Origin of the sequence: Methylotuvimicrobium sp. KM1, from assembly GCF_044788715.1 — a bacterium.
Taxonomy (GTDB): domain Bacteria; phylum Pseudomonadota; class Gammaproteobacteria; order Methylococcales; family Methylomonadaceae; genus Methylotuvimicrobium.
Window position 1 is genome coordinate 3,228,879 of sequence record NZ_CP173170.1, and the last position, 230,686, is coordinate 3,459,564.

At 48.6% G+C, this 230,686-nt stretch carries 211 protein-coding genes and 3 tRNA genes (1 of these 214 running past the window's edge); 77 read left to right on the forward strand and 137 right to left on the reverse strand.

The window, feature by feature from the left end; genetic code table 11:
- From cmk to gyrA, 7 genes are all read right to left on the reverse strand, one after another.
- Positions 1-642 carry the 5' portion of a (d)CMP kinase gene (cmk, locus tag ACINK7_RS13870; protein WP_404356020.1) on the reverse strand. The gene continues 15 nt to the left of window position 1, outside the view, so only the first 642 of its 657 coding nucleotides appear in the window; the start codon lies at positions 640-642; the stop codon falls past the left edge of the window.
- On the reverse strand, positions 642-1,961 hold the full coding sequence (aroA, locus tag ACINK7_RS13875) for a 3-phosphoshikimate 1-carboxyvinyltransferase (RefSeq protein ID WP_404356022.1): 1,320 nt from the start codon (positions 1,959-1,961) through the stop codon (positions 642-644). The genes cmk and aroA overlap by 1 nt, the downstream gene beginning before the upstream one ends.
- A gap of 1 nt (position 1,962) precedes the next feature.
- Positions 1,963-2,838 carry a prephenate dehydrogenase gene (locus tag ACINK7_RS13880; protein WP_404356023.1) on the reverse strand — a complete coding sequence of 292 codons (876 nt, stop codon included), beginning with the start codon at positions 2,836-2,838 and terminating at the stop codon, positions 1,963-1,965.
- Entirely contained in the window at positions 2,831-3,943 is a 1,113-nt protein-coding gene (gene hisC, locus ACINK7_RS13885) for a histidinol-phosphate transaminase (protein ID WP_404356025.1), read from the reverse strand. Before hisC ends, ACINK7_RS13880 begins: the two co-directional genes overlap by 8 nt.
- A 366-nt stretch (positions 3,944-4,309) precedes the next feature.
- Positions 4,310-5,395: a prephenate dehydratase gene (gene pheA, locus ACINK7_RS13890; protein WP_404356026.1), complete on the reverse strand. Its 1,086-nt coding sequence runs from the start codon at positions 5,393-5,395 to the stop codon at positions 4,310-4,312.
- Between the two features lie 10 nt (positions 5,396-5,405).
- Positions 5,406-6,488, reverse strand: a complete 1,083-nt coding sequence (gene serC, locus ACINK7_RS13895) for a 3-phosphoserine/phosphohydroxythreonine transaminase (protein WP_404356028.1) — start codon at positions 6,486-6,488, stop codon at positions 5,406-5,408.
- Positions 6,488-9,109, reverse strand: a complete 2,622-nt coding sequence (gene gyrA / locus ACINK7_RS13900) for a DNA gyrase subunit A (protein ID WP_404356030.1) — start codon at positions 9,107-9,109, stop codon at positions 6,488-6,490. The genes serC and gyrA overlap by 1 nt, the downstream gene beginning before the upstream one ends.
- A 416-nt stretch (positions 9,110-9,525) precedes the next feature.
- Between gyrA and ACINK7_RS13905 the strand changes: the two genes are divergently transcribed.
- On the forward strand, positions 9,526-9,732 hold the full coding sequence (locus ACINK7_RS13905; protein WP_341325566.1) for a hypothetical protein: 207 nt from the start codon (positions 9,526-9,528) through the stop codon (positions 9,730-9,732).
- 99 nt (positions 9,733-9,831) lie between these two features.
- On the opposite strand, the gene hemN is transcribed toward ACINK7_RS13905, so the two are convergent.
- The 11 genes from hemN to ccmA form a co-directional block, all read right to left on the reverse strand.
- On the reverse strand, positions 9,832-11,208 hold the full coding sequence (hemN, locus tag ACINK7_RS13910; protein WP_404356033.1) for an oxygen-independent coproporphyrinogen III oxidase: 1,377 nt from the start codon (positions 11,206-11,208) through the stop codon (positions 9,832-9,834).
- Positions 11,208-12,413, reverse strand: coding sequence for a c-type cytochrome biogenesis protein CcmI (ccmI, locus tag ACINK7_RS13915; protein ID WP_404356035.1), 1,206 nt, complete (start codon positions 12,411-12,413; stop codon positions 11,208-11,210). The genes hemN and ccmI overlap by 1 nt, the downstream gene beginning before the upstream one ends.
- Positions 12,410-12,877, reverse strand: a complete 468-nt coding sequence (locus ACINK7_RS13920; protein ID WP_404356037.1) for a cytochrome c-type biogenesis protein — start codon at positions 12,875-12,877, stop codon at positions 12,410-12,412. The genes ccmI and ACINK7_RS13920 overlap by 4 nt, the downstream gene beginning before the upstream one ends.
- A gap of 97 nt (positions 12,878-12,974) precedes the next feature.
- Entirely contained in the window at positions 12,975-13,814 is an 840-nt protein-coding gene (locus ACINK7_RS13925; RefSeq protein ID WP_404356039.1) for a hypothetical protein, read from the reverse strand.
- A gap of 23 nt (positions 13,815-13,837) precedes the next feature.
- The gene (locus ACINK7_RS13930; protein ID WP_404356041.1) at positions 13,838-14,365 is read right to left on the reverse strand and encodes a DsbE family thiol:disulfide interchange protein; all 528 of its coding nucleotides are present in this window, start codon (positions 14,363-14,365) and stop codon (positions 13,838-13,840) included.
- A complete protein-coding gene (locus ACINK7_RS13935; RefSeq protein WP_404356043.1) occupies positions 14,358-16,316 on the reverse strand; it encodes a heme lyase CcmF/NrfE family subunit in 1,959 nt (652 codons plus the stop codon). Before ACINK7_RS13935 ends, ACINK7_RS13930 begins: the two co-directional genes overlap by 8 nt.
- Entirely contained in the window at positions 16,313-16,762 is a 450-nt protein-coding gene (ccmE, locus tag ACINK7_RS13940; RefSeq protein ID WP_404356044.1) for a cytochrome c maturation protein CcmE, read from the reverse strand. Before ccmE ends, ACINK7_RS13935 begins: the two co-directional genes overlap by 4 nt.
- The gene (gene ccmD / locus ACINK7_RS13945; RefSeq protein WP_014148963.1) at positions 16,759-16,926 is read right to left on the reverse strand and encodes a heme exporter protein CcmD; all 168 of its coding nucleotides are present in this window, start codon (positions 16,924-16,926) and stop codon (positions 16,759-16,761) included. The genes ccmE and ccmD overlap by 4 nt, the downstream gene beginning before the upstream one ends.
- A complete protein-coding gene (locus ACINK7_RS13950; protein ID WP_404356046.1) occupies positions 16,923-17,675 on the reverse strand; it encodes a heme ABC transporter permease in 753 nt (250 codons plus the stop codon). Before ACINK7_RS13950 ends, ccmD begins: the two co-directional genes overlap by 4 nt.
- Before the next feature lie 123 nt (positions 17,676-17,798).
- Positions 17,799-18,476: a heme exporter protein CcmB gene (gene ccmB / locus ACINK7_RS13955; protein WP_341325573.1), complete on the reverse strand. Its 678-nt coding sequence runs from the start codon at positions 18,474-18,476 to the stop codon at positions 17,799-17,801.
- On the reverse strand, positions 18,476-19,084 hold the full coding sequence (gene ccmA, locus ACINK7_RS13960) for a cytochrome c biogenesis heme-transporting ATPase CcmA (RefSeq protein WP_404356048.1): 609 nt from the start codon (positions 19,082-19,084) through the stop codon (positions 18,476-18,478). The genes ccmB and ccmA overlap by 1 nt, the downstream gene beginning before the upstream one ends.
- A gap of 1,199 nt (positions 19,085-20,283) precedes the next feature.
- On the opposite strand from ccmA, the gene infA reads away from it, so the two are divergent.
- On the forward strand, positions 20,284-20,502 hold the full coding sequence (gene infA / locus ACINK7_RS13965) for a translation initiation factor IF-1 (protein WP_014149038.1): 219 nt from the start codon (positions 20,284-20,286) through the stop codon (positions 20,500-20,502).
- Positions 20,503-20,537: 35 nt separating this feature from the next.
- Here the strand turns inward: infA and clpA are convergent, their stop codons facing one another.
- On the reverse strand, positions 20,538-22,808 hold the full coding sequence (gene clpA / locus ACINK7_RS13970) for an ATP-dependent Clp protease ATP-binding subunit ClpA (RefSeq protein WP_404356051.1): 2,271 nt from the start codon (positions 22,806-22,808) through the stop codon (positions 20,538-20,540).
- 12 nt (positions 22,809-22,820) lie between these two features.
- Positions 22,821-23,144, reverse strand: a complete 324-nt coding sequence (gene clpS, locus ACINK7_RS13975) for an ATP-dependent Clp protease adapter ClpS (protein WP_014149040.1) — start codon at positions 23,142-23,144, stop codon at positions 22,821-22,823.
- A 134-nt stretch (positions 23,145-23,278) separates the two neighbouring features.
- On the opposite strand from clpS, the gene ACINK7_RS13980 reads away from it, so the two are divergent.
- The 3 genes from ACINK7_RS13980 (at position 23,279) to purB (ending at position 27,037) form a co-directional block, all read left to right on the forward strand.
- A complete protein-coding gene (locus tag ACINK7_RS13980) occupies positions 23,279-23,737 on the forward strand; it encodes an NUDIX hydrolase (RefSeq protein ID WP_404356053.1) in 459 nt (152 codons plus the stop codon).
- On the forward strand, positions 23,734-24,831 hold the full coding sequence (gene mnmA, locus ACINK7_RS13985) for a tRNA 2-thiouridine(34) synthase MnmA (RefSeq protein WP_404356055.1): 1,098 nt from the start codon (positions 23,734-23,736) through the stop codon (positions 24,829-24,831). Before ACINK7_RS13980 ends, mnmA begins: the two co-directional genes overlap by 4 nt.
- 841 nt (positions 24,832-25,672) lie before the next feature.
- Positions 25,673-27,037 (forward strand): adenylosuccinate lyase, encoded by a 1,365-nt coding sequence (gene purB / locus ACINK7_RS13990; protein ID WP_404356057.1) that lies wholly within the window; start codon positions 25,673-25,675, stop codon positions 27,035-27,037.
- Positions 27,038-27,536: 499 nt separating this feature from the next.
- Here purB and ureG read toward each other — a convergent pair whose 3' ends face one another.
- The 6 genes from ureG to ureA form a co-directional block, all read right to left on the reverse strand.
- Positions 27,537-28,157 (reverse strand): urease accessory protein UreG, encoded by a 621-nt coding sequence (gene ureG, locus ACINK7_RS13995; protein WP_404356059.1) that lies wholly within the window; start codon positions 28,155-28,157, stop codon positions 27,537-27,539.
- Between the two features lie 386 nt (positions 28,158-28,543).
- A complete protein-coding gene (locus ACINK7_RS14000; protein ID WP_404356061.1) occupies positions 28,544-29,218 on the reverse strand; it encodes an urease accessory protein UreF in 675 nt (224 codons plus the stop codon).
- Positions 29,208-29,639 (reverse strand): urease accessory protein UreE, encoded by a 432-nt coding sequence (ureE, locus tag ACINK7_RS14005; RefSeq protein WP_404356063.1) that lies wholly within the window; start codon positions 29,637-29,639, stop codon positions 29,208-29,210. Before ureE ends, ACINK7_RS14000 begins: the two co-directional genes overlap by 11 nt.
- Positions 29,640-29,643: 4 nt before the next feature.
- Positions 29,644-31,347, reverse strand: a complete 1,704-nt coding sequence (ureC, locus tag ACINK7_RS14010; RefSeq protein WP_404356065.1) for an urease subunit alpha — start codon at positions 31,345-31,347, stop codon at positions 29,644-29,646.
- Positions 31,340-31,660 carry an urease subunit beta gene (locus ACINK7_RS14015; RefSeq protein ID WP_404356067.1) on the reverse strand — a complete coding sequence of 107 codons (321 nt, stop codon included), beginning with the start codon at positions 31,658-31,660 and terminating at the stop codon, positions 31,340-31,342. The genes ureC and ACINK7_RS14015 overlap by 8 nt, the downstream gene beginning before the upstream one ends.
- Before the next feature lie 8 nt (positions 31,661-31,668).
- Positions 31,669-31,971 (reverse strand): urease subunit gamma, encoded by a 303-nt coding sequence (ureA, locus tag ACINK7_RS14020; protein ID WP_404356069.1) that lies wholly within the window; start codon positions 31,969-31,971, stop codon positions 31,669-31,671.
- A 52-nt stretch (positions 31,972-32,023) separates the two neighbouring features.
- Between ureA and ACINK7_RS14025 the strand changes: the two genes are divergently transcribed.
- A complete protein-coding gene (locus ACINK7_RS14025; protein WP_404356071.1) occupies positions 32,024-32,191 on the forward strand; it encodes a hypothetical protein in 168 nt (55 codons plus the stop codon).
- A gap of 83 nt (positions 32,192-32,274) precedes the next feature.
- Here ACINK7_RS14025 and ACINK7_RS14030 read toward each other — a convergent pair whose 3' ends face one another.
- The 8 genes from ACINK7_RS14030 to ACINK7_RS14065 form a co-directional block, all read right to left on the reverse strand.
- Complete coding sequence (locus ACINK7_RS14030) at positions 32,275-33,123, reverse strand: urease accessory protein UreD (RefSeq protein WP_404356073.1); 849 nt, start codon at positions 33,121-33,123, stop codon at positions 32,275-32,277.
- A gap of 4 nt (positions 33,124-33,127) precedes the next feature.
- Positions 33,128-33,715 (reverse strand): HupE/UreJ family protein, encoded by a 588-nt coding sequence (locus tag ACINK7_RS14035; RefSeq protein WP_404356075.1) that lies wholly within the window; start codon positions 33,713-33,715, stop codon positions 33,128-33,130.
- 598 nt (positions 33,716-34,313) lie between these two features.
- Positions 34,314-35,096: an ABC transporter ATP-binding protein gene (locus ACINK7_RS14040; protein ID WP_404356077.1), complete on the reverse strand. Its 783-nt coding sequence runs from the start codon at positions 35,094-35,096 to the stop codon at positions 34,314-34,316.
- Entirely contained in the window at positions 35,096-35,914 is an 819-nt protein-coding gene (urtD, locus tag ACINK7_RS14045; RefSeq protein ID WP_404356079.1) for an urea ABC transporter ATP-binding protein UrtD, read from the reverse strand. Before urtD ends, ACINK7_RS14040 begins: the two co-directional genes overlap by 1 nt.
- Positions 35,911-37,002, reverse strand: coding sequence for an urea ABC transporter permease subunit UrtC (urtC, locus tag ACINK7_RS14050; RefSeq protein WP_404356081.1), 1,092 nt, complete (start codon positions 37,000-37,002; stop codon positions 35,911-35,913). Before urtC ends, urtD begins: the two co-directional genes overlap by 4 nt.
- 2 nt (positions 37,003-37,004) lie before the next feature.
- Positions 37,005-38,711 (reverse strand): urea ABC transporter permease subunit UrtB, encoded by a 1,707-nt coding sequence (gene urtB / locus ACINK7_RS14055; RefSeq protein ID WP_404356082.1) that lies wholly within the window; start codon positions 38,709-38,711, stop codon positions 37,005-37,007.
- Between the two features lie 410 nt (positions 38,712-39,121).
- Positions 39,122-40,420: an urea ABC transporter substrate-binding protein gene (urtA, locus tag ACINK7_RS14060; protein ID WP_404356084.1), complete on the reverse strand. Its 1,299-nt coding sequence runs from the start codon at positions 40,418-40,420 to the stop codon at positions 39,122-39,124.
- 21 nt (positions 40,421-40,441) lie between these two features.
- Positions 40,442-41,677 carry a hypothetical protein gene (locus tag ACINK7_RS14065; RefSeq protein WP_404356085.1) on the reverse strand — a complete coding sequence of 412 codons (1,236 nt, stop codon included), beginning with the start codon at positions 41,675-41,677 and terminating at the stop codon, positions 40,442-40,444.
- 444 nt (positions 41,678-42,121) lie between these two features.
- Between ACINK7_RS14065 and ACINK7_RS14070 the strand changes: the two genes are divergently transcribed.
- Together ACINK7_RS14070 and ACINK7_RS14075 are read left to right on the forward strand one after the other, a co-directional pair.
- Complete coding sequence (locus tag ACINK7_RS14070) at positions 42,122-43,063, forward strand: NAD-dependent epimerase/dehydratase family protein (protein ID WP_404356087.1); 942 nt, start codon at positions 42,122-42,124, stop codon at positions 43,061-43,063.
- Positions 43,064-43,200: 137 nt separating this feature from the next.
- Positions 43,201-44,424: an aminotransferase class I/II-fold pyridoxal phosphate-dependent enzyme gene (locus tag ACINK7_RS14075; RefSeq protein WP_404356088.1), complete on the forward strand. Its 1,224-nt coding sequence runs from the start codon at positions 43,201-43,203 to the stop codon at positions 44,422-44,424.
- Between the two features lie 327 nt (positions 44,425-44,751).
- Here ACINK7_RS14075 and ACINK7_RS14080 read toward each other — a convergent pair whose 3' ends face one another.
- Positions 44,752-45,117, reverse strand: coding sequence for a hypothetical protein (locus ACINK7_RS14080; RefSeq protein WP_404356089.1), 366 nt, complete (start codon positions 45,115-45,117; stop codon positions 44,752-44,754).
- 116 nt (positions 45,118-45,233) lie between these two features.
- A complete protein-coding gene (gene cobO, locus ACINK7_RS14085) occupies positions 45,234-45,770 on the reverse strand; it encodes a cob(I)yrinic acid a,c-diamide adenosyltransferase (RefSeq protein ID WP_404356090.1) in 537 nt (178 codons plus the stop codon).
- A 481-nt stretch (positions 45,771-46,251) separates the two neighbouring features.
- Between cobO and ACINK7_RS14090 the strand changes: the two genes are divergently transcribed.
- Positions 46,252-46,755: a hydrogenase maturation protease gene (locus ACINK7_RS14090; protein WP_404361455.1), complete on the forward strand. Its 504-nt coding sequence runs from the start codon at positions 46,252-46,254 to the stop codon at positions 46,753-46,755.
- Between the two features lie 57 nt (positions 46,756-46,812).
- On the opposite strand, the gene ACINK7_RS14095 is transcribed toward ACINK7_RS14090, so the two are convergent.
- Positions 46,813-49,875, reverse strand: coding sequence for an AAA family ATPase (locus tag ACINK7_RS14095; RefSeq protein WP_404356092.1), 3,063 nt, complete (start codon positions 49,873-49,875; stop codon positions 46,813-46,815).
- A complete protein-coding gene (locus tag ACINK7_RS14100) occupies positions 49,872-51,017 on the reverse strand; it encodes an exonuclease SbcCD subunit D (protein WP_404356093.1) in 1,146 nt (381 codons plus the stop codon). The genes ACINK7_RS14095 and ACINK7_RS14100 overlap by 4 nt, the downstream gene beginning before the upstream one ends.
- Positions 51,018-51,698: 681 nt before the next feature.
- Here ACINK7_RS14100 and ACINK7_RS14105 point away from each other — a divergent pair.
- Positions 51,699-53,003, forward strand: a complete 1,305-nt coding sequence (locus ACINK7_RS14105; protein WP_404356095.1) for an HD domain-containing phosphohydrolase — start codon at positions 51,699-51,701, stop codon at positions 53,001-53,003.
- A gap of 656 nt (positions 53,004-53,659) precedes the next feature.
- Here ACINK7_RS14105 and ACINK7_RS14110 read toward each other — a convergent pair.
- On the reverse strand, positions 53,660-54,199 hold the full coding sequence (locus ACINK7_RS14110; protein ID WP_404356097.1) for a response regulator: 540 nt from the start codon (positions 54,197-54,199) through the stop codon (positions 53,660-53,662).
- Between the two features lie 196 nt (positions 54,200-54,395).
- On the opposite strand from ACINK7_RS14110, the gene ACINK7_RS14115 reads away from it, so the two are divergent.
- Positions 54,396-55,112, forward strand: a complete 717-nt coding sequence (locus tag ACINK7_RS14115) for a DUF6901 family protein (RefSeq protein ID WP_404356098.1) — start codon at positions 54,396-54,398, stop codon at positions 55,110-55,112.
- Positions 55,113-55,760: 648 nt separating this feature from the next.
- Here ACINK7_RS14115 and galU read toward each other — a convergent pair.
- Positions 55,761-56,642 carry a UTP--glucose-1-phosphate uridylyltransferase GalU gene (gene galU, locus ACINK7_RS14120; protein WP_404356099.1) on the reverse strand — a complete coding sequence of 294 codons (882 nt, stop codon included), beginning with the start codon at positions 56,640-56,642 and terminating at the stop codon, positions 55,761-55,763.
- A 410-nt stretch (positions 56,643-57,052) separates the two neighbouring features.
- Positions 57,053-58,450 (reverse strand): mannose-1-phosphate guanylyltransferase/mannose-6-phosphate isomerase, encoded by a 1,398-nt coding sequence (locus ACINK7_RS14125; protein WP_404356101.1) that lies wholly within the window; start codon positions 58,448-58,450, stop codon positions 57,053-57,055.
- Positions 58,451-58,596: 146 nt separating this feature from the next.
- Here ACINK7_RS14125 and ACINK7_RS14130 point away from each other — a divergent pair, with 146 nt between their 5' ends.
- Together ACINK7_RS14130 and cysC are read left to right on the forward strand one after the other, a co-directional pair.
- A complete protein-coding gene (locus ACINK7_RS14130; protein ID WP_404356103.1) occupies positions 58,597-59,562 on the forward strand; it encodes a DHH family phosphoesterase in 966 nt (321 codons plus the stop codon).
- Positions 59,563-59,583: 21 nt separating this feature from the next.
- A complete protein-coding gene (cysC, locus tag ACINK7_RS14135) occupies positions 59,584-60,195 on the forward strand; it encodes an adenylyl-sulfate kinase (RefSeq protein WP_404356105.1) in 612 nt (203 codons plus the stop codon).
- A 146-nt stretch (positions 60,196-60,341) separates the two neighbouring features.
- Here cysC and galE read toward each other — a convergent pair whose 3' ends face one another.
- From galE to ACINK7_RS14150, 3 genes are all read right to left on the reverse strand, one after another.
- Positions 60,342-61,421, reverse strand: a complete 1,080-nt coding sequence (gene galE / locus ACINK7_RS14140) for a UDP-glucose 4-epimerase GalE (protein ID WP_404356106.1) — start codon at positions 61,419-61,421, stop codon at positions 60,342-60,344.
- Positions 61,422-61,459: 38 nt separating this feature from the next.
- Positions 61,460-62,848, reverse strand: coding sequence for a TIGR03013 family XrtA/PEP-CTERM system glycosyltransferase (locus ACINK7_RS14145; protein ID WP_404356108.1), 1,389 nt, complete (start codon positions 62,846-62,848; stop codon positions 61,460-61,462).
- A gap of 690 nt (positions 62,849-63,538) precedes the next feature.
- Positions 63,539-64,336 (reverse strand): serine protease, encoded by a 798-nt coding sequence (locus ACINK7_RS14150; protein ID WP_404356110.1) that lies wholly within the window; start codon positions 64,334-64,336, stop codon positions 63,539-63,541.
- Positions 64,337-64,847: 511 nt separating this feature from the next.
- Between ACINK7_RS14150 and ACINK7_RS14155 the strand changes: the two genes are divergently transcribed.
- Together ACINK7_RS14155 and ACINK7_RS14160 are read left to right on the forward strand one after the other, a co-directional pair.
- Entirely contained in the window at positions 64,848-65,657 is an 810-nt protein-coding gene (locus ACINK7_RS14155) for an exosortase/archaeosortase family protein (protein WP_404356112.1), read from the forward strand.
- Position 65,658: 1 nt separating this feature from the next.
- Complete coding sequence (locus ACINK7_RS14160; RefSeq protein WP_404356114.1) at positions 65,659-66,279, forward strand: hypothetical protein; 621 nt, start codon at positions 65,659-65,661, stop codon at positions 66,277-66,279.
- A gap of 681 nt (positions 66,280-66,960) precedes the next feature.
- On the opposite strand, the gene ACINK7_RS14165 is transcribed toward ACINK7_RS14160, so the two are convergent.
- Positions 66,961-67,155: a PA3496 family putative envelope integrity protein gene (locus ACINK7_RS14165; RefSeq protein ID WP_404356116.1), complete on the reverse strand. Its 195-nt coding sequence runs from the start codon at positions 67,153-67,155 to the stop codon at positions 66,961-66,963.
- A gap of 283 nt (positions 67,156-67,438) precedes the next feature.
- Positions 67,439-68,827: an OprO/OprP family phosphate-selective porin gene (locus tag ACINK7_RS14170; RefSeq protein ID WP_404356117.1), complete on the reverse strand. Its 1,389-nt coding sequence runs from the start codon at positions 68,825-68,827 to the stop codon at positions 67,439-67,441.
- A gap of 751 nt (positions 68,828-69,578) precedes the next feature.
- On the opposite strand from ACINK7_RS14170, the gene mgtE reads away from it, so the two are divergent.
- Entirely contained in the window at positions 69,579-70,928 is a 1,350-nt protein-coding gene (gene mgtE / locus ACINK7_RS14175; RefSeq protein ID WP_404356119.1) for a magnesium transporter, read from the forward strand.
- A 428-nt stretch (positions 70,929-71,356) separates the two neighbouring features.
- Here the strand turns inward: mgtE and ACINK7_RS14180 are convergent, their stop codons facing one another.
- From ACINK7_RS14180 to ACINK7_RS14205, 6 genes are all read right to left on the reverse strand, one after another.
- Positions 71,357-72,643: a TIGR03862 family flavoprotein gene (locus tag ACINK7_RS14180; protein WP_404356121.1), complete on the reverse strand. Its 1,287-nt coding sequence runs from the start codon at positions 72,641-72,643 to the stop codon at positions 71,357-71,359.
- Between the two features lie 282 nt (positions 72,644-72,925).
- Positions 72,926-73,249, reverse strand: coding sequence for an iron-sulfur cluster assembly accessory protein (locus ACINK7_RS14185; protein WP_014149206.1), 324 nt, complete (start codon positions 73,247-73,249; stop codon positions 72,926-72,928).
- Positions 73,250-73,780: 531 nt separating this feature from the next.
- The gene (locus ACINK7_RS14190) at positions 73,781-74,887 is read right to left on the reverse strand and encodes a cysteine desulfurase family protein (RefSeq protein WP_404356122.1); all 1,107 of its coding nucleotides are present in this window, start codon (positions 74,885-74,887) and stop codon (positions 73,781-73,783) included.
- Between the two features lie 12 nt (positions 74,888-74,899).
- Positions 74,900-75,379 carry a Fe-S cluster assembly transcriptional regulator IscR gene (iscR, locus tag ACINK7_RS14195; protein WP_404356124.1) on the reverse strand — a complete coding sequence of 160 codons (480 nt, stop codon included), beginning with the start codon at positions 75,377-75,379 and terminating at the stop codon, positions 74,900-74,902.
- Between the two features lie 337 nt (positions 75,380-75,716).
- On the reverse strand, positions 75,717-76,472 hold the full coding sequence (gene cysE / locus ACINK7_RS14200; protein ID WP_404356126.1) for a serine O-acetyltransferase: 756 nt from the start codon (positions 76,470-76,472) through the stop codon (positions 75,717-75,719).
- Positions 76,473-76,474: 2 nt separating this feature from the next.
- A complete protein-coding gene (locus ACINK7_RS14205) occupies positions 76,475-77,203 on the reverse strand; it encodes an RNA methyltransferase (protein ID WP_404356128.1) in 729 nt (242 codons plus the stop codon).
- Between the two features lie 92 nt (positions 77,204-77,295).
- Between ACINK7_RS14205 and suhB the strand changes: the two genes are divergently transcribed.
- The 4 genes from suhB (at position 77,296) to ACINK7_RS14225 (ending at position 82,218) form a co-directional block, all read left to right on the forward strand.
- Positions 77,296-78,105: an inositol-1-monophosphatase gene (gene suhB / locus ACINK7_RS14210; RefSeq protein ID WP_404356130.1), complete on the forward strand. Its 810-nt coding sequence runs from the start codon at positions 77,296-77,298 to the stop codon at positions 78,103-78,105.
- Positions 78,106-78,780: 675 nt separating this feature from the next.
- A complete protein-coding gene (locus ACINK7_RS14215) occupies positions 78,781-80,181 on the forward strand; it encodes a nodulation protein NfeD (protein ID WP_404356132.1) in 1,401 nt (466 codons plus the stop codon).
- Positions 80,174-80,938, forward strand: a complete 765-nt coding sequence (locus tag ACINK7_RS14220; protein ID WP_404356134.1) for a slipin family protein — start codon at positions 80,174-80,176, stop codon at positions 80,936-80,938. Before ACINK7_RS14215 ends, ACINK7_RS14220 begins: the two co-directional genes overlap by 8 nt.
- 500 nt (positions 80,939-81,438) lie before the next feature.
- Positions 81,439-82,218: a motility protein A gene (locus ACINK7_RS14225; RefSeq protein ID WP_404356136.1), complete on the forward strand. Its 780-nt coding sequence runs from the start codon at positions 81,439-81,441 to the stop codon at positions 82,216-82,218.
- A gap of 251 nt (positions 82,219-82,469) precedes the next feature.
- Here the strand turns inward: ACINK7_RS14225 and ACINK7_RS14230 are convergent, their stop codons facing one another.
- The 3 genes from ACINK7_RS14230 to ACINK7_RS14240 are packed head-to-tail and all read right to left on the reverse strand — an operon-like array spanning position 82,470 to position 84,331.
- Entirely contained in the window at positions 82,470-83,066 is a 597-nt protein-coding gene (locus ACINK7_RS14230; RefSeq protein WP_404356138.1) for a CDP-alcohol phosphatidyltransferase family protein, read from the reverse strand.
- Positions 83,063-83,821: an endonuclease/exonuclease/phosphatase family protein gene (locus ACINK7_RS14235; protein WP_404356140.1), complete on the reverse strand. Its 759-nt coding sequence runs from the start codon at positions 83,819-83,821 to the stop codon at positions 83,063-83,065. Before ACINK7_RS14235 ends, ACINK7_RS14230 begins: the two co-directional genes overlap by 4 nt.
- 6 nt (positions 83,822-83,827) lie before the next feature.
- Complete coding sequence (locus ACINK7_RS14240; protein ID WP_404356141.1) at positions 83,828-84,331, reverse strand: CDP-archaeol synthase; 504 nt, start codon at positions 84,329-84,331, stop codon at positions 83,828-83,830.
- 516 nt (positions 84,332-84,847) lie between these two features.
- Between ACINK7_RS14240 and ACINK7_RS14245 the strand changes: the two genes are divergently transcribed.
- The gene (locus ACINK7_RS14245; protein ID WP_404356143.1) at positions 84,848-85,285 is read left to right on the forward strand and encodes an NUDIX domain-containing protein; all 438 of its coding nucleotides are present in this window, start codon (positions 84,848-84,850) and stop codon (positions 85,283-85,285) included.
- Positions 85,286-85,334: 49 nt separating this feature from the next.
- On the opposite strand, the gene yeiP is transcribed toward ACINK7_RS14245, so the two are convergent.
- The 3 genes from yeiP to ACINK7_RS14260 all read right to left on the reverse strand — a co-directional run bounded on the left by yeiP (position 85,335) and on the right by ACINK7_RS14260 (position 88,732).
- Positions 85,335-85,901, reverse strand: coding sequence for an elongation factor P-like protein YeiP (gene yeiP, locus ACINK7_RS14250; protein ID WP_404356145.1), 567 nt, complete (start codon positions 85,899-85,901; stop codon positions 85,335-85,337).
- Positions 85,902-85,995: 94 nt separating this feature from the next.
- Positions 85,996-88,131, reverse strand: a complete 2,136-nt coding sequence (recQ, locus tag ACINK7_RS14255) for a DNA helicase RecQ (protein ID WP_404356146.1) — start codon at positions 88,129-88,131, stop codon at positions 85,996-85,998.
- A complete protein-coding gene (locus ACINK7_RS14260; protein WP_404356148.1) occupies positions 88,121-88,732 on the reverse strand; it encodes a hypothetical protein in 612 nt (203 codons plus the stop codon). The genes recQ and ACINK7_RS14260 overlap by 11 nt, the downstream gene beginning before the upstream one ends.
- 126 nt (positions 88,733-88,858) lie before the next feature.
- Here ACINK7_RS14260 and gshA point away from each other — a divergent pair, with 126 nt between their 5' ends.
- The 3 genes from gshA (at position 88,859) to ACINK7_RS14275 (ending at position 91,678) form a co-directional block, all read left to right on the forward strand.
- The gene (gene gshA, locus ACINK7_RS14265; protein ID WP_404356150.1) at positions 88,859-90,445 is read left to right on the forward strand and encodes a glutamate--cysteine ligase; all 1,587 of its coding nucleotides are present in this window, start codon (positions 88,859-88,861) and stop codon (positions 90,443-90,445) included.
- A gap of 25 nt (positions 90,446-90,470) precedes the next feature.
- Positions 90,471-91,202 carry a phosphoadenylyl-sulfate reductase gene (locus ACINK7_RS14270; protein ID WP_404356152.1) on the forward strand — a complete coding sequence of 244 codons (732 nt, stop codon included), beginning with the start codon at positions 90,471-90,473 and terminating at the stop codon, positions 91,200-91,202.
- Between the two features lie 185 nt (positions 91,203-91,387).
- The gene (locus ACINK7_RS14275) at positions 91,388-91,678 is read left to right on the forward strand and encodes a hypothetical protein (RefSeq protein WP_404356154.1); all 291 of its coding nucleotides are present in this window, start codon (positions 91,388-91,390) and stop codon (positions 91,676-91,678) included.
- Between the two features lie 306 nt (positions 91,679-91,984).
- On the opposite strand, the gene ACINK7_RS14280 is transcribed toward ACINK7_RS14275, so the two are convergent.
- The 5 genes from ACINK7_RS14280 to hslO all read right to left on the reverse strand — a co-directional run bounded on the left by ACINK7_RS14280 (position 91,985) and on the right by hslO (position 96,982).
- Positions 91,985-93,034, reverse strand: a complete 1,050-nt coding sequence (locus tag ACINK7_RS14280) for an acyltransferase (RefSeq protein ID WP_404356156.1) — start codon at positions 93,032-93,034, stop codon at positions 91,985-91,987.
- A 301-nt stretch (positions 93,035-93,335) separates the two neighbouring features.
- The gene (locus ACINK7_RS14285; protein ID WP_404356158.1) at positions 93,336-93,986 is read right to left on the reverse strand and encodes a glutathione S-transferase family protein; all 651 of its coding nucleotides are present in this window, start codon (positions 93,984-93,986) and stop codon (positions 93,336-93,338) included.
- Between the two features lie 131 nt (positions 93,987-94,117).
- Entirely contained in the window at positions 94,118-95,320 is a 1,203-nt protein-coding gene (locus ACINK7_RS14290) for an HD-GYP domain-containing protein (protein ID WP_404356160.1), read from the reverse strand.
- 16 nt (positions 95,321-95,336) lie between these two features.
- Positions 95,337-96,113, reverse strand: coding sequence for a hypothetical protein (locus tag ACINK7_RS14295; RefSeq protein ID WP_404356162.1), 777 nt, complete (start codon positions 96,111-96,113; stop codon positions 95,337-95,339).
- Positions 96,113-96,982: an Hsp33 family molecular chaperone HslO gene (hslO, locus tag ACINK7_RS14300; RefSeq protein WP_404356163.1), complete on the reverse strand. Its 870-nt coding sequence runs from the start codon at positions 96,980-96,982 to the stop codon at positions 96,113-96,115. The genes ACINK7_RS14295 and hslO overlap by 1 nt, the downstream gene beginning before the upstream one ends.
- Before the next feature lie 470 nt (positions 96,983-97,452).
- Here hslO and msrA point away from each other — a divergent pair, with 470 nt between their 5' ends.
- The 5 genes from msrA (at position 97,453) to ACINK7_RS14325 (ending at position 103,017) form a co-directional block, all read left to right on the forward strand.
- Complete coding sequence (gene msrA, locus ACINK7_RS14305; protein ID WP_404356165.1) at positions 97,453-98,085, forward strand: peptide-methionine (S)-S-oxide reductase MsrA; 633 nt, start codon at positions 97,453-97,455, stop codon at positions 98,083-98,085.
- Positions 98,086-98,444: 359 nt separating this feature from the next.
- Positions 98,445-99,863, forward strand: a complete 1,419-nt coding sequence (locus ACINK7_RS14310; protein ID WP_404356167.1) for an ATP-binding protein — start codon at positions 98,445-98,447, stop codon at positions 99,861-99,863.
- The gene (locus ACINK7_RS14315; RefSeq protein WP_404356169.1) at positions 99,841-100,389 is read left to right on the forward strand and encodes a response regulator transcription factor; all 549 of its coding nucleotides are present in this window, start codon (positions 99,841-99,843) and stop codon (positions 100,387-100,389) included. The genes ACINK7_RS14310 and ACINK7_RS14315 overlap by 23 nt, the downstream gene beginning before the upstream one ends.
- Positions 100,390-100,819: 430 nt before the next feature.
- Positions 100,820-102,247 (forward strand): OFA family MFS transporter, encoded by a 1,428-nt coding sequence (locus ACINK7_RS14320; RefSeq protein ID WP_404356171.1) that lies wholly within the window; start codon positions 100,820-100,822, stop codon positions 102,245-102,247.
- A gap of 188 nt (positions 102,248-102,435) precedes the next feature.
- Entirely contained in the window at positions 102,436-103,017 is a 582-nt protein-coding gene (locus tag ACINK7_RS14325) for a TIGR00730 family Rossman fold protein (RefSeq protein WP_404356173.1), read from the forward strand.
- 99 nt (positions 103,018-103,116) lie between these two features.
- On the opposite strand, the gene ACINK7_RS14330 is transcribed toward ACINK7_RS14325, so the two are convergent.
- From ACINK7_RS14330 to ACINK7_RS14360, 7 genes are all read right to left on the reverse strand, one after another.
- Positions 103,117-103,449 (reverse strand): exosortase system-associated protein, TIGR04073 family, encoded by a 333-nt coding sequence (locus ACINK7_RS14330; protein ID WP_404356175.1) that lies wholly within the window; start codon positions 103,447-103,449, stop codon positions 103,117-103,119.
- A gap of 99 nt (positions 103,450-103,548) precedes the next feature.
- Complete coding sequence (bfr, locus tag ACINK7_RS14335) at positions 103,549-104,016, reverse strand: bacterioferritin (RefSeq protein WP_404356177.1); 468 nt, start codon at positions 104,014-104,016, stop codon at positions 103,549-103,551.
- A 587-nt stretch (positions 104,017-104,603) separates the two neighbouring features.
- A tRNA-Glu gene (locus ACINK7_RS14340) sits at positions 104,604-104,679 on the reverse strand.
- Between the two features lie 54 nt (positions 104,680-104,733).
- A tRNA-Glu gene (locus ACINK7_RS14345) sits at positions 104,734-104,809 on the reverse strand.
- A gap of 18 nt (positions 104,810-104,827) precedes the next feature.
- Positions 104,828-104,903, reverse strand: a tRNA-Ala gene (locus tag ACINK7_RS14350).
- 47 nt (positions 104,904-104,950) lie between these two features.
- Complete coding sequence (gene gltX, locus ACINK7_RS14355; protein WP_404356179.1) at positions 104,951-106,354, reverse strand: glutamate--tRNA ligase; 1,404 nt, start codon at positions 106,352-106,354, stop codon at positions 104,951-104,953.
- A gap of 3 nt (positions 106,355-106,357) precedes the next feature.
- Positions 106,358-106,780, reverse strand: coding sequence for a tetratricopeptide repeat protein (locus ACINK7_RS14360; RefSeq protein ID WP_404356181.1), 423 nt, complete (start codon positions 106,778-106,780; stop codon positions 106,358-106,360).
- Positions 106,781-107,140: 360 nt separating this feature from the next.
- On the opposite strand from ACINK7_RS14360, the gene ACINK7_RS14365 reads away from it, so the two are divergent.
- On the forward strand, positions 107,141-108,130 hold the full coding sequence (locus ACINK7_RS14365; RefSeq protein ID WP_404356183.1) for an ATP-binding cassette domain-containing protein: 990 nt from the start codon (positions 107,141-107,143) through the stop codon (positions 108,128-108,130).
- A gap of 308 nt (positions 108,131-108,438) precedes the next feature.
- Here ACINK7_RS14365 and ACINK7_RS14370 read toward each other — a convergent pair whose 3' ends face one another.
- On the reverse strand, positions 108,439-108,645 hold the full coding sequence (locus ACINK7_RS14370; RefSeq protein ID WP_404356185.1) for a hypothetical protein: 207 nt from the start codon (positions 108,643-108,645) through the stop codon (positions 108,439-108,441).
- A 68-nt stretch (positions 108,646-108,713) separates the two neighbouring features.
- Here ACINK7_RS14370 and ACINK7_RS14375 point away from each other — a divergent pair, with 68 nt between their 5' ends.
- Positions 108,714-109,598, forward strand: coding sequence for an ABC transporter substrate-binding protein (locus ACINK7_RS14375; protein ID WP_404356187.1), 885 nt, complete (start codon positions 108,714-108,716; stop codon positions 109,596-109,598).
- Here the strand turns inward: ACINK7_RS14375 and ACINK7_RS14380 are convergent, their stop codons facing one another.
- Positions 109,599-110,609, reverse strand: a complete 1,011-nt coding sequence (locus tag ACINK7_RS14380; protein ID WP_404356189.1) for a Gfo/Idh/MocA family protein — start codon at positions 110,607-110,609, stop codon at positions 109,599-109,601.
- 15 nt (positions 110,610-110,624) lie between these two features.
- The gene (locus ACINK7_RS14385) at positions 110,625-111,125 is read right to left on the reverse strand and encodes a CinA family protein (protein ID WP_404356191.1); all 501 of its coding nucleotides are present in this window, start codon (positions 111,123-111,125) and stop codon (positions 110,625-110,627) included.
- Between the two features lie 379 nt (positions 111,126-111,504).
- Between ACINK7_RS14385 and mutS the strand changes: the two genes are divergently transcribed.
- Positions 111,505-114,072, forward strand: a complete 2,568-nt coding sequence (gene mutS, locus ACINK7_RS14390) for a DNA mismatch repair protein MutS (RefSeq protein WP_404356193.1) — start codon at positions 111,505-111,507, stop codon at positions 114,070-114,072.
- A gap of 203 nt (positions 114,073-114,275) precedes the next feature.
- Here the strand turns inward: mutS and ACINK7_RS14395 are convergent, their stop codons facing one another.
- Positions 114,276-115,115: an SHOCT domain-containing protein gene (locus ACINK7_RS14395; RefSeq protein WP_404356195.1), complete on the reverse strand. Its 840-nt coding sequence runs from the start codon at positions 115,113-115,115 to the stop codon at positions 114,276-114,278.
- Positions 115,116-116,104: 989 nt separating this feature from the next.
- Between ACINK7_RS14395 and ACINK7_RS14400 the strand changes: the two genes are divergently transcribed.
- The 4 genes from ACINK7_RS14400 to ACINK7_RS14415 all read left to right on the forward strand — a co-directional run bounded on the left by ACINK7_RS14400 (position 116,105) and on the right by ACINK7_RS14415 (position 121,048).
- Positions 116,105-117,268, forward strand: a complete 1,164-nt coding sequence (locus ACINK7_RS14400; protein ID WP_404356197.1) for a cysteine desulfurase family protein — start codon at positions 116,105-116,107, stop codon at positions 117,266-117,268.
- Positions 117,269-117,283: 15 nt separating this feature from the next.
- Complete coding sequence (locus tag ACINK7_RS14405; RefSeq protein WP_404356199.1) at positions 117,284-119,812, forward strand: DNA phosphorothioation-associated putative methyltransferase; 2,529 nt, start codon at positions 117,284-117,286, stop codon at positions 119,810-119,812.
- 469 nt (positions 119,813-120,281) lie between these two features.
- A complete protein-coding gene (locus tag ACINK7_RS14410) occupies positions 120,282-120,554 on the forward strand; it encodes a DUF1778 domain-containing protein (protein ID WP_341325802.1) in 273 nt (90 codons plus the stop codon).
- Positions 120,551-121,048, forward strand: coding sequence for a GNAT family N-acetyltransferase (locus tag ACINK7_RS14415; protein ID WP_404356201.1), 498 nt, complete (start codon positions 120,551-120,553; stop codon positions 121,046-121,048). Before ACINK7_RS14410 ends, ACINK7_RS14415 begins: the two co-directional genes overlap by 4 nt.
- 193 nt (positions 121,049-121,241) lie before the next feature.
- On the opposite strand, the gene ACINK7_RS14420 is transcribed toward ACINK7_RS14415, so the two are convergent.
- The 8 genes from ACINK7_RS14420 to ACINK7_RS14455 all read right to left on the reverse strand — a co-directional run bounded on the left by ACINK7_RS14420 (position 121,242) and on the right by ACINK7_RS14455 (position 125,902).
- Entirely contained in the window at positions 121,242-121,559 is a 318-nt protein-coding gene (locus tag ACINK7_RS14420) for a type II toxin-antitoxin system RelE/ParE family toxin (protein ID WP_404356203.1), read from the reverse strand.
- A complete protein-coding gene (locus tag ACINK7_RS14425; RefSeq protein WP_341325805.1) occupies positions 121,547-121,804 on the reverse strand; it encodes a type II toxin-antitoxin system Phd/YefM family antitoxin in 258 nt (85 codons plus the stop codon). The genes ACINK7_RS14420 and ACINK7_RS14425 overlap by 13 nt, the downstream gene beginning before the upstream one ends.
- 398 nt (positions 121,805-122,202) lie before the next feature.
- Positions 122,203-122,832 carry a DUF799 domain-containing protein gene (locus ACINK7_RS14430; RefSeq protein WP_404356205.1) on the reverse strand — a complete coding sequence of 210 codons (630 nt, stop codon included), beginning with the start codon at positions 122,830-122,832 and terminating at the stop codon, positions 122,203-122,205.
- The gene (locus ACINK7_RS14435) at positions 122,829-123,227 is read right to left on the reverse strand and encodes a DUF4810 domain-containing protein (RefSeq protein ID WP_404356207.1); all 399 of its coding nucleotides are present in this window, start codon (positions 123,225-123,227) and stop codon (positions 122,829-122,831) included. Before ACINK7_RS14435 ends, ACINK7_RS14430 begins: the two co-directional genes overlap by 4 nt.
- Before the next feature lie 2 nt (positions 123,228-123,229).
- Positions 123,230-123,913, reverse strand: a complete 684-nt coding sequence (locus ACINK7_RS14440) for a CsgG/HfaB family protein (RefSeq protein ID WP_404356209.1) — start codon at positions 123,911-123,913, stop codon at positions 123,230-123,232.
- A 156-nt stretch (positions 123,914-124,069) separates the two neighbouring features.
- Positions 124,070-124,420: a type II toxin-antitoxin system VapC family toxin gene (locus ACINK7_RS14445; RefSeq protein WP_404356211.1), complete on the reverse strand. Its 351-nt coding sequence runs from the start codon at positions 124,418-124,420 to the stop codon at positions 124,070-124,072.
- A 28-nt stretch (positions 124,421-124,448) separates the two neighbouring features.
- Positions 124,449-124,679: a hypothetical protein gene (locus ACINK7_RS14450; protein ID WP_404356213.1), complete on the reverse strand. Its 231-nt coding sequence runs from the start codon at positions 124,677-124,679 to the stop codon at positions 124,449-124,451.
- A 668-nt stretch (positions 124,680-125,347) separates the two neighbouring features.
- Positions 125,348-125,902: a PD-(D/E)XK nuclease domain-containing protein gene (locus ACINK7_RS14455; protein WP_404356215.1), complete on the reverse strand. Its 555-nt coding sequence runs from the start codon at positions 125,900-125,902 to the stop codon at positions 125,348-125,350.
- A 318-nt stretch (positions 125,903-126,220) separates the two neighbouring features.
- On the opposite strand from ACINK7_RS14455, the gene ACINK7_RS14460 reads away from it, so the two are divergent.
- Positions 126,221-127,719 (forward strand): IS3 family transposase gene (locus tag ACINK7_RS14460; RefSeq protein WP_404361448.1). Its coding sequence is split into 2 segments (ribosomal slippage): positions 126,221-126,665 and positions 126,665-127,719, totalling 1,500 coding nucleotides; the frame shifts between segments, so codons are not numbered across the junction.
- A 219-nt stretch (positions 127,720-127,938) separates the two neighbouring features.
- On the opposite strand, the gene ACINK7_RS14465 is transcribed toward ACINK7_RS14460, so the two are convergent.
- The 8 genes from ACINK7_RS14465 to ACINK7_RS14500 form a co-directional block, all read right to left on the reverse strand.
- Positions 127,939-128,952 (reverse strand): AAA family ATPase, encoded by a 1,014-nt coding sequence (locus ACINK7_RS14465; RefSeq protein ID WP_404356217.1) that lies wholly within the window; start codon positions 128,950-128,952, stop codon positions 127,939-127,941.
- Between the two features lie 267 nt (positions 128,953-129,219).
- Positions 129,220-129,567, reverse strand: coding sequence for a hypothetical protein (locus ACINK7_RS14470; protein WP_404356219.1), 348 nt, complete (start codon positions 129,565-129,567; stop codon positions 129,220-129,222).
- A 267-nt stretch (positions 129,568-129,834) separates the two neighbouring features.
- The gene (locus ACINK7_RS14475) at positions 129,835-130,005 is read right to left on the reverse strand and encodes a DUF86 domain-containing protein (protein ID WP_404356221.1); all 171 of its coding nucleotides are present in this window, start codon (positions 130,003-130,005) and stop codon (positions 129,835-129,837) included.
- Positions 129,945-130,178 carry a hypothetical protein gene (locus tag ACINK7_RS14480; protein WP_404361502.1) on the reverse strand — a complete coding sequence of 78 codons (234 nt, stop codon included), beginning with the start codon at positions 130,176-130,178 and terminating at the stop codon, positions 129,945-129,947. The genes ACINK7_RS14475 and ACINK7_RS14480 overlap by 61 nt, the downstream gene beginning before the upstream one ends.
- Positions 130,175-130,468, reverse strand: a complete 294-nt coding sequence (locus ACINK7_RS14485; RefSeq protein WP_404356223.1) for a nucleotidyltransferase family protein — start codon at positions 130,466-130,468, stop codon at positions 130,175-130,177. The genes ACINK7_RS14480 and ACINK7_RS14485 overlap by 4 nt, the downstream gene beginning before the upstream one ends.
- Before the next feature lie 697 nt (positions 130,469-131,165).
- Positions 131,166-133,346 (reverse strand): hypothetical protein, encoded by a 2,181-nt coding sequence (locus tag ACINK7_RS14490; protein ID WP_404356225.1) that lies wholly within the window; start codon positions 133,344-133,346, stop codon positions 131,166-131,168.
- Between the two features lie 4 nt (positions 133,347-133,350).
- Entirely contained in the window at positions 133,351-135,591 is a 2,241-nt protein-coding gene (locus ACINK7_RS14495; protein WP_404356227.1) for a DEAD/DEAH box helicase family protein, read from the reverse strand.
- Between the two features lie 156 nt (positions 135,592-135,747).
- Positions 135,748-138,219, reverse strand: coding sequence for a type I restriction endonuclease (locus ACINK7_RS14500; RefSeq protein ID WP_404356229.1), 2,472 nt, complete (start codon positions 138,217-138,219; stop codon positions 135,748-135,750).
- 119 nt (positions 138,220-138,338) lie between these two features.
- On the opposite strand from ACINK7_RS14500, the gene ACINK7_RS14505 reads away from it, so the two are divergent.
- Positions 138,339-138,479 carry a hypothetical protein gene (locus tag ACINK7_RS14505; protein WP_404356231.1) on the forward strand — a complete coding sequence of 47 codons (141 nt, stop codon included), beginning with the start codon at positions 138,339-138,341 and terminating at the stop codon, positions 138,477-138,479.
- Positions 138,480-138,553: 74 nt separating this feature from the next.
- Here the strand turns inward: ACINK7_RS14505 and ACINK7_RS14510 are convergent, their stop codons facing one another.
- The 19 genes from ACINK7_RS14510 to coxB all read right to left on the reverse strand — a co-directional run bounded on the left by ACINK7_RS14510 (position 138,554) and on the right by coxB (position 157,907).
- Positions 138,554-141,457: a DEAD/DEAH box helicase family protein gene (locus ACINK7_RS14510; protein WP_404356232.1), complete on the reverse strand. Its 2,904-nt coding sequence runs from the start codon at positions 141,455-141,457 to the stop codon at positions 138,554-138,556.
- Positions 141,447-142,067 (reverse strand): class I SAM-dependent methyltransferase, encoded by a 621-nt coding sequence (locus tag ACINK7_RS14515; RefSeq protein ID WP_404356234.1) that lies wholly within the window; start codon positions 142,065-142,067, stop codon positions 141,447-141,449. Before ACINK7_RS14515 ends, ACINK7_RS14510 begins: the two co-directional genes overlap by 11 nt.
- Positions 142,068-142,119: 52 nt before the next feature.
- A complete protein-coding gene (locus tag ACINK7_RS14520) occupies positions 142,120-142,320 on the reverse strand; it encodes a hypothetical protein (RefSeq protein WP_404356236.1) in 201 nt (66 codons plus the stop codon).
- Positions 142,317-142,580, reverse strand: coding sequence for a hypothetical protein (locus ACINK7_RS14525; RefSeq protein ID WP_404356238.1), 264 nt, complete (start codon positions 142,578-142,580; stop codon positions 142,317-142,319). The genes ACINK7_RS14520 and ACINK7_RS14525 overlap by 4 nt, the downstream gene beginning before the upstream one ends.
- Positions 142,581-142,703: 123 nt before the next feature.
- Positions 142,704-142,997 (reverse strand): hypothetical protein, encoded by a 294-nt coding sequence (locus ACINK7_RS14530; RefSeq protein WP_404356240.1) that lies wholly within the window; start codon positions 142,995-142,997, stop codon positions 142,704-142,706.
- A gap of 543 nt (positions 142,998-143,540) precedes the next feature.
- Positions 143,541-143,849 carry a nucleotidyltransferase domain-containing protein gene (locus ACINK7_RS14535; RefSeq protein WP_404356242.1) on the reverse strand — a complete coding sequence of 103 codons (309 nt, stop codon included), beginning with the start codon at positions 143,847-143,849 and terminating at the stop codon, positions 143,541-143,543.
- Between the two features lie 73 nt (positions 143,850-143,922).
- A complete protein-coding gene (locus ACINK7_RS14540; RefSeq protein WP_404356244.1) occupies positions 143,923-144,147 on the reverse strand; it encodes a DUF4351 domain-containing protein in 225 nt (74 codons plus the stop codon).
- A gap of 673 nt (positions 144,148-144,820) precedes the next feature.
- Positions 144,821-146,050, reverse strand: coding sequence for an NADH:ubiquinone reductase (Na(+)-transporting) subunit F (nqrF, locus tag ACINK7_RS14545; RefSeq protein ID WP_404356246.1), 1,230 nt, complete (start codon positions 146,048-146,050; stop codon positions 144,821-144,823).
- 43 nt (positions 146,051-146,093) lie between these two features.
- Complete coding sequence (nqrE, locus tag ACINK7_RS14550) at positions 146,094-146,702, reverse strand: NADH:ubiquinone reductase (Na(+)-transporting) subunit E (protein ID WP_404361456.1); 609 nt, start codon at positions 146,700-146,702, stop codon at positions 146,094-146,096.
- A gap of 7 nt (positions 146,703-146,709) precedes the next feature.
- Positions 146,710-147,534, reverse strand: coding sequence for a Na(+)-translocating NADH-quinone reductase subunit C (locus ACINK7_RS14555; protein WP_404356248.1), 825 nt, complete (start codon positions 147,532-147,534; stop codon positions 146,710-146,712).
- Positions 147,521-148,726: an NADH:ubiquinone reductase (Na(+)-transporting) subunit B gene (locus ACINK7_RS14560; protein WP_404356250.1), complete on the reverse strand. Its 1,206-nt coding sequence runs from the start codon at positions 148,724-148,726 to the stop codon at positions 147,521-147,523. The genes ACINK7_RS14555 and ACINK7_RS14560 overlap by 14 nt, the downstream gene beginning before the upstream one ends.
- A complete protein-coding gene (locus tag ACINK7_RS14565; RefSeq protein WP_404356252.1) occupies positions 148,723-150,090 on the reverse strand; it encodes a Na(+)-translocating NADH-quinone reductase subunit A in 1,368 nt (455 codons plus the stop codon). The genes ACINK7_RS14560 and ACINK7_RS14565 overlap by 4 nt, the downstream gene beginning before the upstream one ends.
- Before the next feature lie 547 nt (positions 150,091-150,637).
- Entirely contained in the window at positions 150,638-151,150 is a 513-nt protein-coding gene (fae, locus tag ACINK7_RS14570; RefSeq protein ID WP_404361457.1) for a formaldehyde-activating enzyme, read from the reverse strand.
- A 371-nt stretch (positions 151,151-151,521) separates the two neighbouring features.
- On the reverse strand, positions 151,522-152,013 hold the full coding sequence (locus tag ACINK7_RS14575) for a macro domain-containing protein (protein ID WP_404356254.1): 492 nt from the start codon (positions 152,011-152,013) through the stop codon (positions 151,522-151,524).
- A 64-nt stretch (positions 152,014-152,077) separates the two neighbouring features.
- Positions 152,078-153,271 carry an NAD(P)/FAD-dependent oxidoreductase gene (locus ACINK7_RS14580; protein WP_404356256.1) on the reverse strand — a complete coding sequence of 398 codons (1,194 nt, stop codon included), beginning with the start codon at positions 153,269-153,271 and terminating at the stop codon, positions 152,078-152,080.
- Positions 153,272-153,355: 84 nt separating this feature from the next.
- Positions 153,356-154,147, reverse strand: coding sequence for a cytochrome c oxidase assembly protein (locus tag ACINK7_RS14585; protein WP_404356258.1), 792 nt, complete (start codon positions 154,145-154,147; stop codon positions 153,356-153,358).
- A gap of 35 nt (positions 154,148-154,182) precedes the next feature.
- Positions 154,183-154,599, reverse strand: coding sequence for a hypothetical protein (locus ACINK7_RS14590; RefSeq protein WP_404356260.1), 417 nt, complete (start codon positions 154,597-154,599; stop codon positions 154,183-154,185).
- Between the two features lie 97 nt (positions 154,600-154,696).
- Positions 154,697-157,219 (reverse strand): cytochrome c oxidase subunit I, encoded by a 2,523-nt coding sequence (gene ctaD, locus ACINK7_RS14595; protein WP_404356262.1) that lies wholly within the window; start codon positions 157,217-157,219, stop codon positions 154,697-154,699.
- Complete coding sequence (gene coxB, locus ACINK7_RS14600; protein ID WP_404356264.1) at positions 157,206-157,907, reverse strand: cytochrome c oxidase subunit II; 702 nt, start codon at positions 157,905-157,907, stop codon at positions 157,206-157,208. Before coxB ends, ctaD begins: the two co-directional genes overlap by 14 nt.
- Positions 157,908-157,946: 39 nt before the next feature.
- On the opposite strand from coxB, the gene ACINK7_RS14605 reads away from it, so the two are divergent.
- The gene (locus tag ACINK7_RS14605) at positions 157,947-158,399 is read left to right on the forward strand and encodes a DUF2231 domain-containing protein (RefSeq protein ID WP_404356266.1); all 453 of its coding nucleotides are present in this window, start codon (positions 157,947-157,949) and stop codon (positions 158,397-158,399) included.
- A gap of 33 nt (positions 158,400-158,432) precedes the next feature.
- Here ACINK7_RS14605 and ACINK7_RS14610 read toward each other — a convergent pair whose 3' ends face one another.
- Together ACINK7_RS14610 and ACINK7_RS14615 are read right to left on the reverse strand one after the other, a co-directional pair.
- Positions 158,433-158,837, reverse strand: coding sequence for a CopD family protein (locus tag ACINK7_RS14610; RefSeq protein WP_404356268.1), 405 nt, complete (start codon positions 158,835-158,837; stop codon positions 158,433-158,435).
- A gap of 798 nt (positions 158,838-159,635) precedes the next feature.
- Positions 159,636-161,141: a phenylacetate--CoA ligase family protein gene (locus ACINK7_RS14615; protein WP_404356270.1), complete on the reverse strand. Its 1,506-nt coding sequence runs from the start codon at positions 161,139-161,141 to the stop codon at positions 159,636-159,638.
- A gap of 1,004 nt (positions 161,142-162,145) precedes the next feature.
- On the opposite strand from ACINK7_RS14615, the gene ACINK7_RS14620 reads away from it, so the two are divergent.
- Positions 162,146-163,792, forward strand: coding sequence for a patatin-like phospholipase family protein (locus ACINK7_RS14620; RefSeq protein WP_404356272.1), 1,647 nt, complete (start codon positions 162,146-162,148; stop codon positions 163,790-163,792).
- 302 nt (positions 163,793-164,094) lie between these two features.
- On the opposite strand, the gene ACINK7_RS14625 is transcribed toward ACINK7_RS14620, so the two are convergent.
- Together ACINK7_RS14625 and ACINK7_RS14630 are read right to left on the reverse strand one after the other, a co-directional pair.
- On the reverse strand, positions 164,095-165,105 hold the full coding sequence (locus tag ACINK7_RS14625) for a hypothetical protein (protein ID WP_404356273.1): 1,011 nt from the start codon (positions 165,103-165,105) through the stop codon (positions 164,095-164,097).
- Between the two features lie 241 nt (positions 165,106-165,346).
- Entirely contained in the window at positions 165,347-165,637 is a 291-nt protein-coding gene (locus ACINK7_RS14630; protein WP_404356275.1) for a hypothetical protein, read from the reverse strand.
- Between the two features lie 134 nt (positions 165,638-165,771).
- Between ACINK7_RS14630 and ACINK7_RS14635 the strand changes: the two genes are divergently transcribed.
- Positions 165,772-165,966, forward strand: a complete 195-nt coding sequence (locus ACINK7_RS14635; protein WP_404356277.1) for a hypothetical protein — start codon at positions 165,772-165,774, stop codon at positions 165,964-165,966.
- A 58-nt stretch (positions 165,967-166,024) separates the two neighbouring features.
- On the opposite strand, the gene ACINK7_RS14640 is transcribed toward ACINK7_RS14635, so the two are convergent.
- Complete coding sequence (locus ACINK7_RS14640; RefSeq protein WP_404356279.1) at positions 166,025-166,147, reverse strand: hypothetical protein; 123 nt, start codon at positions 166,145-166,147, stop codon at positions 166,025-166,027.
- Between the two features lie 141 nt (positions 166,148-166,288).
- Positions 166,289-166,651 (reverse strand): TraU family protein, encoded by a 363-nt coding sequence (locus tag ACINK7_RS14645; protein WP_404356281.1) that lies wholly within the window; start codon positions 166,649-166,651, stop codon positions 166,289-166,291.
- A 642-nt stretch (positions 166,652-167,293) separates the two neighbouring features.
- Here ACINK7_RS14645 and ACINK7_RS14650 point away from each other — a divergent pair.
- The 11 genes from ACINK7_RS14650 to ACINK7_RS14700 all read left to right on the forward strand — a co-directional run bounded on the left by ACINK7_RS14650 (position 167,294) and on the right by ACINK7_RS14700 (position 183,208).
- On the forward strand, positions 167,294-167,944 hold the full coding sequence (locus ACINK7_RS14650) for a carbonic anhydrase (RefSeq protein WP_404356283.1): 651 nt from the start codon (positions 167,294-167,296) through the stop codon (positions 167,942-167,944).
- A gap of 223 nt (positions 167,945-168,167) precedes the next feature.
- Entirely contained in the window at positions 168,168-169,061 is an 894-nt protein-coding gene (locus ACINK7_RS14655) for a universal stress protein (RefSeq protein WP_404356285.1), read from the forward strand.
- Between the two features lie 72 nt (positions 169,062-169,133).
- A complete protein-coding gene (locus ACINK7_RS14660) occupies positions 169,134-170,711 on the forward strand; it encodes a SulP family inorganic anion transporter (protein WP_404356287.1) in 1,578 nt (525 codons plus the stop codon).
- Between the two features lie 860 nt (positions 170,712-171,571).
- Positions 171,572-174,313: a cation-transporting P-type ATPase gene (locus ACINK7_RS14665; RefSeq protein ID WP_404356289.1), complete on the forward strand. Its 2,742-nt coding sequence runs from the start codon at positions 171,572-171,574 to the stop codon at positions 174,311-174,313.
- A gap of 644 nt (positions 174,314-174,957) precedes the next feature.
- Complete coding sequence (locus tag ACINK7_RS14670) at positions 174,958-175,914, forward strand: beta-ribofuranosylaminobenzene 5'-phosphate synthase family protein (RefSeq protein ID WP_404356291.1); 957 nt, start codon at positions 174,958-174,960, stop codon at positions 175,912-175,914.
- A 100-nt stretch (positions 175,915-176,014) separates the two neighbouring features.
- Entirely contained in the window at positions 176,015-177,082 is a 1,068-nt protein-coding gene (locus ACINK7_RS14675; protein WP_404356293.1) for an ATP-grasp domain-containing protein, read from the forward strand.
- A 14-nt stretch (positions 177,083-177,096) separates the two neighbouring features.
- Positions 177,097-178,080 (forward strand): methenyltetrahydromethanopterin cyclohydrolase, encoded by a 984-nt coding sequence (gene mch, locus ACINK7_RS14680; RefSeq protein WP_404356295.1) that lies wholly within the window; start codon positions 177,097-177,099, stop codon positions 178,078-178,080.
- Positions 178,081-178,092: 12 nt separating this feature from the next.
- Entirely contained in the window at positions 178,093-179,013 is a 921-nt protein-coding gene (locus ACINK7_RS14685) for a RimK family alpha-L-glutamate ligase (protein ID WP_404356297.1), read from the forward strand.
- Positions 179,010-179,870 carry a triphosphoribosyl-dephospho-CoA synthase gene (locus ACINK7_RS14690; protein WP_404356298.1) on the forward strand — a complete coding sequence of 287 codons (861 nt, stop codon included), beginning with the start codon at positions 179,010-179,012 and terminating at the stop codon, positions 179,868-179,870. Before ACINK7_RS14685 ends, ACINK7_RS14690 begins: the two co-directional genes overlap by 4 nt.
- Before the next feature lie 80 nt (positions 179,871-179,950).
- On the forward strand, positions 179,951-180,460 hold the full coding sequence (gene fae / locus ACINK7_RS14695; RefSeq protein ID WP_014148886.1) for a formaldehyde-activating enzyme: 510 nt from the start codon (positions 179,951-179,953) through the stop codon (positions 180,458-180,460).
- A gap of 327 nt (positions 180,461-180,787) precedes the next feature.
- Positions 180,788-183,208, forward strand: a complete 2,421-nt coding sequence (locus tag ACINK7_RS14700; protein ID WP_404356300.1) for a penicillin acylase family protein — start codon at positions 180,788-180,790, stop codon at positions 183,206-183,208.
- A 54-nt stretch (positions 183,209-183,262) separates the two neighbouring features.
- On the opposite strand, the gene ACINK7_RS14705 is transcribed toward ACINK7_RS14700, so the two are convergent.
- Positions 183,263-183,961 carry a HisA/HisF-related TIM barrel protein gene (locus ACINK7_RS14705; protein WP_404356302.1) on the reverse strand — a complete coding sequence of 233 codons (699 nt, stop codon included), beginning with the start codon at positions 183,959-183,961 and terminating at the stop codon, positions 183,263-183,265.
- 56 nt (positions 183,962-184,017) lie between these two features.
- On the opposite strand from ACINK7_RS14705, the gene ACINK7_RS14710 reads away from it, so the two are divergent.
- Positions 184,018-185,028, forward strand: coding sequence for an ATP-grasp domain-containing protein (locus ACINK7_RS14710; RefSeq protein WP_404356304.1), 1,011 nt, complete (start codon positions 184,018-184,020; stop codon positions 185,026-185,028).
- Entirely contained in the window at positions 185,018-186,067 is a 1,050-nt protein-coding gene (locus ACINK7_RS14715; protein WP_404356306.1) for a hydantoinase/oxoprolinase family protein, read from the forward strand. The genes ACINK7_RS14710 and ACINK7_RS14715 overlap by 11 nt, the downstream gene beginning before the upstream one ends.
- A gap of 172 nt (positions 186,068-186,239) precedes the next feature.
- Here ACINK7_RS14715 and ACINK7_RS14720 read toward each other — a convergent pair whose 3' ends face one another.
- The 7 genes from ACINK7_RS14720 to ACINK7_RS14750 all read right to left on the reverse strand — a co-directional run bounded on the left by ACINK7_RS14720 (position 186,240) and on the right by ACINK7_RS14750 (position 192,599).
- Positions 186,240-186,887, reverse strand: a complete 648-nt coding sequence (locus ACINK7_RS14720; protein ID WP_404356308.1) for a c-type cytochrome — start codon at positions 186,885-186,887, stop codon at positions 186,240-186,242.
- Between the two features lie 2 nt (positions 186,888-186,889).
- On the reverse strand, positions 186,890-188,509 hold the full coding sequence (locus ACINK7_RS14725) for a b(o/a)3-type cytochrome-c oxidase subunit 1 (protein WP_404356310.1): 1,620 nt from the start codon (positions 188,507-188,509) through the stop codon (positions 186,890-186,892).
- On the reverse strand, positions 188,502-189,035 hold the full coding sequence (locus ACINK7_RS14730) for a cytochrome C oxidase subunit II (RefSeq protein WP_404356312.1): 534 nt from the start codon (positions 189,033-189,035) through the stop codon (positions 188,502-188,504). Before ACINK7_RS14730 ends, ACINK7_RS14725 begins: the two co-directional genes overlap by 8 nt.
- A 10-nt stretch (positions 189,036-189,045) precedes the next feature.
- A complete protein-coding gene (locus ACINK7_RS14735; RefSeq protein ID WP_404356314.1) occupies positions 189,046-189,198 on the reverse strand; it encodes a hypothetical protein in 153 nt (50 codons plus the stop codon).
- Between the two features lie 92 nt (positions 189,199-189,290).
- Positions 189,291-189,989: an HAD family hydrolase gene (locus tag ACINK7_RS14740; RefSeq protein ID WP_404356316.1), complete on the reverse strand. Its 699-nt coding sequence runs from the start codon at positions 189,987-189,989 to the stop codon at positions 189,291-189,293.
- 334 nt (positions 189,990-190,323) lie between these two features.
- On the reverse strand, positions 190,324-191,274 hold the full coding sequence (locus ACINK7_RS14745; RefSeq protein WP_404356318.1) for a hypothetical protein: 951 nt from the start codon (positions 191,272-191,274) through the stop codon (positions 190,324-190,326).
- A gap of 395 nt (positions 191,275-191,669) precedes the next feature.
- Positions 191,670-192,599, reverse strand: coding sequence for a diguanylate cyclase (locus ACINK7_RS14750; protein WP_404356320.1), 930 nt, complete (start codon positions 192,597-192,599; stop codon positions 191,670-191,672).
- A 778-nt stretch (positions 192,600-193,377) separates the two neighbouring features.
- On the opposite strand from ACINK7_RS14750, the gene ACINK7_RS14755 reads away from it, so the two are divergent.
- From ACINK7_RS14755 to cynS, 10 genes are all read left to right on the forward strand, one after another.
- Positions 193,378-194,685, forward strand: a complete 1,308-nt coding sequence (locus ACINK7_RS14755) for an NAD(P)/FAD-dependent oxidoreductase (protein WP_404356321.1) — start codon at positions 193,378-193,380, stop codon at positions 194,683-194,685.
- Between the two features lie 54 nt (positions 194,686-194,739).
- A complete protein-coding gene (locus ACINK7_RS14760) occupies positions 194,740-195,264 on the forward strand; it encodes a YcxB family protein (RefSeq protein WP_404356322.1) in 525 nt (174 codons plus the stop codon).
- Positions 195,265-195,273: 9 nt separating this feature from the next.
- Entirely contained in the window at positions 195,274-197,157 is a 1,884-nt protein-coding gene (locus ACINK7_RS14765) for an ATP-binding cassette domain-containing protein (protein ID WP_404356324.1), read from the forward strand.
- A gap of 3 nt (positions 197,158-197,160) precedes the next feature.
- Positions 197,161-197,655, forward strand: coding sequence for a hypothetical protein (locus ACINK7_RS14770; RefSeq protein WP_404356326.1), 495 nt, complete (start codon positions 197,161-197,163; stop codon positions 197,653-197,655).
- 24 nt (positions 197,656-197,679) lie between these two features.
- Positions 197,680-198,123: a universal stress protein gene (locus tag ACINK7_RS14775; RefSeq protein WP_404356328.1), complete on the forward strand. Its 444-nt coding sequence runs from the start codon at positions 197,680-197,682 to the stop codon at positions 198,121-198,123.
- Positions 198,124-198,184: 61 nt separating this feature from the next.
- Complete coding sequence (locus ACINK7_RS14780) at positions 198,185-198,598, forward strand: TM2 domain-containing protein (RefSeq protein ID WP_014147769.1); 414 nt, start codon at positions 198,185-198,187, stop codon at positions 198,596-198,598.
- 52 nt (positions 198,599-198,650) lie between these two features.
- Positions 198,651-200,594, forward strand: a complete 1,944-nt coding sequence (locus tag ACINK7_RS14785) for a DUF389 domain-containing protein (protein WP_404356330.1) — start codon at positions 198,651-198,653, stop codon at positions 200,592-200,594.
- Positions 200,595-200,862: 268 nt separating this feature from the next.
- Positions 200,863-201,672, forward strand: a complete 810-nt coding sequence (locus ACINK7_RS14790; RefSeq protein ID WP_404356332.1) for a formate/nitrite transporter family protein — start codon at positions 200,863-200,865, stop codon at positions 201,670-201,672.
- Between the two features lie 65 nt (positions 201,673-201,737).
- The gene (locus tag ACINK7_RS14795) at positions 201,738-203,477 is read left to right on the forward strand and encodes a protein kinase (protein WP_404361458.1); all 1,740 of its coding nucleotides are present in this window, start codon (positions 201,738-201,740) and stop codon (positions 203,475-203,477) included.
- A 1-nt stretch (position 203,478) separates the two neighbouring features.
- Positions 203,479-203,958, forward strand: coding sequence for a cyanase (cynS, locus tag ACINK7_RS14800; protein WP_404356334.1), 480 nt, complete (start codon positions 203,479-203,481; stop codon positions 203,956-203,958).
- A 156-nt stretch (positions 203,959-204,114) separates the two neighbouring features.
- On the opposite strand, the gene ACINK7_RS14805 is transcribed toward cynS, so the two are convergent.
- The 3 genes from ACINK7_RS14805 to nirB are packed head-to-tail and all read right to left on the reverse strand — an operon-like array spanning position 204,115 to position 207,925.
- A complete protein-coding gene (locus tag ACINK7_RS14805; protein ID WP_404356336.1) occupies positions 204,115-205,032 on the reverse strand; it encodes a PhzF family phenazine biosynthesis protein in 918 nt (305 codons plus the stop codon).
- Between the two features lie 8 nt (positions 205,033-205,040).
- Positions 205,041-205,367, reverse strand: coding sequence for a nitrite reductase small subunit NirD (gene nirD / locus ACINK7_RS14810; RefSeq protein ID WP_026130071.1), 327 nt, complete (start codon positions 205,365-205,367; stop codon positions 205,041-205,043).
- A gap of 2 nt (positions 205,368-205,369) precedes the next feature.
- Complete coding sequence (nirB, locus tag ACINK7_RS14815) at positions 205,370-207,925, reverse strand: nitrite reductase large subunit NirB (RefSeq protein WP_404356338.1); 2,556 nt, start codon at positions 207,923-207,925, stop codon at positions 205,370-205,372.
- A gap of 1,119 nt (positions 207,926-209,044) precedes the next feature.
- Here nirB and ACINK7_RS14820 point away from each other — a divergent pair.
- The 3 genes from ACINK7_RS14820 (at position 209,045) to ACINK7_RS14830 (ending at position 211,694) form a co-directional block, all read left to right on the forward strand.
- Positions 209,045-210,523: an MFS transporter gene (locus ACINK7_RS14820; protein ID WP_404356340.1), complete on the forward strand. Its 1,479-nt coding sequence runs from the start codon at positions 209,045-209,047 to the stop codon at positions 210,521-210,523.
- Between the two features lies 1 nt (position 210,524).
- The gene (locus ACINK7_RS14825) at positions 210,525-211,103 is read left to right on the forward strand and encodes an ANTAR domain-containing response regulator (RefSeq protein WP_404356342.1); all 579 of its coding nucleotides are present in this window, start codon (positions 210,525-210,527) and stop codon (positions 211,101-211,103) included.
- Between the two features lie 72 nt (positions 211,104-211,175).
- The gene (locus ACINK7_RS14830) at positions 211,176-211,694 is read left to right on the forward strand and encodes a DUF2380 domain-containing protein (protein ID WP_404356344.1); all 519 of its coding nucleotides are present in this window, start codon (positions 211,176-211,178) and stop codon (positions 211,692-211,694) included.
- 154 nt (positions 211,695-211,848) lie between these two features.
- Here the strand turns inward: ACINK7_RS14830 and ACINK7_RS14835 are convergent, their stop codons facing one another.
- The 7 genes from ACINK7_RS14835 to ACINK7_RS14865 form a co-directional block, all read right to left on the reverse strand.
- A complete protein-coding gene (locus ACINK7_RS14835; RefSeq protein ID WP_404356346.1) occupies positions 211,849-212,523 on the reverse strand; it encodes a PIN domain-containing protein in 675 nt (224 codons plus the stop codon).
- 24 nt (positions 212,524-212,547) lie between these two features.
- Positions 212,548-213,360, reverse strand: coding sequence for a formylmethanofuran dehydrogenase subunit C (locus ACINK7_RS14840; protein ID WP_404356348.1), 813 nt, complete (start codon positions 213,358-213,360; stop codon positions 212,548-212,550).
- Complete coding sequence (fhcD, locus tag ACINK7_RS14845; RefSeq protein WP_404356350.1) at positions 213,357-214,253, reverse strand: formylmethanofuran--tetrahydromethanopterin N-formyltransferase; 897 nt, start codon at positions 214,251-214,253, stop codon at positions 213,357-213,359. Before fhcD ends, ACINK7_RS14840 begins: the two co-directional genes overlap by 4 nt.
- A gap of 362 nt (positions 214,254-214,615) precedes the next feature.
- The gene (locus ACINK7_RS14850; RefSeq protein ID WP_404356352.1) at positions 214,616-214,885 is read right to left on the reverse strand and encodes a hypothetical protein; all 270 of its coding nucleotides are present in this window, start codon (positions 214,883-214,885) and stop codon (positions 214,616-214,618) included.
- Positions 214,878-215,141: a DUF4160 domain-containing protein gene (locus ACINK7_RS14855; RefSeq protein WP_404356354.1), complete on the reverse strand. Its 264-nt coding sequence runs from the start codon at positions 215,139-215,141 to the stop codon at positions 214,878-214,880. The genes ACINK7_RS14850 and ACINK7_RS14855 overlap by 8 nt, the downstream gene beginning before the upstream one ends.
- Positions 215,142-215,182: 41 nt before the next feature.
- Positions 215,183-216,844, reverse strand: a complete 1,662-nt coding sequence (locus tag ACINK7_RS14860; RefSeq protein WP_404356356.1) for a formylmethanofuran dehydrogenase subunit A — start codon at positions 216,842-216,844, stop codon at positions 215,183-215,185.
- Between the two features lie 452 nt (positions 216,845-217,296).
- On the reverse strand, positions 217,297-218,562 hold the full coding sequence (locus ACINK7_RS14865) for a formylmethanofuran dehydrogenase subunit B (protein ID WP_404356358.1): 1,266 nt from the start codon (positions 218,560-218,562) through the stop codon (positions 217,297-217,299).
- Between the two features lie 631 nt (positions 218,563-219,193).
- Between ACINK7_RS14865 and ACINK7_RS14870 the strand changes: the two genes are divergently transcribed.
- From ACINK7_RS14870 to dapE, 7 genes are all read left to right on the forward strand, one after another.
- Positions 219,194-219,979: a M48 family metallopeptidase gene (locus tag ACINK7_RS14870; protein WP_404356360.1), complete on the forward strand. Its 786-nt coding sequence runs from the start codon at positions 219,194-219,196 to the stop codon at positions 219,977-219,979.
- Positions 219,979-221,175, forward strand: a complete 1,197-nt coding sequence (gene dapC, locus ACINK7_RS14875) for a succinyldiaminopimelate transaminase (protein WP_404356362.1) — start codon at positions 219,979-219,981, stop codon at positions 221,173-221,175. The genes ACINK7_RS14870 and dapC overlap by 1 nt, the downstream gene beginning before the upstream one ends.
- Positions 221,176-221,188: 13 nt before the next feature.
- A complete protein-coding gene (dapD, locus tag ACINK7_RS14880) occupies positions 221,189-222,007 on the forward strand; it encodes a 2,3,4,5-tetrahydropyridine-2,6-dicarboxylate N-succinyltransferase (RefSeq protein WP_404356364.1) in 819 nt (272 codons plus the stop codon).
- A 471-nt stretch (positions 222,008-222,478) separates the two neighbouring features.
- On the forward strand, positions 222,479-223,051 hold the full coding sequence (locus ACINK7_RS14885) for a Uma2 family endonuclease (protein ID WP_404356366.1): 573 nt from the start codon (positions 222,479-222,481) through the stop codon (positions 223,049-223,051).
- Positions 223,052-223,133: 82 nt separating this feature from the next.
- Positions 223,134-223,376, forward strand: a complete 243-nt coding sequence (locus tag ACINK7_RS14890; RefSeq protein ID WP_014147745.1) for a hypothetical protein — start codon at positions 223,134-223,136, stop codon at positions 223,374-223,376.
- Positions 223,377-223,385: 9 nt separating this feature from the next.
- Positions 223,386-223,733: an ArsC family reductase gene (locus ACINK7_RS14895; protein ID WP_404356368.1), complete on the forward strand. Its 348-nt coding sequence runs from the start codon at positions 223,386-223,388 to the stop codon at positions 223,731-223,733.
- 793 nt (positions 223,734-224,526) lie between these two features.
- The gene (dapE, locus tag ACINK7_RS14900; RefSeq protein ID WP_404356370.1) at positions 224,527-225,654 is read left to right on the forward strand and encodes a succinyl-diaminopimelate desuccinylase; all 1,128 of its coding nucleotides are present in this window, start codon (positions 224,527-224,529) and stop codon (positions 225,652-225,654) included.
- Positions 225,655-225,940: 286 nt separating this feature from the next.
- On the opposite strand, the gene ACINK7_RS14905 is transcribed toward dapE, so the two are convergent.
- Together ACINK7_RS14905 and ACINK7_RS14910 are read right to left on the reverse strand one after the other, a co-directional pair.
- On the reverse strand, positions 225,941-226,147 hold the full coding sequence (locus ACINK7_RS14905; RefSeq protein WP_404356372.1) for a hypothetical protein: 207 nt from the start codon (positions 226,145-226,147) through the stop codon (positions 225,941-225,943).
- 192 nt (positions 226,148-226,339) lie between these two features.
- Positions 226,340-226,783, reverse strand: coding sequence for a hypothetical protein (locus ACINK7_RS14910; RefSeq protein WP_014147741.1), 444 nt, complete (start codon positions 226,781-226,783; stop codon positions 226,340-226,342).
- A gap of 79 nt (positions 226,784-226,862) precedes the next feature.
- Between ACINK7_RS14910 and ACINK7_RS14915 the strand changes: the two genes are divergently transcribed.
- From ACINK7_RS14915 to ACINK7_RS14925, 3 genes are all read left to right on the forward strand, one after another.
- Positions 226,863-227,138: an ATP-binding protein gene (locus ACINK7_RS14915; RefSeq protein WP_404356374.1), complete on the forward strand. Its 276-nt coding sequence runs from the start codon at positions 226,863-226,865 to the stop codon at positions 227,136-227,138.
- Positions 227,139-227,148: 10 nt separating this feature from the next.
- Positions 227,149-227,244, forward strand: coding sequence for an ATP-binding protein (locus ACINK7_RS14920; RefSeq protein ID WP_404356376.1), 96 nt, complete (start codon positions 227,149-227,151; stop codon positions 227,242-227,244).
- Positions 227,245-227,586: 342 nt separating this feature from the next.
- Positions 227,587-227,760, forward strand: coding sequence for a hypothetical protein (locus ACINK7_RS14925; protein WP_404356378.1), 174 nt, complete (start codon positions 227,587-227,589; stop codon positions 227,758-227,760).
- Between the two features lie 143 nt (positions 227,761-227,903).
- Here the strand turns inward: ACINK7_RS14925 and ACINK7_RS14930 are convergent, their stop codons facing one another.
- Together ACINK7_RS14930 and ACINK7_RS14935 are read right to left on the reverse strand one after the other, a co-directional pair.
- Positions 227,904-228,617, reverse strand: coding sequence for a DUF5765 domain-containing protein (locus ACINK7_RS14930; protein ID WP_404356380.1), 714 nt, complete (start codon positions 228,615-228,617; stop codon positions 227,904-227,906).
- An 813-nt stretch (positions 228,618-229,430) separates the two neighbouring features.
- Positions 229,431-230,510 carry a lytic transglycosylase domain-containing protein gene (locus ACINK7_RS14935; protein WP_404356382.1) on the reverse strand — a complete coding sequence of 360 codons (1,080 nt, stop codon included), beginning with the start codon at positions 230,508-230,510 and terminating at the stop codon, positions 229,431-229,433.
- Positions 230,511-230,686 lie beyond the last annotated feature (176 nt).

The following is a 230,686-nucleotide window of genomic DNA, read 5'->3' on the forward strand; positions in this document are numbered from 1 at the left end:
TACTATCTGCTCAATGACTGCCTCGATGGACATATCGGAAGAATCGATAAAAACAGCATCATCAGCCTGCATCAACGGCGCGGCTTTGCGTTGTTGATCGCGGAGATCACGCTCTTCAATCTCTTGAGTAATAGACGAAAGATTAGCATCAATTCCTTTTTCTTTCAACTGTTTATATCGGCGCATTGCTCTTTCTCCAGCACTAGCCGTTAAAAACACCTTATTTTGAGCATCAGGAAATACGACGGTCCCCATATCCCGACCGTCTGCAACTAAGCCGGGCGGCTTTCTAAAATCCTTTTGTTTTTGCAGCAGAACCTTTCTGACTTCAGGCAAAGCAGCAACCACCGAAGCTGCATTGCCTGTACTTTCAAGACCCAATTGACCGGTGATATCCTTACCATCAAGCTTAACGGTTAATTCGTCGGCACATTCGAATTCCAATACCATCGCTTTGGCAACTTCCGCAACGACCGCCTCGTCGCTCAAGTCAGCTCCTGCCGCAATGGCAGCAATAGCCAATGATCGATAGATCGAACCGCTGTCTAAATAGTGCCAGCCCAGTTTTGTCGCAATTGCTCGACTGACCGTGCCTTTACCGGCGCCGGACGGACCGTCGATTGTCAATACCGGAACCGACATCAGCCTTGCTCGGACTGCAATTTTAACCCCAGAGACGGAGCGATTTTTATGAACTCCGGAAAGGATGTATTGACGTTTTCGCAATCGTTGATGACGATTTTTCCGTCGGCTCTAAGCCCGGCAATCGAAAAAGCCATCGCGATACGATGGTCGCCATGCGACTCGACCGAACCCGAACCGATTTTTCCGGCTTGAATGATCATTCCGTCCGGCGTCGGCTGCGCATCGATGCCGAGAATTTGCAAACCGTCGGCCATGACTTGAATTCGGTCGGATTCTTTGACTCTGAGCTCTTCGGCGCCTGTCAAGCGGGTTTGTCCTTCGGCGCAAGCCGCAGCGACAAACAACACCGGAAATTCATCGATCGCCAGCGGAACCAATTCCTCAGGAATATCGATGCCTTTCAATGGCGCCGATTTAACATGCAGATCGGCTACCGGCTCTCCACCGACGATACGCTCGTTCAATATTTCGATATTCGCACCCATCAATCGCAGAATATCAATCACACCGGTACGAGTAGGATTGATACCCACATGATTCAGCACGATATCAGAGCCTGGCGCAATGGATGCTCCGACCAAAAAAAACGCCGCTGAAGAAATATCGCTGGGCACATCGATATCGGCCGCCGTAAGTCTGCCTTCGGCAGTAATCGTCACCTTGGCCCCTTCTTTTTCGACCGGATAGGAAAAGCCGCTCAGCATGCGCTCGGTATGATCGCGTGTCGGCGCCGGCTCGGTAACGCGGGTCGCCCCTTCTGCATACATTCCTGCCAATAACAAACATGACTTGACTTGAGCACTGGCCATTGGCATTTGATAATCAATGCCTTTAAGTTTGCCGTCTTGCCCTTTAATATGCAGCGGCGCCGTGCCCTTTTCCGTCGTTTCAATTACAGCACCCATTTGCGCCAACGGATCGGTAACCCGTTTCATTGGCCTCCCGGACAAGGATTTGTCGCCGGTCAATACCGAGTCGAAAGCCTGCCCCGCCAACAACCCGGATAGTAAGCGCATCGATGTACCCGAGTTACCTAGATACAAGGGTTTTTGCGGCGCCTTCAAACCGTGTTTGCCGACCCCATGAATCGTTAATTCGCCATTTTTCGGGCCTTCGATAACGACACCCATGTCTTTAAATGCCTGCAACGTCGCCAATGCGTCTTCGGCTTCGAGAAAGCCTTTGACATGCGTGACGCCATCGGCCAGGGAACCGAGCATGATAGAACGGTGAGAAATCGACTTGTCGCCAGGGACCCTTGCCTGCCCATTTAATGAACCGCCGGGCTGTACAGTAAAAGTTATCGTTTTAGCCATTTTAATTTGTCAATTGATCGAGAAAACGCTGCCGGGCTTGACCCGCGTATGTGAAGGTTTGAAAAATCTTCTGGCTATCGTCATTTTCGAGAGCCAGCTCCATCTTATCCAGTTCTTGCTTTAGCTGTTGAATCAGCGGTATTAATTTTTGCTTATTGGCCAAACAAATATCCAACCACATGGTCGGATCGCTTGAAGCGATGCGCGTAAAATCCTTAAAACCACCGGCTGCGTATTTAAATATTTCGACTTGCTCGTCCTTACGCCCGAGTAGATCGACCAGCACAAAAGCCAGTAAATGCGGCAAATGACTAGTCGCGGCTAGCACCGCATCATGATGATCGACTTCCATGATCGACACGATCGCGCCCAAGCGATGCCAAAACTGCTGCATTGTTGCAGTCGCCTTGGGATCGGTTTGCTCAACCGGCGTGATAATCAGTCGTTTATCGTCGAATAAACCGTTCACCGAAGCCGTTACACCGCTTTGTTCGGCTCCGGCAATCGGATGGGCCGGAACAAAATTACACGGCAGGTAACCGAATACTCGCCTAGCGGCATCGACGACATTGCCCTTGGTACTGCCGACATCGGAATAAACGGCTTGTTCGGACCAATAAGGCTGCAACTCGCAAAGCACCTTTTCGATCGCGCCAACCGGCGTCGCAATGATGACGCAATCGGCATCCTTCACGGCTGCTTCAAGGTTTATAAAATACTCATCGATGACACCCAGTCGTCGAGCTTCTTTCAGATTATCGATATCTATTTCACGACCGTACGCGACGATGGCCTTACATAAGTCGCGATCGCGTGCGGCGCGAGCTATCGAGCCGCCGATCAGCCCGACGCCAATTAGACACAGCTTTTTAAACATCGGCAAGCACAGCCTGTAACGCCTCGAGACAACGGCTATTTTCGGCGGGCGTACCGATACTAATGCGCAAATGGTCGGGCATTTCATAATTCGTGACAGGTCTTACAATGACGCCTTTTTGCAACAAAGCCTGGTAAACCCCCACTCCCGAGCGTTTGACATCGACCGATACAAAATTGCCGGCCGACGGAATCCACTCCAGCCCGAGTTGACGGAATCCATCGATCAACTGCTGCATGCCATCGTTGTTGGTCGCTATCGTACTTTGCAAATGTTCATGATCTGCAAGCGCCGCTTCAGCCGCCGCCAATGCGAGCATATTATTATTGAAGGGCTGGCGTACTCGATTCAGAAAATCGGCAATCCCCGGATTGGAAAAACTGTAACCGACACGCAGGCCCGCCAATCCGTAGGCTTTGGAAAAAGTCCGGGTCACGATCAAATTGGGATGGTCAACCAACCAGGCGATTGAATCGGCACGACTTTTCGGGTCGATAAATTCGTAATAAGCTTCGTCCAAGACGCAAAGCACATGACTCGGCAATGCCGCAATAAATTGGCGCAGCTCATCGGACGCCAATAGGGTGCCGGTCGGATTATTCGGATTTGCAATAAAAACAAGCCGGGTTTTATCATTGACAGCCGCCAACATCGCATCGAGATTATGCCCGTATGCGCGCGCCGGAATAACAATGCCGGTCGCACCGACGGCCTGCGTCACAATCGGATAAACCGCGAATGCGTGCTGCGAAAAAATCACCTCATGAGCCGGCGTTAAAAAAGCTCTGGCCAGCAACTCCAGAATTTCATTTGAACCGTTACCCAATGTAATTTGCGACATTTCGACGCTAAATTTTTCGGCCAACGCGCGTTTCAACTTGAAACCGTTACCATCGGGGTAACGCGCCAAATCCGGCAAGCTCGCATTAATCGCCGCCAAAGCCATTGGACTCGGCCCTAGCGGGTTTTCATTCGATGCCAATTTAACGATATCGCTCAGACCTAATTCGCGTTCGAGCTCTTCGATCGGTTTACCGGGCGTATAAGGTACAAGTCGCTGCACGCCAGGCGTGGCCAAGGAATAAAAATTATCTGTGATGTTCATTAATAAATATGATTTTAACGTTATCGGCACACGGATGACGCTGATTATCAAGAAGCCTCGACGTTCCGGCGTTTACGCAATTTAGGATTTGGCCGTAAATAACAGCAATTCCCAGTTTGAGCATTCTCACTGGATTAGGGTGCGGGGTATCCCTGTCGAGGAACGCCATGAACCCATCCATGGGGGCTTGACGGCAGCTCCCTGCTGCCGACATCCTCGCCAAGCATACCCCACACCCTGTTTGATCCCCAAATTGGGAATTGCTGCGCAAATAACTTCCCTATTTTAAAGCGAGTTACCGAACCCTCAACAAGGCCCATAGTTCCAGGACGTTATTTATCACGAAATCCTTACATGTTTCATTTTTTATAGAACCGCCTTCGGGTACGATCCTAATATATTCAACATACTGACTCGGGCGCCCAGCATTTTTAACGCCGCCGCGACATTTTCGTCCTCGGCATGACCTTCGATGTCAATAAAGAACACATAATCCCACAGACCTTGACGCGACGGCCTCGACTCAATGTGCATCATCCCGATACCGTGATGCGCGAACGGCTCCAAGACTCGATAAAGCGCGCCCGGCTGATTGCCGGTCGACACCAACAGCGAGGTTTTATCCTTACCGGTCGGCCCTGAAATCTGGCGACCGATAATGATGAATCGGGTGGTATTATTCGACTCGTCCTCGATGTTGCGTTCGATGATCGAAAGCCCGTAAAGTTCGGCAGCAAATTTTCCGGCTATCGCCGCCTTATCTTTGGAACCGGCAGCCAAGCGAGCCGCTTCGCCGTTACTGTTGACAGCGGTGCGTTTCGCATCGGGCAAGTGCAAATCCAACCATTGACGGCACTGCGCCAAGGATTGCTGGTGCGAAAAAACTTCCGCGATATCCGCAAGACTTCCGGCATTGCCTATGAGATTATGATGAACCCGTAATTCAACCTCACCGCAGATCTTCAGCGGCGAACTCACGAATCGATCCAGGGTATGATTGACCACCCCTTCTGTCGAATTTTCGACCGGTACGACGCCAAACTGACAATGCTCATTTTCGACCGCATTGAATATTTCCGCGATCGTCATAGCGGGCACCGCATTGACCGCATGCCCGAAATGCTTGATCGCTGCCTGTTGAGTAAACGTTCCTTCCGGTCCCAAAAACGCGACATCCAATGGCTTTTCAAGCGCCAAACAGGCCGACATCAGCTCTCTAAAAAAACGCATCGCGGTTTCATCGGCAAGCGGACCTTGATTGATTGCCTTAACCCGTCTTAATACCAAGGACTCCCTATCCGGCCGGTAAAAACATCCCGACTCGCCTTCCGCCATCTTGGTTTTAGCCACTTCAATGGCACAAGACGCGCGTTGATTGATCAACTGCAGAATCTGTTCGTCGATCGCATCGATTCGCGCCCTTAAATCGGCAAGAGGAGTAATTGAAGTCATGTTGCGATACTCAGGCTCGGGTTCTTTCGAATTCGGCCATGAATTCAATTAACGCTTTAACGCCTTCCTCAGGCATTGCATTATAAATGCTCGCACGCATACCGCCTACGGAACGATGCCCTTTTAATTCGGCGAACCCATTAGCTTCGGCTTGGGTTAAAAACTCTTTATCGAGCGATGCATCGGATAAGATGAAAGGCACGTTCATTCGCGAACGAAATTCGGTTTGCACCGGATTGCTATATAAAGAAGAACGATCGATTGCGTCATACAAACTCGCCGCTTTTCTGATATTGACGGCTTCTATCGCCTCGACGCCACCAGCCAATTTGAGCCATTTCAACACCAAACCAACTAAATACCAATTGTAAGTCGCCGGCGTATTCAGCATCGATTGATTCTTGGCCTGTACCGCGTAATTGAATACATCGGGTAATCGATCATCAGTCTTACCGATCAAATCATCGCGTACAATTACGACGGTAACTCCGGCAGGTCCCATATTTTTCTGGGTTCCGGCATAGATCAAGCCGAATTGGCTTACATCGACTTTGCGCGACAAAATATTCGACGACATATCGGCCACCAACGGCAATCCCTGCGCATTCGGGATAAACGGAAATTCAACGCCGTGTATCGTTTCGTTCGAGGTGTAGTGCAAATACGCCGCATCAGGTTCGATTTGCCACTCGGCAACAGCAGGAATCGTCGTAAATTTTTCCGACTCCGAACTAGCCGAGACGACAACCTCGCAGAACCGTCCGCCATCCTTAATCGCTTTCTCGGACCAAGCGCCGGTATTGATGTAGCAAGCTTTGGTCTTGCCTCGCAATAGATTCAAAGGTATGAACGAAAACTGCCCGGTCGCTCCGCCCTGTAAAAACAATACCTTATAATTATCGGGAATCGCCATCAATTCGCGCAAATCGACTTCCAATTGTTCGGCAATATTCGAAAAATGCTTGCCTCGATGACTCATTTCCATCACCGACATGCCGCTAGACTGCCATTCGAGCATTTCATCGCGCGCCTGCCGAAGCACCGCCTCGGGTAATGTCGATGGTCCCGCGCTGAAGTTATAAATTCTAGCCATTATTCTTGTTCTCCCGAGTCCTGCTCTATCTCTGTTTCATTATCGACTTCCCCGCCTAAATCAGACTCCGCTTCCATTCCGGCATCCTCATCTTCGGCTAGACCTTCTATTCGATCGACTCCAACCACTTTTTCGTTTTTGTCGAGGCGAATAACTGTAACGCCTTGCGTATTCCGGCCGACGATCGATATTTCATCGACGCGGGTTCTGACCAAGGTGCCGCCGTTCGTAATCAGCATGATCTCATCGCGCTCGGACACCAATACCGCCCCGACGACATTTCCGTTACGCTCGGAGGTTTGTATCGAAATCACGCCCTGCCCGCCTCGGCCTTTGCGCACAAATTCTTTCAAATGCGTCCGTTTACCGTAGCCGTTTTCGGTGATTGTCAATACAGTGCCTTCGGCCGATACGATCAGCGAAATAACTTTTTGCCCCGGCTGCAGTCTAATGCCGCGCACACCCGCCGCGGTCCGTCCCATTGAGCGAACGTCATCTTCATTGAAACAAACCGCCTTGCCGTCGGTCGAAAACAGTAAAATATTTTGCTGCCCGTCGGTCACGGCTACACCGACCAAAGCATCTTCTTCGCGCAAGTCGATCGCAATTTTACCGTTGGTGCGCTGACGTTCGAACTCTGGGAGCGGCGTTTTTTTAACGGTGCCGTTCGCGGTTGCCATAAAGATGAACTTATCGGCACTAAACTCTCTAACCGGCAGCAAGGCGTTAATATTTTCCCCGGATTCCAGCGGCAGCAAATTGACAAAAGGCTTGCCTCGCGAGGCGCGGCTCGCAACCGGCAATTGATAAACCTTGAGCCAATAGACTTTACCAAGCGACGAGAAACAGAGAATCGTATCGTGCGTATTCGCAACGATCAATTTGTCGATAAAGTCGGTTTCCTTCGTTGCCGTTGCCGATTTGCCACGACCGCCTCGCCGTTGCGCCTTATAGTCGTCGAGCGGCTGTGCTTTGACATAACCTTCGTGCGATACGGTCACTACCATATCTTCTTCGGTAATCAAATCCTCGTCGGTCAGATCGAGATGATCCTGCAAAATCTCGGTGCGCCGCTCGTCGCCGTATTCCGCTTTAATCGCTTCGAGCTCTTCCTTGATAACCTCCATCAACCGGACATCGCTACCAAGAATTTCCAAATATTCGTCAATCAGTTTAAGCAAGTCTCTATATTCATTGACGATTTTTTCCTGTTCGAGACCGGTCAGACGGTGCAGCCGCAAGTCTAAAATCGCACTTGCTTGCGTTTCGGATAATCGGTAGTAACCATCGACCAAGCCGAATTCGGGCGTTAAATCTTCGGGCCTAGACCGGTCGGCATCGGCACGATCGAGCAAGGCATTGACCAAGCCGGCTTCCCAAGTCCTGGACAAGAGTCCGGCTTTCGCTTCCGCCGAATCTTTAGCCGATTTAATCAATACGATCATTTCGTCAATATTGGCTAAAGCGATCGCCAAGCCTTCTAATATATGAGCCCTATCCCGCGCCTTGCGTAAATTATAAACCGTTCTGCGCGTAACGATTTCCCGGCGGTGATCGATAAAAGCCGTGAGAATCTCTTTTAGATTCATGCAATGCGGACGGCCGCCTAAAAGCGCAACCATATTAATACCGAATACCGTCTGCATTTGCGTTTGCTTGTACAGATTATTCAGTATCACTTCGGGAACTTCGCCGCGCCGAAGTTCGATAACCATACGCATACCATCCTTATCGGATTCGTCGCGCAGACCTGAGATTCCCTCCAATTTGGCTTCCTTGACCATTTCGGCAATTTTTTCCAACAGCCTGGCCTTATTGACCTGATACGGTAACTCAGTCGTAATGATCGCATAACGGCCGCTCTCGCCGATTTCCTCGAAATGACAGCGAGCGCGTAAGTAGACCTTGCCTCGACCCGTCGCATAGGCGCTACGAATCCCGGCAGCTCCGTTGATCGTTGCCGCCGTCGGAAAATCGGGCCCAGGAATAAATTGCATCAATTCGCTAATCGTAATTTCAGGATTTTCAATTTGTGCAAGACAGGCACTGACGACTTCGGTTAGGTTATGCGGCGGGATATTGGTTGCCATGCCGACCGCGATACCGGACGACCCGTTGATTAGAAGCGTCGGTACCCGAGTCGGCAAGACTTTGGGTTCGGATTCGGATTCGTCGTAATTCGCTATGAAATCGACGGTTTCTTTATCGATATCGGCCAATAATTCATGCGCAATCTTGGCCATGCGAACTTCGGTGTACCTCATCGCCGCCGGAGAATCACCATCGACCGACCCGAAATTGCCTTGCCCGTCAATCAGCATGTAACGCAGTGAAAAAGGCTGCGCCATCCTAACGATCGTGTCGTAAACCGCGGTATCGCCATGAGGGTGATATTTACCGATAACGTCACCGACTACACGCGCTGATTTTTTATAAGCTTTGTTCCAATCATTGCCAAGTTCGCTCATTGCATAGAGAACGCGGCGATGTACCGGCTTCAGGCCATCCCGAACATCGGGTAGTGCTCGACCGACTATCACGCTCATTGCATAGTCGAGATAGGACTGTCTCATCTCGTCTTCGAGATTGACAGGAATAATTTCTTTAGCGAAGTCCGACATTGATCCGTTTTTTACAAAATTAAAGCCCGTTACCTAAATCGGCAAGCGGTTTCCTTCAATGAGATAATTCCGAAAAGACTTATAAAAATCCTTACATCCAATGGAATTACGCGAGATACCAAAACCGGGTGATTATAACAAAATGTCGAACGAGAGTCGAAGAGCTTACGACTTTATCAAAGCTTCTCAAATGGGACTAGCGCAAGAGCAGCAAAATGCAGCCTCGACCAACAACACAAACGCCATTTTTGACACAAAAGCATCATAGACCTGCCATCCCTGTCACTTTTTTTTACAAAAGTTTAATATGCTCTTTAATAACATATGACTAAATCATTGAAAATACTTATTTTGATTAGATAGGCCTTGATATTGCTTCATTTATTATGAAACAACATTGATCAGAGGTGAAGACAATGGAAAATCAAACTATAGAAATCACAAGCCAAGCACAGTCCGCATTCATCGAAATGCTAAGCGCTGAATTTATTGCGCAAACCGGCGTTGGCGTTTATGCCTATCTGACACCGCTTGCGATCAACAGCTTATTCAGACAATATTTACAACACAGAGAGCCGCTAAGGACATTCACGAAGCAATATGTGAAAACCGTTTTGGTTTAATTGCAACCAAAAACAGGAAACGAAGAACGCTATAATCGGTTTTTCTGGATTTCTTAGACATGGATTTGCAAATAACGCAAATCCCATGTCTAACGGATTTTAAATAACTTTAGAAAACTGTTGCTTTTCAGTAATATAGCGATCAAATACCATACAGATATTGCGAATAAGCAAACGCCCGGCAGGTCGCACGAAAATTTGGCCGGCATCGATCGTCAAAAGTCCATCTTCAACCATTTTCTGCAACTTAATCAATTCCTGCTCGAAGTATGCCTTGAAATCGATGGAGAACACGTGTTCCAACTCTCTGAATTCAAGCTCGAAATGACAGATTAACCCGCTAATGACCGCTCGCCTTAGCTTATCGTCGCGGCTCAATTCAAACCCTTTAAAAACCGGCAAACGTCCCTGCTCTATCGTTCGGCGATAAGTGTCAAGATCTTTTACATTTTGAATGTAAGCATCGCCTACCCGACCGATTGAAGTAACCCCCAAACCAATCAAATCGCATTCGGAATGCGTAGAATAACCCTGAAAATTTCGGTACAGCTTTCCTTCACGCTGAGCAACCGCTAATTCATCATTCGGTTTCGCGAAATGATCCATGCCGATATAAACATAACCGGCTTCGGTCAAACGCTGAATCACCATTTGCAAAATCGCCAACTTGACCTCCGGATTCGGCATGTCGGCATCATTGATCTGGCGCTGAGTTTTGAAACGTTGCGGCAAATGCGCGTAATTAAAGACCGAAAACCGCTCGGGCGAGACTTCAAGAATCTTTTCCAATGTTCGCGAAAACGACTCGACGGTTTGTAGCGGCAGCCCGTAAATCAAATCGATACTAGTCGAACGAAAACCTTCGTTGCGCGCCGCCTCCAATACCGCAAAAGTTTCCTGTTCGGCTTGAATGCGATTGACCGCTTTTTGCACATCGGGTTCGAAATCCTGCAAACCCAAGCTAATCCGGTTAAAACCCAATTCCCGTAATACGGCAATCGTCCGATCGTCGGTTTCTCTCGGATCGACTTCGATAGAGTACTGTCCTTCGTCATCCTCGCGCAGATTGAAATGCTGGCGAGTCACCGCCATCAACCGCCGCATTTGACTCTCACTTAGGAAAGTCGGAGTTCCGCCGCCCCAATGCAATTGATCGACGATACGGTGTCGATCGAACAAAGCGCCCTGCATTTCGATTTCGCGGCAAAGATCGTTCAAATACGGCTCGGCATGCGCGCGATTTTTGGTAACGATTTTATTGCATGCACAGTAGTAGCAGACCGTATCGCAAAACGGAATATGAAAGTAAAGCGATAACGGGCCTCCACGCCTATTCGATTGCTCGATATGACGTAAATAATCCGCTTCTCCGAAATTCTCGTGTAATTCCAAAGCGGTCGGATATGACGTATATCGAGGCCCGGCCTGATCGTAACGATGAATGAGATCGAGATCGAATGTTAAGGACTGGTCCATTATTGGACCTTTTGATCGATCGCTATAGTAACGCCTTCAGTTTCAGCCGGTGCAACGCTTTCCACGATCCCGATCCAATCGCCTGGACGAGATTCTGCCTGGCCCGATATCGAAATCCGGGCACTAATTTTAACGCGATCGAAGTTAGATAACTTCATCGCCGGCATCATCGCCTGCTCGTCGCTCAACAAAACTGTTACTGGTAAATCAGCCACTTGTTTCTTAACGATCGCCAACGGCATCGGGGGGCCCTGTAATGCTTGAGCATAAATAAATACGGTATCGGTGGCGGAGACAACGCCTTGCAATTCGTCGGAAATAGCAACATTGACTTTCAGACCTTTAGCGATAGCTGCCGGCTGCTGCTCTGGGGGCGCCGTACCTAGCCTCTCCATGACTTGTGCAATCAAACCCTGCACTTCTCGGTGTGGTTCGGAACCCTTCGGTAATTGCGCAGCTAATTTTTGCCAATGCCGCAGGGCTTCGTCATATTTACCCGCTTCGGCCTTAGCCATTCCCGACAACCACAATGCCGTCGAGTCATCCGGCGCCAATTCAAGCGCCTTCGCAAGCAATTCCGTCGGTTTCCCGGATAATCGACCGTCATTGGCCATCGCCAACGCATCGGCGTACTGAAGCAGCACATCAGCCTTGTCGCCCAATAGACGATAAGCCTCCGAAAAGGCTTGCGCCGATTCGGCATAACGGTTCATGTATTTGTAAGAACGCCCAAGCATCAACCAGCCTTCCGCATCATCCGGTTGGCTTTGCAAACGCTGAGCCAATCCAGAAACCATCGCATTGATTTCATCCATCTGCTGCGCGGTTCTGTCAGCTTCCGGCAACAACGAATCAGCGTTACCTAAAGCGCGGTACAAAGTCACCGAAACCAACGGAATAACGATCAATGCCAAAACGATCAACCACCGACCGGAAGATTCCGATTGCCGCGAAGCCGACTCTGTTTGCAAATCATCGACCAGCACCGATTGTAATTCTTGATATAAGTCTTCGTATTCATCCGCCGTAATCGTTCCGGACGAGCGCTGTTCTTTTAAATCCAGCAGACGCTGCTTAGCGATATCGACATTGAATCGCTCAGTTTCGATGTCTATTGAGCCCGGTCGACGCCATAGCGGCGGCAATACAAACGCAAACGCTATCGCGATCAAAACGCTTGCGGTCAGCCAAAATTCTGTTGTCACCGGTCATCTCCTTGTTCCAATAAGCGGCGAATTTCTTCCGATTGTGCGGAATCATGCGCAGAATCCGAATGAGTCGCCAAACGTTTTTTACGCACGACAGTCCAAGCAACCAATAAACCGATCACTAAGAACAATAACGGTGCCAACCATAATAAACTGGTCTTAGCCTTCATCGGAGGATTGTACAATACGAAATCGCCATAACGCTGAGTCATAAAATCGACAATCTCCTGCCTTGACTTGCCTTGTTGCAGCATTTTGTAGACTTGGGCACGCAAATCCTTCGCCAAATCGGCGTTCGAATCGGCAATAGTCTGGTTTTGACAAACTAGACAACGTAACTCGGAAATCAGCGAGTTGTAAACGCGCTCCTGCTCAGGAGTATCGAAATTCTTGACCTCGACGGCCGCAGCAATGGCCTCAACGCCCCACAATAAAAAGAAGGCTAAAAATATAATACGCATAATGGCAATGAATAATTAGTAATATGCATGAATAAGCTGACGCCTCCCCCTTCGAGAGAGGTTTCGATCAAAGAAATACAATTCATTGAAACTTAGGCTATATCCGCAATAGAAAAAAACGCATGACTCGATAAATTCCGTTCATGACGAATAGAAAACCCAGCATGAATAGTAAATTGGAAACGGTCAATAATCTGGGCAAATTGATCAAATAAGCAAAAAGGCCTTCCGGCTCGTTGTCATAGCGGCGATTATTGATCTCGGAGTCGGCATATTGCGCGGCCAGTTTTTTGAATTCGACAGCCTGGTTATTGGCTTGATAATTATCCTCGGAAAACTGATTATCGAATCCAAGATAGCTAACCCCTTGGTAAACTTTATGCGTGATCTTTTCATCCAAAGTATTCCATGCCTCGTTAACATGAAGCGCCATAGCGACCGTATCGTCGACCATTTCTCTTAAGGCTTCATCAATAACAAGCTCATCATCGATGATTTCCAAACTGATAATAAACTCTTTCGATACAAGCAAAGGATTAAACCCGGTCTGGTGATCGGACGAGGCTTGTTTAAAAATATACGGCGAAGTTTCAGTCTCGGCAAACGGATCGGAATACAGAAGATTTTCAGTTTCGGCAGCTTTACCATTAAAGGCGTTAGCGCCAAAATCACCTTGTTTTTTTGGGGTCGCCAATTGCTGCCCAGCACCCAGTTCACTCGAAGAGGAGGCGTCAGATTTTTTTTGTATCTGCCTTAAAGCACCGGCTACCAGAGACCTTTCTTTAAGTTCTGCACCATCATCAAGCCGACTTTCGGATTCGATTGTATCGATATTGTCCGCGCCACCCTGAACTTTGAGCGTAATGCTCGCCGCCGTCGCGTAGATACTAAAAGTGCTATAAGCGCTCAACAAAAAAAGTAGAAATAACTTTGTCACATAGCCGTACCATTTCTAAAAATTTATTCAGCCTGCAAAGTATTCAACAAAGGTAAGAATGTCGTTTCAATATCTTTATCAGTCACAGACCCTGTATGTTTGTAACGAACTACGCCCTGCTTATCGATTACAAACGTTTCGGGAACGCCATAGACTCCCCAATCGATTCCGGTCAATCCTTCCATGTCCAAGACACTGACATCATAGGGATTACCCAATCTGGCCAGCCAGTTTTTCGCATCTTCCGGTTCATCCTTATAGTTGAGGCCAATAATAACAGCCAATTTTTGCTCCGCCAACCGATTAAGCACCGGATGTTCTGCACGGCAAGATACACACCAGGAAGCCCAAACATTCAGTAACCAAACTTGCCCCTTCAAATCCGCCGTACTCAAGGTACGAGTCGGATCATCCAAAGTTTGCAGCGTAAAAGGAGGGGCCGGCTTGTCGATGAAGGGCGACGGAATTTCACGCGGATTGAGATTCAAACCGATCGCCAAAAAAACCGCCAGTACTGCAAAAATTAAAAGTGGCGTCAAAAATTTAAGCATTTTTGCTTACTCGCTGTTTTTTATTGCCCATTCGATAACGTCTATCGCAGACAGCCCAGAGACCACCCAATGCCATGAAAACACCGCCGATCCATATCCACCGGATAAAGGCTTTATAATAAACGCGCATGCTCCATGCGCCCGAATCGCCCAACGGTTCACCGATCGCAACGAAAAGATCGCGAAATAGACCGGCATCGATCGCGGCTTCGGTCATCGGCATTTGTTGCACTCGATAAATTCTTTTTTGCGGTTCGAGTTTAGCCACCGTCTTATCATCGTAACTGACCGTCAAATGACCTTGTTGCGCTCGATAATTCGCCCCTTCAACCACATCGATACCATGAAATTCGAACACATAGCCGGACATTTCCAGCTTGTCGCCGGGCGCCATTCTAACGTCTTTTTCAATACTATAAACCGAAGTCAAGGTAATGCCGACGATGAAGACCGCGATACCCAAATGCGCCAAGGTCATGCCGTAAAAGGCTCTCGGCACTTTCAGCAAGGCTGTAAAATCAGGCATTTTATGCCCTAGACGCTCCGAAAAGGCCAGTCCGGTCAGCGCCGTCGTCCACAGCGCCAACGTCAAACCGATCGCGGCAGCCCAGGAATAAAAGGGCATCAACAACGGCAATGCGGCGCCGAGCAACAGGCAGCCCAGCATCAGCCAACGGATTCGTAGCGCGAGCGCGTTGAACTGGTCTTTTTTCCAACGTAGCAAAACGCCGATACCCGAGACCACGGCAAGCGGCGCCATCAAAGGAACAAAAATCGCATTGAAATAAGGCGGCCCGACCGAAATCTTGCCCATGCCCAAGGCATCGATAAACAAAGGATACAAGGTGCCGACCAAAATGCTGGCCGCCGTCACAACCAACAGCACGTTATTCAACAGTAATGCGGATTCTTTCGAAATCATTTCGAAACTGGCGCTGCTTTTAACCGCCGGCGCTCTAATCGCATAAAGCAATAAAGACCCGCCGACGACAATAGCCAGAAAAATCAGAATGAACAAGCCGCGGGCCGGATCGCTGGCAAAGGCATGCACCGAGGTCAATACGCCGGAACGGACCAAAAAAGTCCCCAATAGGCTCAACGAAAACGCGAAAATCGCCAACAGCACGGTCCAAGTCTTGAACACACCGCGTTTTTCACTGGCCGCCAATGAATGAATCAATGCCGTGCCGACTAACCAAGGCATAAACGAGGCATTCTCGACCGGATCCCAAAACCACCAACCGCCCCAGCCCAATTCGTAATAAGCCCACCAACTGCCCAGCGTGATACCCAAGGTCAGAAACATCCAGGCGATATTGGTCCAAGGCCTGGACCAACGCGCCCAGGCGCTGTCCAATCGGCCTTCGAGCAAGGCCGCGATCGAAAATGCAAACGCCACCGAAAAACCGACATAGCCCATGTACAGCATCGGCGGATGGATCGCGAGCCCCGGGTCTTGCAACAGAGGATTCAAATCGCGGCCTTCAGGCGGCGCAGGAATCATGCGCTCAAACGGATTCGAGGTCAGCAACAAAAACAGTAAAAAACCGATGCTGACCAAGCCCATCACACCGAGAACTCGAGCAATCGTCGCGTCCGGAATACTCCGGCTAAACTGAGCAACCAAACCGGTCCAGATCGTCAAACTCAAGGCCCAAAGCAATAACGAGCCTTCATGCGCGCCCCATACGCCGGAGACTAAATACAGTATCGGCAAATGGGTATTCGAATTGTTCGCGACATAGGCGACCGAAAAATCATGCGTCAAAAACGCATACGTCAGACACAAATAAGACAAGCCGACAAAGAATAATTGCCCGAAAGCGGCAGGACGCGCCACGGCAATCCATCCAGGAATCGCGCGAAAACTACCGACGATCGGGACAATACCCAACATCACGGCCATGCACAAAGCCAATATTAAGGAAAAATGCCCCAGCTCAGGAATCATATACCACCCTCTGCCGAAGGCTCCGGTTGTTTCTTCAGGCTACCTGCGACTTCGGGCGGCATATAATTTTCGTCATGTTTGGCCAAGACTTCCTCGGCAACGAACACACCGTTTTTGGATAAACGGCCTTTTGCGACGATGCCTTGCCCTTCCCTGAACAAATCCGGCAAAATACCGGTATATTCCACGGTCACTTCTTTATTGAAATCGGTCAGCTTAAAGCGCACAAGCAAACTCTCCGCTGGTCGATCGACACTGCCGTCGACAACCATACCGCCAATTCGAAACAAAGCACTTTCCGGCGCCTTGCCTTCAACGACTTCGGTCGTCGAGAAAAAATACATCAAATTTTCATTAAACGATTTCAGCGCAAAGGCGACGGCAAGCCCCATACCGGCCAGCATCAATCCAATTAAAATAAGTCGTTGTCTACGAATCGGTTTCATGATTTTTTCATCCGTTTCATTTTATGGGCCAACTCTTTTAAAAAAAGCTTTCGTTGAATAACGGGCAAAACCGCAATCGCAAGCAACACGAGTAAAGTGACCCCATAAGAAGTCCAAACATAAAAGGCGTAACCGCCCATTGCAAAAAATTCCTGCCAATTCATTCTAGTAAGCCTTTAACCCATTGACTGTTTCGTTCGCGCTGAATCAATTCGGTACGCGCGCGCTGTAACATCGCAACTAAATAATAAAATTTGAAGGCGACCGCCATCGTCAACAAGGGAATCAACATGCTGACATGGATCGACGGTTTATCGATCTTCGACACGGTCGGTCCTTGATGCAAGGTATTCCACCATTCGACCGAATAATGAATGATCGGAATATTGACCACACCGACTATCGCCAAAATCGCCACCGCTCTCGAAGCTGTGCGTTTGTCGTCGATCGCTCCGTACAATGCGATGACGCCCAAATACAGAAACAGCAGAATCAATTCCGAAGTCAAACGTGCGTCCCAAACCCACCAGGTTCCCCACATCGGCTTACCCCATAGAGAGCCCGTTAATAGAGCGATAAAGGTAAAACCGGCACCGACCGAGGCACTGCTGATCATAACGATTTCGGCCAACTTGATACGCCAAACCAGTCCGATGGCGCCGGCAACCGCCATCACGACATAGATGAACAATGACATCCAGGCGCTCGGCACATGAATATAAATAATTCGGTAACTGTCGCCTTGCTGATAATCGGCGGGCGCCAAAAACAATCCACCATATAGACCTACGGCAGTCAAAATAATAAAAATCGCCGTCAACCAAGGCAATAATCGGCCGGTAAACGCGTAAAAATGCGGTGGTGAGGCCATGCGATGGAAAAAACGGCCTACAGAATCAGGAATCAAAAACATGCGATAAGCTTATGTGTGATTTACGATAATGAGCGAAATTAATTCAATATCGAATAGTAAATTAAGAAGACCGAGCATTCGAATATGCCCGCATGGATGAATAGGACGCTATTTTACGAAAAATTATCCATTCATACTCATTTTTAATGCCGCGGCGGCCGGCAATGGCGCCAGCACCAAGGCCGCAAATAAAATCGCCGCCAGAATGTTGAGCTGCGCGCCGACCGGCAAACCGCTACCCGCCATTTCGACGGCATTGCCGGCAAAGATCAACACCGGAATGTACAACGGCAAGACCAACAACGCCAATATCATCCCGCCTCGGCGTAAACCCACCGTCAATGCGACACCGATCGAACCGATTAAACTCAATACCGGCGTACCGAGCAATAAGGTCCACAACAGTACAGGCACGGACTGTTCAGGCATGCCCAAAAATATTGCCAATAAAGGTGAGATCAACAATAAAGGCAAGCCCGTTACCAACCAATGCGCGACGATTTTCGCCAAAATCAGCACCGAAAGCGGATGCGGACTCAAGATAAACTGTTCCAGCGAGCCGTCGTCGAAATCCGATCGAAACAATGAATCCAGCGATAGCATCGCGGCCAATAGCGCGGCAATCCAAATAATTCCCGGGGCCATCGCTTGCAATAACTTGGTTTGAGCGCCTAATCCTAACGGAAACAAAGTAATGACCAAGACAAAAAACAACAGCGGATTGGCGACTTCGGCACGCCGCCGGTAAGCCAGAACTAAGTCGCGTCGGATAATGGCGATAAATGCGTTAGACAGTGTCATTAAGCTAACCTGATAGTTTGCACGTCGATGCCGTGCAGCGTGATATCGTGATGCGAGGTCAAAACGACCATGCCTTCTCTGGCAATATGGTCGACCATCAGCGCCTCGAAAATGGCTATACCCTCTTTATCCAAAGAGGTGAAAGGCTCGTCGAGAATCCATAATTTATTATCGGTAATCAATAAACGAGCCAGAGACAAACGGCGTTTTTGTCCGGCCGACAAGGACTGCACCAGCACATCGTCGTAACCTGACAGATGAACTTGCTCCAGGGTTTCCCCGATCGAATAATGGCCTGGCTTACCCAGAGCCCCGGCGATTTTAAGATTTTCCAGCACGGTCAATTCTTTTTTGACACCGTCCAGATGGCCGACATAGGCCATCTGCTCAAAAAAAGTACCGTTATTAATTTCAACGCCGCACCACAAAACCTCGCCTGCGTCGGGCTCCCGAAAACCGCATAAAATTTTTAATAAAGAACTTTTACCCGAACCGTTTTGCCCTTCCAACAACAACGCTTGTCCTGAATAAACACTAAACGATAGATCTTCGAATAAAACTCTATCGTCGCGTATGCAGCATAAGTTTCTAACTTCCAGAGATAACAATCAATCCACCTAGATCCGATCGAAAAAAATATTCAGTGCATAATCCCATCCGCACCCAAACAAGTTCATTAAAATTACACCTTTCGCACTTCAAATTTGGGCGAAGCTTAATCTTACCTGATTACTTAGAACCTTCAGTCAATTTGCTTTGGCTTAGAGCTCCCGCCCGGGCCCCGTTAGGCCGCGCCGAGCACTTCGTGCGCCTTTGGCGTCCCAATCCGCTCCCGGCGGATTGGTCTTTTGGATACTTTTCTTTGGACAAGCAAAGACAAAATCGCCTGGAGCAATTTTGAACAGCTTTAGCTGGCCCGCAGGGCGAAACCCATGGATGGGTTTCGTAGCCGTATCGCGGCTGTCGGTCCGCGAACCGACTCCACATAAACGTCGCGATAGCGACACAAAACCTTGTCTGGACTTCAAATAGGCTGAAGCTTATACGTAATTAGGTAATCTTAAAGAATTTAATCGCAAATAACTTCCCTATTTTATGGAGGTTCGGTTGCTCGATTGACAAGCGTCGGCGGCAAGGCGGGTTTTGCTCCTCGGCAACTGCTGAGTTACAAGGATGTAACGAATGCAGAAAATGCAGGAGCATTTTTCTGCCCTGCATCACCTAAGGCGCCTACTGTTGGCGCCCTAATACACGCCATCCATGGCGTAATGCAAAATCTGCATTCACCCAGTACCTATAGCTATAGGCCTGTCAAGCGAGTTACCGAACCCGCTACAAAACTCATAACTCCAGGAAGTTATTTTTCACGAAATCCTTAGAACAAACGGACTAGAGTAGGGAAAACTCGAGAACAAATCAAGTATTGAATCGATATGAATTTGTTTGCAACAATACACATAAAACAATCATATCGTAAATACTTATACTCATCGTAGATCAAAATTCGGCACCGGGATGACCGTCAAAGGACGCCGTGAATACGTCCATGTAGGCTCTATGCCAGCTCCATGCTGGCAAAGCCTTTGTCGGACACCCCGGCGGCGCCTCGGGCACTGCCGAAATTTGAAGTGCGAAAGGTATAGAAACCCTTTTGATAAAATCAGACCATTTCGAGCCTCGCCCAATCAAAAATCGAGCACGCAAAAGACAGCTTTATCCCAAGAGCGGCCCGTCCGACTACAGAATCCTGTTCTAAAAAGACCGACTATGCTATTATTCGCGTTTTTTAAACGTTAGGACTAAGTACATGGCAAAAGAAGATCAAATCGAAATGGAAGGCAAGGTTGTCGAAACCCTACCGAATACGATGTTCAGGGTTGAACTCGAGAATGGGCATATCGTCACCGCACACATTTCCGGAAAAATGCGTAAACATTACATCCGTATTTTAACTGGAGATAAAGTTAAGGTAGAAATGACACCTTACGATTTAAGCAAAGGAAGAATTACCTTCCGTATGCGCTAATCCCGCGCAAATGCGGGATTAGCGAACGATAACCGCTAACTTTTTTCAGAAACAGTCAATTCCTTACTTTCTATTGCAAAAGCCAGCTCATTGTTTTCGACATAGATTCGGACATTCCCGCCCCGCACCAATTTACCAAACAATAAATCATTAGCCAGCGGTTTTTTGATTTTCTCCTGAATCAGACGCGCCATCGGCCTTGCGCCCATTTTCGGATCGCAACCGTTTTCGGCAAGCCATAATCTCGCTTCAGACTCCAACATCAGAGTGACATGCTTCTCGGCCAACAAAGCCTCCAGTTCGAAGATAAATTTATCGACGACATGGCCGACAATCGAAATGTCCAGCGGCTTGAACTGAATTACCGCATCCAAGCGATTACGGAATTCCGGAGAAAAACTTTTTTCGATCACCTTCATGCTATCCGAAGCATGATCTTGCGAAGTAAATCCGATTGATGCACGACTCCCCTCTTCAGCGCCGGCGTTTGTGGTCATAACCAATATTATGTTACGAAAATCGGCTTTGCGGCCGTTATTGTCGGTTAGCGTACCGTGATCCATCACTTGCAATAGCAGATTGAAAACATCAGGATGCGCTTTCTCTAACTCGTCCAATAAAAGCACGGCATGAGGATGCTTGGTCACTTGCTCGGTTAATAATCCGCCTTGATCGAAACCGACATAACCCGGGGGCGCACCGATCAGCCTCGATACGGTATGGCGCTCCATATATTCGGACATATCGAAGCGAATCAACTCGACGCCCAGCACTTTGGCTAATTGACGAGTGACTTCGGTTTTACCGACGCCGGTCGGTCCCGCGAACAGAAACGAACCGATCGTTTTTTGCGCATCCCTCAGCCCGGCACGCGACAGTTTGATGGCTGAAGCGAGTGCCGAAATTGCCTCGTCTTGACCGAAAACCAGCATTTTGAGATTCTTTTCCAGCGCTTCAAGCTTCTCTACGTCATTGGATGAAACCGATTTAGCCGGTACTCGGGCCATTTTCGAAACGATTTCCTCTATTTCCAGCGAATCGATAATCGGTTTACGCTGGTCGGTTGAAAGCAAACGTTGACGCGCTCCTGCCTCATCGATGACATCGATGGCTTTGTCCGGCAGGTGCCGGTCGGTAATATAGCGGTCCGATAATTCGGCGGCCAAACGTAAAGCGTCCGCCGTATATTTAATATCGTGATGTTCCTCGAAACGCGATTTCAAACCTTTCAGAATCAGGATGGTATCTTCGACCGAAGACTCGACAATATCGATTTTCTGGAAACGGCGCGCTAATGCATGATCTTTTTCGAAAATTCCGCGGTATTCCTGATAGGTTGTCGAGCCGATACAACGCAACTGACCGGATGCTAATACCGGCTTAATCAGATTGGACGCATCCATAACACCGCCGGAAGCGGAACCCGCACCGATGATCGTGTGGATTTCGTCGATAAATAATATCGCTTCCGGCTGCCTTTTTAACTGGCTAACCAATGCTTTCAAACGTTTTTCGAAGTCGCCACGATATTTGGTACCGGCCACCAATGCGCCTAAGTCCAGCGAATAAATCACATTGCCCATAAGCACATCAGGCACCTCTTCCTCGACGATTCGTTTTGCCAAACCTTCGGCGATCGCTGTTTTTCCGACGCCGGCCTCACCGACCAGCAGTGGATTGTTTTTACGCCGGCGGCATAGTACCTGTATGGTTCTTTCAACCTCGAGTTCGCGCCCAATCAGCGGATCGATCTTACCGAGTCTCGCCTCCTCATTCAGGTTGGTCGCATATTTTTCCAACGGACTTTCGGATGTATCGCCGGCCGCACCGCTCGTTTCCGGATCTCTTTCCATATCGCGCTCTCGCTCCGTCTCTATTTTCGAAACACCATGGGCCAGATAATTGACGACATCGAGACGGGTTATATTCTGTTTATTCAACAAATAAACCGCTTGCGAGTCCTGTTCGCTAAATAATGCAACAAATAGATTGGCACCGGAAACTTCTTTCTTATCGGTCGCCTGGACATGGAATACCGCCCTCTGCAAGACCCTCTGAAAACCGAGTGTCGGTTGCGTCTCGCGTTGCACGCCTTCGGGAATCAGCGAAATCGTATCATCAATAAACTGCGTCAGTTCATCCTGCAGCTTTTTGAAATCGCACCCACAGGCCCGTAGCACCGCGACGGCACTGGCATTATCCAACAAGGCCAACAGTAAATGCTCGACAGTAATAAATTCATGCCGCTTTTCGTGAGCATTCTTAAAGGCGAGATTTAAAGTAATCTCCAACTCTTTGCTTAACATATTTCCTCCGACCTACGCGATTTCCATCGAACACATTAAGGGATGGTGATGTTCCCGAGAATATTCGTTGACCATGCATACTTTTGTTTCCGCGACATCCTTAGAATAGGTTCCACACACACCGACTCCCTGAGTATGCACCTGTAACATAACTTGTGTCGCTTTCTCCTCGGACATATTAAAAAACTCCATTAACACTTCAACGACAAAGTCCATCGGCGTGAAGTCGTCATTCAATAAAATAACCTTATAAAGAGGCGGCTTTTGCAATTGAGGCTTAGTCTCTTGAAGAGCCAGTTCGCCATCATTGTCTTTTAACGGGTCAAAATCAGACATACTTTTAACAATTCTAAAAGAATCAAAACGACTTAGAGTTTACCATAGTGAGCGAGCCTGTAAATTTCAATCTTTCACAACATGAATTCACCAAATAAAGTAAAATGTAGCGCTTTTTATAAACGAGTTTGCCGATGGTCTGGAAACCCCATGTCACCGTTGCAGCGATTATTGAAAACGACCGGCGTTTTCTGCTAGTCGAAGAAGAAACATCCAACGGACTCGCATTCAACCAACCCGCAGGGCATTTGGAAAAAGGCGAGGACTTAATTAACGCGGTTAAACGTGAGGTTACCGAAGAAACCGCCTGGCAGTTTGAACCTGAATACATCGTTTCAGTTCAATTATGGCGAAGAAACCCGGCTAGCCCCAGTTTTCTGCGGATTTGTTTTGCCGGCAATTCACACTCTTTCGACCCCAATCAACCATTGGATGAAGGTATCGTCGCGACACACTGGCTATCCCGTGCTGAAATCGCCGCTAAACAGGATCGCTTACGCAGCCCGCTGGTCATGATCGGCATTGATGAATTCCTCTCGGGGAAGCGCCATCCATTAACTTTATTAGAATCCTTTCTCGATCTGGATGCATGAGTAAACACATTATCGTAGGCATGTCAGGCGGTGTCGACTCTTCCGTCACCGCTTTGAAACTGCTTGAAGAAGGCCATCGAGTCACCGGCCTGTTCATGAAAAACTGGGAAGAAGACGACGGCACCGAATATTGCACCGCAATGGCTGATTTGGCCGATGCGCAACAAGTCTGCGATAAACTCGGCATCGAATTGAAAACCGTCAATTTCGCGGCCGAATACTGGGACGAAGTGTTCGAAGTCTTTTTGTCCGAATTCAAAGCCGGGCGCACGCCGAATCCTGACATCCTGTGCAACAAGCATGTCAAATTCAAGGCCTTTTTGGATTATGCACTCGAAGACCTCGGCGCCGAATACATCGCGACCGGCCACTATGCTCGCGTCCGTGAACAGGCTGGCGAGTTCCAGTTATTGAAAGGCTTGGACCCTAACAAGGAACAAAGTTACTTCCTATACGCCATGGGCCAGAAAGCCTTGTCGAAAACGCTGTTTCCAATCGGCCATCTGCACAAACCGGAAATCCGCGCCATCGCCGAAAAGGCTGGATTCGCGAACAGCCGCAAGAAAGACAGCACCGGCATTTGTTTCATCGGCGAACGTAAATTCAAGGACTTCCTGCAGCGCTATCTGCCGGCCCAACCTGGCGAAATGCGCACGCCGGAAGGCAAATACATCGGGCGGCACCATGGTCTGATGTATTACACGATGGGCCAACGTCAGGGACTCGGCATCGGCGGCGTCAAAGATGCGCCGGACGAACCCTGGTTCGTACTGGACAAAGATCTCGACAACAACGTGCTGATCGTCGGCCAAGGCCACGAACACCCGTTGATGATGCACAATACGCTCGAAGCCGGACAACTCGACTGGTGCGGCAACACGGGGCTGAGCGAGACGCTACGCTGCGCCGCGAAGACTCGATATCGACAACCCGACCAAGACTGCGTCGCAGAACCGCTGGATGACGGAAACCGCGTCAGAGTCCGTTTCGATCAGCCGCAACGTGCGATTACGCCGGGCCAGTCGGTCGTGTTTTACGACGGTGAAGTCTGTCTAGGGGGCGGCATCATCGAGTCCAGAAAGATGGAACATTAATTTTGCTTTCGTTCCCACGCTCTGCGCTCGCCGTTATACACAAGTATCGGTAAACTTGCTAAACAGAGTTCGTCGTATACCTGGAAACGGTGTTGTTTGATAAATCTGCGGATATTGAACATCAGTGGCTTCGAAATCGCGACGAAGGCCTCGCTCCCACAAGGGGGCGGGTGCTCTGTGGGAGCGATCCCCTGATCGCGATTTCGAAGTCGGGAACCTTGGGCGACAAAAAATGGTATCGAAGCCTCATTAGCTAAGATTGCAAAACAGTAATTTTTGACTTATGTATAACGATGAGCGCTCTGCGTGAGAATGCAAACCTGAGGCAAGCAAATATGCCTCGATATAGATTCCCACGGAGGACCGTGGTAACCAGTAAAAGCCGTCTTAGAAACAAGCATCCTGAGTTCTGAATAAAAGATTATATACTCCATAAAGTTAAGACAGTATCAGGCATCGCTGGAAGAAGTGTGCGCAGCATGGATGCTGCGCTCAAGCCTACACGGACGTATTCACGGCGCCTTCTGGAAGCGATGCCTGATACTGACTGGATTGCTTAACCCGAACCCAAGTTAAGTCATGCTGACTTTAGGCATTAATGTGCGCCTCAAAAGCCTGCCATCCATGGCGTACGGGTTCCGGCAATCCATGACGGACAAAGGTTTTCCGTTAACTTAATGGCAGTGACGCTCTGCGTAGGAATGCAGACCTAGAGCGAGCAAATATGCCCCGATATGGGTCCGCACTAGGACCGTGGGAACCAGTAAAAACCCGCGCCCCTGATCAACAATCTGCGCGTGGTTTAAACTACCGTACATTTTTTACAACTTGGTTGACTGACATGACAAATTCCGCCCTTACCGCCATTTCCCCGATCGACGGCCGTTATGCCGGCAAAGTCGAAGCCTTGCGCCCCATCTTCAGTGAATACGGCCTGATCCGTTTTCGCGTACAAGTCGAAGTTCGCTGGCTGCAAGCCATGGCCAAGCACCCTCAAATTTCGGAAGTTCCCGCTTTTAGCGAGAACGCCAACAGATTACTGAACGACTTAGTCGAACACTTTTCCGAAGCGGATGCTCAGCGCGTCAAAGACATCGAAAAAACGACCAACCACGACGTCAAGGCGATCGAGTACTTGCTCAAAGAAAAGATCTCCGGCAACGCCGAGCTTGAAAAAGTCAGTGAATTCATTCATTTCGCATGCACATCGGAAGATATCAACAACCTATCCTACGCCTTGATGCTTAGCGAAGGGCGTCAATTGATCATCGACCAAATCGACCAATGCATCGAGGCGATCCGCAAGGTTGCACATGACACTGCCGCACAACCGATGCTATCGCGGACGCACGGACAATCCGCCACTCCAACCACAGTCGGCAAGGAATTCGCGAATGTCGTTGCGAGAATGCTGCGCCAGAAAAAACAACTGGAAGCGGTCGAACTGCTCGGCAAGATCAACGGCGCGGTCGGCAATTACAATGCGCACTCGGTCGCCTACCCCGACGTCGATTGGAACGAATTTTCGAAAAACTTCGTCGAATCACTGGGGCTAAACTTCAATCCGTACACGATACAAATCGAGCCGCACGACTACATCGCCGAATTCTTCCATGCGCTGTCGCGTTTCAACACGATCTTACTCGACTTCGACCGGGACGTCTGGGGTTATATCTCGCTGGGCTACTTCAAGCAAAAAACCATTGCAGGCGAAGTCGGCTCGTCGACGATGCCGCATAAAGTTAATCCGATCGATTTCGAAAACTCCGAAGGCAATCTCGGCATCGCGAACGCTGTATTTAGCTTTCTTGCCGAAAAACTCCCTATTTCCCGCTGGCAACGCGACCTAACCGACTCGACAGTACTACGCAACATCGGCGTCGGCATCGCACATACCAGCATCGCGATTCAATCGACGCTGAAAGGTATTTCGAAGCTAGAACTCAATAGCGATGCGCTCGAAACCGATCTGAACGCAAATTGGGAAGTGTTAGCCGAACCGATTCAAACCGTGATGCGCCGTTACGGCATCGAAAAACCCTACGAAAAACTGAAGGAATTGACGCGCGGTCAACGCATCACGCCGGAACAAATGCGCACGTTCGTCGAAGGACTAAATATACCGCAGGACGCAAAAAACACACTGCTTGATTTGACGCCGCGAACTTATACCGGTTACGCCGAACGATTGGCTCGAAAAATTTGAAATTTCGACCCCAAGCCGAACAAACGGTAACCCAAGAAGCTAAGGAACGAGCATTTTATTACCCCAGCCTTAACAATCGCAGCACCTATGGACTAAGGTATTATGCGTTCCCACGCAGGGAGTGGGGGGAACGCGGAAATGAGTAATCAATTGCAAGGTAGGGATGAAAATTCGTTTATGCGAACCTGTCCATAAAAAAATGTTATTTTATGTGGACAAACGCACAGTTAAAAATCACATCTTTTGAGAGAATTTACCCGAAGTTAGAAGACATACTTGTTTTGTTTTTTAACTTCAGAAAACTCCTTTATTTTAAAAGTGATTTTCACTTGAGGGCTGATGAAAATCAGCCCTTTTTTTTAATTCGATTTCATAGCAAGTCAATGCACATGCTCCATCTGAGTGAAAAACCTCTATACCTTTCACATCGAATTTAGGTATTGTTTCTGTAGACGTTGCCAAAATTTAAAGCGTAATCGACATCAGCAATCCAAATTCTTCAGTGACTGGAATAAAGCATTCCAGCTCGAATAATAAACGCATCAATTAAATCCAATCCTTCACCGGTTTTCAAATTGGTAAACACGAAAGGCCGATCGCCACGCATTTTTTTCGCATCGCGATCCATCACTTCCAACGACGCTCCGACATAGGGCGCCAAATCGATTTTGTTAATCACGAGTAGATCCGAACGAGTGATGCCAGGCCCCCCCTTGCGCGGAATTTTGTCGCCCGCCGACACGTCGATGACATAAATAGTCAAATCGGCCAGTTCCGGGCTGAACGTCGCGCTCAGATTATCGCCTCCGCTTTCGACCAGCACGAAATCAAGGTTGCCCCAGCGCTCGCATAATTCCTCGACCGCGGCCAGATTCATCGACGCGTCCTCGCGAATCGCGGTGTGCGGGCAGCCGCCGGTCTCGACTCCAAGAATTCGCTCTTCCGGTAATGCCTGACTACGAATCAAAAACTGCTGATCCTCACGGGTATAAATGTCGTTCGTGACGACGCCGATTTCGAAATCGTCGCGCATGCGTTTGCACAGCGCATCGACCAATGCGGTTTTTCCGGAGCCGACCGGACCGCCGATACCGACTCTTAAAACATGTCTATCGCTCATTGTTATTTACCACTCTAAAAAGTTAACTGGATTATTAAGGCTATGTTCGAGTTTAGTTGAAGTGAATACTACACCAATCACGAAACTTGAAGATTTTAGGGTACGCAGCACTTACCACAGCAGTACCATCCGTAGTTTAACGCGCCCTCATGTGTTGCCTTGTGCCGACATTAGGTACGCGCAGCGTACCCTACAACTCACTTTAGATTTAGAAGTGCTTCCGATAGTAGCGGGTGTTTTCAACTATTAGCGCATACATAGCCATTATTGATGGAACACGGATGACTCCGATCAATCGGATTTATAAATTTTTCAAATTTCTATGCTGAGACTCTTCCCGAAAATTCATTCGTAAATGCCTTTCCGAACAGAACACCATTACCGGCTCAAGAACGAAACAAGCGTGAATACTGCATCTCATGACGACTGCTGGCCAGCGCGAGACCGAACGCACTACCGCCGATATCGTCATCGGCAATCAATAACGCTCGATCGACTAAATCAGGGAGCATTCGAGCCAGGCCACCCAACAAGCGCTGGCCAGCCACTTGACCCAACGGCACCAATTTAACTGCACATAAAACCTGGTTTTCTAGCCAACTCCAAACATAACCTAATAACGTATCACGCATTGGTATTTGCCACTGCACTGCTGTCAATGCGAACAGCGCCGCGAGCGTGGCGTCGGGTCGACGTCGCCAATCTCGAGCTTCGTCGATATTCAAGTCGGTCAGCAATCGCGCAAGCGCTTGCCCGGTTTGTCTATCCTCGGATCGAAGTTCGGCGGTCTCGCGATAAGCCGTCAAAGTCCGGCTCCAGCGATGAACATCGTCGATATCTTGGCTCTGCCAAGCAGCATGCAATCGCACCAAAATAGGCAAATCGATACGCGCCAAACCGTTTTCCAACACACCTGAAAGCCATTCCTCGGCGTCTGCGTCGTTTTTGATCAAACCGTCCTCGACCGCGCCTTCGAAACCCTGAGAATAACTGTACATGCCGATCGGCAAGCCCGGACTCACTAATTGCAAAAGGCGCAGCAAGGCCAGATCAGTGATCATGGCCGTGATAAGCACCGGCTTCAGGCTCGAACGGCAATTCTGCGTGGGCAACGGTCAAACCCAAACCTTCGATCATGTGATCGAGTACATGATCGCTCAAATAACGCAATTCGCCCGGCAAAATTTGCAGCGAGACATGGCGGTTGCCTAAGTGATAACAGGCGCGCGCAAACTGCAATGGTTCGTTGCTGCGCACGACCGACAAAGGTTCGGGCGCGGCGTCGACCAAGACATTAAATCGGTCGGGGCCGGTCAGCACCAACCCCGATCGCAGCAAATGGCCGCGTGGCAAGAACAAGCCGACTTCGACGCCGCCTTCGGTCACGGCATGGAAACGGCATTTTTGCCTCGTTTCGAAAGGCAGTGTTAGGACATCGACGAAAGTCATATCGGAACTAGCAAGTTCGGTAAGTTTCAGCATAATCTTAAAATAGAAAATAACGTTGGGCGAAAGGCAACACGTCCGCAGGCTCGCAGGTGAGTAACATCCCGTCGGCGCGAACTACGTAGGTTTGCGGGTCGACGTCGATGACCGGTTGATAATGATTATGTATCATCGAATGCTTGCCGATCGAACGAGTCCCTCGAGTAACGCCGATGCGCTTACCGAGCCGCAATGTTTCGGCCAGCCCAGCGTCGACAGACGCTTGCGACAAAAACATCATCGAGGTCGACGCGGCGGCCATGCCGAACGAACCGAACATCGGCCGGTAATGCACCGGTTGCGGCGTCGGAATCGACGCATTCGGATCGCCCATCGGCGCGGCGGCGATGAATCCGCCTTTCACTATCAAACTGGGTTTGACTCCGAAAAAAGCCGGCTGCCAGAGCACCAGATCGGCTAATTTACCGACTTCGACCGAACCGACCTCGTGCGAGATACCATGGCTGATCGCCGGATTGATCGTGTATTTGGCGATATAGCGCTTGATGCGAAAATTGTCGTGGCGCGCATTGTCTCCCGGAAGACTGCCGCGCTGCACCTTCATTTTGTGCGCGGTCTGCCAGGTCCGCGTGATCACTTCACCGACGCGGCCCATCGCCTGCGAATCGGACGAAATCATCGAAAACGCGCCGAGATCGTGCAGAATGTCCTCGGCCGCGATCGTTTCGCGGCGGATGCGCGATTCGGCGAACGCGACATCCTCGGGTATGCCCGGATCGAGATGATGGCAAACCATCAGCATGTCCAGATGCTCGTCGACGGTATTGATCGTATAGGGACGGGTCGGATTGGTCGACGACGGCAGGACATTGGCCTGACCGCAGGCCTTGATGATATCCGGCGCGTGGCCGCCGCCGGCGCCTTCGGTATGGTAGGTATGAATCGTCCGGCCCTTGAATGCGGCGATCGTATCCTCGACGAAGCCCGACTCGTTCAGCGTGTCGGTATGGATCGCGACCTGCACGTCGAAACGCTCGGCCACCGACAAACAACAATCGATCGCGGCCGGTGTCGTTCCCCAGTCCTCATGCAGTTTCAAACCCATCGCGCCGGCGCGGATTTGTTCTTCGAGCGCTTCGGGAAGACTCGCATTGCCCTTGCCGAGCAGGCCGAAATTCATCGGCAATCCGTCCAATGCCTGCAGCATGCGGTGAATATTCCACGGCCCCGGCGTGCAGGTCGTCGCGTTCGTGCCGGTCGCGGGCCCCGTGCCGCCGCCGAGCATCGTCGTGATGCCGGACATCAGCGCTTCGTCGACCTGCTGCGGACAAATGAAATGAATGTGCGCGTCGATGCCGCCGGCGGTCAGTATCTGCCCTTCCCCGGCGATGATCTCGGTGCCGGGGCCGATAACGATATCGACGCCATCCTGCACGTCGGGATTGCCGGCCTTACCGATTGCGGCGATACGGCCATTTTTGATGCCGACGTCGGCCTTGACGATGCCCCAATGATCGACGATCAAAGCATTCGTAATCACCAGATCCATCGCGGTTTGCGAGCCGGCCTGACTCTGTCCCATGCCGTCGCGAATCACCTTGCCGCCGCCGAATTTGACCTCGTCGCCGTAGATCGTGCGGTCCTCCTCGACTTCGAGAAACAATTCGCTATCGGCTAAACGCACGCGGTCTCCGGTGGTCGGACCGAACATATCGGCATAAGCCCGACGGCTTAATTTACTCATGACTGTCCTCCAACGTGCCCATGATTTGCTGGCGAAATCCGTAAATTCTCCGCATGCCTGCAAAAGGCACCAATTGCACTTCGCGTTGCTGACCGGGTTCGAAGCGTACCGCTGTACCGGCCGGAATATCGAGCCGGTAGCCGCGAGCCTTGTCGCGGTCGAATTTCAAGGCCGGATTGGTTTCGTAAAAATGATAATGCGAGCCGACCTGAATCGGACGGTCGCCGCTGTTCGCGATCAGAAGCCGGATCGCCTCGCGTCCGGCATTTATTTCAAGATCGCCGTCGGCCGTAATGATTTCACCGGGAATCATGCTATCTCCTATTCGATCGGATTATGGACCGTGACCAGTTTGGTCCCATCCGGAAAAGTCGCTTCGACCTGCACTTCGGGCAGCATTTCGCAAACGCCGTCCATTACGTCGTCTTTGTTCAACAGCGTTCTGCCGTATTCCATCAATTCGGCGACGGTGCGCCCGTCCCTAGCGCCTTCCATGATCGCGGCCGAAATATAGGCGACCGCTTCCGGATAATTGAGCTTTAGGCCTCTATTCCTGCGGCGCTCGGCCAACAATGCGGCCGTAAAAAGCAGTAATTTGTCTTTTTCGCGTGGTGTCAATTGCATAATTTATACTGTGAAAGTTCGTAGATTAGGATTCTTTATCTAATTTTTCGATATGAAAAACAATGTTGGCTCCGAAGAGGGTGCGGTTGCTCGACCGGCAGGCGTCGGCGGCAGGGCAGATTTTTGCTCCTGCAAAATCTGCATTCATGCCATCCATGGCAATCAGATTCCGCCGTCGAGCTTACATGGACGTATTTACGGCGCCCTGTCGGGCGAGTGACCGCACCACCCCACCCCTCTCGCACATGCATTTAGCGGGAGGATTGCCAGTTCTTCATGAATGTTAGGTTTCGGATTTTGTATTCACGTCGCCCAGATACGCGGCATACAAGCTTTGCGGCCTACCGTCGCCTCGCGAATAGCCGCCCAAACTTGGTTGAAAAAGTCGCGCAGTTTATCGGCTCTGTGATCCAATGCGCGACAAATCAACAAATCATCTATACATGTGACGCCGCGCCCTGGTGCGTCGCCGATCATGTTTCGCACAATCTCTAAAACTTCTGTCGAAGCAGGATAAGCAAACAAAGTTCCGCAAGCCGAATGCCGATTCATACCCCAACGTGCGGCAAAGGCTTGCGCGTCGAGGCGCAGTCGCTCCAAATAGACCGGTTCGTCATCCAGCACTATGCGCCAATTCAATAAGACTTCACCCAGCTCAAAACCTTCGCCGGATGCGGGACGACCCAATACGATGATTTCCCATGTGATAAATCGCGCGCCGGCATCGATATTGATCGTCGTGGCAGACGTCAGGCGCGCGCCTTCATAGACAATCGTTTCTTGCGGCAGCCATTCCAAGACCGCATTTTCTTCGATCGTCATCGCGACCGACTGAGCTGCGCTGCCGCCTTCACTGCGGTAAAACTTGCCGGCGGCAGGCGTCGTGATCAAGGCGTGACTGCCGCGTTCGGCCTTGGCTTCGATCGTCAATCGGTCTCCGGCAACGACACCGCCCGGCGGATGCAGCAAATACAGATGACACACATCGCCTTCGGGATAAAACGGCCGCTGCACGGTCAACGGGCCGCGATGAGCCCTGCGCCGCAACACCGTTCTGCTTTCGGTCTTCGCAAAACCAAGCCTCAATTCGGCTTGCCAACCCTGCAGCGAATCGATCCCGGATTCGGTTGCCGCGCACCCGTCGCTGTACACCGGATCAAGCACCGAGCAACAGAGTCAAACCTACAGCTGCGCACGAGATGGCGACAGCGGTTCGAGTCCATTTCAAAATCACGGGACTCAGTAAACCTGCCGCCAAGCCGATTCCGTGCAACGAGGCGGTTGAAAGCAAAAAGCCCAAGGCATAATGAGTCCGGTCCGCATCGAGACCGATTTCCAATGCATGCACAAAGCCGTGGCTCAATGCGAACAAGGTCGCCACGAAGCAAGCCTGCGTCAACGAAAGGCGCCAGTCGCGCAGCACGATAATTCCCGAGACCAGTACCGACAACGCCACCCAAAATTCCGGATAAGCCACCGTAATACCGGCGAATGCCAAACCCGCACCGATAGCCATGGCCGACAAGAAACTCAAGGGCAACAACCAACGCGCCCGCCCTCCCAGCCCGAAAGCCCAGAGACCGACCGCAATCATCACTAACAAGTGATCCGGGCCGAGCAACGGATGAATAAATCCTTCGCCGAACCCATGATCCGCACCGATGCCGAGATGCGCGAAGGCCGGTATCGGCAACAGAAGTATCGAAGCGACTAGCGCGGCAGTGTATTTGTTGTTGATCATCATTTTCACCTTCACATAGTTGTTTTATCTCGCGCGGAGGAGCTGGGGCGCGAAGTTATTTTTCTGGTTCCCACGGCCCTCCGCTCATCGTTATATACCTTTCGCACTTCAAATTTCGGCACTGCCTTAGGAGGCACCGGGGTGTTCGGCAAAGGCTTTGCCAGCATGGAGCTGGCATAGAGCCTACATGGATGTATTCACGGCGTCCTTTGACGGGCACCCCGGTGCCGAATTTTGATCTCCGATGGGTATACATAAGTCTTGAATTACCCATTTATAATCTTAACCAATGCGGCCTCGATACCATTGATTGTCGCTTAACACACTAGGCTTCGAAATCGCGATCTGGGGATCGCTCCCACAGAGCATCCGACCCTTTGTGGGAACGACGCCTTCGTCGCGACTATCGAAGGCACTGACGTTCAATAATTCACAGTTTTATCAAACATCTAGTTAGTCGATAAATTCTGTCAATCAAGTTTGGGGGGGTTCTCTATAACGGCAAACGCCGGAGCGTGCGAACGAGAGCAACCTTCCCGGCTTCGATATCGCGATCTAGGACTTCGCTCCCAAAATGCTTGCCGACGCGCTTTTACCATCGTCACACCGTCAAATAACGCTTGACCTTCGTTTCGTTCAACTCGTCCATCGCGCCCGACGCGACGCTTCTCCCGCGTTCCAGGATGCAGAAACGATCAGCGACCTTGCGCGCGAACGGCAGTTTTTGTTCGACAAGCAGCACCGTGACGCCCATTTCGCGGTTAATTATTTTGATCGCTTCACGCACCTCATTTTTAACCTCGGCAGTCTCCTTGACTAACGGCGTTTTAATACCTTTTGCCTTATTAAGCCGAATGATCACGTCGCCGATTTCGCTGACAATGTTCGGCTGTATACCTTCGGTCGGCTCGTCCAGAATCAGCAATCTCGGATTCAGCACCAAGGCTCGCCCGATCGCCAATTGCTGCTGTTGGCCGCCGGACAGATCGCCGCCGCGCCGCCCGAGCATCTGTTTCAGCACCGGAAATATTTCGAAAATGTGCTCCGGCACTTTTTTGATACCGTGTCTACGCGCCGCGCGCAAACCGATTTTTAGATTCTCCTCGACCGTCAGCAGCGGAAAAATCTCGCGGCCCTGCGGCACAAAGCCGATTCCAAGTTCGGCGCGTTGCTCGGGCTTCAATGGTGCGAGATCGACGCCGTCGAACAGCATTTCGCCGCTGCGCACCGGAATCAGACCCATGATACATTTCAGCAAGGTCGTTTTACCGACGCCGTTACGTCCCATAAGGCAGACGCAGCCACCTTCCGGTACCGACAGCTGCAAGTCCCACAACGTGTGGCTTTCGCGGTAATATTGATTCAATGAATTGATGTTCAGCATTAGTCCCCCAGATATACTTGAATCACGCGAGGGTCGTTTTGTACTTCGTCCATCGTGCCCTCGGTCAATACCGAACCTTCATGCAATACTGTGACCTTGCGTGCGATCGAGCGCACGAACTCCATGTCGTGTTCGACCACGACGATCGAATGCTTGCCTTGCAACGACAGCAGCAATTCAGCGGTCCTATCGATTTCCTGGTGCGTCATGCCGGCGACCGGCTCGTCGACCAGCATCACTTTCGGCTCCTGCATCAGCAACATGCCGATCTCGAGCCATTGCTTTTGTCCATGCGACAAGATCCCGGCTTGTTGTTTGCGATGCTCGATCAGTCCGATCGTCGTCAACACCTCTTCGATACGGTCGCTCTGCTCGCCGTTCAGCCTTGCGAAAAGCGCGGGCCAGGCGCCCTTGTCCGCCTTCATCGCCAATTCCAGATTTTCGAATACGCTCAAATTTTCGAATACGCTCGGCTTTTGAAACTTTCGGCAGATGCCGGCTTGAGCGATCGCCGGCTCGTCCATTTCGAGCAAATCGATGGTTTGACCGAAAAATACCGAACCGCTATCGGGTTTCGTCTTGCCGGTAATCACATCCATCAGCGTCGTCTTGCCGGCCCCGTTCGGTCCGATCAGGCAACGCAATTCGCCGTTGTCTATGTATAAGGACAGATTGTTCAAGGCTTTGAAGCCATCGAAACTAACGCTGACATCCTCAAGATAGAGTATCGTTTTGTGCGACACGTCGAGTTCACCGGGCTTAACCGGCCTTCTGACAAAATCGAAGGTTTTATAGCGATCGATCAAAGGCTTGGTCATGTCTGCGTCTCCCGACCTTTCTTAAGCAACAAACCTGCCAAGCCATTTGGCATGAATACCGTAACGAGAACGAAAGTCGCGCCCAATGTGAATAACCAAATTTCCGGAAGCAAGCCGGTCAACACCGTTTTACCGTAATTGACCAGCATCGCGCCGATGATCGCGCCGTACAGCGTCCCCCGTCCGCCGATCGCGACCCAAACGACGATCTCCAACGAGTTCAACGGCGAAAATTCACTCGGATTGATGATGCCGACTTGCGGCACGTACAATGCACCGGCAATTCCGGCCAGCATCGCCGCGAACACGAATATCCAAAGCTTGAACATTTCGACCCGGTAGCCCAAAAAACGCACGCGCGCCTCGTGATCGCGCACCGCAGTCACGACACGACCCAGTTTGGTGCAAGAGATCCATCTTGACAGCAAAAATGCAACAATTAAGGCAAGTCCGGAAATCATGAATAGTGCGACCCTGACAGCTTCGGATTGTATGTTGAAACCCAGGATGTCCTTGAAGTCGGTCAAGCCGTTGTTGCCGCCGAAGCCCATTTCATTGCGAAAAAACGCCAACATCAATGCATAAGTCAAAGCCTGCGTAATAATCGACAAATAAACGCCGGTCACTCTCGAACGGAATGCGAGCCAGCCGAACACGAACGCCAAGGCACCCGGCGCCAGCAGCACCATCGGCAGCGCGAACCAGAATTGATCGAAACCGTACCAGTACCACGGCAGTTCTTTCCAATCCAAAAAAACCATAAAATCGGGCAAAACCGCATCACCGTAGACGCCGCGCTCACCAATTTGGCGCATCAAATACATGCCCATCGCGTAGCCGCCCAATGCGAAAAAGGCGCCATGACCGAGCGCGAGAATGCCGCAATACCCCCAAACCAAGTCGAGCGACAAGCCCAGTAACGCAAAAGTCAGATACTTGCCGAGCAAAGAGACGGTATAGGCGGAAAAATGCAGCGCCGAAGCATTTGGAAAAATCATATTGCAAAGCGGAACCAACACGATCAGGGCGATCAGGGAAAACAGCACGGCATTCGCCGTCTTATCGTTACTGAAAAACAGACTCTTCATGCTCACGCCTCCGCCGCTCGGCCCTTTTGCGGAAACAGTCCGCGCGGGCGTTTTTGAATAAACAGAATGATGAACACCAATACCAAAATCTTCGCGAGCACCGCGCCGGCATGCGGCTCGAGCAGCTTGTTGGCGATACCGAGCGAGAACCCGGCAACCAAGGTGCCCCAAAGGTTTCCGACACCGCCGAAGACGACGACCATGAACGAATCGACGATATAGCTCTGACCCAGATTCGGCCCGACATTAGTAATCTGACTCAACGCGACACCGGCGACGCCGGCGATTCCCGAGCCCAGCCCGAAGGTCATCGCATCGACCCGCGCGGTCGGTATGCCCATCGCCTTCGCCATGTTGCGGTTTTGCGCGACTGCCCTGACTTCGAGACCCAGCCGTGTCCGCCTCAAAATTTGCAATAGCGCCGCGAATACCAGCAAGCAAAACAGCACGATGTAAAAACGATTCCAAGTCAGGGACAGAAAATCGTTGATCTGCCACGAACCGCTCATCCATTCCGGCGTCGTGACACTGCGGTTCAGCGGCGAAAAAATCGAACGCACCGTTTGCTGCAAAAATAGGCTTATGCCGAAAGTCGCCAGCAAAGTTTCGAGCGGCCGCCCATATAAAAAACGGATGATCCCCCGTTCGATCGCAACGCCGACCAAAGCCGAAATCATGAACGCCGAGGGAATCGCTAGAATTACCGACAGACCGATATGATTTGGCATGATCTGTTGCATCACATAGGTCGTATAAGCGCCGAGCATCATCAATTCGCCGTGCGCCATGTTGATCACGCCCATCACGCCGAAGGTAATTGCCAAGCCGATCGCGGCCAGCACCAGCACAGCGCCGAGACTCAATCCGAAGAATACTGTTTCGACGCTGTTGTAAAACTGCAGCCGGGCGTCGATTTTTTTCAGAGCAGCCTGGGCTTTTTTCCTAACTTCGTTATCCGCTTCGATGAAATTGCCGGCGCTATCCTTTTCGATTAGCACACTCAGCCGGTTATAGGCCTCGAGGCTGTTGTATTCCTTCAAAGTGTCCATCGCGTTCAGACGAACCGATTTGTCGCTATTTTGTAGATCGTTTAGTGCAAAAATCAGGCGCATCGACGAGAGCACGTCTTCGTCTGTTTCGGTCGACTCGTACTCCTTCAACAATTCCAGCGTTTTTGCATCGGCAGTCTTGACCATCGCATTGACCGCAGAGAGCCTCACCGAAGCATCATCCGATTGCAACTGCAAAAGAGCTATTTTCTTGCGCAACTTGGTGCGCAAGCTGTTGGTGATGTTGACTTTCGACAACTCCGAGCGCTCGACAAGACCTAAATCGGCTCCTGTCGATGCATCAGCGATCCGGTAGCCTTGGCCACTTTCGGTGGCGATCACCGCCGTTTGCTTATCGCGTAACGCATATAAGCGGCCATCCAATAAGGCTTCCAAAATCGGCAAAGCCGCAGGATGACCGGTCACGCTCAGATTTTCAATCGCCTGCTCGCGATCTTTCATGCTGCCGATAAGCAAGCGCGATAGCGCATCGACAAATGGATCGAGAACGGTTTCGGCTTGTTGTTCCGAGACTTCCTGGTTCTCGCTGTTAAATTGCGCAGATTCATCGGCCGGCTCATCCAAAGCAATACTAGGCCGGATGCAAAGCATTATTAAAGCCAACAACGACATCCGCCATTTGAACGAATTCGCTTTCATAAGAGTTCCTAAAATGAATGATCAATCGTAGGGTACTTATTCAGTTCCCAGGCAATTCTCGTTCCCACGCTCTGCGCTCGTCGTAATGCTTAAATTGTAGGGTACGCTGCGCGTACCTTCATGCAACCCAGATCAAACCATAAAGTTTGGTGGGGTTCCCATGGTACGCACAGCGTACCCTACGGCACTAGAGCGTCCCCGTCCGGTTCCCACGCCCTGCGTCACAGCCATTAAGTATTGAGGGGATTTATTAGAAAAATCTCCCCCAGCACCTCTTTTTCAAAGAGGGGAGTAAAGCTCCAGGATCTTAACTTAATGGCAGTGACGCCCTGCGTGGAAACCATTTCGGGAAATTATTTTTTGCTAAATCCTTAAATACGTACCCTACTCTCCACTTCAATACAGTCCGTTCAATAATTTTGCCCGGAACACTTTTTGGTTTCGGTATTGAAGTTGCCGCATAGGATAGGCGGAGTCCAATCGGCGATGATCGGCTTGCTCTCCGGCAAAAAATCCGACCAGGCATCGCCCGGAACCAATTTATTGGTTTGCCAAACGGTCAAAAACTGGCCGTTGTCTTGTATCTCCCCGATCAATACCGGCTTGGTGATGTGATGGTTCGGTAGCATTTTTGAAATACCGCCGGTCAAGTTCGGAGCCTCGACGCCGATGATCGCCTTTTGCACGGCATCCGGGTCGATCGTTCCGGCCTTTTCGACCGCTTTGACCCACATATTGAAACCGATATAGTGCGCTTCCATCGGATCGTTGGTCACGCGTTTCGGGTTCTTGATAAACTCGTGCCATTGCTTGATAAAGGCAGCGTTCTTGGTTGTATCGACACTCATGAAATAATTCCAGGCCGCCAGGTGGCCGACCAACGGTTTGGTATCGATGCCGGACAACTCCTCTTCGCCGACCGAGAACGCCACGACAGGAATGTCCTCAGATGAAATACCCTGATTGCCCAATTCTTTATAGAAAGGAATGTTAGCATCGCCGTTGATCGTCGACACGACCGCGGTCTTCTTGCCGGCCGAACCGAATTTCTTGATATCCGACACGATGCTTTGCCAATCGGAATGACCGAACGGCGTGTAGTTGATCATGATGTCCTTTTCGTCGACGCCCTTGGCTTTCAGATAGGCTTCGAGAATCTTGTTGGTCGTACGCGGATAGACATAATCGGTGCCGGCCAAGACCCAGCGTTCGGCGCCGAAGTCGTCCATCAGATAATCGACCGCCGGAATCGCCTGTTGATTCGGCGCGGCGCCGGTGTAGAACACGTTTTTCGATGATTCCTCGCCTTCGTACTGCACCGGATAGAACAACAGGCCATTCAATTCCTCGACGACCGGCAGCACAGATTTGCGCGACACCGACGTCCAGCAACCGAAGATCGCCGCGACCTTGTCCTTGGTCAAGAGTTCACGTGCTTTTTCGGCGAACAGCGGCCAGTTCGAGGCCGGGTCGACGACGACCGGTTCGAGTTTCTTGCCGAGCAAGCCGCCTTTTTTGTTCTGTTCCTCGATCAACATCAGCATCGTATCCTTGAGGGTCGTTTCGCTAATCGCCATCGTGCCCGACAATGAATGCAAGACGCCGACTTTGATCGTTTCTTCGGCGGAAGCGGTCGGAGCCGTAACCGAAAAAAACGATGCGACGGCCGCAATGCTCAATAATTTAAGATTTTTCGATAGTTTCTTCATAGTCTGTTCCCGAGGTTGAAATTAGATTTGGTATTGGAAACCAAGAAGGAAGGCATTGGTTTGGTCGCCTGTCGCATCGTCCCTATAATTGAGCCCCTTAGTCATCAAATCGCCGTATTGCCAACTTAAACCGATCCGTGCGTTATGCCCGTCAATGACATAATTCACACCGGCCTCGAACATATTCCGGTCCGGGCTACTTTTCGGCATGACGTTGACATAACGAACGAAGGGTTGAAATTGGCCGATACCGATTGTTTGCGGAAATAAATACATGCCGCTCACGTCGTAAGCATTGCCTTCGAACATTGCAAACCCGCCCCCTGCTTTTCGGCTGGCCATGCTGTAACCATTGATTCCGTAGTTCTTGTATTCGCCGTTCAGAGTAACGACACCGCCGTTCCCCAATACTTTTTCGAGCAATAAATCGATTGCCGTGCCCCTGAAATTACCGGCATCACCAACAACACCGACACCATCTTCCTGATATTGATTGGAAACCGCCAAGGTCAGAATATCGCCGCCTTTACCGTAATAGGTACCCGATGTGTAGTAACCGGGATTTTTCTCGACTTCCCAGAAATTAAAAGCCAATCGTTGCGCATAGAGCAGATTGTCATCCTTGTTCGCGCCGCCTCTTAGCCCTTGAAAAATACCTAACGCGTATTGAATGCGGCCATCCCAAACCGAACCCCAAAAAGTCACACCGTCGTCACGGCCGAAGGAACCCGCTGAGGTTCCGTCGTTACGTATCGTCGTGTTGAAATCGGCCGGCTCGAACGGCGTACCGCTAATCCGGTCGCCGGTGACATAAATGCTATGCACGGCACTATAAAACGGTCCATTCATTTCGCGGCGTTCGGCCGGTACGAGCATGCGCCCGACCCACAAATTGGCCATCGGATGAAATTCGAATTTACCGATGGCATCTAACAATCGAAGTTCACCGCCATTGTTACAGGTTTGACATTCCGAGTTGATTTCCAGCTTGATATACTCGTGAATCTGAGCATTCAGATACAGTCGCATGTTGTCGACGAAAAAATCGTTTGACCAATTGCCGTCCGCAACCGACTCGACCGAGGTAAAGCTTGTCCTTAAACCGGCGCCGAGACTCAACCATTTGGTTTCGTCGATTTTAAAAGTCGCTCCTGCTTGCGATTCCTGCACATGACTTAACGATAACGCCGCAAATAGCAGATACGTCAAAAAACCGTGTTTTCGCTTGTGACTGGCTAGCTTGTAAACAGTCTTCATGATCATTCCCCCAAAGAGTCAAAAAATGCACCGGTTTATACCGGCGCAGCCGAATATGGCTGTAATCGATTATTCTTTGGCGGAAACATTTGAACAATCAGTCAAATGACTCATTAGTTAAATGACGTATAGGGGTGAAAACCAAATTATTCCTTGTCGCTTTAGGAATATAATCCATTGATAAAATTTATTATTTTTATAGAAATCATTAATCTAGAAAAGCTACATGACTACTATAACTTTCGCACTTCAAATTTCGGCAGTGCCTCCGAGTTTTCATCTACGATGAGTATACAATTGCAGTTATGACTTGAATCCAAGAAGTGATTTTAATGCGTATGTCCTGTACAAACTTTGGCTGAACGAGACAATTCCAACCGATGCCGTTTATAATCCATTCGACTTCTCGAGTTTATCGCCAATAACAACCAGGTTTAATAACCGATGAAAACCATCCTCGTGACCGGCGCCACCGGACAAATCGGGTCGGAATTGACGCCAGCTCTCAGACAGCGATACGGCAATGATTCCATCATTGCCGTCGGTCACCGTAAGCAACCCGATGCCGATTTAACAAACGCAGGCCCCTATTGCCGGTTGGACATTGAAGACGTCGCGGCGTTAGCTCGAATTGTCGAGGACTATCGCATCGATACGATTATTCACCTCGCTTCGTTATTGTCCGCAGTTGCCGAAACGGACCCGCAAAGAGCATGGTCGGTCAATATCGATGGCTTGTTCAATGTTTTGGAAATCGCCCGTCAAAACGCTTGCTCGGTATTTTTTCCCAGCTCGATAGGCGCCTTCGGCCCTAACACGCCGACTTTCGATACGCCTCAGGATACGATACAACGACCAAATACGTTGTACGGTATTGGCAAGGTAACCGGCGAGTTACTGTGCGATTATTATCACAAGCGCTATAACCTTGACACTCGGGGACTTAGATTTCCGGGATTGATTTCCTATAAAACGCCGCCCGGCGGCGGCACAACCGATTACGCAGTCGAAATATTCAACGCTGCCGTTCGATGGCAACACTACACATGCTATCTAAAACCCGATACGCAATTGGATATGATGTACATGCCGGATGCGATAGATGCGATTTGGCAGTTAATGACAGCCGAGCCCAAACGCTTAATCCACCGCAATGCCTACAATGTGACCGCGATGAGTTTCACGCCTGAGCAACTGGCAGCAGAAATTCGCCGGCATATTCCCGATTTCAAAATGAGCTATAAAATCGACCCGCTTAGACAAGTCATAGCGGACTCTTGGCCACGCCACATGGATGATAGCGCCGCCCGGCAAGAATGGGGTTGGCAAGCGCGATTCGACCTAGCAACGATGGTCGAAGACATGCTAGAGCACATAGCCGAATAAACCGATGATGCCCTTTCAATAAACCAAACCCCTATTCACTATTCACTATTCACTATTCACTATTCACTACTTACTGCTTACTGCTTACCGCTAACCGCTCACTGTTTCCCAATCGCTACCCGCTAAAAGAGGTCATCATGACACTTGCCAAACTCGACACACAGTTAAGGGACCGACTCTCCGCGATGCAAGCCAAAGGTATCTCAAAAGGCAAGGAAAAAATCATCACCGGCTTCAAACCTGCCGAAAACGGCCTCGGCCCTAGGATATTGCTTCAGAATTACCCGAATCGGATATTTTTGAGAATGAATGCCAATGCCTACCTGGGTCTATCGAGCCATCCTGCAGTCATTGCCGCCGAATCGAAAGCCGCCGAAACCTTCGGAGCGGGTCCCGGCGCGGTGAGGTTTATCAGCGGCACCTATCAGCCTCATATCGACTTAGAAAATCGCCTGGCCGAATTTCACGATCGTAACTCGGCCATGCTATTCAGCGCGGCCTATGCAGCTATGATCGGCATCTTACCGGCGCTGATCGATGAAGACACGCTAGTTGTCAGCGATGCACTCAATCATAACTGCATCATCAATGCGATTCGTTTGGCAAAAACGGCGCGAAAAGCGGTTTATCCGCATTTAGACTTAGCCGAGCTTGAACGCATACTGATCGATAACAAAGACCAAGCGGAACGAGTAATCATTGTTACCGACGGCGTCTTCAGCATGCGCGGCGATCATGCGCCGCTGGATAAAATCGACGCGATACGCCGAAAACACGAAACCGATTACAAACAAGGGATTTTGACGGTAGTCGACGATTCGCACGGCATCGGCGCGCTCGGACCGTCCGGGCGCGGCACCGAGGAAATCACTGCAAGCAAAGCGGACATCTTGATCGCAACACTGGGCAAAGCGCTTGGCGTCAACGGCGGCTATGCGGTGTCTAGCCGGACCGTAATAGACTATTTAAGGGAAACATCGGCGAGCTATATTTATTCCAATCCGATTACTCCTCCAGAAGCGGCGGCAGCTTTAGCCGCATTGAATATACTGGACAGCACCGAAGGCAAGGACTTGCTTAACCATATAAAAACGCTAGCTTTAAGGCTCAGGAACGGATTGACCGATTTGGGATTCGAAACCTTACCCGGAGCACACCCGATAGTACCGATCCTAGTTAGAAATACCGACAAAACCACGGCCTTGGTAGAACATTGCTTCGAGCACGACATTTTGGTTACCGGCTTGAATTACCCAGTTGTCGCAAAAGGGGAACAAGAAATCCGGCTACAGATTTCCGCGACCCACACAGAAAAAGACATCTATTATTTTTTGGATGTTCTAAGCCAATTTAAGCATTAACCTAGAAAAAGCATTTCAGAATGAAGTTCATGACGAATAAGAAGTTAATTCAATGACTTATTATTTCTATGTAAATCATTTTTGCTCTCCCACTCCTTTTTGATTGAAAAACCGTCTAAGAAAAAAGGGATGGGGTGTGTCTATCGAGAACAGCCGTGAACCCAGCACCTAAATTCCATAGGTTATTGGCAATGATTCAAAATCATGGCTTATTTAGGTGCTGGGACTTTCAATCGAGCAATCAGGCCCTTCCAAAATAGGGAAGTTATTTTTGAAATAATCCTAAGTAGGTACTTCCATGTACCTGATCTTGACTTTTACGAGGTTCTAATTTTTTTTCTGTTTTTTGATGATGACTTTATCGTCGATGATCAAATCAGAAATACCGCCGATCTCGATCCGCAACGTGCAAGAAGCGTTTTTGAATGCATCGGTTTCACCTTGATAGTTATAAGTTACGTAAGACTCCTTGTCGCTTTTCGTCTCGGATGGAAAAAATACTTGCTCGCCGGTTTCCTTCAAGATCGCCGCCGGGCATTTTTTAGATGCCATTTCCTGCATCGCGACATAAGACCTAATCATCGCTGCCGACTCTTTGTCCTCGACGGATTCTTGTTTGCTGACTCCCACGACAATAAATCCGGCGACAAAAACACCGATAACCGCAAATACAATTTTAGTTGTTTCAGACATAGCGCCCTCTAGGTTGTTTATTTTTATAAGTATGATACCGAAAACATTTCAAAACATTCGGTAATACCCTGTGAATTCTATGCTAATACGCTGATCTCGGCAACGCTTAGAGTCGTTTAAAACTCAACTCCCTGCTCTGCCTTGATACCCTGGGTATACGCATGTTTAACCAGCGTCATATGGGTCACAGTATCGGCAACTTCAATGACCTCCGGCGCGGCATTGCGCCCAGTCAGCACTAAATGCATCCAGGACGGCTTCTCATTTTTAATGAACTCGGCAATTTCTTGTCCGGTGATCCATTGATAACCGCAGCAATAATTAATTTCATCGAGCAATACGAAATCATAGGCTTCAGACTTAATTTTTTCCTTGCTGAACTCCCAAATCGAGCGGCTGGTTTTAATATCCTGCTCAGGATTTTTCGTATCCCAAGTAAAGCCGTCGCCCAAAGCATGCCATTCGATATTGTCGAAACGCTCCGCGGCTTTGTGTTCGCCCGTTTGCCATTGTCCTTTAATATATTGAATCACGCAGACCTTCATGCCCCAGCCGGCTGCGCGAAACACCATGCCCAACGCGCTCGAAGACTTACCCTTCCCTTCGCCGGTATTGACCAACACCAAACCACGGCGCTTATCTCTCGCTTTCATCCAATCTCCTTAACAAGTTATCAAATGTCGGGCAGATTAGCACCTTCATTCGTGAACGCAAGTATAATTGGTCCTTCCACATCAAAACTATTATCTCGATTCATAAAGGGCTTTAACTGTCTTGAATTACTCCCTTTATACTCAAAAAATGGCTAACTTCATGAAGGTATGGGGTGTGGCTAGCGAGGATGTCGGCAGCAGGGCAGATTTTTGCTCCTGCAAAATCTGCATTCACGCCATCTTTGGCGATCGAGCGCTGCCGTCAAACCCCCATGGATGGGTTTACCCAGCACCTAAATTCCATAGTCCATTGGCTATGGTTAACTATCTGAGATAATTTAGGTGCTGGGTGAACGGCGGTCCTCGATAGACACATCTCTTACCTGTTATTCTTAGACGGTTTTTCAATCAAAAGGGAGTAATATAATAAATGCAATACCACGCGGGTCGAGATAAATTTTTTTATCGATAGGATTACATGATGAACAAAACCATACCCATTCTGATTTTCGGCTACGGCAACCTCAGCCGGGGCGACGATGCACTCGGCCCATTACTGCTGGAGATGATTCAGGACCGAATGACATCGGGTTCCGTCGAAATTCTGAACGACTTTCAATTACAGGTCGAACATGCTCTTGATCTTGAAGACCGAAATCTAGTGTTGTTTATCGATGCCTCGGTCGCTTGCGCCGACGCGTTCGATTTCAGAGAACTCGAGCCCGCCCACGACAAGAGCTACACCACGCATGCGATGAGCCCGGCCGCCGTGCTGCAAGTTTATCAAACCATCAAACACCAAAACCCTCCGCCGTGCTTCTTGTTGAGCATTCAAGGCGAACAATTCGAATTAGGTAGCGATTTAAGTCCGAAAGCGCGGGAAAATTTACAACGGGCCGGGCATTATGCCGAACAATTATTAAAACAGCCGGATGTCGAAATTTGGCGCGAGTTAGCCGAAAAAGCGTTTCACCATGAAACATAAGCGATAGGTACGCATCCAGCATCTAAATTTCGGAGCTTCTTGACGATGATTCCCGTATTAAGCCCCAATCGTGCGCACGCTGCTGCCGGTTCTGGAGCCGATGACATCGAGCCTTAGCGCCATTTGCTCCTTCAATTCGGTCACATGCGAGATGATACCAATCATTCTGCCTGAGGCCTGCAAATCGATCAGCGTTCTAATCGCCAAATCCAGCGACTCGGGATCGAGACTGCCGAAACCCTCGTCGATAAATAAGGTATCGAGCTTGATGCCGCCGGCATAGGACTGCACGACATCCGACAAGCCCAGCGCCAACGCGAGGGCCGCCATGAACGATTCGCCGCCCGACAAGGTCGCGACCGGACGGTTTTTGCCGGTATAGGCATCTTCGACTTCCATCTCCAAGCCTGACGCTTTGTTGCCTTTGGCTCGGTCTTCCTTACGCACCAGTCGGTAACGGCCTTTGCTCATCAGAGTCAAGCGCTCGGACGCCTGAATCAGCACATCGTCGAGCAACACGCTCAACACGAAACGCTGTAGGCTGATCTTATCGCCGGTCTGGCCATTGGCGACATCGCTAAGCGTGCCGAACACTTCGTAACGCGCCTCGAGCTCGGCTTGCGTGGCGCGGGCCTGGGTTAATTTGCGTTTAACGCCGGTCAACTGATTAACGCGTTCTTCGAGTTTACGCCAGCTTTCATCGACTTTTCGATACCCTGCGGTTAGTTCGGTCAGTTGCCGTTCGATCGCTTTCATATCGGGCGGGACCAGCCCCGCCAAATCGGCTTGGAGTTGCTTGACAACTTCTTGCAAACCGACTAGTTCGTCTCGATAGGCTTCAATTTCGGCTTTGAGGCTGTGCTGTTCGGGGTCGGGCATCAATGCCAAATGAAACGTGTCGGCACCGGCAAAGTCACTGCGCGCAAGTGCTTCATGCCAGTGCGCCTCAGCCTCATTGTATTGATATTCCAGTGTTTCGTACTGCTGTTGCAAGGCTTCCAGTTTGCTGCCGGCCTTGTCCAGTTCCGAATGCTTCGCGGCATACTCTGCTTCCGCTTGAGTCAACGCATCGCTCAATGCCATGATACGCCGATTCAACTGAGACAAAGCTTGTTCAAGCGCTTTCGGCTCCCGATAGTCTTCGGGTATTAATTTTTCCAACTGTTCCGAGTTAGATCGGGCTTGTATGAACTGTTCGTTGACGCTAGCGGCCTTAGTTTCCAGTTCGGCAAGCGTTTCGGTCATGCTTGAGAGCAATCCTTTGATCGTATCGATTCGCGCGCCTAAGGTCTTTTGTTGCGCTTGCCGCTCAATGAGCCGGTCCACCGTCTCACTTAAGTTAGCGAACGTATCGACAAGCGCTTGCAAAGGTTGCTCGGCCAGTTGTTCTAATTGCCGCTCCAATTGTTCGATATCTTTTCGATTGACGGCCAACTCGTTCAACGCGGCATCCCATTTTTCCTTGGCGTTATGCATGAGGTTACGCCCTTGATTTTCATCGGCGCGCGCCTGATCGACTTGCAGCTTGGTCACGAGCGCCTCATGATTTGCCGCTACCGCCGGCTCCGGATGTTCCTTACTGCCGCAAACCGGACAAGGCTGTCCGGTTTGTAATGCTTCGGCCAACAACGCGGCCTGTCCAAGATGCCAATGCAACTCGATTTGACGCGCTTCTTTTTCAAACGCCTCGTAGGCGGCTTTTTGCGTTTCGAACGCCGCGGCAAGCCGGCTCTCGTTGTGCTTTAGGCGCGCTCGCGCATTGCGCAGATCCTCCAATTGTTTGCGCTGCTCAAGATTGCGGCGCTGCGCTTCCCATTCGATCCGCATCGTCGCGAGCGATTCCAATTCGCGGCTGATTTCGGCAAAAACTTTGTCTTTGTCCGCCAATTCGTTAATCAGCGCTTGTTGTTCGAGTTTTCGAGCATCGAATGCTTTTCTCGCGGCGGTTAACTCTTTTTGGCGATTTTGAAGCGTCACCCTGGCCTCGGCCAGCTCCGCAATCCGGTCTCGATAGTGCTGAAGTTCAATGCGCTTATGCTTCAACGCCTCGACCTCGGCGTAAGCCTGTTTAGCGGCATCGACGTTTTGTTTGGCTTCTAGTTCGTTTGCAGCGGCAAATTGAAGCGCTGTTTGGCTAGCTTGAATCTGCTCGAGCAATTTCGCCTTCTCTTTCGCCTTGGCCCGATGATTATCGTAGAGATGCCGAATTTTTTCGGCTTGCAACGCGCTATCGAGCCGGTGTTGTTTCTTGTCGATCTCCGGCTTTTGCGCGGCTTTGTCGGACAGCGTTTTTTGCTTGGTGTCGAGATTGTCGAAACGTTGTCTCAATGCTTGCGCCTGTTCTCTGGCGCGCGCGGCCTGCAGCATTTTCTGATTGGCTTGTTCCTTATCTGCCGAAGCTACAGCAAGTTCGGGTTGCAGAGCCTCGAGCGCTTCATCGACTTCTGCTTCGGATGCCATTTCGGCGCTGTGCAAAATCCCTTTGATCTGGTTTCGATGCCGTTCGACTTCTTGGCGAATACCGGCCGCTTGATTTTTTAACGCTTCTTCGATGCGTTTGTAGATTCCGGTTCGAAATAGCTGTCCGAAAATTTGTTCCCGCTCTTTCGAATCGGCCATTAGCAATTCGCGGAATTTTCCTTGCGGCAATACCATGACTTGACGAAATTGTTCGACATCCAAACCGATCAATCGTTTGACTTCGTTCGTCGCATCGGTCACGCTTTTGGCAACGATGAGCTTGCCTTCGTCGGTGTCGTCGAGTTGCCAAAGTTGGACTTCGGCCTGTTGCGTCGTGGTACCTTCGCCCTTGCTCTTAGGCCGCTCTTGAACGGGAAGTCGACGAATACGGTAGTTTTTAGTCCCCAGATTGAAATCCAAGATCGCCTCGGTCAGCATGCTAATATCGGCATGATCGCAACGCATCTGCGACGGTTCTCGCTCCGCGCCGGTAGTTTGACCGTACAACGCAAAACAAATCGCATCCAAAATCGAGCTTTTACCGGAGCCGGTCGGACCGTTGATCAAAAACAAGGGGCTGGGCCCAAGCGAACGAAAGTCGATGCTTTCGTTACCGGCAAACGGTCCGAATGCCTGAATCGTTAGCTTTATTGGCTTCATGCGCGATCACCGTCTTGTTTATGAATAAGCGAAATCGTAAGACGGATCGCCTCATCTTGTTCCGGCTTTAATGTGCTACCGAAGACTTGCTCGAAGAAGTCCCGAAACATCTCCAACTCGCCCCGTTTGAGTTTATCGCGATTGACTTGTCGCTCGCCGGTTTCCAGCATGCCCGGCTTTTCCAAATGTAAGACATTGGGGTAGACTTCTCGCAATTTCCCGATCGGATCGAGAATCGCATGCCGGTCTGTCAATCTAATCAGTAAATAGTCATCATTGTTCGGGTCGGTCTTGCCTTGATCCAAAATCGTTTTCAATTCGCCTTCAATCGTCCGCATATCGCGTTGCGGCTGTAAGCATAGATGCGTGGTCGATTTCAGACCGTTAGCATCCAATTCGATCAAGGTCACGCCTTTCTGTTGCCTTTGCTCTGAAAAGCTATACTTAAGAATCGATCCGGAATAACGAATATGCTGCTTCCCTTTGTACTGCGGGCTATGAAGGTGTCCAAGCGCGACATAATCGAAATCGGCAAACGGCTCGTAATTGACGCGGTCCGCACCACCGATCGACAAAGGCCTTTCGGATTCGGACGCTTCGGCGCCGTCGATGAAGCAATGGCTTATTAATACATTTAGAGCTTGATCCGATGTAGCTGCCTTGATTTGTTCGACCAGATAAGCATGCGCTTGGTCATGCGTGGATACGTCGACGCCGAAGTGATTGCGTACTGTCTCGGGATCGTTATAAGGGATGCCGAAGAAACAAACATCGCCAACCTTGCCTTGCAAGACCACTGGCTCGGTGATTTGCGTCAGTTCGCCGATGATATGAAGACCTGCTCGGCTGAGTTGCCTGGCACCGAATCGCAGTCGTTCGGCTCCGTCATGATTACCCGGAATCAAGATGACCGGAACACCCAGGTCGTTACAGATGGTATTGAGCACGTCGTCGAGCAATTGCACCGCCGATGCCGGTGGAACCGAGCGGTCATAAATATCACCGGCAATGATTAGCGCATCGACCGACTCGCGTCTAATGTGTTCGATCAGTTGTTCGAGCACATAACGTTGATCATCGAGTAACGAAACATTGTGAAACTGCCGGCCGATATGCCAATCCGATGTGTGTATGAATTTCAAAAAAACTCCTGAGTTATTTCTCTCGGGCTAAGATTAGTTAGCAGTTAGCAGTTAGCAGTTAGCAGTTAGCAGTGAAATGATAAACCGTACTTTTTGGGCTATTCTACACTTAGGATTCGGTCATAAATAACTTCCCTCTTTTTAATGTACGGTAAGCAGGTTCGGTAACTCGATTGACAGGTGTCGGCGGCAGGGAAAGCCGCCGTCAAGCCTACAAGGACGTATTCACGGCACTCTGACAAGCGAGTTACCGAACCCGCTACAGAACTCATAGCTCCAGGAAGTTATTTTTCACGAAATCCTTAGAGGCTCACGACTTACCCTTAACGCTATCGTCAATGCTAAGCTATATTAACTTACTCCCTTTTGATCGAAAAACTGTCTAAGAATAAAAGGTATGGGATGTGTCTATCGAGGACCGCCGTAAACCCATCCATGGGGGCTTGACGGCAGCGCTCGAACGCCAAGGATGGCGTGAATGCAGATTTTGCATTACGCCAGGGATGGCGTGTATTAGGGCAATGCAGGAGCAATTGCCGAGGAGCAAAAATCTGTCCTGCTGCCGACATCTTCGCTAGCCACATCCCATACCTTCACAAAGTTAGCTATTTTTTGAGTATATAAAGGGAGTAACAAAAAATGTCTTAACTAACGACAGTCAACTTGCCCAGGATTCACCCTATGAACGCCCCATCAACGGACGCAAAAATTCAGCCCGCGTTACTACTCGTCGACGATGAGCAGAATATACTCAAGGCGTTAAAGCGCTTGTTCCGGTCATGCGGCTATACGATTCATACCGCTGAAAACGGTTCGGAAGGCTTGGCGCTATTAATGCAAGAACCCGTCGACTTGATCCTGTCCGATATGCGCATGCCGAAAATGGACGGCGCGGAATTTCTAGCCAAGGCGGCCGAGCAATGGCCTGAGACGGTGCGTATTTTGTTGACCGGATACGCGGACATCGAATCGACGATCGCGGCTGTCAATAAAGGCAAAATCTATAGTTATTGCAGCAAACCCTGGGACGATAACGAGCTCAAGATACTGGTGCATAATGCGTTGGAGCAAAAATTCATTCGCGATGAGCGTAACCGCTTATTCGCCATCGTTCAAGATCAAAACGAACAACTCAAGGAACTCAATGCTCACCTCGAAGACAAGGTCGAACAAAGAACCGGACAATTGAAAAAATCCCTGGAACAAATCGACAAAGCCAACAAAGCCTTAAAAAAACAATATGCCGACTCGATTAAAACCTTCGCCCGAATTATCGAAATGCGGCCCGGCATCAAAAGCGGTCATGCCAAATTTTTTGCTGAAAATGGCCGAAGCATAGCGCGGCTCATGCAATTGAACGATGAAGACATCAACAACGTGATGTATGCGGGACTGCTCTTGCAAATCGGCAAAATGAGCTTACCCGACGAGCTATTGAAACAGCCGCTGTTTTCACTATCTTGGCACGATAAAAAGCGCTATTACAAACATGCAGAGGAAGGGCAAATGATGCTAAAAGACATCCGGCAACTCCAAGAAGCCGCTTCGATCATTTATCACCAATATGAACATTACGACGGTTCAGGCATGCCGAAAGGCTTGATCGGCACGGAAATACCGATCGGCTCGCGTATCCTCGCGGTAATCCGGGACTACATTTCCTATCTCGATGGAACGCTAACCGGCGAATCCTTACCGATCGATCAAGTCAAAAAGCATATTGAACTGAAAAAAGGGAGTCTCTATGACCCCGATGTAAGCGATATTTTTCTGCAATACTTACCGGAATCGGAACAGGACGATAGGCCGGTAATCGAAATCTCCTGGACTCAATTATGCGCGGGAATGGAAGTCGAAAAAGTATTGTGCAACGATATTTTATATTTAAAAGATAAGACTCTTACCGAAAAAAACGTAAACGATATTTTCAATTTACGAGAAAATGGGGGGCAGCTGTCAATAAAAGTCCGCTTGGGTAACAAATAGCTCGGTTACTGTGAAGGTTCGTAGATTGGGACTCTTTATCTAATTTTTCAATATGCAAAACTCCGTTCTGGCAATGTCGGTTCCGAAGAGGGTGCGATTGCTCGACCGACAGGCGTCGGCGGCAGGGCAGATTTTTGCTCCATGCAAAATCTGCATTCACGCCATCCTTGGTGTTCGACCCGCCGTCGAGCCAGCCTACAGGGACGTATTCACCCAGCACCTAAATCCAGCACCTAAATTCCATAGCCCATTGGCTATTATGTTTAATATTATGGCTAATTTAGGTGCTGGATGAATTCCATAGCTCATTGGCTATGGTTAAGGATTCGGTTATAAATAACTTCCCTATTTTTAATATAGGGTAGGCGGGTTCGGTAGCTCGATTGACAGGTGTCGGCGGCAGGGAAAGCCGCCGTCAAGCCTACACGGATGTATTCACCCAGCACCTAAATTCCATAGTCCATTAGCTATGTTTAATATTATGGCTAATTTAGGTGCTGGATGAATTCCATAGCTCATTGGCTATGGTTAACTATCTTGGATAATTTAGGTGCTGGGTTCACGGCGTCCTGTCGGGCGAGTGACCGCACCCTCCACCACCCGAGAACTTTCATTTGCCGGGGCGATGGCCAGGCCTTCATGAACGTTAGGATAAATTATTCATATTCATCTGCATCGATGATAATCGAACCGTCCGCGGCCCAATTGACCTTCGTAATACCGGGCTCTTCGGCTTCCAATGCTCTGAGAATAGTATCTTGGTCTTTCAAAAGCGCTTGCTGCCTTCGGACCTGATCGGCTAAGTCCTTATTTTCTTGCAATATTCGTTTATGCTCTAGCGCAACTGTAACCGCATTGCTTATTTCAAGATTGTTCCAAGGTTTATTCAGAAACCGGAATACGCCTGCTTCATTGATCGCATGCTGAGCGCTTTCAAGGTCTGCGAAACCGGTCAAAATCATTCGCATGGCATTCGGTTGCAACTTAATGAACTTCTTTAGAAACTCAACACCGTCCATGCCCGGCATTCGATAATCCGAAATCACTAAATCGAATTCGATTTCTTTGGCTAGTATTAATGATTCTTCACCACTCTGCGCAGTCACTAAATAATAGTCTCGCAAAATCCTGGACAAAGCCTTGAGAACATTTTGTTCGTCATCCACCAATAAAATTTTTGCCGCATCCTCGTTCATAATCCACCCGCTTAAATCATCCTTTGCCAAAAAATTTAGCAAAACTTATATAAAGTCTAATCGATAAAGTAAACTTATACCTTTCGTACTTCAAAATTCGGCAGTACCCCAGTGCCGAATTTTGATCTGCGATGGGTATAGAAACCGAAGACCGACTGAATATCAACGACAAGACGGCTTCATATTGGAAAATCGCATGACCGATCAAAACTTACATTTTCTCTATCGTTTTTCGTTCGCCGACAATAAAGTTATCGAATTCGCAATTGAAATCGATCAAACAACGATGACCTTCACCCGCCCCCGGCTCACGGAACCACCATTCTGGACCGAACTCGAATACCACCAATGCAGTAATTGCACTTTGGCAAAGGAGCATTCACCGCAATGTCCCGTCGCAGTCAATTTGCAGCCGCTTATGGAGTTATGCAGCATGCTGGTTTCTTATGAGTCGGTGGCACTAGAAGTTATCACACCGGAACGAACGATCAGCGGAAAAACCACGATGCAGCGAGCATTAAGCTCGTTGCTGGGTTTAATTATGGCTACAAGCCCCTGCCCTCATACCGAACATTTAAAACCGATGGCACGCTTTCATCTACCCTTGGCTAGCGACGACGAAACGATTTACCGCAGTACATCAATGTATTTGCTGGGTCAATATTTCAAGTATAAGCAAGGTCTTGAACATACCTTCGAATTGGATGAGCTGATGCAGCGTTACCAAAACCTGCAAATCATCAACAAAGCCCTTGCCAATCGTTTTAGAGCCGCAAGCACCGAGGATGCCACCGTTAATGCCATCATCCTGCTCGACTTGCTGTCGCGTTCGGTTAGCTGGTCTATCGAAGATGGACTCGAAGAAATTCGCTCTTTGTTTCAAGGCTACGGGATCAACGCCGAAACGGATTAAATCAAAGCTTTTTCCGGTTTCCCCGGTCATCCGATCATCGTTATACATAAGGATTCGGTTATAAATAACTTCCCTATTTTTAATATAGGGTAGGCGGGTTCGGTAGCTCGATTGACAGGTGTCGGCGGCAGGGAAAGCCGCCGTCAAGCCTACACGGATGTATTCACCCAGCACCTAAATTCCATAGCTCATTGGCTATGGTTAACTATCTTGGATAATTTAGGTGCTGGGTTCACGGCGTCCTGTCAAGCGAGTTGCCGAACCCGCTACAAAGCTTATAGCTACAGGAAGTTATTTGTCACGAAATCCTAAGTCAAAAATTACCCTTTTGCAATCACAGCCAATGAGACCTCGATACACTTTATTGTCACTTGGCGCTCTCGGCTATCCCTCACCTAGCCTAGGCAATCCGCGTTGGGTACGATGTGCGTACCCTGGTAACCCCGCAATGTTGATGTGCCAACCGAGCCGCCAGGGTACCGCTTTGGTACGCGCAGCGTACCCTACATATTTTGCATAACGATGAGCGGTCCTCCTTGGGAACTCATAACTTGGCTGCCGAAAACAAAATGGCATGCGTTCCCACGCTGGAGCGGTGGGAACGAGGAAAATCCCGCGTCAGTTGCCTAACTTACTTCATGCCCAGTCCTAAATCCGGGCTGCAAGATTTTTCAAATAATCGGCAAAATCGCCTTTCAACTCTTCATGCAATAAACCGTGCTCGACCGTCGCGATTAAAAAGCCGAGCTTGGAACCACAATCGTAGCGCTGCCCTTCAAACTCATATGCCAAGACCTGCTCATCGGCCATCAATGCAGCGATTGCATCGGTAAGTTGAATTTCACCGCCCGCGCCTTTTTTGGTCCGTTTGATTTTATCGAAAATAGCCGGCGTCAAAATATAGCGACCAACCACCGCCAAATTCGACGGCGCTTGCTCCGGCTTTGGTTTTTCGACAATCAATTTCACATCGCTTAGTTTCTCCGATACAGGTTCAGTCTTAACGATGCCGTAACTACCGGTTTCCGACGGATCGACTCGCTCGACTCCCAAAACGCTACTGCGTTCCTGATTGAATACGCTAACCATTTGCCGCATACATCCACGGTCTTTGTCTTCGATCAAATCGTCGGCCAAAATAACCGCAAACGGTTCATCGCCAACGATAGGCCTTGCGCAATATACAGCATGCCCCAAGCCTAACGCTTCTGACTGCCTAATATAAACGCATGATACATGCGGCGGTACGATATTTTGTATCATCCGTAAAGTCTGAATCTTTCCTTTCGCTTCCAGTTCGGTTTCAAGCTCATAGGCTTTGTCGAAATGATCGACAATCGATGTTTTATTGCGGCCAATCACAAAAATCATCGTATCGATACCTGCGGCAACCGCTTCATCGACCGCATATTGAATCAACGGTTTATCGACGACCGGCAACATTTCTTTCGGACTGGCCTTGGTGGCCGGCAAAAACCGGGTGCCTAAACCCGCAACCGGAAACACGGCTTTCGTGATAATTTGTTTCATCGATATCTCCTGTTAATGAAATTACAATCTGAAATTTTGAATGGCTGGCTTTAGTCTATAACATCCACAACCGGCAAGCCGCTAGGCTGTCGAAAAAAAGCCATTTTAGCTAATTTCTGTGTTCCCGCTTTTTTAATCCAAAAATATTTTGGAAATTGTTTGTGATCATAGCTATAAAGCGCTAGGGGTAGGGTGCGCATCGCGCACCTGGGTCGGGAACTAATGGGTTCGGCGCCGTGAAAAGGTGCGCGATGCGCACCCTACGGCGATCAAAATATCTTGGAAATTGTTAATGATTACTATGTTATTTATAAAGCGCCTATTTATTTTCTCAAAATCCATAAACCAGTTATTTTTCTAACCTGAAAATCGGTAAATTTCGACAGCCTAACAAGTTGGTCGCCCTTTAATCAAACCCTACCATATTGATCTTGAAAACGCACAATATCGTCCTCGCCTAGATAGCTGCCCGATTGTACCTCGACCATTTCCAGCGGAATTACGCCGGGATTTTCCAAACAATGAACGGTCCCTAGCGGGATATAAATCGACTCGTTTTCGGCCAATAGAATCTGTTGATCGCCCTTGGTAACCAAAGCGGTGCCTTTGACAATGATCCAATGTTCGGCCCGGTGATGATGTTTTTGTAAAGATAATTTAGCGCCGGGTTTAACCAAAATCCGTTTGGTTTGATGGCGCTCCCCATTATCGACCGAATCGTAATGCCCCCACGGACGATAAACCTTGCGATGTAAATCAGCTTCACTGCGTTTTTGGCTTTTCAAAAAATCAACGATCGCTTTGACTTCTTGCACTTTGTCCTTGGACGCGACCAATAAGGCGTCATCGGTTTCGACAATGACCAGATCCTGAACACCGATGGCGGCAACCAATTTATCTTTGGAATACAAATAAGAATTTTCGGTATCGACCGCCAAAACATCGCCGAACACTGCATTACCCGCGTCATCTTTCGGCGTCACCTCCCAAAGCGCGGTCCATGAACCGACATCGTTCCACCCGGCATCAAGCGGAATAACGACGGCATTGGCGGTTTTTTCCATCACGGCATAGTCGATCGAATCGGCCGGACAGGTCGAAAAAATATCCTTGCCGATACGGGTAAAGTCCAAATCCTGTTGCGCCGATTGCAGTGCTTCTCGACAGACCTTCAACATCTCGGGATTGAATTTCGCCAATTCGTCGAGATAAACGCCGGCTTTGAAAGCGAACATGCCGCTGTTCCAATAAAAATCGCCGCTATCGATATATCGCTGCGCGGTTTCCGCATCCGGTTTCTCGACGAATGCCGCGACCTTGAATGCTTCGCCCTGTTGCGACTGCGAACGTTGTATGTAGCCATAACCGATTTCAGGCTGTGTCGGCACAATACCGAAAGTCACCAATTGCCCTTGCCGGGCCAACGTATCGGCGGCAATGACGGCTTGATGAAACGCGGCGCAATCGGCAATGACGTGATCGGCCGGCAAGATCAAAAGCACGTCGTCGGAAGCAACAGACAAAGCCGCCATCGCGACAGCAGGCGCGGTGTTCTTGCCGACCGGTTCCAAAATGATGGAGGCCGGTTTGACGCCGATTTCCCACATTTGCTCGGCCAGCATGAATCGATGATCTTCATTACAAACGGCGATTGGAGGTTTGATATGTTTGAGTCCATTGAGCCTCAGCACGGTTTCCTGAATCATCGTTCGCTCGGAAACCAGCGGCAGAAATTGCTTAGGATATTGTCCGCGAGACAACGGCCACAGCCGGGTGCCCGAACCGCCGGATAAAATAACAGGTATCATAGGAAAATCCTTGGTAATGATAAATTTTTACAGACAACGATAAAGATTATAGCGGGTTTATCTAACCTTTTCTTTTAGGCAGTTGGTATCGCGCCGGCTTTTGCCTATACTTTGCCTTCCATTGTTTATTATTTAAGGAAAAACGCATGCGCTTCGATGTTTTCAATGGCGATGCCGACGGCATTTGCGCCTTAATTCAGCTTCGGCTTGCAGAGCCTGCAGACGCGCTACTGGTGACTGGAATTAAGCGCGACATCAATTTGCTTGAGCGCGTCGACGCTCGAAACGGCGACAAAGTCGTGGTACTGGACATTTCACTGGAAAAGAACCTGCCTTCGCTCCAGCGTATTCTGGATCAAGGCGCCGAGGTATTCTATGTCGATCATCACCGACCCGGCGATATACCCGATCATACCGCATTAACCGCTCTGATCGATACCGATGCCAATGTCTGCACCAGTTTACTCATCGACCGTTATTTACAAGGGCGCTACCGGGAATGGGCCATCACAGCCGCCTTCGGGGATAATCTGGATCAACCGGCCATGCAACTGGCCAACGAGCTATCATTGTCCGAAGCCCAAACCGAGCAAATTAAACAACTTGGCGTCTGTATCAATTACAACGGTTACGGTAGTTGCATCGAGGATCTACATTTTCCGCCCGCCGAACTGTATTTAGAAATGGCCGGTTACTCGTCTCCATTCGATTTTATCAATGACAAAGCCGTGATTTACAATCGTCTTTTAGACGGTTATAACAGTGATCTGGCACACGCCAAAAGCATTGCGTCGGAATATAGCACGGCCTCAGTGGCGGTTTATATCCTGCCGGACGAAGCTTGGGCCAGACGCATCAGCGGCGTATTCGCCAACGAGCTAGCCAATACTCATCCTAACCGGGCTCATGCGATACTGAGCCATAACCGCTCGGGCGGCTATTTGGTCAGCGTTAGGGCGCCGCTTACCAATAAAACCGGCGCAGACGAACTTTGCGCAATGTTTCCTAGCGGAGGCGGACGCAAAGCCGCAGCCGGCATCAATCATCTGCCGATAGAAACTCTCCCACAATTTATCGAGCGCTTCGAAACACACTATTCATCCTTTCGTTAACTCATTCCCATCTAAATCAATATGACTCAAAAAAGCACCGATACCGTTTGGCATAACGCCACCATCACCCGTAGCGACAGAGAAAAACTACATAAGCATAAAAGCGTGATACTGTGGTTTACCGGCTTGTCCGGTTCGGGAAAATCGACATTGGCCCATGCCGTCGAAGACTATTTGCACCGTTATGGTTGTTCGACCTTCGTTTTGGACGGCGATAATGTGAGACACGGCCTTTGCAGCGACTTGGGCTTCAGCGATGAGGATAGAGTAGAAAACATCAGAAGAATCGGTGAAATGGCCAAATTAATGATTGAAGCCGGTGTGATTACATTGACGGCTTTTATTTCGCCATTCCGCGCAGATCGAAGTTCAGCGCGAAAATTGGTCCCTCACGGCGATTTTATCGAAATCTATTGTCAATGTCCCTTGGAAACCTGCGAACAAAGAGACGTGAAAGGTTTGTATAAAAAAGCCCGTGCCGGCAAGATTCCTTTTTTTACCGGTATCGACTCGCCTTACGAAGAACCCGAAAAACCCGAGCTGATAGTCAACACCCACGCTCTTTCCCTGGACGAAAGCGTTCAAGCCGTCATGAAACTGTTGTTGCAACGCAGCATAGTAAGGCCCGGCTAACGCTTAGGATTTCATGATAAATAACATCCTGGATCTATGAGCTTTGTTGAAGGTTTGGCAACTCTCCGGCAGGACGGGGTTTACAACCCCGTCCTGCCGGAGAGTATATTGAAAGGAAATTCAAAAGGCCTTACAAAACGAATTGATTAGGCATACCCTTGCGGATTTCGGCTTTGCCAGCGCCAAGTATCTGTAACCATGTCTTGCAAATTTTTTTCGCTATACCATCCGAGTTGCTGTTGCGCAAAAGCCGGATCGGCATAGCATTCGGCGATATCGCCGGCACGTCTTGGAACGATTTTATAAGGTACCTTTTGACCGGTAACCCGCTCAAATGCTTGGACCATATCGAGCACGCTGTAACCTTTCCCGGTACCCAAGTTGAAAGCCGTGCAAGCGGCTTGATCGGCCGGGTAGGCAAACAAGGCTTCAAGCGCTTTCAAGTGACCTTTCGCCAAATCTACAACATGGATATAGTCCCTAACGCCGGTACCATCATGCGTTGGGTAATCGTTACCGAATACCGACAACTCCGTCAATTTACCGATCGCCACTTGCGCAATATAGGGCATGAGATTATTCGGTATGCCATTAGGATCCTCACCTATCAGGCCGCTTTCATGCGCGCCTATAGGATTAAAATACCGCAATAAAGCAATTTTCCAAGGTGCTTTCCCGGAATCCTGCAACCGATCCGCAGCCGATAAATCCCTCAAAATATCCTCGATAAACAATTTAGTTCTTCCGTAAGGATTAGTCGCCGACAACGGGAAGCTTTCTTCGATAGGCACTTTATGCGGATCGCCGTAGACCGTCGCTGAAGAACTGAATACGAGATTCTTGACTCCGGCCTCCGCCATCGCTTCGGTCAATACCAAAGTACCGTAAATATTATTGTGGTAATACTCCAGAGGTTTACTGCACGATTCCCCAACCGCCTTGAGTCCGGCAAAATGAATCACCGCATCGATGTTGTACTCATTGAAAACCCGGTCCATTCCGCTTCGATCTCTAATATCGACTTGATAAAACGCAAGGGGTTTACCGGTAATTGATTCGACTCGGTGCAACGCTTCCAATTTACTGTTCGATAAATTATCGACTACAACGACTTCAAAACCGGCCAGATGCAACTCCACACAAGTATGACTACCGATATAACCTGCGCCGCCAGTCACTAAAATACATTTTTTAGTCAAAACAACCTTCTCCAAATCCCTCACCATTCACCATTCTCCATTCTCTATTCACTGCTCACCGTTTATCACCTAGCCCCCTTCCCCCAAACGACAATTTCAATCGTATGTAGAATGATGCTGATATCTAAAAATAAACTGTAATTTTTGACGTAATAAAGATCGTATTCAAGTTTCCTGATCGTATCGCCTTCGCTAGCTCCGTATTGATAAGATATCTGCGCCCAACCGGTAATGCCCGGCTTAACACGATGCCGTTCGGCATAATAATCGATCCGTTCGACAAACCCTTCGACGAATTCGGGCCGCTCGGGCCTTGGGCCGACGAAACTCATATTGCCTGTTAAAACATTAAATATTTGCGGCAATTCGTCAATACGGCACTTTCTAATAAATGCGCCGACTTTAGTAATCCTATTATCCTTTTCTTGAGCGAATTGCGCGCCGTTCTTTTCGGCATCGACGACCATACTGCGGAATTTAATGACTTCGAAATTGCGATTATTTTCGCCGACTCGGACTTGCCGATAAAAAATCGGCGCCTTGATTCCGCTTTCGATCAAAATCGCGATCGAAGTTATCAGCATAATGGGCCAGGCCACCGCCAATAAAATCAAACTGACCACAATATCGAAGAATCTTTTGCCTATTGACCTTAACCCGCTGACCGCAAAACCATCCGAAAATAGAAACCAACTCGGATAAACATTAGTAAGGGAGATAAGTCCTTGCTCACGTTCGTAAAAAGTCACTAAGTCGATCACATCGAAACCCGACATTTTACAATCGAGCAAAGTGGTCAACGGCATACCGCGACGTCTATCATCGATCGCTAAAACGATCTCATCGATATTCAAATCTTGAGCAACCTCGTTAAGCGACTTATCTTGCTTGATCAACAGCGCTTCATCGATGCAACACAATTCACCGGGCAAAGCCGCGAAACCGGCAATATTGAAAGACTTATGTAGATATCCGGAGTTCAATTCGACCAATTCTTTTGCCTTATTGCCGCTACCGACGACCAACACTTGTTTTTTTATCCTATCGATTTTTGCATAGCGATAAAAAAAATACCGAATCAGCATCATGCCTAAAAAGGCAAACACGATAGAAACGCTCAATACGCTCCGCGCGATTAAAAAATTGGGAAAAAGGTAATAAATCGAAACCACGACAAAGATGCCGACGCCGAAACTAAAGCTGACGCGCGCCAATAAATCGTATTCGTGGATGCCCAAATTTCGCCGATACAATCCCAGCGAGATATTGCATAACGTAAAAATAGCCGCGAAAATCAGACTAGCATTAACAATATCGGATTCCGAATACCAAGAAGGCTGATAAAGAAAACGTACCTGACTGCCCAGGTACATCGCGAAATAAAACATGACTGCTTCAAAAACGAGCAACCATAAAAACGCGCTAGAAATATAATGACGGAAAATCCTGATCATATCGATTGCCGATAGCCGGTTTCAAAACAAAGAATTATAGTGAATTTATTCACAAGCGTGAAAAGTTGAGCACCCAGTTTGCCAAGCTATTGATTTAGTGGGCACATATTAAGGTCATAAGCGTCAAATTAATGCTTACTCTATGGTGTATTAGCGGCTTTGCTCGTTATATCAGCATAGATTTTTAATATCCAGCATACCCATCATAGATCAAAATTCGTTCCAACAATTGTAGCCCCATAAGCCGGCAACGGCAAAATATCTTCCCTATCTTTACCGAGATAATGAGCGGTGAGCGGTGAGCGGTGAATAGTGAATAGTGAATAGTGAATAGTGAATAGTGAATAGTGAATAGTGAATAGTGAATAGTGAATAGTGAAATGATTCAGTATTTTGAGCACTTGTCAAGCGCCGATTTCACCTTTCACCTTTCACCTTTCACCTTTCACCTTTCACCTTTCACCTTTCACCTTTCACCTTTCACCTTTCACCTTTCACCTTTCACCTTTCACCTTTCACCTTTCACCTTTCACCTTTCACCTTTCACCTTTCACCTTTCACCTTTCACCTTTCACCTTTCACCTTTCACCTTTCACCTTTCACCTTTCACCTTTCACCTTTCACCTTTCACCTTTCACCTTTCACCTTTCACCTTTCACCTTTCACCTTTCACCTTTCACCTTTCACCTTTCACCTTTCACCTTTCACCTTTGCCAACAACTGCCTCAAATAGACCACAGGTATCGCATAGGTAATACCGCTAGGCTGGGACAGCACCTGTTCCTTGCTTTCCTTGACGAAAACCTTGTTAATAATACCGACTACCTCGCCGGAATCGGGATCATACAATGGACTGCCGCTATTTCCCGGATAAGCCGTTGCATCGAGTTGAAACACATCATAGGGGTTACGTAAGCGCTTAAGCATTTTTGTGTTCAATTGCCTGGACCGGATAACCGGAATCGCCATCGGCGTAATAGCCGACACGATACCTCGATGCGTCACCGGAAAAAGCCCCAGTACCATTCCAATCGGATAACCGGTAAATGCGTACAACTCTCCTTCTTTTACTTTACTGGAATCTCCAAGCCTCATCGGCAGCAACCGGGCATTACCGAACAGCTTGAGAATGGCCAAGTCATGTTCGGGATCGGTCGCAATCTGTCTTGCCTGAACCATTTGATCCTTACCGTCGCGACGAATAAAAACCGCTAAAGACTCCAAATGCCCTTCATCCAATTCTTTTGCTACCACATGTGCGTTGGTAATAACCAAACTTCCATCGCCAACGGCAAAACCGGTTCCTAAAAACAACCCTCTGGGGCTGCGCGTTCGCTGAAAAGTACCGACAACGACTATGCCGGGCTTAATTTTTTCAATCGTAGCAGGTAATGAATCGGATGCTAAACTTAAAGCCGACCACATCACACCGAAAAAAACCGCTAAAACAACCCCAAAAAAACCATAACTTCGACGCCGACTATTCAAATCAATTCTCCAATTCAACTCAATGCCCACTCTATCATTGTCGCCCAAATCCAAAAGCAGCCCAATTCACTATTCTCGGCTATACATTTAAGCCGGGACGGTTTAAACATTGTTCGCTGAGCGGAGTCGAAGCGAACAAGGCGATTGGCTTCGACTCCGCTCAGCCAGCAGCTCGATTTATCCGCTTTACGAAAAGTCAATCTGTCCCATTTAAAATTGGGAGACTCTGCTAACTGCTAACTGCTAACTGCTAACTGCTAACTGCTAACTGCTAACTGCTAACTGCCAAAATACTAACAGCCCTATTGCAAACGTTCACCAAAAAGAATTATCGAACTAAAACTTATCCGATGCTTGGTGGCGCTTCGATTATTCTGCTAGCATGTGCAACGCTTGGAACATCATGATCGGAAACCATCCAACAACCCGGTTACAAAATATGATCAGTTATCCTCCTCATTTATCTAAATCGACTCATGCAACAGACGCCCTCGAATTGAGAGGAACATCAATGCTTTGGCTATGCGCCGGCTTGTTGATTTTGGTTTTTACTCCGACAATCTTCTGGCTTATCGAACGCTGGACGATGAGCGTATGGCATAACGGGCACGGCATTCTGGTCGCCTTACTGGTTATTTATCTAGTCTGGGGAGAATTAAAAAAACGCAAGAACTTGCCGAGAAGCGCCAATCCTTGGGGGTTTGCGATACTACTTCCGGCGCTAGCGGCGCATATGCTGGATACCGGCATGCATACCCAACTATTATCAGCCGCAGCACTTTTTTTGGCGCTACCGGGACTCGCGCTGCTGTTTCTGGGCACCGAACGCAGCAAAGCCATTATTTTTCCGTTGGCGACACTCTTCCTCACTCTGCCGATCCCATTGGTATTCACCGAATCGATACACATGACATTGAGAATCATCGCCACGAAAAGTGTGGCGTGGTTACTCAAATTATTCGGAATTCCGGTTTATTCGCACGGAACGGTTCTGCAAGTCGAAAACGGCGTATTGCAAGTCGCCGACGCCTGTAGCGGCTTTTCTACGCTTTACGCGGCAATCACGATCGCGGTTTTAACAGCGTATTTCTGCAACAGCACTCGCCGACGAATCGCATTGCTACTCATTGCCGCGCCTCTGGCCGTTGGTGTTAATATCGTCAGAGTGCTGGTATTGACACTGCTTGTCAACTGGTTCGGCTTAGATGTATTAAAAACCTCGGCGCATGAAGTTTCGGGCTTAATGACCTTTATGATTGCACTACCGATTATTTTCATGATCGGCCAGAACCCTCCTGAAACGCTACAAACCGAGAATTGACATGCTATCCGCCCGTTATGCATTGCCTGTCTCATTGATCCTTTCGGTCGCCTTAATACCGACTGTCATCCACAACTATTTCGGCTTAACGAATTTAGACAGCCGCTCGGTACAAGCAATAGAACCGGATCTGGGCCGGTTCAGTTCGCATCCGACCAAAAGAAATCAGAATTGGGGGGAACTGACCTTCGGTGCTAGCGAGTGGATTGAACGCAGTTACCAAGACGGCATAAGCCGACCGGTACGCCTATTTGCCGCACGGGCCTTCGATCATAAACGCCTCTATCATCATCCTGAACTGGCGCTGTCCTATGGCGGCGACTTCGAGAACCAAGGGCTAATCATTCTTCCTGGAGAACCGAGCATTCCGGTTAGGATTCTTCGAAGCAGAAGCGGAAAAGGTCTGGTCGCTTATGCATTACATTATCAAGACCGCTTTATCGACAACCCGATTCTGCATCAGATTCAAGAATCGTTGAAACTACTGATAAGCCCGAGAAAGCCGATCACATTATTTTACGTTTCCGATGTCCATACGCCTGTTGATCAGGATTTTCAAGACACATCGGCAGCCATGTTGTTGCAAAAAACTATCGACGATTTTCTTGCTCAGCCTGAATAAATTGGGCTTTGAAAAAGGCGGTTGGCCTAGGCTGTCGAAATTTACCGATTTTCAGGTTAGAAAAAATAACTGTTTTATGGATTTTGAGATAATAATTGCCAAGATATTTTGATCGCCGTAGGGTGCGCATCGCGCACCTTCCCAGGGCGCCGAAACCATCAGTTCCCGCCCCAGGTGCGCGATGCGCACCCTACGCCTGGCGCTTTATAGCAATGATCACAAACAATTTCCAAAATATTTTTGGAATTAAAAAGCGGGAACACAGAAATTAGCTAAAATGGCTTTTTTTCGACAGCCTCCGGTTAGCGCTTAAGGATATAGTCAAAAATAACTTTCCTATTGTAAACCCCTCTCCCTGAGGGAGAGGGCGTAAAATGCAGAAGTTACTTTTAACGGAATCCTAAACACACTCTTTCTATTCATTTAGCCCGGTTAATCAATTAGCGTAGCCCGTATGTAGTAAAACGGAATACGGGCTTCAGACTGAATAGAATTGAGCTTTAAAACCTTTTGAAACCGGTTGTTTTGAATTATTGAATTAAGATCGTGCCGTTCTTGCTAGGGTGAGGTGAGGCTGAGCCGGCATTCACGTTACGCCGGCCCAAAAAGAAGAGCTTTACCGGTAAACCAGCTTTGATTGTTACACGCAAGTCTTCTAGGCCTACTTTGATTACTTAAAGGTTAAAAATCCAAATCAAAGTCATCGATATCGCCGAATTCCTCTTTCAACTTGCGTTTTTCCCAATAAAGCTCAATTTTTCTGCGCGCATCTACTTTGTCATAGGCCGATTTAGCTTTTTTACCGGCTATCAGTTCATCTGAATCATCAATGCTACCAACCTCATCCTCATCCTCATCCCCATCTTCAAAATCCATATCATCCGACAAAACGTCCGACGTAGATCCAGCCATAAATAAATACCCTCAAGAAAAAAAATGCTTTTTATCGCGATAATTTTCAAATGTAAAGTATTTTTTAAAGTTCAAACCCAACAATTTTTCAGCATCGAAAACTTACGACCGACATCCTGTTGAAAAATGTCGCTACGGGATATCCGGTTTGCTCGGACTGGCAGTCTCCGACGAAAATTCTCGATGCGGATTCATCAACGGATCGGAGCGTTATTTTTCAGACCTTCCGACAAATTTCAGAACAGGGTTAGAAATATAATTGTCCGCGCATCATGAAGGTATCCAGATTGTTCGGTTCGCTGCCGTCAGCTTTTGTCACCGGCGAGTCGCTGATATCTAACACCCTGTCATAGTTAGCCATGAAACGGATGTTCTTGTTGACATACCAGTTCAGAGCGATCGTCAAATTACTCATTTGTCCGCCCACGATATCGGCATCGTTCAGATCGGCCTCGGCATAACGTGCCGCAAGCTCCCAAGCACCGATTCCGCCGTTTTTGAAATTGAAGTTTTGATTGGGCTCGACATGATAGAACTTGCCTTTTTTATACATGCGCGATTCTCCGGTCAGCGTCCAAGACGCCTCGGTATACCAGCCGTCGAAATCCAGATTGCCTTTACCCCCTTCTCTGTCCAACCACATGTGCGTGTATTCGCCGCCGACAGTGAACGGACCATATAAAGCATTGGCCTCCAAGCCGACCATCTTGATGTTGTTGATATCTTCAATATTGCCCGTGTCGAGTAATTTTAGATTGGACATATGACTGGTTTCATACGAAAACTTGAGGGGGTCGTCGTTGACCTGGCCCTTGGCATCCGGCACGCGATAGTTGCCGGCGACGCCTAAATGGATCAATTTATCCTTTTCTTGGATAGGTGCGTAAGTCAGGCGCGAGTTGATCGCCCAGCCTTCGTCTGCTCGATTGTTTTCCTTGTTCGCGTCGACCGTTTCCCCGTAAATACCGACTTGCGTAGTATAATTGTCGCCGAAACGCGATAGATTAAGACCGATAGCCCGGTCGACCGTGGGTCCGTTGAGCGAATTCATCAACGAGCGCTCCATGAACATCATGTCGTTCGAACTTTCCTGCAATTCGCGGCTGAATGCTTGTTTTTGCGCACCCAGCGTCACTTCCATGAAGCCAAGCCCTTTGTAATTGACGAACAAGTCCTTAATCGCAATATCATTGTCGGCAAAATCGACCTGCGTCTTGAAATTCCAATCCCTGAAAAATGTTCCTAAAAACTCCATACGCGCGCGGCGAATCTCGGTTCCGTCGTTGGCTTCGACATGGTCAACGGTCCCTCGTTTAACATAGCCGTCGCCGCTGCTGTAAGAAGCATCGGCATGAATACGACCGGCCAGATTGAATTTGAAATCGCCGTCGGCGGTTTCGAATTGAACGCCTTTGTGATCCAGCTTGACTTTGACATCGTTTGAAGCCAATTCTTGCTTGTCGGCTTCCGACATTTTTTCTTTTCCCAGGAGATAATCGTATTGTTCTTGGGTAATTTTTTCATTGGCCAATAGTATGTCAAGCAAGTCCTTGTCGGTGGCATTGGCCGAATGGCCGCCTAAAACCGTGAAAAGCAAAGCGCAGATTGACGCTACGCCCTTTAAATTGTTTGCCATGAGTTTCTCTTCAATTCTTAAAATTAATATCGATCGAGGTTCGGTTCGTTCTACATATTCCCCGTAGACAAGAAAATCCTTGCCTCCTGTATGTAACGGTTACACGCTTGGGGATGCATGTCGGTTATTAAATGACATTTTTGTGACATTTTTATGACAAGTACCGATTATTAATTCACTCAGCTCTCCAACACCCCAAATAAGTGCTGCGCGATTTAAAGGAATTGCCGCCGAATTTTAGGCTCTCCAGGATTTCCCGTGGCAATGTATATTGATAACTATTCACAAAATTAGAATACTTTTAAGTTGCTGATAAAAAGTTAATTTTCATTGTCCTTGTCCTTGCCATGTCAAAACGCTGGTATTGCTTCTACTACGAGAAATCCTGAAGAGCCTATTTTTATTGAACGAGAAAAGATAGATAAATGCGGACGGGGCCTGATTTCTTAAAACTTTACGCAGTCTGGACAACTATATCTGTAAGAACCGCGTTGATAGGGACCCAAGCATCCTAACAACCGACATCCGCAGTGACCGAACGGTATTCCTGGACGTCTAATTGACAAGCCTACGAGGCATTCAGTAAACTGCTCAAACATGCTATTTTCAAAGCGTGTCGCAAGAAGGTCCTACCCGTGACACGAGACCGTCGATCCGATTATTTTTCCGAATCATTCGTTCAGCGAAATTCACGAAAATCGATTACATCGACGCCGATTCGAGAATCTTGCCGTAAAAGGAACTACCCGTCATGACTCATCCAATCATCGAATCATTTCTACGTCACTCGATCGAACGTAAGGATTACCAAGTTGTTCGGCAATTTTTAGAGGAATTTCAACCGGCCGATCTATGCGATCTGATTCAGCAAGAATCCTTGCCGACCGCGCTGGATATTCTGAAATTTTTATCTTACGAACGACGAGCCAGGGTGTTCGGTTATCTACCCAATACGCTGCAGGAACAACTCGCCGCGGAAATGAGCGACGACGACGTATCGTTGCTGTTGAAACACATGGACGCCGACGAAGGTGCGGATTTATTAAATCTATTGCCTGAAGAACGCCATGACGGCGTGTTACGTTCGATCGCCAGAAAAGAACGCGAAGACTTGCGCCGTTTGGCCAGCCATTCCGAAGGCACCGCCGGCGCAATCATGACCAGCGACTATGCGGCGATCCCCGCCCATGTCAAAGTTAGCGAAGCATTAAATATCGTCCGCACGACCGCTCCGGGCGCCGAAACGATTTATCAAGTATTCGTTACCGACGGCCAGCACCAGCTTTTAGGCACGGTATCGCTACGCGAACTAATTTTGGCCCCACAAACGGCCAAAATCCAAGACATCATGACGACCGATATCGTCACGGTTTCAGTCGATGCCGCGCAAGAAGACGCGGCAAAAATCATCAGCCGCTACGATTTACTGGCCTTGCCGGTCATCGATAGCGAAAGCCGTTTGGTCGGCATTATTACTTATGACGACGCGATGGATGTCGCCGAAGCCGAAGCCACCGAAGACATGCACAAAAGCGCGACAATCGGTAATCTAGATGGAAATTTTCGCGATGCTCGACTGCTCACGCTATATCGCAAACGCATCGTTTGGCTCATTTTGCTGGTATTCGGCAATCTATTTTCAGGCGCGGGAATCGCTTTTTTCGAAGACATGATCGCAGCTTACGTCGTTCTTGTGTTTTTCCTGCCGGTTCTGGTAGGTAGCGGGGGTAATGCAGGATCCCAAGCGGCGACCTTAGTTATTCGCGGCTTGGCGACCGGTGACGTCGACCTTAAAGATTGGGGCCGCTTACTGGGAAGGGAGTTGGTTATCGCGTCCGGCTTGGGCTTAACCATGGCAATGGCTATTTCTATGGTCGGTCATTTCCGCGGGGGCGATGAAATTGCGCTGGTCGTCGGATTAAGCATGGTGTCAATTGTAATCGTAGGCAGTCTAGTCGGCATGTGTCTACCGTTTATACTGAATCGCTTAGGCTGGGACCCTGCCACAGCCAGCGCCCCCCTAGTCACAACGATTGCCGATTCGGCCGGCGTATTGATTTATTTCTCGATCGCAACGGCGATACTGGGGTTGCCGGTTTAGGGTGAATGGTGAATAGAGAATAGAGAATAGAGAATAGAGAATAGAGAATAGAGAATAGAGAATAGAGAATAGAGAAATGATTCAGGGTTTTGACCGCTTGTCAAGCGCCGATTTCACCTTTCACCTTTCACCTTTCACCTTTCACCTTTCACCTTTCACCTTTCACCTTTCACCTTTCACCTTTCACCTTTCACCTTTCACCTTTCACCTTTCACCTTTCACCTTTCACCTTTCACCTTTCACCTTTCACCTTTCACCTTTCACCTTTCACCTTTCACCTTTCACCTTTCACCTTTCACCTTTCACCTTTCACCTTTCACCTTTCACCTTTCACCTTTCACCTTTCACCTTTCACCTTTCACCTTTCACCTTTCACCTTTCACCTTTCACCTTTCACCTTTCACCTTTCACCTTTCCCTGCTCACCGCTTACCGCTCACCGCTATCTAAATCACCCAACCACTCCAAAACACCGAGCCCTGCCGCAAATCCGCTCGCAAAACAAGCCGTCAATAAATAACCGCCGGTCGGCGCTTCCCAATCGAGCATTTCACCGGCGCAAAATACGCCTGGCATGTCTTTCAGCATCAAACAGTCGTCGAGCGCTTCGAACATCACGCCGCCTGCGCTACTGATCGCTTCATCGAGCGGCCGGGTTGCCGTTAATCGAATCGGTAAAGCTTTGATTTTTGAAGCCAATCGATTCATATCGCGATAATCGTCCGAATCGGCTAATTCGCGCAGCAATGCGGCTTTAACACCTTTTATGCCGACGGATTTTCTTAAGAAATTGGCCAGCGAATTTTTGCCTCGCGGCCGGGATAATTTATTTATCAGTGCCTGTAGCTCGGTTTCGGGCAGCAAATCCAATAACATCACCGCCACACCGGTTGCATCGATTTGCTCGCGCAATTGCGCCGACCATGCATAAATCAAACTGCCTTCGACGCCATATTGCGTAATAGTAAACTCTCCACTTGAAGGATTCGAGATACCGCCTGCAGTAACGTTTACCGCCACAGATTTGACCGCTTGCCCGGCAAAAGCCTCGCGAAATCGATCGCTCCAGGCCGTTTCAAAGCCGCAATTCGACGGTCTAAGAGGTGCTACGGGAATATTACGATTAACCAGACAATCAACCCAAGCACCATCCGAACCCAGTTTCGACCAACTTCCACCGCCCAATGCCAAAACCATGGCATCGGCACGAATCGATTGTTTGCCTTGAGGCGTTAGAAATATCAACTCGCCGGTTTCGGACCAACCTTGCCAACGGTGACGCATGTGAAAATTAACACCCGTTGCGCGCAAACGATGCAACCAGGCACGCAGCAAGGGCGCTGCTTTCATGTCGGTTGGAAACACGCGCCCGGAGCTGCCGATAAAAGTATCGACACCGAGATCGAGCAACCATTTTCTAAGTTGATCGGGACCGAACGCATCGAGCATCGGTTTGATGACGCCGCTACGCTTACCGTAGCGCGATAAAAAAATATCGTAGGCTTCGGAATGCGTAATATTCATGCCTCCCTTGCCTGCCATCAAAAATTTACGACCGACCGACGGCATCGCATCGTAAACATCGACCCGAATGCCGCTTTGACACAACACTTCAGCAGCCATAAGTCCGGCGGGACCGCCGCCTATGATTGCAACGAATGGCTGTATCAGTCGACGGGAATTATGTCGAGTATACAGATGAGAATGATTGAGCACGAAAGGTTCCGAATGAAGACTTTTGCTGCAAATGAGTTGAAGCAAAATGAGGAGATTAGCCAAGGCTGCCAAAAAAAAGCGATTTTAGCTAAATTTCTATGTTCCCGCTTTTTAATCGCAAAATATCGTGGAAATTGTTAGTGATTATGGATTATAAAGCACTAGGTGTAGGGTGCGCATCGCGCACCTAGATCGGGATCTGTGTCGGGTTCGATCTCGTGGAAAGGTGCGCGAAGCGCACCCTACGGTATTAACTTTGAATTTTCTATTTCTGGACAGGGATCACACTGAAAAACTCTCGCCGCAGCCGCACATGCCGGTGACATTCGGATTATTAAATTTGAATGCTTCGTTGATGCCTTCGCGGCGATAATCCAACTCGATTCCATCAATCACAGCGAGATCGTCTTGCGTCGTAATGACCTTGACCCCATATTGTTCGAACACCCGATCGCCTTCATGAACTTCATCGGCATAATCGATCGTATAAGCGAAACCGGAACAACCGGATTTTTTGACGCCTAATTTCAAACCCACGCCGCTGCCGCGTTTGTCCAATTGTTTTTTAATTTGTTTTGCCGCGCTCTCGGTTAAAGAAATCGCCATTCAACACCTCTTAATGTTACTGTGAAAGTTCGTAGATTTAGACCCATTATCTAATTTTTCGATATACAAAACTCAGTTCTGGCAATGCCGGTTCCAGAGAGGGTGCGGTTGCTCGATCGACAGGCGTCGGCGGCAGGGAGCCGCCGTCGAGCCTACATGGAAGTATTCACCCAGCACCTAAATTCCATAGCTCGTTAGCTATGGTTAATTATCTTGGATAATTCATCCAGCACCTAAAAAGCCATGATTTTGAATCATTGCCAAAAACCTATGGAATTGTAACTATTCAGTCCCCCGGAAATTATCGTTCCCACGCTCTGCGTGGGAACGCCTGAGTACCACTCCAGCGGTACGAGACGCTAGAGCGTCTCGGCCTTCATTCCCACGCCGGAGCGTGGGAACGATAGGGGGTGTGAATAATTACATGGAATTTAGGTGCTGGGTTCACGGCGTCCTGTCGGACGAGTGACCGCACCCTCCGCCACCAGAGATCTTTCATTTGCCGCGGCGATGGCCGAGCCTTCATGAACATTAGGTTCGATTCAAAATAGTTTTTAAACATTTCACAAAGTCGGCAATATCCGCTTCGGTATTGGCTTTACCCAAACTGACGCGCAAAGCGCTTTTGGCTAAATCCCGGGCAACACCCATCGCCGTCAACACCGGACTCGGCATGCCGCCGCCACTAGCGCAAGCCGAACCGCTCGATACCGCAAAGCCTTTTTTATCGAGTTGCATCAATAACATCTCACCATCGACGCCGTCAATTCCAAATTGCACGGTATTGGGTAATCGCTCTACCGCTTGACTAAAAATAGTGGCGTTCAACTCCGCTAATCCCTGCTCCAACAATTCCCTTAAATCAAGCATTTGATTTCGCCATTGCGTCATTTCAGATAGGACCAATTCTGCCGCCTTACCGAAGCCCACGATTGCCGCGACATTTTCGGTACCCGCCCGATAACCTTGCTCCTGACCACCGCCGAGTTGCAAAGGTTCCAGCTCTATGCCTTTTTCGACGATTAACGCACCACTACCTTTGGGGCCGTAAATTTTATGGCCGGATATCGACATCAAATGAACATTGAGCGAATCGAACGCCAACGGAATTTTACCCGCCGCCTGCACCGCATCGGTATGCACTACCGCTCCCTGTTCGCGCAAAAAACCCGCCCATTCAGCGATTGACTGTATCACGCCGGTTTCATTATTCGCCAATATCAAAGAGGCAAAATTAGGCTTATTTGCACAGCATCGCTCGAAAGATTCGCGTTCGAAGATACCGTTTTTATCCACTGCCAGAATATCAACCGAGCAACTTCGATTTCGCAAGCGTTCGACTGGCTCCGTAATGGATGGATGTTCAATACTGGAAATCAATAATCCCGAATGACTTTCGATCGAGTTTAATGCCAAATTATTCGATTCGGTGCCTCCGCTGGTAAAAAGCACTTGACTGGGGGAGACACCGACGAGCGCGGCCACTTGCTCCCTAGCCGTTTCAATCGCACTACGCGATAATCGACCGATCCGATACAGCGCCGACGGATTACCGTAAAAGGATTTCAAAAACGGCAGCATCGCCTCTAAAACGCGCTCATCGAGCGGCGTCGTCGCATTATGATCGAGATAGACCATGCGTTCGAAAACTTAGGCGCCGACTCTTTGTTGCCGAAGAATTTCGACCACTTTTGTGTCTTGTTCTTGCCGCTTGGCAACTTCCTGAACATGATGTCTCGTCAATAAATCGCCGAGGCTGATACCTTTTAAGTATCCCCGAATCTGATCGCTAAGCCCCATCCATAAATCATGAGTTAAACACGCTTTGTTGTTTTGGCAATTGCCTTCGCCGGCACATTTAGTGGTATCCAGCGGTTCATCGACGGCCTCGATGATTTCGGCAATATTGATCTCGTTCGCCGCACGGCTCAAACGATATCCCCCGCCGGGTCCGCGCACACCGGTAACCATGCCGGCTCTTCGTAAACGAGCGAACAACTGTTCCAAATAAGACAAAGAAATAGTCTGACGAGTCGCAATATCGGTTAAAGTGACCGGATCTTGCTGACTGTGATAAGCCAGATCAAGCATGGCTGTTACTGCATAGCGGCCTTTTGTGGTTAATCGCACAACCTAATCCTCAAATAGCAAATCAATGCGCATTACTATACTTAACCAAGCAAATTAGTCAACTTTGAAAGAAGCTCATTTGGATTAAACCGATCGTAAATCAAAATTCGGCACCGAGGTGCCCGTCATATGGCAGGTACTGGCAAAGCATTTGTCGGACACTCACCCCCTACGCCTCCTTGGGCACTACTGAAATTTCAAGTACCAAAGGTATGACTGAAACTCATTTGCTCCAGTCATATTTATCGCACGTCAATTAACAGCATTAACGCCCTCAAGAGCGAGAAAAACAGCAGATTTTCCTCTTTACTCTTTCACCTTTCACCTTGCCCACCTTTCAAATCTCATCCAACTTATCGCCCTTATAATCTTCTTCCAGCATCGACTGATCAGGACAGGCGATACCGGCATCTTTTAACGCTTTTTTCATTATTTCAAGCCGCCCGTCCACGGCTTGCATATGATCCAACATATGGTTAATCGCCTTGGCGACAGGATCTGTCATGTCGTCACTGGTACCGTAAGCATCGAAACCCATTTTTGCGGCGATTTTTTTTCGCTCGGAATCCGACTTTTTGGTCTTAGGATCGATCACATGCCCCGGTATCCCAACCACAGTCGCCCCCGCCGGAACCGATTTCAACACGACTGAATTCGAACCGATACGCGCACCTTCGCCGATTTCAATCGGCCCTAGTACTTTGGCACCGGCCCCCACAACAACGCCGTCGTGTAAGGTCGGATGACGCTTACCTTTGTTCCATGAGGTCCCGCCTAGCGTAACGCCATGGTAAAGCGTACAGTCGTCGCCGATCACTGCAGTTTCGCCGATTACGACCCCCATGCCGTGATCGATAAAAAAACGTCTGCCGATCGTCGCCCCCGGATGAATTTCGATCCCAGTCAACCAACGGCCGATATGCGATATAAAGCGTCCAAACCATCGAAAACCGGCTTGCCAGCATAAATGCGCGACTCTATGAATCAACAATGCATGAAAACCGGGATAAGCAGTAATCACTTCAAACACCGTTTGTGCTGCCGGATCCCGTTCGAACACGCAATCGATATTCTCTTTGATTTCTCGCCACATAATTAGCCCTTCTTTTTATTGCCTTGCGACATTCGCAAAATTCCGCGTAATAGGTCCACCTCTTTACTCTCTAGACGAGCCCGGTTATAGATTCTACGCAAACGTCGCATCACAGACTTCGATTTATCGGGATGCATGAAGCCGATATCGGATAGCGCTTCGATCATGTGCTCGTAAAACGCTTCCATCTGAGCGGCTGTCGCCAACAAGCCTTTGCCTTTATCACCGGCAGTGACTTCATAGTCCTGACCTGAAGCTACGAATAATTCATAACTAACCACCTGTACGGCGGCGGCAAGATTTAATGAACTGAAGTCTTTGTTGCACGGGATTCGCAATAAATAACGACACAGGTCCAATTCATGATTTTTCAACCCGGAGTGTTCTCTACCGAATACGATTGCAGCCTTATGGTCGAGCGCTTCGGTTTTTAAGAGATCCGCACATTCTCTAGGCGTCAACTCCGGCCAACTAATCGTTCGGCAACGAGCACTGGTTCCTACCACAATGGAACAATCGGCGACAGCCTCTTGCAAGCTGTCGCAAACTAAAGCGGAACTCAAAATATCATCCGCCCCGGAAGCTCTGGCAGTGGCATCCGCGCAGGGAAATTGCTTCGGAGCAACCAAAACCAAATCTTTAAGGTTCATGTTCTTCATGGCCCGGGCAACCGCTCCAATATTTCCGGGATGAGAGGTTTCGACCAATACGATTTTAATATTCGACAACAATGCGTAGCCCCGCCATTTGAAAAAACGGAAAATTTTAACAAAAGATTTGATATGCTATTGATATTTTCTAATTTAGCTTCGTATCTAATATCATGCATCCCATGCTCAATATTGCCGTGCGCGCCGCCAGAAACGCCGGCGAGATTATTTCACGCTCGGCCGACAATGTCGGAAAACTTCAAATCAACCGGAAAGGCATCAACGATTTCGCGACCGAGGTCGACCGAATGGCCGAACAGGAAATCATCAAAATCATTAAAACCGCCTTTCCCGATCATGCGATTTTGGCTGAAGAAAGCGGCGAACACAAAGGCAACGATTTCGTTTGGATTATCGACCCGCTGGACGGTACAACCAATTTCTTACACGGCTTTCCCGTCTATGCCGTATCGATAGCTCTGCAAGTCAAAGGCAAATTGGAACTCGGCGTGGTTTACGATCCGTTACGCGATGAATTGTTTACCGCCGAACGCGGCGGCGGCGCGATGATGAATAACCGGCGCATCCGCGTGACCAATCAAGCCGGACTCAAAGGCGCACTCATCGGAACCGGTTTTCCGTTCAAAAGTCAGCAACATCTAGATGCCTATCTTGGCATGTTCCGCACCATACATGCCGATTCCGCAGGTATACGCCGGGCCGGAGCGGCAGCACTCGATCTAGCCTATGTCGCAATCGGCCGACTCGACGGTTTTTGGGAAATCGGATTACATCCTTGGGATATGGCTGCCGGCATCCTGCTGATTAAGGAAGCCGGCGGCGTCGCCACCGATTTTGCCTTTCAAGATAATTACATGGAAACCGGCAACGTCATTGCCGGCAACCCCAAAATGCACCAGGTCATGTATAAAGCCATCGAACCTCATGTCACCGAAGCATTGACCCGGTTAAAAGCGAAATAAAATCCGCCTTCGGTGGAGCGAGTACTTACTTCTCCTACTCCCTTTATACTCAAAAAAATGGTTAACTTTATGAAGGTATGGGGTGTGCCTAGCGAGGATGTCGGCAGCAAGGAGCTGCCGTCAAGCCCCCATGGATGGGTTTACCCAGCACCTAAATTCCATAGTCCATTGGCTATGGTTAACTATCTGAGATAATTTAGGTGCTGGGTGAACGGTGGTCCTCGATAGACACATCCCATACCTTTTATTCTTAGACGGTTTTTCAATCAAAAGGGGAGTAATTTAGAAATAAAGAGAGGAGCTAGCTGAAAACCAACTTGGCTTTGATTAATGGAAGGCCTTGTCTCGTTCCCACGGCCCTCCATAAAGGATGGATGCCGATCTTGCCTCGGCAGCCAACGTATAGGTTCCCACGGAGGACCGTGGGAACCAGAAAAAACCCGCCTCGGCAGAGTGGGTACTTACGGTCCCATAAGCGCTAAATTAAGAAAAAAACGCGTCATGAATGGCAATGCCTAGAGCCTCACCCCAACATCCGCCATTTCTAAGAGCGACAAACTCGACACCCTTCCTAGCAAGCACCGATCGAACAAATAACAACTATTGCCGATAAGCCATTCATGGCGTAGACTCGAGATAGCCGCATCTGCTTGGAATATAATCAGGTAGCCATTCATGAAAAGACACATCGAACGCCGCACAGTCCTGCCGCTACTTTTTGTCATGGCTTTGTTTATCAATTCCGTCTCGGCTGAAAATAATCAAGCTGCTATTCCCGCAACAACGATTGTTCAATTGACCATTCAAGATGCTATTGGTCCTGCGACTTCGGACTATATCGAGCGCAGCATGGACAAGGCTTCCGAATCCGGAGCTAAAGCGATATTGATCACGCTCGACACGCCGGGCGGCCTCGATACGTCGATGCGACAAATCATTAAAAAAATCATCGCCTCGCCGATCCCGGTGATCACTTATGTCACACCGGGCGGGGCACGAGCCGCCAGCGCCGGAACTTATATCCTTTACGCAAGCCATATCGCCGCAATGACGCCGGGAACCAATCTAGGCGCCGCTACACCGGTACAATTAATCGGCCCAACCGAGACGCCCGGTGAACATCCCGGCCAAGATCAATCCGCCGACCAGACTTCTTCAAACAAATCGCCTAAAAACGCAATGGCCCAAAAAGCCATTAACGATGCAGTTGCATATATCAGAAGCCTGGCCGAAATGCGCGGCAGAAACGCCGATTGGGGAGAACAAGCCGTTCGTGAAGCGGCAAGTCTTTCGGCCGAAAAGGCCCTAAAACACAATGTTGTCGATATCCTGGCTACCGATAGATACGAATTGTTAAAACAACTCGATCAACGAAAAATTAACGTACTCGGGCGCGATATCGTTTTATCGACAGACAATGCAGCGTTTCAAGCATTAGAGCCTGACTGGCGAAGCGAATTATTGGCAGTAATTACTAATCCGAATATCGCTTATATCTTACTTATTGCCGGAATTTACGGCCTGATATTCGAATTTTCCAATCCCGGAGCCATCGTCCCGGGCACCATCGGCGGCATTTGCTTATTGTTGGCCCTTTTTGCGTTTCAAGTCTTACCGATTAACTATGCCGGATTCGCATTGATTCTTTTAGGCATTTCACTCATGATCGCCGAAGCCTTCGTACCTAGTATCGGCATACTCGGTTTCGGCGGCTTGACCGCGTTCGTGATCGGCTCCGTCATTCTAATGGATACCGATGCCCCCGGATTCGGCATCGACATTGCCTTAGTCGGCGCTTTCGCGCTTACCAGCGCAGCATTCTTGATTTTCGCCTTAGGCATGTTGTTAAAATCCAGGCAAAAGCCCATCGTAAGCGGCCGGGAAGAATTGCTTGGCGAAACCGGTATTGCACTTGCGGATTTTACCGACCTAGGCCCCGTCCGTATCCACAGCGAAATTTGGCAAGCCCGCACCCGCGAAACACTCAAAAAAAACCAGCGGGTTCGCGTAACCGGCCGGAACGGCCTTATCCTTGAGGTTAATTCCACGCCCAACCAGGAGCACAAAGATGTTTGAATATTTCGGTTTAATTTTCGGCAGTTTCGCGTTGCTGTTATTGATCAGCGCATTTAGAATTTTACGTGAATACGAACGCGGCGTGATTTTCACGCTTGGCCGCTTTTACAAAGTCAAAGGCCCCGGCTTCATAATCGTGATCCCGATCATTCAACAAATGGTCAGGGTCGACCTACGTACCATCGTCATGGACGTACCGTCGCAAGATGTCATCTCGCGCGACAATGTCTCGGTCAAGGTCAATGCCGTGGTTTATTTCCGAGTCATCGACCCTGACAAGGCGATTATTCAAGTCGAAAACTTTTACGAAGCCACCAGCCAATTGGCTCAAACGACGCTTCGCTCAGTGCTGGGCCAACATGAGCTGGACGAAATGCTGGCCGAGCGCGACAAATTGAATATCGACATCCAAACCATTCTCGACCAGCAAACCGATGCCTGGGGCATCAAGGTCGCGAATGTCGAAATCAAGCATGTTGATCTCGACGAAAGCATGATAAGGGCTATCGCCAAGCAAGCCGAAGCGGAACGCACCCGCCGAGCGAAAATCATTCATGCAGAAGGCGAAATGCAAGCCTCGGAAAAATTATTGCAAGCCGCGACGATACTCGCGCAACAGCCACAAGCCATACAACTTCGCTATCTGCAGACGTTGACCGAGATCGCCGGAGAAAAATCGTCAACGATCGTATTTCCGCTACCGATCGACATCGTCAGTAACATAATTAAAGGCCAAGCCACCGATGCGAGTTCGTAAACCGATGCGAAGGATGCTGAAGCGAATCAATCGACGACAGCGAGCACTTCCAATCATCGTAAAATATGTTGAGCATTCTAAATCCCGTTCGCCCTGAGCCTTGTCGAAGGGTGGGCGGGATCGGTAAATGCCAACTGCTCTTTTTAGGTTTATAGTTTATAAAGTAACGTTTTACTATGTTACGTAAGCGATTTACTCTTTGATCCCGTCTTTTCCGGGTTAAGCATTTTCAATCTTTATCCGAAATCCATTTAACAAGACGAACTCTGTGCTATTTTTACAGCTATCGAATGTCCAACATTCAGAATTTCATCATTTCCTCGAAACGTACAAAATCATGAAGACCATCCTGTATAAGAGTGCATTTGGCCTCTGACCAAGATCATCTGCTTTTTTACGAAGGATTTCGTGAATAATAATTTTCTGGAACCATGAGGTTTGCAGATATTTGCATCATGCCATGCAATCTTAGCCATACAACTAAATAGAATAGAAACCCTGTGAAACAACCTGTCTACATGGATTTTGCTACCATCTTCGGCCCATTTGTCGCCTTATGCGCGATTGCCGTCGCTGTATTACTGGACCACGGAAACCCTTTTTCCTTAATCAACGGACCTTCGATCATTTTAGTCGCCGGCGGTACGCTGGGTGCGACAATGATGGCTTACCCGCTAAAAACCTTCGCCATGTTGCCCAAATATATTTGGCAAAGCTTCAGAATGGAAAAGCCGAATCCGCATGCGCAAATTAATTTATTCGTTAAATTAGCCGACCGAGCTCGCCGAGGGGGCTTGCTGGCATTGGAAGAGGATATGCTTAAGATCAAGGATCCTTTCATTCGCAATGCGTTGATGTTGGTCGTCGACGGCATCGCGCCGGATGAAGTGCGGCGCGTCATGGAAAACGATAATGAAATGACTTCGCAGCGCCATCAAACAGGTATTGCAATGATGTCGACAATGGCCGGCGTGGCTCCGGCCATGGGCATGATAGGAACCGTCGTCGGTCTAATCGGCGTTATGGGCAATTTGTCCGATCCTTCGCAATTGGGCCCTTCGATCGCGGTAGCGTTTTTAACGACGCTCTACGGTTCTTTATTAGGCAACTTGGTATTCAGTCCGATGGGCAATAAACTCAAACAAAAAGATAAAGAAGAAATGTTTATCCGAGAAATGATTATTGAAGGAATCTTAGCGGTGCAGGAAAGCGAGAATCCCCGCATCGTCCGGCAAAAACTCGAGTCTTTCCTCCACCCGGCTCTCAGAACCAATCGATAAAGCCAAGGATAGCGTCGAAAATAATTTCCTCTTTTAAAGATCAAGTGCTTAGAAAGCCTCAGGCGTCAAAATAGGCGTCGCCCGCTAAATTTAACAGTGTGAACCGCGATTATCTATCCGACCCGCAATGAAGCTTGCACCGCGAAGCTAGAGCTTCGCGTTAGTATTTCCCAAGCTTGGAGCTTAGGAAACAGCGGAACTTTCCCCTTTCCCCTTTCCCCTTTCCCCTTTCCCCTTTCACCTTTCACCTTTCACCTTTCACCTTTCACATTCCGAACCACATGCCAAAGCGAACGAACGTCGGAGCGCGGATTTTTCAATAACAAGGTAATAACGATCTCTTCGAAAGCCGCTAAAATACAAATAACCGCCGCGACGCGAAACGGCCAAATAGGCCCGCCCAAAAACATCAGATATAGACACCCCCCCATCGAAGCGGCGGCTAATTTAACGCTCCAGGTGTGATAACTGGTAAACCGGCCGAATTTCAAGAGCCCTGCCGCCGATGGCAGCAAGCAACTGGCGACAATCAAGACGACATAAAACCATTCGCGCGCCACGATCACAGGCCACAACCACCAACAACTCAACGCAATCGTCAAATAGGTAATCACATCGGCCCAACTGTCGAGTACCGCGCCGAATTCTGAAACCTGTCCGGTTAAACGAGCCGCCCAACCATCCAACAAATCGGTCAAGAAAGCGAAAGCCAATAAAATCATGAAGGCCACTGCATATCCGTTCCAGGCCAGCCACAATAAAACAGGCGCGGCAACAAAACGAAAGCCGGTCAAAAGATTCGGTAAATTCCATTTAGAAGTCTCATTAGGGTCGAGCATTTTCATCATATTTCGAATGTGGCTGCCAACGGCGAATGATCGGATAATACATGCCAAGGCGCATGAGCCAAACGCTCGCATGATACCGGTACTAAACCTCGAAAATAAATTCTATCCATCGGCAAGATAGGCAACCAAGCCGGAAAAGTTCGGGCATAGCGGCCATGCGTGGTTCTGAATACCTCTTTGAGATCCAAGTGTTCGTAAAAATAGCGTTCGGCCTGTCCCAACCAATCGTTAAAATCTCCGGCCACGATCAACGGCGCATCGTGCGGAACATGCTCATCGATCCTTTCGCAAAGCTTAGCGACTTGCAGGCGACGCTCCTTGCCGGTCAACCCGAAATGGATACAAACGATGTGCAATGGTTGAATATCCGCTTTCAAGCGAACTACGCCATGCAGCAAACTTCGGCTAGCCCACGGAAACGGCGACACATTGATATTTTCGTAGCTCTCGAAAGGATATTTGCTCAAAATGGCATTGCCATGATGACCGGCACTGTAGATCGCATTTTTTCCGTAAGCGTAATAAGGCCAAACACCTTCTGCGATGAACTCGAACTGCGAACGTTCGGGCCAATCAGGAATGCTCTTTTCGCGGTGCACATGCTCGCCTTGCATTTCTTGCAAAAACAATAAATCGGCATCCGCGGCAATCAAAGCCTCTCGGATTTGGTGCAGAACGAAACGCCGATTGCCGACATTGAAGCCCTTGTGAATGTTATAGGTCAAAACCCGCAAGTGATTGTCTTTCAAGCTCATAAGGAATTAGTATGGACGTTTACGGATATGCAGGCGATATAAAATCGGCGAGACGAACTCTTCAAGCATAAAAAACAATAAGACAACCGCGGCGATATCAAGCCCGTTCAATGCCAACTGCGACTTCAACAAAACCACCGGCAACAGCGATTCCGGAATCGTATCAAGTCCCCGTGCCTGGCTACTTTCGAGCATTCCTTGTCGTCGCTTGACATAACTAGCCGACAAATCGCCAATCATTGCCAAACCGCCAAACGCGGCGCCGACCGCCAACCCGTAACCCATCGACCAAGATACGGCGGAGACTAAGCCAATCGAGCTCAAAATGCCGCGCCAAGTCTTCGAACTTCCGAACAACGGTCGACCGTCGGATAATATAACACCTGCATCTACGGGCCATGCAAAACGCCTTCTGAACAATTTCCAGGCAATGACCGGCGCACCGTTGGCAACGAGCAATAATAGTAAAGCATGAATTACGCCTTGCCAGTAAAACACAATTTCAGTCATGAAAAGTCCGTTTTTAGAATTTCATACCTATCGCACTTCAAATTTCGGTTTTTAAAACCCTCACCCCAGCCCTCTCCTAATGTGGGCGAGGGAGTATAATGCCGAAATTTGATTGGCAAAAAGTATAGCAATACCAGCAATTCCCAATTTGGGGATCAAACAGGGTGTGGGGTATGCTTGGCGAGGATGTCGGCAACAGGGCAGATTTTTGCTCCTCGGCAATTGCTGAGTTACAGGGATGTAATGAATGCAGAAAATGCAGGAGCATTTTTCTGCCCTGCATCGCCTAAAGCGCCTACTGTTGGTGCCCTAATACACGCCATACTTGGCGTTTGATTGCTGCCGTCAAGCCCCCATGGATGGGTTCACGGCGTTCCTCGACAGGGATACCCCACACCCTAAATCCAGCGAGAACGCTCAAACTGGGAATTGCTGATAGCAATACCCTTAGACTCGATTATTGAAAGAAATTCAGGTAACGTAGACCGAAAGCTTCAGACTTTTGCGAGAATATCTATGCCGAAACCGATCACGCCGCTATTGGCCGCCGATGCCTTAATCCAATTAATCGACCGTCCGGGGCGCCCTTTCGTTCTGATCGAACGCGCCAATCCGCCGTTCGGCTGGGCCATTCCCGGTGGCTTTGTCGATATCGGCGAAACAGTTGAACATGCCGCCATCCGTGAAGCCCGAGAGGAAACCGGTCTCGATGTTTCCTTGACCGCTCTGCTAGGCATTTATTCGAACCCGCAACGCGACCCTCGCAATCATACCGTCACTGCGGTCTATATCGCCGAAGCAACAGGTACGCCGAAAGCCGATGACGACGCGAAAAACCTCGATACCTTCACCTTCGAAACGCTACCGTCAGAATTGGCTTTCGATCATGCACAAGTGTTGGCCGACTATAAGCGCTATCTCGAAACCGGCAACCCTACCCCACTTCGCATCTGACTCCGCCTCGCTTGCCCATGCACGCAAAAACGCCCACCTAGCGGACCCATCAAGCCCTGGACATAAATTTTCCGGTAACGGTATTGATCTTGATTATTTCGCCGCTCTTTAGATATTCCGGAACCTGTACTTCCAAACCGGTCGTCAATCGCGCCGGCTTGGTTCTGCCGGTTGCCGTGGCGCCTTTGATTTCCGGTGCGGTCTCGACGATTTCCAACGCCACAGAGCTCGGTAGTTCGATACCCAGCACGGTATCGTCAAACAACAACGCAACGATATCCTCGAGCCCTTCGGTCAAATAACCTTTCTGTTCTTCCAAATCATCCGCGCCGACTATGTATTGACTGTAGTCCTCCATGTTCATGAAGACGTAATTTTCGCCATCCATATAAGAAAACTGAACTTTAACGCGCACACAATCCGCATCCTTGAAAAAATCGTCTCCTTTCAGGGTTTCATCGAGTTTTTGCCCGGTCTTGAGATTATTGAACCGGACTTTATACAAGGTAGTCGCGCCACGCGAGGACGGACTTCTGACCTCGATTTGCTTAATCACATGCGGTACACCGTTAATCTCGACAACCATTCCACGCTTAAAATCACTGGCCTTTGCCACGCATTGCTCCTAACAATTATTAATAATAAGAAGGCATATTAAACTGGCAATCGATCGATTTGACAATCTTCCGAAGCTCACGATTCGCCACAAATCACTCATCGTCCAATTGCATTGCCGCACGAACGCAACGCAACACGCCATAACTATATTGCCCATTAAATGCTTCGAAAATCGGTTTCAAAGCATTTCTTTGCGCATCCGGCATGCCCAATATGGCATCCTGAATCGCATGGATTTCAGCTTCGGGCAAAGCGACCACCTCGGCCAATTCGACTATGCCTTGCTCCAGGGCCTGAGCCAAATGATTATAAATCGTATCCATGGTAAAGCCGCGTTGCTTAGCAATTTTTTCGGCGTCATAGCCCAGTCGAAACAGGTCAACGGTCTCCGATACCGAATCCGACAAAGAAACCAAGGCTTCCGAAACGGTTCCGAACTCTTGAATCACGGCTAGAAAATCGTCACCGTACAGCTCCAATTTACGTTCGCCAACCCCCGAAATTGAACGAAATTGCTGATGATTCATCGGCCTGCTTTCAACCATCTCCATTAAAGTGGCATCATGAAAAATCTGATACGGAGGAATGTCCTGCTCATCGGCAAGCTCGCGGCGTTTGGTACGTAGCGCGTTCCACAGCAAGGTATCCTGCTCTTTTTGAAATTGCCGAACCGCGCTTTTCGAGCGTTTGCCGGATTCGGTTGACAGATCTCGGCGTAGCATCAATTGCTGCTCGCCGCGCAGTACCGTGCGGCAAGATTCGTCTAGGCGCAACGATCCGTGACCTTCGATATCGACCGTTACCAAACCTTTGGCGACCAATTGCCGAAACACCGAACGCCATTGTTTTTCGTCGATGTCCTTACCGATGCCGAAGGTCGACTGCCGGTCGTGGCCGAAATGCTTGAGCCGCTCGGTCTCCTTGCCGAGCAATACATCGATCAAATAATTGACACCGAAGCGTTGTCCGGTCCGATAAATACAGGATAAGGCTTGCTGAGCGGCTACTGTGCCGTCCCAAGTCTTGACCGGTTCCAAACAGGTATCGCAATTACCGCAATCGTCAACCAATCGGTCGCCGAAATAGCTCAATAAAGCTCTACGGCGGCAGCCGACTTCCTCGCAAAGCGCCAACATAGCATCGAGTTTATGATATTCGAGGCGTTTATGGCTTTCGTCGGCATTGGAATTGGCCAACATTTGCTGCAGCGTGATCACATCTTGCAGACCGTATGCCATCCAGGCATCGGCGGGCAAACCGTCGCGCCCGGCGCGTCCGGTTTCCTGATAATAAGCTTCGATACTTTTCGGTAAATCGAGATGCGCGACAAAACGCACATTGGGTTTGTCAATACCCATACCGAATGCGATCGTCGCCACGATAACCAATCCTTCTTCCATCAAGAACCGGTGTTGATGCTGCTGTCTCGCCGCGTTATCCATCCCGGCATGATAAGGCAACGCTCGGATGCCTTTACTTTGCAGCCATTCGGCAGTCGACTCGACTTTCTTGCGCGACAAGCAATAGACAATGCCGGCTTCTCCGGCATGTTCGCGTTGAATGAATTGCAACAATTGCTGCCGGGCATTTTGTTTTTGCACGATACGGTAACGAATATTCGGTCGATCGAAACTGCTGACAAACAATCTCGCTTGGTCGAGTGCAAGCCGGCTGATAATTTCCTGACGAGTTCGTTCATCGGCGGTCGCGGTCAACGCAATACGCGGAATACTCGAATATCGCTCATGCAACATCGACAACTGCAGATAATCGGCGCGGAAATCGTGCCCCCATTGCGACACACAATGCGCCTCATCGATCGCAAACAGCGCAATATTCAGATTATCCAGTAACGACAGCGTACGCGCCGAATTCAGTCGCTCCGGCGCAATATAAAGCAAGTCCAATTGATCGTCGCGTAGCCTGCTTTCGATAGATCGCGCTTCCTCGGCGGTCAAGGTCGAGTTTAAAAAAGCCGCATTGACCCCCAATTGATGCAATGCGCTAACCTGATCTTGCATCAACGCGATCAACGGCGAAATCACAATACCGACGCCCGGCCGCATCAATGATGGAATCTGATAGCACAACGACTTACCGCCGCCGGTCGGCATCAATACCAAGGCATCGCGTCCGGCCAACAACTCATCGATCACGGCCTGTTGTTGCCCCCTGAAACGATCGTACCCGAACACCGTATTCAGCACATCGAGCGGCTTAGTCGACATGTAATACCCCCTGTCCACAGCAATTCCCAGTTTGCGCAGTTTCGCCAATCTTACTGTGAAAGTTCGTAGATTTGCATTCCTTATCTAATTCTTCGATAGATAACACAATGCCGGTTCCGGAGAGGGTGCGGTTACTCGACCGACAGGCGTCGGCGGCAAGGACAGCCGCCGTCGAGCCTACATGGACGTATTCACGGCGTCCTGTCGGGCGAGTGACCGCACCCTCCGCCACCCGAGAACTCTCATTTGCCGGAGCGATGGCTAAACCTTCATGAACGTTACTGTAATAGTTCGGAGATTTGGACTCGTTATCTAATTTTTCGATATAAAAACCAATGTCGGTTCCGAAGAGGGGGCGGTTGCTCGACTGACAGGCGTCGGCGGCAGGGAAAGCCGCCGTCGAGCCTACATGGACGTATTCACGGCGTCCTGTCGGGCGAGTGACCGCCCCCTCCCCACGCCTCGAACGTTCATTTGCCGGGACAATGGCGAGGTCTTCATGATCGTTAGGGTGTGGGGTATGCCTGTCGAGGAACGCCGTAATCCCATCCTTGGAGGCTTGACGGCAGATCCCTGCTGCCGACATCCTCGCCAAGCACACCCCACACCCTTTTTGGTCCACAAATTGGGAGTAACTACCTTGTCCACGATAATATTTATTCAATTCTGTTAAACCTTTATAATGGTCCGATTTTCTTCAGACTCACGGGCGATAAACGCCCCTACTATGACTCAATTGCACCATCATTTACCGGCGCGTTTTAATTTATTAGTCGACAACGGCTTTGAAAATTTATTAAAAAACGGCCTCAAAGGCATTGAAAAAGAAAGCCTCAGAATCGGCAAGAACGGCGTCATCGCGCACACGCCTCATCCGTCATTTTTAGGATCGGCCCTAACGCATCCGTATATTACGACGGACTATTCCGAAGCTTTGCTCGAGTTCATCACGCCGCCGTTTAAGGATATCAAAGAAACGCTGAATTATTTAAACACGATTCATCAATTCGTTTACGATCATCTCGACGGCGAAATCCTGTTGGCCGCTAGCATGCCGTGCGGCATCGACGGCGACGAAAGCGTACCGATCGCCGAATACGGCAGCTCCAATATCGGCCGCATGAAACACATTTACCGCCGTGGACTTTGGTACCGCTACGGCCGAACTATGCAGGCAATTGCCGGCATCCATTTTAACTATTCGGTACCGGAAGCGCTGTGGAGCAGACTACACGACTTGGAAAACTCATCGTCGAGCCTCGATCAATTCATCGCGGACGGCTATTTCGGCATGATCAGAAACCTGCACCGCCAAGGCTGGTTGATCCTCTATTTATTCGGCGCGTCGCCTGCGATATGCAAAAAGTTTTTTAAAAGCCGTCCGCAAATGATGGCCCAGTTCAACGAATTCGACCGCCATACTTTATACCACCCTTACGCTACTTCGCTCAGAATGAGCGACATCGGCTATAAGAGTAAAAATCAGGCTTCGCTGCAAATCGACTACAACTCGCTAACCGGTTATGTCGACAGCCTAAGCCAAGCCATTAACACGCCCTACCCGGACTATGAAAAAATAGGCGTCAAGGTCGACGGCGAATACCGACAGTTAAACAGCAACATTTTACAAATCGAAAACGAATTTTACAGCACCGTCAGACCCAAGCAAATCGCTAACTCCTGCGAAAAGCCGACTCTAGCGCTCAAACGGCGAGGAGTTCGTTATATCGAGTTACGGTCGCTGGATCTGGACTTGTTTAGCCCCCTTGGCATACAAGATGAAACCGCACATTTCATCGAGGCCTTCATGCTGACTTGCCTACTGCAAGACAGCCCGCCCAACGATTCGCGGCAGTTCATTCTCAATAACGCCAATCAACTTGCGGTTGCCCATCTCGGCCGTCAACCCGGCCTTGTACTCGATAAAATCGACCGGAAAATACCTCTCAAAGACTGGGCCGAAGAAATCCTGGCCGACATGGAACCGGTTTGCGCGCTTTTGGACGATGACAATTCCGAAAAACCTTATAGCGCTGCCTTATCAGCCCAAAGAAAAGCCATAGAAAATCCGGACTTGACTCCGTCCGCAAGAATTTTACGCGGCATGAGCGAAACACAAATGCCGTTTGCAACCTACGCACTTAAAACCTCGGTCAAACATGCCAAAAACTTTCGCAGCCAAAAGCTGGATGAGCAAAATACCCGTGCCTTCCAAGAAATGGCAAAAGAGTCTATCGCCAAACAGCTCGAAAAGGAGCAAAGCGACAACTTATCTTTCGATGAGTTTTTAGCGCATTATTTTTCACAACAATAACCGGAATTTAACCCAAAAATCTATCATGACCTCATTCGATATTGCCGCCCTGCAGGCCGAACTGCAGGGACAAAAACCCCGAAAAATTCTTAAGGCCGCGATGGAACAATTCGATAATATCGCGATTTCGTTCAGCGGCGCCGAAGATGTGGTTCTGATCGACATGGCCGTCAAAATACGCCCCGATATTCAAGTCTTCAGCTTGGATACCGGACGCCTGCATCCGGAAACCTACCAATTTATTGAAAAAGTGCGCGAACATTACGACATTCAAATCGAATTGTTGACGCCGGATCATGCCATCTTGGACGAGATGGTCAAGGCCAAGGGCTTATTCAGCTTTTATCGCGACGGTCATCAAGAATGCTGCGGCATCCGCAAAGTAGACTCATTGAGACGCAAACTCGCGGGTCTCGATGCCTGGATCACCGGCCAGCGCAAGGATCAAAGCGTAGGTACGCGCCAAGACCTGCCCGAAATACAAATCGACACGGCTTTTTCAACCCCCGAACATCAATTAATCAAATTCAATCCGCTGGCCAACTGGAGCTCTGCGCAGGTTTGGGATCATATCGAAGCCTATCAAGTCCCCTACAACGAACTGCACGAAAAAGGCTTCATCAGCATCGGCTGCGAACCCTGCACAAGACCGGTACTGCCGAATCAACACGAACGCGCCGGACGCTGGTGGTGGGAAGACGCCACAAAGAAAGAATGCGGCTTGCACGCCGGAAACTTGACACATAGAAAAAACTAAGCAATCCGAGGCGGACGAGTTGCGCATTCAACGAACGTTACTCGTTCACTTCGCCGGGCAGTGAATAAATCACACAATTGGCGTGACTCGGTCACCGCCTTTTTCTCCGAAAATCGGGATACTGTACCCAAGTTCAACGAAACGCTTAAACGAACCACACCAACAATAATCAAGGGGAAACCATCATGAAAACAGTATCTTTTGCAGCAGTCGTTTTAATGTCAATCGTCGCCGGCACAGCCATGGCCGAAGGCTCGAAAATCGAAAAATCAACATTAATCAATGCTTCTAAAAACACGTTGACAAACACGCAAGCGATAGGCCGCAACAGCGCCGCCAGCACTGGATCGATCAACGTAGTCGGTTCTAAAATCCAAAAGTCCACAGTCATCAACGCTTCGAAAAACACGCTGACTAACACGCAAGCGATAGGCCGTAATTCTGTCGCGAACACCGGTTCGATCGACATCCGCTAAACAACGCATGAAAGCACAAGGATGTGCGCTATCGGGACAGTGGAACGCGCAGGAAAAGCAACGTTAGGTAACGGCGACCAAATACAAGAGAGTGAAAAATTCGGAACGGCGATGACAAGGACGAATTGCGCTTAGCCAAACGATTGGCGGGTTCTTGGGCTTGAAAGTATCAGCTTTCGGCCAATACCCGCCAGTCAAGATGTTTTGCCGAACGACTGGTTAAGATCAATGATGACTCATTATAAATAACAATCAGACTCACCCAACGAAAATTACAATGTGGTTTTGATCGGGTAAATTCTCCGATTATACGACCAGCCTCTTCGTAAAACGAAATTGTGACAACATTGACGCGAATACGTACGAAAGAAAAAAAACTGAAATTGGGTACAGTATCTCCGATGTAACGGTGCCCGAAAACGGATGGTAAATATGCTTTAATAGGTCGATTATTAGCATGTGTGAAGCATAAATTCCTAATACAAAAGAGCCAATAGGCGCCATACGAGAAAAAGTAACATATCGGCTATTTGAAAGAGCTATTATTGCTACCCCAACTCCATAAAAATAGGTTCCTATAACATAGTCTTGATTAAGTGCTGTACCCCAATTGCTTTTTAACACTACAAGTTCAATAAAATGCAGAGCTAATCCACTGGCCGAAATCATTAAGCCAACTGGAAGCCAGGATTCAGCAGGTTGTTTTTGATTAAGTAGATAACCAGTTACAAAGAAAATGAGCGAGAAAAATGGGCCTTCGCGAAAATTAAAACCGATATGAAATCCTAGCGGGGTATCGCTGTACGCTTTTCCAGCAAGTCCAATTAAGTAAAGGATTATTGAGCTAATAATTAGAATACGTTTAAGTCTTAGCTGGATTAGGAATGCAGAAATACACAAACTCCAAAGTAACGCAACCAAAAACCATAGGTGCGTTCTGGTTCCCTCCATAGCAAGTTTTAAGGGATTATGGAGCAAATGCTTAAAGTGGGAATACGTGTTCCAATATACTTCCTTTAATACCTCAATGGGTTCTTGTCTAATGGATAAATTGAGATCGCCAAATGGGAGTAGGTATATAACAGACCAGCTTAAAAATATAAATGAAATTCGCCTTACTATTGGCAATGTAGGAGTTAAGACATCTCCCGCATCTCTTAATTTCTTAGCCCAAAAGTATCCTGATATTACAAAGTAGAAAGGTACTGAAAATCGCGCTAATTGGTTAATGAATGTGGCAAAGTCTAGACTAGCGCCAATTGGTATCGTTTGTGTTTCAAACGGATGGGTATGAATTACAATGACTCCAAAAATTGCAATTACACGAAAAGCATCAATACTTTGTATTCTGTTCACGAGTTTTATCTGTTGCATAAAGGGTAAATGGTTTATGGATATCATCCCTGTTAGACCCATTTTAGGCAATAGTTATAGCGACCTCTGATTTCTCTATCCCTGTATGGTGTTTACAACGATTCATGTTAATTTATTAACGAGCATCTCATACTTGATACTCACTGGCTATTCAAACAACTGCTGGCAATGGCTGCTTGTGGGTCGAAAATGGACCAGCAAAATATTTCTTGCTTTATCCCAACTTAATCATCGGCGGACGACGGCAAGCCGGATGCTCGTTATGCAACCCGGCCTTATCTAATCAACGACCTTGAAAAAACGCATCCAAAGCCGACGTCCTTTCCTGATTAACGCGTTGTGCATGCGGTCGGCTTTCAACCGACTGGATATAGGCTTCAAAATTTGGGATTTGCTCTGCGACTAAATCCTGTCCGTAAATTTGTTGCGTAACGAATGACACTAATTGTAGATGGGGCCAAGCAACCACATCGGCGGCACTGAAACAGTTGCCTAAAGCATAGCTCGAAAAGTCCGTTAAACGGGCCAATCCGGTCAAACCGGATTCGACTTTGATCAATACCTCATCCTTAGTTTCTTGCGATGCCTTACCGCCAAACAATGCTTCACCATATAGCCGACGCGTAATCAGCTCCACATTCAGCTCGATATGCTGAATAAATTCCCGGCATTTCGCGCGCTCGAATGGCTTGACCGGATATAGCGGTTTTTCCGGGTAAGCTTCTTCCAAATATTCCAAAATTGCTTGAGATTCCGATAAATACCCGTCCGGTGTTTTGATAAATGGAATTTTCCCTAATGGCGAACGCTTCAAAACCGCATCGCTTTGTCCAGGCGGCAGCGCTTCTTCAACGAAAGCAATCTCTTTTTCCAATAGCGCAAGTTTGATCTTGTTGTAGTAATTGCTGATAGCAATCCCATATAGCGTAATCATGGTGAGCCTCCAATGATGAACAAAATAATGACAATACAGATCGGCCTTTATAAATATTAAAGATAGGTTAAGTTTAGCGATTAAAATTTAGCGCCCGGAGACTCCTATAAAAAAGCGTGTTGCCTGCATGCCTAACTCACAAGCCAAGCCTTATCGAAACTGCCGCGTTCATATATTTCGTTAAGACTCAATCCAAAATCACCTGCACGCAAAACCCTTGAAATACGATAAGGCTCTTGGTTGCTATTCTGTATCGAATCGTCCTCCAGGTCGATTACGGTTTCCTCGCAAGCCTGCTTATCGGCATTGAGCAACATCAACACCTTGGGCTTGGTTTTATTAGCGGCATTGCTTTTAATGATCACGCCGACTTCGCCTGACTTCATCTCGACTAGGTTACCGACTGGATAAATCCCGATACAGTCTATAAATTTCAGAATCAGGCCGGCGTCGAAATGACTGTCCCGACATTTCATCAAAATATTGATGGCTTCCAAATGAAGGCGCCCTTTACTGTAAACTCGATCGCTAGTGATCGCATCGTAAGTATCGACAATCGCGACTATACAAACGAATGGGGAGAGCACGGCTTCCGTAACGCCCCTCGGATAACCCTGGCCATCCAACCTCTCATGATGCGCATAGGCGGCATCGACGGCTCCGGGATAAATACCGCGAGCCGACATCAGAATATTGCGGCCATGCGTAGTATGAGACCTCATGGTTTCGAGTTCTTCGGGCGATAGCTTTCCCTCTTTATTCAAAATATCCAAGGGCACTTTCATTTTGCCCATATCATGCATCAAGCCGCAGACTCCGAGTTTATTCAGGTCGTCGATCGAATAATTCAAATGCCGGCCCAGCATGATCGACATTAAACAGACATTTAAAGAATGCTGCGAAGTATACTCATCCTTGTTCTTCAACTGCGTCAGTAACATCATTGCGTCCGAGTTTTTCAAAACCCTATCCACGCAAGCTTCAACAGATTTCTTAACGGCTTCAACATTCAACTGATTTCCGAATCGAATATCGTCCATGACCGTTTTCACCAAATCGCTGGTTTGCCGGTACGTATCGTTTGCATCGGCAAAAACGGCCATTTTTTCCTTGAGTTCCGCCGATAACGCACCATGCGTTTCTTTTTGCCTGGAAGGGTCGATAAAGACATAATCGCATACATTCTGAACGGCCTTAATGTCGGCATTCGATTTAATATCGAACCCTTGCAACATAAATGGCGACTCTTCCCAAGGAATATCCAACTCGCTGACGAACATCCCGATTTCCAGTTGGTAGACATGAATTCGTATCGTTTTGCCGCTTTCCCGCATGTAAGTTTCCTGTTAATTACAATGACGCTTGAGTTTCTTCTAAATACTTCCGATATTTAATTGAAAGCTTAACCCCGGCAAAACGGCCGGACATTCTGATTAATTCGTCCGTTTTTTTATCGAAAGTCAATTTCACTTCACTCAAGGCACGATCTTCATAACCTTTTTTTATGCCCATCGTCTCAAGTAAAAAATGATACAGATAGATTTCTTGTTCATCGCTCACGTCGATGATTTCTAACGGTTCGCCAAGCTCGGCAAGGACCGATTCTTTTTTCGGTAACGATGCGTCAATTTTTTCGATATGTTCGGCACTCGCCCGCATTTGTTTAGCGCCTTCATTTATTTCGGCACCGGCCAGCGATCGCAAGGAAACTTCTAAAAATTCCGCCGGAGCAATACGCAAAAACAACTCTGAAAACGTCCACGCAATCAAACGATTCTCTTTGTTGAAGTCGAGATTGAAAAAGAATTTGACTTCAGGAAGTATCGGTTTTTGATTCCTGTCGACTTTATGAAACCAATAACTCCAGCGCCTTCCCTCTCCTAACGGATCAGAATAACTCGGCCGCAAACCCGATAGCGAGACGAAGTCCTCGCTATACATAATTGGATTATTAAATTGCAAGGTAAAGTCATCGGTATTGACCACCGTGAAGTTTTTATCGAATTGATCCAGTTGACGGTAGGTTTGAAACGCCCGCCACCAATATATACAGCCGGTTAAAGTAAAGCACAAAATCAGCACAATCGTCCGGCCGAACCATAATTTGAAAGTTTTATTACTCATCATCAATGCCTCGTATCTGTTGCGTTAGTCACTGCGATGTCGGCAAACAAACCTTCGACATCTATACGGTCGAATGAATAATTTTGTCCACAGAATTCGCAATTGACTTCTATGTCGCCTCGAGACTGCAAAATATCCTCGAGATCGTCCCTTCCCAGGGAACGCAATGTGTTTTCGATTTTGTTTCTTGAACAGGCGCAACGAAACTCGACCGGTTCGGAGTCGAGTACTCTGACTTTTTCCTGGTTAAACAATCGATATAAGAGCGACTCGCAATCCAGTTCCAATAGCTCGGAATCCGTCACCGTTTGAGCCAACATTTCAATACGTGCCCAATCTTCCTTATCGCCCTTTTGGGTCGGCAATTCCTGCAACAATAAGCCTGCAGCTTGATGCTGATCCGCGACCAACCAAACTCGAGTATTTAATTGTTCGGATTGGCTGAAATAAGTCTCCAACGCTTCACCGAGATTTCGTCCTGCTAATGGAACCACGCCTTGATAAGGCGAGCTATTTTCACTCTCAATCGTTAATATTAATTGTCCTTGCCCATACATTTGCTCGAACGAAGCGTTATCGACATCCTCGTTACAGCGAACCAGGCCGCGAATATTTCTTTCATCCGAGGATTGAGCCACCAACGTTCTGATAACACCGGCTCCTTGAGCCTGCAAAATCATCGAGCCTTTAAATTTTACAATGGCAGACAACATGGTTACGGCGGCCAACGCTTGACCCAACTGCTCCATAATAAACGGCGAAGCCTGCTGGTGTGCTATCGATTGACGCCAGCTTTCATTTAGCTTAACCCATTCGCCTCTAACACCTAGGTCTTCGAATATAAAACGACGTAATTGATCTTGTTCTTTCATGTTTTAATCATTTCATTAAATTAAAGGTTATTATAAGGCATAGTTTTACTTAGGCTATGTATGCGGTAATAGTTGAAAGCATCCACCAATCCCGGAAGCACTTATAAATCCAAAGTGAATGTAGGGTACGCTGCGCGTACCTAACGTCGGCACAAAACAAAACAACATGAGGGTACATTAAACTCAGGAGGTGCTGCTATGGTACGCGCAGCCTTCAAGTTTCGAGATGTGAGCATTCAGTCCCACGACCATTCTCGTTCCCATGCTCTGCATGGGAATGCCTGAGTACCGCTCCAGCGGTACGAGACGCTAGAGCGTCTCGGGCGGCATTCCCACGCTGGAGAGTTGGAACGATAGGGGGTGTGAATAATTACTTCGAGATTGGTGTAGTATTTACTTCAACTATTAACGCGAACACAGCTTTTATACTTAATCTCATTTAAACAGCCACTGAACCACCGGTATTCGTAATGATCTTTAGCCATAAAAAAACCGTCATGGTCACCCCGTCACAAGCCTTGCCCGGCCGAGAAACCTCCATTAACGTAACTCCGAATCACTTTGTCACCGGGCACACGATCGTTCCTCCTTTTCCCGATCACTTGGCTCTTGCACTATTCGGCATGGGCTGCTTTTGGGGAGCCGAACGAAAATTCTGGCAATGCCATGGAGTTTACAGTACTGCGGTCGGCTATAGCGGCGGCTATACACCTAACCCAAGCTACGAGGAAGTCTGCACCGGCAAAACCGGTCACAGCGAAGTCGTTCGAGTGGTCTTCGATCCGAAACTCATAACTTATGAGTACCTATTGAAACTATTTTGGGAATCTCATAATCCGACGCAAGGCATGCGCCAAGGTAACGATATCGGAACACAATATCGCTCGGGTATTTATTTTTACTCAACGGAACAGGAAGAAGCCGCACGCCTGTCGCAAAAATACTATCAACAGCAATTATCAAACAACGGCCACGGCCTAATTAGTACCGAAATATTACCGGCCGACATTTTTTATTATGCCGAGGACTATCATCAACAATATCTGGCCAAAAACCCTGGCGGTTATTGCGGATTAGGCGGCTTAGGGGTTAGCTACGATTAGCATGGGATAGCAGGCAAAAAAAAGCGGTTTAAAAAAACCGCTTAAGAAGATATTTAGGAAGGATATATAACGCAACTTTCAGCTTTGAGATTTAAAGTAAAACCTCAAAAGTTAGATATATACTAGCAATATGAAATGCAAATAAAAATGTGACATATTGTCGCAGCCTAATATGTTATCGATTCATAGCCGCTAATATTGGCATTGGTATTTTTCTGGTTCCCACGGTCCTCCGTGGGAACCCATACCTTGGCTGCAGAAACAAGACAGGTCTGCATTCCCACGCTGGAGCGGTGGGAACGAGGGAATTCCTTCTCAATTCACCCCCGAAAAATTAACTTAACCAATTAAAGTATTTCATGTTTTCAGACATACTGCCTAAAACCGAATTATCGACAAAACAAAACCTAAAATGGCTCTTCATCTTGAGAAATCTGATGATAGCCAGTCAATCGGTGCTCATCCTAATATCCGTGCATGGACTAAACATCGTTCTACCTCAGGAACAGCTTTGGCTAGTCGTGCTTTCGATTGCATCGGTCAATCTCTATACTTGGATGCGTTTGAAAACCGACGACCCGGTAACCGAACTAGAAATTTTTTCTCATTTGGTCATCGACGTCTTAAGCATTGCAGCACTCCTCTATATGACGGGCGGCGCCTCCAATCCAATCATTTGGGTGTTTTTGTTGCCGTTGATTATTACTGCAATCATGCTACCGCCGTCTTATGCATGGTATATGGTGATTTTGACCACATCGACTTATACGGTTTTAATCACCTACAACATACCCTTGCCGGCCATAGAACCTCATATACCGACCACAACACCCGAATTGATGATGATCGAAAAAATGACTGCTGACTCGCCGCATTCGGACATGGATCATTTCGAAATGCTGCGCCAAATGCACGAAATAGGCGATAAGCATTATTTCAATCTGCATATCTTCGGCATGTGGTTCGGTTTTGTATTCAGCGCAGGCTTAGTCGCTTTTTTTGTTGTAGAACTGGCGAAAACACTTAGAGCTCAGGAACGGTCACTCGCCGAAGCGCGTGAAAATGCCTTACGGGATGAGCGGGTTGTTTCGCTTGGCACACTAGCCGCAAGTGCCGCTCACGACATCAGCACACCGCTGGCAACTATTGCGATCGTCGCCCATGAATTGGAAAACGAATACCCCGATCACCGTTACCCCGATCTACATGAAAAAGCCCAAATCATGGCTCAACAAATCAACCGTTGCAAACAAGCGTTATCGGTCATGTCGGCCAGCGCCGGTGAAATGCGGGCGGAATCCGGTAAAATTATGCCCTTGATCGAGTATATCGATGAAGTAATCAGCCAATGGCGCACGCATAGACCCGAAACCAAACTCAACTTGTTTATCAATCCTGTAGTACCGACGAATGCCGGTATCATTGCCGAGCGCACATTGACTCATTCGTTGATCAACATCTTGAACAATGCCGCCGAAGCGACTCAAGACGACCTCGGCATCGAATTTCATGCCTCCTGGGACTTGGAACAAGCCCACATAAAGATTCGTGACTTCGGCCCCGGCGTGCGTTCGGAAATTTTGGAACTGATCGGTAAACAGCCGGTCATTAGCAATAAGTCCGGCCTAGGCGTAGGGCTTTTTTTAACGTGTAGCACCATTCGCCGGTTAGCTGGCAAAATAGAATTCACTAATTTAGAATCCGGCGGGGCTTGTGTGGATATTACCCTGCCTTTACTCGCTTTGGAGGAAGCAAATGACATCACAGGAACCGGATAAACCTCGATTACTTTTAGTCGACGACGACGAAACTTTTTGCAAGGTGTTACAAAGCGCACTGGAAAAACGCTCATACGAAGTCCTGGTCGCCAACAACGTCGAAAACGGTATCAAACTCGCCGAACAATTCGAGCCTGAATACGCGGTAATCGACTTACGCATCGGTCATCAGTCCGGTCTGGAATTAGTTAAGAAGCTAATGTCGCTCGACGATAACACGCGGATCGTGATGCTAACCGGTTTCGCCAGTATCGCCACGGCGGTTGAGGCTATCAAACTTGGTGCTATTCATTATTTGACGAAACCGGCCAATGCCGATGAAATTGTCGCCGCACTGAATAAAAACGAAGGCGACGCCACGGTCAGCATCAATGAAAACCCGCTATCGATCAAACGCTTGGAATGGGAACATCTACAAAAAGTGCTGATGCAACATGACGGCAACATATCGGCTGCTGCGCGCGCACTAAACATGCACCGCAGAACCTTACAACGCAAACTTGATAAGCGACCCGTTAGAGAATAATAACGCCGCCTTATCTCTAAGCCGCCTCTTTCACTATCAATCCATATACCTAAAAAGAGCAGTTGAGAGCCTCAAACTACCGTTCGCCCTTCACCCTTCGGCTGCGCCTGTTGAAGGGTAGCTTGAAGTGTTGTAGACCCTTCATGCTTCGACTTGGCTCAGCACGAACGGTCTACAACACATATCAACTGTTCTTTTTAGGTTGACGGGCACCCCGGTGCCGAATTTTGATCTTCGATGGGTATACATCCAGTCCGATTCCGATAAGATAGCACCCACCGAAGATTCACGGACCTCACCGATAGCTCAGCAACATCTTGCAGTGCTTCGATAGTTGTTTTTAGCTATTATTCCATCTTTGTATAACCGAAAAATGTTAAAGCCAGGTTTACAGACCCAAAGGCTTAGACTGAAATGAAAAAGGTTTTTCATGCCCGGATTTTTTTCTAAACAACGTATAACCGCCTCTCCCGGCTACAACCGCTGGCTGGTGCCGCCCGCCGCTTTGTCGGTGCATTTGTGCATTGGCCAAGCTTATGCGTTTAGCGTATTTAACGAACCTTTGACTCGGGTGATCGGAGTTTCGGCTTCCTCGCCTGATGACTGGAAATTGACCGAGCTGGGCTGGATTTTCAGTCTGGCCATCGTTTTTCTGGGAATATCGGCCGCATTCGGCGGTAAGTGGCTCGAAAAAGTCGGCCCGCGCTTGACGATGTTCGTGGCCGCGTGCTGTTTCGGCGGCGGTTTTTTGATTTCGGCATTAGGCGTTTTTTTGCATCAAATCTGGCTGCTGTATTTGGGCTATGGCGTCATCGGAGGCATCGGTCTCGGTTTAGGCTATGTCTCGCCGGTTTCAACCTTGATTAAATGGTTTCCCGACCGGCGAGGCATGGCGACCGGCATGGCGATCATGGGTTTCGGCGGCGGCGCAATGATCGGCGCGCCATTGTCGGTATTGCTGATGGATCATTTCCAATCGTCCGTATCGGTCGGCGTGATCGAAACATTCTTGACGATGGGCGGTTTATATTTCTTATCGATGATGATCGGCGCACTAACAATTCGCACGCCGCCCGAAGATTGGCGCCCCGAAGGTTGGAAACCGCCCGTACTGCGTAACAAGATGATCACGCATCGCCATGTCCATATCGATCAGGCCTTGAAAACGCCGCAATTCTATTTGCTGTGGCTGGTTTTGTGTTTGAATGTGACGGCAGGTATCGGCGTTTTGGGGCAGGCTTCGGTGATGATTCAAGAAATATTCAAGGGACTCGTCACGCCAGCGGCTGCAGCCGGTTTCGTCGGTTTGTTGAGTCTATTCAACATGGGCGGACGTTTTTTCTGGTCCACCGTATCCGACTATATCGGGCGCAAGAGCACTTATTTTGTATTTTTTGCCGTGGGTGCCGGGCTTTATGCAGCTGTTCCTTCGGTCGGAATGGCCGGCAATATTACCTTTTTCATTCTGCTTTACGCGGTTATTTTGAGCATGTACGGCGGAGGCTTTTCATCGATACCCGCTTATTTGGCCGATATTTTCGGTACGCGTTATGTCGGCGGCATTCACGGCCGACTTCTAACCGCATGGTCGACAGCCGGCGTGTTGGGCCCGGTTTTGGTCAACTATATCCGAGAATTTCAGATCGCCCAGGGCATCGCGAAAACCGACGCCTACAACGTCACGATGTATATTATGGCGGGAATTTTACTCTTGGGCTTTTTCTGTAATTTATTGATCAAGCCGGTACATGAAAAGCATTATATGCAACACGATGAATTCGACGAACTGGACGGCGCTTATCCGCTCGATGAATCTCGGAATACGAACACTTCAACATCAACAAAAACCGCTTCGTGAGCCTCCTCCGATGAAAAACAGCAAACCTTTTAAACCCGGCCAATGGATTCTGTTGCTAGTATTCTGGCTTTATGTCGCCATTCCTTTGATTTGGGGCGTGTGGTCGACGTTGCGTAAATCCATGATTTTGTTTAATTAACCTGCCCGATGCGATTCAACATTTAGGCGGATTATAGAAGGCTTATCAAATGAAAAAAATTTGCGTTTACTGCGGGTCTAGATCCGGAAAACGCCCCGAATATACGCTTGCAGCACATCTTCTCGCTAAAGAACTTGCGCTCCATGACATCGGTTTAGTTTACGGCGGCGCCCACGTAGGGATCATGGGACAACTTGCCGATGCCGTATTGGCGCAAAACGGAGAAGTCATCGGCGTGATTCCTCAAGACTTAGTGGATAAGGAAGTCGCTCACTATGGACTGACCGAACTTAAAATTGTCGAATCGATGCATGAACGTAAAGCCTTAATGGCCGATCTAGCCGACGGGTTTATCGCCTTGCCCGGCGGACTAGGCACGCTGGAAGAATTATTTGAGATACTGACTTGGGCGCAACTGGGCTTGCATCGAAAACCCTGCGGCTTGCTCAATATTGACGGCTACTATGACGGCTTGGTTGCGTTTTTGGATCATGCCGTTGACGAACAATTCGTCAAACCGGTCGATCGTTCGATGCTGTTGATTGAAAAACACCCAAAACAATTATTGGATGCTTTTTCAACCTATCGAGCGCCATCAGTCGAACAATGGATCGAGCGGGGCGCCACTTAATGATTTTAACGGATCAAACCAACCGGCTAGCTGTTAATTCGTCTCAATTTAAAGTTAGCCTTTTTTGAGTATATAGGGAGTAGTTCCCAGGGCGAAAAACTATTTGAAATAATCCCAAGGGTACTCGGGCTTCAAAATCGGACGAAAGCCGGCCGGCAATGGAAACGGCGCAGAAAGAAATTCATAAACGCCCACCATCGTGCGCGTTACCATCATACCCAGCCCCATAGCGAATCCCATCGGTATTCCGATTGCAGGGCCCTGAGCCTGACTCTCCTTAACCATGTTCCCCGGAATCTCGAGCACTCCAGTCGTCATCCCGGCTAATCCACGCAACGATTTATCGGCTGCGGAATACGCATTCGCGTTTTGCACAGAAAACATCATAAAAACTGTAAAAAAAACGATGAAATATTGTCTTGGAATTTTCATATACCCTCCTTATAAAAATTTTAAATTAAATAAATCCTATTGAATAACAGCATTGTTAATTCAGCCTTAACAGGGCAATATCGCAGTAAGAAATCAACATTATTGTTGCGATTGCAGATAGTTTTGCAATCCGATTCTATCGATTAACCCCAATTGCTGTTCCAGCCAATGCGTATGATCATCCTCTGTATCCTTTAGCATGCCTTCCAAAATTTCTCGGGTCTGATAATCTTGCACCGATTCGCAAAAGGCAATGACCGACCGCAATGAGGCTACGACCTTTAATTCCAATTCAAGATCGTTTGTCAGCATATCCGAGATATTTGAACCGACCTTTAGAGGCTCACGCTTGGATAAATCCGGCGTACCCTCCAAAAATAAAATGCGCTTGATTAATGCATCGGCATGAGCCGTCTCATCTTGCACTTCATGAGCAATGCGTTCGTAGAGTTTACCGAACCCCCAATTTTCATACATACGCGAATGAATAAAATATTGATCGATTGCTGTCAATTCGCCGGCCAATAATTCGTTCAAGCGCTCGATAACTTGACTATTACCTTTCATCTGTGACTCCTTAATTCGTAACACATTGAACCGATACAACAAACGCAACGGTCATTATAATGCCTCAGAATAATATATTTACCGAATAAGTGTACACATAAATTAAAACCGATCGTTTAGCTCTGCTTCGTGAACGTTACTGTGAAAGTACGCGAACCGAAGCGAGTGCGGTTGCTCGACCGACAGACGTCGGCGGCAGGGCAGATTTTTGCTCCTGCAAAATCTGCATTCATGCCATCCATGGCAATCAGTCGCCGCCGCCGAGCCTACAGGGACGTATTCACCCAGCACCTAAATTCCATAACCCATTGGCTATGGTCAATTATCTTGGATAATTCATCCAGCACCTAAATAAGCCATGATTTTAAATCATTGCCAAAGACCTATGGAATTTAGGTGCTGGATTTAGGTGCTGGGTTCACGACGTCCTGTTGGGCGAGCGACCGTACCAGCCACCCCTCGCACTTTCATTTGCCGGGGCGATGACAGCTTCTTCATGATCGTTACGGTTAGATGCTTTTTCTTAAGATAGAAAACAGCAGGCAATAAAAAAGGCCTACGACCAAAGATCGTAAGCCTTTAATAAATGGCGTCCCCAGGGGGGTTCGAACCCCCGTTACCGCCGTGAAAGGGCGGTGTCCTAGGCCACTAGACGATGGGGACTAAAACGGATCGGTGTTTTTATCAGAACCGAGACTGAACTCTTTATATGCGAAATGGCGTCCCCAGGGGGGTTCGAACCCCCGTTACCGCCGTGAAAGGGCGGTGTCCTAGGCCACTAGACGATGGGGACTTAAGACGCTAATTCAATTGGTGGAGCCAAGCGGGATCGAACCGCTGACCTCAACACTGCCAGTGTTGCGCTCTCCCAGCTGAGCTATGGCCCCTCACTTGAGTCCGCATATTCTACAGGATTTTAAATTCTTGTCTAGCTTTAATTTAAAGACTTGATAAAATCCACGGCACGAACCAATCGCGCCAATGTTTTTTCGCGCCCCAACAACGCCAATGTCATATCAATCGGGGGCGACACCGCAGTCCCGCAAACCGCTACTCGCAGGGGTTGCGCGACTTTTCCCAAATTCAACCCCAAGGTCTCGGCTAAATTGACGACAATTTGATGCAAAGCCTCTCCCTGCCAATTATTCAGCCCGCTAAATTGATCATGTAGCTGTTGCAAAACATCCGCACTCTCAGGTTTGAAATTCTTTTTTGCAGCCTTTTCATCGTATTCATCGAAGTCCTTGTAGAAATAGCGACTGATCGTGGCCATTTCGACCAAGGTTTTGCAACGCTCTTTCTGAGCTTTGACTAACTCAACCAAATCCGGTCCGTCGGTAGGGTCGATACCTTGCTCGCCCATGTGCCAACTTAAATGCCGCGCGACATGAGCCGGATCCGAGTTCATGATGTATTGATGATTGAGCCACAATAGCTTTTCCGGATTGAATGCCGATGCCGACACATTGACGTCTTTTAGTTCGAAATACTCGATCATTTCATCCAGGCTAAAAATTTCCTGATCGCCATGCGACCAACCCAACCGAACCAGATAATTCAATAGCGCTTCGGGCAAATAGCCTTCATCCCTGTACTGCATCACGCTGACCGCGCCATGGCGTTTGGACAATCTCGCACCATCCGCGCCCAATATCATCGGCAGATGTGCATATTCCGGAATCGGAGCGCCCAACGCCTTCAATATATTCATCTGTCTCGGCGTATTGTTTATGTGGTCGTCACCGCGAATCACATGAGTCACCCCCATATCCATATCATCGACGACGACACTGAGATTGTAAGTCGGCGATCCGTCGGAACGTGCGATAATCAAATCATCCAATTCTTTGTTCGAAACGACAATATCACCTTTCACCAAATCCTTGATAACCACCTCGCCGACATCCGGGTTCCTAAATCGAATCACAGGCATGACGCCTTCAGACACGCCCGAAGTTTCCCGGCATTTTCCGTTATAACGAGGCTTTTCTTTGTTCGCCATCTGCTCGTTACGCAGCTGTTCCAGCTCTTCTTTACTGCAATAACAATAGTAGGCGTCCCCCTGGTCGAGCAGTTGCTGTATGACGGCTTTGTAGCGTTCGAACCGGTGCGTCTGATAGAAAGGCCCTTCGTCGTATTCCAAGCCCAACCAAGCCATTCCCTCTAGAATCGCATTGACCGATTCCTGCGTCGAACGCTCCAGATCGGTATCTTCGATTCTCAAAACAAAACGGCCGCCGTGCTTACGGGAATACAACCAAGAAAAAAGCGCGGTCCGCGCGCCGCCGATATGAAGATAACCCGTCGGACTCGGGGCAAATCGTGTTTTTGTCGTCATTTTTTATTTATTCGTTTTCAATAAAATCTTTTTTGCGTATTCATTTGGAATTTGCTTGGAAGCTCGCATGCGTATTGCCTGGTAGTTAAACCCCACACTACCCTTTGGCGCCTCGTTCTTACCTAGAATAGCCAAGGAAGCTCCATGACCTTTTGCCGCTGCTTTTTCATACCATTGTGTAGCTTTTTTGACATCTTGAGACATACCTAAGCCTCTATCGTACATTGCAGCAACCACGACTTCAGCTTCGAGCAGACCTTGCTCAGCCGCCTTAAGCATCCACCCGGCGGCTTGTTGCTCATTGACTTCAAAGCCATCCCGACCCAATAAATACAAGGCGCCCATTTTAGCTTGCGCAAGCGCATCGCCCTGTTCCGCCGAAGCCTGAACAGATGCTTTGGCATCGGCTTCTTCAGCATGAACCATACCTATCTCGGCTAAAACCAACAGACAAGCTATCGTTGTTATTTTAATCATTCCTCTAACCTCATGCATCGATTAACGACAGAGTTGTTGATAAAATGCTTTCGGCAAATCAAATATTTTACTTTCCGACCCGCCGAAACGAAACAACTCTCAGAACGCGTATTATTTCACGACATAGCCCTGAGAGGAATTAAACATTCGGTAAATTCAAAATTCAGAACTCTTCTTAGAAAGGATTTACAATTCTATTAGCATTGAGCGAGCCTTATCTCAAGACTCACAATTGGCCATTAATAGCTATTTGTCTTGAATAGCTATTTGTTCGAGAATACACTCTGAGAAGCAACCTGCGTAACTTAAATGACCGACCTTTACCGACTAAACGATATTCGTTTCCTATACGTTGATAAGGTAGCACTCACACTGCCTTCGCTTAGCGTCAAAACCGGTAAAATCACTGCATTGATCGGCCCTAACGGTTGCGGAAAAAGCACCTTACTTAACATGTTGGCTTTTTTAGATTCGCCGCAGCAAGGCAACATCGCATTCAAGGAGGAAACCGTTCGCACCAAAAAGCAACTGCAAGCATTAAGAAAGCGCGTTGGGCTACTAACCCAAAAACCTTACATGCTTCGAGGCACGGTGGCTGATAATCTAAAACTTGCGCTAAAATTACACGGCGCACCGAAACCGCTTTGGCAAACCAAAATTAACGAGGTTCTCAACCGTCTCGATGCCATTCATTTACTCAACCAGCAAGCCAATACGCTGTCGGGTGGGCAACTGCAAAAAGCGGCTCTTGCACGCGCACTGATTAACGACCCCGAGGTTTTGTTATTAGATGAACCCTTCAGTTACTTGGATCAAGCCGCGAACATTATGCTTGAGGAGTTCATTCAAGATTACAGAACTTCCACTCGTAATTTGATCTTTAGCACCCACAACCGACTGCAAGGCTTAGCGCTGGCCGACGAAGTCATAACGCTCATTAACGGCAGCCAGGTTCAAACGCCGTTACTGAACTTGTTTCATGGTCATCTGGACAATCATATTTTTAATACGGGTAAACTGAGTGTCGTTTTAACCGGGGACATCGAAGGATGTCGGCATATTTCGATCGATCCGCATGAAATTGTCTTGTCTAAAGAACCTTTTTGTTCCAGTATTCGCAACCAATATCCGGGACGCATCACATCGATTTCGGAGGAAATGGGCAAGGTGAGAGTCACTATTTCAACCGGCGAAATTTTTCAAGCCCTTATTACCTTCGAAGCGTTACATGATTTAAAGTTGCAATTGGGAGATGAAGTTTGGGTTAATTTTAAGTCGAATTCGATCGTAACATTCTGAGGTAAATATGCTTTTACATTTCTTATCTCATAAGCGAGTTGACGAACCCTTACGCATCAAGATAAGGATGTCGCTAAAATTAACTTACTGAATTGCCAAAGTTTCATTTAGGTCGCTTCGAGGGCTTCGACATAAGCCGAAAATACCAGGCTACAATAAATGGCACCAAGATCACAAAGACTAAAATATGCTGTTACCCAAGCTCCAGCTTGGGTAATCTGTTCAGGAAGCTCTAGCTTCCCGACAATCAAAGAAGATTGAACGAACGAATCAGGGTTGATTGCGAATGTGCCGAGGTTGTGTCGGTCTCAGGAAGCTCTTGCCCTGAGCTTGTCGAAGGGGGAGCTTCCGGGGCGTCTTTCCCAAGCTTGAGCTTGGGAAAGAGCGTGATGTGGGTTGGCCGTTTTTAGCTTTATGCGCATGGTTGCCGGATGCTCAACGAAATTCGAATCTCTTAACTCTTCAAGTTTTATTACAATCAGTTGTGCCGACAACAAACTTTTCTCATCATTCATCCCGCCGGCATTTCATTCGATGCCTTACCGCATTGAGCCTGTCACCTTGGCTTCCCGGCTGTGAATCATTGTTTGCTCAACGAATTGCGATTGCGGCCCATGCTTGGCCTGGTTATGAATTTCTGTTTCTAGCCCGGCGCGAAAAATGGTTGGATAACTCGTTGGTCGATTTGATTGAAACGACTTCTGCAACCGAATCATTAAGCGCACTGCTCGACGGCAAGATTGACGGGGCAGCATTGACGCTGGACGAAGTCTTAACGGCACGCGCATCCGGCTTGCCGCTTACCGTGGTGTTGGTATTTAACATTTCAGCTGGTGCGGATATGCTGCTAGCTAGGCCGTACATAGCAAAGCTAGCCGATCTCAAGGGGCAGCGCATCGGCTTTGAACAAGGCGCAGTCGGCTCGCTATTGCTGCATAAAGCCCTGGATGCCGCTGGCTTGTCAATGGCTGAAATCACAGCGGTTCCATTAACAATCGATACCCATTTTCTGGCCTGGCAACAGCAACAAGTCGATGCCCTAGTCACTTACGATCCGGTCGCCAGCCGTTTGTTACGCGAAGGTGCAATCAAGCTTTTCGACAGTCGAAAACTTCCTGACACAATTTTTGATGTTCTGGCTTTTCGAGCCGATCGTTTGGGTTTTAGTCGAGCGCCAGCCGTTCGCCATTTGGTCGCCGCCCATCTTAAAGCACTTGAGCATCTGACCAAAAACCCACAAGATGCCGCTTACCGAATGGCACCGCGCTTTAAATTATCGCCCGCTCAAGTGCTTGGCACATACAAGGGTTTAGTCATTCCCGATCGAAGTAACAATCAACGCTTACTGCTAGGGTCATCTCCGATTTTGTTAAACAGCGCGCGCAACCTGAGCGCCTTCATGTACGAATCCGGAAAACTGCCGCACGAGAATGACTTAACCGGTTTGATTGACGCAAGCTACTTATGATTAAAAACGAATTACCCGACCATCCTCGGCCGATTGCAGCGCACCGACAATAATCCGACAATTGGTCTTAGCGTCTTCAAGCGAAAGTGCGGGAGCCTTGCCGGTCAAAACGCAATCGCTGAAGTGTTCGATTTCCAAACGGAAATGATCGGCGATAGGGAGTATCTCCTCAGATTGCCGCCCTCCCTCCGTCCACCAGGAAATGACCGGAATGTCGCCCGGATTTTGCCAAACGCCATGACATTTCAAACCGCCTTTTGTGCCGACAACTTCGTATTCGCAGCGCCGCGCGCGCTCGAAACTGAAATCGAAATGCGCGTATTTGCCGTCGCCGAAATCGAGCACACCGCTACACGCAGTATCAGCGCCGCTTTCGATATATTTGGCAACGGCAGTGACCGACTCCGGCATTCCATCGAAAAACAGCCTGAGCGAATGAATCGCATAACAGCCTATATCCCACATCGCTCCGCCGCCCTGATCGATACTATCGGCGATCCGGTACATTCTAGCCGGTTTCATCATGAACGAAAAACTCGCACGCACCGTTTTAACCTCGCCGATCTCGCCGGAACGCAGAATATCCAAGACCCGCGAATGCTGCGGATGAAAACGGTACATAAAGCCTTCCATCACAGTAACGTTATGACGGTGCGCCGCAGCTTCTATCGCTTCGATATCCGAAACCTTCAACGCCATTGGCTTTTCGCACAAAACATGCTTGCCCTTCTCGATCGCGCGCAAGGCCCATTCGGCATGTTCACCATTCGCCATCGGCAAATAAACCGCTTCGATTTCATCGTCATCGAGAATCGCTTCAGGGCTATCGTAAGCGCGAACACCTTGCTGATGCGGCGCATATTTCGCCAAGGTTTCCGCCGCGGCGCCGGGACGTCGACTGCCGATCGCGACCAATTCCGCATTGCTCGCATCGACGATCGCCGGCATCAGCCGCTCGTTGACCCGTGCCGCGCCTAAAATACCCCAACGCAATTTCTTGTGTTCGTTCATGATTCTCCTCCGTGTTTACTTATCAATATTCAACCATTCCGCCAATGCGGTCTTGATTGTTTCGGTTCTAATTTGGTGGCGATCGCCATTAAAATGTATTTCGGCAATTTCGGCAATTGCACCACGCCGCTGCCAAGCGATGTAAACCGTGCCGACCGGTTTCACCGAAGTGCCGCCACCAGGCCCGGCAATGCCGGTCACCGCGATTGCCCAATCGGCCTGACTGTGTTTCAATGCGCCGCCTGTCATCTCGCTAGCAGTCTCGGCGCTAACCGCGCCATAATTTTCGATCGTCTCGGCCCGGACGCCCAGCATTTGTATTTTGGCGGCATTGCTGTAAGTCACGAAGCCTCGGTCGAACCAAGCCGAACTGCCCGGTATTTCGGTAATCGCTTGCGCAATGCCGCCGCCGGTACAGGATTCGGCGGTTGTCAGCAGCCAACCGCGTTCCTTTAGGCTCAACCCGACCACACGAGCCAATTCGATGATTTCGTTCTCTGTATTTAATGGGACCAATGGGGCAAGACCTAATCAATTTAAGGATATCGTGACGAATAACTTTCTGGAACCATGGCTTTGTCGCGGGTTCGGTTAGCCTGCATTAAAAAATAAGAAAGTTATGCCTTTCGCACTTCAAATTTCGGCAGTGCCTAAGGAGGCGCCGGGGTGCGCGGTCGATTTTTGCTCCTGCAAAATCGACATTCACGCCATCCATGGCGCTCGCAAAGGCTTTGCCTACATGGATGTATTCACCCAGCCCCTAAATTCCATAGCCCATCGGTCATGGTTAATAGTCTTACTAATTTAGGGGCTGGGTCCTTTGACGGGCCCCGGTGCCGAATTTTGATCTACGATGAGTATATCTATGACTCAATCCTAAGATAAAATAATATCTATGAGTATAAAACAAACCAGCAAGCAACACACCCCGATGATGCAGCAATATCTGCGCATCAAGGCTGACCATCCCGACACGCTCGTTTTTTACCGGATGGGCGATTTTTATGAACTTTTTTTCGACGATGCCAAAAAAGCCGCGCAAATCCTTGATATTACGCTGACGCAGCGCGGCCAGTCGGCCGGTGAACCGATTCCGATGGCCGGCATTCCGTATCATGCCGCCGAAGGCTACATCGCGAAATTGTTGCGCCACAGCGAATCTGTCGCGATTTGCGAACAAATCGGCGACCCGGCGACTTCGAAAGGACCCGTTGAGCGCAAAGTGGTGCGCATCGTTACTCCCGGCACCGTTACCGACGAAGCCTTGCTCGAAGACCGTAAGGATAATTTGCTGGTGGCGCTGCATATTGCCGACTCCAAATTCGGTATCGCCGCTTTAGATGTGACCAGCGGACGCTTTGTATTGCAACAACTGGATTCGGCCGATACGATGTTGAGCGAAATCGAACGTCTGGACCCGGCCGAGCTATTGGTCAGCGAAGATATCGCTCTTCTACAGGCCTTGAAGCAGCGTAAAGGCATTTGCAAGCGCCCTCCTTGGCATTTCGAGCCTGACAGTGCGCGTCAACTGGTATTGAAACAATTCAACACACACGACCTGTCCGGCTTCGGCTGCGAAAATATGCCGATCGCTATTGCCGCGGCCGGCGGTTTGCTGCAATATGTCAAAGACACGCAGCAAAGCGCCCTACCCCATATTCAGGGTATCCGGGTCGAAAAAAATTCCGACGGCATTCAACTCGATGCTGCTAGCCGCCGCAATCTGGAACTGGACACGCATCCGACCGGCGAACTGCGCTACACCCTATTCGGCGTACTCGACAAAACCGTCACCGCGATGGGCAGTCGTTGCCTACGCCGCTGGATCAACCGACCGCTCAGAGATCAAGCCATTCTGCAAAACCGATATTCAGCAATTGAATCGCTATTGTCCGAACGGCTTTTAGATGACGTTCGCAATCAATTGAATGCGGTCGGCGACATCGAGCGTATCAGCTCACGCCTCGCACTCAAATCGGCCAGGCCGCGCGATTTGATCGTATTACGCAACACCCTAGACGTTTTACCGACATTGCAGCCCTTGCTATCGAATACCGACAGTCCGGAGCTGATGCGCCTGGCCGAGCAACTCACCGAACAACCCGAGTTATCGGCCCTGTTGCAACAAGCCATTATCGACAACCCGCCGGTCCTAATTCGCGACGGCGGCGTCATTGCGCCCGGTTACCATGCCGAACTCGATGAACTGCGCAACTTAAGCCGCAATGCCGATCAATTTCTGCTCGATATGGAGGAGCGTGAAAAGACCGCGACCGGTATTAGCGGACTAAAAGTCAATTACAACCGCGTGCATGGTTACTATATCGAGATATCGAGATTACATGCCGAGAAAGTTCCGGCACACTACCACCGCAAACAAACGCTAAAAGGCGTCGAACGCTACATTACCGAGGAATTAAAAACCTTCGAAGATAAAGTTCTGAGTGCGAAAGAAAAATCGCTGGCATTCGAAAAACTGCTATACGATCAATTGCTGGACAGGCTCGGCGAGTCATTAACCGATCTGCAGCAATGCGCGCAAGGACTCGCCGAACTGGATGTGCTGGCGGCATTTGCCGAACGCGCCGAAACATTGAACTTGACTCGCCCGCAATTGACCGACAAGCCCGGCATCGATATCGAAGGCGGACGGCATCCCGTCGTCGAACAAGTATCCGACATTCCGTTTGTCGCAAACGATCTTAAACTATCGCCTCAGCGCCGCATGCTCATCATCACCGGCCCGAATATGGGCGGTAAATCGACTTATATGCGCCAAGCGGCTTTGATCGTGTTGATCGCTCATATCGGCTGTTATGTTCCGGCCAAGGCCGCAACGATCGGCCCGGTCGATAAGATTTTCACCCGCATCGGCGCTTCGGACGACTTGGCCGGTGGGCGCTCGACTTTCATGGTCGAAATGTCGGAAACAGCCAACATTCTGCATAACGCAACCGAACAAAGCTTGATATTAATGGACGAAATCGGCCGCGGAACCAGTACTTTTGACGGTTTATCTTTGGCTTGGGCTTGCGCCGATCATTTGGCAAAAGTCACAAAGGCATATACCTTATTCGCGACGCATTATTTCGAATTGACGACACTAGCGGACGAGCAAAAACCGATCCATAACGTGCATCTCGACGCGATGGAGTACGGCGACAAAATCGTGTTTCTACATGCGGTCAAGGAAGGCCCGGCGAGCCAAAGTTACGGGCTGCAAGTCGCCTCACTGGCCGGTGTTCCGGCAACGGTGATCGACAAAGCCAAATTGAAACTACAGCATCTCGAAAACAACACTTATTATCAAAACCAGACCGAATCCGGCAATCAGCAATTGGATTTATTCGCTACTCAGGAATGCCATCCGGCAGTCTGTTTGATCGAGGAGTTAGACCCGGACAACTTAAGCCCGCGGCAAGCCTTGGATACGCTGTATCGTTTGAAAAAGATGGTGGAGTGATTTTAAGCTCGGGCGACTACTATCCTACTCCCTTTTGATTGAAAAACCGTCTAAGAATAAAAGGTATGGCCATCGCCCCGGCAAATGAAAGTGCGAGGCGTGGCGGATCAATAAATGCCCCGTGAACGCATTACCCACTGAATTATAATTCACGCGGTCAAGATTCTGGCGATTTCGCGCTACAGTTAACTATGCCAAAGTCTTCATAATCGCCCTAACAATTCGGCTTTTTTGGCATTGTATTCTTCGTCAGTCAATATGCCTTTATTTTTCAAATCAGTTAGCTTTTCGATAGTCACAAAAATGTTCTCTTCATGGCTGGATGCCGGCTTATTGGGTGCAGCCGACTGCTGGACAGGTTTAGACTTGGTTTCCATTGGCACGTTATCCACCGAAATCACAGGCAAACTGTTTACGTCGACCAAACCGTACTGACTGGTAAAAGACAAAGAACCGCCCACCGACTGTTGCTGAGAAAACCCGCTAATTTGATGATCCAGCGTGTCGTAAAGCGTTACATGCCCATTGGCATCAATCGCCAACCGGTGAATAGTCGCAAAATAGGCATAACGTACATTGTTTTGCGCCCCTGTACTGCTAGGAAATTGTAAGCCGGCTGGCCACCAATTTGCGGACTGAGTATTCGAAGGCGGAACGAACAAGCTAACCGGCCCCGACGGCCCGTTGCTATTTTGCTGCTGTTGGCTTCCAGAATAATTGTTTTGCTGCTGAGATCCTTGTGATTGCGACTGGAAAGACCCCGTTTGTAGCAAATTAGGTTGACTCGCGACTAAATCGGACAATTCTTGACACAATCCAGCGATGGAGTTTTTGAGTTGATTATTAAACATGTCGCCCACCATAATCATTCCGCCGCGCATCCATTGCCCCGAGCCGCCGAATTCAGGATGATTGAATTGAGCCATCGATCCGTTGCCGTTGATCACGGATTGCAGGAGGCTGCAAACTGCATCAAAGCTGAAATGATAACGCTGAGCGAGTTGATTGATAATGGAAGAGCCTTCCGGTGTAAGCTGATTCATTGAATTTTCCGCCAAAGTACAAAATTGAGAGCTTTTACTTCTTGCTGTTTCCGATAATTTACCCGACCCTAAGACAATTAATTCCAATTGCATGACGTCGAGGAACTTGTATCGGCCAAACTGTTGTTTGCCGGTAAGCCTACCCTATCGTTAAGTTAAGCCTTAATGCCCGCATCCAAGCAATAGGCATGCTTTCAAACCAAAATCGTCGTTAGCTATTTGGTTCCTGTAATCCATTCTAGAATGATATTTTTTGATAACTTAAAGGCAGTGAGATAGGATTTAGTAAAGGGGAAGATTGAAACGATTATCTTGCTTTGTCAACAACTTTCCTAAAACTGTTGGAAATAGGATTTTCCTCGTTCCCATCGCTCCAGCGTGGGAATGCATACTGGTCTTGTTGCGCCAGCCAAGGTATGGGATCCCACGGAGGACCGTGGGAACCACAGACAAAACTAACTCTCACTGGATTGACCAATTTGATAGAATCCAGGCAATTTAGTCATCAACCGAATACTAGAATAACTTGAATACCCCTATTTATCTCGATTATGCCGCTACCACCCACGCCGGGCGGGTTATTTAACCCGCCCGGAACGTTTTGATTTGCTCCCAATATTTTGGGTTGCTTTGGCCACGGTCGAAACGCTTAGGACGGGGTTATAAGCCCCGTCCTGCCAAGCATCTTAGCCAATGTGACCTCGAAATCGCGATCAGGGGATCGCTCCCACAGAGCATCCGCCGCCCGCTGTGGGAGCGACGCCTTCGTCGCGACTATCGAAGCCGCTAACGCTCATACACCAATAGCCTTTTCGGACGACACGGCAACCTAGCGCTCAGTCGCGGCTTTTTGCACAATAGGTATATTTATATTTGTGTATAACGGCAAGCGGAGGGCCGTGGGAACCACAGACAAAACTAACTCTCACTGGATTGGCCAATTTAATAGAATCCAGGCAATTTAGTCATCAACCGAATCCTAGAATAACTTGAATACCCCAATTTATCTCGATTATGCCGCTACTACACCAACAGCGCCTGAAGCGGTGGAAGCCATGCTGCCCTATTTAACGCAATCGGGCCTCTTCGCCAACCCCGCCTCCACTCAACACTGCTTAGGAGAAGCGGCGGAATCCGCTGTTGAACGCGCACGCACTCAAATCGCCGAATTAATCGGTGCCCATGCCAAAGATTTTATTTTCACTTCCGGTGCTACGGAATCCAATAACCTTGCCATCAAAGGGATTGCGCTAACCTATCGCGGCCGGGGCCGGCACATTATTACATCGGCAATTGAACATAAATCGGTCTTAGACACTTGCAAATATCTGGAAAGCGAAGGTTTTTCGGTGACATATATATCCCCCAATAGGGAAGGCATGATTAACACGAAAGACTTGCTGAACGCGGTTACGGACGAGACGATTATGGTGTCAATCATGCATGTCAACAACGAAACCGGCGTTATACAACCAATCGAACAAATCGCAGACGCCCTAGCCGATACAAACTTATTCTTTCATGTCGATGCCGCCCAAAGCGCAGGTAAAATAGCGATAGACTTGTCAAAAACGCCGATTGATTTACTGTCTCTCTCGGCGCATAAATTTTACGGACCTAAAGGCATCGGCGGCTTGTATGTTCGCAACCGCAAAAAAAACCGGCTCACGCCGATCATGCATGGCGGCGGACAAGAACACAACCTACGCCCAGGCACCTTAGCAAGCCATCAAATTGCGGGCATGGCAAGCGCCTTCAAGATAGCCCATGAAAACCTATCGAATGACTTCGAACATTGCCGGCAATTAAAACAAGCGCTGTTAAATAGCGTGCATCGTATCGAGGGCGTTACCCTCAACGGCGGACAAACGCATACGCTTCCGAATATCCTCAATGTCAGCTTCGACCACGTCGGTTCCGACTCGCTACTTATCGCCTTAAGAGATCGACTCGCGATTGCATCGGGTTCCGCTTGTAATAGCGGCGCCATCGAAGCCTCTTATGTCCTGCGGGCAATGGCTATTGAAGGCGATAGACTTTACGGCGCGGTCCGAATAAGCTTCGGACGCTATACAACCGAGGCGGAAATCAAACTCGCGGGACTCGCCCTTATCGAGGAAGTTACCCGTTTGCGAGCGCTGGCTCTAACCTAAGCAGTAATCCGTTATATGATCGGCAAAAAAGTCCTCAACCATGTTTATTGGCATTTCAGCTTAACCGGCGAACAATCCCTCGAAGTTCAACAACGCATTACCGAAGCGGAGAACTTAAGCCTTTGCCGTGCTGAGCGCGATTACAATATCGTCAAATATGAAACCAACGGTACGGCCATATCCCTACTGCATTATCCAGATTTTTTCGACACCCCCTTCCCTGTCCTGGCAAAGAGTTATCGCATCGATTTAAACAGCAAACGAGTCGAAAAACGCAGCTATCAAGACTCATACAATCCCCCCATTCTGCACCGTAAAGAACTATTACTCGGCGAACAGCATCCCCGCACCCCGGAATACCGAGAACTCACCACTACCGCCGAACAACTCGGCCTGTTCGATAATCCGGTCACAATCGGCTTTAAACAAGCTTGGGATGCGTTGATTGCCGAAAAAGGTTTTCAGCTAATCGACGGACAATTCGTACCGATCGGCAACCTAGAAGTCGATATGCCAACGGACACCCTGGAAGATAGACCGCCCGCTTGGATTGTTCGACATTTGACCGCACTGTCTCGTAGTAATTTATCCGCACCGATGCAATGCTTGGCCCGACACGGATTTTTAGACGGCAACCTATCGGTATTCGATTACGGTTGCGGTAAAGGCGACGATATTCGCAACCTCAAAGCCAATTCGATTCCTGTCGCCGGCTGGGACCCTCATTACTCGCCGGATCAATCTAAGCAAGAAGCGGATATCGTCAACCTCGGATTCGTCATTAATGTGATCGAAGACTACCAAGAACGCCTGGAAGCACTCATCGGCGCCTACCGACTAACCCGGCAAATCTTGGTCGTTTCGGCGATGCTGTTCAACCAAAACGCATTGAAAGGGCAACCCTATAACGATGGCGTCATCACGCAGCGCAATACCTTCCAAAAATATTACACGCAAACCGAACTCAAAGAATTTCTGAGCGACACGCTAGACACGGACGCGATTCCTGTCGCCCCCGGCATTTTTTTCATTTTCAAGGATCAAGACGCCGAACAGCGTTTTTTATTAAACCGGCAACGCAGTCGCCGAAATATTTTGCGCGTACCGCAGCGTCCTTTCGGCCCGCCGCTGCCGAAACTGTCGCGGCGAGAGAAAATATACCAAACCTATCAGCATTTACTCGATCCGCTTTGGCAACAAACCTTAGCGCTCGGACGCCTGCCGGACAAAACCGAAATCCCGGAATTAATAGCGCTCACCGAAGCTTTCGGCACAGCCAATAAAGCCTTGCGCTTCATGCTCGACCAGTTTGAAGAAGATTTACTGGAACAAGCCCGGCAAAGCCGCATCGACGACTTTCTTACCTACCTTGCCTTGCAGACTTTTTCCAAGCGCAAACCTTATAAACACTTGGAAAGCGGCTTACAGCGGGACATCAAAGCTTTTTTCGGCGACTATAAAAACGCGGTGGCCTGTGCTCAATCGGTTCTATTTCAAATCAGCAATGCCGCATCGATCGAAACAACATGCCGCCACGCCACAGAACAAGGTTTAGGCTATCTCGATGACGAACACGCTTTGTACCTGCATACCAGCCTAGTCGACCGCCTACCGGCACTACTGCGCATTTACATCGGCTGCGCAACGGTATTGTATGGCGACATCGACCAAACCGATCTAATCAAGATTCATAGTCAATCCGGAAAACTGAGCCTGATGCGCTACGATGACTTTACCGACCAGCCTCTGCCGCGTTTGCTCGAACGCGTCAAAATCAATCTACGCGAACAAACTTTCGATCTGTATCAATACGGCGAAGAATTCGAGCCGACTAATTTGTACTTGAAATCGCGCTATATCAACGAAGAATTCCCAAACTACGCACAGCAATTACAGTTCGACGAACAACTGCAAGCACTCGATCTATTCGACCTGAGCGGATACGGCCCCAAACCGGACGAATTTCGCGAAACCTTAGCCAAGCATCGCTGGGAAATCGACGGCTTCGACCTGATCCGCAGCCGAAACCTTCCGAATCTCGACGACAACTGCGGCGGTTATTTGACCTATCGGCATTTGATCGAATGCGGGGAAACGCAACAAAACACCGGCATGCCGAATCTGCCCAAACAGCCGGACAGCTATAATGCGCTGTACGACTTGACCGTCAACATACTCGATCCTGTGATCGAGTATTTCGGCATGATTTGCCTGACTTACGGCTTTTGCTCACATGAGCTGGGCAAGCTGATCAAGAAGCGCGTCGCGCCGAAACTGGACCAACATGCCGCCCACGAACGCAACACCCGAAACAACCTGATCTGCCCTCGCCTCGGCGCTGCGGTCGACTTTATCGTCGAGGACGAAAACATGCGCGAAGTCGCCGACTGGATCGCCGAAAACACACCGTTCGACCGGCTATATTTTTACGACGAAAACCGGCCGATTCATGTCAGCTACGGGCCAGAGCATAAAAAAGAATACATCGACATGGTCACGACCGAATCGGGCAAACAAGTGCCGAGGAAAAGGCGGTTAGCCTAAATGAAGCTGGATGCTTTTCTGGTTCCCACGGACCTCCGTGGGAACCCATGCCTTAGCTGCCGCAACAAGATCGGTATGCATTCCCACGCTGGAGCAGTGGGAACGAGGAAAATGTCATAGCCTTCGTGACCTCGATACCTTATGTTACTACCCAGCTTCCCGACTTTACCTCACCTAGCGTTAGGTGAGAGACGATCAGGGGATCGCTCCCACAGAGCATCCGCCCCCTTGTGGGAGCGACGCCTTCGTCGCGATTTCGAAGTCGAGATTGTTAAGCAACAATAAATGGTATCGAGGTCACATTTTCTGGTTCCCACGATCCTCCGTGGGAACCCATGCCTTAGCTGCCGCAACAAGATCGGTATGCATTCCCACGCTGGAGCGGTGGGAACGAGGAACTTTGTGTTGACAACAACTACACACAACACTACCATTTGTATATCTATTGTAACCACATAAGGAGATCGCTATGCGCGCAGCTTCTATCAATCTACGTGCCTTACCGGAACAGCGAGATCTCATTGATCATGCAGCCAATCTGCTAGGCAAAAACCGTTCGGACTTCATGCTGGAAGCTGCTTGTGAACGTGCCCAGTCGGTTTTACTTGACCAAGTCTTTTTCGGCCTGGATACGGATCAATTCCAAAAGTTCACTGCAATGCTAGACGCGCCGCCGAAGCCCAATGTCGGCCTGGAGCGACTGATGGCGGTTAAGCCGCCTTGGGAAAATAATAAAGAATGAACTTGACGCTATCCGCACCTCAACCGCTTGCGCCCACACACCTATTGAATGATTTCGAGTGCGGTGAACATACACTGGATGACTGGCTCAAACGCCGAGCGATGAGCAACCAACTCAGCGGAGCCAGTAGAACGTTTGTGATCGTTGATGAAAGTGGGCGTGTGTGGGGTTACTACGCCATGGCTGCTGGCGCGATATCCCACCAATTGGCGACGAGTGCAATTCGCCGCAATATGCCTGATCCCGTTCCGGTCATGGTGCTTGGCAGGTTGGCCGTAGATCGCCGGACGCAGGGTATCAAGGTGGGCGCAGCCACGCTTCAAGACGCCGTAAAACGTGCGCTTGTCGTATCACAAAATACAGGAGTTCGCGCATTGCTCGTCCATGCCCTCAATGATCGTGCGAAGCAGTTCTACGAGCATTACGGTTTTCAGGAGTCGCCGCAGCATACTATGACTTTGATGCTACGTTTGAATAGCTACGCAATTTCTTAACGGACCGTTCAAATCTTTCTGGTTCCCACGGTTCTCGGTAGAAAAAGGAGAAAAAGGGGGCAGAAAAAGGGGTCAGGTTACTTTCTTGTCGCTTGTTCTTAACCCAATCAGAAAGCAAAAAGTAACCTGACCCCTTTTTGCATGACCCCTTTTTGTTAGGAAACTGAGGATTATTGGCTAAGCTAATTATTCATTATCCGCTTTCTTTCGCCCTATCCTCTAATAGGAATTTACGTAATTCACGCTCACTACGCATCACATAGAGGATATAAACAGTAGTTTTCTGTACACGATAAAATATCCGGCAGGGGCCTACTATTAACTCTCGATAGTTTGTGTCTTGTAGTTCCGGGGGACACCTGCCGGATTCCGGGAAATTTTTAAGGCGTCGGGTTGTTTTGAAGATTTCTGTGACTAATTTCTTAGTGGCACCAGGTTTATCTAAAGCGATGTACTCTGCAATCTCATCGATATCGTTCAGAGCAGGCTCGGTCCATTTTATTTGAGCCATTTGCTCATTTTCTCTTCCGCTTCCGATTCAGAGTATATTCGTCCTTCTAAAACTGCTTTTTCGCCTCTTGCTATACCCTCCAGGATTCGCATCCTATTCTGGATTCGTTCAAAGTCTTCAAAATCGACAAGATATGCAGATGGCTTGCCATGTTCGGTAATGAGTACAGGCTCTTTGGATTCACGCAAATCGGCAAGAATCCGGGTGGCGTGACGTTTTAGTGTGGTTACAAGCTCAGTCTTCATAAAAGTGATACTATTCTATCACTTGGCATTTTGCAAACTTGGATTCAAGTCATAAGCGCAATCGTAGTAGGCATGAGAATTTTTTCTGATTCCCTCGATCCTCCGTGAAAATCCATACCTTGGCTACCGCAACAAGATCGGTATGCATTCCCACGCTGGAGCAGTGGAAACGAGGAAAATGTCATAGCCTTCGTGACCTCGATACCTTATGTCACTACCCAGCGTCCCGACTTCGAAATCGCGATCAGGAGATCGCTCCCACAGAACATCCGCCCCCTTGTGGGAGCGACGCCTTCGTCGCGATTTCGAAGTCGAGATTGTTAAGTGACAATAAATGGTATCGAGGTCACATTAGCTAAGATATGCATTTACACGCTGGAACGGTGGGAACGAGGAACCTAAAACCGCTCATGATCCTTTTTGTGCTCGGGATGATAAGGCCCCGCCGGCAATCCTTTCGGAGGCGCAAAGGCCATGAAATTAGCCTGCCTCGCTAACGGCAAATAATCGGTAACCAATGCATTGATCGCGGCCGCGACCACCATCGCAATCGGATGGCCACCGCCACCGGAATCGTGCGTGTAAGTCTGTTGGTTTTCCCACAAAACCAAACCCGTTTTGGTATCTTTCAGAACATATTCCATCGTGACCACGACCGAAGAGGCCAACACCAAATATTTAGTACTCCATTCTTTGATCGTAACGAACAAGACCGCATCGGCGCCGAATAACTCAAAAAACCGGTCCACCGGCATTTGATGAATATGCCCGGCTTCCACGAGACCGAAATCACGCAGAATCATATCCGTCAGATAAACCGGAAAAACATAATAGCCCCTCTCAGCCAAAGGCCGGCTTATGGTACTGATAAAAACCGATTCCGCAGTGACTTCAGGAGACTCGTTGACGACCGGGACGACTAAAATCGACCGAGGCTGGTGCGCATAAAACGTATCGAGATCGAGCCGTTGACGCGGCGCGCAACCTGCCATAAGCAAAGCCCCTAAAATAATTGCACCCCATTTCATCGCTCTTCTCCGGCTAATTCCGCAGTCGGCAAATCCGCCGCAACCGGCTTCTCTTGCTGTTCGATACGTTCTATCAATTTATTCATTAAGGCCGTGGACTCAGGATAAAGCTCGCGTTCACGACGAAAATTCTCTATCGCACCCGCCTTGTCTCCGCGTTGATATAACACAAAACCATAATCCGCATATAAACCCGGCGGCACAGGCATGCGGTTCGCCTCTGCCTCGGTCATCGATTGCCGTAAATAAGCTTCGACTTGTTCGCCGCTGTTTTCGACATAACGGTCATAAAGCCCGTCTTCATAAGCCCCCCAATAAAACAATCCTCGAGGAGCGCAGCCGGCCAAAACAAAGACCGACAACAGGCACCAACTAATAACCCGTAATAGAACCATGGTTAACGAGGCCGGCTTTGGCGTCGCGCATCCAACGTTGACACCACATTATTGATCATGTTGACAATCGCGGCATCGATCGCCTTGCCTTCCAGAGTCGAGTCGAATCCGGCCGTGCCGCCGAAGCCCAAGGTGCTGGTAGCCGACATCGTCGCATCGCCGCTGCCTTCTTGACTGTAAAACACTTGACCGGTTTTCGGATCGACCAGGCGCAATACGACACGAGCGCGAGCCCGCTGGGTTTTTTCTTTACCCAACAACCAAACGCCGCCGGTAGTATCGCGTCCCAGCTCAACCACAGAGCCCATGATCAAGGCATCGACCCCAAGCAAATTTTGCTTGAACTGCTGCTCGGTCGCGCCCATCAATTCAGCCTCCGACTTGAGCCTTCCGATGTCTTGCCTTTCCACGATGTTGAAACGCTGCGTCGCCATCAAGTGCCGCGACAAAATATCCGCGGCTTGTTTGCCGATCCTATCGCCGGAAGCATCTGTAAACAAACCGCTGCCGTAAATCGATTCATTGGTAAAACGAGACACGGCAATGGTCATCCGTTCTTCCGGCGCTAATGGAGCGACCACGACTTGTGGCCCCTTGTCGACGACATCTTCACTAATACCGCGACTGACACAGGCAGCCAAACTCAGCGCCGACAATGCAACTGCATATATAACAATTTTTTTCATCAATTTACGCGAGAGCCCCGGAACTTCAGCCGGTTGGGATAGCGCCCGCCCTCAGGCGGCCTGTCTCGCTTTCTCCTTTGGATTCAATGCTATCTTCATTTCAAATAATCGTATTCGCGCAACCCAGAACGCGTGCCTTTAAAAAATAAAAAGTCACTAAATCAAGTTTACCGGATAGTTGGCAAACACCCGATCAGCACTGACGAAATGCATTTGCTCTTTGACGCTTTGAGCGATCAATAGCCGGTCGAATGGGTCTCGATGCGGGGATGGTAAATGACCAAGAGCCTTGATATGCTCCAATTCGATAGGGAGTAATTGCAATCCATTGTAACTTTGTTGAGTGCTAATCAGAGTTTGCAAACTTTCGCTAAGTTCGAGCTTCCCGAGTTGTTGTTTGATCTGGATTTCCCAGGCGGATACCAGACTAAGAAACAGAGCATTATTTTCGTCCTGACAGCATTCAATGCCGCGTGGGACAGATTTTCCGGCGTATCGTTCAGCCAAAGAAAAACATGAGTATCTAGCAACAGATTCATACGTCATTACCCAACCAGAAGTCGTCCGGCAATACGTTATCGAAATCCTCGCTGATTTTTATTTTGCCGCGAAATTGTCCAAACACCCGCTTTTTCTTTGGCTGTGGCTCGGTAACATCCTCCAGCAATACAATTACCTTAGCTTTACCTGCTCTAATTGAATCCGGCAATTGTAAATGGATTTGATGCTTTTCGTTAATTTCAGTTGATAGTTCTAAAGCCTGCATAGTCATGTGCTCGTATTTTGATTGTGCCCAGTCTATTCTTTCTGCATAAAATAGTTTCAATAACGCAAACAGGTCATCGACCTAATCGGATATTACAGTACTGTAAGCCTAAAGCCTGTCTTTGATAAAATCTACTCATCAATATTCAAATTAGACAAGGGCTTCGAATCTGCGAACTTTCACAGTAATTTTCGAATAGCAAACACCTTAGACTCGACTCTACCAATACTTCAATTATCAAAAACCAACCGTTATCTGGTTCCCACGGTCCTCCGCTCATCGTTATACATAAGTCAAAAATTACTGTTTTGCAATCTTAGCTAATGAGGCTTCGATACCATTTTTGTCGCCCAACGTTCCCGACTTCGAAATCGCGATCTGGGGATCGCTCCCACAGAGCATCCGCCCCTTGTGGGAGCGACGCCTTCGTCGCGATTTCGAAGCCACTGATGTTCAATATCCGCAGATTTATCAAACAGCACCGTTTCCAGGTATACGACGAACTCTGTTTAGCAAGTTTACCGATACTTGTGTATAACGGCGAGCGGTCCTCCGTGGTAACCCATACGCTGGCTGCCGAGGCAAGACCGGTATGCATTCATTCCCACGCTGGAGCGGTGGGAACGAGAAAATCCTAAGTTTTGGCCGGAATAACTAACAAATATCAATTAAACCGCTTCCCACTCAAAATGAACAATATTCCGCTCAGATTTATCAAACTCGATACCGATTAACATCACCTGAAACTCACCGGTAGCGTATTTTCGCCAATATTTTCTTGCCTTGATCTGCGCCAGTGCTCGCCCCGACTCGCGCTTTCCCTCCAGTACTTTAAATTCAATAATAAAAATCTTTTCAGCCAACTTGACGGTCAAATCAACCCTACCCTGGTTAGTCACATCTTCCGCGATCACATTCAAACCCAAGGCCGCCAGACAACAATAAACGATAGACGCATAATAACCCTCATAGCAAGCCAATTGATTTTGTCGATACCAATCATGAGGAATCGCGGCAAACAACGCAGCCAAAGCCTGTTGTAATTGTTCCGGATCGGCCTGCTCCAAAGCCTTATAAATACGCATCTGCTGACGCGTCGCCTGCCCCGATTGCACCAACTCCCGCAATAAATGACTATTCAGACCAGCCTTGACCTCGCGGTTTGGATAAGTCAGATGATAAAAACGCTCACCGCCCAAATCCTCCACCCTGTCAATCGTCAAATAACCGGTCTGAAATAATAGATTTCCTGATTAGCAAGTTTCTTCAGCTAAAGCCCAAAGATCAGCATATCCTTAGCAGGACGGGGTTCGCAAGCCATGCGCGTCAAGCTAAAAACGGCCAACACACATCACGCTCTTTCCCAAGCTCCAGCTTGTGAAAGCCCCCCCGGAAGCTCCAGCTTCCTGAGACCGACACAACCTCCGCACATTCTCAATCAACCCCGGCCCTCCTGTGCCAATATGACCTGAGACACCGACCCCTCGGAAATTAGAGTATAAAGGTAGGCCAGAATCATGAGCAAATCAAAAGCAGAGACCATGGAATCACCACAATTAACTGCGCCGGAGGTCGCGTTGGAAGACGCCCGTAGGGCGGCTGGAAACGCGACCTCCGGCGCGCGGCCCGATCCGGAGGTGGTTGCCACCGCCCAGCGCCGACAATTTACCAGCAGCGACAAGCGCCGCATCCTGGATGCCGCTGATTGCTGTACTCAGCCGGGTGAGATTGGCGCCCTATTACGCAAAGAAGGGATTTACTCATCCCAATTAGCCACTTGGCGCAAACAGCGTGCTGCCGATCAGCGTGCTGCCGATCAGCGTGCCGCGCTGGCGCCGCAAAAGCGCGGGCGCAAGACCGATCCGGCTCAGGCCGAGGACCGTCGTGTGCGCCAACTTACCCAGGATAATGAGCGCCTGCGTCGTAGACTCGCTCAGGCCAATGCCATTATTGATGTCCAAAAAAAACTTTGCGTCTTGTTCGGACTGCCGACGGACGAGACGCCGAGCGAGTCCAGCTGATGCAAGCCCTTAACCAGTTGGCCCCGGAGGTCGGCCTGGCTCCGGCTTGTGCAGCCCTGAATTTGAACCGCAGTTCGGTCTATCGCGAGGATGCCCGTCGGCGCCACCTGGCGCCTGTGTCGGTAACGCGGGTGCCCCGTCCGTCCGCCCCGCTGGCTTTCTCGACTAATGAGCGGCAGCAACTCCTGGAGGTGCTTAACAGCGAACGCTTCGCCGACTGCTCACCGTATTTTGTTTATGCTACTCTGCTGGACGAGGGGCGCTACATCGGCTCGGTGCGCACCTTGTATCGTGCTCTGGAAGCGGACGGCCAGTCAGCGGAGCGTAGGCGCCAACGGACGCACCCGATCTACACCAAGCCGGAACTCTTGGCCACCTCGCCTAACCAGGTCTGGAGCTGGGATATCACGAAACTCAAAGGCCCGGCTAAATGGACCTGTTTCCACTTGTATGTGATCCTGGATATTTTTAGCCGCTATGTCGTTGGCTGGATGGTCGCCCCGCGGGAAACCGCCGAACTGGCCGAGCAACTGATCGCCGAGACGGTGGCCAAGCACAACATCCCGCCGAATACACTGACGCTGCATGCCGATCGCGGTTCCAGCATGCGCAGCAAGCCCGTGGCTGCCTTACTGGTCGATCTGGATGTCGCCAAGACCCATAGCCGGCCTTATGTCTCGGATGACAATCCCTATTCCGAGGCCCAGTTCAAAACCCTGAAATATCGGCCTGATTTCCCCGTCCGCTTCGGATGCCTTGAGGATGCCCGCAGCCATTGCCAACGCTTCTTCCCGTGGTACAACCAGTCCCATTGCCACTCGGGCATCGGTTACATGACCCCGGCCACCGTCCATTTCGACCAAGCGGCTACGGTATACCAAGCACGCGCAAAAACCCTGGAGATTGCCTTCCTCGCCAATCCAAAGCGATTCAAAGGAAAGTGCCCTTTGCCACCCAGCTTGCCTAACGCCGTTTGGATTAATCCGCCTATAAACACAAAGGAGAACCTCGACCCATAAATACACAACAATTAGACACTAAATAAATCAACTTGGTGTCTCAAAGTCATTGACACATTCCGGGCTCGCTCGTTCAATCTTTCTTGATTGTCGGGAAGCTAGAGCTTCCTGAACAGGTTACCCAAGCTGGAGCTTGGGTAACAGCATATTTTAGTTTTTGCGACTACGACTAGCCCCTGCTCGGACACTTGGCTTCGGCAAGCTGAAGCATCTTGCTAATCAGGATAGATTTTCAAGCGTGATGTCATCGATATCGAAACGGCTGAGCATGGCATCGTCGACAACCAAATTCTCTAAATCGGGAATGGCATATTGCCGCTCCCTAACCAAGCGAATCAAAAAATCCGGGCTACCGCTCTCGAACCAGTAATTTTTGAACAAACGCTGTTCCAGATACAGCAACACATCAAACGGGTTATAGACCTTCTCGCCCAAGAAGTTATAGCCGTTATACCACTCGGCCAACTGGCTGAAATCCACGCCGAACAAACGTTCGCTAAACACCGATTGAATTTCCGCCAAGGTATAGCCGCATAATGTGGCATAGCGGCCATCCAACGAAATATCCCGTAAATTGTTCAAGCCACTAAACAAACTGACTTTGCTGAATTTACTGACACCGGTAAGCAACGCGAACTTGATAAAGGCATCCCTATCCTTGATCACCGAATAAATGTTGCGCAAGCCTTCCCTAATCGCAACGGCCCGCTCCAAATATTCAATATTGTCCAAAATCGGCTTGTCGTATTCATCGACCAACACAACAACCCGCTGTTGAAATTGATCCGCCAGTTTTTTAATCAGCTCGGCAAAACGATTCGCCAAATCATCATGATGCAAATCAACCCGATACAACTCAGCCGTCTCGTCTAAAATAGCCCGAAAACGTTCATCCAACATAGCAGCGGAATTCACGACACCCCCGCCGAAACTGATATGGATCACCGGATAATTCACCGACCAATCCCAATGATTCTGCAAAAACAAACCGTCAAATAGCGCTTTCTCACCGGCAAAGAGGGATTTCAGCGTGCTAACCAACAACGATTTGCCGAATCTTCGCGGGCGCGCCAAAAAATAAAATTTGCCCGAATCAATCAGCTCGGCAATTAGAGCCGTTTTATCGACATAATAATGTAAGTATTCAGACCCCGTTGGCAAATTACCGCAATTCAGGCGTAATTGTTGGCCGCCCCCTTTGAAAAGGGGCGATACATCAGGGTCAGGTACCAATTAAACGTAGGCCAATTTAGTATCATTTAGCTCGTACCTGACCCCAGTTATTAGCAATCAATCAGCTCGTGCTTTACATCGCCTATTAGCTCGCCTTGCAAGTAATCTTCTTCGGTAATTAAGTCTGTAACTTTCGGCTTCAACATGGCATATTTTTTTTGGATAGCGATTTTTTTCGTTCATGGTCTTCGCTAGTACCGGCCATGGTTAAGAACCCAGGTTATTTGAAGCTTAATACTACCTGTTTCTCCCTAAATTACACCTTCATCAATTCTCAAAAACCAATCGTTCAGAAAGCGCATCGTATAGTTGACGTTGAATCATTACAGGAAGCCTCTCTATACGATTCAAAATGTCATCCATGCTCATCTGATCAATATGCGATATTAGCTTGCTCTCGATCATTTGCAGCGACTGCCGCTCTGATTCTTTCAGCTCAATCGGAGGGTTATTGATTGCTTTCAAAAATTTTTCAGTCTCGAATTTCGTTAGAGCGTCTATATTTTCCAACGAAAAAAACTGCTGTTGCCAACTTTCGACCTTTGATCGCCTAAGCGCCTCGTTCAATTGAGCATATCGAACATGCACCGAATCCAAATGGCGCTCTACTTTCATTCGATCATCGTTTGAAGATAACTAGGGGTTCATAGTCTGACCTCAGTTATTCCGGGATGCTTCCCTTTGTTTGTACTGCAACCACAATCCTTTATGTGCTGGTGTTTAATGACTTGATCTTTCAGGCTAGAAACAGTTTCGTTATTTTGATCCTACCTTTTATTTACTTGGAAACCCTAACTTGAGAATTTAGCGTAAAATATAGACCTGCCCCTGCTCCACTGCCTCAATTATCCTGCGTAATAAAATCTACTGTATGCGCTTAGCTTATAGTTTTGGTTGTTCCATTATTGTTTCGAGTGCTTGTTGCAATGTATCGAGATGGGTTTGCACTGTTTCCCAGACCATCACAGAATCAACGCCCAAATACTCATGTGCTAAAACATTGCGCATACCGGCAATTTCTCGCCAAGGCATATTAGGTTGTTCCGCCAACAAGGTTTCAATACCAAAGTCCTTAAGCGCTTGGCCGATGATTTCCAGATTGCGAACACTGCATCCTGAGTTTTTCTATCGGCCAAAAACCCAGTTAAATCGTAGCCTTCGATATAAGACTGAATTAACTCGATGCTTTCCAATGCCGCAGCAATGAAGATAAATCGATCTTTCATAACGCTACAGCTTCTTGCAAAACCTGCTGGCGTAAGTATTTGTTCAATGCGCGCTCGCTGACTATATCGACCTTTCGGCCCAGTGTCGTCGATAGCGCATCAATCAGGCCAACCTGATCCAATAGAGTTGAGCCAGGCAGAAAATCGACCAATAAATCAATGTCACTGTCATCGCGCTCTTCGCCGCGCACCACGGAGCCAAACACGCGGATGTTGGTTGCGTGGTAATGCTTGGCAATTTCCAGAATACTGGCTTTTTGCTGCTGTAACATTTCATATAATTCAGTCAAGTTATATCCCCTTGGTTATGACGGTTTGCAGGTGCGAAACCATCTTACAGCGTTAGGCATGGCAATTAAAGCCCACGATAAAAGACGGAATGCCTAGAGGCGAGTAGCCACGAAGGGTACACAAAACCAAAAGAAACCAAATGGCCGCAAACGTGATACCAACTCAAATAGGTATGCGACTAACTGAATAGCGGCGCATGATTAAGCTTTCAATCCTACCGCTGATTCCTCGCTTGCTGAGCCGCCTCTTTACGGTGTTGTTGTACCTGCAATCGTCTTCGTAAAATAAATTGGGTTCAAATTCAGAGAGCTTGGCCTCCCAATACTTTGCACCAGAAGCCATACCAACTTGAAATAACGAAATGGAAAAGCCTGCGACACAACCCAAAAAACTTACCACGGGTATTGAGTGGGCGGACTGAATAACCCCAGCAAGCAACACCCCTTGGAATATCATACTTTTTATTTATTTGAAAGCCCTAACCTGAGAATTTAGCATAAAATATAGACCTGACCCTGCTCGCGTCGCTCATCACTCGCTAATTAACCCAGAGCGAAGCAGCGCGCATGGGGTCAAGTCTTTTAATTTGGTATCAAGTCTCGTTTATGCAAGCACATATTTGCAAAATTCAAGACCCGTAGCTCATGAGAATTTAGCATAAAGTATAGACCTGACCCTGATCGCGTTGATTACTTCTTACCGAATTATATTCATCTGCCATTTCCACTGATGAATTGCATCCATTGCTACGGTGTCGGTAAGCCATACGGCTTTTTGAATGATTTTAACGTATTGGCTGTTTGATAACTCTAGGTTACAGAGTTTTTTACACATATCAATTAAGCTGCTATATGGTATAACTGTTTTACTAAATAAATTGCCGTTGCGATACCAAGACAATTCCTTAATTTGCGTTTTGACTAATGCAGCATAGAAATATTTAGAATAACTTAAATTGAGCTCCATATTCACGTATTCTCGAAAAACATCGGCTTCAACAATAATATCGGAGATGGCCATAATATTTTTGATAATCTGCATAATAGCTTTGGTGTCCAATTCTTTAAAAGCCTTTTCAGGAGTGGTATAGACCAAGTGATCGACTCGAACTACTTTACCTTCTTCTATTAAATTATGGATATAAAAAGTGGCATGATTTATACTTTTGCTTCTTAGCCGTTCCGCTATTTCTTGTTTGGTCAGAGCAGTTTTCGATTCATTAAGTACTTTAATTATGACATCAGCTTGTGATATTAACGATACTTCTGAATCAAGACTTACGCTGTCGGTACCAGATTTGCCATTAAAATAAAGTCCATATTCTTCTCCATATTCTCTGACAAGATGGCGTAATGTAAAGTATTTAATTTCACTTCGACTATCTTTGCTTTGGTAATAATAATCGTGTAAATGTAGGGTACTTATCTCATGCAGTTTCATATAATCAAGCAAATTCTGCATAATTTCAGGAATATCAAACTGCTCAAGGTCAAGAAATATTAAATTTCGATAAGTACCTTTAGAACTTAAATAAACATACTCAGAATCACTAAATGCGTGTGGTGTTATTCTTGTTTCGTCAAATAGTGTTGATAAAAAACCTTTTTTATTGATTATCCTGGCGATGTCTTTCCAAGGCAATCCTTCGGGATGAAAAGTTAAGGCATGAGCAACTGCTTCTGCTTTACTTAGTTTTTTAGGGGAAATACCCTGCTCAGATATTTCGATTTTACCGAATTTTCTTAGTTGCTTAATACCATGAATTGCTGCTGCTTTACTATAGCCATAATTTGACATCAGATCATTAACAATTATTTCTTTTGCGACTGGTGATGGATTCGCGCAAAAAATAGGGTTAAGGATTTTACTGCTGATTTCTGGCATCATTATTTCACGGATACTACCCCTTTTAACTTGGCAACAAATTTCTATAAATTCGTAGAATAATTTATCTATTGCGAAACAATTAGCCAGATTGGGTAACAAAACCGATAAATCATCGGTCATTTTTTCACGGATGTTTGCCCATAAAACTTTTGGTTGTATCCTAAAATTTAAAGTTAAATTAGTGTTGATGGATTTTTCATATTGTCGTATTCGTTCTCTTGTTAAGCTATAACGGTTCCCAACTTCTTCAAGGGTTTCATGTTGTTGATTAAATCCCCAACGTGATAGGGCAACATCCATTTTTAATTCATCTTGTGCCCACAAATAGCCTTCAATGTCCTCTATCAAAATATTATCTATTTCAGCAAACTCGATAAACACTATTTCACTCGAAACAAAAAAACCCCTTTGTTTTATAGTGTGGTCAACTATGTTTTCGGGTAATGCTACAAGCTCGCTTGTTATCTTTTCTTGCAAATCATTTATGGCTGTTAGAAATAAAGCACCGAATCCTGCCTGTTTTGCTAAATTAACTGTGTCAAGATTTAATAACTCATTTACGTTGCGGATATCAATTTTTCCTTCATAATACTTCTCTAACTTTTTTAATTGCTTAGTTTCTACTTCAGTTAAAAAGCCATAATTTACATAAAGTTTTGAAAGAATATTTTTGCTTGGTAATTCGATTTTTACGGCTGCTTTTTTATACTCAAACTGATCTGTTTTTACTGGGGAAAGCGCATTTTGTAAATTCATCAACAATTCAACGTACAATTTACCTACGCCAGGTATTTTTGAAAAATCAGCAACATCAATATCAATTATGTTCTGAACCGTTTTAACATGGTTAATTACAGACGAAATTCTTTTTATAAGCTTTTGGTATTTTGGCGATAAATCAAGCTCATGTATTGGGGTTTCAACATCGTAGCCACTATTAGGTGATGTAAAAACATCATCTATAAAAACAGGCTCGGCATTGTCAGCCATAGAGCTATCCATAATTATTTTTGTTCTGCAAACAATGGAAAAAGCGAAATTCTGAGTTAAACACTTTTTTAATTTCCGCCCTGTCTTCGGAGGAAAGTGTTAATAAATCGTGCCGTGTTTTAATAAGGCCTGAATATTTATCAATGAGCAACGATTCTTCGTTTATATCGAAAGCCTTTGTATTAGAAGATACCGCATTTCCAATGGGTTCTGTAATAACTTGATGGATTGTTTCAACCGATTTATTTTTGCTTATCAAATAATTTTCTAATTCACTTTCATTGCCCAGTAAAAACTTAACTTCTGGTTCAGAACAAGCCAATAATCCGTTATATTGATTAGCTAAACTGATAGCCCTAAAAGTTGGACAAATATTATTTTGTTGATAAAACTGCAAGGCATAATCCAAGCATAAGTTACGAAAAAAACTTTGATCGTACTGTCCTGTTAATGCTGCTTCCAAATAACCAAAATACGAGTCAAAGTGTGTAGCAATTTGGTCGGTAGTAATGTCAGCCAGAACGCTTTCCACTTCATTCAGCGCAGGGATATTGTTGTAATCCTCGTAATATCTTCTCAATACCTCAATGGCTTGCATCCGCGACTTTAGCCGATATTGCAATTCTTCTATCAATTGCAAAACTTGTGCGGCGGATTGACTGTAATTCACTTCTAACGATGAATTATGTACTGTTTCTTTTGTATCGCGTGGAGCTGGTTCCCAATTCTCCGTTTCAACAAGGATGCTATTTACCCTTTTAGTTAGTTGATGCACTTCATTCAAGCGTTCTAATGAGCCAACAAAATCTAACACATGAACATAGTCTTTGTTCGGCGTTTTGCGTAGACCTCTGCCTAGCTGTTGCAACCAAACTGTATGTGACCCTGTATAACGCATAAAAACCAGTAGATTAGTTTCTGGTATATCCACGCCTTCATTAAACAAATCACGCACTAAAATATAACGATAACTGCCTTCGCGAAAATCACGAATGTTTTGCCAGCGCTCTTGATCCGTCATTTTTGAATGGACGAAAGTCGCACTACCCGCAGGGAAAAATTGAATGAGGTAGTTTATATGATTGATACTACGGCAAAACACAATACCTTTAAGATTTTGAATTTGTTTGTCTTGTACGGTTTTCTCTATAATGCGGACAACTTCTTCATCTTTTTTATGCAGGAAAAGCCGTTGGTCTAAGTCGCTAATCGACATGCCCTTATCGAGCTGATCTATACGGGATTGATCCAAGTCATCAAGTAATACTAGATATTTTGGGAATGCCAGTTTGTTATGACGTAATGCCCACGCCAAATCATATTTGCCGACATGCCCCTCGGATCCACCAAAAAAAGCTAGAACATCTTTGTCGTCTTCACGAAAAGGTGTTGCGGTAAGGCCTACCAACAATTTCGGATGAAAATGATCAACAACCGTGGCGTAAGTTCTGGCGGGTGTATGATGAGCTTCGTCAACAATCACTACGTCAAACGTTTCTTTTTGCAGTCCAGCTATTTTGCTAAACAGGGTGTCGAAACTGCCAAACACAAAATCGGTATCTTCTGGATTGGCACCACCAAAGCAAGCAGAAAATGAATAAGTGCCAATACCCAACACGTTTTTAAACGCGGTAACGGATTGCAATAAAATTTCAACTTGATGGGCTAAAAATAATACGCGCTTAACTTTGCCTTGTTGCAATAGTCGTTTGACCAAATGGGCGACGGTATATGTTTTTCCCAGGCCAGTTGCCATTTCGATGAGCAAGCGATTTTTACCATTATTAAAACGTGCCACACTCTCGTTAATAACTGTTTCTTGATATGTTCTTGGTTTAATTTCCCGCCCAATTTCAGAATGCTTTTCGATCCAAAGATTTTGTAGGGAATCACGATCAATTAATTCGACTCCCAGCCTTAGCGCCCGAACCTTTACTTCCGATGTAAAATAAGAGTTTGTTACTAAAATCATATTGGTGACATTCGCAAGTTTTGCACCAGTCACTAATTGATTTAGGGCTTTTATATCAACGGTTATCCCTACTGTCCTTTGTTTAACTTCGATAGCAAATTTACGTTTGGCTTTGTAGGCAAAAATATCAACACCGCCGTCACCGTGCTGAAATTCTTGCCCTACTTTGGTGATGATAGCATCACTCCAGCCAGCAGCAACAAAAACATCACGCACGAAAATTTCGAAGTCGGAGGGAGATAGTGAATCAATTTTTTTGAAGTCAGTAATCATTCGTTACCATAAAAAACAACCAGCATTTATAGGGGCAAAAAGACCAGAGTGCAAGCCTAACACCAGCGTTAACCGGCATTCCGGAGTGGTGTTTCTTTTGTGCTATTTAAGCACAAAAGAAACACCACGGAGGTATGTACGAGTTTAACGCTTTTGTTATGCATTTCCCTCTCGGTGCTGTCTGATTTTTGTAAAATGACCAACAACCACATCTGGGGAAATTGCGTTGTCATTGAATATTGGAAAGGCTTCTCTAAGCTTTGCCACCTCATCCTCAAGGTACTCTCGCATCAACTCTGTTCTTAAAATAGCCTGATTTCTAGAATCCTCTCTATTTTGAGATATCTTTTTTGCTATATCGTAATTATAAATATATGTATCAAATGGAACATTAGACAAATATTCAGATCTACTGGATATAAGCCTTATGTGATAATAGCCGGATGCGGTTATTTTTATGTAGTCAATCTCTCTAATGCCTTTATTTCGCTGATGGTCAGCCGATATGAGATTGCTTACCAGAAGCTCCTCAAGAGCCCACATAACATCTTCCTTTACATATCCCATTCCCGACATATATTCCAATATATCTTGGACATACATATAGCCTTCGATACTGTATGAGGATGTATTTTTTCTGTTTCTTGCCAAGTACTCAAGAATTTCTGGCACTAAAAAATTATTCGCTGTACTAGATGAACCCGGTGTACTAAAGATATTGTATATATATCCATGATTTCGGGAGTAATACCGATAGTTCGTCCTCATAAGAACCCTAATAATAAGCCACTCCGGAATACCTTTCCCATTACCTTCAGTTATACCGAATATCAAATTTTCACTTATATATCCTGATATTAATATCTCGGTAAATATTTCTAGCGCTCTTCGTATATTCTTACCGGATAGGGCTTCTAGCATTACACTAACTTTTCTTGAAGGGTCAAAAATCGATCTGTAAATAGAGAATAAATATTTCCCTAGCTTAGTGGCTGGGTAATGTATTGTTATGCCGTTTGGAAGTTCGTACTCTAGGTTTTTATCTGATTGCTCCGTGAGATATTCAATGACAAGTTCCAACCGTTTTTTAACAACATTAATAAATCTGGGCGATGAAATTCTAAACGCAAACGGCTTTAGAAACGCATCCAAGGGAGGTTGATTCCTAAATGCATCATAAGTTTCATCCCGCAGGGAAAGAATAGAGAAACATTTGTTTTTATTTCTGAACCATTGAACTGTTTGAAATATTTTTAGCTGTTGCTCTCTATCGCGTCTATCTACGTTATCAAAAACAACAACAACAGGAATATCTTTGTCCCCAGAATAAAAACGCATAATTCCAGAACATAGCTTAATTGGGTCATCAAACCATTCAATCAGTTTCGTAGAGATTATCTTTGCAAATTCTAATTTATCTGCTTCTTCTAATCGACTTAATGGCCCTCTTTTTAGCAGCCTTATATCAGGAGCAAAATATCTATCTAGATTTTCACTTGATAGAAATTCTTCGCCATAAACGTCAACTAATCTGTCAATTATCTCCTGGCATACCCACTTCTCTACATCATCTAGGCTATCACTTGCATTATTGAAATTTACAACCACGTAAATAATGTTATCTCTTATTTCTTTTTCTATTAAGTGGTTAAAGTATCTCTGAACAAATGTAGTCTTTCCCGAGCCGACACCACCTAGAAGAAGAATGAATGGATCAGGGTTATTACGCCTTTCACAGTAAGCGCCTTTCAAAGCGCCATCTAATTCCGATGCATGCTTTTTACTTGTTGTAATTTTAGTAATATCCGATTGCTTAGGAACCCTATCTTTCAGCAAAGATTCTAGTGTTGCGTTATATTGTGTTACTTCGGTAGAAGAACAATAGGCTCGCTCAATAATTTCTTGAGAGGTAGCCGTAACATCTGGGTCGAAATATCTTCTAAGTAGGGGAGCCAAATCAGATGCAAAGGTATTTGATTGTATCGATTCGCTTTGACGGCTTGGCCCGCCAATAAGGGATAATGGTCGTATTGCACCTTCAGGAAATATTTTAGCTCTGATCTCTTTAGCCCAATCGAAAAGAACCCTTCTACCAATAGTCAATTCAATATTATCAAGAGCTTTTGCTCCTGGACATAATTCGCTTATATCTAAGTCATTGACGCCAATTTCAGAGTCCCAAAATCCATACTGTAATCGGTCACCATTTGTAGCCAATATGTACTTAATAGGATTAATGCCTTCTGGGTATTTTTTATTTAGCTCAGTCGCGTAGAGCCTTGCTTCTCTGTAGCCTTCAAGAGAATTTACACTTTTATCTTTTGCTTCTATCACTATAACTGGAATCCCACCAATATAGACGACGTAATCGGGGTAGTAGCCAACTTTTTTCCCAGCGCCTTTATCTATAGTTGTTGGTGCGAGGTAATCTTTAGTTTTTATCTCTTCATTGCCATATCCAAGAATCTTTGTAAAAAAAGGGAGTATGAATTTTTGTTCTACATCACTCTCTGTAGAGTATTCTTCTTTGTTAATATCTAGCACATTCCCATCCCTTTTCTGATGCATAACTATTGATTCCCAGGCAAATCTGCCCGATAAGTTGATATTGACGATCTTTTCAGGCACTTTTACCCTGATAACACCCAAACCCAGGCATATTTGCCTTAATCACTTGATATTAGACATAAATTCAGGCAAATTTGCCTATATAATAAATTCGCCTCACTATAGCCGCTAACAATTTTATGTCAAGTTCAAAATCGCCGACCTTGTTGGAAGATGTTCGCCGCGTCATGCGGCTCAAGCATTATTCATTACATACCGAACACTCGAAAATAACTGGGGTCAAATACAAATTAAACACAGGCCAATTCAGTATCATTTAACTCGTACTTGACCCCAGTTATTCTTTTTGTATTCTTTTTGGGCTTTAGCATGGATTGTTATCCCTCAACGCAAATCAGGCATCTGTCAGGTCATCCGAATGAATCACGCATTTAAAACGCGCAAAGGTTCGCATGTCCTCCGTCGCCCGCATGGGCTGATAATTCGGATTGTTCGCGATCAACTCATACTCGCCTTGGCCTAATTTTCGAACATATCTCAATAAATACTGATCATCGCCCGATACATCCTGCCTTTCAATTGCGACGATTTGATGACTAATGCTTCCCGCGCGGTCGGGCGTGATCGCCTCAAGCAGAAGCAAATCGCCATCCTTGATCGGATTTTTTCCGCCATCCATCGAATTGCCGGTTGCGCGGGCAATGAAATGCCGCTCCGAATCCACTCGACCATAATGTTCCGGTAAAACGATCTTATGAACACTATCTTCATCATGTTGACTAGCTTTAAAAAATCCGCATGCGATTTTCAAGTCCTGAAAGTAAGGGATCCTTTGTTTTCTAGCGCTGTTGATGTCGATGACGTCCGCTTTCGGCCTACTTTCTACCGGTGGAACTTTTCGGAGTCTTTCTTCGTATTGCATGTAACGATAGTCGATCAGCTCACCGATCAATGCGAGAAAGACGTCGATTTCGTTTTCCGGAACATCGCCACTAAATTGAAACCGCTCGTCATCAATTTTAAAAAAAGCTTGATCGGTCGCCTTATTGCCGCCCGTCCACGCTTTGATGGGATTGGATTTCCAGTAACTTCGCCAGCGGTTAATTGCCCTACCCTCTAATCGATTGACCGACCTAAACTCATCGGGCAAATCGGCAAGCAGGGCGCGACGGCGCTGGATAATGCCGAAACAACGCACGGACAAATCTTTGATATCGATTGCCTGCCGAAAACCGTCGAATTCCAAAAGCGCTTCCAAAAGAACGATTTTGTAGGATTTAGTCAGGTTGGTAATTTCAATTTCTTTGAAGAAATCTTCAAAACGGCTGAAGCATTCGCTTTCTTCTACCGAAAGATCCTGCTCGGAAACAATAAAATTCAGCCACTGGCCATATTGTTGACGAATGACTTGAACCTCGCCGCCCGCGTTATAAAATTCCGCCAAAGTTGGCCTTCGATCTTTCGATGACTTCAACGAACGATAAATCTCTTCTTGGGTATCGATATTCGTCGCGATTAATTTTGCAAGAAAGTCGATGGCTTGAAGATCAAAGTTCACATAACAGCCATCAGGCAGATTGAGCGTGTTTGATTGAATTTGCTTGATGAACTCGCTACGTTCACGTTTGGAGATGCCCACATTGAAAAGCGCTTCGGGCTTGCGAAAAAAGCTCAGGTGATTTCCGATAAAATCCAACACGACCAAGCTATCTTTCAGAAGATGTCTTCGTAATCCGCGCCCTAACTGTTGAAGAAAAATAATTTTCGATTCGGTCGGCCTGAGCAATAAAACGGTATCGATAAGCGGTAAATCAATACCCTCATTGAACAGATCGACCGAAAATATGATATCTATTTCAGCATTTTCCAATTTTGATAAGGCTTCGTTACGCCGAATGGAAGAATCACTGTGCACGGATACCGCTTTATAGCCCTGCTGTCGAAAGAAATCGGCCATATAATCCGCGTGTTTTTTTGACACGCAAAATGCCAGCGTCCTGACTTGTTTCAACTCCACCCAGCGCTTGAGCGCATGTTTGGCCCGTGCTTGGGTAGCCAGCTTATTCTGTAATTGATCCGGGTCAAATTTGCCGTTGCGCCAGGGTATGCTTTGGTAATCGACTTCCTGGTCGGCAATGCCGTAATAATCAAACGGACTTAAAAGACCGGAGTTAATGCCTTCGAACATATCGCGGCGATAAACCAAATTATCGTCACAAAGCGACAGAATGTCCGCCTGATCGGTACGCTCCGGCGTTGCCGTCAAGCCCAATAAAAACCGGGGTTTGAAGTGATTGAGTAATTGCCGATAGGTGGGTGCGGATGCGTGATGAAATTCATCGACGACAATGTAATCGAAATGATTCGGCGCGAATTTGTTTAAGTGATGCTGTTTGCCCAAGGTTTGGATCGAAGCAAACAACATATCGGCGTCCAGTTGATGATCCAGCCCTGTGAATTTCGCGACCTTGGTTGTCGGCCGAATACAGACAAAGGTATATTCGGCTTGACTCAGAATTTCTTCTCGGTGCGCGACAAACAATACTTTGTTGCTATTCAATTGTAGGCTATCAAACGCGGCTAGCCAGGTTTTACCCAGCCCCGTCGCCATGACGACCAAGCCGCGTTGATAACCCATTTCACGAGACTGCTTTAGCGCTTTTAGCGCTTCTTGTTGAATGGCATTGGGTTCCGGCGGGAGTGTTGTTTCTTCTTTTTCCAATTCCGGAAAAAGAACGATAGGCCGATTTTCGAATCTTTTTTGATAAACCTCTATCCAATGATTCGACAATCGCTGAGTACTGGAATGGGTATAAATTTGTTCAAATTTACGACAAATTTCATCAAACCTGGCCGTATTTTCTTCGAGTTCCACCCTGAGATTCCATTCCAAGCCATGCTTCAATGCGGAACTCGAAATATTACTGGAGCCAACATAGGCATGACCGCCGCTCTTACCTTGCTCACTCGAAAAGGCGAAGATATAGGCTTTCATATGAAAGCTTTGTCCATTGAGTGTTTCGAATACCCGGACATCGGCACCGGATTCTTGCAACAAAAGCAAATGACGCAAAGCGGCCGGTTCCGTAACGCATAGATAATCCCCGGTTAAAATGCGCATTTCAACGCCCCGTTCAAGCGCATCGATCAAGGCGTCAAGGATCAAACGTAGCCCGCTTTGCCGGATAAAAGACACCGTAATATCGATCCTGCTGGCGGAATTGATATCGTTCTTTAGCTTTGGCAGAAAAGGATCGTCGCCACCCGTGATCAAATGTTGGATTACATTAGACGTCATTGTCGGCTTGTTTTTTTGCGTATAAATTCAGCCAAGTCTGATGACTGCCTCTAAGCGGTTTTGTCTCGGTAAAAAGATCGACAATCTGTAAATCCGAATGGGCGGCTAGCAATTCAGACAAGTCGGCTTCCGTGTAATCATTGAAAAAACGCCCTAGCTCATCCACTCGTTCGTCGGCACCATATTTAAAAGACATATAGACGATACCGTGCGGTTTCAAAGCCTTTGTCATTCTTCGTATAATGGAGTCCATTTCCGATTTTGGGCAATGCAACAGACTGGCGCAGGCCCATATACCGTCGAAAGCCTCAAAATAATCGAGCTCTTGAAAAGCTAGGACATCAACCGTTTTGCCAATAAATTCGCTTGCTAGTTTTGCAATGGCTTCAGATGCATCGACAGCCGTCACTGAATAACCTCGATCGATAAAAAATCGACTGTCACGGCCTGAACCGCAGCCTAAATCCAAAATGTGCCCGCCGTCAGGGATGAAATTCAGAAAACGATTTCGATGGTCTGAAACATCTAAAGAGGAAGTTTCAGCAACATACTGTTCAGCATTGGCATTATAGAAATCGATTGTTTGCTTTTTATTATTAGTTTGGGGCATACCGATGAAGGTCTAAATTTTAAATCTCATAATTAATTTTTAATGGCGGCTTTTATGCTTCGCGCAGCAACACAATGTCGCTTAAATAGTTGCTTATGATTTGTGCGTCCGTTGCCGTTAATGCAGGAAACGATAATAGTTCTATTTCGGTAATGACGGAATAGCCATAACGTCCATTCGGTAAATTTTCCGCCAAGCGGTCATTCAGCAGGTAAATCAGAATATTCGTATCAAACAGGTAGTTAATACTCACGACTTGTCCTCATGCCGTCGCCATTCGTCACGTTGTTGCTGTTGCCATGCTACGGGGTCATCTATCGCTGCAAACGCACTCACTCGCCCAGCCATTTGCATTAGTTTTGGCGCATGATCAACAAGCTGTGTATTGTCTTCAGTCAGCGCTTCATCAATGACTAATAAGATGTGATGCTTTCCTGGACGGATATTGGCCGGCAAAGTAATGGTAATCATACCGTTTTGATTGACCTCTGCTACGGTTTCTATATGTTGCATAAGCATGCTCCGGATAATTTAAATGTTATGGTATGGTTTTTTGATAAATAACGCGATAGCCTCGGTTATGTTGTTGGTAATGACAGAATAAACTCGTAGATGCGGTTCATGCCTCATCGGTTCCTATGAATTACGGACTTTATTGAGGTACGGTGCAACAAATACTTTCACGCTTTCGAGAACCTCAAGCAGCCGTTGCGCTAATTCGAATGCCTTGTTCAATGTTATCGCTTGCAATTCGGGATCCTCCGGATAGTCGTGCGAAAAAGCGTTTCTGACTTCTCGCATAAGCAGCCAATCGTCCGCCGAATCGATTGCACCGATTTTTTCCAAGCGATAGAGCTTATCGATGAATGCTTTTAATTCGCCGGGCTCTTTGGTCAATTCCAATACTGCCGGAAATAACTGCACCACCATCAGATCTTGTAGCTTTGCAAAACGCGTCGAAAACTGATCGAGTATTGCAAGTTCTACATTGCTTAATCGCGATAACGCTTCTGCTGCAAATGGCGGCTACCCACTTAACACGGGACAGTTTAAGGTTAATCCGTTCGTGGTGAGACCTTCGGCTGCGTTCAGGAGAGCCCTGTCGAACCATGGACGGATTAACCATTCACCCTTCGACAGGCTCAGGGCGAACGGTTAATCCTTAGTGCTTTTCCCCGCCTTAAGTCATAGGTATCTACACAACTACTAGCCCCTTTTTCCTTGCGGGAGAAGGTTGGGATGAGGGGAATATAAGTGGTTGTTTTTACTCTCACCACTGCAACCCTCTCCAACAGGAGGGGGGTGCTAAGCCAGCTTGTAACTCATTGTATTTATGATATAAAAACTTGTGTAGATACTTATGGCCTTAAGTGGGGAGCCCAAATGGCGAATGGGGCTGTAATTCTGTCATAGCCCAACGGAGCCGTTCGGCATGACGGTCACATGTTTTCAATACGCCTTCGATTTGCTCTTTCATTGCAATCGCACCCCAGTCTGTTTAGCTATCCGATAGATCGGCAAATCGACTGTCGTAGCGGCTCTGTGCAAGACGATATCGATTTTTTGTTCACCGATTTTTTTGCGGAGCTCACGTAAAAATTGTAATTTGGCCGTTATCAATTCCTCGGCATTTTGTGTTGGTATTTCGATATACAGATCAATATCGCCGCCTTTGCGTGTATCGTCAACTCTCGATCCGAATAACCAAATCTGCGCTTCCTTGCCAAAGTAGCGTAACGCACTTTCACAGATGGCTTGCTTTTGTATGGGGCTTAGACGCATGATTCGTCCTCGTTTCTGATTGGGCGCATCTACCTGATTTATTTCAGCATTGGGATTGCCCAGAAGGCGCGTCTCACCCGCCGTGCTCATCCAGCCATGTTTGTAGATCGCTTAATTCTCTGAAATCCAACAACGCATCGGCCAAGTCTTCCAGAGCTTCGAGAGAGAGTGCGGGCAACTTTGACAGCAGTTGTTCGAGCGTTGGTTGTAGCCCGAGTTTTCGGCGCAATTGACGATTTATTAGCGCCATGCATTCGCTTTTACGACCTTCTTGTCTCAGTAATTGTGCTATACCCATGGTTTCACCTGCTTCTGATAGATAACGCTCACGATAGTTTTGTGTTTCTTGCTCGGTAAGATCCGCATAGTAATCAATAAATTCAAAAAAGGGGTCAGGTTACTTTTTATGCCCCATTTTTAGCATTTTTCCATCAAAGATTTAGGTGCAGGGCTGGTTATAATCATTCCGCCCAGAACATTTTGGGGCTGCTTTGCGCACGATCGAAACTTCACGCTCTTTCCCAAGCTCCAGCTTGGAAAAGCCCCCCGGAAGCTCCCCCTTCGACAAGGCTCTCCTGAGCGCAGCCGAAGGGCTCAGGGCAAGAGCTTCCTGAGACCGACGCAACCTCCGCATATTCTCATTCAACCCCGACTCGCTCGTTCAATCTTTCTTGATTGTCGGGAAGCTAGAGCTTCCTGAACAGGTTACCCAAGCTGGAGCTTGGGTAACAGCATATTTTAGTTTTTGCGACTACGAATGGCCCCCGCTCGGACACTTGGCTTCGGCTAGCTGAAGCATCTTGCTAATCAGGTCTTACTTTGTCGAAGTCAATAATTCTAAAAAAATCAATTGAAGCGCTTGGAATCCTTCAGTGCCGGGCCCTGCTGCTGCGCGCAGGGCGAACGGAAAAGCCCTTAACTTAATGGCGGTGGCGAACAATACGCACTTTACAACCTTGAGTGCAAAAACTTCAGAATTTATCAAAGAGTATATTCTTCGAATCAACACCGAGATCGATCAACATATCGACCACGGCATCGATCATCACCGGCGGGCCGCATAGGTAATACTCACAGTCTTCGGGAGCCGGATGGTCTTTTAGATAGTCGTCGTACAGTATTTGGTGTATGAAACCTGTAGGTCCGGTCCAGTCGTCTTCGGGTAGCGGGCTCGACAAGCCGACGATCCAACGAAAGTTGTCGTGCTCCTGCGCCAGCCGGTCGAAGTCTTCGGCGTAAAATACTTCGCCGAGACTGCGGGCGCCGTACCAGTAAGATATTTTCCGGTCGCTGTGCAGTCGTTTCAATTGATCGAAGATATGCGAGCGCATCGGCGCCATGCCGGAACCGCCGCCGACGAAGATCATTTCGTTGTCGGTTTCCCGCGCGAAGAATTCGCCGTAAGGCCCCGATATGCTGACCTTGTCGCTCGGTTTCAGACTGTAGATATAGGACGAGACCTTGCCGGGCGGCACGTCGGGGTCGGAGGGCGGCGGCGAGGCGATGCGGACGTTCAGCATGATGATGCCTTTTTCTCCCGGATAATTGGCCATCGAATAGGCGCGCATAACCGGTTCGTCGACTTTGGAAACGTATTGCCAGAGTTTGTATTTGTCCCAATCCGGCCTAAACCGTTCTTCGATTTCGAAATCGCTGTATTTAACGGTATGAGGCGGCACATTGATCTGAATATAGCCGCCGGCCCTGAAGTCCATGTCTTCGCCGGGCGGTAACTCCAATACCAATTCCTTAATGAACGTAGCGACGCTGCGATTGGAGCGCACCGTGCATTCCCAGTTGCGGATCGAGAACAGTTCCGGCGGCAAATCGAGGCTCATATCGCCCTTGACGGAAACCTGGCACGATAATCGGTAGCCTGCTTTGATCTGCTGCCGGTTGAGTTTGGCCCGCTCGGTGCCCAGGATAGCGCCGCCGCCTTTTTTGATCACGACCTTACATTGGCCGCAAGTGCCCTGCCCGCCGCAAGCCGAGGGAACATAGATAGCATTGTCGGCCAGGGCGCCCAGCAATTTGCCGCCCATCGGCACGGACAGGCTATGATCCGGATCATCGTTGATCGTCAGGGTGGCATCGCCTTTTTCGACCAGTCGGGCTTTGGCGAACATCACGACCAGCGTTAGCAGTAGAACGATGAATGTAAACAAGGCCATGCTAATGATGATTAAGCTGGTATCGCTCATGCCGGTCTCCGTTCGGTCGTTATTGTCGGAAGCGGCCGCATCGCTAGAGCTCTATGCCCGAAAACAACATGAAGGCCATCGCCATCAAGCCGGCCGTGATGAAGGTAATGCCGAGACCTCGCAGACCTTCGGGTACGTTGCTGTATTTCATTCTTTCGCGAATACCCGCCAATCCGACGATGGCTAACGCCCATCCCGTTCCGGTGCCGAAGCCGAACACGATGCTCTCGGTAAAATTATAATTACGCTCGACCATAAACAGGCTGCCGCCGAGGATGGCGCAGTTGACCGTGATCAGCGGTAGAAAGATGCCGAGCGCAATATAGAGCCGGGGAATATATTTATCCAAAAACATCTCGAGAATCTGCACGACGGCGGCGATGACGCCGATATAGCATAAAAGCCCTAGAAAAGTCATATCTATGCCTTGAAGCCCGAGCCAGGCGAGCGCGTTTTCCTTGAGGACATGCTGATAGATCAGGTTGTTGATCGGCACGGTGATCGACTGCACGACGATGACGGCAATACCGAGGCCGGTAGCCGTAGACAGTCGATCGGATACGGCCAGAAACGTGCACATGCCCAGAAAGAAAGCCAAGGCCAGGTTTTCTATGAAAACAGCGGTCAAAAAAAGACTCAAGTAATGTTCCAGCATGGATTTACTCCGGTCCGTTGTTGTCGGCAAAATTCTTTTGTTTACGCGCTTGTTCGAGCGCGTTTAGGTAGGGCCCGTAGCCGTGTTCGCCTAGCCAGTATCGGACCAGATTGTTGACTCCGCGACTGGTTATCGTCGCACCGGAAAGCCCCGAGACTTGATGATCCGCATCGCCGGAGTCCGGTTCGACTTCACCCCTCACGACTTCGATCACGACCCGACCTTGATCGTCAAACGCTTGCTTGCCTTTCCAGCTATTTTTCCATTGCCGATTGTCGACTTCGCCTCCGAGGCCCGGTGTTTCTTTGTGCTCGTAAAAGGTGATGCCGGTAATCGTGCGTAGGTCTTTATCCAGCGCGATGAATCCGTAAAGAGTCGACCACAACCCTCGTCCGTAGATAGGCAGGATGAGTTTTTGAAGGTGTCGATCCGTCTCGACTCGATAGACCGCCATGTATTGTGGGCGCTGTTTGATTTTTGCCTTGTCGTACTGAGGCGGAACGGATGCGCTATAGCGAGGATCCGAAGTCAGCGTTTGAATATCGAAGGCTTCGATGTTCAGAGTCTCATCGAATTTTTCCGGGTCAACCACGTCTCCCGAATCCAACGCTATCATCTGCGGTACGATGTTTTGTCGGTAAACGGCTTCAATATCGATCCCGGATTCATAGAGACCCGCTACGGCCAGGATATTTCCAATCCTATCCAGGCGCTGGTTTTGCCTTTGCTTCGGGTGCAGCAATATCGCGGTCGCGGACACCATTAAAGAACAGATCAGGCTCACGCCCAATACGACCCGGAGAGTATTATTGAAGCTATTTTTCCGCATGGACAGCTTGCCTCCTCAACCGTTTTCGGATATGGCGGCTGACAAACAGCCTGTCTATGGTCGGCGCAAATACATTGCCGAATAAAATGGCCAGCATGATACCTTCCGGGAAGCCCGGATTTATGACCCTAACTAGCACCGTCAAGGCTCCGACCAGAAATCCGTAGACGTATTGACCGGGCCGAGAATGCGCGGCCGAGACCGGATCGGTGGCCATATAGACAGTGCCGAAGGCAAATCCGCCCAACACGAGATGCCATTGCGGCGTGAGCTGAAACATCGGATTCGACGGGCTGCCGACGGAGTTGAACAGCAATGATAAGCCGACCATACCTAGAACCACGCCAGCCATGATGCGCCACGATCCGACCCGGCTAACGATAAGAATCAACGCGCCGATCAGGCAGGCCAGCGTCGAGGTTTCGCCCATGGAGCCCGGCATGAATCCTAAGAAGGCATCCTGCCAGGAAACGCTCAGTTCAAGTCCAGGGTCGGGCAATTCCGCCAAAGGCGTGGCCCGGCTGTAACCGTCGACCGGCACCCAGACCGTATTACCGGTCATTTCTCTCGGATAAGAGAAAAACAAAAAGCTACGTCCGACCAGGGCCGGATTGAGTATGTTCATGCCGACGCCGCCGAAAATCTCTTTACCGATCACGACGCCGAACGATATACCGAGCATGACCTGCCACAAAGGAATGTCGGGCGGCAGTATCAGCGCGAACAGCAGACTGGTGACCAGAAAGCCTTCGCTGATGGCGTGCTGCCTGATGCCGGCGAACAGCACTTCCCAAAAACCGCCCGTAACAACGGTAACGATATAAATCGGTAAAAAATACAGCGCGCCCAACAGCATGTTATCCAGCACACGGTTCGGATCGTGGCCGACACCCAGCAAGGTCAGCAGTGCGCCGCGCCACCCTGGGGCGTGTTCGAAACTTTGTTGTTGCAATGCCAGGTTGATTTGCAGGCCGGTATTGTAAAAAGCCATGACGACGGTCGGTATCAACGCGACGATGACGGTGACCATCATACGTTTCATGTCCATCGCGTCGCGCACATGCGGAGCGCCACAGGTAACCGTTCCCGGTGTATAGAGAAAAGTGTCCGCGGCCTCAAAGAACGGGCCAAGTATCCGCCGTGTTACGCCCGTTTTAGTTTGAGAGCTTTTTTTTCCGGAATCATCGCTCATAAGGATTCGTGCTCCAGGGTTTCTTCCTCGATCATGTCCAGATTTCGGCGCAGCAGCGGTGCGAAATTCAGTTTCGATGGGCACACAAAGGCGCATAAGGCCAAGTCTTCTTCGGCCAGTTCGAGACAGCCGAGGTTTTCGGCTTCTTCGATATCTTCGACGGCTAACGCGCGCAGCAAGAACAACGGCATCAGATCCAAAGGCATGACGCGTTCGTAATTACCGTTGGGAATGATGGCCCTGATATCGCCGTGCGTCGAGGTCGTGAAATCATAAGCGCTGCCGGGAATGAACTTGGAAAGTACGACATTTTTGACCGAATAGAGCCTAAAGCCGGGATTCACCCAGCCTAAGAATTTACGTTGCCGGTCCTCCGGCAATACCGAAATCTGTTGATGATAGCGGCCTAGAAATGCCGTCGCTCCTTCGGCTTTGTGACCGGACAATACCGAGCCGGAAATGATGCGATTCTCGCCGTCGATCAGCGCGCCGCGGCAATGGTCGTCCAGACATGCGCCGATTCGGGTCTTGATCAGACAGGGATGCAGTACGGACGGGCCGGCTAAGGCCACGATGCGGTCGACATAGAGCCGGCCAGTGGTGAATAATTTGCCGACCGCAATTACATCCTGCAAGCCGATATGCCACACCGTCTTACCGAGATGGACGGGGTCGAGAAAATGGATGTGCGTGCCGACATTGCCGGCCGGATGCGGACCTGAAAAATCCGCGATAGTCAGATTTTCGATAGCCATGTCGGATAGCGGCGTTTTGGGGTGTTTGCAAAGAAAGACTCGGCCTTCGGTTAACCGGGAAACGATTCGCACGCCGTTGATGAAATCCTGCTCATGGTCGTCTATCAGCGGCTCGATGGCCGGCGCCAACGGGTTGGTATCCATGGCGGTGATAAACAGCGAGTGCGGCACCGTATCGGGATTGGCCGTCTTGTTGAACGGCCGCGTGCGGAGTGCTGTCCATAATCCCGAAGCCAGCAGTTGGTCGATAATTTGGCGGCGGGTTAGCGAGATCAGTCGGTCTTCGGAATAGGATTCGAAATGAACTTCTTCGTCGCCGTCGGTCAGCTCGATCACGACCGACAGCAGAGCTCGCCTTTCGCCGCGATTGATCGCTTTGACATAGCCGGTTCCGGGCGAGGTGTAGCGTACCGCCGGCATTGTTTTATCGGTGAACAACAATTGGCCTTTAATGACCGGATCGGACTCTTTGATCGCCATCTGCGGCTTTAATCCGGCGGAGTCGAAGCCGAGTACCGCAACGGTTTTCGGCGGGGGTACGGTCTTGATAATCTGTTCGGGTCTGCCCTTGATGGGCAGATCCAGTCCTTTTCTGATTTTAATCATCATCGATGCCCGCTTCTGAAAAAATTGCTAAGGGATCTTAAAATACCTCAACTCATCTTCGGCTTTCAACTCAAGCCGCCGACTTCAAAACGCATAATCCTAAAAAGAGCAGTTGGCATGTGTTGTAGACCGTTCGTGCTGAGCCAAGTCGAAGCATGAAGGGTCTACAACACTTTCACCGGCTTGGTGAAGCCTCAAACTACCCCTCACCCTGTCGACAGGGCTCTCCTGAGCTTAGCCGAAGGGGCTCAGGGCGAACGGTAGTTAGAGGCACTCAACTGCTCTTTTTAGGATAATGTTTTTGAAAAAGCAGAAATGAAACGGCTGTTGATGGATTGTCATGTATCGATCATTCAGAACAATGACTGAACACTCGACCAAATAACCGCCCAATCGATTTACGCCAATCCGATACCCGTAAAGCGGTTCGTTAAGCCCGCCTAGGGGGCATTAGCGATAGCGTACTGCAACGAATGAATAAAATCCATCATGCGTCGCAATACGACTATCGCCTATTGACGCCCTACATACAGTTGCACCTTACGGACTATTAATCGTGAGCGGCAAGCGGATGATGCATGACATCTTCCTGAGCAATGACTTCCGCCGGCTTCGGCTCCCCGGCGATTGCGCGTTTGATTGCCAGCTTGACGGCCTCATAATTCCAGTCCTGGATTTTATTGTCATCCTGCGCATCCCAATGAATATAAACGCCCACGCAAATAAATACATCTCCGGCTTCATCCAGGGGTATTACACCTTCTTTGACGCTATCGGCCACGGCCTTGGCTACGCCGCGCTCCGCGGGTCCAAACATTTGGTTCACTTGTTTTTCGTTTTTGAGTTCGACTTTGTTGAATATGACGGTATTGGGCTTAGCCATGAGATTGGGAGCTACCAATGCCAATAGCGCATTGTCGCCTCGTTTCTGGTTGGTCAACGTAATACAAAATGCGACTTCAGCGGCGCTGCCGCGAGGCCCTATCAACAAGTCAATGTGGGCCATCTCGTTGCCTTTTCCTACCAAGGCTTCACCGACCAGTACTTTATCGATTTTCGGCATGTTCATGATGATCTCTCCACTTAAGCATTCAAAAATTATCTATAATATTGACAAGATGCAGCCGATTTCAGTATTCCCTATACAAGAAACTTCACAACTGACTCGTAAACATAAATGGGTCAATGGTTATAGACGTTTTGCTTTAACCCATTACTTAGCGAACCTCCACTAAGATCGAGAGGAGGCGTATAACGGATTGAAAGTGCGAATACGCGTCGTATCAACGATGCAACTTAGGACATGGTCAAAAATAACCTCCTTGTCCATACCCCCGCACCCCAAACGGAAGGGGAAGGAATAAAATGCGGAAGTTATTTTTGACGGAATCCTTAATCAGAATCCGGGTGAATTAACGCTCTGACGTAAAGGTTTCATGTTTTTAGTTCTTCGGCCTTTTGGCCAGCATAATAGCGGGTATATAGATACACAGGTATATCAATATTCCCCAGGCTGTTTTCGATCACCGGCCGGACGTCGTCCCAATCCAAATCGCCCGACCCCGTTCCGAGTTTCGGTAAAGCAATCGACGTTATTCTCTTATGTAAAATAATTTTTACCAGAGCATCCAAGGCATGCTTAAGATTGTTTAAAGTGGCTTTGCCGAAATGATATTCATGAGTATCAATAGAATCCTGAATTATCAGGTTAATAATTTTAATATTATTTGGATCGGTCCAAAGCCAGGCTTCTCCGGGTTTTGTATTGTATTGATGACACCAGCGGTTGAAATCTTTGCAAATATCAGGATATCGATTATGAAGCGCCAAGGCTAAGCCTTTATCCATCGGATCGTTTATTCCCACTCCTAGCACGATGGCGCTTGCGCTGCTTAATAAGATATCGCCTTCAACTTTATGAATCATAAAATGCTTCCTTTTGCGGTTTTATCCCCAATTGAGAAGTTCATAAACTGACAAAGGAATAAATTCATTTCAAGAAGCTTCCCTTCAGGTCCCGAATATCAATAGGACCGGGTTCGGCAATGAGATTGCGAGCCGCATCAACACACTCCCAGACATTCCATAACAGCACGCCGCGTACTCGGTCCTCTTTTAGATAATAGATCACGCCTTTTTTATAAGGCTCGACCCAATCCGCCATCGTTTCCAACCGGGAATCCGTGCGGCCGACGGCTTCATAGCCTAAATCAAACAAATCGGAGTAAAAAAAAGGAAGGTGATGATAAGGAACCTGTTCGCCCGCCATATTCCGACCGGCATGCTTTCCCATGGAGAGTGCATTGTCCTCGTGTTCCAACCGAATACGAGCATCCAAACTTGGGTTATAGAAGTTGGCGACATCGCCGGCGGCGTATATGTCGGGGTTTCCCGCGCGCAGGAACTCATCGACGACAATGCCGTTATCGACGGGTAATCCGGCTTGCTCGGCGAGTCGAACATTGGGGCGAATGCCGATTCCGGCGACTACCGCATCGACCTCGAAGGATTGCTCATTCATTCCATCGGTACTGCGGACATTCAAAATCAGTCGATCCTGTTGTCGCGTGAGTCCGGTGACCGTATGCCCCGGCAATACTTCGACTCCCTTGTCGGTGTAATATTTATTCAGGAATTGATTCAGATCGTTAGGAAACAAGCGTGCTCCGATACCTTCCTCGGGAAAGACCATAACGACTTGTTTGTCGTTCATCGCCAATGCTGCGGCGATCTCCGAGCCGATAAAACCGCCTCCGATCACGGCAAAACGTTGTTTTTCATCGGCGATGGCTCGAAGTTTCAGATAATCGTTCAGGTCGCGGAAATAAATGATGTCATCGGCCCCGAAGGGAAGACGCACGGGGCTTCCGCCCGTTGCCAAGAGCAGCTTTTCGAAATGGTAAACGCTTCCTTGGTCATCGATGACTCGTTTGTCGCTTAGCTCCAAAGTTTGAACGGTACGACCCAAATGCATCGTCGCATTGTATTCTTCGTCGTTGTACCAGATTTTTTCCAGGGGCTTGCCTTGCCATAAACCTTTGGAAAGGGGGGGGCGTTTGTAGGAAGGATGAGTTTCCGCGCCGACCAATCCTATCGAACCGGTTGAATCCACGGTCCGTATACCGCGTATCGCGCCGTGAGCCGTCATTCCGCCGCCGATGATAAGATATTGATAGTTTGACATATTACCCCCTCTCAATTGATGAAAGATATTAATCTTAAAGAGGAACTCTAATTATTTTGAGACTGACAAATTCCTAATCGGTTCCTAATTTTTCCATTCTTCTCTGGCGGTCGGCCCCAAGCTGTGCTTGGAAGACTGAGTATGTTCACCCGAAAACAAGCGCAGACCGAACCAACCACCCGCCATAAGATAAAATAGGCCTCCCGGCACCCACATGATCAAGCCGGCCAATTGTTGATCTTGAAGGTTGAGCAAATCGTCGTAGAACGGGGTTTGCGAAAAGGTCAGCAAGGCTCCGAGCATGCCGGTGCTCATTAGCGTCAATAATAAAGCCGGCAGAACAGTTAAAGTACGCCTTAGCAAAATTGACCACCAAAATAAGCCTGAGGTGATTGCGAAACTCAAGTGCTCGGCAAGATGCCACCAGGGATTCACCAGCGCCAGATTATAAAAAACCGGCATATGCCAGAACCAAATCATGAGACTTTGCAGGATGCCGGTCCGCAACGGATGACGGCTCAGCCTTAAAAAAGGCTTCCACAACCGTATTCCCGTTGCTCCGCTTGCCGCAAACCATTGCGGTAAAGGCCTAGCCAGTACATAAAGCGGGGCGATAACGACCAGTATCAGCATGTGTTGAACCATGTGCAGGGCCGAGCTTTTATCGAACCACCCGCCCGTACTACCGAACATCGTCATGGCAGCGAGGAGACTGGCTCCATGAAACAGCAGTCGGCGATTTTTGGTAGGCCGGATGCGACCGGCACCGACGACATAGAGCATCCAAAGAGCGGCCGGCAACAGTCCGCCGAGCATGGCCGATAATCGCGCTTCGCTAGCATCCTCACCCCAGCCATGCGCCTGTGCGGGATTCATTGGCAAAGCCGAGACCGCCAACAATAACGCGAGCCTTACAAACATGGCGGTAATAGCAGCGACATGAGCCCTTGACTCAGCGTCACGACGGCACCCAACAAATTGATGCCGGCGCCCAACCCGGCAATAAACGCATTGATTTCGGAATCGGCATCATTGTTGCCGAAACGCGCCGCGCGCCAACAATTATTCGCCCAAAACAACAACAAAGCGGTTACGGCTACGGAGCCGACCATCAGCGCCGTATTGATCCAGGTGAAAGCACCCTGTTCGATAGGCGGCGGTGCTTGTTCGCAGAACAATGCCAAGGCTCCATACTTCACGATAAACCAAAGGATCCAGACCGTGAGTCCGAAAGCCAGTTGCATTGGATGATATACTTCGCGCGGCCACATTTTCGGTTTTCTGACGCGTTCTTTTGTCCGGTAGCTGCGTTGCGAAAACAGTTTCATAGCTTGCTATGCGCCTGTTTTCGCGCCTTGCTACCGAACAAAATAGCATTGCCATAAAAGCCGAAAACATGACCGCGCGAAGTATACGTCGACAACATCAAGCGCTTCTCCAAGCAATGGGCAACAGAATGACGGCGATAAAAGCCAGCCAGAAAACGGCGGTCGTATAAAGCCACCAGGGTTTCACGACGGCTATTTCATAGGGCGCCGCCTTGCCGACATAGCCATAAGCTACCCGAATGGCCTGCAGTGTCGCCATGATCACGGCGAGTCCGCTGTGAAACAATTGATACATCAGTATCACTGAGATCACGGCATCATGGGCTGTTTGTGTTGCAACCAGTGACGAAGCCGACCAGGTCCAGATTAGTACACCACAATGAGCCGAGCCGATCGCCGCTATCGACCACAATTGTCCTTGCAGATGGTCATCCTTACCCTCGCGTAAGCGTCGAACGATAAAATGATGCCAAAATGTTGCGATTGTGAGCAATACACCGCTAATCAGCAACGGCTGCCAAGCCAACGGTGCCGAATCGGGCGCTTGCCAATGCGGCGCTACGATCCGCAAATAGAGCCAACCGAAAAGTATGGACAAAAATAGCGCGCCGTCGGCCAACAGCGTTACGACCATGCCCCACAAACCGGGTCCATTGAAAGTGCGCGAATGCAGTTGCGGATAGCCGGGTTTCGCGGCAGAATCAGAATCCGTTTCAAGAAAGGCGCCGTTTTTCCATGACCACCGTAGTAGCAACACCAGGCTGACCGCTACCGCAATCAAGGCTAGGTTATTATTTCGGATTAAAAGACTGATACATAACCCGGACAACGTCAAAGCCGAGAAAAAAGGCAGCCAGGAATTACCGGGCAAATGAATGATTTCTCGGATAGCGCCGGAAACCGGGTCGCAGCCCCAGGTTTCGCGCCTGCCGTGATCGATTTCGGATAAACTGTGATGTCCTTCGGCTATGGTTGCTTGCAGATCGGGGCTATCCCACATCGGATGCCGCGTCGAACAGTCCGGCAAGCTGATGAAATTATAGGGTTGGGGCGGCGTATCGGTCGCCCATTCGAGCGTGTCAGCCTGCCAGGGATTGGTACCGGCAAGGTGACCGAAGCGGAAATGCAATACGATATCGAGCAAAACCATCGCGATACCCATGGCCATGATAAAACCGCCCATCGACGATATGCTGTTGGGCAGTTCCCAGCCTAATCCGGACGGATAGGTGTAAACGCGTCTCGGCATACCGAGCAAGCCGGTCAGATGCATCACCAAAAATGTCGTGTTAAAGCCGACAAACGTCAGCCAGAAGCCCCAGCGCGCGAGTTTGTCCGACGGCATTCGCCCCGAGAAATGCGGCAACCAGTAATAAAGACCCGCCAGCAAAGGAAAGAGCATGCCGCCGACCATTACATAATGCAAATGCGCGACGACGAAATGCGTGTCGTGCACCTGCCAGTTAAACGGCACCAAGGCCAGCATGACGCCGGTCAATCCGCCTATCATGAAGATAAATAGAAAGCCGACCAGCCATAACATCGGCACATGATAAACGGGCCTCCCCGTCCACAGGGTCGCCAGCCAGGCGAATAGTTGAATGCCGGTAGGAATCGCCACCAGCATGCTAGCCATCGAGAAAAACGCCTGCGCCAATTGCGGAATCCCGACCGTAAACATGTGATGCACCCACAAACCGAAACTGATGAATCCCGTCGAGATAATGGCCAGCACGATCCATCGATAGCCGACGATGGGTTGGCGCGAGAACACCGGCAACAGGGTCGAAACGATACCCGCAGCCGGTAAGAAAATAATATAGACTTCGGGGTGGCCGAACAGCCAGAATAGATGTTGCCAGAGAATCGGGTCGCCGCCCCGTGCGACATCGAAGAACGGCATGCCGGCTGCGCGCTCCAGTTCCAACAGGATGCTGCCTAGTATCAGCGGCGGAAAGCCAAACACGATCATCAGCGCCATGACCAGAATGTACCAGCAAAAGAGCGGCATATGCAGCAATGCCATGCCGGAAGTGCGTGTACGCAAAATCGAAACGGTCAGTTCGATGCCGGCCGATACCGCCGATATCTCGATAAACGTGATGCCGAGTAGCCAGAAGTCGACGTTCGGTCCCGGCGAGTAAACGTCATTGGTCAACGGCGTGTACATAAACCAGCCTGCGGCCGGCGCGATGCCCAACACTAAGCTCGACATCAATATAAGACTGCCGAAAAGGTAACACCAATAACCGAAAGCGCTGAGACGCGGAAACACCAAATCGCGTGCGCCGATCATTTTCGGGATTAGATACATCGCCAGCCCTTCGAGCACGGGCACCGCGAACAGGAACATCATGACCGTTCCATGCATCGTAAACAGCTGATCATAAAGTTTCGGTTCGATGATGTCCTGCTCGGGCAATGCCAGTTGCGTGCGCATTAGCATCGCAATCAATCCGCCGATCAGAAAGAAGATGCCGCCCGTGACCATGAAGCGAATGCCGACCGTCGTATGGTTGACGATAGTCAGTGCGCGCCAGCCGCTCGGATTTCCCCAGACCTTGAGAAATTCGTCTTGCAGAGCGGCCCCAGCCTTTCGGATTTCGTTATTCGTATTCATATGCCTCCAGCCACGACTCAAAATCTTCAAGCGAATGAACCTGAACCTCCAGCATCATATGGGCGTGGCCCACTCCGCAAAATTCCGCGCACTTCCCTAACAAACGACCCGGCGCATCGGCTTCGATCCGCAAGATGTTGGTGCGGCCCGGAATCATATCGAGCTTACCGGCCAACCTCGGTACCCAAAACGAATGAATGACATCGGCACTGGTCACATGGATATCGACCGGCGTCCCGGCCGGCAGATGCAGTTCGTTAATCAGCACGATATCGGTATCGGGATAGCGGACTTCCCACCACCATTGATGCCCGATGACATCGATTCGCGGCACCGACTGCCCGGCAACGGGTAAAGGCAGCATGCGATAGCCCATCGGAATGCCGAAGCTTAGCAGCGCTACGATGCCGACGATAGGCAGCACCAATCCGCCGCCGATGATCCAGTTTTGATTGATTTTATCGGCTTGCGCTTTGGTAAGCGATCGCGGTTTGCGCCGCATCGCATAAATCCATAAAGCCATGACGACCAGCAATACGGTAAGCGAAAAACCGAACATCCCCCACCACAGCCTGCTTACGGCAAGGGAGGAGGGTCCTGCGGGATTTAAAATGGATTGAGGGCTGCTGCAGCCGCTCAGCAAACTCAGCGTGATAATTAGCGCGGGTAAGGTTAAACTTGGAATCATCGTCGATAATTCCGACTTCAACCGAGAAAGGAGAGCGTTATGGCGAAAGAACCCATCATCAGCCGCATGTCCATCGGCGGACATCCGATCCATCCGATGTTGATTCATTTTCCGGTCGCCTTTTTGCTTGGCTTGGTAGGCGCCGATTTGGCCTATCTCTATACGACGGACCCATTTTGGATTCGAGTCGGTTTGTGGCTGGCGGGTCTTGGCAGCCTCGGCGGCTGGTTTGCGGGGATGGCAGGCTTGATCGACCTGGTACTCGTTCCGCGCATCCGAAATTTGCCGATCGCGTGGATCCATGCGTTGCTGGCCGTCATGACCCTGGCGCTGGCTTCGTTCAATTGGGCATTGCGCTTTCATGACGAAAGCGGCTTCGATCTTTGGTATTTGTATGTTTCGCTGCTGACGGCGGCGCTGATTGCCGTTACCAGCATGCTGGGAGGGCAATTGGTTTATGGACATGGCGTCGGGGTTCACCCCGAGCCTTGATATAGTCACCTTGAGATATCTCACAGTCGACTCCTAAAAAGGCTTGGTTAGCACAATCCAAACGATGGCCGGAATCATTATCGCCGCCGTAATTCCTATCACGGCGCACGGCAGGGCCAAGTTATTATCGAGCGCTTGCTCTGTGCGAATTAGAATCCAGCCGTTAAGAGCATGACACAATACGAGTATCACGACCAGACTTAGCTTCAAAATGAGCCATCGGTCGATAATGCCGCCGGTTAGGAACAAACCAGTACCCGAAGCGATCGCGACCAGCGCGGCCGGCGTTGCGAGCCTGCTGAAGACCTTGAGCGTCAAGGCTTGGTGGCTTTGCTCTTCACTATCAGAAAAAATCCCTGTAATCAGCGCATTCAGATAAAGCAATGAACCGCACCAACAGATCACAGCCGCTATGTGTAAAAGCAAAAGCCAAAGCATATTGTTCCCCTTCGAGTTTCCAAGTTTTTCCTACACCTTCATAAAGTTACCTGATTAGCAAGTTTCTTCAGCTAAAGCCCAAAGATCAGCAATTCCCTTGCAGGACGGGGTTCGCAAACCATCCGCGTCAAGCGAAAAAAACGGCCAACCCACATCACGCTCTTTCCCAAGCTCCAGCTTGGGCAAGACATCCCGGAAGCTCCCCCTTCGACAAGGGTCTCCTGAGCGTAGCCGAAGGGCTCAGGGCAAGAGCTTCCTGAGACCGACACAACCTCCGCACATTCTCAATCAACCCCGGCTCGCTCGTTTAATTTTTATCCTGATTAGCAAATTTCTTCAGCTAAAGCCCAAAGATCAGCATATCCTTAGCAGGACGGGGTTCGCAAGCCATGCGCGTCAAGCTAAAACGGCCACCCCACATCACGCTCTTTCCCAAGCTCCAGCTTGGGAAAGCCCCCCCGGAAGCTCCAGCTTCCTGAGACCGACACAACCTCCGCACATTCTCAATCAACCCCGGCTCGCTCGTTCAATCTTTCTTGATTGTCGGGAAGCTAGAGCTTCCTGAACAGGTTAACCCCGCCCCGCAGAAGTGGCTGCGACTACGACTGCCCCCTGCTCGGACACTTGGCTTCGGCAAGCTGAAGCATCTTGCTAATCAGGTGAAGTTAATCAATTTTCGAGTATTAAGGGAGTGAATTCAAAGTCCATTGACTATGATTCATTGCCTTGGAGAATTCAAGCCTCGGGACTTATGACGAGCAGCCCAGTGCCGAAATCTAACCGGCAAGAGATACGCAATTAGTTTCGCGTATAGCGATGTTTCACGCCTGCGGGAAAATAGTCGGGATCGGCAAAGACATGTAAAGTCAGTTTGGGCAGCTGTCTTTCCGGTGGTGTGTAATGAGCGAATTCGCTGTTCAGGCGTAATAATTCCAGGCGAATCGATTCCGCGATCGTCGGCGCCATGGCTTCGGTCGCCTTGATGTCGGGTAATAATTCTACGGCAATATGCAAAACCTTATTTCCCTCACTGGTTTCCTGCGTTTCCAAAACAAATTTACCGGTGACCCAACGCATGATGTCGGGTTTTTCCAAACCGACCGATACATTTTCGGGATAAATATTGGCGCCGTAATAGGATACGGTAAAGTCGGCACGCCCGAATACAAAAACGAATGGCAATTTTCGCGGCTGAAAATTCTCCGGCAGCCCCAGACCGCTTGAAGAACTTATTCCTTGCGATTCGAGGAATTTCCACATCGTATCGTATGGGATTAATCCGCCTTTATCGGCGATGTGATAGCGAACTAGAGGAACGCTATTTTCACCCGACACGACCAAAGTCCCTTCGTGCATTTCGAAAAACCGGCTGATTGGATCATACTGTACCAGCGTCGGTAAGCGCGATTCGCCGAATAATTGACGCGCGGCGCTAGGATGCTTGGCCAACCAGCGGCGAATTGCTATGCTCAGCGGGGTTTCGTTACCCAGTACGCCTCCATCCGCGGTACCGTACAAGGAAGCCGTATCGAAACACGGCGCGGTCGAACCTGTGCGCTTGCCGATCAATTCACGCCATTCCTCGCTGAATACTTCACCGGCAAATACCAATTTAGGTCGGTAGGTGTGCCAGTTTATGCCTTCGGCACTGCCGGCATCGATTACGTCTTTGACGAATGGCGGATAACCCAACAGAACCGTTTGCTCGAAATGCGGCGCTAGCTCTCGGACTACTCGAAAAATCTCGGCTTTATTATTGCCCGGGGTCGCTACCATCAATGGATAACCTTTTCGGGCTAGGTGCCAGCAACAGGAGGTCGTAAACAAACCGCCGACCCAATTGCCCAGGGCAAAACAAACGATGACCAGGGTGCTTTGTTCGTGCGCGCGGAAACTGTCGCGAAAAACTTGCTCGAAGCGTAGTGCCACATCCAGTTCGTAAGCGGCGGAGCGAGGCCAGAAAGTCGGCCGGCCGGTAGAACCGGAAGATACCGCCACACGATCAGCCCCCGCTAGGGTTCCTCCCAAGCAGCGATCCGGTAAAGGGTACGACTGCATATAATCGCTTTTGCCCATCAGCGGCAAATCGCTGAATTGTTGATAAGTTGTTATGTCGCCCGGATTGATTTGCCGCGAGTCGAGAAAATGACGATAAGCGGGGACTTCAGCCGCACAGCGTTGAAACAATTTCAGTACATCCTCTTGTGCGTCGATATCCTTATGATCCGTCAGCAATTCATCTAAAGGGGTATTGAAAAAGCGATTAAATAGGGCGTCGTTAGCGGGCTTTAACGGGTTGGACATGGCGATTTCCTAACATTTTTGTTTAAGAAGATTTATTGTCATGCTTTTCGCTCTTTCGGAGTGTGTCAATGACTTTGAGACACCAAGTTGATTTATTTAGTGTCTAATTGTTGTGTATTTTTGCTTCTCGGCAATTGCTGAGTTACATGGATGTAATGAATGCAGAAAATGCAGGAGCATTTTTCTGCCCTGCATCGCCTAAAGCGCCTACTGTTGGTGCCCTAATACACGCCATCCATGGCGTAATGCAAAATCTGCATTCATACCATCCTTGGCAATCAGTCGCCGCCGTCAAGCCTACACGGATGTATTCACGGCGTCCTGTCAAGAGAGTAATCGTACCCTCTTCCACGCTCAGTGTATCAAAAAGCAATCATTGACTATTTCCTAAATGGTTTATTTATACCTTTCGCACTTCAAATTTCGGTAGTGCCTTAGGAGGCACCGGGGTGTTCGGCAAAGGCTTTGCCAGCATGGAGCTGGCATAGAGCCTACATGGATGTATTCACGGCGTCCTTTGACGGGCACCCCGGTGCCGAATTTTGATCTCCGATGGGTATAGTAGGAAAGAGAACTGTTTCAACTGCTAACGCGAACATAGCCTTATTTTTCATTGAAAGTACCCGGCTCTGTGCCAGCATCCATGCTGGAAAAGCCTCTGTCGAGCCCCGCCGGCGCACCCTTAGGCACTGTCGAAATTTAAAGTACGAAAGGTCCTTCCTGTTGATTATTTAACCTTATCATCATGTAAATAAAGGGTGACCCGAGGACTTTAATATTTAAAAAGCGGACACCGTTACTTAGCGATAGGTTTATTCAGCGGATTGCTGTTGATTTTGCCTTAGACTATTGACTTCTAAAAGGTGTAAGAGTACATCCTTGAAATACTAACGGCAAAGCTAATCGCCATGGAGAGGCAAAATTATTTCAGAATTAATAAGCTAAAGCTTTGCGATAGTGAGTACTGAAACACTACAATTATTTTAATTCATGGGGAAGCGGCAATGACAAATGATTCCGGCAAACAAGAAAACTATGAAGCAGGACAATGGTGCAAGTCGATCGGTTTGGCTTTGTCCGGCGGTGGTTACCGTGCGGCGGCTTTTCATTTGGGAGCCTTGGATTATCTCGAGCATATCGGCTTACAAGATAAGATTTGTAAAATTTCAACAGTGTCGGGCGGGACGTTTACAGGAGTCAAATATGCATTGTCTCAGGTCGAAGGACAAACCTTTCCTGAATTTTTTAGTGAGTATTACTATTTTTTAAACAATACCGATTTGCTGCGGCTCGGTCTGGAAAAATTGGCCGAAAACCGGTTCGGCGGGAAAGTAGAGCGCAAGGATATGATCACAGCGATGGCTCAGGTCTATGCCGAAACGTTTTTGCAAAAAGCCGACGGAGCTCCTTATTTATTTGGAGATATTCTAAACAGCAATATCGCATTAGGCGATACTGTTTTCAATGCAACCGAATTCCGTCACGGCCTGGCCTTCCGTTTTCAGCGTCGAACCAATCCGAAAGCCTTTATCGGCAATTACAAAATCAGAATCAACAAAAATGATGCAGCGAAAATTCGCATGGCCGATATCGTCGCGGCATCGTCCTGTTTTCCAGGCGGCTTCGAGCCGATGGCCTTTCCGGACGATTTCGTCTGGCCGGACGGGCATGTTCCCGAGACATTGCGACAACAGTTTGTAAATGGTCCGATTGCATTAATGGATGGCGGCATTTACGACAATCAAGGGCTTCAAAGCTTGTTATTGGCGGATGTTCGCAACAGCTTTGACAACGAAGATTTGTCGATGTTTATTATTTCGGATGTCGATCAACAAAGTGCCGATCTTTATCGGTATCCGAAAAGGGAAAAAAATCGGAAAGGCCTTACCTTGAATACATTGGCTGGTTTAAGCATCGTCTTTATTGTCTTGTTGACGATTAGTTTGTCGATGTTGTTAATCAATCTTTTTGTGCAAGGTTTTAGTTGGTATAACTTTTTTCTATTTGTGCTGCCGGCAGGCTTGGTTGCGGTTGCAACCTATGCCTTGCTTTGGCTGAGGGGGCGGATTGCGGACGAATTGGACAAAATTCCCATGGTTGGGCGTGCCGCATGGAAAGATATCAAACATCTCAGCGTCGACGAGATCGAGGATATGATCAGTCTGAGAATCGGATCGCTATTTGCGATGGCCGGCTCGGTCTTTATGAAACGGTTGCGAGGTCTCGTTTACGGGTTGGTATATGGCGATTTTAGAGCGCCGATCAATAAGATTCTCGATGAAATGTATGGTCTTCGCCGCATTTCGAACTTGATCGATCATCTTAAAACCGGTCGGAAATTTAACGAGGAGTTACTTAGAGCCGGTGTGTCTGAGCCTAGTGCCGAGCTTCAGCGAATTACCGATATTGCGGCCAATATGAAAACGACCTTATGGTTCGATAAGCCGGATCAATTGCAATCATTGGTCGCATCAGGACAAGCGACACTGTGTTATAACTTAATGAAGTTTATCGTGCGCAATTTTGGAGAGGATCCCGAGCAATTTCCAGATGATGCGCGAGTGTTTTGGGAACGCTTAAATGAGGATTGGCAGACGTTCAACGAAACGCCATTATTATTGGTGGAGAAGCGGCTCGATGAGGCTTTGTAGTTTTTATCCTAACGATCATGAAGGTCTGGCCATCGCCCAGGCAAATGAAAATGCGAGGCGTGGCGGCCGACTGGTTACTTCCTATGCTCTTCGCAATTCCAATGAAGTGTACCTTCGGCACCAGTCCTTTACCCGCCGCTAAGAGAATATGTAAACCGTCTTTTTAGAACAACTGAAGTAGGACTTTAGCCCATAAAAATGTGCGGCCTTTCAAGCAACTCTCAGCCCTCATTACTCTTGTACTTTTTCAGCTCACTCATGGACAGTAATTACGCTGATAATCCATCGCCCCAATATTTTCGTCAAGACGCTCTTTTACGGCTAAAGGGGAAAAGCATGACAACACAGCTGGCCATTAACCAGAACGCAGCCGGCAAGGGTATAGGAGCGGTAAAAACAATATTATTCAGCAATGGGTCGTCGCCACCAAATGAATAACCTTCCGGCAGAAAAATACGGAGTTTTGCAGTATTTGAAAAGTCAACAGCGCCAGCGGAACTTAACACGGAAATATCAGTGGTCACGTCGGCATCGTTATTCTCGGCGTCCGGTTCCGGGCCGACGCTTCCGGCCACCACTGCGGATATGAGTAAAGAGTCGCCAATTTCCAACGGAAAAGTCAACCTGAGTACAGCGCTAAGATTATTTAGCTCGGCCGCCAAAATATTTGCGGATGATCCTTGGTAATCCTCTCTCTGACCACCTCCCAACGGGGAAACGGAGCTACCAAAAATTGTTTCAACCGGATTACTGACATCCTGTAAAACAGAAGAAATGAAGCTCAGGTTGGATTGAAAGATGCTTCCGGCCAAGGGTAAAACAGGATTGAATGTGGTTGCGGCCAAATCACTAAACAGCAACAGCGTCGGCGATCCATTATTGATTACAAAAGAGCCATGCACATCCAACTCAACGGTAATGTCTACGGTGGTAGGCGAAATAGGATTTACCGGCTCAACCAGAAATGTATCTAAAGTAAGGATTCCTGTAGCTCCTGCACCTTCAACATCGTTTAACGTAGGATAAACAAAATCTTGATCCAGTGCATATTCAGCATATCCGTAAATCTCGCCACGCATAGTATCGACTTGAACGCTGGTAACAGTGTTTAACGCGGTAGCTGCCGAAAAGACCGAATTCCGAGTTGGGTTAAAGTCGATAACGACTCCGTCTTCCACACTAACTGTTTCATCACCGCCTTGAGGAGTCACTGGCGAACGGGTAGCAGATCCTGCTGCAAAAACGTTAGTCGTAAATAAAGCGACGCAAAACAACGTCAATGATGTGGCCTTAGGTGATTTGATAGAAGGCATTTTGACTCCGCGATGTCAGTAAAATACAGAATGGCAAGGAAATTCAACAGCCTTTTCCTAATTATTTTAGAGGTCAATTTATACTCTAGCCTGTTCTGTTTATCAATACTGTTGACCGTTTACCGAGATGCCTGGAGATTTAGGTTCAACTATCGTGGGATTTTTAGGTTTAAATATGCATTTGAGACTTTATTTATAACCTGCTATACCGATAGCGCACATCCTTGTGCTATTCCCTTTCTTAGCGAATGTCGACCGAACCGGTGTTCGCGACCGAGTTGCGCCCTATCGCTTGCGTGTTGGTTAGCGTGTTTTTCGAGGCATTGATGACCGTGGACTTTTGGATTCTGGAACCGACCACGTTGATCGAGCCGGTGCTGGCGGCGCTGTTGCGGCCGATCGCCTGAGTATTGGTCAAAGTGTTTTTTGACGCGTTGATCAATGTGGATTTTTCGATTTTCGAGCCTTCGGCCATGGCTGTGCCGGCAACGACTGACATTAAAACGACTGCTGCAATAGATACTGTTTTCATGGTGGTTTCCCCTTGGTTTTTGTTGGTATGCTTCGTTCAAGCGTTTCGTTGAACTTGGGTACAGTATCCCGATTTCCGGAAGAAAAGGCGGTGATCGAATCACGCCGTTTGTGTGATTTATTCACCGGCGGCGAATGGTGAGGGCATCGTTTGTTGAATCCGCTAATCGTCCGGATGTCCCTGCGCTTGCCTTCGGTAACTTGGAGGGGCAACGCTGCCTCAGCGCATGGCGCATGACTGAAGCGCTGTTGCACAATCGCCGACAAACCACCGATGCCCCGACTCATATCGACCGACTCGACCGCCAGGCAATTGTTAGTGTCCAGTAACAGCAGCAGACCGACGATGGCAAACTATCGTTGTTCATAACGCCCTCCGTTCGCGTGTTTAATGAGTAATGACCGGTGTCGGAAACGGCACGAAATCGATGACGACCAACGCTCCGTCGTCGATTTTGCAACAGGTGTAAGGTCGCCACAAGGCATGGACGTTATCACCCGTCTTCCACACTCGGCCGCATCCCTAGCCTCCACTGCCATTAAGTTAAGGATTTTTCCGTTCGCCCTGAGCCTGTCGAAGGGTGAATGGAAAAGCCTGGGTCGATAAGTTAAGCCGTCCATGGTTCGACAGGCTCACCACGAACGGCTTAACTTAATGGCAGTGATCCCTAGCCTCGGAGGCCAGTGTATCGTTCTCGCCGAACACCAAACATTGCTCCGTTTTCGAGCAGGTGGGTTGCCACCAACCCTCTTCGTTGCTGTTTTCGATCAGACTGCCCGGCAACCAGGTCAGCTTATTGTCTTCGATGAAAACCGACTCGACCAAAATGCTCCGGTAAACATGCGGCTGACCGTTACGGGTGATTATATCGCCGACCCGTTGTGCAACGACGGCAGTGGCTTTCGGCTGCGAATGCTGGATGGTCCAGTCGGTTCGCGGATAAACATGACCCCATCGTAGTAGGCTATGCGGCGGTTCGGTGGCTTGCTTGTCAGGACGCCGTGAACCCAGCACCTAAATTCCATAGGTCATTGGCAATGATTCAAAATCATGGCTTATTTAGGTGCTGGATGAATTATCCAAGTTACTTAACTCTATCCAATGGGCTATGGAATTTAGGTGCTGAGCCTTAGAAATGAATACCCGACACCAAACAGCATACTCAAGTCGAATAGTTAAAACCCGGTTAAAAATAAACATCTTTAAATTGAAAGGATTCTGAAAGGTAGTATCGATACAATACCTTCTAAGCCAAACTACCGGTCCTCATTAGATCCGATTAGCGCATTTAGATGCGATTGGTTTGAACCAAACAAAATGTGTTTGTAACGATTCGGTTTTTTGCTGGACTGAACCTGACAAGTCTAGTTTATTGATTTAACAAAAAGCGAGTCACTGACCCATAAGTTCTTTTTCACAGTATCGACCTTTAAGAATTTAAGTGACCGGTGACCCTAGCCTTGGAATCTCTAAGAGCATGGACTCTCTGCTCTTTGCTTCGAACAAAACGAGACGAAAAGCAGTAAAGAGAAGATAAGGACTTTCTGTCTTGCCATTGTTAAGCCGATAAATCAATAAGCTATAGCATCCGGATTAAACAGCTCGAAGCGTTACAATCTTCAACTACAGTCAATTGCATACAGCAAGGCGGAAACTATGAAATCATTCGAAAAGCTGTTAATGGAAAACAAAAAATGGGCTTCTGACAAGCAAAAGATAGATCCCAATTTTTTTAAACATCTTGCAAATGAGCAAAAACCCGATTTCCTTTGGATAGGCTGTTCGGATAGCCGTGTTCCAGCGGAACTCATTGTGAATGCCGAACCCGGCGAAATGTTCATTCATCGCAACATTGCCAATCAAATGGTGGCAACAGACTTCAACTGCTTAAGCGTCTTGCAATATGCGGTAGCCGTGCTAAAAGTCAAACACATTATCGTTTGCGGTCATTACAACTGCGGAGGAGTGAAAGCCGCTCTCAATAATCAAAGCACCGACTTAGTATTGACTAATAAATGGTTAATGCATATCAAAAATGTTTACCGACTCCATCAAAAAGAGGTCAATGCGCTAGCAACCGAACAAGAGCGTATCGATCGATTGGTTGAATTAAATGTTATCGAACAGGTTAAAACACTGGCTTACACCTCCATTATTCAACAAGCCTGGCACGAAGAGAATCGTCCAATTATCCATGGCTGGGTCTACGGCCTTTCCGACGGCTTGTTGAAAACATTAATTTCTATGGAACCCGGACAAGAAATCGAACCAATATTCAAATATGATTATACTGAAGCGGCGGCTTAAATCGGACAATGCCTTTCTAAATACACTGGCCTGATGACGGCGCTAAACGAAACAAATCAAGCCGCTCGATCTAAGCTGCAGGTCCGACAATCCGGTCGAGAAATTCGGCAAGCGGACGGCGATTGCCCATACTTTACCGGTACAAGAACGAGGCAAAATCATTTTGAGTTTTTCCTCAGTTCAAATCAGCCAACCATCCGAATTATGCAAGAGCGAGAATTTCATGAACAATAGATTAAACCAATGCAACATCATCGTCCCCGTCGATTTCTCAGGCTATTGCCGGCGAGCATTTCCGGTCGCTCAGGAAATCGCACGGCTGTTCGACGGAAAGATTACGCCTTTCCATGCTTACGATTTGTATTCGGACCTGGATGGTTTCCATTATTTGAATGGAGACATGCGTTTACATGGCGAGCCCTTGTCCATCCAAAAAGAGTTGAGAGCCGCATTGACATCCTTTACCGGGGACAGCGTCGACCAAGCTTATTTGGCGGATTGCCTTGTCGAAGAAGATAATGATGCTCCTGACGCCATCGTCAAGGCATCGGGCCAATTTGATCTGGTGGTCATGAGCAGCCATGGTAGAAAAGGATTCTCTCGCATACTCTTAGGATCGGTAGCCGAAAAAGTATTACGCTTGACCCATCGTCCGGTAGTTATCGTCGAGGACGAAGCCGACTTAAGCCCGATTCGAAAAATCCTAGTCACCACGGACTTTTCTCAAAGCTCTTACGCCGCTTTTCCTTATGCTCAGGAAGTCGCACTCGCTGCCGGCGCCGAAGTACATTTGTTTCACTCGATAGCGAACGAACATCTCAATGCGGAGCAAATCGAAAACATCCGGTCCGAATGTCTGGAGAAATTACAAGATGCCGTCGAACGGTACATGCCGGCAATTGGCGACAAAGTAAACTGTATCGCCGTGCACGGTTCCGACTCGGCGCATCATGCAATTCGCAAGCATCTCACTGGGCAACATTATGACTTACTAATCATGGCGACAGTGGGAAAGACCGGCCTAAGTCACCTGTTAGGGATGGGTAGCACAACAGCCACACTGGTCAGAGCGGTAAAAACCACCATCATGGCGGTTAAACCCGACATCCAAGCTTGACCAGACACGATCGACCGTTATGGTCATTCGTCATAAGCGACTCACCAACCCGATTTAAGGAATCCAGCTAATATGATTCATAAACATATCGATTATTACATAAAGCATTTACATCATGACATTCCGTCCGGAATCGTCGTTTTTTTGGTGGCCTTGCCGCTCTGCTTAGGAGTCGCACTGGCTTCAGGCGCGCCCTTGTTTTCCGGCCTGATCGCAGGCATGGTCGGCGGTTTAGTGGTAGCCTGGCTAAGCGGTTCTCAGCTCAGCGTCTCCGGACCCGCTGCCGGCCTGACGGTGATCGTCTTCAACGCCATCGAAACCCTCGGGAGTTTTTCGGGCTTTTTGACCGCAGTCGTATTGGCCGGAGTCATTCAATTGATTTTGGGATTCTTGAGAGCCGGCGTTATCGGCGCCTATTTTCCGTCATCGGTTATCAAAGGCATGCTCGCGGCAATCGGTTTGATTCTGATTATGAAACAGATCCCCCATGCCATCGGCTACGATGCCAGTTTCGAAGGCGATGAAAGCTATATGCAGGAGACCGCGTTATCGACAGTCGAGCAGTTGGCCGAAGCGGTAAGTTCGATTTCGCCGGGCGCAACTATCGTCAGTGTCGTTGCCTTGTTGTTATTAGTCCTTTGGGAAAGCAATTTCATCAAACGTATCGCCTTCCTGAGATTGGTTCCGGGCGCCTTGTTGGCCGTTATTTGGGGTGTCGCCTATAACGCGGTCACCATGCGTGTGGCACCGGAATGGGCCATCGGCAGCAAACATTTGGTCTCGCTGCCGGTCACGGAAAGTCCAAAGGACTTTTTGCAATTGTTCAGCTTTCCCGATTTCAGTTTTCTAGCCAATCCTCAAATCTATACGGTCGCGTTCACGCTGGCCGTCATCGCCAGTTTGGAAACGCTGTTGAGCCTTGAAGCGGCCGACAAGATGGACCCATACAAACGCGTCGCACCGACCAATCGCGAATTAAAAGCGCAAGGGGTCGGCAACATGCTCAGCGGTTTGATCGGTGGCATTCCAATCACCGCGGTCATCGTACGCAGCGCGGCGAACATCAACGCCGGCGGCCAAACCAGAGTATCCTCATTCGTGCATGGCTTGGCATTGCTAGTCAGCGTGATGTTCTTTGCCAAATTTTTGAACGACATTCCGCTATCATGCCTGGCTGCGATATTGTTACAGACCGGCTATAAACTCGCGAAACCGAAGCTGTTTATCGAGTTTTTCCACAAAGGCTGGAATCAATTGATACCGTTCGTGATCACGATCGTTGCAATTTTATTGACCGATCTGTTGAAAGGTATCACAATCGGCATCGTCATCGGCTTGTATTATGTAATACGTGCAAACTATCATGCCTCGATTTCGATGACTCGATCCGAAGACCGCTATGTCTTGACGATGAACAAGGACGTGAGTTTTTTGAACCGCGCCTTGCTCAGAAAGTTTTTCAATCAAATCGAAGAAAATTGCACTCTCGTGATCGACGGTTCAAAAGCCCAATTCATCGATTACGATATTTTGGAAACGATTCACGACTTCATGTTGAGCGCCCAAGACAACAATATCATTGTCGAAACGATCGATCTCGAAGGCAAAGAAAAAATCAAAACTTTACCCGACTCTCGGGCAGCAACATAATCCAAGCCGTCGGGAAGCACCTCTTCGAGGTGCTTCCTTTTAGCATTCCTACCTCGCCGACAATCTCGATACCCGCTCAGTCCGTTCAAGCATTCGCCATTCATTCCCCGAAAGAACTCACTTCTCGCACCCAGAAATACTTAATATACTCCTCGCAGATCAACTTTCGACGTGGCTTAGAATTCGGTCATAAATAACTTCCCTAATTTTAATACAAGGTAAGCAGGTTCGGTTGCTCGATTGACAGGTGTCGGCGGCAGGGAGCCGCCGCCAAGCCCCCATGGATGGGTTTACGGCGTCCTGTCAAGCGAGTTACCGAACCCGCTACAAAACTCATAGCTCCAGGAAGTTATTTTTACGAAGTCCTTACCTATTGGAGTACACAGAGTTAAACCGGTGCCGAATTTTGATCTACGATTCATTCATTATATCCTTGTGACTCAGCAGTTGCCGATGAGCAAAAATCTACAAACGCCAGGGATGGCTTGAACCCAGGCGCATCAAGCTAAGCTACTAAATCGCTACCGACCTCTTCCTACGAGTCTAAACAACGAAGCCTAGAAGGAGCGCAGTGCAATCCGGGAAGCTCGGAGCCACGCCACCCCCGTATTCCGCTACGCTGCATATGGGCTACGTGCTTTAATAGCAACTTGGGAAAGAGCTAATGTAGGGCGGCCGTTTTTAGCTTGATGCTTATGTGGCGTACCCCCTCAACTTCTCAAGCTGAACGGAAAGGCAAAGTATAGACATAGTGCAACTTCTTTTTGTCAGTTAGGAGTAAGTTTCCTTTGCTATTGTCATTAGATTAAGCTGGCAATATAACTTTAGTTATTTTATATTTCAATTACTTAGGAAAATATATGCGCAAAATAACCGAACCGAGAAAACGAGTGCACTGGCACTCCCTGCTCGCCGATCAGGTCTTCGAAAAACTGCAAACCGACGGGAACGGTTTATCGGGCCGGCAGGCACAAAAGCGTATCGAGGAATATGGCGCAAATCGTTTACCTCCGCCCAAAACCCGCGGCCCGCTACTGCGCTTTTTTTCCCAATTTCACAACTTATTAATCTATGTCTTGATCGGTGCCGCAGTCGTCACGGCGCTACTGGATCATTGGATCGACACTTATGTGATCATCGCCGTCGTATTGGTTAATTCGATTATCGGCTTCGTGCAAGAAGGCAAGGCCGAAAAATCGCTCGAAGCCATTCGGCATATGTTAGCGCCGCGCGCGACGGCATTGCGCGACGGCAATCGAATTGGGATTCCAGCCGAAGAATTAGTTCCCGGCGATATCGTTATTCTCGAACCAGGCGATAAAGTTCCCGCCGACCTGCGCTTGATTTCGGCGAAGGGTCTGCAAATTCAAGAAGCCGTCCTGACCGGCGAATCGGTTGCTGTTGAAAAGACGATTAAACCGGTTGAAGTAAAAGCCGATTTGGGAGACCGCTTTTCAATGGCTTATTCGGGAACCATGGTTGCGGCAGGACACGGCAAAGCCATCGTCGTAGCGACCGGGGCCGATACAGAAATCGGCCGCATCAGCGGCATGATTTCCAGTATCGAGGAGTTGACGACCCCTCTACTTAAACAAATCGCGGTTTTTTCCCGCTGGCTGACCTTGGCGATCATTCTGATTGCCGCAAGCGTCTTTGCTTTCGGTTTTTATGCCCAGGGAACCGACCCTTCGGAAATGTTCATGACAGTAGTGGGCCTTGCTGTAGCGGCCATTCCTGAGGGTTTACCGGCGATCCTGACGGTAACATTGGCCATCGGCGTCCAGCGCATGGCCTCCCGCAATGCCATTATCCGCCGACTGCCGGCAGTCGAAACGCTCGGCGCCGTATCGATCATCTGTTCGGACAAAACCGGCACGCTAACGCGTAACGAAATGACCGTCAAATCGATCGTAACATCTTCCAAACTCTATGAAATCAGCGGAGTCGGCTATGAGCCTTCCGGCGATTTTTTCTCGGGCGGCGAACATGTCGAGTTAGACAAGCGCCCTATTCTGCAGCAAATCGTTAAATTCGGCACCTTGTGCAACGACTCATCCTTGCGCCAAAAAGACGATCAATGGATTATCGACGGCGACCCGATGGAAGGCGCCTTGTTGACCGTTGCGATGAAAGGCGGTTTCAACCCTGCCGACCTGCACAGCAACAATGCTCGTGGCGATGTGATTCCATTCGATGCCCAACACCGCTTCATGGCCACCTTGAATCACGACCACGAAAACCATCGATATATTATCGTAAAAGGCGCGCCGGAACGATTGATCGAACTATGCACTTTGCAACGTCAAAAAGACGGAGATGTCGCAATCAATCCTGCTTATTGGAACGGCTGGATCGATGAGGTCGCCTCACTCGGACAACGGGTTTTGGCCATCGCGTTTAAACCGGTCGAAGAAGGTAAAACCGAGCTTAATTTTTCGGACCTGGATGATGGATTGATTTTGTTGGGTCTTATCGGCTTAATCGATCCGCCTCGTGAAGAAGCGATACAAGCCGTCAAGGAATGCCGCGCGGCCGGTATCCGCGTTAAAATGATCACCGGCGATCACGCCGCGACGGCCCGCGCGATTGCCTCGCAATTACACCTTGAAAATCACGATGAAGTCATGACCGGCCAAGACCTGTCTTCGATCGACGACGATGAATTGATCGAAGTCGCCGCACGCGTCGACATCTTCGCCCGAACTTCGCCGGAACACAAATTGCGTCTGGTTACCGCAATGCAGGCCGGCGGCAACGTTATTGCCATGACCGGAGACGGAGTAAACGACGCGCCCGCCTTAAAACGAGCCGATGTTGGAATAGCGATGGGTAGAACCGGAACCGAAGCCGCCAAGGAAGCTTCGGAAATGGTGCTGGCGGACGACAATTTTGCATCGATCGCACGCGCAGTCCGCGAAGGCAGAACCGTCTACGATAATTTAAAAAAGTCCATTATCTTTTTACTACCGGTCAACGGCGGCGAGTCGATGAGCATCATCGCCGCGGTATTGACCGGCTTGACTTTGCCGATTACACCGCTTCAAATCCTTTGGGTCAACATGGTCAGCTCGGTCGCCTTGGCAATGGCGCTGGCATTCGAACCGTCCGAGCCTAGCGTCATGCAACGCCCGCCGAGACCTAAAAATGAAGCGATGTTGTCCGGCTTTTTATTGTGGCGCATCACCTTCGTTTCGCTGCTGTTTTTTTCCGGCATCTACGGCATTTTTCTTTGGAGCCAACTACATGGCTCGACGCTCGAAGAAGCCCGAACTTATGCGGTCAATACACTGGTTATGCTGGAAGTCTTTTATTTATTGAATGTACGTTACTTAAGCGGCTCTTCGCTATCCCTCAAACAATTATTTGGTTCCAAGGCTATTCTGATCGCGATTACAGTCGTCATTTCATTACAAGCCATATTTACATACGCGCCGTTCATGGAAGTCTTTTTCGACACGCGTCCGGTCGACTTCATCCATGGCATGGAAATCTTCGGAATCGGTCTGGCCTTATTTATGATCCTGGAATTGGAAAAAATGATAAGACGCTTGTTTTCAGCTTCTCGAAATAAAGACAAAGCCCAACCGAAATCTAAGCGCTAAACTACATCAGGCTAGCTGATCGAAAGAGCATCTATACCTTTCGCAGTTCAAATTTCGGCAGCGCCTAAGAAGGTACCGGGGTGCTCGGCGCCGAATTTTGATCTCCGATGAGTATAATAATCCGAAGGTATGGAGAGAAGGAGAGTGCTTGTCGAGGGTGCCGGCATCGTACTTTCACAGTAACGTTCATGAAGCCCTAGCTAGCCATCGCCCCGGCAAATGAAAGTTCTCTGGTGGCGGAGGGTGTGGTCACTCGCCCGACAGGACGCCGTGAACCCAGCACCTAAATTATCCAAGATAGTTAACCATAGTCAATGCACTATGGAATTCATCCAGCACCTAAATTAGCCATAATATTAAACATAGCCAATGGGCTATGGAATTTAGGTGCTGGGTGAATACGTCCGTGTAGGCTCGACGGCGGCTGTCGGTCGAGCAACCGCACCCTCTTCGGAACCGGCATTTTCTCTTCCGAGCTTCGTTTATCGAAAAATTAGATAATGAGTCTAAATCTACGAACTTTCACAGTAACCTTGATGAATATATTCAAACGGGGAATTGCTAAGATATCAGTTTCAACCCTCATTCTCTGCTGCGTTTGGGTATAATGCCCTTTTGTTTGCCATTAAATCAGATCATTGAAAGTGCAATACTCTAAAATTAGCGTGATAGCCCCTGCCCGTCTGCATATGGGCTTTATCGATTTAAGCGGCGCACTGGGACGTCACTTCGGCAGCATCGGCGTCGCGCTGAATGAAATCAACACTCGGTTGACCATCAGACCGGCCAATCATTTGACCGTAACCGGTAAGTCGGCTTCTCGAGCCGAAAAATGCGCGCGCAAACTCTGTATGGCACTCAATCTTCCCGATTCATTCAGCATCGAGGTCGAAGCGTCGATCCCGGAACATGTTGGATTAGGCTCCGGTACACAAATGTCGCTGGCGGTCGGCATGGGCTTGAACCATTATTTCGGCTTAGACCTGACGGTGCGCGATATCGCGCGTTTAACCGATAGAGGCATGCGCTCGGGTATCGGCATCGGTGTTTTTGAACGTGGCGGACTGGTTGTCGATGGCGGACGGGGCGAGCGCACAGTGACCCCCCCGGTATTAGCAAACATGCAAATTCCCGACGATTGGCGCTTTATTTTAGCGTTCGACAAGCGCGGACAAGGCTTGCATGGTAAACAAGAAGTTCAGGCTTTCGAAGCGCTGCCCCCATTTCCGCAACAAGAAGCGGCCCGGCTTTGTTATTTATTGATGATGCAAGGATTACCCGCCGTTGCCGAACACGATATTGTCAGATTCGGCGAAGTCGTTACGCAATTGCAGCGCTCGGTCGGCGAACATTTCGCGCCAGCACAGGGCGGTATTTTCACCAGTTCGGAGGTCGCCGAAGCCATGGCATGGCTGGAAGCGCAAGGTTGCGTCGCGATCGGCCAGACCTCATGGGGACCGACCGGCTTTTGCGCTTTGCAGGGGGCCGAACAAGCCGAAACACTGACCGAACAGACGCGCCGGCAATTTTCGCATCACCCGCATTTGAGTTTTATCACAGTCAGCGTCAGCAACGGCGGCGGCCAAGTATCGGCCGTCTAATTCGTTTATTGATGCCTGAAGCTGGCGCATACTCGCTTAAGCGATAGACTTTTAACATCATAAACTGCAATTTTTGAACCCCAGCATTAACAAACCTATTTTGATTATTGCGAACTCCGGCCGCATGCTGGCCGAGGCCGCCAGCCGGTCGGGGTTCAGACCTTGGGTAATCGATTTGTTTGCCGACCAAGATACCTTGAGTTTTTCCGAACGAGTATTTCGAATAGAAGCATTGGACGAACCCTTTCTGAAAGAAATTATTGCCGACTTCCGCTCCCTGCACCCGAAGTCTCCAGTAGTATATGGCAGTGGCCTCGAGCATTATCCCAAGGCGCTCGAGCTCATTACTCGTGAATGCGAATTAGTCGGCAACGATATAAAATCCGTTCGACAGCTTCAGCAAAAAAAAAGCTTTTTCGAGTTGCTCGATCATTTGGAGATAGACTATCCGCGCGTCGCCTTCACCAAACCTATGGAGGCAGAACAATGGTTGATCAAACCCGAAACCGGTGAAGGCGGTCTCGGTATTCGCCTGTTTCGAAACGGCATGCCGACCCAAGGAAATATGTACTGGCAAAAATATATCGAAGGGACGGCCGGCTCCGCTTTATTTCTTGCAGACGGAAGGAATATTCGAATTATCGGTTTCCATACGCAATGGTGCGAAAACCAATACGCCGACCAACCCTTCTTATTTGCCGGCGTCATCAATCGCTGCCCCCTGTCCGCCGAGCAAGCCGATATCATTCATTCGTGGATCGCCGCCATTGTGCGGGCAATCCCGCTTAAAGGTCTCAACACCCTCGATTTCATTATCCAAGGCGAACGGATTTATGTATTGGAGGTCAATCCCCGCCCATCGGCCAGCATGCAATTATATGATGCCGATTTATTCGGGGCGCATCTCAATGCCTGTCGGGGCATCTTAGACAATACGAACTTTACGCGTCATCAGGTTTGCGCTTATCGCATCGTTTACGCCGACCGAGACATCACTATTCCCGATGCCTTTAGTTGGCCGAAAGCCTGTCGGGATTTACCGATTGCCGGCTCGATAATTCGCAAAGGACAGCCTATATGCAGTATCATTGCCCGCGATATAAACGTTCGGAGCGTTCATCGACAATTGAACAAAATCCGGCAAATCATTATTCAATCATTCAATTAAAGGTGTTTTAGATCATGGAATCAAAAGCGAGCGTTAATAAACTGGCGCAGCCTCTGGTTAGAGAACTCATCGAAAATGCGGCTAAATTACGAGTCGGCGTAGAAAAATTGGCGAACGGTTGCACCATCATCGACGCCGGCATCGACATGCCGGGCGGCTTGGAAGCTGGCCGAATCATCGCCGAAATTTGTTTGGGTGGCATGGGCTCGGTCTCTATCTCACACAGTTGTTATACCGCGAATTGGCCGTTGACGGTCAATGTGCATACCGGCAATCCGGTCTTGGCCTGCCTTGGCAGCCAATACGCCGGTTGGAGTTTGTCGCATGAAAAATATTACGCGCTCGGTTCCGGTCCCGCTCGGGCGATGGCGGTTAAGATCAAGGATGGTCAACAAGAGCCCGTCGAAGAATTGTATAAAGAATTGGCTTATCGCGACAACGCAGAAAACACCGTTTTGGTGATCGAAAACGATGCGATACCGCCGATTGAAATCGTCGAAAAAGTAGCAAACGCTTGTCAAGTAGACCCTAGCAATTTGACAATCATCGTGACGCCCACCAGCAGCCTGGCCGGCGGTGTTCAAGTCGTTGCACGGGTTTTGGAAGTTGCGATGCACAAGGCGCATGCCTTGCATTTTCCGCTGGAAAACATCGTCGATGGTAGCGGCAGCGCGCCGATCTGCCCGCCGCATCCGGATTTCATCAAGGCGATGGGACGGACCAACGATGCAATATTGTTTGCGGGGCAAGTTCATATTTTCGTCAAAGGCAGCGACGAAGCGGCCGAGAAGCTCGCAAAAGAGCTGCCGAGTTCGACTTCGAAGGATTACGGCAAACCGTTCGCGCAAGTCTTCAAAGAATACGATTACGACTTTTTCAAAGTCGATGCAATGCTATTCAGCCCGGCAAGTGTAATCGTGACCGCAGTCGAATCCGGCAAGAGTTTCCGCGCCGGCAAACTTGACAATGCGTTGCTCGATCAATCGTTCGGCGCCTGAGGATTTCGACGCGTGGGTAGAATTGCCGTTTTCACAGACGATCCGGGTTGGCACGGCAAGGCATTGCGTCTTGCATTCGCCGCGCGCGGCTACTCGGCAGACTATGTATCGTTGACCGAGTGCCGCTTGAATCTGGTTTCGGAAGGACTTCCTGTTTCGATTCCGGGTTTCGAGCATGCCCTGCCCGACGCCGTGTTTGTACGCGGTGTACCGGGCGGCTCCCTCGAGGAAGTTGTATTTTATCTCGACATCCTACATGCGTTAAAGATCATCGGCGTTCCGGTGTACAACGACGCCGGGGCAATCGAACGCAGTGTCGACAAAGCTATGACCAGTTTCTTGCTTCGACAAAACGGTTTGCCGACGCCGCCGACCTGGGTCTTGCGCGACAGAAAAGAGGCTCTGGCAATCGCCGAACACGAGTTGGCGCAAGGCAATATGATCATCAGCAAGCCTTTGTTCGGCTCGCAAGGCGAAGGCGTCCGGCGCATCGAAAAAATGCTGGATTTGTTCTGGTTAACCGGCAGCCGCGGCATCTATTATTTGCAACGTTTTGTCGAATGTGACGGCGAAGGTTATTCCGATACGCGAGTATTCGTTATCAATGGGCGCGCGGTCGCCGCGATGCGTAGGAAAGGAACATTTTGGTTGAATAATGTTGCCAAAGGCGCCAGTTGCGAACGAGTCCAATTGGACTCCGAATTATCGGAATTAGCCATCAAGACAGCGGAAGTCGTCAAAATGGACTATGCCGGCGTCGATATCATTCGCGAAAAAAACGGCGATTACACCGTTATCGAGGTCAACAGTATTCCCGCATGGAAGGGCCTGCAAAGCGTTTGTAATATCAATATCGCCGAATTACTCGTCGAGGATTTACTGGACAGGCAAGTCGGCGATCATCGCCCCGAATTGCAAACGGTTGCTTCATGATGACTATCGAAACGCTTGAAGACTTGTATCGGCAAGCCTGCGAGATCGAATTACAGGCTTTTAAGCCAGGCAACGTCAGTGTTCATGCCGACGGGCATGACATGACCGTCGATGATTTTAGAGTCAGTGCAAAGGTCAGCGCGCCGCATATCGCAAATCCAAATTACTCGCTTGGCAAAAAAATTTATTATGCGATCAAGGCCACGCGCGATAAGGTCGGCTGTAATACCAACCTTGGCATTGTTTTATTATGCGCACCTCTGCTTCAAGCCGCATTTTTACGAAAACCGAATTCGACGCTAAGACAAGCTTTACACGAGGTATTAAACAATACATCAATAGACGATGCCGATTGGGTCTTCAAAGCGATCGTTTTAGCATCCCCGGGCGGTTTAGGACAATCATCCGAACAAGACGTTTCAGAGCGGCCGGCTGTCAATTTGACCGAAGCGATGCGAATCGCGGCCGATAAGGATCGCATCGCGTTACAGTACTGCTCGGATTATAAAGATATTTTTGATTTCGGAGTTTTAAGGTATAATTCTCGGCTAACTCGATGGGCTGATGCTAATTGGGCGGCTGTAGCAGTCTATGTCGGGTTGCTGAGCCTTTATCCCGATAGTCATATCGAGCGGAAATACGGCGATCGCTTTACGCTTTCGGTGGCCTCCAAAATGGCCATGGTTAACCAAGCGCTGCAAGATTCCGATAATCCGGATCAAATCGAACCTTTACTGCGCAGGATTGACGCGGAATTTAAATCCGAAGGCATCAATCCGGGTACGACGGCCGATTTAACGGTAGCGACGATTTTAACGGTATTTCTGGAGGATCAAATTAGCAATTCGAGTTGCTAATGGGTCTTCAAAACGGATTTACATTTAGTAAATAAATTAATTCTCACTGTTCATATTATTCTTCAAAGGAGACAACTAGCATGGCTAAAATCAACAACCTGCGCGTAGGCGAATCATTGGTAGGTGACGGCAACGAAGTTGCGCACATCGACTTGATCATCGGCCCACGCGGTTCGGCTGCCGAAACCGCTTTCGCTAACTGCTTGACCAACAACAAAGACGGTTTCTCCAGCTTGTTGGCTGTTGTTGCACCTAACCTGATGGTTAAACCTGCAACTGTTATGTTCAACAAAGTAACCATCAAAGGTTCGAAACAAGCCGTTCAAATGTTCGGCCCTGCGCAACGCGGCGTAGCCATGGCTGTTGCGGATTCAGTTGAAAACGGCACCATTCCTGCCGATGAAGCTGACAACCTGTTTATTTCTGTTGGTGTTTTCATTCACTGGATGGCTGAAGACGACGCAAAAATCCAACAATACAACTACGAAGCGACTAAAGAAGCTATCGAACGCGCTGTTGCCGGCTCTCCAACAGCTCAAGAAGTTGTTGCTGCTAAAGCCACTGCAACACACCCATTCGCTGCCAACTAAAATTTAGCTTGGCATAGAATGACTAAAAACCCCGGCTAGCCCGGGGTTTTTTTTGCCTAAAAGAAATTGGATAGCGGTTAACAGTGAGTAGTAAGCGGCAGAATCAGGGCTTTTATCCTAGACTTGGCAGATATATATCTTTCACACTTCAAATTTCGGCAGTGCCTGAAGAATAGCGCAGTGCTGCCGACATCCTCGCCAAACACACCCCAAACCTTCAATGAAGCTTAACTATTTTCAATAAGATAAGTTATAAAGAATGAAGCCGTATTTCAGTTGGCTCGTTTTCAATGGAACATAAGCCCAACAAAAAAGAACTAACAGAACATGAAAAAAATAAGAAGCATCGTGCTTTATTTGACGGCATTCGCATCGCTGACAGTTCTGATAGGGCTAGGCGGTACCTATTGGTTACTGCAAGAATCGATGCCTAAACTAAACGGCGAAGTCGAATTAGCCGGCCTTGTCGAACCCGTTACAGTCGATTCCGATGAATTCGGAATACCGACCGTACATGCCGAAAATCGTCTCGACGCAATTCGGGCACTCGGCTATCTCAGTGCGCGCGACCGCTTATTTCAGATGGACTTGATGAGACGAAAAACCGCAGGGCGCCTAGCTGAAATATTCGGCGAGATAGCCGTCGACAGCGATACCAGAGCCCGAACGCTCGGCTTCAATCGAGTTGCCCAAAAAGCGATAACACAACTGCCGCAACGCCATAAGCGCCTCCTCGATGCCTATGCCGAAGGCGTCAACAGCTATATCGAGCAAGCCAATACCTTAACCTTTGAATTTAGCGTATTAAATTATCACCCCTCCCCTTGGCAAGCCGAAGACAGCATTCTGGTCATGCTCGGCATGTTCGATACGCTCACCGGTTGGGCCGAAAGAGAGGAACGCATGTTGACCGTGATGGAAAAAACGCTGCCTCCCGATCTACTTGCATTTTTGACGCCGGATACCGACCAGTTTACCGAGCACTTACAAGACTATCGCGAATCGTCGCGACCGGCTCGCCCCATTCCTTTAGCCTCGATGAAGGCGGCCCTTGATCAACATTCATCCGATGCCTTGAGAGTAGCCGGCGCCGTGCAATTACACGACACCCTGCCAGGATCTAATGCGTGGACCGTCAGCGGCAAGAAAACCCAGGATGGGCGTGCGATACTTGCCAACGATATGCACTTAGGCATTACCGTACCCAACTTATGGTATCGAATCGAAGTCTATTATACCGAAACGCATGCAAGCGGCGTGATGCTACCCGGTGTACCGATAATAATTGCCGGCAGCAACAAACATTTAGCTTGGGGGGCAACAAATCTTTCCGGTGATTTTCTCGATTTAGTCAGCCTTGAAATCAATCCTGAAAATTCGAATGAATATCGTGTTGACGGAGGCTGGCAACGGTTCGAGCAACGGCATGAAATCATCGCCGTAAAAGGAGGGGATTCTCGAGATATAACAGTCAAACAAACGGAGTGGGGCCCAGTTGCCTCCGAACCTCTGATGGATAACTTAGTAGCTGTCCGCTGGACCGCATTGGACCCCAAAGCTATTAACATCGAATTGATCGACTTGGAACAAAATCGAACACTGGAAGAAGCCATTCCGACGATCAACCAAAGCGGCGGGCCGCAATTGAATTTTTTACTGGCCGATAAGACAGGCCGAATCGCTTGGACGCTGATGGGACGCATACCTAAGCGGTACGGCAACGACGGCTCGGTAAGCCGCTCTTGGGCGGACGGTTCCGCGGGCTGGAACGGTTATTTGAATCCGGAGTCATTGCCCCGCACAATCGATCCGCCGGAAGGTATTTTAGTTTCGGCCAACGATCGTCGATTCAGCAAAGACTATCCTCATATCATCGGACGGCAGTTTGCCAACGGCTATCGAGCTTATCGGATTACTGAGCGGCTCGGACAAATCGAAATACTGAACGAACAAACGATGTTCGCATTGCAACTCGATAGTAAGAGCGAGTTTTATCAGTTTTACCAGCAATTGGCGTTATCGGTTCTGACACCGAAAAATTTCGAGCAAGAACCGGAATTAGCCGAATTGCGAGGCTACCTTCAGGCCTGGGACGGAAATGCGGATCGAGACAGCTTGGGGTTTGGGTTATTGGTGGAATTTCGCAAGCAATTGGCAAAATCGGTATTCGAGCCTTTTTTATCGGCATGTCGCAAATCGGATAGGAATTTCAACTACTCCTGGACCTACATCGACACACCATTACAACGGATTTTGACTGAAAAGCCGGTCGAACTGTTACCTGACCCGGCGCGTTTTCAAGACTGGGATGCATTCATTCTTAACCAATTAAAAGAAGGCTTCAGTCGACTTAAAAACCTACATCCCGAAGCGAGCTTTCCGGAACTAACTTGGGGGAAAATCAACCGAGCGCAATATCGCCATCCATTCTCAAGGGTATTGCCATGGGTCGGACGTTTCCTTGATATGCCGACGGACCCGTTATCGGGTTGCCCTTATTGCGTTCGAGTGGCCGGCCCCGATTTCGGCGCCAGCGAAAGGCTTGTGGTTTCTCCGCGTCATATAGATGAAGGAATACTGCACATGCCGGGCGGGCAATCGAGCCATCCTTTATCGCCCCACTATCGCGATCAACAAACATACTGGGTCGAAGGTTTGCCGATACCGCTTCAGGCAGGGAAAACCGAGCATCGATTGATTTTGCAGCCGCGAAGGGATGGTGAGCGGCTAGGGGTAAATAGTGAATAGTGAATAGTGAATGGCGTGATATCCGCTTGATACGTATGAAACAACTAATTTCAATTAATTTTCAAAGATCTGTTTAATGTCGTTCGCCGACAATGCGCCGGAATGTAAGGCGCTGGCTATCAAGACATCGTTCACGCCGATTTTTTGTAGCTCGAATAGATCTTGTTTGTGCCGGATACCGCCTGCGGCGATAATCCGTTTCTCAGGAAACTCTCGGCAATAATAGCTCAGCTTCGCGAAATCCGGGCCGAGCTCACTACCGACTTGCGCTAACGTCATGATAATAATAGCGTTCGGCCATAAATTAGGATTGTCAAAAATCAACGACGAGCCGAGCCGGCCGTTTGCCGAATAATCGAGCGAAAGCACAAAGTCTTCCGGCAATCGCTCGATATGCTCGACATCGTCATCGTTCAACGATTCGGAGCCGATAACCGGTAAATAATTCGTAAACCCTTGGTAATAGCGCTGGTCCGAATGATTTCCCGAGTCGACCCAAAACTGCCTATCCGGATAGCGGCTGAATACATCGAGTAAAAGGCTTTGATGAACCGATTCGCAAGCGGTAATAGCATTCAGATCGGCGATATAAAACACCTTAAAATCGTATAGCGACAAAAAGGCATCAATGACGCGATCGATATCCGGCTCTTTGCATAATGAGGAACGAACCGGCACATATTCGACCCGATTACCTTTGACGGCATGAACGACATAATGGTCTTTGAGATCAAGGACCGGAATGATTTGCATGTTACGAAACCAACCCTCTGCATTTTTAAGAAATAGTATGTATTATACTGTGTGTAATGAAAATACTCGTTTTTGAATATGTTACCGGCGGCGGCTTTAGCCGTGAATGCATTCCCGATACGCTCGCCGCGGAAGGCTTGTTGATGCTGAAGGCTTTATTGCAGGATTTATCGGAAATAGCCGATATCAAGTTGAGTGCAATGCTCGATATCCGGTTTGCCGACGCAATTTCGGAATATGCCGGAGCAATCGAAATTGTGACGATTGATGAGCATCAATCGGTACTCGAAATATTTCAAAAACAAGTCGAGCGTTGTGATGCGGTTTGGCCGGTAGCTCCCGAAATGAACAATATTCTGTTCGATTTGACCCGCATGATCGAACAACTTGGAAAAAGACTACTGTCCTCTTCGTCCGAAGCCGTCGCCATCACTTCGAATAAGCTCGAAACATTTCGTCATCTGATACAAGAACAAATCGAAACCGTACCATCGGAACCTTTCATTGCGCACGAATTCCAACCGATCGGACGACACGTCATCAAACCGATCGACGGCATGGGCTGCGAACGAACATTCCGAGTCGATGACGCCGAGGATTGGGCGCTCGTGAAGTCTCAACTCGGTGAAACACCCTACATTGTCCAGCCTTACATTGACGGAACGCCGGCTAGCTTGAGTTGTTTATTCAACCATGGCAAGGGATGGCTCTTGTGCCATAATATCCAACGAATTGAAATCAAGGACTGCCGATTTAAGTTGAACGCTTGCCGAGTCAACGAACCCGGCGTCAATGAAAACTATCAAGCCCTGGTCGACCGTGTCGCACATGCTTTGCCGGGCTTATCCGGTTATGCCGGAATCGATATCATCGAAACACCTAAATACATTGCGGTATTGGAAATCAATCCGCGTTTGACGACGTCTTACGCGGGGATACGAGAGGCCTTGGGAGTCAATGTCGCGGCAGAGGTTTTGCGAATGCCGCAAAACCAACCAAACGTGCCCCCCATCATCAATCGAAGCATTAATCTACTCATCGACGGAGACGAAACCTATGCAAACTAACATTATCGGCTGGGATATCGGCGGCGCCCATTTAAAAGCGGCGCTGATCAACGAATTGGGCGAAGCACTGGCAATCGTTCAACGCCCCTGCGCGTTATGGCAAGGCATCGAACAATTGCAACAAGCCGTACAAGCCGTTACCGCCGAACTGCCGGAAGGCCGATACCGGCATGCGATTACGATGACGGGGGAATTAGTCGATCATTTCGAGAGTCGAGAACAAGGCGTGCAACGCATCGTCGAAGCCATGTCGGTTTACTTTCCGGGCGATTCGCTGTGGATTTATGCCGGTTTGTCCGGATTCATTCGAGCCGGTTCGGTACTGCCCGAGCATAGCGAAAGCATCGCTTCGGCGAATTGGTTGGCTAGCGCATCGTTTGCCGCACGCAACATCGACAGCGGGTTATTTATCGATATCGGCAGCACCACAACCGATGTCATTGCGATGGCAAACGGAAAAATTAATGCCAAAGGTTTTACCGATTATAAGCGACTTATTTCCGAAGAATTAATTTATACCGGCGTCGTGCGCACGCCGGTAATGGCTATCGCACAAACAGCCTTATTCAAAGGCGTCAAAATCGGATTAATGGCCGAGTATTTCGCGACGATGGCCGATGTTTACCGCATAACCGGCGAACTGGACGAAGCCCATGATCAAAACGATACCGCCGATGGCGGCGAAAAAACCGTTACGGCCAGCGCCAGGCGTTTGTCGCGCATGATCGGGCATGAAGTCGAACACGAGTTGCCGGAATGCTGGCGCCATTTCGCGCTTTATCTCCGCAACCAACAATTGCACAAAATACAAATGAGCTGCGAAAGGCAAATATCCAGAATTCGTTTACCTTCAGATAAACCGTTTGTCGGCGCCGGCGTCGGCCGCTTTTTGGTCAAACAACTAGCCGCCAACTTAGGGCACCCCTATCTGGATTTCAACGATTTATTCGAACAGTCCTTAGTTTCCTCGCCAATGTCCGCCGCCGATTGCGCACCGGCCATCGCGGTAGCCTATTTAGCGTTGGCGCAATTCAAATAAGGGAAACAAGAGGATAAAATTCCCAACTTAGGGATCAAAAAGCGATGTGGTGGCTTGCTTGAAGTGGATACCCACAGTTTCCTGCTGCCGGCATCCTTGCCGAATATGTCTGTATCCTCCGTAATACTCTTAGAGAATATTGAATTTTGGGCGCCGAAGAAGCGCCCGGTATTTATTTTGCCTGGTAATATTGAGCTAGTTCCTTGATTTCCTCGGCAGTCAATTGCTTGCTGAGAATTCTCATACGACCGAAAATATCGTTGCGCCGTTCGTCTTTTTGATAGGCTTCAAGGGTCTGCACGAAATAGTCGGCTTGTTGACCGGCTAAAGCCGGAATATCCATTTTTTCTCCCTTACCTTCGGCCCCATGACACACCGCACAAGGCGGCAGAGTCCTTTTGCCGTCGCCTTTCTTGACTAAAACCTCGGCCTTAGCCAACGATTGGCGCACCCCCTGAGGTTTAGGGGTCGGTAGCGTACTAAACCAAACGGCAAGATCGGCCATATCTTGATTGCTCAATCCGGTCACCATCGACCCCATCAGATCATGCTTTCGATGGCCGGTTTTATAATCCTGTAATTGTTTATAAGTATACGTCGCCAACTGTCCCGCCAATGACGGATAATTCGGCACTTGACTCACGCCCTGCTCTCCATGACACCCCGTACAGGTAGCGGATAATTCCTTGCCTTTGGCGGCGTTACCTTTTTTGACGAAATTCAACTGCTCTGGCGTCCAGGCGACTTTTGACGCCGGCTCGGCCTGGGCGGCAGTCGAAACAAAAAGACCCGAAAGGGCCGCGACAACCATTTTATTCATGTTCAAAATCCCCATGCGCTTGAGCCGAATGTTTTCATAAAAAAGAATTGTAGAATCGGTACGCCGAAACTCAGCGCCATCAAACCGGCGATGACTTTATTCCATAGCGTAAAATCGTTCAGGTATTCAGGCAGATCGGTAACCGGATGAATCGGCTCGGCGTATTCGATTTCGCCTTCGAATACTTCTTGCGAACGATGCGTCATCGCTAAATTGTAAACAAACAAACAGGCGGAACCGAGCATTACCAAACCGCCGAAGATCATCGCCAGCTCGTAAGGATCCCAGGCCAATGTCAACAGCGAGTTATATTCGACACCGGAAATGCGCCGAGGCTGCCCCAATAAACCCAGCACATGCCAAGGCGTGGTTAGAATCGTCATGCCGATAAACCAAGTCCACAATTGCACCAGCGCCATATCTTTGGAAAAAAGCGGCTTACCGGCCATGATCGGCCAAAGATAATAAGCGATCGCAAAATACATGATCACGGTGGTACCGGCGAAGATCAAATGAAAATGCCCCGGCACCCAAGCCGTGTTATGGATCATTGCATTCATCGCATAACTGGCGTTGACTAGGCCGCCGAAGCCGCCGAGAATCAGCATTAACAAAGCCAGAATAACCGACAGCACCATCGGATTACGCCAGGGCAGCGAACCGATCCAACCGAACAATCCCTTGCCGCCGCGCAACCTGCCGGCGATTTCGAGCGATGCAATCACGCTAAAACCGGTAATGAAGGTCGGAAGCGAAACAACGAAAGTCCCGACGCCATGCAGCAATTTCCATCCTTTAGCTTGCTCGGGATCCATATATAAATGATGAAAACCGATCGGCAACGCAAAGACGATCAAGACCACGAAGGCGGCGCGGGCAATTTCATCGCTGAACAAATAACCGCCCGCCTGCTTCGGAACCAAGACATAAAATGCTGTATAAGCGGGGATCAACCAGAAATAGACGATCGGATGCAAGGTCCATGCAAACAAAGTGCGCGCCAGGCCCGGATCGAGCGTATCCATCCAGCCGAGTGCCATCGGAATCAATTGAAAGAGCACTTCCAGCGCGACACCGGCACTAGTCCAAAGCCACAAAAGCGCATTGCCGGCGGTTGCAAACATCGCGAGCGGCACCGGCGCGCCGGGATTAGCTTGCTTCCATTCGCGCATCATCATGATCATGATGACGCACCACAGCCAGGAACCGACAATCAACAATGTCGCGCCGACATAGAACATCCAATGCCCGATAATCGGCGGATAAAACGTGTACAAAACCGAGGCTTTACCGGTCAATAGAGGTATTGCCGCCAGCACAGTGCCGAACGACGATATTCCAAATCCGGCCCAGGCCCATTGAGGGTTCCAAATCGGCTGCTTCAGACTAGTCGTCGCAACGACATAGCCGAAGCCCATGATGAAAAACGTCGTCAATACAAAAGCCATTAATACGCCGTGCGTACTGACCGATGCAAAATACACCGAAGGCGATTCGATTGCCGGAATGAAACCGCTCCTTTCCAAGACTTGATACTCGCCCATGAAACAGGCCAAAAGAAACGCGCCGAAGGCGACCCACAGATGGCAGAACGCCAGTTTTTTGGTGACCACATCAATCATTGTCTTTTCCTCCTTTTGAAGGGGCTTTTCCCGGCGCGGTCCAATGTTCTTTAGCGACGACCGAAACATTGCTCCACATATGATCGTGCCCTATGCCGCAATATTCATTACATAGCAGCGGATATTCGCCGGGTTTCGGCAAGGTTGTCGTTACTTGCGCGACATACCCCGGTACGATCATCGTACTCATATTCGTCATCGGCATATGCACGCCATGGAGAACGTCCATGCTGACCCAACGAAAGGTTAAAGAAGTATCCGCCGGCACGGTAATGTGTTTCGGATAAAAACCGTAACGCCCGGCAACCATTCGAATGGTTATAGTGCCGCTTTCGTCGACTTGCACACCCAAATTATCTTCGTCGAATTCCTCGCTCAAATGTAGACTGGCTGAATCGATAGTCTCGACATTGCTCGGGGCATTAATGCCGTGAAATAATGCATCGATCAAGATAATACCGACAAAAAGACCGGCGATGCCGACTGCCGCATAGGCCCATTTTTTTTCAAGAGGATCTATATGCATAAAATCACCACTAATTGATCGCGCCGCGCGGCAAGAATACCCCGTAGTACAGGAACAGCCATGCGACAACCATGCCCACGCCAACGGTAATCATCAAAGCCCAAGTGCCGACAGGCGGGCTGTTCAGGATTTTTTCACGTTCTTCTTCACTTAATGGTTTCATGGCTTCCTCTTATTTATTTTTATTAATTTGGTATGAATCGTACGGATATTAGCGGCAAGTAAACGCGAAGGAAACGTTAGCGTCAAGCAGTTTTACAAGTCCCGCGCCGCCCATAAAGCCGCGACCTGGCCCAAATCGCGGCATTGCAAATGACATAACTCTCCGGCATAAGGGTCGGCCGGTAATACCGACGGAACATAGACGGTAAAAGCACCGGACGTGGACGCCGCCATCACACCGGCGGTGGAATCTTCCAATGCTAAACAACGAGAAATAGGAATCGACAAACGTTCGGCCGCATTCAAGAAAATATCGGGCGCCGGCTTGCCTCGCTCGACATGATCGCGAGCGACAATCGTCTCGAAAACATTGCCGAGGCCGGCAAAATCGAGACACTCGAGTGCATTATTCAAACGACTGTTGGTGGCAAGACCATAGGGTATGTCGGATTCCTGCAATAATTTAAGAAATGTCCAAAAACCCTTCTTTATGTCGATGCCTTGCTTTTCGACGATGCGATACCAACACACACCGCCCAGACGATTAAATTCCTGAAGATTGAAAGTGCTTCCGCAAAACTCAAGCAAGCGTATCTCGACATCGCGATAATGAAGTCCCGATAAAGATAGGCAGAAGGCACTCGGCAACTGATACCCCATGAGCGCGGCAGCCTGACGCCACGCCATGAAATAGGTGGTTTCGGTATCCAACACCAAGCCATCCAGATCGAATACAACCCCCTCGACAGCCCTCAAAGCCTTTCGAAAAGCATCCGCCTCACCGTTCACCATTCACTATTCACCTTTGCTAAACATTCTCACACTGAAGCGGTCACTGCCATTAAGTTAAGCTGTGTTAAAAATAAGTAATTTTTGCATTCAAGCTCTAAGGTACCTTAGAAGCTTGCCATCCATGGCACTGGATTCCGCCAGTCCATGGCGGAATGACGGGTTTCTCTGAACTTAATGGCAGTGACTGAAGCGGTAGAAACAAGGAATCTTGGCCAATGCGACTTCGATACCAATTAGTGCCACCCAGGCTTACCGACTCTCCCTCACCTAGCGTTAGGTGAGGGACGATCTGGGGATCGCTCCCACAAAGACCTCCATTCCCCCCTTTCATCTTTCACCTTTCACCTTTCTCCTTGATCCTTGAACCTTGAACCTTTATATACTCCCCTTTCGCCTCGCGGCTCGAACCGACGATAATACGCTTCAAACCGCTCGGTGACTCTTCCAACAAACCGCAAACCTCGATTTCTTCTCCGTTTTGCGCTTGACCGGTATAAGTCGCGGTAAAAACCGCAATCTCATCGATAGTCGGCTCATTGCATTTAAACAGCGCCGGATAATCGAAAGCCCGGCTATCGTCGGTCACGATGCAACGCAACAAGATTTTGCCGCATTTACGGTAAGTCTCGGTAGCGACCGACTCCGGATCGATAAAATTCAAATCGAATTTACGATCATTCACCAAAGCCTTATTAAATTTGCGCTGTTCATGCCAAACATAATCGTCGAAATCGATATGACAATCCCGGCGACGAAAACTCTCTTGCCAATGCCTCAGGTCGAGTTCATGCAGCAAACCGGCTTGAATCAACTCACGGTTAATCGCTCTGGCCTGATGAAATAGATCCCGGTCATAAAAAACCAGATCGATATCGGATGCCTTTCCTTGAGCGCCGATTAGCAACGAACCGGTCACGCCCATTTGGTTAACATCCAGCCCCCGACTCTGATACAGATTCGATAATCGAAGCAAATCATGCTCGACCGGATCGAGCCGCGCAGCCGATAACAGCTCGCTCAAGCGTTGTCGTGGCTGATAATGCTTAATTACTCGCTCTTCAGGAACGGCATGAACACGGACATCCCGCATCGGGCAATAATACAAATATTCAGGATGATCTCGACTCAATAAGTTGTCCGCTTGCCGGGTGGATTGTTTTTGCCAACCGTTCGCGCTTCGCCGATAACGTAAAAAACACAACACCCTGCCCTGCTCAATGCCGTGCTCCACTACGGCAAAAACCAGCCCTTCAGCAGTCTCAATGAAATCTTTCGCTAAATACATGATAGTTATACCTATCGTAGATGAAAATACGACGCCAGGGGGCCGCCAAAGGACGCCGTGAATACGTCCATGGCTCTATGCCAGCTCCATGCTGGCAAAGCCTTTGTCGCCCCCGGCGCCTCCTCGGGCACTACCGAAATTTGAAGTGCGAAAGGTATAAAAACATTCGTTTAAATCGTTTTATTCGACTCATCCTGGTCCTAAGGATTTAGTCGTAAATAACTTCCCCATTTTACTGAGGGTTCGGTTGCTCGATTGGCAGGTGTCGGCGGCACGGAAAGCCGCCGTCAAGCCTACACGGACGTATTCACGGCGTCCTGCCAAGCGAGTTACCGAAACCTCGACAAAGCGCATAGTTCCAGGACGTTATTTATCACGAAATCCTAAATGAATACTCAGGCACTCTCGAGCCGGTTTCGGCCTTTTTCCTTCGCTCGATAGAGCGCGTCGTCGGACGCCTTCATCAATTCATCGATAGTCTTGAACTGACCGTTGTAGGTTGCAAGACCCAAACTCAGTGAAACATAACTATCGACTTTCGACCCTTCGTGAGGAATTTTCCGAGCGGACACGGCCAACCTAATTTTTTCGGCTAAATCCCGGCTTCCTTGCCAGTCCGTATTCGGCATGATCACAGCAAATTCCTCGCCGCCGTAACGGCAGGCTAAATCGGTCGCTCGCTGAGGCACCGAAGCGATGGCCTCTGCGATTTTTTTCAAGCAGTCATCGCCCGCCATATGCCCATACCGATCGTTATAAACTTTAAAATAATCGATATCGCACATCAGCAACGATAGCGGGTGCTTGTCACGTCTGGCATGATTAAATTCTCTTAACAGTGTAGTATCGAAATTGCGTCGATTCGCGATACCGGTCAGTTGATCGTGTAGCGATGCAAAACTGAGCGCCTCATTGGCATGCATCAAATCCCGTTGTACGGCATGCAGTTTTCGCCGCATTTCATAAATGCGTTCCATAGCAACGATTTGCATTTCTAGACGTTTCGGGCTAATCGGCTTGGCCAGATACGCATCGCCACCGGCCCTGATACATGCGGCATAGGAGTCGTCATCGGTTTTGATCGTTAAAAAAATAATCGGAAACCAATCGTCGCCTTTCAAAGACCGGATCGCTTGTGTCGTCTCGAATCCGTTCAAACCGGGCATTTCAATATCCATCATGACCAAATCGACATCGTTCGATCGAATAAATTCAAGCCCCTCCGCTCCGTTTTCGGCATGAATCACATGATGCCCAAGCTCCTTGACACACTCCGCAACCAGCATTCGAATGGCTTTACTATCGTCTATTACCAATATTTTCATAAGAATTTCTTTACTATAAACCCGATTTCCAATACTAATTTCCCGAAAAAGCGCCCTTTAAAATAGACTATGTTCGCGTTATACCTTTCGCACTTAAAATTTCGGCAGTGCCAGAGGAGGCGCCTGGGTGTCCGGTCGATTTTTGCTCCTGCAAAATCGACATTCACGCCATCCTTGGCGCTCATAAAGGCTTTGCCAGCATGGAGCTGGCATAGAGACAACATGGACGTATTCACCCAGCACCTAAATTAGCCATCATATTAAATTATTGCCAATGACCTATGGAATTTAGGTGCTGGGTTCACGGCGTCCTTTAGCGGACACCCTGGCGCCGAATTTTGATCTACGACGGGTATAGTAGTTGAAATTAATACTACACCAATTTTGAAACTTGAAGACTGTAGGTACGCGCAGCGTACCCTACAATTCACTTTGGATTTATAAGTACTTCCGGTATTGGCAGGTGTTTCCAACTATTTACCGCATACATAGCCTTAAAATATCGCTGATCCGATATCCAGAATAAATGTTCTTGCGGCCTCAAATCCAAAATAACGTCTCTTTACACATCCAAGGATTAGCCGATCAGGGCTTAATACTAGCATTCCTTAAAATAAACATGGGAATTCATCATCAGCATCTCATTGGTTTTATTAATACCCCAACATAATGAGGTAGGGATTTTTTTTATAAATCGTCCACTTTCGAGTTGATTCGTTATAATACGTTGCACAAAAAAACAATAACCGCAGTAAGCGGAAAATAAGCTGGGGGATGCATGAGCGAGAGCAACAACGAAAAGCATAAAATTCTGATTGTCGGCGGCGGCGCGGCCGGACTGGAGCTGGCAACGACACTAGGTAATAAATTAGGCAAAGCGGGTTTGGCTGAAATCAACCTCATCGATGCCTCCTCGACTCATATTTGGAAACCTTTATTGCATGAGGTCGCGGCCGGCACCCTGGATGAAACCGAGCAAGTCGATTATCTGGCACAAGCCTATCGCAGTCATTTCCGTTTCCGCCTCGGCAAAATGGCCGGTTTGAGCCGCGAAAAAAAAGAAGTCTATTTGAGCCCGACTTACAGCGATAGCGGCGAAGAACTGATACCCGAACGCACATTCAAATACGACACCCTAGTCATGGCTGTCGGCAGCATCAGCAATACTTTCAATATCAAAGGCGTGGCCGAACACTGCATGTTTCTCGACACAACCTCGCAGGCCTTCAAATTTCAAAAGCAACTGGTCGAAACTTATATCAAACGCCATGTCAGTAAAGGCGGCAGCAAGGACAAACCGTTATCGATCGCGATTGTTGGCGCCGGCGCAACCGGCGTAGAATTATCAGCAGAACTGCACGAAGTGACGCATCTATTGAATGTCTATGGACTCGACCAAGCCGGCGATGTAAAAATTACGATTATCGAAGCGGCCACGCAATTATTACCTGCCCTACCGACTAAGCTGGCACACGCGACGCAACAACAATTGGTCAAGCTCAATATCGACCTAAAGCTTGGACGGCGGGTCACCGAAGTCTCGAAAGACGGCATCACGACTCACGACGGGGAATTCATTCCAGCCGACCTCAAAGTCTGGGCGGCCGGTATCAAGGCACCGGACTGGCTACAACAAATCGACGGCTTGGAAACAAACCGAATCAATCAATTGGTCGTCAATGACGCTCTACAAACGGTCGACCCCAGTATTTTCGCGATCGGCGATTGCGCAGCCTGTTCTTGGCCGGGGCATGAACAAAACGTTCCTCCGCGCGCTCAGGCCGCTCATCAACAAGCCTCGACGGTAGCGAAATCCATCGTCAATCACTTGCAAGGCAAAGACCCAGTCAAATTTGTATATCACGACTACGGTTCGCTAGTTTCGTTGGGCAAATATTCTACCGTCGGCAATTTGATGGGCAACCTGATGGGTTCAGTCACGATCGGCGGCTTTATCGCCCGCATCGTTTATCTGTCGCTTTATAAAATGCATCAGGTCGCGATCCACGGTTATTTTAGAACGGCAATGTTGACGCTCTCAAATTTATTCCGGCGTAGCGCCCATGCCAAAATAAAAATGCACTAAGAACCAGACTCAATCAGCTCCTTTTTTACAAACCACATACCTTTAATAACTATCATGTTTGAAATTGAATACATTTTTCGTGAAGAGGATTTAATCCATTTCAACGAAGTCCAACTGCAACAAAACGACGAAGTCCTGAATAACATCCGTAAAAACCGGCTGGTTTTCCCCGGTGCGCTAGTGATTATCGGTATTTTTTATTATTTGTACTACGGCGATATGATGACGGCGGCTTATATTTCCAGCATTGCCATCCTTTGGGCGCTGCTCTCGCCGAAAATCATGCTGCTCGACATGCGTCGCCAGATCATGAAAAACTATACCGAAAAAGAAAAAGCCGATATGTTCGGCCGATATACGCTCAAGATAGAACCCGATCATTTGCTCGAAATATCGCCGAGCGGCAAACACAAGATGCCTTGGAACGAATTAATCCGAGTCGAACAAGAAGACGAGCATTATGTCTATATTTTCATTAGTCTCAATACCGCTTTGGTCATTCCGGCAAAAACCGTCAAAAAAGGCAAACTGAAGGAATTCGCCGAGCAAGTACAGAGTATGATCGATAGAAAAAGCTAAACGCCAAACATGCTGAATTTTAAAAACGTATCCTTGAGACGCGGCCCAAACCTACTGTTTAGTCAAGCGTCCTTTACAATTCATCAAGGCCAAAAAGTCGGCCTGACCGGTGCGAACGGCGCGGGAAAATCCAGCCTTTTCGCACTACTGAGGGGCGAGTTGCACACCGATGAAGGCGACTTTTCGATGCCGCCGGGCCTCGAAGTCGCGCATGTCGCGCAAGAAACGCCGGCGGTCGCCTGTTCGGCGATCGATTACGTGATTGATGGGGATCAAGAGTTAAGACGACTACAAAAACAATTAAGCGCGGCCGAACAAACCGGCGATGGGTTAAAGCTGGCAGAATTACATGCAGCCTTGGATATCATCGGCGGTTATACCGCCGAAGCCCGCGCAGCCCGTCTGATGAACGGACTAGGGTTTCGCCCCGATCAAGAACAAAACCCGGTCTCTTCGTTTTCCGGCGGCTGGCGCATGCGCTTGAATCTGGCGCAAGCCCTAATGTGCCGTTCGGATCTTTTACTGCTCGACGAACCGACCAATCATCTCGATCTGGATGCGGTCATTTGGTTGCAAGATTGGCTTTGCAAATATCCCGGCACTTTGCTTTTGATCTCGCACGATCGCGACTTCCTCGATGCCATCGCCAGCCACATCGCGCATATCGAACAAAACAAAATCGAGATCTATACCGGAAACTATTCGGCTTTCGAAAAAATGCGCGCGGAAAAACTCGCGCAGCAACAATCCGCGTTCGAAAAACAGCAACGCGAAATCGCCCATATTCAAAGTTTTGTAGACCGTTTCAAGGCCAAGGCCACCAAAGCCAAGCAAGCGCAAAGCCGAATTAAGTCGCTTGAACGGATGGAACTCATCGCTCAAGCGCATGTCGACTCGCCCTTTAATTTCAGCTTCCGTAAACCGCAAAAAATGCCTAACCCGCTGCTCAAATTGCAAGAGGCCGGTATCGGTTACGGAACGACAATAGTGATCGACGGTGCGGAATTGACGCTTGCTCCCGGCGATCGAATCGGCTTATTAGGCCCCAACGGCGCAGGAAAATCTAGTTTAATCAAAGTACTAGCCGGAGAAATGCAGCCTTTGGCCGGAGAAATACTGACCGCCGACGCACTGAACATCGGCTATTTTGCCCAGCATCAACTCGAGCAATTGCGAATCGATGAAAGCCCGTTGCAACATCTGCAAAGACTCGATAAACAAGCGACCGAAAAAGATTTACGCAATTATCTCGGCGGTTTCGATTTTAGGGGCGACAAAGTATTGGAACCTGTCGGCCCTTTTTCCGGAGGTGAAAAAGCACGCTTGGTTTTAGCGATTTTAGTGTATCAAAACCCGAACCTATTACTGCTGGACGAGCCGACCAACCATCTTGACTTGGAAATGCGCCACGCTTTGAGCGTCGCGTTACAGGATTATGAAGGCGCCATGCTGATCGTCTCGCACGACCGGCATTTACTGCGCTCGGTTACCGATCAACTCCTTTTAGTCGCGGACGGCAAGGTTCGGCCTTTCGACGGAGATCTGGACGATTACCGTTCCTGGCTGACCGAGCAATCCAAAAACGAAGAACCGCCTGAGGAAGCCGCCAATCAATCACTTTCCCGAAAAGACCAGCGTAAGCTTGAAGCCGAACGCCGACAAAAAAACAAACCGCTGCTCGATGCTCTGAAAAAAGCCGAACTCGCGGTAGAAAATCTACATCGGGAACAATATGAATTGGAACAGCAATTAGCCGATCCGGCTGTTTATCAAGACCCGGAGAAAGAACGCTTGAAGCAGCTACTGTCGCGCAAAACCCGGATCGATAAGGAGCTCGAAGAAGCCGAAGCGGAATGGCTCGAAGCCGAAACCAAACTCGAAGAAGCCGGCTAGCTTATGTACGAATGGGTCATGCTATTTTTCGATCTTTGCCGATTTCGGAAAGGCCCGCAAGACCTTCCCTTTTCGCAGGCTTTGCTGCTGAGTTCTATTATGGCCTATGCCATTCTGGGCTTTTTGATGCTGTATATCGATAGCGGCTGGTTTAACGCAATTATGCAGGTATCGGTCGGCGCCTTATTATTGCTGGCTTTTGCCAAAATCATATTGCTCATTTCACGAAAACCCGGCCGTTTTGTGCAAACATCGAGCGCGCTGTTTGGAACCGATGCCTTGATAAGTTTCTTCGCACTCCCGATTATTGCCGGCATGACAACCGGCCGAGTCTCGCTTTTGGCCTTCGCGGCACTGGTCGCGTTAATGATCTGGCATTGGCTAATTACCGGACACATAGTCCGGCATGCCTTATCCGCATCCTTTAGCTTTGGACTGGGTGTCGCATTCTTGTATATCATGGCATCTTATTGGCTCATGGCTCAGCTGTTTCCCTAACCTTGCGCTTCTAATGGAAATTTTATGAAAAATTATACCCATATCTTACTCGCGGTTGACTTTTCCGATCATACCGATGCCATTGCCGAACGTGCACGCGACTTGGCCGATAAATACCGAGCTAAAATAAGCCTGCTGCATGTCGTCGATAATCTTCCGATTGTAGACACAGTGAACGGGCCGATTATTCCCTATGAAATTGACCTAACCGAACAATTAATGGAATCGGCCAAATTGCGACTGGAAAAACTAGCGGAACGATTCAACATCCCCGAAAACAATCGCTTTCTCGAATTAGGCAGCCCGAAAATCGAGATCGTCAGAATCGCCGAGGAAAACGCGGTCGATTTGATCGTCGTCGGCTCGCACGGCCGACATGGACTCGCATTGCTGCTAGGATCCACAGCCAACGGCGTATTACATCACGCCAAATGCGATGTCCTTGCGGTACGCATTAAAGACGAATAAACCCGCCTCGACCTTGAACCTTGAACCTTGAACCTTGAACCTTGAACCTCATTTAACAAACATGATCGGACATATAGAAAGTTTTGACCTCGGCAGACAAACCGGCGTAATAAAAAGCGGAGACTCTTTTTACGAGTTTCATCTCGACAGTTGGCAATCACCCGACTTACCTGAGCCTGGCGACGATATCAATTTCGAATTGGAAGAAGGCGAAGCCAAATCGGTTGTGTTAATCGGCTCCTATCTCAATCCGCACAAACCGGTAAAATCTCGACTGCTGGCAACGATACTCGCGTTGCTTTTGGGCGGCGTCGGCGCACATCGTTTTTATCTCGGCTATTATTGGATCGGTCTTGCTCAGATCGCGGTGACTGTTTTGACCATCGGTTTCGGCGTGGTATGGGGCTTTATTGAGTTTGCCCTGTTACTCAGCAAAAATTTCGATATAGACGCCAAAGGCAGGCCGTTGAAATAAACGATCATTGAAATCGCTTAGCCCTGTTTAACCTGCGAAAGGTATCTATCGAATGACAGAAACCAAACCGATTTACCTGATTCACTCCGATGAGTTGGATAAAAAGAATTTGGTTATAGTCAACCAACATCCGCTAATTGTTGAGAACGACATCTCAATTCGCCCGATTAAGGTATCGAACCTTAGCGGTCTACATGTCAACGGCAATCTAAATCATGCCTTGGTTTGGGTTAAACACACCGATTTTCAGGCCGTACTCACTGCTGCATTCAATAAAACCATCGCATTGAGTTTTCTGCCGTATCCTAACGAATTACGACCCGTATTTTTCGATCATCTTGGACTGCCCAATAAGCTTGACGACTGCTTGGCCTTGGCATTACAAACAGAAACAGTGCCGATCGATTTGATCCGCTGTAACGGAGAATTCATTAGCCGCGGCATCGGCCTGTTGAATCAAACAGCTCTAGCCGAATTGATCGAGGCCGGCAATACGCGAAATCTCTTCAAGAAAACAAAGTTTTATTGTCAGCGCTTGATTCATGCTTTCAACTTACAGCCGATTGCCATCGAAATAGAAACCGCGAAAGGCAAATCAGTCAAAACGGCAATCATCGGCTTGTATCTATTGGATCTTGCAAAACGAAATCCATTTGCCAAACTTTTCGGAGAATCGGCTTCGCTTAAAGATGGCCGATTGTCGTTCGTGTTCTTTGCACCGCAATCGATTTTAAGCTACATCCAATCGACATCGATAACTATTCCGCAGGCTTCGGCACAGCTACCGAGACAACTAGGATTCGTTCGAAGCGTTTCTTTGCGCATAACCGCAAAACAGGATATTGACTTTTGGATAGAACACAAACCGGTCTCGACTCGCGAGCTATTTTTGGAAACAGTTCCTGCAGCCCTTAAAATCACCGTCGGCGACAGTTTTCGATCGCTCAACTCGCAATCCGGTGACAAAGAAAATTTCAATGTCGAAAACCTGCCGCAAGGGGAAGCACGGCTGAAATATTTCAGTAAAACTTTGCCGTTTTTTCCCCATGCGCTCGAATCCGACTTTAAGGACTTGTTTCTAGCGCTAAAGGAAAACGCCAGGACGACGAGCACTTATGTCTTATTAATGGTACTCAGTTCCATGCTGGCCACGTTGGGCTTATTCCTGAGTAGTCCGTCCGTCGTTATCGGCGCGATGGTATTAGCGCCCTTGATGGCTCCGATTATTTCTTTGTCGATGGGCTTGCTTCGCTCCGAAAAATTCTTGACTCGAGAATCAATCGTTTCGCTGCTGTCCGGTATCGGCATCGCGCTTGCAATTTCATCGGCAATGGCGGCATTACTGCCTTTCAAAGATGCCACATCGGAAATCGAAGCCCGTTTGCATCCTTCGACGCTGGATTTATTGGTCGCGGTTTTTTCCGGTATCGCCGGCGCAATGGCCCAAGCCCGCGAAAATATAGCCAAAAGCTTGCCGGGCGTTGCCATCGCAGTCGCCTTGGTGCCTCCCCTCTGCGTTGCAGGTATCGGCATCGGTTGGCTTGAATCCGATATTTTTTTGGGCGCCATGCTCTTATTCTTGACCAACTTGATCGGAATTACGATGGCCGCCCTCATTTCGTTCATGGTCATCGGGTTCGCGCCTTTTACTCGGGCCAGAAAAGGCATTTTGCTATCGAGCCTATTGCTGGCATTGATTTCCGCGCCTTTGTTCTATTCTTTCCAAACCATGGAGCAAATCGCCGATATCAAATCTCAATTGGCCGGTAGAACTTATCAAATCAATGGACACCGGCTTGAACTTCGGAATATCAAAGTCAATACGCTACGACCGCTCAATCTAAATGCCGACCTACTCACTAATATCATGCCGGACGAATCGGTGTTTACTCGGCTCGAGGATGATTTACATGCGGAACTCGGCCAACCTGCCCGCTTCAATTTTGCTTTGCATTTTGTTAGGGAAACCGTTGCCGTCAATGAAAATGGACAATAAGCCGCGCTCGGCAGCTACGTCATAGACGACGCACTAAAATCTACTCCGCAATGCACCAGACCGGTTCACAAAGACACAAAACAACCCTTACCCAACAAGAGCTAATATTTACTATTCATAATATCAATAGCTTATATTTTTAACAGAACTTGGCACGATTTCCGCTTATCTTCATTCGAGTTTCTTAAAGCAAAGGCGCTTTAACCCCACTAGGGATTAAAGCGCCTTTTTTTTGCCTTGTGTTTTTTTAATTGATCTGAGGAATGCCATGTCTTATTTAGTCCCTTCGGAATTTGTCACCAAAATGGTCGATGCCGGTGAATCTAAAGTCTATATGTCAACACGAGATACGTTGATCAGAGCCTATATGGCCGGTGCGATTCTTGCGTTAGCCGCCGTATTTGCAGTTAGTATCACTGTCGAAACCGGTTCTCCGATCTTCGGCGCGATTCTGTTTCCAGTCGGTTTTTGCATGTTGTACTTACTGGGGTTCGATCTATTGACCGGTGTTTTTGTTCTGGTGCCGTTGGCATGGATCGATAAACGCCCGGGAGTGACGGTAGGCGGTATTTTTAGGAACTGGGGATTGGTCTTCGTCGGCAATTTCCTCGGTGCTTTAACCGTGGCGGTGATGATGTCGTTGGTTTTCACCTACGGATTTTCGGTCGAGCCGAATGCCGTTGGAAAAAAACTCGCCGGCGTCGGCGAAGCCCGAACACTGGGATATGCCCAATACGGCGTCGCGGGCTGGTTTACGATTTTTATCAGAGGCATGCTATGCAATTGGATGGTGTCTACCGGCGTGGTCGGAGCAATGATATCGACTACGGTCAGCGGCAAAGTGATCGCGATGTGGATGCCGATCACACTGTTCTTCGCCATGGCCTTCGAACATTCCGTGGTCAACATGTTTCTGTTTCCGGCAGGCTTGATCATGGGCGGCAATTTTTCGATCATGGATTATTTCATCTGGAACGAAATCCCCACGGTGCTCGGAAACCTAGTCGGCGGGCTTTCATTTACCGGCTTGACGCTATATAGCACTCATATAAAAACCGCACCGAAACGCGCTCTGTAACTCGTCCCTTTTAATAGAGTCTCGAGCCAAGTTTAGGGTCGAGGCTCTTCATGAAACGATACCTCATGTCCGGCACTCTTAAAATATCCGTAGGGCAATATTCCGATAAAGGCCGAAAGGAAATCAACCAGGATTTTCATGGTGTCTATATGCCGAAAGAACCGCAATTGAGTTCAAAAGGTGTTGCCATTGCGATGGCCGACGGAATCAGCAGCAGTGCTGTCAGCCATATTGCTAGCGAAGCCGCGGTCACCGGATTCCTACAAGATTATTTTTGCACCTCGGAAGCTTGGTCGGTAAAAAAATCGGCACAACGGGTCTTGATTGCAACCAACTCCTGGCTACATGCCCAAACCCAACAGAGTCAATATCGTTACGATAAAGACAGAGGCTATGTTTGTACCTTTAGCGCCCTGATTTTCAAGTCTAATACCGTGCATATTTTTCATATCGGCGATACACGGATCTATCGATTACATGACAATCATCTGGAGCAATTAACCAACGATCATCGACTTTGGGTTTCGCAAGACAAAAGCTATCTGAGTCGTGCATTGGGTATCGATCATCACCTAGAAATCGATTACCAAGCGCTACCGATTGAAAAAGGCGATCGCTTCTTATTGATGACCGATGGCGTTTATGAATTTGTTAATAATGTTTTCATCATTAATGCGATCAAGAAGCATGGCGATGATTTAGCGACTGCCGCAACAATGATCGTCAACGAAGCCTACCGGCAAGGGAGTTCGGATAACTTGACGATGCAGATTGTCGATGTCGAAGACTTACCGAATCTAAATGCGGATGAGATTTATCGGCAAATAACAGAGCTTCCGTTTCCGCCGACATTGACCGCCAGGATGATTTTCGACGGTTATCAAATCATGAGAGAGCTGCATAATAGCAGCCGGAGCCATGTCTATTCGGCAATGGATACCGAGACCAATACACCGGTCGTTATTAAAACGCCTTCAATCGATCTTCGAAATGATCCCGCTTACCTTGAGAGTTTTCTCATGGAAGACTGGATAGCGCGCCGCATCGATAGCCCCCATGTCTTAAAACCCTGCGAGCAAACCCGAAAACGCAATTATCTCTATATTGTCACCGAGTTCATCGATGGCCGAACCTTGAAACAATGGATGATCGATAACCCGAACCCGGATCTGGAAACCGTACGCGGCATCATTGACCAAATTGCCAAAGGCCTCCGCGCGTTTCACCGTCTGGAAATGGTTCACCAAGACTTGAGGCCGGAAAATATCATGATCGATAGCTCCGGTACGGTAAAGATCATCGACTTCGGCTCGACTCGAGTTGCAGGGCTAACGGAAATGAACAGCCCCACCGAACGGCACCCATTAGTCGGCACCGCTCCGTATAGCGCCCCCGAATATTTTTTAGGCGAAAACGGAACGGCTCGCTCGGACTTATTTTCGTTAGGTGTCATTACCTATCAAATGCTGACCGGCAATCTGCCTTATGGCACTCAAGTCGCCAAATGCAAGACGAAAGCAGCTCAAAATCGATTGAACTATCGCTCCATCCTGGATGATGCGCGAGCGATTCCGGCCTGGATCGATGATGCCATCAAGAAAGCCGTCCACCCGAATCCCTACAAGCGATATGAAGAATTATCCGAATTTGTTCACGACCTTCGTTCTCCAAACCAAACTTTTTTGAACAAAACACATCCGCCGCTCATAGAGCGCGATCCTGTGACCTTCTGGAAAAGCATTTCTCTCATCTTGACGATTATCGTCGTCACGTTATTAATCCAACTAAGCAAAAGAGGTATTTAATATGAAAACGACTCCATCATCCAGCAAAGCCGATTCCTTGCTCACCAAAGAGCAAATGACCGATCGGATCATCACTGCAAAAGTACAAAAGCAACTCACCTGGACGGCCATTGCCGAACAAATCGGCGTCGATGAAGTTTGGCTGACCTCGGCTTGCCTTGGCATGAACAGCATGAAACCGGAACTGGCCGAAAAGCTATGCACCGTTCTTGAACTACCCAACGAAGTGCAAATCGCCTTGGCAATGTTCCCTTACAAACAATGGGCTTTCGACGTACCTCAAGATCCCCTCATTTATCGGCTTTATGAAGTCGTCGGCGTTTACGGCGAAACCTTGAAAGAAATCATTCACGAAAAATTCGGCGACGGCATCATGAGCGCGATCGATTTCAGCATGACGGTCGGCAAAGAAGAAAACCCGGCGGGCGACCGCGTTATTATCACGATGAACGGCAAGTTTTTGCCTTATAAGTCCTGGTAAGCCAGGGGAGATTTGTTCTATAACCCAACTTTATTCAAGTCGTAATATTGCAGCACGTAGCCCGTATGCAGCGTAGCGGAATACGGGAATGGCGTGGCTTCGAACGTCCCGGATTGCGCTACGCTCCATCCGGGCTACACTGCTAAGGGTAAACCTTCATTTCGGCAAATCGATTACCCCCTCGGCAAACATCACCGCCTCGCCGCCGACGCGCAGAGGCAATAATTCCTCGCCTTTATTATCCATTTCGATGCGAATAACACTGCGCCGCGAACGCGCGTCGCCCCGGTCCACAGCGAAACTGTGCGTGCCCTTGCGTGTTTGCTCGAACGAACACAAATACGAACAAAAAGCCGGCACCGCATTACCGACCGGCGGATCATCGGTTAAAGCAAGGCGAGGCCCAAGAAGTCGTAAATTGAAATCGGCATCGGGGAACGGCGTTTTCGGCGCAAATAACAAAATCTCTTGCGCGGCGGTTTGCGGCGCGGTGGATTGGCTCCAGGCGGGATAATTGAACAGCGCATTTCTTACCGACTCGTATTTCCAAACCGGCACGATCAAATAGGGATAACCGCAGGAAACCAGTCTTGGCGAATACTTTTTATGATCGAGTTCCGATTGCTCCAACCCCAGAAAAGCAGCCAATTCTTCATCGCCCGGTGCAAACCGATCGACGATAGCGCTGACTTTTCGGGTAAATTGCACAAAACCGGGCTTACCGCCGACACTCGTAATGTTCGCTTCGACAGGCCCCGCATTTTGTTCGAACACGACTCGAGTAATCGGCTCGTTTAATTCGATATCGCCGCAACTGGCCAATACGAAAGCCGCGGCAATGACCGGATGGCCGCCTAAATGAATCTCCGCCAGCGGCGAAAATATGCGCATTCTTCGTACATTGCCGCCGTTGATCTTATGAAAAATGAAGACGGTTTCGGACAAATTCAGTTCCTTGGCTATCAAGGCCATTTTTTCGGCATTGAGTCCGTCCGCTTTCGGAAAAACGGCAATCTGCGCGCCATTGAAAACCCGATTCGTGAAAACGTCGGCAATATAATAATGATATTTCATAAATCTCCCTAAACGTTAACGGCAACCCGCCGGTTTTCGATACGAACGCCATAGGTTTCGATTTTCACAGTCTCGTCCTCGAAGCAAACGCCCGTTTCCAGATTGAAATGCTGTTTATAGAGCGGCGAGGCGACCATCGGTTGGCCGCCGATATCGCCGATCATGCCGCGCGATAATACATTGACTTTGCCGAACGGGTCGAAATTATCGACCGCATAAACCGCCTGTTCCTTCGGCATATAAAACAAAGCAATTTGCCTGCCATCCGCCCAGACGCAAACACCGGAATCCGGCTGCAGATCGTCGACCGAGCAGACATCGATCCATTCGCTCATGCTCATGCCTCCTCCAATATCTTAAAGTGCTTCCGGGCCTTCAATTCCTCCCGCTCTTGCTCATCGGCAGGGCGCACTTGGCCGCGCTCCTCGACGAACACGATATTATCGTCGGGTCGGTCGCTGTTGACGAAATGCCGGAAGCGTTTCAATTTGCTTTCGTCCTCGATCGTGGTTTTCCATTCGCATTGATAGGTATCGATCACATGACGCATTTGATTTTCCAGTGCTTCGCCAATACCGAGACTATCCTCGATCACCACCGAACGCAAATAATCCAGGCCGCCTTCCATGTTTTCCATCCACACCGAAGTGCGCTGCATCCGGTCGGCCGTGCGCACATAAAAAATCAGCACACGGTCGATATATTTGATCAGCGTTTCCTTGTCGAGTTGGGTCGCGAACAAGTCGCCGTGCCGGGGCTTCATCCCGCCATTGCCGCAGACATAAAGGTTCCAGCCGCCCTCGGTCGCGATCACGCCGATATCTTTGCTCTGCGCCTCGGCGCATTCGCGTGTGCAGCCCGACACGGCAAATTTGATCTTGTGCGGCGCCCGAAGTCCTTTATAACGGTTTTCCAGCTCGATCGCGAGACCCACGCTATCGTCGACGCCGAAACGACACCAAGTGCTGCCGACGCAGGATTTGACGGTTCTGAGCGACTTGCCATAGGCATGGCCGCTTTCGAAACCGGCATCGATCAATTCCCGCCAGATCGACGGCAATTGCTCGACCCGGGCGCCGAATAGATCGACCCGCTGACCGCCGGTAATTTTCGTATACAAACCGTATTTTTTCGCGACCTGCCCTAGCACGATCAATTTCTCGGGCTGGATTTCGCCGCCGGTCACGCGAGGCACGACCGAATAAGTACCGTCTTTTTGCATGTTCGCGAGAAAGATATCGTTGGTATCCTGTAAGCCGACATGCTCTTTTTTGAGAATATAGTCATTCCAGTATGAGGCCAGAATCGAGCCGACCGCTTGTTTGCAAACTTCGCAGCCGCGGCCTCGCCCATGCTTTTCGAGCAATTCGTCGAAGGTCTTGATCTCCTGGACCATCACTAAGTGATACAACTCCTGCCGGGTATGCGGAAAATGCTCGCAAATATCGGTGCTGACCTCAATGCCCAGCTTGGCCAATTCGCATTCCATCACCGATTTCATCAGTGGCACGCAACCGCCGCAACCGGTTCCCGCCTTGGTTTCCGATTTGAGCGCCGGTACCGTATTGCAACCGGCTTCGATCGCCGAACAAAGCGTTGCCTTATCGACATCATGACAGGAACAAATTTGCGCCGACATCGGCAGCGCATCGGGCCCGAGACCGACCGATTCATCGGAACGATGCGGCAAAATCAGCGAATCCGGGTTTTCCGGCAGTTCGATACCGTTCAAGCAATATTGCAGCAAGGTGCCGTAGCCGGAAGCCTCACCGACCAGCACCGCACCCAGCAATCTTTTTTTATCGGCACTGACCACGAGTCGCTTATAGACTTCGCTATCGCCGTTTTGATAAGTGTAGACCAATGCCCCCGGCGTCTGCGCATGCGCATCACCGATGCTCGCAACATCGACGCCCATCAGCTTCAGTTTTGTGCTCATGTCGGCGCCGGTAAAATAATTGTCGCCACACTCGAGCACCGAGACGACGGTTCGCGCCATCGCATATCCCGGTGCGACCAGGCCGAATATTCGGTTATTCCACAAAGCGCATTCGCCGATCGCGAAAATATCCGAGTCGGAGGTCCGGCATTGATTGTCGATCACGATGCCGCCGCGCGGGCCGACTTCCAATTCGCAGGCCCGAGCGATATCATCGCGCGGACGGATACCGGCCGAAAACAAAATCAAGTCGGTTTCGAGCACATCCCCGCCGGCGAAATTCATTTTATGCAAGCAACTCTCGCCGTCATCGATCAAGGTCGTGTTCTTATTTAAATGCACGGTCACGCCGAGCGCTTCGATCTTGCGCTTCAACAATGCGCCGCCGCCGTCGTCCAATTGCACTGCCATCAGGCGCGGCGCAAATTCGACGACATGCGTGGTCAAGCCTAAATCTTTCAAGGCTTTCGCGGCTTCCAGCCCGAGAAGGCCTCCGCCGACCACGACGCCGACTTTGGATTGTTCGGCCGCGTTTTGAATCGCTTCCAAATCTTCGATGGTTCGGTAAACCAGACACCGATCGCGTTCATGCCCCGGTACCGGCGGAACGAACGGGTATGACCCGGTCGCCAGCACGATTTTGTCGTAAGCGATCCGGACGCCTTTTTCCGACAGCACTGTTTTAGCGATACGGTCTATCGATTTTGCTCTGTCTCCCAGATGCACGGTGATGCCGTGTTGTTCGAAAAAACCGACCTCGACCATTGATAGATCCTGCGCGCTCTTGCCGGAAAAAAACGCCGACAAATGAACCCGGTCGTAAGCCGGTCTGGGCTCCTCGCAAAACACGACGATCTCAAAATGTTCCTTCGCGCCACTGCTCACCAGTCCGGCCAAAAAGTTTTGGCCGACCATACCGTTACCAATCACGACTAATGTTTGTTTCTTGCTCATCGGCAACCTCGGTTTTCTGTATCTAAATTTTAGGCAAAAAAAAGGCGTCCAGTCGATGTGACGAATCACTCGAACAGGACGCCAATGCCCCAACAAAATCGGTACTCCGTAAGGAGTCTTGCTAGTGATGAAGCAATATGAATGCCAGTTTATGAGCAACTTTAGCGAAGCCTTGATTTTTCTAGCTTCATTGGATCCTGATTCAATGAAGCCAAATGGAATAGTCATGAAATCCGCGCAGCAAACGCACTTAATCGGTGAATTGGGATGTTTTTCGCACCAATATGAAGCACTATGCTTATTCGCTTGACAGTCACCGAATCGAACGAACAATCACATAACGCAAAAAAATAAATTGGCATTTTATTTGCATAATTATAAATTCAGAAGTTAAGCCAAAGAAGTTCATGAGGTATTTCAAGATAACTTAAACACTCGAGTTAGCCTCTTGAGTAAACGAAAGTTCTTTGGAGGCGGAGGGTCAATGCCATTAAGTTAAGTCGTTCGTGGTGAGCCTGTCGAACCATGGACGGCTTAACTTATCGACTCGGACTTCTCCATTCATCCTTCGACAAGCTCAGGACGAACGGAAAAGTCCTTAACTTAATGGCAGTGAGGCGGAGGGTGCGGTCACTCGCCCGACAGTACGCCGTGAACCCAGCACCTAAATTATCCAAGATAGTTAACCATAGTCAATGGACTATGGAATTTAGGTGCTGGGTGAATACGTCCATGTAGGCTCGACGGCGGCTCGAACGCCAAGGACGGCGTGAATGCAGATTTTGCATTTACGCCACGGATGGCGTGTATTAGGGCAATGCAGGAGCAATTGCCGAGGAGCAAAAATCTGCCCTGCCGCCAACGCCTGTCGATCGAGCAGCCGCACCCTCTTCGGAACCGACATTGTTTTTCATATTTCTCGTTCCCACGCTCTGCGCTCGCCGTTATACACAAGTGCCAAAAACACTTATAAATCAATGCTATTGCTAAACAGCAACAGCATTGATTTCATTGGCTTATTAAGACTTATGTATAACAATGAGCGCTCTGCGTGGGAACGCATTCCGGGACGCTCTGCGCCACCAGAGGAACTAGGAACTTTCACAGTAAAACCAGCCAATGTCTACACTACAACTCAAGTTACTCGGCTTTTCCGGTAAGATCAAAATTCTGCATTTGACCTGGACCGCTTTTTTCATCAGCTTTGTCGTCTGGTTCAATCACGCCCCTCTGATGCTGATGATCATGGATTCTGTGAATCTCACCGAATCCGAAGTCAACATCCTGCTGTTATTAAACTTTGCGCTACCCATTCCGGCTCGCATCATCATCGGCATGGTCGTAGACCGCTTCGGCGCAAGAATCAGTTACAGCACTCTACTGGCACTGAGTAGCCTGCCTTGCTTCGCTTTTGCGATGGCCGAATCGTTTCAACAATTAGCCTGGGCGCGCTTCTGTTTGGGGTTTATCGGCGCGGGTTTCGTGATCGGCATTCGCATCATCGGCGATTGGTTTCCGGCTCGGCAAGTCGGCGTTGCTGAAGGCATCTACGGGGGCTGGGGTAATTTCGGTTCGGCCGCCGCGACTATCCTGCTGCCGGGACTTGCATTATATTTCGGCGCCGAAAACGGCTGGCGTTATGCGATTGCGGTAACCGGTATTTTGTCGCTGGCATATGCGTTCATCTATTACCGGAATGTCGAGGATACGCCGCCCGAAGTGCCCTATTTGAAACCTAGACGTTCTGGTGCAATGGAGGTTACTTCGATAAAAGATCTATTCCTTTACATCTGCACGACCGTACCGCTTTATGCCGCAATGTCTTTGCTCACTTGGCAGCTATCGACGCCGGAAGCCGATTTACTTAGTACACCCTGGGTCCTTGCAATCAACATCATTGTCTGGGCACTTTTCTTTGTTCAAGCTTATCAAATCGTCGAAATCAATGCGGAACGGCTCAGCCGCCCGATCGACAGTATTCACCATTATCCATTCAAACAAATCACTATTCTGAGTGTCGCTTATCTGATGACGTTCGGCTCCAAATTAGCCGTGGTATCGATGCTGCCGATGTTTTTCTTTACGATTTACCGCGAAACCCAAGCTGTCTCGATGATCGATGCAGGCCTGATGGCATCGAGCTTCATTGTCATGAACCTAATCGCCCGCCCGGCCGGGGGCTGGCTCAGCGACAGAATCGGCCGCAAGTTTTCGCTGACGATGTTTCTAGCCGGTACCTCGCTCGGTTATTACTCGATGTCTTTTATTGCCGGCGATTGGCCCATTATGATGACTATTTCAATGACGGTGTTGTGTTCGATATTTCTTCAGGCCGCCGAAGGCTCGGTATTTGCCATCGCGCCGTTGATCAAAAGACCCATGACCGGCCAGATCGCCGGCATCGTCGGCGCCTACGGCAATGCCGGCGCGATTATTTTTTTAGCGCTGATGGGCCATGTCGCACCGTCTACGTTTTTCATCATTCTGGCAGTTTGCGCTTTAACATCGGCAATTTTGGCGCGCTACCTTGAAGAGCCTAAAGAGTTTATTACCGAAATCATGCCCGACGGCTCTTTAGTGAAAATCGAACTGGATTGACATGCAAGCGCTGAAAATCTTAATCGCCGATGAAATTCAAGGCGAAAAACTGCTCGAGAAAACCCTGAAACAGCATGGTTTCGAAACCGCTTGTCTTCCGTTCGATACTATCGATTTAAATTCGTTGGTATTAAATTTATTGCCGGACATCGTGGTGTTAAATGTTTATACCCCGACACCAAAGATACTCGATGCTATCTTGACGATCAATCAAAGCCATTCGGCGCCGGTGATCCTGTTTGCCGAAGATCAGGATAGCGACACGATCGATAAAGTCATCAAGGCCGGCGTCAGCGCTTATATCGTCGACGGGCTCGACCCCAAACGCATCAAAACCATCATCGATATCGCGGTGGCTCGATTCAAAGAGCAACACGCCATCAAGGAAGAACTGAAAAAAACTAAATCGCAACTGGAAGAACGCAAATTAATAGACCGCGCAAAAGGTATTTTAATGAAATCGCAAGGCTTCGACGAAGCTCAGGCTTACCATGCATTAAGAAAACTAGCGATGGATCGGAATATTTCGATCGGCGAAATGGCGAAAAATGTCATTTCGATGGCTGATTTGTTGAAGTAAGGGTTACGCTTTCTATCATTTTGTTTTAGGGGTAGACTGTCCCTTTATTGCCAATCACGAACGAGAAAGCCGATGAAGAACTCTGTCTATGCTCGCCTCATTGCCGCTTTTTTCCTGACGATATTCGGAACGAGTGTCTTAGCTGAATCTCGAATTGCCGTTTTGGTTTTCGAGTTAAAAGATCTCACATTGGCTCCAGGCATCCCTCAAGAACTGGAGCGCACCGCTTCGATCAAGCCTCAACTCGAAGCCGAATTAACAACATTAGGGAATGACATAGTCGAAACCGACTTCGCATCCCAACAAAAGGCCAATGCCGGGACCGGTTATCTATTCGATCACCATGATGTGGCCGCGAAACTCGGCAAGCAGTTCGACGCCGATTACATCCTGGTCGGTAGACTGCATAAACCGAGCTTCTTGTTTGCTTATATCATGGGGCATTTAATTCGAGTCGACGACGGCAAACTGATTGCCGATTACACTTTCGAAGCAAAAGGCCCTAATCAATTCCAAACCAATAAAACCGTCAAAACCCTGGCTAAAGCGATCGACAAGGATTTAAAGCGCCTATCATCTCTATCCGACTAAAAAACCAGGAAGGGCGCACACTAAACTGCTGTTAAATGGCGTAGCCCGTATGCAGCGTAGCGAAATACGGGAATGGCGTGGCTTCGGTCCATCCGGGCTACACGACTGAGAATATTTTGTCCGTCTTGGATTCGAGTGGATAGGCGAGGAGCGACTACTCAGCCGCTAACGATTCGATTTTTGTTTGATTGTAAGTGACTTTATTATCCTTAATCTCTATAGCCTTCTGTTGAATCAACTCATCGAATAAATCTTCCTCATTAACCACATTATTTTTAAATTTACTGCGAATACTGTTGAGCAGAGTTTCTTTTTTGACCGGACGACTTCGGCTATGTTTAATCAAGTGGGCGCAAAATTCTTGGACTAAAACTTCTGGGCTTTTCGGTGCAAAGCCCGGCATATTTTCGAGCTTGACACCGATACGTTGCGCACTCCGGTTCTGGCTGGTTAGTAGGCTGACCGCATGATCGAGGTCGTTGTCGTCGGACACAACATCGAAATGGGTATTTTCGGGAAGTTGAGCCATCATTGCGCCGGCCCAAAAGGTGATGCCGAAATCGGCGGAGTTCTTGCCGCCGTTCGGCATTTTGATGATTTTCAGACGATTTTGATTGACCGTTGCGGTCAGCGGCACGACCCAATCGAGCGGAACGCGAGCGCCGCACTGCGCATAGCAAATTACGACGTGGGTATAAGCAGCCAGATCTTCCATCAACTGATAGACTTGTTTCGGACAATTTTCGAGATCAATCAACAAGACGCGGGCCGCATAATCCGCATTTTCGTCTTCCCTGACCGCCCCATTGTCCGAAACTTTCTCGTTCATGTCGACCGGTCCGCACTCACATCGTTAAGTCCTAACCAGCACTTCGCCACGCCCCATTTCAGCCATGTCGCCGCCGTAACGCCGGACGCGACTGAAGACCGCAGCAGGGTCTGCGAATTTCGAATCGAATCCTTTGAACGACGCGAACAACATCGGCAAAAACGCCAACGTATGCGAGCCGCAATCATTGAAGGTCGCCGGCAATTCGGGCTTATTCCAGAGCAATAAGGTGCCTCGGCGCATTGCATAACCGGTATAGCGTCCGGTTTTTCCCATCACCGCGATCGTGCCGGCCGTCATTCTCGACCCGCAATAATCGCCGGCATTGCCTTCGATCAAAATAACGCCGCGGCGCATGTGATCGCCGACCCGCTCGCCGGCGTTGCCTTTAACCAAAACGGTGCCACCTTTCATGCCCATCTTATTACCGGGCAAAGCGGCGCCGAGAAAATCGCCGGTATTACCGTTGATTTCGATTAAGCCTTTTTTCATTTCGCAAGCCGCGAATAGTCCGGCGTTGCCGTTGACGGTAATCGTACCGGACTTCATGCCCAGCCCCAGATAAGCACCGACATCGCCTTCGACGCGGATCTGTCCTTCGGTTAATTCTTTACCGATAAAATCGAGCTTGGCATAACTGTTCTTAATGACAATCTGTTGTGTATCGTAACCAGCAATCGTGAATAGTTCGTCGACGCGAATTTTGCGCTTGCCGCTATCGAGTTCGAGCGCTGCAATATCGGTCGGCGATAACCCCGCCAGTTTTTGACAAACCAGAGGCGACAAATCGACGCGCTGAGCCGGTCGCTGTTTCAGCGTGAAGGTTAACGCAGTCATGCCATGATCTCCTGTAAATGAAAATGGAAGGGGCCAAGTTTACCGCCGTAATTGCCGGCACTGATGCGTTTGACGCCGTTTTCGGCACCCAAATCGCAGACCGCTTGAATGCCGACTCGCATCGCCTTGTCGATATCCTCCTTGGTTAGGCCGTCGATCACGATTTCCATCACCGATTCGATTTCAGGCGACAAATCGGTTTTGGTGATGCCTTTCAGTGTTGGGCAAAACGCATCGTTAGTCGAAGCTCCCAGTGCTTTATATTTCGAACCGACTTTCGAACCGGAGCGTACGACGCCGCCCGGAAACGGCATGATCACATTCGGAATTTTGCGCATTTCCTCGATCGCGGCCTCGCAGGCCGCCAGCGCTTGCGGCTGCGATTCGGCCAACACCAAGAAATTGCCACCACCGACCGCCTCGACCTGTCCGGTCGTCGCTTCGGTCAGAAACTCGCCGTCCATGACCGGCACGCGCCAATAGCGTTTGCCGCCGATCACTTTGGAAATCTGGAAACCGTCGCCGAAATAGCGCAGGTTTTTACCCAGCGGAATCGGCTTATCGCTGGTTATGCCGGCGAACAACGCCGAAGTCGGTGAAGTCAGCACGCACTGGCCGGCGCGCGTTTCCAATTGTTTCGCTAGTCCCTTACCGCCCATTGCGAAGATCAATACCGCAACACCGGGCCGTCCGTCCGGCGTCTCTGAAGGTTCTAGCACGCGCTCGATGCCGGCCTCGCAGCCGCAAGCGATGACCGAAGTCGCGAAACCGGTCATCGCCTGCGCCGAGATCATCGCCCATTTTTCGTTCTGCGCGGTGATAATCGCGCGCGTCGCCTTCATCGGAAAGGCCTCGGCAAAGGTTTTGTCTATCGTTACGCCGTTAATAATCATGTTGGGTACTCATTGTTCATTATTCTGTTGATTTGCCGAATGAAATTTAGCGATCTTTCACGCGTTGAAAAAAAGCTCCTGCTCGATACCAACTTGCTTGTGAATTGCCCGAAAACTAGCTTCAGGTGCTTGCATTCCCAAGCCTTTGAAAGTATTAAATATTTCGATATAACCATAAAGTAACGTGAAGGATTAGATTTTTGATTTTATAACCTTTATCTTCACTGCCTTCATGGTGAATCAATTTTTATGATGTATTTGCCAATATATTCACAGTCTCAAGGTTTGGGAATGAGCAAAAAAATCATCTATGCTTACTGTTCTAAGGTCTTAGGATGATGCCAGAAAGCTTTTCCACACACTCAAGCCGCCTTCAAATCAAACTGCAATTTACCTTGTTGTTTGAGTTTTATATGAATATTAGCCGGACTCAATTCAAGTCCGTTCTTCCAACATAAAGCGCCTAATTCCAGATAAAATTGCTTGAAGTAATTATCATCTTGCAAGGGAATAAGCAATTCGGTCCGCTTATCCAGCAAGCCCTGTAAATCATAATCTCCAAAAGATTGATCTGAAAACCACAACCGGATAACTTTACGCTCAATATATTCAGCTTTTACAATTTTAATCATTGTCGGCCCCGGGAATTCGTAGCAATGGTTTTAATTCGACGGCTAATTGCCAATCGACCATCAATTCTTGCCGATGGTCGCTGGCCCATTCTCTAACCAATTTCAATGCCTTATTAGGCAAATGCCCTTCAAGAAGTTCGCCATTAATAGCGACTGAAGCTTGATGCCCTTGATATTCAACATGAAAATGAGGCGGATTATGATCATCATGATACATCCTTATATAAATACCAAAAAAATAGGAAATAACGGGCATCGAGACTTACCATTACTTTAATTGTGTCCGTCGAACTAGATTCATAACAACTGCAATGGATGCACCGTCAAACTTCCCCGCCCGTCCTCGGTAAACTCGTCGTCGCTGATTTTGAAGTTACCCATTTTCATCGTCAGATAGCGGTCGAAATAAGACTTGAGGTCTTTTTCGACGGTCGCGTCATAATCAGGTTTGACAACATGTGTCGTTCCCCATTTTACATGGACGATCTGGCCATCTTTGACGACCATCTCGCCGTCTTTGAACACGTAATCCGGTTTTTCGAACATTTTTTGCCGATCGGCGTTTTCGGTGTACACGGTAATGTCGCCCCAATTTCCAGCGGTCAGGCCGCCGCGATCTTTCAGGCCGATCAACTTGGCCGCGCCCGCGCGCGTCATGATCGCGATTTCGTTCAGCGTGTATTCGCGGTCGATCGATGCCAGCGTCGTCATTTTTTGCGCTTCCGGATGAATCGTCGCGAGCATATCGTTGCGGAAGCTTTTATCCATCAACAGGCGGATCAAATGCGGATAGGTCGTAAACGGCGCGCCATTCGGGTGATCGGTGGTCAGAAATACGCGCCACGGATCGTCCACGAGCAAGAAAATTTCGAGACCGATCGCCCATTGCAAGGCATTGACGAAATTCTGGTCCCTGTATTTGAACGGCACGACGCCGCAACCGGCATCGCATTCGATATCCATGCACACCCATTTGTTCGGATGCGCATGCTTGTGGTTCGCATGCTGGCGCATGTTGTCGCCGGAAGCCGTGACGGTCTGGCCGAACAGAATCTGACCGACATCGATCGTGATGTTCTTGTGCTTGTTGACCGCTTCGGCGATTTGCGCGGCACCCGATGAAAATTTGAAGTCGCCTTCGGTACCGTAGCTGTGGAACTGAATGTGCGTCAAATGCATCGGCAAACCGCCGACGCCTTGAATCGTATCGAGCGTCGTGTCGACATTGCCGGGCACGCCCAGATTGCAGCCGTGGACATGCAGAGGATGACTAACGCCAAGCTCTTTAACAGCAGTCGCCAAGGTTTGCAGAATTTGCCGCGGCGTCACGTCGTAATAGGCGTTTTTTTCATCCAAATCGAGCTTGCGCTGATTAAACTTGAACGCGCTGATGCCGCCAGCATTAACGACTTTAATACCGATACATTTTGACGCTTGTAGAATCCACGCGACATAATCGTTAACCGCTTTTTGATCTTTTTTTGCAGTCAACATGCGCAACAAGTAGTCGTCGCTACCGAGCATCGCGTAGCCCCCTTTATCCAAAATCGGAATATCGCCCATTTCCATATGCGCCTGGCGAGCATTGACCGGCAACACTGCCGGTTCGAACGCGGCCGTATAACCCATTTCGGCGTAACGATAGCCTGTGACATAAGTGCTCGGCATCGCATGACCGCTTCCGGAACGCGTCAGATCGGTACGAATGACCGGATCGGACCGATGATCTTCCGGCAACAGGATTCTCGCGATATTCCCCTTACCGCCGCCGATATGCGTATGCATGTCGATTGCACCGGACATCACGACCTTACCGGTTAAATCATATTCTTGATCGATTTTGAGATCGGCCGCCGGCCTGTCGACAATACGGCCGTCTTGAATGTAAATATCCCGTTTTTGGCCGTCGATTCCGCCGGCGGGGTCATAAACCGTTCCACCCGTTAATTTAATCAGCATAGCTTTTCCAAATGATTAGAGATGAACAGTACATCGAAGCACATAGACATCGGATTATTCGTTGAATTATATCATTTTTGCGCAGAGGCGCTGAGGCGCAGAGAGTTGATGGTTAGAAACAAAAAGATCGTTCCATATGAAATGACGACCGTAAAACAAAATGTCTGACATAACCCTACCAACATCTCGTATTCTTATTTTCTCCGCGCCTCTGCGCGAGATATACCCATCGTAGATCAAAACTCGGCACCGGGGCGCCCGTCAAAGGACGTCGTGAACCCAGCACCTAAATTATCCAAGATAGTTAACCATAGCCAATGAACTATGGAATTTAGGTGCTGGGTGAATACATCCATGTAGGTTCCATGCCAGCATCCATGCTGGAAAAGCCTTTATCGAGCCCCCTGGTGCCTCCTTAGGCACTGCCGATAGTTGAAGTATGAAAGGTATAATTAAATCAATAGCCCCCGCTCGATCGCCGATAATACCTCGGCGGCAGCAGGTAAGCCCGAATCGCGCAATTTTTTCAGACGTATCGCCACAACACTATCGGCACGATAAGCGTGGCCGGCATGATCGATACCCGGCGTACCCAATGGAATGTAAACATCCGGTTCTTTATCGAATACCATGCCCGAACGGCCTAAGACAATGGTCGGCACATCGGTAACAGGCGGTATTGCTTTGCTATTGAATGCTTGCACCCACAGCAAAGCATCGCCCTCACCGTTCTCGAGCATTGCTCTACTATCGTACAAATAAGGATCGTATTCGGGGTAGCCTTTAGCATAGTTAATCCGTGCCGGATAACCGGAAATCCATCCCGCAACCTGACTGGCTGTCAGATCGCCTTCCTTGCCGCTCAACGGCAAACCGGAACAACGGCTTCCCTGATCGTTGATATCCTTGATCAGCTCGCAAACCGATTGGACAGTAAGTTCTGCTTGATCGAAAGCCAACGCTGACGCTGCCCAAGTCACGACGCCGTATTTCGCAGCTTGCAAACGCTCGGCCACGGTCTGCAAATCGGAAACCTTAATACCTCCTACCGAATCGACAACGATTTTATGTCTCTTGACTAAGGCCCTCAATACCGCAACAACCTCTGGCAAATCGGTATCGGCACAAGTCAATACTTGCGCTTGTTTACCGTTTGGCGAAATCTGAGCAGTGCCGGAAGGCGCCTTGCCCAAATAAATCACCTCTCGGTTAGCAGTATCCTCCAGAAACATCGACTCTTGGTTCCAAAGATAACGTTCGAAAAAACGCGGCACGAAACTTTCCAAATCCTTACCGACCACCAACAGTAAATCGCAACGATTCTTGACCTCGGCCAGCGTTGTCGTCATCCATCCGGAATCTTGCATCGCCAAATAATTACTTCTCGATACATTGAAGTTCATCTGATCGACCACGCCGCCGCAACGGTCGGCCAACGCCAGCAACGCGCGCATACCGTTGACATCGGTCGCACAACCCCCGATGATCGGCTGACTGGAATCTTGTAATATTTCAACGGCTTTAGCCACAGCATGCTCAAGAGCGACTTGCTTCCCGGCGACTCTGGGCTTAAAGTCGGTAATGACTTGTTCAAATGCAGGGGTATTGACCGCGCAGCCGTTGCTTAGAACCTTCAACGACAAACCGTCGACACTAATTGTCAGATCATCGGTTCCAATACCGCAAAAAGGACTGGGCACTTCGGTAATTTCAGTCACGCGCTTTTCCTCTTTATATCTTTAATTGATTTAGATTTAGCCATGCCGATTAAACGATTAACGCGATACGACACTACAGTAATAGCAAGCATTTTAACCCGAAATAACCGCCCTGTCCCGTTTCACCCGGCATTTCCCGCTTAGAATTTTTCATTCATCCTGTATAGACAGCCATTAGATCCAGAGCCCGACAAATCAATCAACTTTAGAAAGCACGACATAACCTCACCATTGTCGGGTTAAAATCTTCTTGAATACTTTTTCGAACCTTCATTATCGAGTTACGTTAAAATATCGATCGAAATTACGAATACTCATTGCAGATTACGGCGGTCTCACAGTATAAACCCATCGCCCTTCAATTTTCGGCAGTGTCTAAGGAGGCACAGAGGTGCCTGGCAAAGGCTTTGCCAGCATGGTTGCTGGCATAGAACCTACATGGACGTATTCACCCAGCACCTAAATTCCATAGCCCCTTGGCTATGTTTAATATTATGGCTAATTTAGGTGCTGGGTTCACGGCGTCCTTTGACGGGCCCCCGGTGCCGAATTTTGATCTGCGATGGGTAGATAATCGCATAAGTATTCCTGATCAACCTAACGTCTTCAATTCGGCAAAGGGTACCGCATTATGTTTAATAAAATCTCACTGGCACTTAGCGTCACCCTATTATTGAACGCTTGCGCCACCAGCCCGACAGGCAGAACGCAATTCGCATTCATGCCCGATACCCAACTCAATCAAATGGGGCTTCAGGCTTTCGACAGCTTAAAAAAAGAAACCCCGATTAGCAGCAATCAGAGGCACACTCAATTTGTTACATGCGTATCCAATGCGGTCATCCGGGAGGTTGGCGGCAATTGGGAAGTCGTTGTATTCGAAGACAACAGCTTGAACGCCTTCGCCTTGCCCGGTAATAAAATTGGTGTACATTCAGGCATGGTCAACTTCGTCGACAATCAAGACCAATTGGCATCTATCATCGGTCATGAAATCGGCCATGTATTGGCAAGACACAGCAACGAACGCGTCTCGCAACAAATGGCCGTCAGCTCCGGTATGGCCTTGATTCAAGCCGTCAGCTCTCCGCAAACCGCGATGGGTCAAACGGCTCTCGGACTGCTCGGTGTCGGTGCCCAGTACGGTGTGCTGTTGCCCTACAGCCGACTGCATGAAAACGAAGCCGATAAAATCGGCCTCGACTTGATGGCCAAGGCCGGTTTCGACCCCCGCCAAAGCGTTATACTGTGGCAAAAGATGGCGCGAGCCGGCGACGGTCAACAACCGCCGGAATTTATGTCTACACACCCCGCACATGCCACTCGAATTCAAGAATTGCAAAATGCCATGCCAAGAGCATTGGAAATTCAAAAACAAGCAGTCGCTCAAGGCAAACAACCTCGCTGCAGTAAATAATGAATCCAAATTTAAAGCATCTACAGCCTTACCCGTTCGAAAAGCTAGCTCGGCTCAAACAAGGCATCGTTCCGCCTGCCGATAAAGCCCACATCGCGCTGTCGATAGGCGAACCCAAACACATTACGCCGCACATCATTCAAGAAGCGCTCATCACGCACATGCATGGTCTATCGGCTTATCCATCGACGCGCGGATTGCCGGAACTCCGGCAATCGATGGCCGAATGGATCGCGATGCGTTTTAAAATACCGGTCGATTTACTCGATCCCGAAACACAAGTACTACCGGTCAACGGAACCCGCGAAGCCTTGTTTTCGTTCGCGCAATGCCTCGTCGAACCGAGCGAAAAACCGTTGATCTTGATGCCGAATCCGTTTTACCAAATTTACGAAGGCGCGGCTTTACTAGCCGGTGCACAGCCCTATTTCCTGAATACGACCGAGGAAAACGCTTACCTACCCGACTTCAACACTGTTCCCGAATCGGTTTGGCGACGTTGCCAGTTGTTGTATATTTGCTCGCCGGGCAATCCGACCGGTGCGGTCATCCCTCAAGCACAGCTGGAACATTTGATCGAATTGGCCGAACGCTACGACTTCGTGATTGCGTCGGATGAATGCTACAGCGAAATTTATGCCGACGAAAATAACCCGCCAACCGGACTTTTGGAGGCGGCTGTTGCGACCGGCAACACAGAGTTTAAGCGTTGCGTGATCTTTCATAGTCTATCGAAGCGCTCGAATGCGCCGGGTTTGCGATCAGGCTTCGTTGCCGGAGACGCGGAAATTCTGCAGCGTTATTTTCAATACCGCACCTACCATGGCTGCGCGATGCCGGTACCGACGCAACATGCCAGCATAGCAGCCTGGCGCGATGAAGCGCATGTCGTCGACAACCGTCAGTTATACCGGGAAAAATTTAGTGCATTCAAAGACATATTATCCGAAGCGACTGCCGTTACCATCCCTCCGGCAAGTTTCTATATCTGGTTAAAAACTCCGGTATCGGAAATTCAATTTGCACAACAGCTGTTTGCATCCGAAAATGTAACAGTCTTGCCGGGCAGTTATTTATCCAGACCGTTCAACGAATCCGATCCCGGCCGGAATCACGTCAGGATAGCCTTAGTGGCGCCGATCGAAGAATGCATCGATGCCGCAAAACGCATTAGAAATTTCATTCACACGCTATAAACAACGGAAAATCATGTCAGAACTAGAAAATATTATTAATACCGCCTTTGAAAACCGTGCCGACATCACGCCGGTCAATGTTTATCCCGAATTGCGCGAGACGATAAAAGAAGCGATCAATCTACTCGACAGCGGCAAGGCCCGTGTCGCCGAAAAAATCGACGGCGAATGGGTCGTTAACCAATGGCTCAAAAAGGCGGTGTTATTGTCGTTTCGCGTCAATGAGAACCGCGTCATGGACGGCGGCGTCAACCGTTATTACGACAAGGTCGAAACCAAATTCGCGTCTTATACGCCGGACGATTTCGCCAAAGCCGGCGTACGCGTCGTACCGAACGCGAATGCTCGCCACGGCTCCTACGTCGCGCCCGGAGCGGTATTGATGCCCTCTTACGTCAACATCGGCGCTTATGTCGACAGCGGCACGATGGTCGATACCTGGGTCACGGTCGGATCGTGCGCGCAAATCGGTAAAAACGTACATTTATCAGGCGGCGTCGGCATCGGCGGCGTGCTTGAACCTTTGCAAGCGGGACCGACCATTATCGAAGACAACTGTTTCATCGGCGCACGCTCGGAAATCGTTGAAGGCGTGGTCGTCGAAGAAGGCTCGGTCATTTCGATGGGCGTTTACATCGGCCAAAGCACCAAGATCTATAACCGTATGACCGGCGAGATCACTTACGGCCGCGTACCTGCAGGATCGGTCGTGGTACCGGGCAACTTACCTTCCTCGGACGGCAAATACAGCCTATACTGCGCGGTGATCATCAAGCAAGTCGACGAAAAAACTCGTAGCAAAACCGGTATCAACGAATTGCTGCGCGATTGATTCGCATTTTGCCTGATACGCATTACCCCGTTCCCACGCCACAAAGGCTGCGAAGTATTGGCGGACAAAAGATAAAAAAATTATTTACCATGAAGAACATGAAGGTAATGAAGAAAAAGACTATAAGATCTACAGCCTAATTCTTCTGCGGGACGGGTTATTTAACTCGTCCCCAACGTTTCGGTTTGCCCTAAACATTTCGGCTAACTTCGGCCAAAGTCAAAACGTTTAGGACGGGGTTGCAAACCCCGTCCTGCTAGGTGATAAAAAATTATTTACCATGGAGAACATGAAGGTAATGAAGAAAAAGACTATAAGATCTACAGCCTAATTCATCATGTGACTTCATGCCCTTCATAGTTATTTCGTTATTTTGAATACTTTCATAGCATCAGGACCGTGGGAACCAAAAATCCGCCCCAAGAAAATACCCGCTTCTTGAATGACTGCGATTAAAACGGTAAATCACTGATGAGCTTAAAACGAGCCGAACATTTTATAAGCGAGGAAGAGTATCTCCAAGGCGAACAAGAAGCCGAGACTAGACATGAATTGATCAATGGAGAAGTCTATGCGATGGCCGGCGCGAATGAAAACCACAATCTAGTGTCGGGCAACATTTTTTCCGAAGTGAAAAGCCGTCTAAAAGGCTCGCCTTGTAAAACCTTCATGTCGGATATGAAAGTCAAAGCCGGCGGCGATTTTTTTTACCCGGATGTCATGGTCGTTTGCGAAGAAGACAACGAACATGAATACTACAAAAGCGCACCGATTTTGATTGTCGAGGTTTTATCCGAAAGCACCCGGAAATTTGATAAAACTTCTAAACGTTTAATTTATCAGAATATTCCTAGTTTGGAAGAATATGCGATCATCGAACAAGAACGTTGCGAAATCGAGGTTTTCAGAAGAAAAGATCACTGGCAGTCGACTTATTACTACCTAGGCGATGACGTCTTCTTTGCTTCGCTAGACGTATCCGTTTCGGTTGAAGACATTTATTATCAAGTCGTCAATGCCGACATAATCAAGTATTTTGCCTAACGCTGATTTTTTCCGCTATCCGAACAAGGTACGCGATGTGTACCCTACAAAATTTTAACTCTTAACCAACCACACCTCGACCATGACTGAAAATTTATCCAACGATGCCGTTATCTACGCAATGCTTTCGATCAACAGCGAAATTGCCATACAAAAAGATTATCTCGATTCGCCGGAACTGCCGGTAGACGAAAAAGAATACGAAGAAGAAACGCTCGCCGATCTCGAGCAAGCCTTGATGGAGTTTATCGAGCTGTATAAAAACCGCCTTAAAGCGGATAAAACCCTGCCTAGCCTAGATGAGCTGTTATATAGCGAATTATAAACCCGACCTATGCCTACACTTTACGGAATCAAAAACTGCGACACGATCAAGAAAGCCCGAAAGTGGCTCGACCAAAACGGCATTGATTACCGCTTTCACGATTATCGGGAAGACGGCTTGACGACCGAATTGCTGAAAAACTTTTTGGCTCGAAGCGACTGGCAAACATTGCTCAACCAGCGCAGCACCAGTTGGCGGCAACTTGATGCGGCACAAAAATCCGACCTGGACGAAGACAAGGCTTTAAAATTGATGCTCGAAACGCCGACACTGATCAAACGCCCCGTGCTAGACAACGGGGGCCAACTGGTCGTCGGCTTTAAGGCTGAACAATATCAAGCCGAATTTGACCTCTAACTCCTTTTCAAGCCGCCTCGAACGTTTTGGTTTGCTTTGAACACGGTCGAAACGCTTAGGACGGGGTTACAAACCCCGTCCTGCATAGGGTACTGTAGGGTGCGCATCGCGCACCTTTCCACGGTACCGAACCAGACGCAAGTCCCGACCCAGGTGCGCGATGCGCACCCTAGCGCTTTATAATTCATGATGACTAACAATAATCCAAGTTTAATACTCCCTTTTGATTGAAAAACCATCTAAGAATAAAAGGTATGGGATGTGTCTATCGAGGACCGCCGTTCACCCAGCACCTAAATTATCTCAGATAGTTAACCATAGCCAATGGACTATGGAATTTAGGTGCTGGGTAAACCCATCCATGGGGGCTTGACGGCAGCGATCCCTGCTGCCGACATCCTCGCTAGCCACACCCCATACCTTCATAAAGTTATACCTATCGGAGATCAAAATTCGGCACCGGGGTGCCCGTCAAAGGACGCCGTGAATACGTCCATGTAGGCTCTATGCCAGCTCCATGCTGGCAAAGCCTTTGCCGAGCACCCCGGCGCCTCCTAAGACACTGCCGAAATTTGAAGTGCGAAAGGTATAGCTAATTTTTGAGTATAAAGGGAGTAAAGCGGGAACATAGAAATTAGCTAAAATCGCTTTTTTTTCGACAGTCTCCCCCTAGCCCCTCTTTTTCAAAGAGAGGGGCTGAATACTTTCCTTCCGAGCAAAGAATTTGAAAATTAGCGAAAACGCCTCATTCAATAACAACGAAATACGCTACAAAACCTGCCGTACATAAATCATGAACGATCCATTGGAATTACTTAAAGACTTGATCAGCCGCCCATCGGTCACGCCCGACGACGCCGGATGCATGGAACTGCTTGCCGAACGCCTCGAGAAAACGGGCTTCCGCGCCGAATATCTCGATTTCGAAGATACCCGGAATATTTTTCTGAAACGCGGCGAAGACAAACCGCTGTTCGTTTTTCTCGGTCACACCGACGTCGTGCCGACCGGCCCGATCGAACGCTGGCATTCGCCGCCGTTCGAGCCGACGATAAAGGACGGTAAACTCTACGGAAGGGGCGCGGCAGACATGAAAAGCGGCATCGCCTGTTTCGTCACTGCAGTCGAACGCTTCATCGAAAAACACCCGGATCACCGAGGCTCAATCGCGATCATGCTAACCAGCGACGAAGAAGGCCCCGCGACGAACGGCGTCGTCAAGGTCATTGAAACCCTGGAACAACGCAACGAAAAAATCGACTGGTGCCTGGTCGGCGAACCGTCGAGCGACAAAAAGCTTGGCGACGTCATTCGAGTCGGTCGGCGCGGCTCGCTGTGCGCGAAACTGACCGTACACGGCATACAAGGCCATGTCGCCTACCCAGAAATCGCCGAGAACCCGATTCATCGTTTCGCCCCGGCACTCAAAGAACTAACCGAGGAAATCTGGGATAGGGGCAATGCATTCTTTCCACCGACCAGCTTACAAGTCTCGAACTTCAACGCCGGCACCGGCGCCGAAAACATCATTCCAGGCAGTATCGAGGTTCAGTTCAACCTGAGATTCAGCACTGAATCAAACGAAGACAGTATCAAAAGGCGCACACAAGCCATTCTGGATAAATACGATTTAAAATATGATTTGGAATGGCGATTGTCGGGAAAACCTTTTTTGACCGACAAAGGCGAATTGATCAATGCGGTACACGCCGGGATCTATTCGGTCACCGGTTTCGAACCGGTCGACGATACCGGCGGAGGAACCTCGGACGGACGTTTCGTCGCCCCCACCGGCGCACAAGTCGTCGAACTCGGACCGATCAACGCCACGATTCACAAAATCAACGAAAACGTCGACCTTAAAGATTTGGACACTCTGACCGATATCTATCACAACACACTGGTTGAATTGATGATATAAACTCGGAGGGTAGCATGCCCGAAATCAAACTACCCGGACCAATGCGCATGGTCTGGGGAAGCCTCGGCTGTTTTTGGCTAGCGGGAATAATAAACAAAGGCTTTTATACGACGGCCGTTATACTGCTTTTATTCGTTCCGGTACTAATTATTATTAACGGAGAGACGCCTAGCCAAATGAGAAAACTGCAGAAAGCCCCTCGCACAGAGCCATCCGATTCATCAGCCGCATAGACTCCGAGCGAATATCTCACGGATTTACTTCTGGGCTTGGTACATTATCTATCTTAGGATTTGGTCGCAAATAACCCCCCTATTTTAGGGAAGGTTCGGTTGCTCGATTGGCAGGTGTCGGCGGCAGGGCAGATTTTTGCTCCTGCAAAATCTGCATTCACGCCATCCATGGCGTTTGCAGATTTTTGCTCCTCGGCAATTGCTGAGTTACAAGGATGTAACGAATGCAGAAAATGCAGGAGCATTTTTCTGCCCTGCATCGCCTAAAGCGCCTACTGTTGGTGCTCTAATACACGCCATCCATGGCGTAATGCAAAATCTGCATTCATGCCATCCATGGCAATCAGATTCCGCCGTCAAGCCTACACGGAAGTATTCACGGCATCCTGCCAAGCGAGTTACCGAACCCTAAACAAAGCCCATAGTTCCAGGACGTTATTTATCACGAAATCCTAAGTCAATTTTACGATAGCAATAACGGCGGAAACGGTTAAACCTAACGACCAAAACATAAACCGATCCATGCGTCGGGTAATAGCGGTTAAATGCTTGTCCATTTGTTCAAAACGCTTATCGACTTCCTCAAAACGCTTATCGACTTGTTCAAAACGTTTATCAACTTGCTCAAAACGCTTATCGACTTGTTCAAAACGATTATTCATATCGGAACGCATTTCTTCAAAACGTTTATCGACTTGCTCGAAACGCTTTTGAGTCATCTCAAAGCCTTGCATCATCAACTCTCGCTGATGTTTAAGCTCCTCCTCGACACGAACGATACGCTCACGAAGCTCAAGCTCATAACGCACATTCGCATTAACTACTTCCGGACGCGCCGCAATACTTTGATCGATGAGTTTTTGTATTTGTATTAAATCTTCTTGGGCGAGTGCCATCTTAATGGCTCCATAAAAAACAGTAAGTAATAGCGGATATACTAGCCATAACGCTTTGGTAAAACAACTTCTTGGGTGAATGACTGAAATTTCCAGTTTGAACATGTTCACGCAGTATACTGCACTGGGCTTTATGGAGACCTTGGAACTGGTCGAACTCAAAGGCGAGTTAAAAAAGAAAATCAACCAACTGCTCAAATTCGATGTGCTCATCATCGACGAGTTGGGCTACCTGCCGATGAACAAACAAGGCATGCACAACCTGTTTCAGTTCATCAACGCGCTATACGAATACCGCTCGGTGATCCTGACCACCAACAAGGAATTTACCACTGGGGCGAGTTTTTATCGATGACAACGTCGCCGTGCCCATCGTCGACCGCATCATCCATCATTCACATATTTTTATGCTCGGAGGGGAAAGTTATCGACTCAAATCAAAGCTAAATCAAGCATCGTAACCCTGGAAAAGTGGCTCAATTTTAATGGCCAAAACTGGCTCAATTCTGTTGGCCATTGACAAAGACGAAAAAGGCATTTGGCACTATACCGACAAGGCGCCCGACCTACGCCATCCGAAATGATTACGGCGACCTGGTACAAGTGGAAGTCGCTTTTGTCGAGAACGAGAATACTTTGGGCAATCCGGCGTTGCCGCATCGCTTTATCGTGCCTATCAAGGCGGAACTGTCAGAGCGGACAGGTTTCTTGTCTGTCTTCTTAGTTTTAGCCCTATCCTAAGCTTTGCTTTTTTAATAAATTGGCATATTGCCTACAGCTTTAATTTGCATAGGGGCTTGCTAATGGCAATGATTGTATTTGATAAGCATAAGTTTGTTCGCAAATTGCAAGAGGCGGGCTTTGATCAAAAGCAAGCAGAGGGATTGACCGAAGCAATACGCGCGGCAATTGACGAATCCGAACTGGTAACTAAAAAGATTAACAGGTTAAGCTTGCGCCCATCAAAGCCGATCTGAATCTTCTCAAATGGATGATGATTGCACTCATCGCCCTTGCGATTGCCAATTTCTCCAAGCAATTTTTATAATCACTCCCGGGATATGTCTATCGAGGACAGCCGCAAAGCCTACTACTTGTAGAAGTTATTTTGCGCATATCCTTAAGCCCGTTGCAAACGCTCCGGAATCACCGTAAAAAATTGTTTGAAATGCGGCATGAAGCTGATTGTTATTGGTATCGAGAACAGGCAATAAATCGCCGCCGCCTCGCCAGTCGACACGCCGAATAGCCATTGCGGCATCAGCAAGGTCATCAAGGCCATGACGCAGTGGTAGGAAGCCATCTTCCAATTGTCGGGCCAAATATACCCGCTCAACGCCAAGGCGAACAATGATCCATGGGTTACGAGCAAACCGAAAGCACTCGGTATTGCATAACCTATGTGATAAATCCCGCTATAAAGACAAGCCACTTTGTTACCGATAAAGTTCGGCTCGATTCCGAATAATTGCCACTCCTTAGGCAGGAAATTAAAGATGAGGAATAACGAACTCAAGGTCGCGCTAAAGTAGAACGCTTTTTTGAGTGCTTCTTTATCGGAGGAATAACTTGCCAATGCCGGCATAATCGCAAATGCCTGCAGGCTGATGTGATAAGTCGATAATTCGCTGAGGAAAAGATTTGTGCCGTAACCGCATTGATCGGCAACCGGGTAGGCAAAATATTGAATGAATTCCATCAGTGAAAAATGCAATATTGCGTAGGCTCTGGCCAATCTCGCCGGCAGAGTTTCGCTCTTATCTAAAAAAGTCACGCTAGAAGCAGCCAGGCCTACCACGCCCAGACCCAAAGACATATTCGCACTAAAACACATGATCAGTCCGCCATTTAATCGGCAACACGAAGTTTATTATTAAAACCTAAATGCAATCGCTTGGTTGCCGTATCCGAAAAATATCGGCAAAACGCGTAAAATATCCATTTACGCATGAATCGCCGCCCGTAAATGGAAGGATTCTAACAGACTGACGATAATGATGCTTGAGGGAATATCGATTCGAAAAAGTCTCCAGTCCCTGGATGTATCCCCACAAAACGCTCGTTCCCATGCTCTGCGCTCATCGTTATACATAAGTCAAGAATTACTGTTTTGCAATCTTAGCTAATGAGGCTTCAATACCATTTTTTGTCGCCCAACGTTCCCGACTTCGAAATCGCGATCTGGGGATCGCTCCCACAGAGCATCCGCCCCCTTGTGGGAGCGACGCCTTCGTCGCGATTTCGAAGCCACTGATGTTCAATATCCGCAGATTTATCAAACAGCACCGTTTCCAGGTATACGACGAACTCTGTTTAGCAAGTTTACCGATACTTGTGTATAACGGCGAGTGCTCTGCGTGGGAATGCCGCTTTAGACGCTCTGCGTCGACTGTGGTTGGCAATTGGATTAAGAAACTGTAGGGAATGTATCGTTGCTCTTGTCGGGATTATCGACCTATGGGGACGCAGAGCGTCCCGAGATGCATTCCCACGCAGAGCGTAGGAACGATCAAAAAAATTAATATATCTATCAATTTTCAGCCATAGTAAATTGTTTTATTTGGCTATTTCGTGGGGATACCTCAGCTCCAGCCCCCTTTAACTTTATAGGGGGACTGGAGAGGCTACATCGTCTGATGAAAAACCGTTACTCCGAGGCGAGGTAATGAGCCGACCCCATCGGGCCTTCATAGTTTATACCTTCGCGAAAATAAGCCAAAGGGTTCGCTGCGATGTCTCTCGCAGCCAAAAACTGTGCATAATAATTACGCGACGCGAATCCGAATATCGGACTGTTGTATCGTTCGACGATTTGTTCGAAATCGCGGCCGACTTGATTTTGTGCCCGCGACATTCCGCCGATCCCGTGATTATAAGAAGTCACCGCAGTCGGCCAATCGTTGAGTTTGTTGTAAGCATACTTTAGATAACGAGCCGCGCCATGAGCCGAGGCGATCGGATCGTGCCGCCGATCGGGTCTGTTTTTACCCGGCATAAATGTTTCGGCGGCTCCTTTCGTAAACTGCCACATGCCGACCGCGCCGGCGTGAGATTTTGCGGAAGCTTGAAATGACGACTCGACATGCGGCAAATAGGCGAAATCCTCCGGCAAATTATATTCGCGGAAAATTCTTCTAAATTGCGCATCATAACGACCGCTGATCTCCATGCCGCGTTTAAAGCGTTCTTTAATGCCGCGTTGCGAACGTAATCTTTGACTGGCCTCAGGCAAAATCTCATGCAAATTGCCTTGGCTTTGGATTCTGGCGACGATTTGTTTATCGACTTGGTTTAGCGGAGCTTTAGCTCGCAATTTCCTGTCTAAATCACTCAAGCGATTTTTCCAAAATGCTTTGCGCTGTTCGATCATCGTTTTTTGTTGGTTAGTCAAGCCTTCGCCGACATTGCCCGGTAACCTCATCACTTCATAGATAACGCCCATAAAACGATCATCATGAAACGCGACTTCCGAACGATGCCATACGCCATAAGTCTTACGCCAAAAATCGACCGCCGGCTCCAATGATGGCGGTCTAGGAAATACGCCCTGTTCCTTTTGCGCGAACTTTGCGGCTATAGCCGGTTTATAGGTCCACTGAGAGCCGATAGAAACTCTTGGCGGAGTCGCCGGTTTAATTTCAACATGCCGTGAAGGAGAACTGCTGCAAGCCGGCAGCAATACCATTGCCGCGGATAATAATGAAATGACAAGAGTTTGTCGTTGCATAACCAATCACCAAAAACTATTTTTTAAAAGACAAAAGATTCGTAATTATTCAAATCCCCCTATCCTTCTCACGCAGAGCGTGGGAATGATAATTGCCGGGGGACTGAATAGTTACAAAGATTCTTCAGGAATCATTCAAGGAATCGTAACAAAAGCGTTAAGCTTTATTTAAGGAT

What these genes read in the sequence shown, in the direction of transcription:
- aroA (WP_404356022.1), bottom strand. Translation starts at nt 1,961, where the DNA reads ATGGCTAAAACGATAACTTTTACTGTACAGCCCGGCGGTTCATTAAAT.
- ACINK7_RS13880 (WP_404356023.1), bottom strand. Translation starts at nt 2,838, where the DNA reads ATGTTTAAAAAGCTGTGTCTAATTGGCGTCGGGCTGATCGGCGGCTCG.
- hisC (WP_404356025.1), bottom strand. Translation starts at nt 3,943, where the DNA reads ATGAACATCACAGATAATTTTTATTCCTTGGCCACGCCTGGCGTGCAG.
- pheA (WP_404356026.1), bottom strand. Translation starts at nt 5,395, where the DNA reads ATGACTTCAATTACTCCTCTTGCCGATTTAAGGGCGCGAATCGATGCG.
- serC (WP_404356028.1), bottom strand. Translation starts at nt 6,488, where the DNA reads ATGGCTAGAATTTATAACTTCAGCGCGGGACCATCGACATTACCCGAG.
- gyrA (WP_404356030.1), bottom strand. Translation starts at nt 9,109, where the DNA reads ATGTCGGACTTCGCTAAAGAAATTATTCCTGTCAATCTCGAAGACGAG.
- ACINK7_RS13905 (WP_341325566.1), top strand. Translation starts at nt 9,526, where the DNA reads ATGGAAAATCAAACTATAGAAATCACAAGCCAAGCACAGTCCGCATTC.
- hemN (WP_404356033.1), bottom strand. Translation starts at nt 11,208, where the DNA reads ATGGACCAGTCCTTAACATTCGATCTCGATCTCATTCATCGTTACGAT.
- ACINK7_RS13920 (WP_404356037.1), bottom strand. Translation starts at nt 12,877, where the DNA reads ATGCGTATTATATTTTTAGCCTTCTTTTTATTGTGGGGCGTTGAGGCC.
- ACINK7_RS13930 (WP_404356041.1), bottom strand. Translation starts at nt 14,365, where the DNA reads ATGCTTAAATTTTTGACGCCACTTTTAATTTTTGCAGTACTGGCGGTT.
- ACINK7_RS13935 (WP_404356043.1), bottom strand. Translation starts at nt 16,316, where the DNA reads ATGATTCCTGAGCTGGGGCATTTTTCCTTAATATTGGCTTTGTGCATG.
- ccmE (WP_404356044.1), bottom strand. Translation starts at nt 16,762, where the DNA reads ATGAAACCGATTCGTAGACAACGACTTATTTTAATTGGATTGATGCTG.
- ccmD (WP_014148963.1), bottom strand. Translation starts at nt 16,926, where the DNA reads ATGAATTGGCAGGAATTTTTTGCAATGGGCGGTTACGCCTTTTATGTT.
- ACINK7_RS13950 (WP_404356046.1), bottom strand. Translation starts at nt 17,675, where the DNA reads ATGTTTTTGATTCCTGATTCTGTAGGCCGTTTTTTCCATCGCATGGCC.
- ccmB (WP_341325573.1), bottom strand. Translation starts at nt 18,476, where the DNA reads ATGACACTGTCTAACGCATTTATCGCCATTATCCGACGCGACTTAGTT.
- infA (WP_014149038.1), top strand. Translation starts at nt 20,284, where the DNA reads ATGGCAAAAGAAGATCAAATCGAAATGGAAGGCAAGGTTGTCGAAACC.
- clpA (WP_404356051.1), bottom strand. Translation starts at nt 22,808, where the DNA reads ATGTTAAGCAAAGAGTTGGAGATTACTTTAAATCTCGCCTTTAAGAAT.
- clpS (WP_014149040.1), bottom strand. Translation starts at nt 23,144, where the DNA reads ATGTCTGATTTTGACCCGTTAAAAGACAATGATGGCGAACTGGCTCTT.
- ACINK7_RS13980 (WP_404356053.1), top strand. Translation starts at nt 23,279, where the DNA reads ATGGTCTGGAAACCCCATGTCACCGTTGCAGCGATTATTGAAAACGAC.
- mnmA (WP_404356055.1), top strand. Translation starts at nt 23,734, where the DNA reads ATGAGTAAACACATTATCGTAGGCATGTCAGGCGGTGTCGACTCTTCC.
- purB (WP_404356057.1), top strand. Translation starts at nt 25,673, where the DNA reads ATGACAAATTCCGCCCTTACCGCCATTTCCCCGATCGACGGCCGTTAT.
- ureG (WP_404356059.1), bottom strand. Translation starts at nt 28,157, where the DNA reads ATGAGCGATAGACATGTTTTAAGAGTCGGTATCGGCGGTCCGGTCGGC.
- ACINK7_RS14000 (WP_404356061.1), bottom strand. Translation starts at nt 29,218, where the DNA reads ATGATCACTGATCTGGCCTTGCTGCGCCTTTTGCAATTAGTGAGTCCG.
- ureE (WP_404356063.1), bottom strand. Translation starts at nt 29,639, where the DNA reads ATGCTGAAACTTACCGAACTTGCTAGTTCCGATATGACTTTCGTCGAT.
- ureC (WP_404356065.1), bottom strand. Translation starts at nt 31,347, where the DNA reads ATGAGTAAATTAAGCCGTCGGGCTTATGCCGATATGTTCGGTCCGACC.
- ACINK7_RS14015 (WP_404356067.1), bottom strand. Translation starts at nt 31,660, where the DNA reads ATGATTCCCGGTGAAATCATTACGGCCGACGGCGATCTTGAAATAAAT.
- ureA (WP_404356069.1), bottom strand. Translation starts at nt 31,971, where the DNA reads ATGCAATTGACACCACGCGAAAAAGACAAATTACTGCTTTTTACGGCC.
- ACINK7_RS14025 (WP_404356071.1), top strand. Translation starts at nt 32,024, where the DNA reads ATGAAAAACAATGTTGGCTCCGAAGAGGGTGCGGTTGCTCGACCGGCA.
- ACINK7_RS14035 (WP_404356075.1), bottom strand. Translation starts at nt 33,715, where the DNA reads ATGATGATCAACAACAAATACACTGCCGCGCTAGTCGCTTCGATACTT.
- ACINK7_RS14040 (WP_404356077.1), bottom strand. Translation starts at nt 35,096, where the DNA reads ATGCTGAACATCAATTCATTGAATCAATATTACCGCGAAAGCCACACG.
- urtD (WP_404356079.1), bottom strand. Translation starts at nt 35,914, where the DNA reads ATGACCAAGCCTTTGATCGATCGCTATAAAACCTTCGATTTTGTCAGA.
- urtC (WP_404356081.1), bottom strand. Translation starts at nt 37,002, where the DNA reads ATGAAGAGTCTGTTTTTCAGTAACGATAAGACGGCGAATGCCGTGCTG.
- urtB (WP_404356082.1), bottom strand. Translation starts at nt 38,711, where the DNA reads ATGAAAGCGAATTCGTTCAAATGGCGGATGTCGTTGTTGGCTTTAATA.
- urtA (WP_404356084.1), bottom strand. Translation starts at nt 40,420, where the DNA reads ATGAAGAAACTATCGAAAAATCTTAAATTATTGAGCATTGCGGCCGTC.
- ACINK7_RS14065 (WP_404356085.1), bottom strand. Translation starts at nt 41,677, where the DNA reads ATGAAGACTGTTTACAAGCTAGCCAGTCACAAGCGAAAACACGGTTTT.
- ACINK7_RS14070 (WP_404356087.1), top strand. Translation starts at nt 42,122, where the DNA reads ATGAAAACCATCCTCGTGACCGGCGCCACCGGACAAATCGGGTCGGAA.
- ACINK7_RS14075 (WP_404356088.1), top strand. Translation starts at nt 43,201, where the DNA reads ATGACACTTGCCAAACTCGACACACAGTTAAGGGACCGACTCTCCGCG.
- ACINK7_RS14080 (WP_404356089.1), bottom strand. Translation starts at nt 45,117, where the DNA reads ATGTCTGAAACAACTAAAATTGTATTTGCGGTTATCGGTGTTTTTGTC.
- cobO (WP_404356090.1), bottom strand. Translation starts at nt 45,770, where the DNA reads ATGAAAGCGAGAGATAAGCGCCGTGGTTTGGTGTTGGTCAATACCGGC.
- ACINK7_RS14090 (WP_404361455.1), top strand. Translation starts at nt 46,252, where the DNA reads ATGAACAAAACCATACCCATTCTGATTTTCGGCTACGGCAACCTCAGC.
- ACINK7_RS14095 (WP_404356092.1), bottom strand. Translation starts at nt 49,875, where the DNA reads ATGAAGCCAATAAAGCTAACGATTCAGGCATTCGGACCGTTTGCCGGT.
- ACINK7_RS14105 (WP_404356095.1), top strand. Translation starts at nt 51,699, where the DNA reads ATGAACGCCCCATCAACGGACGCAAAAATTCAGCCCGCGTTACTACTC.
- ACINK7_RS14110 (WP_404356097.1), bottom strand. Translation starts at nt 54,199, where the DNA reads ATGAACGAGGATGCGGCAAAAATTTTATTGGTGGATGACGAACAAAAT.
- ACINK7_RS14115 (WP_404356098.1), top strand. Translation starts at nt 54,396, where the DNA reads ATGACCGATCAAAACTTACATTTTCTCTATCGTTTTTCGTTCGCCGAC.
- galU (WP_404356099.1), bottom strand. Translation starts at nt 56,642, where the DNA reads ATGAAACAAATTATCACGAAAGCCGTGTTTCCGGTTGCGGGTTTAGGC.
- ACINK7_RS14125 (WP_404356101.1), bottom strand. Translation starts at nt 58,450, where the DNA reads ATGATACCTGTTATTTTATCCGGCGGTTCGGGCACCCGGCTGTGGCCG.
- ACINK7_RS14130 (WP_404356103.1), top strand. Translation starts at nt 58,597, where the DNA reads ATGCGCTTCGATGTTTTCAATGGCGATGCCGACGGCATTTGCGCCTTA.
- cysC (WP_404356105.1), top strand. Translation starts at nt 59,584, where the DNA reads ATGACTCAAAAAAGCACCGATACCGTTTGGCATAACGCCACCATCACC.
- galE (WP_404356106.1), bottom strand. Translation starts at nt 61,421, where the DNA reads ATGGTGAGGGATTTGGAGAAGGTTGTTTTGACTAAAAAATGTATTTTA.
- ACINK7_RS14145 (WP_404356108.1), bottom strand. Translation starts at nt 62,848, where the DNA reads ATGATCAGGATTTTCCGTCATTATATTTCTAGCGCGTTTTTATGGTTG.
- ACINK7_RS14155 (WP_404356112.1), top strand. Translation starts at nt 64,848, where the DNA reads ATGCTTTGGCTATGCGCCGGCTTGTTGATTTTGGTTTTTACTCCGACA.
- ACINK7_RS14160 (WP_404356114.1), top strand. Translation starts at nt 65,659, where the DNA reads ATGCTATCCGCCCGTTATGCATTGCCTGTCTCATTGATCCTTTCGGTC.
- ACINK7_RS14165 (WP_404356116.1), bottom strand. Translation starts at nt 67,155, where the DNA reads ATGGATTTTGAAGATGGGGATGAGGATGAGGATGAGGTTGGTAGCATT.
- ACINK7_RS14170 (WP_404356117.1), bottom strand. Translation starts at nt 68,827, where the DNA reads ATGGCAAACAATTTAAAGGGCGTAGCGTCAATCTGCGCTTTGCTTTTC.
- mgtE (WP_404356119.1), top strand. Translation starts at nt 69,579, where the DNA reads ATGACTCATCCAATCATCGAATCATTTCTACGTCACTCGATCGAACGT.
- ACINK7_RS14185 (WP_014149206.1), bottom strand. Translation starts at nt 73,249, where the DNA reads ATGGCGATTTCTTTAACCGAGAGCGCGGCAAAACAAATTAAAAAACAA.
- ACINK7_RS14190 (WP_404356122.1), bottom strand. Translation starts at nt 74,887, where the DNA reads ATGGTCTATCTCGATCATAATGCGACGACGCCGCTCGATGAGCGCGTT.
- cysE (WP_404356126.1), bottom strand. Translation starts at nt 76,472, where the DNA reads ATGTGGCGAGAAATCAAAGAGAATATCGATTGCGTGTTCGAACGGGAT.
- suhB (WP_404356130.1), top strand. Translation starts at nt 77,296, where the DNA reads ATGCATCCCATGCTCAATATTGCCGTGCGCGCCGCCAGAAACGCCGGC.
- ACINK7_RS14215 (WP_404356132.1), top strand. Translation starts at nt 78,781, where the DNA reads ATGAAAAGACACATCGAACGCCGCACAGTCCTGCCGCTACTTTTTGTC.
- ACINK7_RS14220 (WP_404356134.1), top strand. Translation starts at nt 80,174, where the DNA reads ATGTTTGAATATTTCGGTTTAATTTTCGGCAGTTTCGCGTTGCTGTTA.
- ACINK7_RS14230 (WP_404356138.1), bottom strand. Translation starts at nt 83,066, where the DNA reads ATGATGAAAATGCTCGACCCTAATGAGACTTCTAAATGGAATTTACCG.
- ACINK7_RS14235 (WP_404356140.1), bottom strand. Translation starts at nt 83,821, where the DNA reads ATGAGCTTGAAAGACAATCACTTGCGGGTTTTGACCTATAACATTCAC.
- ACINK7_RS14240 (WP_404356141.1), bottom strand. Translation starts at nt 84,331, where the DNA reads ATGACTGAAATTGTGTTTTACTGGCAAGGCGTAATTCATGCTTTACTA.
- ACINK7_RS14245 (WP_404356143.1), top strand. Translation starts at nt 84,848, where the DNA reads ATGCCGAAACCGATCACGCCGCTATTGGCCGCCGATGCCTTAATCCAA.
- recQ (WP_404356146.1), bottom strand. Translation starts at nt 88,131, where the DNA reads ATGTCGACTAAGCCGCTCGATGTGCTGAATACGGTGTTCGGGTACGAT.
- gshA (WP_404356150.1), top strand. Translation starts at nt 88,859, where the DNA reads ATGACTCAATTGCACCATCATTTACCGGCGCGTTTTAATTTATTAGTC.
- ACINK7_RS14270 (WP_404356152.1), top strand. Translation starts at nt 90,471, where the DNA reads ATGACCTCATTCGATATTGCCGCCCTGCAGGCCGAACTGCAGGGACAA.
- ACINK7_RS14275 (WP_404356154.1), top strand. Translation starts at nt 91,388, where the DNA reads ATGAAAACAGTATCTTTTGCAGCAGTCGTTTTAATGTCAATCGTCGCC.
- ACINK7_RS14285 (WP_404356158.1), bottom strand. Translation starts at nt 93,986, where the DNA reads ATGATTACGCTATATGGGATTGCTATCAGCAATTACTACAACAAGATC.
- ACINK7_RS14290 (WP_404356160.1), bottom strand. Translation starts at nt 95,320, where the DNA reads ATGCGGGAAAGCGGCAAAACGATACGAATTCATGTCTACCAACTGGAA.
- ACINK7_RS14295 (WP_404356162.1), bottom strand. Translation starts at nt 96,113, where the DNA reads ATGATGAGTAATAAAACTTTCAAATTATGGTTCGGCCGGACGATTGTG.
- hslO (WP_404356163.1), bottom strand. Translation starts at nt 96,982, where the DNA reads ATGAAAGAACAAGATCAATTACGTCGTTTTATATTCGAAGACCTAGGT.
- msrA (WP_404356165.1), top strand. Translation starts at nt 97,453, where the DNA reads ATGATCTTTAGCCATAAAAAAACCGTCATGGTCACCCCGTCACAAGCC.
- ACINK7_RS14310 (WP_404356167.1), top strand. Translation starts at nt 98,445, where the DNA reads ATGTTTTCAGACATACTGCCTAAAACCGAATTATCGACAAAACAAAAC.
- ACINK7_RS14315 (WP_404356169.1), top strand. Translation starts at nt 99,841, where the DNA reads ATGACATCACAGGAACCGGATAAACCTCGATTACTTTTAGTCGACGAC.
- ACINK7_RS14320 (WP_404356171.1), top strand. Translation starts at nt 100,820, where the DNA reads ATGCCCGGATTTTTTTCTAAACAACGTATAACCGCCTCTCCCGGCTAC.
- ACINK7_RS14325 (WP_404356173.1), top strand. Translation starts at nt 102,436, where the DNA reads ATGAAAAAAATTTGCGTTTACTGCGGGTCTAGATCCGGAAAACGCCCC.
- ACINK7_RS14330 (WP_404356175.1), bottom strand. Translation starts at nt 103,449, where the DNA reads ATGAAAATTCCAAGACAATATTTCATCGTTTTTTTTACAGTTTTTATG.
- bfr (WP_404356177.1), bottom strand. Translation starts at nt 104,016, where the DNA reads ATGAAAGGTAATAGTCAAGTTATCGAGCGCTTGAACGAATTATTGGCC.
- gltX (WP_404356179.1), bottom strand. Translation starts at nt 106,354, where the DNA reads ATGACGACAAAAACACGATTTGCCCCGAGTCCGACGGGTTATCTTCAT.
- ACINK7_RS14360 (WP_404356181.1), bottom strand. Translation starts at nt 106,780, where the DNA reads ATGGTTCATGCTGAAGAAGCCGATGCCAAAGCATCTGTTCAGGCTTCG.
- ACINK7_RS14365 (WP_404356183.1), top strand. Translation starts at nt 107,141, where the DNA reads ATGACCGACCTTTACCGACTAAACGATATTCGTTTCCTATACGTTGAT.
- ACINK7_RS14370 (WP_404356185.1), bottom strand. Translation starts at nt 108,645, where the DNA reads ATGAATGATGAGAAAAGTTTGTTGTCGGCACAACTGATTGTAATAAAA.
- ACINK7_RS14380 (WP_404356189.1), bottom strand. Translation starts at nt 110,609, where the DNA reads ATGAACGAACACAAGAAATTGCGTTGGGGTATTTTAGGCGCGGCACGG.
- mutS (WP_404356193.1), top strand. Translation starts at nt 111,505, where the DNA reads ATGAGTATAAAACAAACCAGCAAGCAACACACCCCGATGATGCAGCAA.
- ACINK7_RS14395 (WP_404356195.1), bottom strand. Translation starts at nt 115,115, where the DNA reads ATGAATCAGCTTACACCGGAAGGCTCTTCCATTATCAATCAACTCGCT.
- ACINK7_RS14405 (WP_404356199.1), top strand. Translation starts at nt 117,284, where the DNA reads ATGATCGGCAAAAAAGTCCTCAACCATGTTTATTGGCATTTCAGCTTA.
- ACINK7_RS14410 (WP_341325802.1), top strand. Translation starts at nt 120,282, where the DNA reads ATGCGCGCAGCTTCTATCAATCTACGTGCCTTACCGGAACAGCGAGAT.
- ACINK7_RS14415 (WP_404356201.1), top strand. Translation starts at nt 120,551, where the DNA reads ATGAACTTGACGCTATCCGCACCTCAACCGCTTGCGCCCACACACCTA.
- ACINK7_RS14420 (WP_404356203.1), bottom strand. Translation starts at nt 121,559, where the DNA reads ATGGCTCAAATAAAATGGACCGAGCCTGCTCTGAACGATATCGATGAG.
- ACINK7_RS14425 (WP_341325805.1), bottom strand. Translation starts at nt 121,804, where the DNA reads ATGAAGACTGAGCTTGTAACCACACTAAAACGTCACGCCACCCGGATT.
- ACINK7_RS14430 (WP_404356205.1), bottom strand. Translation starts at nt 122,832, where the DNA reads ATGAAATGGGGTGCAATTATTTTAGGGGCTTTGCTTATGGCAGGTTGC.
- ACINK7_RS14435 (WP_404356207.1), bottom strand. Translation starts at nt 123,227, where the DNA reads ATGGTTCTATTACGGGTTATTAGTTGGTGCCTGTTGTCGGTCTTTGTT.
- ACINK7_RS14440 (WP_404356209.1), bottom strand. Translation starts at nt 123,913, where the DNA reads ATGAAAAAAATTGTTATATATGCAGTTGCATTGTCGGCGCTGAGTTTG.
- ACINK7_RS14450 (WP_404356213.1), bottom strand. Translation starts at nt 124,679, where the DNA reads ATGCAGGCTTTAGAACTATCAACTGAAATTAACGAAAAGCATCAAATC.
- ACINK7_RS14470 (WP_404356219.1), bottom strand. Translation starts at nt 129,567, where the DNA reads ATGAAAGTAGAGCGCCATTTGGATTCGGTGCATGTTCGATATGCTCAA.
- ACINK7_RS14480 (WP_404361502.1), bottom strand. Translation starts at nt 130,178, where the DNA reads ATGAAAGATCGATTTATCTTCATTGCTGCGGCATTGGAAAGCATCGAG.
- ACINK7_RS14490 (WP_404356225.1), bottom strand. Translation starts at nt 133,346, where the DNA reads ATGGCTGACAATGCCGAGCCTGTTTTTATAGATGATGTTTTTACATCA.
- ACINK7_RS14495 (WP_404356227.1), bottom strand. Translation starts at nt 135,591, where the DNA reads ATGATTACTGACTTCAAAAAAATTGATTCACTATCTCCCTCCGACTTC.
- ACINK7_RS14505 (WP_404356231.1), top strand. Translation starts at nt 138,339, where the DNA reads ATGTCAAGTTCAAAATCGCCGACCTTGTTGGAAGATGTTCGCCGCGTC.
- ACINK7_RS14510 (WP_404356232.1), bottom strand. Translation starts at nt 141,457, where the DNA reads ATGACGTCTAATGTAATCCAACATTTGATCACGGGTGGCGACGATCCT.
- ACINK7_RS14515 (WP_404356234.1), bottom strand. Translation starts at nt 142,067, where the DNA reads ATGCCCCAAACTAATAATAAAAAGCAAACAATCGATTTCTATAATGCC.
- ACINK7_RS14525 (WP_404356238.1), bottom strand. Translation starts at nt 142,580, where the DNA reads ATGCAACATATAGAAACCGTAGCAGAGGTCAATCAAAACGGTATGATT.
- ACINK7_RS14530 (WP_404356240.1), bottom strand. Translation starts at nt 142,997, where the DNA reads ATGGTGGTGCAGTTATTTCCGGCAGTATTGGAATTGACCAAAGAGCCC.
- ACINK7_RS14535 (WP_404356242.1), bottom strand. Translation starts at nt 143,849, where the DNA reads ATGCGTCTAAGCCCCATACAAAAGCAAGCCATCTGTGAAAGTGCGTTA.
- ACINK7_RS14540 (WP_404356244.1), bottom strand. Translation starts at nt 144,147, where the DNA reads ATGGGTATAGCACAATTACTGAGACAAGAAGGTCGTAAAAGCGAATGC.
- nqrF (WP_404356246.1), bottom strand. Translation starts at nt 146,050, where the DNA reads ATGAGCGATACCAGCTTAATCATCATTAGCATGGCCTTGTTTACATTC.
- ACINK7_RS14555 (WP_404356248.1), bottom strand. Translation starts at nt 147,534, where the DNA reads ATGCGGAAAAATAGCTTCAATAATACTCTCCGGGTCGTATTGGGCGTG.
- ACINK7_RS14560 (WP_404356250.1), bottom strand. Translation starts at nt 148,726, where the DNA reads ATGAGCGATGATTCCGGAAAAAAAAGCTCTCAAACTAAAACGGGCGTA.
- ACINK7_RS14565 (WP_404356252.1), bottom strand. Translation starts at nt 150,090, where the DNA reads ATGATGATTAAAATCAGAAAAGGACTGGATCTGCCCATCAAGGGCAGA.
- fae (WP_404361457.1), bottom strand. Translation starts at nt 151,150, where the DNA reads ATGCCGAAAATCGATAAAGTACTGGTCGGTGAAGCCTTGGTAGGAAAA.
- ACINK7_RS14575 (WP_404356254.1), bottom strand. Translation starts at nt 152,013, where the DNA reads ATGATTCATAAAGTTGAAGGCGATATCTTATTAAGCAGCGCAAGCGCC.
- ACINK7_RS14580 (WP_404356256.1), bottom strand. Translation starts at nt 153,271, where the DNA reads ATGTCAAACTATCAATATCTTATCATCGGCGGCGGAATGACGGCTCAC.
- ACINK7_RS14585 (WP_404356258.1), bottom strand. Translation starts at nt 154,147, where the DNA reads ATGAATCCCGCACAGGCGCATGGCTGGGGTGAGGATGCTAGCGAAGCG.
- ACINK7_RS14590 (WP_404356260.1), bottom strand. Translation starts at nt 154,599, where the DNA reads ATGAAACTGTTTTCGCAACGCAGCTACCGGACAAAAGAACGCGTCAGA.
- ctaD (WP_404356262.1), bottom strand. Translation starts at nt 157,219, where the DNA reads ATGAATACGAATAACGAAATCCGAAAGGCTGGGGCCGCTCTGCAAGAC.
- coxB (WP_404356264.1), bottom strand. Translation starts at nt 157,907, where the DNA reads ATGATTCCAAGTTTAACCTTACCCGCGCTAATTATCACGCTGAGTTTG.
- ACINK7_RS14605 (WP_404356266.1), top strand. Translation starts at nt 157,947, where the DNA reads ATGGCGAAAGAACCCATCATCAGCCGCATGTCCATCGGCGGACATCCG.
- ACINK7_RS14610 (WP_404356268.1), bottom strand. Translation starts at nt 158,837, where the DNA reads ATGCTTTGGCTTTTGCTTTTACACATAGCGGCTGTGATCTGTTGGTGC.
- ACINK7_RS14615 (WP_404356270.1), bottom strand. Translation starts at nt 161,141, where the DNA reads ATGTCCAACCCGTTAAAGCCCGCTAACGACGCCCTATTTAATCGCTTT.
- ACINK7_RS14620 (WP_404356272.1), top strand. Translation starts at nt 162,146, where the DNA reads ATGACAAATGATTCCGGCAAACAAGAAAACTATGAAGCAGGACAATGG.
- ACINK7_RS14625 (WP_404356273.1), bottom strand. Translation starts at nt 165,105, where the DNA reads ATGCCTTCTATCAAATCACCTAAGGCCACATCATTGACGTTGTTTTGC.
- ACINK7_RS14630 (WP_404356275.1), bottom strand. Translation starts at nt 165,637, where the DNA reads ATGAAAACAGTATCTATTGCAGCAGTCGTTTTAATGTCAGTCGTTGCC.
- ACINK7_RS14635 (WP_404356277.1), top strand. Translation starts at nt 165,772, where the DNA reads ATGGTGAGGGCATCGTTTGTTGAATCCGCTAATCGTCCGGATGTCCCT.
- ACINK7_RS14650 (WP_404356283.1), top strand. Translation starts at nt 167,294, where the DNA reads ATGAAATCATTCGAAAAGCTGTTAATGGAAAACAAAAAATGGGCTTCT.
- ACINK7_RS14655 (WP_404356285.1), top strand. Translation starts at nt 168,168, where the DNA reads ATGAACAATAGATTAAACCAATGCAACATCATCGTCCCCGTCGATTTC.
- ACINK7_RS14660 (WP_404356287.1), top strand. Translation starts at nt 169,134, where the DNA reads ATGATTCATAAACATATCGATTATTACATAAAGCATTTACATCATGAC.
- ACINK7_RS14665 (WP_404356289.1), top strand. Translation starts at nt 171,572, where the DNA reads ATGCGCAAAATAACCGAACCGAGAAAACGAGTGCACTGGCACTCCCTG.
- mch (WP_404356295.1), top strand. Translation starts at nt 177,097, where the DNA reads ATGGAATCAAAAGCGAGCGTTAATAAACTGGCGCAGCCTCTGGTTAGA.
- ACINK7_RS14690 (WP_404356298.1), top strand. Translation starts at nt 179,010, where the DNA reads ATGATGACTATCGAAACGCTTGAAGACTTGTATCGGCAAGCCTGCGAG.
- fae (WP_014148886.1), top strand. Translation starts at nt 179,951, where the DNA reads ATGGCTAAAATCAACAACCTGCGCGTAGGCGAATCATTGGTAGGTGAC.
- ACINK7_RS14700 (WP_404356300.1), top strand. Translation starts at nt 180,788, where the DNA reads ATGAAAAAAATAAGAAGCATCGTGCTTTATTTGACGGCATTCGCATCG.
- ACINK7_RS14705 (WP_404356302.1), bottom strand. Translation starts at nt 183,961, where the DNA reads ATGCAAATCATTCCGGTCCTTGATCTCAAAGACCATTATGTCGTTCAT.
- ACINK7_RS14710 (WP_404356304.1), top strand. Translation starts at nt 184,018, where the DNA reads ATGAAAATACTCGTTTTTGAATATGTTACCGGCGGCGGCTTTAGCCGT.
- ACINK7_RS14715 (WP_404356306.1), top strand. Translation starts at nt 185,018, where the DNA reads ATGCAAACTAACATTATCGGCTGGGATATCGGCGGCGCCCATTTAAAA.
- ACINK7_RS14720 (WP_404356308.1), bottom strand. Translation starts at nt 186,887, where the DNA reads ATGAATAAAATGGTTGTCGCGGCCCTTTCGGGTCTTTTTGTTTCGACT.
- ACINK7_RS14725 (WP_404356310.1), bottom strand. Translation starts at nt 188,509, where the DNA reads ATGATTGATGTGGTCACCAAAAAACTGGCGTTCTGCCATCTGTGGGTC.
- ACINK7_RS14730 (WP_404356312.1), bottom strand. Translation starts at nt 189,035, where the DNA reads ATGCATATAGATCCTCTTGAAAAAAAATGGGCCTATGCGGCAGTCGGC.
- ACINK7_RS14735 (WP_404356314.1), bottom strand. Translation starts at nt 189,198, where the DNA reads ATGAAACCATTAAGTGAAGAAGAACGTGAAAAAATCCTGAACAGCCCG.
- ACINK7_RS14740 (WP_404356316.1), bottom strand. Translation starts at nt 189,989, where the DNA reads ATGGTGAACGGTGAGGCGGATGCTTTTCGAAAGGCTTTGAGGGCTGTC.
- ACINK7_RS14745 (WP_404356318.1), bottom strand. Translation starts at nt 191,274, where the DNA reads ATGTATTTAGCGAAAGATTTCATTGAGACTGCTGAAGGGCTGGTTTTT.
- ACINK7_RS14750 (WP_404356320.1), bottom strand. Translation starts at nt 192,599, where the DNA reads ATGAAAATATTGGTAATAGACGATAGTAAAGCCATTCGAATGCTGGTT.
- ACINK7_RS14755 (WP_404356321.1), top strand. Translation starts at nt 193,378, where the DNA reads ATGAGCGAGAGCAACAACGAAAAGCATAAAATTCTGATTGTCGGCGGC.
- ACINK7_RS14760 (WP_404356322.1), top strand. Translation starts at nt 194,740, where the DNA reads ATGTTTGAAATTGAATACATTTTTCGTGAAGAGGATTTAATCCATTTC.
- ACINK7_RS14765 (WP_404356324.1), top strand. Translation starts at nt 195,274, where the DNA reads ATGCTGAATTTTAAAAACGTATCCTTGAGACGCGGCCCAAACCTACTG.
- ACINK7_RS14770 (WP_404356326.1), top strand. Translation starts at nt 197,161, where the DNA reads ATGTACGAATGGGTCATGCTATTTTTCGATCTTTGCCGATTTCGGAAA.
- ACINK7_RS14775 (WP_404356328.1), top strand. Translation starts at nt 197,680, where the DNA reads ATGAAAAATTATACCCATATCTTACTCGCGGTTGACTTTTCCGATCAT.
- ACINK7_RS14780 (WP_014147769.1), top strand. Translation starts at nt 198,185, where the DNA reads ATGATCGGACATATAGAAAGTTTTGACCTCGGCAGACAAACCGGCGTA.
- ACINK7_RS14785 (WP_404356330.1), top strand. Translation starts at nt 198,651, where the DNA reads ATGACAGAAACCAAACCGATTTACCTGATTCACTCCGATGAGTTGGAT.
- ACINK7_RS14790 (WP_404356332.1), top strand. Translation starts at nt 200,863, where the DNA reads ATGTCTTATTTAGTCCCTTCGGAATTTGTCACCAAAATGGTCGATGCC.
- ACINK7_RS14795 (WP_404361458.1), top strand. Translation starts at nt 201,738, where the DNA reads ATGTCCGGCACTCTTAAAATATCCGTAGGGCAATATTCCGATAAAGGC.
- cynS (WP_404356334.1), top strand. Translation starts at nt 203,479, where the DNA reads ATGAAAACGACTCCATCATCCAGCAAAGCCGATTCCTTGCTCACCAAA.
- ACINK7_RS14805 (WP_404356336.1), bottom strand. Translation starts at nt 205,032, where the DNA reads ATGAAATATCATTATTATATTGCCGACGTTTTCACGAATCGGGTTTTC.
- nirD (WP_026130071.1), bottom strand. Translation starts at nt 205,367, where the DNA reads ATGAGCGAATGGATCGATGTCTGCTCGGTCGACGATCTGCAGCCGGAT.
- nirB (WP_404356338.1), bottom strand. Translation starts at nt 207,925, where the DNA reads ATGAGCAAGAAACAAACATTAGTCGTGATTGGTAACGGTATGGTCGGC.
- ACINK7_RS14820 (WP_404356340.1), top strand. Translation starts at nt 209,045, where the DNA reads ATGTCTACACTACAACTCAAGTTACTCGGCTTTTCCGGTAAGATCAAA.
- ACINK7_RS14825 (WP_404356342.1), top strand. Translation starts at nt 210,525, where the DNA reads ATGCAAGCGCTGAAAATCTTAATCGCCGATGAAATTCAAGGCGAAAAA.
- ACINK7_RS14830 (WP_404356344.1), top strand. Translation starts at nt 211,176, where the DNA reads ATGAAGAACTCTGTCTATGCTCGCCTCATTGCCGCTTTTTTCCTGACG.
- ACINK7_RS14835 (WP_404356346.1), bottom strand. Translation starts at nt 212,523, where the DNA reads ATGAACGAGAAAGTTTCGGACAATGGGGCGGTCAGGGAAGACGAAAAT.
- ACINK7_RS14840 (WP_404356348.1), bottom strand. Translation starts at nt 213,360, where the DNA reads ATGACTGCGTTAACCTTCACGCTGAAACAGCGACCGGCTCAGCGCGTC.
- fhcD (WP_404356350.1), bottom strand. Translation starts at nt 214,253, where the DNA reads ATGATTATTAACGGCGTAACGATAGACAAAACCTTTGCCGAGGCCTTT.
- ACINK7_RS14850 (WP_404356352.1), bottom strand. Translation starts at nt 214,885, where the DNA reads ATGATTAAAATTGTAAAAGCTGAATATATTGAGCGTAAAGTTATCCGG.
- ACINK7_RS14855 (WP_404356354.1), bottom strand. Translation starts at nt 215,141, where the DNA reads ATGCCCGTTATTTCCTATTTTTTTGGTATTTATATAAGGATGTATCAT.
- ACINK7_RS14860 (WP_404356356.1), bottom strand. Translation starts at nt 216,844, where the DNA reads ATGCTGATTAAATTAACGGGTGGAACGGTTTATGACCCCGCCGGCGGA.
- ACINK7_RS14870 (WP_404356360.1), top strand. Translation starts at nt 219,194, where the DNA reads ATGTTTAATAAAATCTCACTGGCACTTAGCGTCACCCTATTATTGAAC.
- dapC (WP_404356362.1), top strand. Translation starts at nt 219,979, where the DNA reads ATGAATCCAAATTTAAAGCATCTACAGCCTTACCCGTTCGAAAAGCTA.
- dapD (WP_404356364.1), top strand. Translation starts at nt 221,189, where the DNA reads ATGTCAGAACTAGAAAATATTATTAATACCGCCTTTGAAAACCGTGCC.
- ACINK7_RS14885 (WP_404356366.1), top strand. Translation starts at nt 222,479, where the DNA reads ATGAGCTTAAAACGAGCCGAACATTTTATAAGCGAGGAAGAGTATCTC.
- ACINK7_RS14890 (WP_014147745.1), top strand. Translation starts at nt 223,134, where the DNA reads ATGACTGAAAATTTATCCAACGATGCCGTTATCTACGCAATGCTTTCG.
- ACINK7_RS14895 (WP_404356368.1), top strand. Translation starts at nt 223,386, where the DNA reads ATGCCTACACTTTACGGAATCAAAAACTGCGACACGATCAAGAAAGCC.
- dapE (WP_404356370.1), top strand. Translation starts at nt 224,527, where the DNA reads ATGAACGATCCATTGGAATTACTTAAAGACTTGATCAGCCGCCCATCG.
- ACINK7_RS14905 (WP_404356372.1), bottom strand. Translation starts at nt 226,147, where the DNA reads ATGCAGGGCAGAAAAATGCTCCTGCATTTTCTGCATTCGTTACATCCT.
- ACINK7_RS14910 (WP_014147741.1), bottom strand. Translation starts at nt 226,783, where the DNA reads ATGGCACTCGCCCAAGAAGATTTAATACAAATACAAAAACTCATCGAT.
- ACINK7_RS14915 (WP_404356374.1), top strand. Translation starts at nt 226,863, where the DNA reads ATGACTGAAATTTCCAGTTTGAACATGTTCACGCAGTATACTGCACTG.
- ACINK7_RS14925 (WP_404356378.1), top strand. Translation starts at nt 227,587, where the DNA reads ATGGCAATGATTGTATTTGATAAGCATAAGTTTGTTCGCAAATTGCAA.
- ACINK7_RS14930 (WP_404356380.1), bottom strand. Translation starts at nt 228,617, where the DNA reads ATGTGTTTTAGTGCGAATATGTCTTTGGGTCTGGGCGTGGTAGGCCTG.
- ACINK7_RS14935 (WP_404356382.1), bottom strand. Translation starts at nt 230,510, where the DNA reads ATGCAACGACAAACTCTTGTCATTTCATTATTATCCGCGGCAATGGTA.